181 protein-coding genes, 4 tRNA genes and 1 pseudogene (1 of these 186 only partly in view) are annotated in these 195,887 nt (G+C 37.3%); 62 read left to right on the forward strand and 124 right to left on the reverse strand.

The genetic code is table 11. The features are described from left to right. The 6 genes from A3EE_RS0116010 to A3EE_RS0116035 form a co-directional block, all read left to right on the forward strand. Nucleotides 1-805, forward strand: the 3' portion of a protein-coding gene (locus tag A3EE_RS0116010) for a radical SAM protein (protein ID WP_018344455.1). It extends 176 nt beyond the left edge of the window; only the last 805 of its 981 coding nucleotides appear in the window; its start codon lies off the left edge, out of view; the stop codon is at nt 803-805. 164 nt (nt 806-969) lie between these two features. Beyond that, entirely contained in the window at nt 970-2,127 is a 1,158-nt protein-coding gene (locus A3EE_RS0116015) for a formimidoylglutamase (RefSeq protein ID WP_018344456.1), read from the forward strand. After that, complete coding sequence (locus A3EE_RS0116020) at nt 2,111-2,371, forward strand: cytochrome b5 domain-containing protein (protein WP_018344457.1); 261 nt, start codon at nt 2,111-2,113, stop codon at nt 2,369-2,371. The genes A3EE_RS0116015 and A3EE_RS0116020 overlap by 17 nt, the downstream gene beginning before the upstream one ends. A gap of 141 nt (nt 2,372-2,512) precedes the next feature. After that, the gene (locus tag A3EE_RS0116025; protein WP_018344458.1) at nt 2,513-3,367 is read left to right on the forward strand and encodes a hypothetical protein; all 855 of its coding nucleotides are present in this window, start codon (nt 2,513-2,515) and stop codon (nt 3,365-3,367) included. Then, nucleotides 3,364-4,176, forward strand: coding sequence for an N-acetylmuramic acid 6-phosphate etherase (gene murQ / locus A3EE_RS0116030; RefSeq protein WP_018344459.1), 813 nt, complete (start codon nt 3,364-3,366; stop codon nt 4,174-4,176). Before A3EE_RS0116025 ends, murQ begins: the two co-directional genes overlap by 4 nt. After that, a complete protein-coding gene (locus A3EE_RS0116035) occupies nt 4,169-4,735 on the forward strand; it encodes a hypothetical protein (protein WP_018344460.1) in 567 nt (188 codons plus the stop codon). The genes murQ and A3EE_RS0116035 overlap by 8 nt, the downstream gene beginning before the upstream one ends. Nucleotides 4,736-4,830: 95 nt before the next feature. Here the strand turns inward: A3EE_RS0116035 and A3EE_RS0116040 are convergent, their stop codons facing one another. From A3EE_RS0116040 to A3EE_RS0116105, 14 genes are all read right to left on the reverse strand, one after another. Next, nucleotides 4,831-5,421, reverse strand: a complete 591-nt coding sequence (locus tag A3EE_RS0116040) for a hypothetical protein (protein WP_018344461.1) — start codon at nt 5,419-5,421, stop codon at nt 4,831-4,833. A gap of 88 nt (nt 5,422-5,509) precedes the next feature. Further along, nucleotides 5,510-7,408 (reverse strand): monovalent cation:proton antiporter-2 (CPA2) family protein, encoded by a 1,899-nt coding sequence (locus A3EE_RS0116045; protein ID WP_018344462.1) that lies wholly within the window; start codon nt 7,406-7,408, stop codon nt 5,510-5,512. A gap of 10 nt (nt 7,409-7,418) precedes the next feature. Continuing rightward, a complete protein-coding gene (kefF, locus tag A3EE_RS0116050) occupies nt 7,419-8,015 on the reverse strand; it encodes a glutathione-regulated potassium-efflux system oxidoreductase KefF (protein ID WP_018344463.1) in 597 nt (198 codons plus the stop codon). 361 nt (nt 8,016-8,376) lie between these two features. Beyond that, nucleotides 8,377-8,997: a SprT-like domain-containing protein gene (locus tag A3EE_RS0116055; RefSeq protein ID WP_018344464.1), complete on the reverse strand. Its 621-nt coding sequence runs from the start codon at nt 8,995-8,997 to the stop codon at nt 8,377-8,379. Nucleotides 8,998-9,081: 84 nt separating this feature from the next. After that, nucleotides 9,082-9,261, reverse strand: a complete 180-nt coding sequence (locus tag A3EE_RS0116060) for a hypothetical protein (protein WP_018344465.1) — start codon at nt 9,259-9,261, stop codon at nt 9,082-9,084. Between the two features lie 137 nt (nt 9,262-9,398). Further along, nucleotides 9,399-10,706, reverse strand: a complete 1,308-nt coding sequence (der, locus tag A3EE_RS0116065; RefSeq protein WP_018344466.1) for a ribosome biogenesis GTPase Der — start codon at nt 10,704-10,706, stop codon at nt 9,399-9,401. Between the two features lie 7 nt (nt 10,707-10,713). Further along, entirely contained in the window at nt 10,714-11,610 is an 897-nt protein-coding gene (gene era / locus A3EE_RS0116070) for a GTPase Era (protein WP_018344467.1), read from the reverse strand. Between the two features lie 201 nt (nt 11,611-11,811). Then, nucleotides 11,812-12,117 carry a hypothetical protein gene (locus tag A3EE_RS0116075; RefSeq protein WP_018344468.1) on the reverse strand — a complete coding sequence of 102 codons (306 nt, stop codon included), beginning with the start codon at nt 12,115-12,117 and terminating at the stop codon, nt 11,812-11,814. Then, nucleotides 12,114-12,569: a hypothetical protein gene (locus A3EE_RS21905; RefSeq protein ID WP_342662005.1), complete on the reverse strand. Its 456-nt coding sequence runs from the start codon at nt 12,567-12,569 to the stop codon at nt 12,114-12,116. The genes A3EE_RS0116075 and A3EE_RS21905 overlap by 4 nt, the downstream gene beginning before the upstream one ends. 158 nt (nt 12,570-12,727) lie before the next feature. Further along, nucleotides 12,728-12,994 (reverse strand): hypothetical protein, encoded by a 267-nt coding sequence (locus A3EE_RS22005; protein WP_018344470.1) that lies wholly within the window; start codon nt 12,992-12,994, stop codon nt 12,728-12,730. A gap of 106 nt (nt 12,995-13,100) precedes the next feature. Continuing rightward, nucleotides 13,101-13,529, reverse strand: coding sequence for a DUF2147 domain-containing protein (locus A3EE_RS0116090; protein WP_018344471.1), 429 nt, complete (start codon nt 13,527-13,529; stop codon nt 13,101-13,103). A 131-nt stretch (nt 13,530-13,660) separates the two neighbouring features. Continuing rightward, nucleotides 13,661-13,978, reverse strand: coding sequence for a hypothetical protein (locus A3EE_RS0116095; protein ID WP_018344472.1), 318 nt, complete (start codon nt 13,976-13,978; stop codon nt 13,661-13,663). 24 nt (nt 13,979-14,002) lie between these two features. Further along, nucleotides 14,003-14,968: a wax synthase family protein gene (locus A3EE_RS0116100; RefSeq protein ID WP_018344473.1), complete on the reverse strand. Its 966-nt coding sequence runs from the start codon at nt 14,966-14,968 to the stop codon at nt 14,003-14,005. Next, nucleotides 14,959-15,387, reverse strand: a complete 429-nt coding sequence (locus A3EE_RS0116105; protein ID WP_018344474.1) for a hypothetical protein — start codon at nt 15,385-15,387, stop codon at nt 14,959-14,961. The genes A3EE_RS0116100 and A3EE_RS0116105 overlap by 10 nt, the downstream gene beginning before the upstream one ends. 275 nt (nt 15,388-15,662) lie before the next feature. Between A3EE_RS0116105 and hrpB the strand changes: the two genes are divergently transcribed. Next, nucleotides 15,663-18,143 (forward strand): ATP-dependent helicase HrpB, encoded by a 2,481-nt coding sequence (hrpB, locus tag A3EE_RS0116110; protein WP_018344475.1) that lies wholly within the window; start codon nt 15,663-15,665, stop codon nt 18,141-18,143. Between the two features lie 8 nt (nt 18,144-18,151). After that, the gene (locus tag A3EE_RS0116115; protein ID WP_018344476.1) at nt 18,152-20,170 is read left to right on the forward strand and encodes a hypothetical protein; all 2,019 of its coding nucleotides are present in this window, start codon (nt 18,152-18,154) and stop codon (nt 20,168-20,170) included. A 59-nt stretch (nt 20,171-20,229) separates the two neighbouring features. Here the strand turns inward: A3EE_RS0116115 and A3EE_RS0116120 are convergent, their stop codons facing one another. From A3EE_RS0116120 to dnaK, 6 genes are all read right to left on the reverse strand, one after another. Beyond that, nucleotides 20,230-20,760, reverse strand: coding sequence for an inorganic diphosphatase (locus A3EE_RS0116120; RefSeq protein ID WP_018344477.1), 531 nt, complete (start codon nt 20,758-20,760; stop codon nt 20,230-20,232). 88 nt (nt 20,761-20,848) lie between these two features. After that, on the reverse strand, nt 20,849-21,664 hold the full coding sequence (locus A3EE_RS0116125; protein WP_018344478.1) for an SDR family oxidoreductase: 816 nt from the start codon (nt 21,662-21,664) through the stop codon (nt 20,849-20,851). Between the two features lie 2 nt (nt 21,665-21,666). Beyond that, the gene (locus A3EE_RS0116130; protein ID WP_018344479.1) at nt 21,667-23,634 is read right to left on the reverse strand and encodes a DUF3857 domain-containing protein; all 1,968 of its coding nucleotides are present in this window, start codon (nt 23,632-23,634) and stop codon (nt 21,667-21,669) included. Between the two features lie 8 nt (nt 23,635-23,642). Further along, nucleotides 23,643-25,574 (reverse strand): transglutaminase-like domain-containing protein, encoded by a 1,932-nt coding sequence (locus A3EE_RS0116135; RefSeq protein ID WP_018344480.1) that lies wholly within the window; start codon nt 25,572-25,574, stop codon nt 23,643-23,645. A 10-nt stretch (nt 25,575-25,584) separates the two neighbouring features. Further along, nucleotides 25,585-28,884, reverse strand: a complete 3,300-nt coding sequence (locus A3EE_RS0116140) for a toxin-antitoxin system YwqK family antitoxin (RefSeq protein ID WP_018344481.1) — start codon at nt 28,882-28,884, stop codon at nt 25,585-25,587. A 466-nt stretch (nt 28,885-29,350) separates the two neighbouring features. Continuing rightward, on the reverse strand, nt 29,351-31,249 hold the full coding sequence (gene dnaK, locus A3EE_RS0116145; protein WP_018344482.1) for a molecular chaperone DnaK: 1,899 nt from the start codon (nt 31,247-31,249) through the stop codon (nt 29,351-29,353). Between the two features lie 345 nt (nt 31,250-31,594). Here dnaK and A3EE_RS0116150 point away from each other — a divergent pair, with 345 nt between their 5' ends. The 9 genes from A3EE_RS0116150 to A3EE_RS0116190 all read left to right on the forward strand — a co-directional run bounded on the left by A3EE_RS0116150 (nt 31,595) and on the right by A3EE_RS0116190 (nt 36,737). After that, nucleotides 31,595-32,272 carry a 2-C-methyl-D-erythritol 4-phosphate cytidylyltransferase gene (locus A3EE_RS0116150; RefSeq protein WP_018344483.1) on the forward strand — a complete coding sequence of 226 codons (678 nt, stop codon included), beginning with the start codon at nt 31,595-31,597 and terminating at the stop codon, nt 32,270-32,272. Nucleotides 32,273-32,325: 53 nt separating this feature from the next. Continuing rightward, nucleotides 32,326-32,733 carry a (deoxy)nucleoside triphosphate pyrophosphohydrolase gene (locus A3EE_RS0116155; RefSeq protein ID WP_018344484.1) on the forward strand — a complete coding sequence of 136 codons (408 nt, stop codon included), beginning with the start codon at nt 32,326-32,328 and terminating at the stop codon, nt 32,731-32,733. 113 nt (nt 32,734-32,846) lie between these two features. Then, a complete protein-coding gene (locus A3EE_RS0116160) occupies nt 32,847-33,305 on the forward strand; it encodes a YehS family protein (RefSeq protein ID WP_018344485.1) in 459 nt (152 codons plus the stop codon). 104 nt (nt 33,306-33,409) lie between these two features. Beyond that, nucleotides 33,410-33,994 (forward strand): sigma-70 family RNA polymerase sigma factor, encoded by a 585-nt coding sequence (locus tag A3EE_RS0116165; protein ID WP_018344486.1) that lies wholly within the window; start codon nt 33,410-33,412, stop codon nt 33,992-33,994. Continuing rightward, complete coding sequence (locus A3EE_RS0116170; protein WP_018344487.1) at nt 33,987-34,262, forward strand: hypothetical protein; 276 nt, start codon at nt 33,987-33,989, stop codon at nt 34,260-34,262. Before A3EE_RS0116165 ends, A3EE_RS0116170 begins: the two co-directional genes overlap by 8 nt. 93 nt (nt 34,263-34,355) lie before the next feature. Further along, nucleotides 34,356-34,649: an HvfA family oxazolone/thioamide-modified RiPP metallophore gene (locus tag A3EE_RS0116175; protein WP_018344488.1), complete on the forward strand. Its 294-nt coding sequence runs from the start codon at nt 34,356-34,358 to the stop codon at nt 34,647-34,649. A 59-nt stretch (nt 34,650-34,708) separates the two neighbouring features. Then, nucleotides 34,709-35,542 carry an HvfB family MNIO-type RiPP peptide maturase gene (locus A3EE_RS20860; RefSeq protein WP_018344489.1) on the forward strand — a complete coding sequence of 278 codons (834 nt, stop codon included), beginning with the start codon at nt 34,709-34,711 and terminating at the stop codon, nt 35,540-35,542. Continuing rightward, nucleotides 35,526-36,278 (forward strand): HvfC/BufC N-terminal domain-containing protein, encoded by a 753-nt coding sequence (locus A3EE_RS0116185; protein ID WP_018344490.1) that lies wholly within the window; start codon nt 35,526-35,528, stop codon nt 36,276-36,278. The genes A3EE_RS20860 and A3EE_RS0116185 overlap by 17 nt, the downstream gene beginning before the upstream one ends. 18 nt (nt 36,279-36,296) lie before the next feature. Continuing rightward, nucleotides 36,297-36,737, forward strand: coding sequence for an HvfX family Cu-binding RiPP maturation protein (locus A3EE_RS0116190; RefSeq protein WP_018344491.1), 441 nt, complete (start codon nt 36,297-36,299; stop codon nt 36,735-36,737). Nucleotides 36,738-36,820: 83 nt separating this feature from the next. Here the strand turns inward: A3EE_RS0116190 and A3EE_RS0116195 are convergent, their stop codons facing one another. From A3EE_RS0116195 to A3EE_RS0116260, 14 genes are all read right to left on the reverse strand, one after another. Continuing rightward, the gene (locus tag A3EE_RS0116195) at nt 36,821-38,140 is read right to left on the reverse strand and encodes a sensor histidine kinase (RefSeq protein WP_033418204.1); all 1,320 of its coding nucleotides are present in this window, start codon (nt 38,138-38,140) and stop codon (nt 36,821-36,823) included. Between the two features lie 74 nt (nt 38,141-38,214). Next, entirely contained in the window at nt 38,215-38,424 is a 210-nt protein-coding gene (locus tag A3EE_RS0116200) for a DUF1653 domain-containing protein (RefSeq protein WP_026209825.1), read from the reverse strand. A gap of 11 nt (nt 38,425-38,435) precedes the next feature. Beyond that, a complete protein-coding gene (locus tag A3EE_RS0116205; protein ID WP_018344494.1) occupies nt 38,436-41,018 on the reverse strand; it encodes a hybrid sensor histidine kinase/response regulator in 2,583 nt (860 codons plus the stop codon). A 100-nt stretch (nt 41,019-41,118) separates the two neighbouring features. Next, nucleotides 41,119-42,456, reverse strand: a complete 1,338-nt coding sequence (argH, locus tag A3EE_RS0116210) for an argininosuccinate lyase (protein WP_018344495.1) — start codon at nt 42,454-42,456, stop codon at nt 41,119-41,121. Nucleotides 42,457-42,536: 80 nt separating this feature from the next. After that, nucleotides 42,537-43,604, reverse strand: a complete 1,068-nt coding sequence (locus A3EE_RS0116215; protein WP_018344496.1) for a M20 family metallo-hydrolase — start codon at nt 43,602-43,604, stop codon at nt 42,537-42,539. 101 nt (nt 43,605-43,705) lie between these two features. Then, nucleotides 43,706-44,503, reverse strand: a complete 798-nt coding sequence (argB, locus tag A3EE_RS0116220) for an acetylglutamate kinase (RefSeq protein ID WP_018344497.1) — start codon at nt 44,501-44,503, stop codon at nt 43,706-43,708. 182 nt (nt 44,504-44,685) lie between these two features. Next, nucleotides 44,686-45,051 carry a four helix bundle protein gene (locus A3EE_RS0116225; RefSeq protein ID WP_018344498.1) on the reverse strand — a complete coding sequence of 122 codons (366 nt, stop codon included), beginning with the start codon at nt 45,049-45,051 and terminating at the stop codon, nt 44,686-44,688. A gap of 74 nt (nt 45,052-45,125) precedes the next feature. After that, a complete protein-coding gene (locus A3EE_RS0116230) occupies nt 45,126-46,076 on the reverse strand; it encodes a Rossmann-fold NAD(P)-binding domain-containing protein (RefSeq protein WP_018344499.1) in 951 nt (316 codons plus the stop codon). A gap of 7 nt (nt 46,077-46,083) precedes the next feature. Then, entirely contained in the window at nt 46,084-46,473 is a 390-nt protein-coding gene (locus A3EE_RS0116235; protein WP_018344500.1) for a peptidylprolyl isomerase, read from the reverse strand. 8 nt (nt 46,474-46,481) lie between these two features. Next, nucleotides 46,482-46,865 carry a peptidylprolyl isomerase gene (locus tag A3EE_RS0116240; protein ID WP_033418206.1) on the reverse strand — a complete coding sequence of 128 codons (384 nt, stop codon included), beginning with the start codon at nt 46,863-46,865 and terminating at the stop codon, nt 46,482-46,484. A gap of 27 nt (nt 46,866-46,892) precedes the next feature. Then, the gene (locus A3EE_RS0116245) at nt 46,893-48,044 is read right to left on the reverse strand and encodes an aspartate aminotransferase family protein (protein ID WP_018344502.1); all 1,152 of its coding nucleotides are present in this window, start codon (nt 48,042-48,044) and stop codon (nt 46,893-46,895) included. 122 nt (nt 48,045-48,166) lie between these two features. Then, nucleotides 48,167-49,138 (reverse strand): N-acetyl-gamma-glutamyl-phosphate reductase, encoded by a 972-nt coding sequence (gene argC, locus A3EE_RS0116250; RefSeq protein WP_018344503.1) that lies wholly within the window; start codon nt 49,136-49,138, stop codon nt 48,167-48,169. A 137-nt stretch (nt 49,139-49,275) separates the two neighbouring features. After that, nucleotides 49,276-50,475, reverse strand: coding sequence for an argininosuccinate synthase (locus A3EE_RS0116255; protein WP_018344504.1), 1,200 nt, complete (start codon nt 50,473-50,475; stop codon nt 49,276-49,278). 116 nt (nt 50,476-50,591) lie between these two features. Next, nucleotides 50,592-51,287 (reverse strand): GNAT family N-acetyltransferase, encoded by a 696-nt coding sequence (locus tag A3EE_RS0116260; protein WP_018344505.1) that lies wholly within the window; start codon nt 51,285-51,287, stop codon nt 50,592-50,594. Nucleotides 51,288-51,921: 634 nt separating this feature from the next. Between A3EE_RS0116260 and purU the strand changes: the two genes are divergently transcribed. From purU to A3EE_RS0116280, 3 genes are all read left to right on the forward strand, one after another. Further along, the gene (gene purU, locus A3EE_RS0116270; protein WP_018344507.1) at nt 51,922-52,746 is read left to right on the forward strand and encodes a formyltetrahydrofolate deformylase; all 825 of its coding nucleotides are present in this window, start codon (nt 51,922-51,924) and stop codon (nt 52,744-52,746) included. Nucleotides 52,747-52,850: 104 nt separating this feature from the next. After that, nucleotides 52,851-53,270, forward strand: a complete 420-nt coding sequence (locus tag A3EE_RS0116275; RefSeq protein WP_018344508.1) for a LexA family protein — start codon at nt 52,851-52,853, stop codon at nt 53,268-53,270. A gap of 118 nt (nt 53,271-53,388) precedes the next feature. Beyond that, nucleotides 53,389-54,651: a Y-family DNA polymerase gene (locus A3EE_RS0116280; protein WP_026209826.1), complete on the forward strand. Its 1,263-nt coding sequence runs from the start codon at nt 53,389-53,391 to the stop codon at nt 54,649-54,651. Nucleotides 54,652-54,721: 70 nt separating this feature from the next. Here A3EE_RS0116280 and A3EE_RS0116285 read toward each other — a convergent pair whose 3' ends face one another. The 5 genes from A3EE_RS0116285 to A3EE_RS21515 form a co-directional block, all read right to left on the reverse strand. After that, nucleotides 54,722-56,095, reverse strand: a complete 1,374-nt coding sequence (locus A3EE_RS0116285) for a DEAD/DEAH box helicase (protein ID WP_018344510.1) — start codon at nt 56,093-56,095, stop codon at nt 54,722-54,724. Between the two features lie 103 nt (nt 56,096-56,198). Beyond that, on the reverse strand, nt 56,199-57,533 hold the full coding sequence (locus A3EE_RS0116290) for a chloride channel protein (RefSeq protein ID WP_018344511.1): 1,335 nt from the start codon (nt 57,531-57,533) through the stop codon (nt 56,199-56,201). A 108-nt stretch (nt 57,534-57,641) separates the two neighbouring features. Continuing rightward, nucleotides 57,642-58,013, reverse strand: coding sequence for a c-type cytochrome (locus A3EE_RS0116295; RefSeq protein ID WP_083921286.1), 372 nt, complete (start codon nt 58,011-58,013; stop codon nt 57,642-57,644). A gap of 68 nt (nt 58,014-58,081) precedes the next feature. Further along, nucleotides 58,082-60,013: a cytochrome-c peroxidase gene (locus A3EE_RS0116300; RefSeq protein WP_018344513.1), complete on the reverse strand. Its 1,932-nt coding sequence runs from the start codon at nt 60,011-60,013 to the stop codon at nt 58,082-58,084. Between the two features lie 78 nt (nt 60,014-60,091). Next, nucleotides 60,092-64,474 (reverse strand): esterase-like activity of phytase family protein, encoded by a 4,383-nt coding sequence (locus A3EE_RS21515; RefSeq protein WP_018344514.1) that lies wholly within the window; start codon nt 64,472-64,474, stop codon nt 60,092-60,094. 297 nt (nt 64,475-64,771) lie between these two features. On the opposite strand from A3EE_RS21515, the gene A3EE_RS0116310 reads away from it, so the two are divergent. After that, nucleotides 64,772-66,196, forward strand: coding sequence for a hypothetical protein (locus A3EE_RS0116310; RefSeq protein ID WP_026209827.1), 1,425 nt, complete (start codon nt 64,772-64,774; stop codon nt 66,194-66,196). A 691-nt stretch (nt 66,197-66,887) separates the two neighbouring features. Here A3EE_RS0116310 and A3EE_RS0116320 read toward each other — a convergent pair. Beyond that, nucleotides 66,888-67,316 carry a hypothetical protein gene (locus A3EE_RS0116320; protein WP_245553855.1) on the reverse strand — a complete coding sequence of 143 codons (429 nt, stop codon included), beginning with the start codon at nt 67,314-67,316 and terminating at the stop codon, nt 66,888-66,890. Nucleotides 67,317-67,543: 227 nt separating this feature from the next. On the opposite strand from A3EE_RS0116320, the gene A3EE_RS0116325 reads away from it, so the two are divergent. Beyond that, a complete protein-coding gene (locus A3EE_RS0116325; protein ID WP_018344518.1) occupies nt 67,544-67,996 on the forward strand; it encodes a KTSC domain-containing protein in 453 nt (150 codons plus the stop codon). Nucleotides 67,997-68,253: 257 nt separating this feature from the next. Here A3EE_RS0116325 and clpB read toward each other — a convergent pair whose 3' ends face one another. Further along, nucleotides 68,254-70,869, reverse strand: a complete 2,616-nt coding sequence (clpB, locus tag A3EE_RS0116330; RefSeq protein ID WP_018344519.1) for an ATP-dependent chaperone ClpB — start codon at nt 70,867-70,869, stop codon at nt 68,254-68,256. Nucleotides 70,870-71,109: 240 nt separating this feature from the next. Between clpB and rlmN the strand changes: the two genes are divergently transcribed. The 3 genes from rlmN (at nt 71,110) to A3EE_RS0116345 (ending at nt 73,349) form a co-directional block, all read left to right on the forward strand. Next, the gene (gene rlmN, locus A3EE_RS0116335) at nt 71,110-72,171 is read left to right on the forward strand and encodes a dual-specificity RNA methyltransferase RlmN (protein WP_018344520.1); all 1,062 of its coding nucleotides are present in this window, start codon (nt 71,110-71,112) and stop codon (nt 72,169-72,171) included. A gap of 1 nt (nt 72,172) precedes the next feature. Then, nucleotides 72,173-72,736: a hypothetical protein gene (locus A3EE_RS0116340; RefSeq protein WP_018344521.1), complete on the forward strand. Its 564-nt coding sequence runs from the start codon at nt 72,173-72,175 to the stop codon at nt 72,734-72,736. Between the two features lie 142 nt (nt 72,737-72,878). After that, entirely contained in the window at nt 72,879-73,349 is a 471-nt protein-coding gene (locus tag A3EE_RS0116345; protein WP_018344522.1) for a hypothetical protein, read from the forward strand. 3 nt (nt 73,350-73,352) lie between these two features. Here the strand turns inward: A3EE_RS0116345 and A3EE_RS0116350 are convergent, their stop codons facing one another. Further along, nucleotides 73,353-75,179 carry a tetratricopeptide repeat protein gene (locus A3EE_RS0116350; protein WP_018344523.1) on the reverse strand — a complete coding sequence of 609 codons (1,827 nt, stop codon included), beginning with the start codon at nt 75,177-75,179 and terminating at the stop codon, nt 73,353-73,355. A 46-nt stretch (nt 75,180-75,225) separates the two neighbouring features. Beyond that, the gene (locus A3EE_RS0116355) at nt 75,226-76,482 is read right to left on the reverse strand and encodes an MFS transporter (protein ID WP_018344524.1); all 1,257 of its coding nucleotides are present in this window, start codon (nt 76,480-76,482) and stop codon (nt 75,226-75,228) included. Between the two features lie 171 nt (nt 76,483-76,653). Between A3EE_RS0116355 and A3EE_RS0116360 the strand changes: the two genes are divergently transcribed. Both A3EE_RS0116360 and A3EE_RS0116365 read left to right on the forward strand, forming a co-directional pair. After that, nucleotides 76,654-77,808, forward strand: a complete 1,155-nt coding sequence (locus A3EE_RS0116360) for a Gfo/Idh/MocA family protein (protein ID WP_018344525.1) — start codon at nt 76,654-76,656, stop codon at nt 77,806-77,808. A gap of 37 nt (nt 77,809-77,845) precedes the next feature. Further along, the gene (locus tag A3EE_RS0116365; RefSeq protein ID WP_018344526.1) at nt 77,846-78,856 is read left to right on the forward strand and encodes a sugar phosphate isomerase/epimerase family protein; all 1,011 of its coding nucleotides are present in this window, start codon (nt 77,846-77,848) and stop codon (nt 78,854-78,856) included. A 40-nt stretch (nt 78,857-78,896) separates the two neighbouring features. Here A3EE_RS0116365 and A3EE_RS0116370 read toward each other — a convergent pair whose 3' ends face one another. The 55 genes from A3EE_RS0116370 to asnS all read right to left on the reverse strand — a co-directional run bounded on the left by A3EE_RS0116370 (nt 78,897) and on the right by asnS (nt 120,894). After that, entirely contained in the window at nt 78,897-79,772 is an 876-nt protein-coding gene (locus A3EE_RS0116370; RefSeq protein WP_018344527.1) for an LEA/WHy family protein, read from the reverse strand. A gap of 197 nt (nt 79,773-79,969) precedes the next feature. Then, entirely contained in the window at nt 79,970-81,169 is a 1,200-nt protein-coding gene (locus A3EE_RS20870; RefSeq protein WP_157447073.1) for a serpin family protein, read from the reverse strand. A 131-nt stretch (nt 81,170-81,300) separates the two neighbouring features. Further along, nucleotides 81,301-82,317, reverse strand: a complete 1,017-nt coding sequence (locus tag A3EE_RS0116380) for a pirin family protein (RefSeq protein ID WP_018344529.1) — start codon at nt 82,315-82,317, stop codon at nt 81,301-81,303. 91 nt (nt 82,318-82,408) lie between these two features. Then, nucleotides 82,409-84,697, reverse strand: a complete 2,289-nt coding sequence (locus A3EE_RS0116385) for a penicillin-binding protein 1A (RefSeq protein ID WP_026209830.1) — start codon at nt 84,695-84,697, stop codon at nt 82,409-82,411. Between the two features lie 54 nt (nt 84,698-84,751). Beyond that, nucleotides 84,752-85,102 carry an FtsB family cell division protein gene (locus A3EE_RS0116390; protein WP_342662006.1) on the reverse strand — a complete coding sequence of 117 codons (351 nt, stop codon included), beginning with the start codon at nt 85,100-85,102 and terminating at the stop codon, nt 84,752-84,754. 9 nt (nt 85,103-85,111) lie between these two features. Beyond that, nucleotides 85,112-86,395, reverse strand: coding sequence for a phosphopyruvate hydratase (gene eno / locus A3EE_RS0116395; protein WP_018344532.1), 1,284 nt, complete (start codon nt 86,393-86,395; stop codon nt 85,112-85,114). A 30-nt stretch (nt 86,396-86,425) separates the two neighbouring features. Beyond that, entirely contained in the window at nt 86,426-87,526 is a 1,101-nt protein-coding gene (gene carA / locus A3EE_RS0116400; protein WP_018344533.1) for a glutamine-hydrolyzing carbamoyl-phosphate synthase small subunit, read from the reverse strand. A 103-nt stretch (nt 87,527-87,629) separates the two neighbouring features. Then, entirely contained in the window at nt 87,630-88,094 is a 465-nt protein-coding gene (rplQ, locus tag A3EE_RS0116405; RefSeq protein ID WP_026209831.1) for a 50S ribosomal protein L17, read from the reverse strand. Nucleotides 88,095-88,099: 5 nt separating this feature from the next. Then, entirely contained in the window at nt 88,100-89,089 is a 990-nt protein-coding gene (locus A3EE_RS0116410; RefSeq protein WP_026209832.1) for a DNA-directed RNA polymerase subunit alpha, read from the reverse strand. Between the two features lie 28 nt (nt 89,090-89,117). Continuing rightward, nucleotides 89,118-89,723 (reverse strand): 30S ribosomal protein S4, encoded by a 606-nt coding sequence (gene rpsD / locus A3EE_RS0116415; protein ID WP_018344536.1) that lies wholly within the window; start codon nt 89,721-89,723, stop codon nt 89,118-89,120. Between the two features lie 36 nt (nt 89,724-89,759). Then, on the reverse strand, nt 89,760-90,167 hold the full coding sequence (gene rpsK, locus A3EE_RS0116420; RefSeq protein WP_018344537.1) for a 30S ribosomal protein S11: 408 nt from the start codon (nt 90,165-90,167) through the stop codon (nt 89,760-89,762). A gap of 28 nt (nt 90,168-90,195) precedes the next feature. Further along, entirely contained in the window at nt 90,196-90,573 is a 378-nt protein-coding gene (gene rpsM, locus A3EE_RS0116425; protein ID WP_018344538.1) for a 30S ribosomal protein S13, read from the reverse strand. Between the two features lie 18 nt (nt 90,574-90,591). Further along, entirely contained in the window at nt 90,592-90,708 is a 117-nt protein-coding gene (gene rpmJ / locus A3EE_RS21685) for a 50S ribosomal protein L36 (protein WP_072356053.1), read from the reverse strand. A 28-nt stretch (nt 90,709-90,736) separates the two neighbouring features. Beyond that, nucleotides 90,737-90,955, reverse strand: coding sequence for a translation initiation factor IF-1 (gene infA / locus A3EE_RS0116430; protein ID WP_018344539.1), 219 nt, complete (start codon nt 90,953-90,955; stop codon nt 90,737-90,739). 8 nt (nt 90,956-90,963) lie between these two features. Further along, a complete protein-coding gene (gene map, locus A3EE_RS0116435; RefSeq protein WP_018344540.1) occupies nt 90,964-91,743 on the reverse strand; it encodes a type I methionyl aminopeptidase in 780 nt (259 codons plus the stop codon). Nucleotides 91,744-91,749: 6 nt separating this feature from the next. Then, complete coding sequence (secY, locus tag A3EE_RS0116440; RefSeq protein WP_026209833.1) at nt 91,750-93,072, reverse strand: preprotein translocase subunit SecY; 1,323 nt, start codon at nt 93,070-93,072, stop codon at nt 91,750-91,752. Continuing rightward, on the reverse strand, nt 93,072-93,524 hold the full coding sequence (rplO, locus tag A3EE_RS0116445) for a 50S ribosomal protein L15 (protein ID WP_018344542.1): 453 nt from the start codon (nt 93,522-93,524) through the stop codon (nt 93,072-93,074). The genes secY and rplO overlap by 1 nt, the downstream gene beginning before the upstream one ends. A gap of 5 nt (nt 93,525-93,529) precedes the next feature. Further along, nucleotides 93,530-93,706 (reverse strand): 50S ribosomal protein L30, encoded by a 177-nt coding sequence (gene rpmD / locus A3EE_RS0116450; protein ID WP_018344543.1) that lies wholly within the window; start codon nt 93,704-93,706, stop codon nt 93,530-93,532. A 12-nt stretch (nt 93,707-93,718) separates the two neighbouring features. Further along, nucleotides 93,719-94,237, reverse strand: a complete 519-nt coding sequence (gene rpsE, locus A3EE_RS0116455) for a 30S ribosomal protein S5 (protein WP_018344544.1) — start codon at nt 94,235-94,237, stop codon at nt 93,719-93,721. Between the two features lie 20 nt (nt 94,238-94,257). Further along, nucleotides 94,258-94,608 (reverse strand): 50S ribosomal protein L18, encoded by a 351-nt coding sequence (rplR, locus tag A3EE_RS0116460; protein ID WP_018344545.1) that lies wholly within the window; start codon nt 94,606-94,608, stop codon nt 94,258-94,260. Between the two features lie 9 nt (nt 94,609-94,617). After that, the gene (gene rplF / locus A3EE_RS0116465; RefSeq protein ID WP_018344546.1) at nt 94,618-95,172 is read right to left on the reverse strand and encodes a 50S ribosomal protein L6; all 555 of its coding nucleotides are present in this window, start codon (nt 95,170-95,172) and stop codon (nt 94,618-94,620) included. Between the two features lie 21 nt (nt 95,173-95,193). Next, nucleotides 95,194-95,586, reverse strand: coding sequence for a 30S ribosomal protein S8 (rpsH, locus tag A3EE_RS0116470; protein WP_018344547.1), 393 nt, complete (start codon nt 95,584-95,586; stop codon nt 95,194-95,196). Between the two features lie 102 nt (nt 95,587-95,688). After that, nucleotides 95,689-95,958, reverse strand: a complete 270-nt coding sequence (gene rpsN / locus A3EE_RS0116475) for a 30S ribosomal protein S14 (protein ID WP_018344548.1) — start codon at nt 95,956-95,958, stop codon at nt 95,689-95,691. A gap of 9 nt (nt 95,959-95,967) precedes the next feature. Then, complete coding sequence (rplE, locus tag A3EE_RS0116480; RefSeq protein ID WP_018344549.1) at nt 95,968-96,522, reverse strand: 50S ribosomal protein L5; 555 nt, start codon at nt 96,520-96,522, stop codon at nt 95,968-95,970. After that, entirely contained in the window at nt 96,522-96,857 is a 336-nt protein-coding gene (gene rplX, locus A3EE_RS0116485; RefSeq protein ID WP_018344550.1) for a 50S ribosomal protein L24, read from the reverse strand. Before rplX ends, rplE begins: the two co-directional genes overlap by 1 nt. Before the next feature lie 5 nt (nt 96,858-96,862). Further along, nucleotides 96,863-97,231 carry a 50S ribosomal protein L14 gene (gene rplN / locus A3EE_RS0116490; protein ID WP_018344551.1) on the reverse strand — a complete coding sequence of 123 codons (369 nt, stop codon included), beginning with the start codon at nt 97,229-97,231 and terminating at the stop codon, nt 96,863-96,865. 2 nt (nt 97,232-97,233) lie between these two features. Continuing rightward, entirely contained in the window at nt 97,234-97,497 is a 264-nt protein-coding gene (gene rpsQ / locus A3EE_RS0116495) for a 30S ribosomal protein S17 (protein ID WP_018344552.1), read from the reverse strand. Between the two features lie 34 nt (nt 97,498-97,531). Beyond that, nucleotides 97,532-97,720 carry a 50S ribosomal protein L29 gene (gene rpmC, locus A3EE_RS0116500; protein ID WP_018344553.1) on the reverse strand — a complete coding sequence of 63 codons (189 nt, stop codon included), beginning with the start codon at nt 97,718-97,720 and terminating at the stop codon, nt 97,532-97,534. Nucleotide 97,721: 1 nt separating this feature from the next. Further along, nucleotides 97,722-98,144 carry a 50S ribosomal protein L16 gene (rplP, locus tag A3EE_RS0116505; RefSeq protein WP_018344554.1) on the reverse strand — a complete coding sequence of 141 codons (423 nt, stop codon included), beginning with the start codon at nt 98,142-98,144 and terminating at the stop codon, nt 97,722-97,724. A gap of 33 nt (nt 98,145-98,177) precedes the next feature. After that, complete coding sequence (rpsC, locus tag A3EE_RS0116510; RefSeq protein WP_018344555.1) at nt 98,178-98,945, reverse strand: 30S ribosomal protein S3; 768 nt, start codon at nt 98,943-98,945, stop codon at nt 98,178-98,180. Nucleotides 98,946-98,950: 5 nt separating this feature from the next. Next, entirely contained in the window at nt 98,951-99,499 is a 549-nt protein-coding gene (gene rplV, locus A3EE_RS0116515; protein WP_018344556.1) for a 50S ribosomal protein L22, read from the reverse strand. 29 nt (nt 99,500-99,528) lie between these two features. Continuing rightward, the gene (rpsS, locus tag A3EE_RS0116520) at nt 99,529-99,798 is read right to left on the reverse strand and encodes a 30S ribosomal protein S19 (RefSeq protein ID WP_018344557.1); all 270 of its coding nucleotides are present in this window, start codon (nt 99,796-99,798) and stop codon (nt 99,529-99,531) included. Then, entirely contained in the window at nt 99,798-100,637 is an 840-nt protein-coding gene (gene rplB / locus A3EE_RS0116525; RefSeq protein ID WP_018344558.1) for a 50S ribosomal protein L2, read from the reverse strand. Before rplB ends, rpsS begins: the two co-directional genes overlap by 1 nt. 16 nt (nt 100,638-100,653) lie before the next feature. Further along, nucleotides 100,654-100,941: a 50S ribosomal protein L23 gene (gene rplW / locus A3EE_RS0116530; RefSeq protein WP_018344559.1), complete on the reverse strand. Its 288-nt coding sequence runs from the start codon at nt 100,939-100,941 to the stop codon at nt 100,654-100,656. Nucleotides 100,942-100,949: 8 nt separating this feature from the next. Continuing rightward, nucleotides 100,950-101,576, reverse strand: coding sequence for a 50S ribosomal protein L4 (rplD, locus tag A3EE_RS0116535; RefSeq protein WP_018344560.1), 627 nt, complete (start codon nt 101,574-101,576; stop codon nt 100,950-100,952). 2 nt (nt 101,577-101,578) lie between these two features. After that, complete coding sequence (rplC, locus tag A3EE_RS0116540) at nt 101,579-102,199, reverse strand: 50S ribosomal protein L3 (RefSeq protein ID WP_018344561.1); 621 nt, start codon at nt 102,197-102,199, stop codon at nt 101,579-101,581. Nucleotides 102,200-102,389: 190 nt separating this feature from the next. Next, entirely contained in the window at nt 102,390-102,695 is a 306-nt protein-coding gene (gene rpsJ / locus A3EE_RS0116545; RefSeq protein WP_011586512.1) for a 30S ribosomal protein S10, read from the reverse strand. A 4-nt stretch (nt 102,696-102,699) separates the two neighbouring features. Further along, nucleotides 102,700-104,805 (reverse strand): elongation factor G, encoded by a 2,106-nt coding sequence (fusA, locus tag A3EE_RS0116550; RefSeq protein ID WP_018344562.1) that lies wholly within the window; start codon nt 104,803-104,805, stop codon nt 102,700-102,702. An 18-nt stretch (nt 104,806-104,823) separates the two neighbouring features. After that, nucleotides 104,824-105,291, reverse strand: a complete 468-nt coding sequence (rpsG, locus tag A3EE_RS0116555; protein ID WP_011586514.1) for a 30S ribosomal protein S7 — start codon at nt 105,289-105,291, stop codon at nt 104,824-104,826. Nucleotides 105,292-105,298: 7 nt separating this feature from the next. Beyond that, nucleotides 105,299-105,712, reverse strand: a complete 414-nt coding sequence (rpsL, locus tag A3EE_RS0116560) for a 30S ribosomal protein S12 (RefSeq protein ID WP_011586515.1) — start codon at nt 105,710-105,712, stop codon at nt 105,299-105,301. A gap of 163 nt (nt 105,713-105,875) precedes the next feature. Continuing rightward, nucleotides 105,876-106,208 carry a DUF3467 domain-containing protein gene (locus A3EE_RS0116565; RefSeq protein WP_018344564.1) on the reverse strand — a complete coding sequence of 111 codons (333 nt, stop codon included), beginning with the start codon at nt 106,206-106,208 and terminating at the stop codon, nt 105,876-105,878. A 76-nt stretch (nt 106,209-106,284) separates the two neighbouring features. Beyond that, nucleotides 106,285-110,601: a DNA-directed RNA polymerase subunit beta' gene (rpoC, locus tag A3EE_RS0116570; RefSeq protein WP_018344565.1), complete on the reverse strand. Its 4,317-nt coding sequence runs from the start codon at nt 110,599-110,601 to the stop codon at nt 106,285-106,287. A 45-nt stretch (nt 110,602-110,646) separates the two neighbouring features. Continuing rightward, nucleotides 110,647-114,522, reverse strand: a complete 3,876-nt coding sequence (gene rpoB, locus A3EE_RS0116575) for a DNA-directed RNA polymerase subunit beta (RefSeq protein ID WP_018344566.1) — start codon at nt 114,520-114,522, stop codon at nt 110,647-110,649. 135 nt (nt 114,523-114,657) lie between these two features. Next, nucleotides 114,658-115,029 carry a 50S ribosomal protein L7/L12 gene (gene rplL, locus A3EE_RS0116580; RefSeq protein ID WP_018344567.1) on the reverse strand — a complete coding sequence of 124 codons (372 nt, stop codon included), beginning with the start codon at nt 115,027-115,029 and terminating at the stop codon, nt 114,658-114,660. A gap of 65 nt (nt 115,030-115,094) precedes the next feature. After that, on the reverse strand, nt 115,095-115,598 hold the full coding sequence (gene rplJ, locus A3EE_RS0116585; protein WP_018344568.1) for a 50S ribosomal protein L10: 504 nt from the start codon (nt 115,596-115,598) through the stop codon (nt 115,095-115,097). A 27-nt stretch (nt 115,599-115,625) separates the two neighbouring features. Further along, nucleotides 115,626-116,324, reverse strand: a complete 699-nt coding sequence (gene rplA / locus A3EE_RS0116590; RefSeq protein ID WP_018344569.1) for a 50S ribosomal protein L1 — start codon at nt 116,322-116,324, stop codon at nt 115,626-115,628. 14 nt (nt 116,325-116,338) lie between these two features. Beyond that, a complete protein-coding gene (gene rplK / locus A3EE_RS0116595; protein ID WP_011586522.1) occupies nt 116,339-116,782 on the reverse strand; it encodes a 50S ribosomal protein L11 in 444 nt (147 codons plus the stop codon). A gap of 4 nt (nt 116,783-116,786) precedes the next feature. Beyond that, nucleotides 116,787-117,344, reverse strand: a complete 558-nt coding sequence (gene nusG / locus A3EE_RS0116600; protein ID WP_018344570.1) for a transcription termination/antitermination protein NusG — start codon at nt 117,342-117,344, stop codon at nt 116,787-116,789. 20 nt (nt 117,345-117,364) lie between these two features. Then, on the reverse strand, nt 117,365-117,547 hold the full coding sequence (gene secE / locus A3EE_RS0116605; RefSeq protein ID WP_018344571.1) for a preprotein translocase subunit SecE: 183 nt from the start codon (nt 117,545-117,547) through the stop codon (nt 117,365-117,367). A gap of 16 nt (nt 117,548-117,563) precedes the next feature. Then, nucleotides 117,564-117,634 (reverse strand) — tRNA-Trp (locus tag A3EE_RS0116610). A 108-nt stretch (nt 117,635-117,742) separates the two neighbouring features. Beyond that, nucleotides 117,743-118,930: an elongation factor Tu gene (gene tuf, locus A3EE_RS0116615; RefSeq protein ID WP_018344572.1), complete on the reverse strand. Its 1,188-nt coding sequence runs from the start codon at nt 118,928-118,930 to the stop codon at nt 117,743-117,745. Nucleotides 118,931-118,996: 66 nt separating this feature from the next. Then, nucleotides 118,997-119,069, reverse strand: a tRNA-Thr gene (locus tag A3EE_RS0116620). 15 nt (nt 119,070-119,084) lie between these two features. Next, a tRNA-Gly gene (locus A3EE_RS0116625) sits at nt 119,085-119,157 on the reverse strand. Nucleotides 119,158-119,237: 80 nt separating this feature from the next. Next, nucleotides 119,238-119,323: transfer RNA gene (locus A3EE_RS0116630), tRNA-Tyr, on the reverse strand. Between the two features lie 176 nt (nt 119,324-119,499). Beyond that, nucleotides 119,500-120,894 carry an asparagine--tRNA ligase gene (gene asnS, locus A3EE_RS0116635; protein WP_018344573.1) on the reverse strand — a complete coding sequence of 465 codons (1,395 nt, stop codon included), beginning with the start codon at nt 120,892-120,894 and terminating at the stop codon, nt 119,500-119,502. Between the two features lie 128 nt (nt 120,895-121,022). Between asnS and rpoN the strand changes: the two genes are divergently transcribed. The 4 genes from rpoN (at nt 121,023) to A3EE_RS0116655 (ending at nt 124,497) form a co-directional block, all read left to right on the forward strand. Then, nucleotides 121,023-122,474 (forward strand): RNA polymerase factor sigma-54, encoded by a 1,452-nt coding sequence (gene rpoN, locus A3EE_RS0116640; RefSeq protein ID WP_018344574.1) that lies wholly within the window; start codon nt 121,023-121,025, stop codon nt 122,472-122,474. Nucleotides 122,475-122,478: 4 nt separating this feature from the next. After that, nucleotides 122,479-123,165, forward strand: a complete 687-nt coding sequence (locus A3EE_RS0116645; protein WP_157447074.1) for a hypothetical protein — start codon at nt 122,479-122,481, stop codon at nt 123,163-123,165. Nucleotides 123,166-123,169: 4 nt separating this feature from the next. After that, nucleotides 123,170-123,925, forward strand: coding sequence for an enoyl-CoA hydratase/isomerase family protein (locus A3EE_RS0116650; protein ID WP_018344576.1), 756 nt, complete (start codon nt 123,170-123,172; stop codon nt 123,923-123,925). A gap of 83 nt (nt 123,926-124,008) precedes the next feature. Further along, entirely contained in the window at nt 124,009-124,497 is a 489-nt protein-coding gene (locus A3EE_RS0116655) for a hypothetical protein (RefSeq protein ID WP_018344577.1), read from the forward strand. Nucleotides 124,498-124,616: 119 nt separating this feature from the next. Here the strand turns inward: A3EE_RS0116655 and ispF are convergent, their stop codons facing one another. Both ispF and A3EE_RS0116665 read right to left on the reverse strand, forming a co-directional pair. Next, on the reverse strand, nt 124,617-125,096 hold the full coding sequence (gene ispF / locus A3EE_RS0116660) for a 2-C-methyl-D-erythritol 2,4-cyclodiphosphate synthase (RefSeq protein ID WP_018344578.1): 480 nt from the start codon (nt 125,094-125,096) through the stop codon (nt 124,617-124,619). Nucleotides 125,097-125,185: 89 nt separating this feature from the next. Further along, nucleotides 125,186-126,424, reverse strand: coding sequence for a M16 family metallopeptidase (locus tag A3EE_RS0116665; RefSeq protein ID WP_018344579.1), 1,239 nt, complete (start codon nt 126,422-126,424; stop codon nt 125,186-125,188). A 136-nt stretch (nt 126,425-126,560) separates the two neighbouring features. Here A3EE_RS0116665 and A3EE_RS0116670 point away from each other — a divergent pair, with 136 nt between their 5' ends. The 4 genes from A3EE_RS0116670 to ytxJ all read left to right on the forward strand — a co-directional run bounded on the left by A3EE_RS0116670 (nt 126,561) and on the right by ytxJ (nt 130,225). After that, nucleotides 126,561-128,540, forward strand: a complete 1,980-nt coding sequence (locus A3EE_RS0116670) for an alpha-ketoacid dehydrogenase subunit alpha/beta (protein WP_033418227.1) — start codon at nt 126,561-126,563, stop codon at nt 128,538-128,540. 74 nt (nt 128,541-128,614) lie between these two features. Continuing rightward, nucleotides 128,615-128,875, forward strand: coding sequence for a hypothetical protein (locus A3EE_RS0116675; RefSeq protein ID WP_018344581.1), 261 nt, complete (start codon nt 128,615-128,617; stop codon nt 128,873-128,875). 10 nt (nt 128,876-128,885) lie between these two features. Then, nucleotides 128,886-129,887, forward strand: coding sequence for a hypothetical protein (locus A3EE_RS0116680; RefSeq protein ID WP_018344582.1), 1,002 nt, complete (start codon nt 128,886-128,888; stop codon nt 129,885-129,887). Further along, nucleotides 129,884-130,225, forward strand: a complete 342-nt coding sequence (gene ytxJ / locus A3EE_RS0116685; RefSeq protein ID WP_018344583.1) for a bacillithiol system redox-active protein YtxJ — start codon at nt 129,884-129,886, stop codon at nt 130,223-130,225. Before A3EE_RS0116680 ends, ytxJ begins: the two co-directional genes overlap by 4 nt. A gap of 142 nt (nt 130,226-130,367) precedes the next feature. Here the strand turns inward: ytxJ and A3EE_RS0116690 are convergent, their stop codons facing one another. Then, nucleotides 130,368-130,778 (reverse strand): OsmC family protein, encoded by a 411-nt coding sequence (locus A3EE_RS0116690; protein WP_026209836.1) that lies wholly within the window; start codon nt 130,776-130,778, stop codon nt 130,368-130,370. Between the two features lie 56 nt (nt 130,779-130,834). Here A3EE_RS0116690 and A3EE_RS0116695 point away from each other — a divergent pair, with 56 nt between their 5' ends. Both A3EE_RS0116695 and lipA read left to right on the forward strand, forming a co-directional pair. Beyond that, nucleotides 130,835-131,584: a hypothetical protein gene (locus tag A3EE_RS0116695; RefSeq protein ID WP_018344585.1), complete on the forward strand. Its 750-nt coding sequence runs from the start codon at nt 130,835-130,837 to the stop codon at nt 131,582-131,584. A gap of 226 nt (nt 131,585-131,810) precedes the next feature. Next, nucleotides 131,811-132,683 (forward strand): lipoyl synthase, encoded by an 873-nt coding sequence (lipA, locus tag A3EE_RS0116700; RefSeq protein WP_018344586.1) that lies wholly within the window; start codon nt 131,811-131,813, stop codon nt 132,681-132,683. A gap of 526 nt (nt 132,684-133,209) precedes the next feature. On the opposite strand, the gene A3EE_RS0116710 is transcribed toward lipA, so the two are convergent. Together A3EE_RS0116710 and A3EE_RS0116715 are read right to left on the reverse strand one after the other, a co-directional pair. Further along, nucleotides 133,210-134,175, reverse strand: coding sequence for a class I SAM-dependent methyltransferase (locus tag A3EE_RS0116710; RefSeq protein WP_018344588.1), 966 nt, complete (start codon nt 134,173-134,175; stop codon nt 133,210-133,212). Nucleotides 134,176-134,196: 21 nt separating this feature from the next. Next, nucleotides 134,197-134,601, reverse strand: a complete 405-nt coding sequence (locus A3EE_RS0116715; RefSeq protein WP_157447075.1) for a response regulator — start codon at nt 134,599-134,601, stop codon at nt 134,197-134,199. A 370-nt stretch (nt 134,602-134,971) separates the two neighbouring features. Between A3EE_RS0116715 and A3EE_RS21520 the strand changes: the two genes are divergently transcribed. Next, nucleotides 134,972-136,447, forward strand: a complete 1,476-nt coding sequence (locus tag A3EE_RS21520; RefSeq protein WP_018344590.1) for a PAS domain-containing sensor histidine kinase — start codon at nt 134,972-134,974, stop codon at nt 136,445-136,447. 10 nt (nt 136,448-136,457) lie between these two features. Here the strand turns inward: A3EE_RS21520 and A3EE_RS0116725 are convergent, their stop codons facing one another. Then, nucleotides 136,458-138,626 carry a PAS domain-containing sensor histidine kinase gene (locus A3EE_RS0116725; RefSeq protein WP_018344591.1) on the reverse strand — a complete coding sequence of 723 codons (2,169 nt, stop codon included), beginning with the start codon at nt 138,624-138,626 and terminating at the stop codon, nt 136,458-136,460. 113 nt (nt 138,627-138,739) lie between these two features. On the opposite strand from A3EE_RS0116725, the gene panB reads away from it, so the two are divergent. Both panB and A3EE_RS0116735 read left to right on the forward strand, forming a co-directional pair. Continuing rightward, a complete protein-coding gene (gene panB, locus A3EE_RS0116730; protein ID WP_018344592.1) occupies nt 138,740-139,558 on the forward strand; it encodes a 3-methyl-2-oxobutanoate hydroxymethyltransferase in 819 nt (272 codons plus the stop codon). Further along, nucleotides 139,549-140,274, forward strand: a complete 726-nt coding sequence (locus tag A3EE_RS0116735; RefSeq protein ID WP_018344593.1) for an RluA family pseudouridine synthase — start codon at nt 139,549-139,551, stop codon at nt 140,272-140,274. The genes panB and A3EE_RS0116735 overlap by 10 nt, the downstream gene beginning before the upstream one ends. Before the next feature lie 78 nt (nt 140,275-140,352). Here A3EE_RS0116735 and A3EE_RS0116740 read toward each other — a convergent pair whose 3' ends face one another. Next, nucleotides 140,353-146,529, reverse strand: coding sequence for a PKD-like domain-containing protein (locus A3EE_RS0116740; RefSeq protein WP_083921288.1), 6,177 nt, complete (start codon nt 146,527-146,529; stop codon nt 140,353-140,355). A gap of 400 nt (nt 146,530-146,929) precedes the next feature. Here A3EE_RS0116740 and A3EE_RS0116745 point away from each other — a divergent pair, with 400 nt between their 5' ends. Further along, nucleotides 146,930-147,118, forward strand: coding sequence for a hypothetical protein (locus A3EE_RS0116745; RefSeq protein ID WP_018344595.1), 189 nt, complete (start codon nt 146,930-146,932; stop codon nt 147,116-147,118). Nucleotides 147,119-147,391: 273 nt separating this feature from the next. Here A3EE_RS0116745 and cdaA read toward each other — a convergent pair whose 3' ends face one another. After that, the gene (gene cdaA / locus A3EE_RS0116755; RefSeq protein WP_018344597.1) at nt 147,392-148,240 is read right to left on the reverse strand and encodes a diadenylate cyclase CdaA; all 849 of its coding nucleotides are present in this window, start codon (nt 148,238-148,240) and stop codon (nt 147,392-147,394) included. A 52-nt stretch (nt 148,241-148,292) separates the two neighbouring features. Further along, nucleotides 148,293-149,147 carry a dihydropteroate synthase gene (gene folP / locus A3EE_RS0116760; RefSeq protein ID WP_245553856.1) on the reverse strand — a complete coding sequence of 285 codons (855 nt, stop codon included), beginning with the start codon at nt 149,145-149,147 and terminating at the stop codon, nt 148,293-148,295. A 47-nt stretch (nt 149,148-149,194) separates the two neighbouring features. Here folP and A3EE_RS0116765 point away from each other — a divergent pair, with 47 nt between their 5' ends. From A3EE_RS0116765 to A3EE_RS0116775, 3 genes are all read left to right on the forward strand, one after another. Continuing rightward, nucleotides 149,195-149,749, forward strand: a complete 555-nt coding sequence (locus tag A3EE_RS0116765) for a DUF1599 domain-containing protein (protein WP_018344599.1) — start codon at nt 149,195-149,197, stop codon at nt 149,747-149,749. Between the two features lie 85 nt (nt 149,750-149,834). After that, the gene (locus tag A3EE_RS0116770) at nt 149,835-150,890 is read left to right on the forward strand and encodes an ABC transporter permease (RefSeq protein WP_018344600.1); all 1,056 of its coding nucleotides are present in this window, start codon (nt 149,835-149,837) and stop codon (nt 150,888-150,890) included. A gap of 13 nt (nt 150,891-150,903) precedes the next feature. After that, the gene (locus A3EE_RS0116775; RefSeq protein ID WP_018344601.1) at nt 150,904-151,422 is read left to right on the forward strand and encodes a shikimate kinase; all 519 of its coding nucleotides are present in this window, start codon (nt 150,904-150,906) and stop codon (nt 151,420-151,422) included. Here the strand turns inward: A3EE_RS0116775 and A3EE_RS0116780 are convergent. Then, nucleotides 151,412-152,305 (reverse strand): redoxin domain-containing protein, encoded by an 894-nt coding sequence (locus A3EE_RS0116780; protein WP_157447076.1) that lies wholly within the window; start codon nt 152,303-152,305, stop codon nt 151,412-151,414. The genes A3EE_RS0116775 and A3EE_RS0116780 overlap by 11 nt on opposite strands. 172 nt (nt 152,306-152,477) lie before the next feature. Here A3EE_RS0116780 and proS point away from each other — a divergent pair, with 172 nt between their 5' ends. The 3 genes from proS to floA are packed head-to-tail and all read left to right on the forward strand — an operon-like array spanning nt 152,478 to nt 155,429. Continuing rightward, on the forward strand, nt 152,478-153,953 hold the full coding sequence (gene proS / locus A3EE_RS0116785; protein ID WP_018344603.1) for a proline--tRNA ligase: 1,476 nt from the start codon (nt 152,478-152,480) through the stop codon (nt 153,951-153,953). 42 nt (nt 153,954-153,995) lie between these two features. Continuing rightward, entirely contained in the window at nt 153,996-154,460 is a 465-nt protein-coding gene (locus tag A3EE_RS0116790; protein WP_018344604.1) for an NfeD family protein, read from the forward strand. Between the two features lie 9 nt (nt 154,461-154,469). After that, nucleotides 154,470-155,429 carry a flotillin-like protein FloA gene (gene floA / locus A3EE_RS0116795; RefSeq protein ID WP_018344605.1) on the forward strand — a complete coding sequence of 320 codons (960 nt, stop codon included), beginning with the start codon at nt 154,470-154,472 and terminating at the stop codon, nt 155,427-155,429. 138 nt (nt 155,430-155,567) lie between these two features. Here the strand turns inward: floA and A3EE_RS0116800 are convergent, their stop codons facing one another. The 3 genes from A3EE_RS0116800 to A3EE_RS0116810 are packed head-to-tail and all read right to left on the reverse strand — an operon-like array spanning nt 155,568 to nt 160,924. Next, complete coding sequence (locus A3EE_RS0116800) at nt 155,568-156,704, reverse strand: serine hydrolase domain-containing protein (protein WP_018344606.1); 1,137 nt, start codon at nt 156,702-156,704, stop codon at nt 155,568-155,570. An 11-nt stretch (nt 156,705-156,715) separates the two neighbouring features. After that, complete coding sequence (locus A3EE_RS0116805; protein WP_018344607.1) at nt 156,716-159,847, reverse strand: PD40 domain-containing protein; 3,132 nt, start codon at nt 159,845-159,847, stop codon at nt 156,716-156,718. Then, nucleotides 159,848-160,924 (reverse strand): NAD(P)/FAD-dependent oxidoreductase, encoded by a 1,077-nt coding sequence (locus A3EE_RS0116810; RefSeq protein WP_018344608.1) that lies wholly within the window; start codon nt 160,922-160,924, stop codon nt 159,848-159,850. A 71-nt stretch (nt 160,925-160,995) separates the two neighbouring features. Here A3EE_RS0116810 and A3EE_RS0116815 point away from each other — a divergent pair, with 71 nt between their 5' ends. The 9 genes from A3EE_RS0116815 (at nt 160,996) to A3EE_RS0116855 (ending at nt 173,122) form a co-directional block, all read left to right on the forward strand. Then, complete coding sequence (locus tag A3EE_RS0116815) at nt 160,996-161,637, forward strand: MBL fold metallo-hydrolase (protein WP_018344609.1); 642 nt, start codon at nt 160,996-160,998, stop codon at nt 161,635-161,637. Between the two features lie 2 nt (nt 161,638-161,639). Continuing rightward, entirely contained in the window at nt 161,640-162,389 is a 750-nt protein-coding gene (locus tag A3EE_RS0116820; RefSeq protein ID WP_018344610.1) for a CDP-alcohol phosphatidyltransferase family protein, read from the forward strand. A 90-nt stretch (nt 162,390-162,479) separates the two neighbouring features. Continuing rightward, nucleotides 162,480-166,367, forward strand: coding sequence for a type IX secretion system sortase PorU (gene porU / locus A3EE_RS0116825; protein ID WP_018344611.1), 3,888 nt, complete (start codon nt 162,480-162,482; stop codon nt 166,365-166,367). Nucleotides 166,368-166,416: 49 nt separating this feature from the next. Continuing rightward, a complete protein-coding gene (porV, locus tag A3EE_RS0116830) occupies nt 166,417-167,598 on the forward strand; it encodes a type IX secretion system outer membrane channel protein PorV (protein WP_018344612.1) in 1,182 nt (393 codons plus the stop codon). Between the two features lies 1 nt (nt 167,599). Next, complete coding sequence (locus A3EE_RS0116835; RefSeq protein ID WP_018344613.1) at nt 167,600-168,883, forward strand: M16 family metallopeptidase; 1,284 nt, start codon at nt 167,600-167,602, stop codon at nt 168,881-168,883. A gap of 3 nt (nt 168,884-168,886) precedes the next feature. After that, complete coding sequence (locus A3EE_RS0116840; protein ID WP_018344614.1) at nt 168,887-169,849, forward strand: phytanoyl-CoA dioxygenase family protein; 963 nt, start codon at nt 168,887-168,889, stop codon at nt 169,847-169,849. Nucleotides 169,850-169,985: 136 nt separating this feature from the next. Continuing rightward, nucleotides 169,986-170,552, forward strand: coding sequence for an RNA polymerase sigma factor (locus tag A3EE_RS0116845; RefSeq protein WP_018344615.1), 567 nt, complete (start codon nt 169,986-169,988; stop codon nt 170,550-170,552). Nucleotides 170,553-170,602: 50 nt separating this feature from the next. Continuing rightward, entirely contained in the window at nt 170,603-171,133 is a 531-nt protein-coding gene (locus tag A3EE_RS0116850; protein ID WP_018344616.1) for a peroxiredoxin-like family protein, read from the forward strand. 150 nt (nt 171,134-171,283) lie between these two features. Further along, nucleotides 171,284-173,122 carry a T9SS type B sorting domain-containing protein gene (locus tag A3EE_RS0116855; RefSeq protein WP_157447077.1) on the forward strand — a complete coding sequence of 613 codons (1,839 nt, stop codon included), beginning with the start codon at nt 171,284-171,286 and terminating at the stop codon, nt 173,120-173,122. Nucleotides 173,123-173,290: 168 nt separating this feature from the next. Here A3EE_RS0116855 and A3EE_RS22290 read toward each other — a convergent pair. From A3EE_RS22290 to A3EE_RS0116895, 8 genes and pseudogenes are all read right to left on the reverse strand, one after another. Next, nucleotides 173,291-173,673, reverse strand: a pseudogene (locus A3EE_RS22290) (GxxExxY protein). 176 nt (nt 173,674-173,849) lie between these two features. Further along, nucleotides 173,850-174,620 carry a porin family protein gene (locus A3EE_RS0116865; protein ID WP_018344618.1) on the reverse strand — a complete coding sequence of 257 codons (771 nt, stop codon included), beginning with the start codon at nt 174,618-174,620 and terminating at the stop codon, nt 173,850-173,852. A 97-nt stretch (nt 174,621-174,717) separates the two neighbouring features. Next, nucleotides 174,718-175,062 (reverse strand): hypothetical protein, encoded by a 345-nt coding sequence (locus A3EE_RS0116870; protein WP_018344619.1) that lies wholly within the window; start codon nt 175,060-175,062, stop codon nt 174,718-174,720. A 187-nt stretch (nt 175,063-175,249) separates the two neighbouring features. After that, nucleotides 175,250-177,832, reverse strand: a complete 2,583-nt coding sequence (gene ccsA, locus A3EE_RS0116875; protein WP_018344620.1) for a cytochrome c biogenesis protein CcsA — start codon at nt 177,830-177,832, stop codon at nt 175,250-175,252. Nucleotides 177,833-178,058: 226 nt separating this feature from the next. Beyond that, nucleotides 178,059-178,475, reverse strand: coding sequence for a cytochrome c maturation protein CcmE domain-containing protein (locus A3EE_RS0116880; RefSeq protein ID WP_018344621.1), 417 nt, complete (start codon nt 178,473-178,475; stop codon nt 178,059-178,061). A 1-nt stretch (nt 178,476) separates the two neighbouring features. Continuing rightward, nucleotides 178,477-178,749 (reverse strand): CcmD family protein, encoded by a 273-nt coding sequence (locus A3EE_RS0116885; protein WP_018344622.1) that lies wholly within the window; start codon nt 178,747-178,749, stop codon nt 178,477-178,479. After that, nucleotides 178,739-179,443, reverse strand: coding sequence for a cytochrome c biogenesis protein CcsA (ccsA, locus tag A3EE_RS0116890; protein ID WP_018344623.1), 705 nt, complete (start codon nt 179,441-179,443; stop codon nt 178,739-178,741). Before ccsA (A3EE_RS0116890) ends, A3EE_RS0116885 begins: the two co-directional genes overlap by 11 nt. Before the next feature lie 115 nt (nt 179,444-179,558). Then, nucleotides 179,559-180,230, reverse strand: a complete 672-nt coding sequence (locus A3EE_RS0116895; RefSeq protein ID WP_018344624.1) for a heme exporter protein CcmB — start codon at nt 180,228-180,230, stop codon at nt 179,559-179,561. Nucleotides 180,231-180,518: 288 nt separating this feature from the next. Between A3EE_RS0116895 and pheS the strand changes: the two genes are divergently transcribed. The 3 genes from pheS (at nt 180,519) to A3EE_RS0116910 (ending at nt 187,661) form a co-directional block, all read left to right on the forward strand. Further along, the gene (gene pheS / locus A3EE_RS0116900; RefSeq protein ID WP_018344625.1) at nt 180,519-181,553 is read left to right on the forward strand and encodes a phenylalanine--tRNA ligase subunit alpha; all 1,035 of its coding nucleotides are present in this window, start codon (nt 180,519-180,521) and stop codon (nt 181,551-181,553) included. Nucleotides 181,554-181,708: 155 nt separating this feature from the next. Further along, complete coding sequence (locus tag A3EE_RS0116905; protein ID WP_020526094.1) at nt 181,709-184,507, forward strand: T9SS type A sorting domain-containing protein; 2,799 nt, start codon at nt 181,709-181,711, stop codon at nt 184,505-184,507. A gap of 145 nt (nt 184,508-184,652) precedes the next feature. Then, nucleotides 184,653-187,661 carry a T9SS type A sorting domain-containing protein gene (locus tag A3EE_RS0116910; RefSeq protein ID WP_020526095.1) on the forward strand — a complete coding sequence of 1,003 codons (3,009 nt, stop codon included), beginning with the start codon at nt 184,653-184,655 and terminating at the stop codon, nt 187,659-187,661. Nucleotides 187,662-187,776: 115 nt separating this feature from the next. Here A3EE_RS0116910 and A3EE_RS0116915 read toward each other — a convergent pair whose 3' ends face one another. The 4 genes from A3EE_RS0116915 to A3EE_RS0116930 all read right to left on the reverse strand — a co-directional run bounded on the left by A3EE_RS0116915 (nt 187,777) and on the right by A3EE_RS0116930 (nt 190,257). Then, nucleotides 187,777-188,340, reverse strand: coding sequence for a hypothetical protein (locus A3EE_RS0116915; protein ID WP_018344626.1), 564 nt, complete (start codon nt 188,338-188,340; stop codon nt 187,777-187,779). 6 nt (nt 188,341-188,346) lie between these two features. Beyond that, complete coding sequence (locus A3EE_RS0116920; protein WP_018344627.1) at nt 188,347-188,751, reverse strand: DUF983 domain-containing protein; 405 nt, start codon at nt 188,749-188,751, stop codon at nt 188,347-188,349. Between the two features lie 20 nt (nt 188,752-188,771). Beyond that, nucleotides 188,772-189,641 (reverse strand): helix-turn-helix domain-containing protein, encoded by an 870-nt coding sequence (locus A3EE_RS0116925; RefSeq protein ID WP_018344628.1) that lies wholly within the window; start codon nt 189,639-189,641, stop codon nt 188,772-188,774. Between the two features lie 367 nt (nt 189,642-190,008). Then, nucleotides 190,009-190,257 carry an acyl-CoA-binding protein gene (locus tag A3EE_RS0116930; RefSeq protein WP_018344629.1) on the reverse strand — a complete coding sequence of 83 codons (249 nt, stop codon included), beginning with the start codon at nt 190,255-190,257 and terminating at the stop codon, nt 190,009-190,011. A 126-nt stretch (nt 190,258-190,383) separates the two neighbouring features. Here A3EE_RS0116930 and A3EE_RS0116935 point away from each other — a divergent pair, with 126 nt between their 5' ends. Then, a complete protein-coding gene (locus tag A3EE_RS0116935; protein ID WP_157447078.1) occupies nt 190,384-191,568 on the forward strand; it encodes a THUMP domain-containing class I SAM-dependent RNA methyltransferase in 1,185 nt (394 codons plus the stop codon). A gap of 90 nt (nt 191,569-191,658) precedes the next feature. On the opposite strand, the gene A3EE_RS0116940 is transcribed toward A3EE_RS0116935, so the two are convergent. Then, on the reverse strand, nt 191,659-192,135 hold the full coding sequence (locus tag A3EE_RS0116940) for an MEKHLA domain-containing protein (protein ID WP_018344631.1): 477 nt from the start codon (nt 192,133-192,135) through the stop codon (nt 191,659-191,661). A gap of 69 nt (nt 192,136-192,204) precedes the next feature. Here A3EE_RS0116940 and lnt point away from each other — a divergent pair, with 69 nt between their 5' ends. Together lnt and A3EE_RS0116950 are read left to right on the forward strand one after the other, a co-directional pair. Next, the gene (gene lnt, locus A3EE_RS0116945; RefSeq protein WP_026209841.1) at nt 192,205-193,800 is read left to right on the forward strand and encodes an apolipoprotein N-acyltransferase; all 1,596 of its coding nucleotides are present in this window, start codon (nt 192,205-192,207) and stop codon (nt 193,798-193,800) included. Further along, the gene (locus tag A3EE_RS0116950) at nt 193,793-194,599 is read left to right on the forward strand and encodes an inositol monophosphatase family protein (protein WP_018344633.1); all 807 of its coding nucleotides are present in this window, start codon (nt 193,793-193,795) and stop codon (nt 194,597-194,599) included. The genes lnt and A3EE_RS0116950 overlap by 8 nt, the downstream gene beginning before the upstream one ends. Nucleotides 194,600-195,887: the final 1,288 nt, after the last annotated feature.

Consider the following 195,887-nt stretch of genomic DNA (forward strand, 5'->3'; position numbering starts at 1 on the left):
TGGAGAGCCGTTGCTGCACAGAGACATCGATACACTCTTGAGCATTGCTAAAAAGCATGGCATGATCACAACGCTTACAACAAATGCACTGCTGTATCCCAAATGGGCCGAGCGTTTGAAAGGTTTGGTAGACATGCTGCATTTTTCGCTGGATTCGCCGGATAAAGAAGTCCACGATACATTACGCGGTGTTGCCTGTTTTGATTTTGTAATGGAATCCATACAGATCAGTAAGCAATTGGGCGAACGTCCGGATATTATTTTCACGGTCTTTGATCACAACATTCATTTGATCAAACGCATGTATGAAGAGATCTGCTTGCCGAATAATTTAATACTGATCTTAAATCCATCGTTTGAATACAATCAGGTTGAAGTCGGAACAAGTTTGAAGAAAGAAGATCTTGATACGTTAAGCTATTGGGCAAAGCAGAAGAATATTTACATCAACGAAGCATTTATTCAATTACGTCTGGATGGTGGGAACCACGTGGAATCACCTGTTTGCAAAGCCGCATCCTCAACGTTAGTCATTTCTCCTGAAAATAAATTGGTCCTTCCTTGTTATCATTTGGGTACTGACGCCTTTGATATCAACAACAACTTATTTGAACTCTACCATTCAAAAGAAGTTAAAGCCATCATTGCACAGGAAGGCAAACTTGATGCCTGTGAAGGATGTACGATCAACTGTTACATGCAGCCTTCTTTCGCAGTAGAAGTTAATAAGTATTGGTTTAAAGCATTGCCCAGTACGCTGAAGTATAGTTGGGAGAAAGGCACGTGGAAGCAGTTGTTTAAGTAGATTGTCTGAACCGCTGATTTATTTGATTTCAATGATTGATATGATCTTATAGCAATTAGCAGCGGTTGTAACTCGTATTTTTTAAGACTTTAGTTCTCTCCCAATTCCTTCATTATATTCATTCACTTCATTATATTTACACATATCAATTTATACGCTAGCACATGAATCTTCGCATCTTTTTTGATCCTGTTTCTATTGAACTGCAACCTTCCGATTTATTAGAGCCATATATATTTGCCAATACCATTAGCTATTACAAAGATACATTTCCGGAATTGTCTGGTGTGCATATTGCACTGGTAGGTTTATCCGAAGAGCGCGGTTCTACAACCAATCAGGGTGCAGAAAAAGGAGCGGCCGAAATTCGAAATAAATTATACAGACTCAGAAGAGGTACCGGCAGCAATAACATTGTTGATCTTGGCAATTTGCGCGTAGGTATTAATGTGGAAGAAAGTTATCTGCGCATTAAAGAAGTATGTGAATATTTATTAGAACTGAATATTATTCCTGTGCTTTTTGGCGGCACACATGATCTGGATTTAGGACAATATCAAGCGTACGCAAATACGAATAAATTAATAAGTGTGTTGAATGTGGATGCACACATTGACATGAACATTCCAACGGAAGATATCAGTAAAACACACTTACATCGTATTTTACTTCATGAGCCAAACTTCCTTTTCAATTTTTCTCAATTAGCCTATCAAACCTATTTAACCGATCAGGAAACATTAAATGTTCTTGAAAAACTTTACTTTGAAATGTATCGCATCGGACAGATGCGTGAAGGCTTAGAGGAAGTAGAACCGGTTATTCGTGATGCCGATATGTTGAGCTTTGACGTTACTGCGATCAGAAGCAGTGATGCGGCAGGCAATGCAAACGCACAGCCATTCGGATTAACGGGTGAAGAAGCCTGTCAGATTTGTTGGTATGCAGGATTGAATTCAAAACTAACCTCTGTTGGTATTTACGAATACAATCCGTTGTTTGATGAACGCAAGCAAACAGCGTCTGTTGTAGCAACTATGATCTGGTATTTCATTGAAGGATTTTACAACCGTAAAGACGACACTGATTTTGCAGGTGATAAGTATGTTCGTTACATCGTTCCAATGCAAGGCGAACCATCGCTGTTAACATTCTACAAACATTTGCAAACGGAAAAATGGTGGATGGAAGTTCCCTTCCCGAACAACAAACATCAGTACGCACGTAACTCTATTATTCCTTGCTCTTATTCGGATTACTTAACTGCTAACCGCGGCGAACTACCATACCGTTGGATCAATACACATGCTAAACTCATCTGATCCTTCGTCTCTAAAGGAGTACACCAAAAGTCAGTTGGCTTTACGCAACGGACAAGACAAACCGGAGATCTGGTGTGCGTATAAAGGATTGATCTACGATGTTTCGCTTTCGAGATTATGGCGCAATGGAAAGCATTATGAACACTGGGCCGGACAGGACTTAACAGACGAAATGGAAGACGCACCGCATACACAAAATGTCTTTGATACATTTACGGTGGTAGGACGGCTAGTTACTAAGTAGTTTCCAGTTTCTAGGTACTAGACTTTAGTCTCTTGGCGCTAGTTTCAAGTAACTAGATAAGAATATAAAATTAACAAATAAGACAAAAATACTAGTTACTAGTCTAGCAACTAGTAACTAGCACCTAGTAACTAAACACACATGATTGCAATCGTCGATAGTGGTTCTACAAAATCAAACTGGTTGTTCACCGGGAAAAAATCGGGGGAAGATTTTTCCATTCGCACTACCGGTATAAATCCATATTATCAAACAGTAGAAGAAATTCAGGAAGCATTACAAAAAGAATTGGTCCCGAATCTTCCGCAGATCAGTTTGATCACAGCCGTTTACTTTTACGGAGCCGGTTGTGAATTACCTGCACAACAAGCAGTCGTTGCACGTGCTATCTCTCCCCTATTCAACAATTGTACCGTACATGTAGATAGCGATCTGATCGCTGCGGCACGTTCGGTGCTTGGCGATGAAGCAGGCATCTGCTGCATTAGCGGGACTGGATCAAACACCTGTTATTACGATGGAAAAAAGATCTTAAGAAACATCAATTCACTTGGATTGTATATGGGCGATGAAGGCAGCGGCGGTTTCTTAGGAAAACTATTGGCACGCGACTACATAAGAGAATCTATGCCGCCTGATATACGTGGCCGCTTTGAAGTATTCACCGCCGATCGTAAAAGTGATATCATGGATAAAGTATATAAAAAACCTTTTCCAAACCGTTATCTGGCTTCGCTTGCACCGTTTGCGATTCTTCATAAATCTGACCAATATATAAACGAATTAATTGAAGAAAATTTCCGTTTGTTATTTGACAACTGTATTTGCAGATATGAAAATTTCTCAACACTACCTGTGCGCTTTATCGGTTCTATCGGCTTGCATTTAAAAGAAGCATTGGAAAAGGTTGCTGCAGATAAAAAAGTACATATTGATAAAATTGTTGATGACCCGATGAAAGGGTTAAAAGAATATCATTTGAAACACATACTATGAATATAACGGAATCCTCTTCGAACTATTCAAACCTGGAACAGATGTCTGTTACAGATTTATTAGCAAACATCAATAAAGAAGATAAAACAGTGCCGCTTGCGATAGAGAAAGCATTGCCGCAATTAGAAGCGCTGATCCATTCTATTGTACTACGTATGAAAAACGGCGGACGATTATTTTATATCGGTGCCGGTACCAGCGGCAGACTGGGTGTTGTGGATGCCTCGGAATGCCCTCCTACTTATGGTGTACCGCAAGGCATGGTCGTTGGAATCATTGCAGGTGGTGACAGTGCCATACGCAAAGCAGTTGAATTTGCTGAAGACAACGCAACACAAGCTTGGTTGGATTTAAAAGAATATGATATTAACACAACGGATACAGTAATAGGTATTGCAGCATCCGGCAGAACTCCTTACGTGATTGGCGGCTTAAAAGCTGCAAAGGAAGCTGGTATCAATACAGGTTGTATTGTTTGCAATCCGGGCTCTGCCGTTGCTGCAGCCTGTGACTTCCCTGTAGAAGTAGTAACCGGACCGGAGTTTGTGACTGGCAGTACACGTATGAAAGCAGGTACAGCACAGAAGCTTGCCTTAAACATGATCTCTACTGCTGTCATGATACAGTTAGGAAAAGTGAAAGGCAATAAAATGGTGGATATGCAATTGAGCAATCTGAAGCTTGTTGACCGTGGTGTGCGTATGATCGTGGAGGAATTATCCATTGATGCAGATACAGCAAAAAAATTACTGGAAGAAAACGGAAATAACGTTCGCAACGCAATAAACGCATACAAGGGCCATGCATGAGATTGAACCGTTTTATAATTGGGAAGAAAATTATTCTTCAAACGAAGATCCTCGATCTCCTTTTTATGAAGCGGAATACAATACCGAAGCTTATACCAATGCCATTTATGGATACTACATTCATCCATTATGGGATTTCATTGGTTCGGAAACATTGTATGTAAAAATACTTTTTGCTGACTACGATGAACAGATCGCTGTTATCGAAATGCTCGGCGAATGGAACGACACCTTACACAACGACATCATGCATCTGAAGCGCAATGTCATTGATTTATTAGTTGCAGAAGGAATTACAAAATACATTCTCATCGGCGAGAACATTATGAACTTCCACGGAAGTGATGATGAATATTATGCTGAATGGTTTGAAGAAATTGAAGATGGCTGGATCGCTGCTGTTAATTTCAGAGAACACGTATTAGAAGAATGGAAAAAATTCAATCTTGATTATTACATTAATTTCGGCGGAACACTTGAAGTGTTGAATTGGAGAACAATGAGTCCGCAGGTATTTTGTAAGGCAGTAGAAACGCTGATTCAGAAGAGACTAGGATAACTTTATTAAAACAAACAAATCACAAAACACAAATTCCAAACGAATAGTGAATGCCGTTCGTTTGGAATTTGTGTTTTGTGATTTGGAATTTGTTTCTATTTCTCCATTACAATGAATTTTTCTCTTTTCATTCTTGTAATTACAGCATCCCATATTTCATCAATCGTTCTGTTAATATCTACCGGATTTAATGTAGATGTTACACCCGACCAAAGTAATTTATCCTGTGAAACTGAAAACACGTTTGTTTCAACGATGTAGTTTTTATCCTGTTGATAATAACCCGGTGAATAGAAACCTCCGTAGTTCATTCCGTACCAGCCGTAGTAGCCGCCTTGATACGTACCAGGCACATAGGAAGTACTGTTTTGTATGTCTACTAAATGCAAGGTCAACACACCATCATATCCTTCTTTTTTTACGAATGCTTTAAATGATGCTTCATCCATATTTTGTTGATCCGGACCAAGGTTCATATATGAAGTTCTAAAAGCAGGATTTTTTGCAGCTATTTTATCTTCCGCAATTCTTCTTGTTGTTTCATCTTTAAAAAGAGCAACTACCATTACTTTTTTAAATTGTTCTTTTGTGTATGTCGCTCCCGGTGCTTTCCAGCTGCTCTGCATAGTTGTAGAAGAACATCCGGCTAAAAACAATACCGTAAGGAGTATAAAAATCTGCTTCATATTCAATGTAAGTTAAGTTGTATATATATTATTTATTAAATGTCATTATAACATAAAGGTACATAAGTCATTGCGCTAGTCCAATAGTTTACTTTTTTTTCTGGTTGTCCATTTCCAGAATTTTATCACGCATTTCTTTACTATCCCAGGCATGATCGTTTGCAGACGGCACTATTTGCCTATCGCTTTGCAACAACTCTTCCTGTAATGCAATCTGCTCGCGCACATCCGAAATATATACCTTCATATCTTTTCGGTTTTTAGACAATGTGCGTAATGCAGCTTCATCGTATTTGATAAAATTTTGCCCTGCACGAAAAGCTGAATAGGTTCTATAGCCTAATTTTTTCATTACATCCACGCCCAAACGAATAGACGTATCCAAATGCTCGCGGTAAATATTTTCGACTCCTTCATCCAATAATTCATACGTATCCATTCTATTTTTAGAACGTACCATGATCTCTAAATTTGGAAAATGCTGTTTAACAATTTTAACAATCTCTAAATTGGTTTCCGGAGAATCAATAGCAATGATAAGTATACTTGCTTCAGCTGCTCCTGCTGCTTCCAGAATATCTACACGCGTTGCATCTCCATAAAAAACATTGAACCCCATCTTCCTCAATAAGTCTACTTGATCTGAACTATTGTCCAGCACCGTCGCCACAACTCCATTCGCACGCAAAAAACGCGCAAGTGTAGTTCCGAAATGTCCAAAGCCTACAAGCAATACATTGTTTCGTTCTTCAATACGATCTGCTCGTTTTGTTGTTTGTTCATTCTTTGCAGCACGCACTTTTGGTAAGACCCATTTATCTAAGACAATCAACAGCAATGGACTTATCGTCATGCTGAGTGCTGTTACAGCCATCATCATGTCTGTTTGTTCCTGCGTTAAAATATTGTGGCTTCCGATAAATGAAAACAATACAAAAGCGAATTCACCTACCTGAGATAAGCCAATTGCAAAGATTAAATTTTGATCTAAACTCAGTTTTGCTTTTTTACCTATCAGGAACAATACAATGGCTTTAATAAAAATCACAGCACATGTTAATACAGCTACTGTTCCCGCATGTGCATACATCAAATTAAAATCAATGGATGCTCCTACGGATATAAAGAACAAGCCCAACAACAAGCCCTTGAAAGGTTCCAGATCTGATTCGAGTTCGTGCTTAAATTCGCTATTCGCTAAAATAACACCTGCAAGAAATGTTCCAAGCGCCGGACTCAATCCAACCTGCTGCATCAACAATGCAATTGCAACAACAATTAACAATGCACTCGCTGTAAACAGTTCACGCATGTGTGTTTTAGCAATCAATCGCAGCATCGGCACAATTGCATATCTTCCAACCAATACAATTACACCAACGGCAGCAAGTACAGCACCCGTCTGCAGCCACTTCGGTAATTCTTCAATACCACCTGCCCCATGTGTATCTATGGAGTTTGTAATAGGAAGAAATACAAGTAGAGGTAGAATTGCCGGAATTGGAATAACGGCAATATCTTGAAATAATAGCACCGCAAATGAAAACTCACCCGAAGGCTCTTTCATCAATCCTTTCTCTTTCAACGATTGTAATACAATTGCAGTGGATGACATTGCAAATGCAAACCCAATTGCCAATGCACTTTGCCACAGCAAACTCGCCGCAATACCAATTGCCATTACAACTGCAGTTGTAATCAGCACTTGCGATAAACCAACGCCAATGATCTGCTTGCGGATCTTCCAGAGATGTGCGGGCTCTAATTCCAAGCCAATTAAAAAGAGCATCATCACCACACCAAATTCGGCGAAGTGCATAATGTCTTTCCCTTCATGCCCGATGAAACCCAATACAAACGGGCCGATCAGCATGCCTGCTATGAGGTAACCCAAAACAGATCCCATTGCAAACCGTTTCGCAATCGGAACACATATTACAGCTGCACTTAAATAAATAACAGCCTGAAATAAAAAACCATTTCCCATAATACTATTGTTAAACCGGTTTCATACAAATTTCATTTAAAAACCTAATCTCATTCATACGAGATTCTTCAAAAGTACCTTCCGACATTTTCGTTAATAAAATAACATACTGTTTAGAAAAGCGCTGTAATTCCTCGTCTGTTAAGCGATGTGAGCCTTGCACTAAAAACGGTGGAAAATATTTCATCTTACACAAATACGCAGTCTGTTCAAACGGTCTTAAATATTCCTGTATGGTAAAACGATTATGCCCTTCTGCATTATAGGTTGCATTTGCTCCACCGGTAGTCATCACGTTAAAGACGATCTTATCTTTCAACGCAGTTCCTCCCGGACCATATGCCCAGCCAAACTCCAATACCATATCCATCCACTGCTTCATCAACGGTGGACAGCTATACCAATAAAAAGGATGCTGCCATATAATAATGTCGTGTTCCAGCAACAATTGTTTTTCGGTTTCTACATCGATATTAAAATCCGGATACAATTCATACAAATCATGAAAGGTAATATTCGCTGCAGAGGGAATATGTTTTAGTAAGGTGTTATTCGCTCTGGATTTCTCCATTCGCGGGTGAGCGAAGAGGATTAATACTTTTTTCATAAATTGTTTATTTATAAAATAGATTCAAGAATTCCTCTCTTAAATCTATTCGTCTTTCTTTTTTATTCTTCCGTTCTTTTGCCTTGATGCAAAAGAACCAAAAGATCAAGGCTGATTTCAAATAAGCTAAAATTTTGGTTCATTCCGCTAACGCTGCAAAACCGTCTTGAAAAAAGACTAGTTGCAGCGTTCAAAAAGCTCCATGAACCAAAATTTCTTAACGCAATTTGAAATGAGGCCGGTGAGGAGTGCGCTATTTATACGAATAAGATTTTAATTCAGTTCATACTAAAGCCTCATCCCCAGCACTTCTCCTGAAGAGAGAAGGGAGTACGTACTATCAACTTCACCACTATATCGATTACACATCCGAGCTACCTTTCTTCACTTGCATTGCCTTTGCAACCGTGTATTTTCGGCCAGTTGCGAGTTGCAGACAAAGTGCGCGTTTTTGTTTAAATGCTTCAATTTTAAACAAATCATTTTTTATCAGGAACACATCGCCGACTTTTAAATCTTCAAGGAAAATATATTCATGCGCATCTTTATCGTATCTGCTCAAGACCTTCATTAATGCCACATCCCCACATGAAGAAGCGGAGGGTTCGTTGAACATGTGCAAATGCAACGCGAGCAATACATCTGCCGGAAACACTTCCGGTTTTAAAATGGGATACATAACTTCTTTAAAAGCAGATTGCCATTCTTCGCCATGAGGCTTTACAGACAAACCATGGCGGATGGTAGTTACCAAGTGTGCTACTTCATGTAAATAGGTTACTAAAAAGGAATAGGTATTCAATCCCCGGTTTACGGTGATGGTATGCTTTTTTGTTCTTGGGTCGAAGGTGTAATCACCGAGTTTTGTTTCTCTGTCGCGGCTGGCTTTAAAATGGAACCTACCCAAACGCCATAGTTCTATAGAGTAGTCAATTGCTGCAAGCGGCAAATGGGCACGAAGTATGTCCGGGGTAGAACGCATGCCCTAAGGTACGAAGTATATAAAAAAGAAAAAACCGCTCATGGAGCGGTTTTTTCATAATTCAATGGACCGAAGTCCGGTGAATTAGTGAGCAGCTTTAGTAGTGTCAACTTTAGCTGAATCAACAGTAGTTACTACAGGAGTAGTATCCATTGGAACAACTACAGCAGCTGAATCAGTAGTAACTTCTACTGGAGCTTTTTCTGCGCAAGATGCGAAAGCAAATACTGCAGCAACAGATAATAATGCGAATACTTTTGTCATGATTGTAATAATTTATAGTTTATTTTCGTTTACAAATTTAGTACTTTTTTCAATTATCCAAGACATCTGCATCTTTTTTTTATTTAAAAGCAGATATTTTGCGATAATTTCAATAAAGCCCCTTTAAGTTTTATGTATTATTTTTTTCTGAATACAATAGAAACCGGAACTCCTTCAAAATCAAAATAGTCCCTGATTTTATGTTCCAGGAATCTACTATACGATTCTCCTACGTACTGAGGCAAATTACAGAAGAAGGCAAACGTCGGCGATTTCGTTGGAAGCTGTGTAATATATTTAATCTTAACGTATTTTTGTTTTGTTGCCGGCGGTGGATTGTACTCAATTTCCGGAAGAATCTTATCGTTCAACTCAGATGTTGCAATACGCTTACCTTTGTTGTCATAAACCTTCATAATTGCTTCAACTGACTGGAATAAACGCTGTTTGTTCAATACAGAAATGAACATAATCAACGGATAATCAATTGGTTTTAACGCCTGACGGATGTTTTCCTGGAATTCCTGAGCCGTTTTTGAGTCTTTTTCAATCAAATCCCACTTATTTACCAGAATCACAATCCCCTTCTTATTATTATGGGCCATCCAGATGATGTTCATATCCTGAGATTCAATACCACGTTCGGCATCGATCATGATCACACAAACATCCGATTCTTCCAATGCTTTTACTGAACGCAGAATGGAATAAAATTCCACATCTTCTTTTATACGGGATTTCTTACGAATACCAGCCGTATCAACAAAGATGAATTCTTTACCAAAAGCATTATAATGTGACGTAATGGAATCTCTTGTTGTACCTGCAATGTCTGTAACAATGCTGCGGCTCGTTCCCAACAATGCGTTTACATAAGAAGATTTTCCGGCATTCGGACGACCTAATACAGCAATTTTTGGAATGCCTTTATTTGGGTCTTCTTCGCCGTCATCTTTGAAATGAGAAATTACTTCATCCAGCAATTCTCCTGTACCTGTACCGTTTTGAGAAGAGATCGGCCAAACTTCACCCATACCCAATTCATAAAACTCTGCACTCATGTGCAAACGATTGTGATTGTCTGATTTGTTTGCAACCAAGATCACAGGCTTTTTAGAACGACGGATTTTATTTGCAAATTCTGAATCTAAATGATGTACACCTACATCCGAATCAACAATAAATAAAATTACATCTGCTTCTTGAATTGCAATATCGACCTGGTCTCTGATCTGTCCTTCGAAAATATCGCTTGAACCTGTTACATATCCTCCTGTATCAATAACAGTAAAGAATTTACCGCACCATTCTGCATCACCGTAATGACGATCTCTTGTTACACCGCTCTCATCGTCCATGATGGCAACTCGCGCTCCAACCAACCGATTGAACAGTGTTGATTTACCAACATTGGGTCTACCAACTATGGCTACTATATTTGACATATTCTGATTAATCTAATTTATACCCAAACTGACGCAAGTAAAATTCTTTACTTCTCCAGTCTGGCTCTACTTTTACAAATGTTTCTAGGAAAACTTTTTTGCCGAAGAATTCTTCCATGGATTTACGGGCCTGGGTCGCCGTACGTTTCAAGGCCTCACCACCTTGTCCAATCACAATTCCTTTTTGAGATTCGCGCTCTACAATAATTACTGCTTGTATGCGCAACAAATCTTTCTGGTCTTTGAAAGATTCTATAAGTACTTCCGAACTATACGGAATTTCTTTGCTGTAATTTTTAAATATTTTTTCTCTGAAGATCTCTGAAGCGAAGAAACGTTCAGGTTTATCTGTCAGTTCATCTTTATCGTAAAATGGTGGATGCTCCTGCAAATGCGACAACACCCATTTCAATACCATATCCGAATTGAAGTTTTTCAATGCTGAAACGGCTAAGATGGAATCTGCTTTCGGAAATTCAAGTTTCCATTTTTCAATCAAGGCATCAATTTCTTCCTGCGTTGAAAGATCTATTTTGTTCAAGACCAATAATACCGGTACTTCTACATTGCCCAAACGCTGCAATACCAGCGAATGGTCTTCCGGATCTTTTACATCCAGCACCCACAAAATCATATCTGCGTCTTCCAGGGAGAAGTCTACAAAACGCATCATGGATTTCTGAAGTTCGTATTTAGGCTCTATAACACCTGGAGTGTCAGAGTAAACAATTTGAAAATCAGGATCGTTGATGATACCCATTACCCGGTGACGTGTGGTCTGGGCTTTAGGCGTAATAATAGATAAGCGCTCCCCTACCAGACAATTCATCAAGGTCGATTTGCCGGCATTTGGTCTGCCAACAATGCTGACAAAACCCGCTTTATGTGTTTTTGTGTTCTCCATTTGTGTTTGTAATCCACAAAGGTACAAAAAAGATTTGGCTTCAGCGTTAACTTATTAGGTTTGAATATGATATAATATGAGGGTTTTCCTACATGGAAGAGGTTTTAAGTAGTATGTTTTAAGTTTTAAGAATGCTTCGCTAACCTACCTTAGAGTTGGCGAAGAGCTCTAAGGATAAGAAGAGTAGATCAGAGAACCTCTTCAGTACTTTCCCGGCGAATCTCTGTTATAGAAACGCAATATCATTTTCCCGAAAATAAAAAACATCGCCATTACAAGCACAGCTGCTAATAACATTCCGTTTTTCAAAATAGCTGCTAAGCCGTATTGAATCTGAATTAATACCAAACTTATGACAAACTGAATAAACGCATACACAATGTTTCCCGCCGGACTGAAGCCAAAAGGACCAAGGAATTTTGTTTTGGTTATTCCCAATATAAAATGCGGCATAGCATTGGCCAGAAATAACCCGATGAAGAAATCGATGATGAATTCGTCGCTCATTTTATCTTAACTATTTTTTCTTTGTGTGAAATAAACATTACGTTGGGCATTAGAAATGCAAAACATTCTGCACCCTGTATAATTTCTTTCAGCCAGTTACTTTCAAGCTTCGTTATTTTTAATGGTTTAATTTCATTAAGCTTAAATTTTAATTCTATATGACCAACTGCATACACACCTGCTTCCGGCTGTGCAGCAATGGCAGCATCCTGATTACAGATCAGTTCGATTAATTTTGTCTTATCAGAACTTATTACATTAAATGCTGAAGGAATATTCCAGGAATCTGCAAGCGTTACTTCCGTATGTAAATCAGGTGCATTACTGCAACCCGATTGTATTTCTGTTATGATACGTTGTTCTTCAGTAATGTGTTTAAAACTATGTGGTAAATGCGTCTGCAAAACACTGCTGGCGATTCTACTGCCTAATGCATATGTGCGCTCATTCATGCAGTTTTTGATAAAAAATATTGCCGGTTGTTGTATTCCGAAATCATGTATATTTTCTACATAAAACCGCCAGTTGCTTTGAACCGGAGATGCGAACATTTTTTTAAACCGATTAAAAAATGATGGACGAAAATTTCCATGTTTGTAAGTAAGAACGGTCAATAGTACGTTTCCTGAGTACGTTTGTAATTTAACTTCTTTCGGAATAGGTGTCGGATCGCAGTCTCCGGTACCATCCAATTCAGGTATACAACATCGGTTATATCGCTGACTAATTCTAGTTGTGTAATTGGATAAAACAGCATACGTTTTACCTGAATAAAAAAAATATTATTCAGCAAGCGATTCAGAAATGCACCATGAACCGTTTTTCTTGGATAAATAAATGGATCGTGCTGAAATGTCTTCATTACACGAATGTACATATTTTAAAATGTTATTTTCCGTTCATCTTACCGACTAAGAATAGAGTGTTTATATTTTTTAAGAGAGCAATAAATTATTGCTAAAGAGACGCAATAAATTGCGTCTCTACTTTAGTCGCGTCCAGGTTTCAGTGCTGTATAGAAAGCCTATGTATCCGCGCATGCTTAATGTACCGTCATCGTTCAGCCACAATTTACCGGTATATGTTTTACCATCTCTGCAATCGTAAATTTTGCCTCCTGTATAATCTCCGTTATCGTAGGTAAAATTCAAAAAAGTAAGCGACCCCAACAACGGACTGTTCCGCTTGGATGCGTCCGGATTTTTGCTGTCTACTTTTGGTTTTCCTGTTGCCGGATCATTTGGTTCTGCAAGCCAGATGATCTTTCCATAATACGTGCCGCTGGCTGTTTTATAGATTTCTACATGCGCCTTTTTATCGGCAGAGAGCCATGTTCCCAGTATCTTGTCGGCTTGAGCAAATACGGATGTTGTTATACATATAAAGAATAGAATACTTAATAAACGTTTCATAGCTGTATGGTTTACGGTTTATTATAATATACAAAAAATACTGGTCTATTAATTAAACGTATAACAGATTATTTTGTTATAGCCATTATCAATTAAGGCCTATAGGCGGATTAAATTAAATATAAAATGTTTTATGCCGTAAATATTCTAATCAAAATCCAAATTAATACTACAGCAAAGAAACTGTTGAAAATATACGTATGGATCCGATGATATTTCATTAATCTTAACATCGTTCGCTTTTTCTCTTCATCTGTTATTTTATCATATATGTGTACTAACATTTTATAAGACTTTCTGCGAAATGGCTTTGGATCATAGAGTGCAAATGAATCTTTGTTTTTTACTCCCCAATAAAATAAAACAAAATTTCCTAAAAACCCCGCTGCAAAAAGGACGAGCATTAACGTTTCAATAAAAGGTAATATTTCAACAAGCTTACTATTCATTCAAATATTATTTTTTGCATTGGTTCAGAATACATTCAATATAAAATCACGTAAGGGCTCCACAACTTCAATAATAAATACGTGATGAAATAAAAGCGGCATCGGTAAGATCAACCAGGCAAATACCCATACATGTGAGGCAACAGCATTCGACACAATCAGCTTTACAAATGCTACTTTTCCTTCAGCATACATTGCCAATCCATGCAATACAAAATATAAAAAAGGCAATCCGTAGCCCATCTTCACAGGAAATGAAATTGCAATTTCATGCAGCATTCCGGATACAAGAAACGAAGCAATCATTGCGAGCGGAATTCCATATGATGTTTTCAAAGGTTTGTATACAACCATTGCAGTCATTTCAGAAAAGGCCATGTTCCAGCGTTTACCCCAGAATTCCTTCAAGGATGTTGCCTTGTATGGAGAACGGAATAATTCTTTTACATCCACGCCTGAAAAGCGCCAGGATGCTGTACTCAGATTTAATATTCCAAAGTGCAATATGAAACTTAAACCAACAAGCATAACAAGTTCATATAAAAAATAAATATGCGCATAATACTTTTGTAGATATACAGAAGCAATTAAAAGAAGTAGTCCAATTATAATTCTTGAAATTCCTTTTACTACGAAAGCTATCACTCCATCTAAAGGCTTTGCGGGAAATACTTCAAACAAATTCGGACGCATGCCAAACCAGCCCAGTGAAAACGCCAGCCATTGAAGAACATTCAATCCAGGTTTACCTCTATACGCTTCAACCATAACAATTACTTTCATCGAGACCAACTGCAACGTTGCGATTGCAATCATACGATAGGTTGGCGATTCGTTCGTTGTAAGTAGAATCGAAAAAACAGCCGTGCCGATTACAATTGTCCAGCCGACGATTCTGGCTGTTTGAAGGTTTTTTATATATGGTATAAGATATCCCGTATATAAGAGAAATATGGCCCACGCAATTAATATTCCTAAAATCAAATCCATGAGTTGTTATATAAGAATGCAAGAAAATAAACACCAGTAAATAAAATAAACAATCCTACTAAAGCAATTTCACCTAAAGTAAAAAACAACCCTTTTGGAGCATCGGTAGTATCAAAATAAAAGAACTGAATAGCTATACGCGTCAACCAATATACACTGATGAAAAGCGTAATGCATGAAGCGAGAAAAGAATGATTGAGCAATTCCTCCGTACCCCAAATAGATATTAAACCAAAACAGATATTAATAACTAAAATGTATGCTGCATAAGTCCAGAACATTTGTCGGATCAAGGGTTTAACCTTCGCCAGTTCTGAATTCCAGTTTAATACCTTGGGAATAATGGTGCTGCCAATGCCCAAAGCGAGATGCAGGATACCACAGATAAAAAGTAATGTATTTAAAATTGATATGCCCATTCAGTGGAATTATTTGTTCGATATAAATATAGCATATTTCAGATATTCATTATCAATATGGTTTACTTAAGGAATAAATCAAATGTTCTACAGATTACATTCATTCTAAAACCTCGTCCCCAGCCCTTCTCCTTCAGGAGAAGGGAGCGTTGCTTCGTAGTTAATTAAAATACACGTATTCAATCAGTGATTTAAGTAAAAGACATTGTATCCATTATTTAAAATCATTCATTTGATTCGTCCGTTAAATCCAAAACTTCCCTACCTTTACACCTATGAATCAATACCCGATTGCAGATATTGTTGATGAGATCAAAGCATCTTTGAATCTGCAAACAACTCTTATTTTACAGGCGCCTCCCGGTGCAGGGAAAAGTACCATCCTTCCCTTAGAGTTGTTGAAATCAGATTGGCTTGGAGACAACAAGATCATTCTTCTTGAACCCAGACGTATGGCTGCACGAAGTGTTGCGCAGCGTATGTCAGATCTTCTGGGGGAAGAAGTCGGAAAGACCGTTGGTTATCGCGTACGTTTTGATCAAAAAATTTCAGCACAAACACGTATTGAAGTTGTAACCGAAGGAATTTTAACACGACGCCTGCAGCAAGACAATATGCTTGAGGGCGTAGGCATGATTATTTTTGATGAATTCCACGAACGCAGTTTACACAGTGATCTGTCGTTGGCTTTATGTAGAGATCTTCAGCAAGTGTTACGTGAAGACCTGCGCATCTTAATTATGTCTGCAACTTTAGACGGAGAGCAATTATCTTCTATCTTAGACAATGCACCAATCATTACAAGCAAAGGCCGACAATATCCAATCGATGTTCGTTACACGGCCATTGATACCAATGCTCCTATCAGCGGCGAGATAACAAGCGTAATACATAAAATCGTAAAAGAAGAAACGGGCGACATACTGGTATTTTTGCCCGGTGTACGGGAGATCCAGCAAACAGCAGATGCACTAAATGAGCGATACAGCGATATTGCCATTCGTCCGTTATATGGTGAACTTAGTTTGAATGCACAACAGGATGCTATTAAACCTGATACACAACAGCGCCGAAAAATCGTACTCGCTACTTCCATTGCTGAAACAAGTTTAACAATCGAAGGCATACATATTGTCATTGACAGTGGTTTGGCACGTGTTCCGAAGTTTGATCCAAACAGCGGAATGACAAAATTGGAAACGGTGAAAGTTACACGTGACGCGGCAGATCAGCGGGCGGGTCGCGCAGGCAGACTTGGTCCAGGGATCGCTATCCGTTTGTGGTCGGAAGCAACACACAATTATCTGAAAGCGCAACGTGTGCCTGAAATTGTTGAAGCCGATCTTGCTCCGCTTGTGTTAGAACTTGCACAATGGGGTGTCAAAAATATTCAGTCAATGACCTGGATAACCCAACCACCAACAGGTTCGGTTGAACAAGCACGGACATTGCTTCAGGAATTACAAGCCTTGCAAGACAATGTAATCACCGATGAAGGAAAGGCATTGGCAAACTTACCTACACATCCGCGTACGGCGCATTTATTGCTTAAAGGAAAAGAAAATAATATCCTTCCGCTTGCCATTGATCTGGTGTGTATACTGGAAGAGCGCGATGCTTTAGGCAAACATGCTGGTGCAGACATTACATTGCGTGTTGATGCCTTACGTGCATGGCGTGCAGGCAAACGTTTCCAAGGCGACAAATTTATATTTGAACGCATTGAACGTTCTGTACAATCCTGGAGAAAGATATTTTCTCTTAAATCTTCTGAGTACGAATTTGATATTGATTCTATTGGTTTGCTCATTGCAGCAGCCTACCCCGAACGCATTGCAAAATTAGTAGACACAGCTTCTGCACGATATAGAATGGCGAATAGCCGTAATGTTCGTCTGCATGAAAACGATGTGTTGGTAAAAGAAGAATGGCTGGCTGTTGCGCATGCAGATGCCGGTGTTGGTGAAGGAAGAATTTATTGGGCTGCTCCCTTGAATCCATCTATGCTGACGGATCGTATGGAACAGCAGGTACGAATCCGTTGGGATGAAAGCAAAGGTATTTTGCTTCAGCAGGAAGATACCTGCATTGGCAGTCTGGTTGTCTCTTCAAAGTCCTTAAAAGATATTGATGAAACGCTTCGCTCCAACGCATTGTGTGATGCTGTACGCAAAGAAGGGTTTAAACTTTTTAACTGGGACGAAACCTGCGAGCAATGGCAGGCACGCATTCTGTCGTTAAAGCATTGGCGACCAATAGAGTCATGGCCGGATGTGAGTTTCGATGGATTGCTATCAACGATTGAAGAGTGGCTTCCGTTCTATTTAAAAAATGTTAAGCGCAGAGAAGACTTCAAAAAAATTCCATTGTCGGAAGTTTTAAATACCATACTTCCTTGGGAACAGTCGCAGATACTTGCTAAACTTGCACCTACACACATCGATGTTCCCAGTGGTTCTGCCATTACACTTGAATACAAAACAGATGCGAGCTCCCCGGTTTTATCTGTTCGCTTACAGGAGTTATTTGGTTTAACGGATACACCAACGGTGAATGAAGGAAAAACAAAAGTTATGATCCATTTACTTTCTCCGGGCTATAAGCCTGTGCAAGTAACACAGGATCTAAAAAGTTTTTGGGCAAATACCTATCCGGAAGTGCGCAAAGAACTGCGCATGCGTTATCCCAAACATTCGTGGCCGGAAGATCCATGGAACGCAGAGGCAGTGCGTGGTGTTAAAAGAAAAAACAGTTGATCGTATTCATGCGTCCCTTTATTACAATTATTATTTCAGTTGTCTTGAGCTTAATAGCAACCATTGCTTCTGCTCAAAACACGTGGCTATGGGCTGAATCCATTGACAGATCAAACACGTGGAACGACCCGTATTATAAGCCTTACAATACAGCCGACAAGTTACTTTCGTATCGTGACGACTCTGCCATTTATTGTACGGATTGCAGCCTTCCAAATTTATTATGGAAAGGTATTGAAGCAAATAAAATAGCAATTTATCAGCTTGACAAAAAAAGCAAATTAGGTGTACAAAAATTAAGTGCTGCAAAAACAAAATTACTTGCTCAAGTAACTGCAACAGGTTCTGTTGAAACCATGCAGGATCTATTACACATTTCTGAAATAGCAATTTATCGTCGCCCCGACACAAGCAATACAACACAACTTAACAAATTATCTATAGAATGGATCGCTTTAAAAATTCCGTTTATCAGAGATACCATTTCACTTTATTTAAAATCAACTGAATGCTTTACCTATTTAAAATCGAATGAATGTAAATGGGTACATCCATTAAATCATCAAACACGATTGAGTATCACAGATGCTCTTATTCAACGCAATTACATCATTCGCGATTTCACGATTGTATCTGCTCCAAATCTTAAAGTACTTCCCAATTATAAAAGCAACTTACCACCACTTGCACAAGCATTAAAGAAAAATGACACACACGATTCAACAGGGAGTCTGGATGTCAATAAAGATAATTTATTGATTCGATTGCAAGCAATCTACAGTGCAGATGTTATGTCTGATTATAACAGAGGATTTAACAAAGCGCATCTCGTAGAATTTATTTTACAACTTCATGCTGAAAATAAAATAAAAGGTTACACATATCATGAAGCAGGATATTTCACTCCCATGCAGACAAAGGATCTCAGAAATCATTTATTGGTTGAGACAATGGATGAAGAAGACATTACAATTAAAAGATTTCCTCCTACTGCTTTAACGCAATTGCATACGCTAAAAACTTATACAAAAATTTCAGCGTCGGATCGTATCACCAATGATTGGTTGATCTTTGGTCTGGATAAAGAAATCTCATCGACCTTTAATAACAGGTATGCAATTGCATTCAAATATGAAGATGTGTTAGCCGCTTTGTCCACAACAAATATAATGTGGTACAATGGAAAAAATGAAAAAGACAGCATGCGTTTAGATGAAGCCTTACGCAAACAATATATTGCATACAATGATATAACTACTTATTCTGTATATGGAGATATCATTATGTCATTTACAAATGATTTTTTTTATGAAATTAATTCTTATGGTGCTGTTGAAGTTTTTTTACAGGAATATGCGCACATCGTTTCAAGTGATTTTAAAAAATCACTTGAAAAAGTTTTGAAAAGAGAAACAGACACTTCAGTTGTAACATATCAATTGAAGTATGCTTTTACATCTTCAGACAATTCAGTACTTACAAAAAATACATTATTAACAGATGCACTTCTGGACGGAATCCGAACAAATAGTATACATGTATACAAAGATGAAAATCTTAGCCAATTAACAAACGCATCATTCGTTTTAAACAAGCTCGACAAAACGCGTTTCTATAGAACAGGCAATCGAAAAAAGGACAGTATTTATATCAGTAAGATTCCGGTTGAAGATCGCTTTATAAAAAGTTCGGATTTAAAAGAATTTACACTTAGCAGTAATTATACAACGATTAAGAAAAAATCAATCAATCAAGGTTTTGCTTTAGGTATCTTCATTCCCGCTGAATTAAATCCGCAGTATGAAACAGACACTTTGTGTTATGTTTCATTTACTGAGTTTGCGCTTTTCCTTCAAAAAAATAAAGCGTATAAAAAATTAAGTCAGCAGTTTAAATCTCTTTTAAACGAACGTACGATTCTAACTGTAAAGGACTTCTATGATATCCTTTTATACGATGTAGATGACAGAGATTCGGTGTTGCCGGATGATTTGCCGCTGTTTGTTAGAGAGCGGATTCACCCATAAAATAAAAAAGTCCCACGATAGCTATCGTGGGACTTTTCATTCAGTATATGTTACTGAAATTATTTTTTGAATGTAGTGTTGTACAATTCAATGCTTTCATTCACGATACGGAATGCTTCTTCTCTTCCTAAGAAATCTTCAACAACAACTTTTTTGTTTTCAAGTTTTTTGTAGTCTTCAAAGAAACGTTGAACTTCTAAAATTGTATGTGGAGGTAAATCTTTGATATCGTTGTAGTGGTTTACAGAAATATCATCTGCAGCTACAGCAATGATCTTATCATCACTTTCTCCGCCGTCCAACATACGCATTACACCAATTACTTTAGCATTTACAATACAGAAAGGAACAACTTCAACCTGTGAGATAACCAATACATCCAATGGATCTTTATCGCCACAGTATGTGCGAGGAATAAATCCGTAGTTAGCAGGATAATGTACAGATGAAAAAAGTACACGGTCCAAACGCAACAAACCAGATTCTTTATCTAATTCATATTTCGCTTTACTTCCGCTGGGAATTTCAATAATACATTGAACTATTGCTGGAGATTCTTCTCCAAAGGAAACGTCATGCCAAGGATTCATATTTTTCTACTATTATTAATATTGCAAATTACGAAAAAATATCACTTTTTGATACTATTCTTATTGCTTGATTACAAGGACATTGTCATCAATTGGGCATTTTATAATGTGAAGCAATGATTTTTTCGAACCATTTTTTCGGTACTAACCTTCTAACCAGAATGGAAAGTTTTTGCATGGGCTTTCCTACCAAATAATTCACATCCGGGTTTGAGCTCTTTATAATTTTTTCAATAGCTCTTCCCATTAATATCGGATCTGAAGAATGCGCAACCTCTGCATTGATCATTGCTTCAATCCGATTGATTTCGTTTGTGTATACAGAGCCGGAACGGCCTGCATGAGCAACTCTGCGATTTTCACTGATGCTTGTAGCAAAATCACCCGGATCAACCACACAGGCTTTTACACCATAGGGTTTCAATTCCATACGCATTGCTTCAGTAATCATGTGTACCGAGGCTTTGGTCGCGCTATAGATACCTCTATAAGGCAAGCCCATATACCCAGCTATAGAACTGATGTTGATGATCAAACCCGCTTTGCGTTCACGCATGTGAGGCAACACTGTCTGACAGGTACGCAAAATACCATATACATTCGTTTCAAAAATTTCTTTTGCCTCTTCTGCTGTACTGTCTTCAATGGAGCCCAGCATGCCGATGCCGGCATTGTTGATCAATACATCCAGCTTACCTTCTGCATCAATGATACTTTTTAGTGCCGGAGTTATTGTTGCTTCATCCAACACATCTAATGCTACCAACTTAAATGGAACATCATTTATATAACGCTGCGGATTTCTGCTTGTGCCATAGACGGTATACCCCTTTTCATGCAGATACAAACATATTGATTTCCCAATACCTGAACTTCCGCCAGTAACTAATACAACCTGATTCATACTTATTTTTTCTGAAGCAGAATAGTAACTTTATTAAAATCTGCAGCAGCATTCACAACACTTCTGTATTGTTCAAATTCTGAAAGCGGATAATGTATTTGAGAATAGAACTCTTCAATTGTAATGATAATTTTATTTCCTTCAATCTTATATTCTGAGTGGAATTTACACGTCACTACACCCTCTTTATTTTTCATTTCCTGAGAAATATTTAGTTTATCCAAATTGGCAAATGTATATCCTTCAGGAATGTTGATCACAATTGTACGAGCGTATGCACGATTGTAATCACACTCTACAGGCTGCTTTCTTTCTTTCTCCTGATATAACTGAGACTGCTCGCCAATTACTTTACCAACGTTGAAGATGTATTTATCACCAGCGCTTTCCAATAAAGAAGAAGACTCCATTTTAAAATTCAATACTACAGGAGTAAAAAATGTACATTGATCTCTATCCGTACCTGTCGCTTCTCCACTAATCATCTGTGCATCTTCAATCGTGCCTTCAGACAATTGTTTCAATACTTTATTTTTATCTTCATCACTTATCAGATCATAAAATTCTGATATTGGATTTCCTGAGTAACCACCTAATGAACGCGACAAATCAATCAATACATTGTCTTCATCCATTTTGAATGTAAGCGTAACATTCAAGTTGTCATATGTTTCTTTGTACGAATTTTCAGGAATGTATTTTACTTCCGAAACGCCTGATCTGATTTCACCAATAACAACCGGCTTAATGAACAAACCATAATTATCTAACCACTCATATGGAATCATCGGATATCTCATGCCTACTTCGCCTGGTGCTAAAAACTTTTCTGTTTCAGGGAAATAATATGCATAGTGTGATAAGTAATCCCATGAATCAAAAGCTTGATCAAATGGAAGCTTCATACGATCAGATGTAACTACAAGCTCATATTTTATTTTAGCCAGTTCAAAAATCTTATTGTACAAAATTACTATACCTCTTTCACTCGCTTGCTTGCCTTTCAATATAGACGACAGTGTACTAAACTGAGATCCGCTTGCTTCAACAAGTACATAATGGTTTTTAACGTATTTTTCAATAGCTTTAATTTTTGATTCTCCATCAGGCAAGGCTGCTAATCCCATGGTATTAATTAATTTTAATACCGCTTTATCAGACTTGGTATCTACAGGATGTGTATTTGCATAAATATTTTTAGCAACTTCAGCGTAAGAGAATAATCTGGATTTACCATCATTGCTGTATTTATTATATGACAATCTATACTCCACACGCATTCTGTTTCTTGCATTGTTTGCAAACATTTCTTCTAACAATACTGGCGCCGATGCATGACTTACTGTTAAATAATTTTTCTCATCGTATGTTGTGTCTTTCAGTGCAGGAAATCCATTAAAGGATTTTGTCTCAAATACTAAATTATCCGGACAGATAATTTTGAATGTAATATCTTTATTTAGGTTTTCGAATTGAAAGTATTCTCTTCCGTAAAGTTCGGGCGTACATCTAAGTATATATACATATTCGATTTCAGAACCTACTTCAACGCCTTCAATAGCAAATATTTTATACCCTTGATTTTTTTCAAGATCACCGATTTCTTTAATATTATCTTTATTCAGCTCAGTGATTTTCCCAGCCTTGTTTATAGATCTTACCTGCAGCTGTACTACATCTATAACGCCATACATAGAAATATATACTTTGTTATTATCGTTTACAGCAGCATCATTGTTAACCCGAATGATCTTATGAATAACATACAGCATTTCCAATTTACTTTCATCATTGTATGCGTATTCTAAAATTCGCACATCTTTAATGCGAACGGTATTCTCTGCTTCTTCTTCAGCAGTCAATGTATGTCTTACAGGTTTTTCTTCCCAAGAGTAGTCGTCGTTTTCAAAATTACCAAATGATAAAAGTGAAATAAAAAAGAACGAGAGGATTACAAAATACTTCTTCATTTGGCAGTTTATTTATTTTTTTCCAGTGTTATATTTTCTTTGTATGACTTATTAATTTCAGAAATCATTTTGTTCCATTCCTTGAAATATTTCTTCTCTAAAAGCAATGAGTTAATATAAATTGTTTTCTTTAAGATTACTGTGTTCCCTTTCTTTTCATAGGTAAACTCAAAGCCTGCTTTGTCATATTTATAGGATTTATTTTGCGGTACATTTTTCAATGTGTAACCGGCAGGAACTTCAAATACAACCGTTTCTTTCAAAATGGTTGTATTGTCTCTCATGAAATCCAGTTTCCGATTTAATGTATCAACAATATCTGTGCTATAAATTTTAAACAAATGCAGATTGACAAATATTTCATCTTCATAGGCAACCACATAATCCGGCAATTCATACCCATAGGTAAATTCCAGTTTTTTATCTCTGTCTTCAACATTAATAACCTTAGGACCTAAAATATTACACTTATTGTTTCCAAATTTTAAATAGTTGTTCAGATATTGAATCTTCTCGTCTTTGTTCGTATTTGTATATCTATATGTGAAATTAATTTTAGGATATCCATTAACTGTTCGTAAACCTGTGCCTTGTAAACGCAAGTTCACAAGCTTACAGTATACGCTATCCAAAACTAAATTACGCTCCATCGGCAAGACCGGAACTTCAACAATTTTGAAATTTTTATCAGACAAGGATATTAATGCTTGCTTACCCTGAATATGATCTGTAGGAAAACCATAGGGTTGATATTTACCTGTGGCATCTAAAAAGTAGGTTGAATCATTCAAATTAATTTCCGCGATCATGTGATTAAAATTACACGGAGATGGCATCGTTGTAATTTTATATGCAATATCACGTGTCCCGATCCATGCAATGTGCGCGTTCAATCCTGCAGATTTATGAATCTGAGAAATTAAATTTGCCATGTCTTTACAATCTCCATAACGTTTGTTATAAACATCCGAAGCATATCTGGGAATAAATCCGCCATAACCATTTTCAAAGGCTACATAATTAATATTGTCTTGTACCCAATAGAAAATATTTTTTGATAATTCGTAATCTGTTTTTGAAACGCTCTTTAATGAATCTGACAATTTCTGAATAGCCGGATCTTTTTCATTTTGAACTTTATCTACAAACGTATATAGCCAATTGTATAATCCCTGCTGATTTTCAAAGTATATTTTATTTCCTTTAGCTGTGTTAATCTTATTCACCTTTATGTATATCTGAGGAGAATAATATCCTATATCAAGAGACTTCCCTTCAAATACCATTGCCGGCATATTTTTCATGCGCCATGTATGAGTTGTATAACTCCCCTTCTTTACTTGTGTGTATTCAATTTGTTTGGGAGACACATTAAATAACAAAGTGTCAAAAGAAATTGCATTGTTACATACCAGCACCAACTCAGAAAGATCGCACGGATATTCTGCTGCAAAATTATACGGCGTTATTAATTGCGGCAATAAATAATTTATATTATACGATAGTGTAGTAATAGATCCCGCCTGCAGTTGAGGATATACAAATTCATACTCTTGTAAGTCATCATAAAATACTCCTGAACTAAAAGAAGCAGATAAGTTGAACTGTTTTACAGGATAGGATTTGTATTTTCCATTTTCAATAGGAGCTTTTGTTTCGGCCTTTATATTTGATACCGGATTTAATGAGCCTGAATAAATTTTATCTTCAGAATGATTTTTTGCATTGTCATTCAGATAAAAGCATTCATCATAATGTTCGGCTGTCAAACTCAATGTATCTTTTATCAGATCCATCTTATATGTTTGACGCTTTACAAAATATGCTGCAGACTCTCCAGGATACTTGGCTAGATAATCTTTTGTTGATCTTGTTTGTCCAAAAACCGAACACGGAATCAGGACAAACAAGATCATCTGTATTACTATAGAACGAATCATAATTTAATTATTAATAAGCAAGCCCACTGCGGTAAAATACTTTCTTAGTCACTTTACCTGTTTGATCGTAGTAGATACAAGTACCATTTAACACTCCATACACATATACTTCAATAGATTTCAGCGTACCGTTTGGATAGTATTCTTTACAAACGCCGTCTTTTTCTCCATAAAAATAATTCTCTTCTTTTGCTACTTTACCATTCAGGAAGTATTGTGTTGACTTGCCTTCTTTTAATCCTGCTACGTATGTAGATTCTTTAAATACGGCACCTGTAGAATAATATTCTGTATGCAATCCACTTCTATCTCCGCTTTTTACTGAGAATTCAATAGCTTTTGTTCCGGATGGATATTTAGCTTTATAGTCAACAGTTTCGTTGTATACAGGTATTGCAGGTATAAGTTTACCATCAGCACCCGGATACGAATAACTTGTTACGATATCGTATTCGCATGTTCTGACAAAGATTGCAAGGTTTGCAAGATCAGGAGAATAGTATGTGATCGGACCATGATAATCTCCCATTTTCCATACTACTTCGTAATCTTTCGTTCCATTCTCAAAATAATCTGTCCAAAGACTGTCTTTGTAACCGTTTTTATATACCCCAACGGTTTCTACCTTTTGATTTGGATAATAGTATTTCCAAAGTCCGTTTCTTTGATTGTTCTTGTAATATCCAACCACAGCTAATTTACCATCTTCATCATAATTTTTAACTTCGCCGGTTCTGTTTCCTTTCGAATAATTCAAGGTTTCTTCAATCTTTCCATTCGCATATTTAAAAGTCAATACACCTTCGATCAAACCATTCTTCATTTGGTACTGAACTTTTGTTTGTCCATTCGGATAAACTGTTTTGTATTCACCGGTACCGCGAACGAAGGTATTTGTATATGCGATCTTACCTAATGTATCAAAGTGGTTTGTAAATTTTAAAAACCCGTATTGATAATACTCTTCCATTATCTTTGCTCCGGTTACTGAATATTCTACCATGTAACGGTCTTTTACATCGTCCACATAATAATATTCATAATCCAACTTACCGTTTGGATAATAGCCTATCCAATATCCTTGTTTTTCGCCTTCAACAAAATAACCAGTTTGCTCTAATTGTTTATTTCTATAGTAGCCTTTATACAAGCCGTCAGCATAACCATTTTTGTAATTTTTTTCACTTTCAACAGCGCCGGTTGAATAATAATTAATTGACAAACCATTTAAATCACCTTTTGAATATTGGTTCTTACTTTCCAAATAATTATTCTCATTATAGAATTTCCATTCACCTTCTTGCAAACCATCTTTAAAGGTTCCTTCTGAACTAAGTGTTTTGCCATCCGGGTAATATCCTTTGTAAATTAATACACCACCTTTTTCTTTACCTGAAGAAACAACTGTTCCTTTTTTATCATACATCGTGTATGATGTTAATTTGTTGTCTGAATAAATATACGCACCATGAAGTATTCCATCAACATCATACTCTTTCTGATCGCCAAGTTTCTTGCCTTTTAGATCATACGTTGAAACTTGTTTCAACTTACCATTCTTATGATATGCAACCCACTTGCCTGCTAAATTACCCTGAGCATTATACGCACCTGAATCCAATATTTGTCCGTTATCATAATATTCGATCCATACACCAGTAGCATTACCTAATGTATATTGTCCTTTCTTTTTTACTACGCCATTTTCATGATATTCTATCAAAGCACCTTCCTGCTTATTATCCTTATAAGACACTTTCTTTAAAAGCGCTCCTGAAGAATAATACACCAGCTGCTCGCCTTCTAAATTGCCTGCTTTGTATTGTAGTTTAGTGTCCACACTTCCATCACGATTGTATGTTTTGGTTACACCATCCTGTTTATTATCAACAACATTTTTTTCGAATATTAAATTTCCAACATCGTTAAACTCTTCAACAGCACCTTGGATTTTATTATCAACCAGAAAGATTCTGGATGTCACCTGACCATTTGTATTATATGTTTCATACAAACCATTATACTCACCATTTTTATAATTGGCAATCTCATTTAATCCTCCTCTATAAAAATAATATCTCCATTCTCCTTCTTTCATGCCTGCATCGTTGTATGCACCTTCAGCTTGCTTAAAGCCATTTTCATAAAAATAGATCCAATTACCTTTGCGGGTAAGATCTTCGGAATTGGGATTTTTATATTCTCCGATAGATTTCACACGATCTGAATCAAAGAAATAGAACGTTGCCGGGGAAGTTTTCCCATTAACTGTAAGCGTTTGAGTTTGTCTTCTCTTATGCCAGTATTTATAAACCCAGCTCTTAAATTCAGTAATCTTTTTTTCATTCTTCTTATATCCTTTTTCAAGCGAAGTACTATTCACACCATGATACGACTGATAGATCATTGGTGCAAAATATTTCTTTTCTCTAAGCTCAATAAAAAACGGAACATAGTTTTTCATGAAAAAACCTGTATCCTTCGGGTTGTATTCCAATTTATCAATCACCATTTGAGTTTGATTGATAATGGCATCTTTAATGTTTGTTTCGTTTTTAAATTTAACGGATAAAGCAATTTTAGAAGCAATTAATAATTCCAGATCATAAAAATTATCCGACTTGCGCGAAGAAGATCCATTGCTGGTTTTAAGTTTTACTGAGCTTATCTCATCCAGGTGAGTAATATTTGAAGACGCATATCTACTCTTTGGTGAACACATTAAACTCATATAAAAAGAGAGCATGGCAGTTACCGTATGTCCCTTCTTTAGCTCTAATTGCCCGAGCCTATTTAATGACCCTGCATGAAACGGATTATATTGCAATGCGTTTTTGTAAGATTGAAAAGCCATATCCGGATTTTCCATATTTTCATATACAAGACCAATGTTATACCACAAGGTAAAATCATAAGGAGCATATGTAAGTCCTTTTTTATAAGCAGCGATCGCTGAATCATGCTTGCCTGCACCATCGTATGCAGTACCTAAACTATTATATATAGTATACTCTTCTCCTCTAGGATCCTTTAATGCTTCCCAACATACTCTGGCCGCTTCCGTAAATTGAGAGTCTAATGAATAGGAATACGCTAATTCCTGTAAGGCTACAACATAGTTCGTATCGTTACGAGTAATTTGCTTATAATATTCTATAGCCTCTTTGTAGTCGCCATTATCATGGGCCTCCAAACCTTTGTTCAATAATTCTCCTGAATTGATCAGTAAGTTTTTTTCATTGATGGTTTGTGCAGACAGGGTTGAAATAAACATCACACATGTGATGCATAACAGAAAAGTACTTTTCATAAAATTTAGGAGTGAATAAAATTTAAAAACACTTTTTAACAATTATAATATATAATGTGAATTGAGCAATTAAGTTACAACATGAACCGAATTTAACTTGAAATAGTATATTCAATAAGGTTTGTGTTTTAAAAAGCAATCTTCATTTTCGGGGTATTTTATTGCCTGAAACTCTCTATACTGAACGCTAACCCAATATATCCCTCTTAAAATTATTTTACAACAAAGATTAACTTACGTTCACATAAAAATAACAGGAGAATCCCCCATCAAACTTATTGTATGTATAAATCAACGAATTACACCAATATCACTATAAGTAGGTATTATATATGATGGTATTTAACCAAACAACTTTAAGTATACGGCAAATTGCACTGGAAGGTTATTTCTTAAAAGGCTAAGGAAAAAAAAGAGTCCCGATAGCTATCGGGACTCTTTTCATTATTATCCATTGAGACTTGAATTACTTCTTATCTCCGTCTACTTCTTCAAATTCAACGTCTGTAACGCTATCAGAAGGACCAGATTGGTTAGCGCCTGCTCCCGGCTGACCAGCACCTTGTTCAGCGCTGTACATTTCCTGAGAAGCTGCTTGCCATGCCGTATTGATAGCAGCCATTGCTACATCAATTGCAGAGATATCTTTTGCTTCGAATGCTTTTTTCAATTCTTCCAAAGCACCTTCAATCGCAGACTTATTACCAGCAGAAAGCTTGTCGCCAAACTCTTTCAATTGTTTTTCAGTTTGGAAAATCATTGAATCCGCTTGATTGATTTTTTCAATCTTCTCTCTTTCTTCTTTATCTTTTCCTTCGTTCGCTTTCGCTTCGTTTTTCATACGCTCGATTTCATCAGCAGATAAACCTGAAGATGCTTCGATACGGATTTTTTGCTCTTTGCCAGTTCCTTTATCTTTAGCAGATACGTTCAAGATACCGTTTGCATCAATATCAAACGTTACTTCAACTTGAGGAACACCTCTTGGAGCTGGTGGAATATCACCCAAGTGGAAACGACCGATAGATCTGTTGTCCTTCGCTAATGCACGCTCACCTTGCAATACATGAATCTCAACCGATGGCTGGTTATCAGATGCAGTAGAGAATACTTCAGATTTTTTAGAAGGAATCGTTGTGTTTGCTTCGATCAATTTCGTAAACACACCACCCATTGTTTCAATACCAAGAGACAAAGGAATAACGTCTAACAATAAGACATCTTTCACTTCACCTGTTAATACACCACCTTGGATCGCTGCACCTAAAGCAACTACTTCATCCGGGTTAACACCTTTAGAAGGTTTTTTGCCGAAGAATTTTTCAACTTCATCCTGAATTCTTGGAATACGAGTAGAACCACCTACCAAGATTACTTCGTCAATTTGGCTGATTGATAAACCTGCATCTTTCAATGCTTGTTTACAAGGCTCAAGCGTACGTTTGATCAAGCTATCTGCAAGTTGTTCGAACTTAGCTCTAGTTAATGTTTTAACCAAGTGCTTAGGCATACCGTTTACAGGCATGATATAAGGCAAGTTGATTTCTGTAGAAGCTGAACTTGACAATTCAATTTTAGCTTTTTCAGCAGCTTCTTTCAAACGTTGTAATGCCATTGGATCCTGACGAAGATCTAAACCTTCTTCAGATTTGAATTCGCCAGCCAACCAGTCAATGATCACTTCATCAAAGTTATCACCACCTAAGTGTACATCACCATTTGTAGATTTTACCTCAAATACACCGTCGCCTAATTCAAGTACTGACACGTCAAACGTACCACCACCTAAATCGAATACAGCAACTGTCATGTCTTTGCCTTTTTTATCCATACCGTAAGCTAAAGCAGCAGCAGTAGGTTCATTGATGATACGTTTTACTTCTAAACCAGCAATTTGACCTGCTTCTTTAGTAGCTTGACGTTCTGCATCGTTGAAATAAGCTGGAACTGTAATAACAGCTTCTTTTACTTCGTGACCTAAGTATTCTTCTGCAGTAGACTTCATTTTCTGAAGAATCATTGCAGAAAGCTCTTGAGGTGTATATTGTCTGTCGCCGATACGAACTCTTGGCGTATCGTTGCTGCCAGCTTCTAATTTGTATGTTGCACGATCAGCTTCACTTTTAGATTCGCTGAATTTTTTACCCATGAAACGTTTAATCGAACTGATTGTGTTTACAGGGTTTGTAATTGCCTGACGTTTAGCAGGATCACCTACTTTACGTTCACCGTTTTCAAGAAACGCTACTATTGAAGGCGTTGTTCTTTTACCTTCGCTGTTTGGAATCACAACAGCTTCACTACCTTCCATTACTGCAACGCAAGAGTTTGTTGTTCCTAAGTCGATACCGATAATTTTTCCCATATCTATTTTTATTCTGTTTATTACTTTTTATCCTTTGTTTCAACCCAAATGGCAATAGCTGTGCCAAGGGAGTTTTATGACACAATTTATGACATAATGGCATTTCAAGCTTGAATTATGGCGTAAAACCTTCTAATACAAAATTCCAAATAACAAAAAACAAATTCCAAACTGCCTAAAATACAGGAAAGATGGATATTTGGATATTCATAAATAAGGGCTGAATTTAAAACTCATATTGTTGTTTCTGGAATTGGTTTTCTCCGTTTGGAATTTGGCCATTAGCCATAGGAACTTTCAAAATAAAATTCAATCTTGTTTCAACCTTTAATATTAAGATACGCTATGAATAGATATGCCGTAATTGTTGCAGGAGGATCGGGTTCAAGAATGGGAAGCGATACACCCAAACAATTTCTTCCGATTGGAAATGCACCCATATTAATGCATACCATTAAACGCTTTTTTACAAGCAATGAATTGGTAAATATTATTCTGGTGTTACCTGAAGAGCAAATGGATCGCTGGCATCAGCTGTGTGAAAAATATTCTTTTTCAATTCCCCACCTGATTGTTTCAGGCGGAAAAAACAGATTTCAGTCGGTACGAAACGGTTTAAACAGCATAGGTGTTAACGAAGGCATTGTTGCTATTCACGATGGAGTCCGTCCATTCATCAGCAAACGTATTATTGAAGAGGCATACAAGACTGCAGAAGAAAAAGGAAATGCGATTGCTGCCGTTGAATTGAAAGATTCCATTCGATTGGTAGATAAAAAAGGGAACAAAACTGTTGAGCGAGAAAATTACCGCATCATTCAAACACCTCAAACGTTTAAAATTGGGTTGATCCGGGATGCATTTCAAAAAGCTAAAAATGATCAGTTTACAGACGATGCAAGTGTTGCAGAAGCAGCAGGTTATTCAATAGAACTTATCGAAGGTTCGTATGAAAATATTAAGATTACTACGCCTGAAGATTTGGCAATGGCTGAAGCAATTCTGAAGAAGTTCGATTATTAAATCTTAATACTGCTGAATTGCGTATATATTATGTACACCAACACTATACCAATATGACGCCCTTGCCCACAATTGCTGTTGTTTGTGCTGTAATAAAAGAGAACAACAGTTATTTTATTGCTCAACGTAGTGCCAGGATGAAGATGCCCTTGAAATGGGAATTCCCCGGCGGCAAAGTAGAACAAGGCGAATCCAATGCGCATGCCATTATACGTGAAATGAGGGAAGAATTCGATATAGATATTGAAGTAGTAGAGGAACATCCCTATTACTTGCACGACTATCCAACATTTACGTTAAAGCTTATTCCTGTTGAGGCTGCCATTAAAGGCGGAGAGATTATCTTGAAAGAACATGCAGCGTATAAATGGGTGACTGCGTCAGATCTTTTCTCTTACGATTTTTCTGAAGGCGACATCAAAATTGTAAAGGCGCTGAATAAAAGAGACCGCGCTCTGTAGAGACGCAATTCATTGCGTCTCCAATCAGACGTGCTAATCAAGACGTAATAAATTACATTTGCATCTATGCTCAAGAGGCAATAAATTGCGTCTCTACTCCAATTATTTAAAGAATGAACAACAACGATATCCTTCGACGCTTACGCTATACATTCGATTTCAACGATGATAAAATGATTGCACTTTTTGCATTGGCAGATCAGACAGTCACCCGTGAAGAGATCAGTAATTGGATGAAGAAAGATGACGACCCGGATTTTAAAGAATTATACGATAAAGAGCTCGCAGTATTTTTAAATGGCTTTATCATCGACAAGCGCGGAAAGAAAGATGGACAAGCACCGGTGAATGAAAAAAGTTTGAACAACAACATCATTTTCAGAAAGCTAAAAATTGCACTAAATCTACAGGACGATGACATACTTGATATATTAGATTTAGCAGGTTTGCGTTTTGGCAAACATGAATTGAGTGCGCTTTTTAGAAATCCAAATCAGAGCCAATTCCGCCCTTGCAAAGATCAGGTGTTGCGTAATTTCATTCACGGACTGCAATTAAAGTATCGTCCATAAAATCTAATTTACATGTTCTTTACGTTTATCTTCCGATAACGAATTTATTGGAATCTCACCGTAGAAATAAACCATTCCAACTACGGCTTCTTAAACAGTTTTTTATGGAAAATGCATCTGTTGCAATTAAAGAATGGGTTGAACTTTATACCTCAGAGATGGTATCCTGGGCGTATTATAAAACCTCTCAACAAGAAACCGCCGAAGACCTTGTACAGGAAACATTTATCGCAGCTTTTCAATCGTTCCACACATTTGAAAATAAAAGTAAACCTAAGACATGGCTTTTTTCAATTCTCAAAAATAAGATCATCGACCATCACCGAAAATGTTATAGAGATGCAGTTCTGCCCGCCAACAAAGTAAGTGAAGAATACAGTGCCAATTTATTTGGTTTTTTATTTGAAGCCGATGGACAATGGAAAAAAGATCGGAAAAATATAAATTGGGGTACAGATACCGAAGAATTATTAGATAATCCGGAATTCAATGTAGTTTTAGCAGATTGTTTGAATAGATTGCCTGCAAGCTGGAATGCTGCAATGCAATTGAAATATCTCCAGGAAAAAGATCAAAAAAATATTTGTCAGGAATTAGAAATTTCTGCGACTAATTACTGGCAGATCATTCATAGAGCTAAATTGCAGCTTAAAGCCTGCTTAGAAAATTATTGGTTTAAAAATGAATAAAAATAATCCGTTTGTAGTTTCATGTGAGAAATCGAGTTTTTTAATAGAAAAAAAACTTGCGGGTGCTCTTTCGATGAAAGAACACAGTCAATTATTTATTCATAAGCTGATCTGTGATGTTTGCAGAAAATATGAAAAGCAAAGTATCTTATTAGATAACCTGCTTCGCAAAAAGATTGCCGGTAATAATTCTACTTCACCTTCGGCAAATATAGATCAAAACAGGATAGAAAAGCTCAAATCAACGATTTTGGGCAAATTGAAATAATTTTTTTTAAAAAAATAACATTTTTTGTCAGGATGTATAGAAAGCTACGACTATACATTTGAAATTAATTTTTAAACACAAAAAATTACAACAATGGTTAAAAAATCAAAAAGCATTTTATGGACTGCAGTAGCTGCAGGTGCAATGTTAGGCGCAACAAGTATTTTCTCAAGCTGCAGCACTGAATCTAAAGAAGTTACTACAGAAGTTAAAGCGGATAGCGCTGAGCACAAATGTGGTGCTGAAACAAAATGTGGCGCTAGCAAAGATTCTGCTGAAGCTAAATGTGGTACAAGCAAAGACTCTGTTGAGGCTAAATGCGGCGAGCACAAAACTACTGAAGCTAAATGTGGCGAAGGTAAGTGTGGTGCTGACAAAAAGAAATAATTTTGTCTGAAGGCGGAGAGTCTTCTCCGCCTTTTTTTATTAACCTAATCTGTATTATCATGGTTGGTATTGGTTTCAGAAAAGATTTTGCAAAAGACTTCTTAAGCACTACAACACTTAGGCCCGACTTCATTGAAGTTGCGCCGGAGAATTGGATTGGCATTGGTGGCTTCTGGAAAAAAAAGCTGCATGAAGCATTAGAAAAATATCCGTTATATACCCATGGATTATCTTTATCTATAGGTAGTCCGGACGAGTTGGATTTTGAATTATTAAAAGGAGTTAAGAAATTTTTAACAGAAACAGGTGCATGCGTATACTCTGAACATTTGAGTTATTCCAAATGCGACAATGCACATGTATATGATTTATTACCTATCCCATTTACATCCGATGCTGTGAAGCATATTTCCAAACGTATACAAACTGTTCAGGATTTTCTTGAACGCAAAATTGCTATTGAGATTGTAAGCTATTACTCTCCTGTTGCAGCAGAGATGAGTGAAATAGAATTTGTAAATGCAATCCTTGAAGAAGCCGATTGCGATCTATTACTTGACGTGAACAATATTTATGTAAACGGTTTTAATCATGCATATAATCCAAATACATTTATCGATGCACTTCCGCTAGAACGTGTTGCTTATATCCACATGGCAGGCCACGATCAGGTTTCGGAAACATTGATCATAGATACACACGGTGAAGCAATCATAGACCCGGTGTATGATCTTTTTGAATATACAATGAATCAACTTCAACGTGACGTGCCTGTTTTGCTGGAACGGGATTTTAATATTCCTCATCTTTCAGAATTGCAGCATGAAATGGATCGGTTAAAAAAAATAAAAGTAACCAGCTTAACAAAAGAATTTCATGGCATACATCGATAGTACACAGAAGTACCAGCGTATGCTCTCCAATTATACGCGTACAGGTATTGAAGCAAAAATCCCCGGCACAAAACAGGAAGGCATTGCGCGTTACAGAACAATGATCTACAACGTAGTCAATGATTCTTTATCAACAGCTTATCCATTAGCTAAAAAACTTCTTACAAAAGATGAATGGGATAATATGGTGCAGCATTATTTTTCTTCGCATGCATGTGTATCTCCCTATTTATGGAAAATGCCATTCGAGTTTTTCGAATTTGTAAAAGAGAATGAATCCGAACTTCTAACGAAATATCCTTTCTTAAGCGACCTTTTGCTTTATGAATGGGTAGAAATTGAAGTATTCATGATGGAAGATGTGGAAGTATCGTTTTCCAAAATTGGATCTATTGCCTCAGACGCTCTTGTATTAAACCCTTCATGTATCTTGCAATATTTTCAATATCCTGTTTATAGCAAAGTAGCAACAGAGATCACATCTTCTAATCAAGCACATTATTTTATGCTTACGCACCGTAATCCAGAAACAAACCTCGTTCGGTTTATGGAAGTAGCGCCAATGTTTGCCCGCATGATCGAATTGCTTGATGAGAGACCATTCACAATTGAAGAATTGACAAATCAATTTTCTACTGAATCAAAAATAGAAATATCTCAAACCATAAAAACGAACATTGAATCTTTTTTTAAAAAATGTCTAACAAAAGAAATTATTCTTGGTTTCAAAAATTAACTTTTTAAACAATACATTATGTTTCCAGAAAAAATTAAAATCGCTTATCATAACTATGTAGCGGGTACTGCAAAGCTTCAGAATCTATCTCTATTATTGATCCGTCTGGTATTGGCATACGGCTTTTATAATCCCGCACTGATGAAAGTTAAAAATATAGATGGCATCATTGCCTGGTTCGCAAGTATGGGTATGCCTATGCCAGCTTTGAATGCATATCTAGCTACCACAACGGAATTGCTAGGCGTGTTATTATTAACATTAGGTCTGGGAGTCCGCCTCATTACAATTCCATTGATCATTACTATGATCGTAGCAATTGCTACTGTGCATTGGAGTCATGGATTTGAAGCAGGAAATAATGGCTTTGAAATTCCTTTATATTATCTCTTGATGTTATTTGCGCTCTTAACATTCGGCGCAGGAAAATACAGCTTAGACGCGGCAGCGAAAAAATAATACCTATAGTTTATTTTCGAAATCAAACACCAGCTTTCTTGTCAAAGGCTGGTGTTTTGATTTTAAACGAATATTTTTGTTTTTTATTTATTCGGCAATTCAATTAAAAATTGCGTGTATACATTCACTTTCGATTTGACAGAAATAGTGCCGTTTAATTTTTCAACCATTTCCTTCACTATATATAAACCAAGTCCGGAGCCTTTGCTTTGATTACTGGCTCTATAAAACATATCAAAAATATTTACTAATTTTTCTTCCGGTATCCCTATCCCATTATCTTTTATTATAATCGTTGTCGATTTGGGGGAAATATTTATATCTATTTCAATGGTTGGACGTTCATTGCTGATCCGATAATATTTAAACGAATTTGAAATTAGATTGCTTAGTATGGTTTGAATGCGATATGTATCCGAGTAAAATTGTGCGATTCCTCCGATCCGAATAATCTTGTGAACATTATTAGAGTGCTCAAAAAAACTCAACTCTTCAAATATGTCCTTTAACATGGATCTAAAATCAATAGGATGCAGTTGCGATTCTGTTTTAATATTTTTTGACAAATGAATAATCTGCTGAATGTGTAGATCCAGTTTATTTACACAATTCTCCTGCATTTTTGCCAGTTCTTCAATTTTATTAAGATCCTTTTCTGTTTTTACTAAATGAATCAATCCCATCAAAGAGGTTAACGGAGAGCGCATATCATGAGAGGTTCGGTATACATAACTATCCAACTCTTCATTCAGTTTTTTTAATGAATTATTTTTATAAAGCAGTTTGCTGTTTAAATCAACCAATTTAGCATTCATATATTGGTTCACACGAAGAATCACATAAAAAAACAAAACGGCAAAAAGTCCTGTAAATATATAATTGAATTCGTATTCAAATTTATTCGTTGCTTTATCATTTCCCAATAAATTATAATCACCTATTTCTAATATAATAATTAAAAAAGATGTGAACGATAAAGAAAGTAATATGTATTTATAATCGTCAATACTATAAAATGCAAAGGTTGCAAAAACTATAATAAGCATAGAAAGATTCATACCGGAATCACGGCCCAGGGATGCGGCTTTGATAAACATAAACAGACTACCGATAATCATCATGATCAATTTGGCCTGATTATAATAGCCCTTTTTAATTAAGAGCAAAACAATCGGAATAACCGTTGAAAAGAAAATGAGATAGTTAAGTATTATTAAAAATGAAATACCTAAAAATAAACCCATAAGTATATAAAGAAGACCTGAAGCTAATGCCACTAAGCACATCGCAACGAGCAATTCAATTCGAATGATCTCATCGTACGAAACTTGTTGCGCAGATAAAAATCTAAGATTAATAAATCTTCGAATAATTTTACTTCTAATAAGATCTAATAGTTTCATACCTCACACAGAAATACTTTCCTGATTATATTGAATATAATAATTTAAAAAGTAGCTGGTAATGAAATGTTAAACTAGTATTCTATTTTTTTAAAACGTTTTACCTTATCCCCGTTCAATTCAATTTCTTCATTAAACATCTCTAGCGGTCTTACCCAAAGCTGTTCGGGATTTTTAACAGCAAAATAGACAATTAATTCTTCTTCCGTTTCACTGTGTTTCGCCACACCGACGACTTCGTACTCATTGCCCTTATAATGTTTGTAAATCCCTTTTATACTCATAAACATATTTCTTATGCTTTCGACTCGGCAAGTTTCATTGTAATTTCCAAAGCAATAAGTACACTTACTTTCTCTAATACAAGTAATTCATTCACTATAGATTCTATCGAGTTTTTTTCTTTTATCTTATACTCTATATCCGTGATAAGTGCAATTTGCTTTTTAATATCCAAAATACGTACGCAGGATTTATATTGATGTAATAATAAAGATACCCCTGCAATATTTTGTTTATTAACAGCATCTTTTATTTCTTTTATCAATTCATTATTCTGGTATTGAAATGATTTCAACATCTCTTCACAAATTAACGGATCGTAATTAGATATTTTTTCAATAAACGAAAAATTGGTATAATAATACTTATTACTCTCGCCCTTTAGAACAGTATTAAAAACAAGTTTTTCAATAATTACATACAAGTCTTCCTTTTTATAAGGCTTTCCCAAGTGCGCATTCATACCGGCATCAAGACACATATCAATATCCTCTTGAAAAACATTTGCCGTTATACCTACAATCGGAACATTATTTTTTTGCTCGCGCAATTTCCTTGTTGCTTCAATACCATCACACTCCGGCATTTGCATATCCATTAATATAATATCAAATTTTACTTCAGAAGCTTTTTCTACAGCCAACAAACCATCCTCTACTGTCTCATACGTACAGCCTAATGAGTCTAATGTATATTGCGCCAATATACGATTCAGCTCATTATCTTCCGCAACCAACACATGTACCGGTTTAGCAAAAGGTTTTAATGAAATATTTTTAGTCCCATACTCCGGATTATTTTCGCCAAGTTTAAACGGGATCGTAAAATAAAATCTACTGCCATACCCTTTAGAAGCATCATCATAATATACCGGGCTTGTAACATGTATTGTACCTTTCATTAAATGAACAATTTCGCGCACAATTGTTAAACCCAATCCAGCACCGCCATACCTTGTAGAAATAGTATCATTTGCTTGTGTAAAGCTCTCAAATATTTTATTCTGTTTGTCTTTCTGAATACCAATACCTGTATCCGTTACAGAGAACTCAACATGACATACATCTTCCTTTGTATCGGTAAGACTAAGCAAAACAGTAACATTTCCGTTACTTGTAAACTTCAAGGCATTCCCTACAAGATTAACCAATACTTGCGAAACACGAGCAGAATCACCTTTCAAACAATCCGGAATATTCTCATCAATCAGTAAATTGAAATTAATTCCTTTTTCCGAAGCACTAAATTTAAAAGGGTTCAGAACAGAACGTATACTCTCTTTTAAATAGAAAGATTTATTTTCAATAACTACTTTCCCTTCTTCAATTTTACCTATGTCCAAAATATTCCCAATAAGCTTCAATAACAATTCCCCCGATACAGATATGTTATTCAGTAATTCTTTCTGCTCGGTTGAAAGTTTCTGTTTATTTAAAATTTCGGTAAAACCCAATATTGCATTAATGGGTGTACGAATCTCGTGGCTCATGTTTGACAAAAATCGCGTTTTAAACTGGCTCGCCATTTCAGCCTTTTCTTTCTCAAGACGCATCAATTCTTGTTTTTCAAGTGCATTGATCTCTGCCCTTTTTAATGCTGTTATATCTATTACTGCTCCATTTACAAGAGTAACCTTGTCATGTTCGTCCGCAAAAACATATCCATTTGTTAACAGAATTTTTTCTACACCATTTAATGTACGTATCGTAAATTCATGTGAATAAGCAGAATTCGGTTTAATTATTCTTTTTCTTCGTTCTTTTAAAAATTCAGGATCTTCTAAAATTAAAGAGTCAATAAAGCCCATTTCAGGTGCAACTCCTTTTGACACGTCAAATATGTTATACATTTCATCGGACCAGTATATTTTATTATTTACAATTTCATACTCAAATGTTCCCATCTGAGTTACTTGTTGTGCATATTCCAATAACCTATTTTTCTTTTCGAGTTCTTTTACCAATGCTCCTCTTTCTCTAAGATCTTTCATAATAAAAAGATATGCAAGTCCTAAAATAATAAATCCCAAGACACCTGATATAATAATGGTGGTTGGTGTAGCACGGCTTAAGCTCTCTGCCCGATCATTTCGTGCAACAAGCAGTTCTTCTTCATTTTTTTTCATCGTTTCAATTAAACTATGAATGAGATCCGTTGAAGAATGCCCTTTTTTCATCATTTGAAGAACCTCATTCTGCCTAGCGCCACTGTTTGAAAGAAGTGCCAGCTGATTAAAAAGAAAAAAACGTTCCGCAATTACTTTTCGAAGTGTGTCAACAAATATTTTTTGTTCAGCATTATCCGACACAAGGGAATCTAATGTGTATAATTGTTTCTTTACACTCTCTGCTAATATATGGTTTTGATGTATATGTATTGAATCACCTGTAATAACATACCCTCTAACACCAGATTCAGCATTTTTTACATCTGAATAAATACTTTCTAATTCCAAAAAAACAATATTGGTATGTTGTACCGATTTTGTTGCAGATCGTAATGCTGTAATATTGAAATACGAATAAATATATGCGGATATCAATACAATAAACGCAATTGAAAAAATAAGATTGAGAGATCGTATTGAAAGTTTCATATCAAGAATTTTGTCAAAACAGGCATTGAATAATTAAAATTATTCAATGCCTGTTTTGAGTAAATCAAAAAACCATTAAAATTGATTTTATTCTCTTATATCACATTTGCTTCAATAACGCTTGTATTGCTACATCTACTTTATTGAATTCAAAGGCATCCAATACCTTCTGCATAGAAGCTTTAATTTCTTTATGCATAAGATTTCCTATGCTGCCTTCGTGCGTATGATTGATGGTATCTAATGCTGTGAATGTTTTATCTTCGATCATACCACCGACCTTTTTATATGCATCACGGAAAGGTGTTCCTTCCAGAACCATATTGTTTACCACCTCTACACTATACATGTACAAGTACTTCGGGTCTTTCACAATATTCTCTTTTACTTTTACCTGCTTCAGCATAAAGTTTGCAATACGCAAACAATCATTGATATCCTGAAAAGCAGGAATAAAGTTTTCTTTGATCAATTGCATATCGCGGTGGTAACCGGACGGAAGATTTGCCATGATCATAGAGATCTCATTTGGCAATGCCTGCAAACGATTGCAACGTGCACGGATCAATTCAAATACATCCGGATTTTTCTTATGTGGCATAATACTTGAACCTGTTGTCAATTCATCCGGCAAGGTCATGAAATCAAAATTCTGATTCATGTATAAGCATACATCCATTGACATTCTACCTAAGGTAGCTGCAATTGAAGCTAGCGCAGCAGTAACATTTTTCTCTGTTTTACCACGGCCCATTTGCGCATATACAACATTGTGATTCAACTCTGCAAAACCCAACAGGTTTGTTGTCATGGTGCGGTTCAACGGAAACGAAGAACCGTAACCTGCTGCAGAACCCAATGGATTTTTATTGCTGATGCGATAACCTGCAAGCATCATATGCATATCATCTGCTAAACTCTCTGCATAGGCACCAAACCACAAGCCGAAAGAAGAAGGCATAGCAATCTGCAAATGTGTATATCCAGGAATAATAACAGATTTATATTTATCACTTTGAGAAATAAGTGTATCGAATAACTCTTTTGTATTTTCAACTGTCTCACGAATGGCGTGACGAGTAAACAATTTTAAATCGACAAGCACCTGATCGTTACGGGAACGGCCGCTGTGGATCTTCTTACCTAAATCACCAAGGCGACGTGTTAAGATCAACTCAACTTGTGAGTGTACATCTTCAACACCGTCTTCAATCGTAAATTGACCTTCTTCGATCTCTTTATAAATTGTACGAAGTTCATTCAGCAATACAGGAAGTTCTTCTTTGCCAATCAATCCAATACTCTCCAGCATCGTGATGTGTGCCATTGAACCCAGTACATCAAACGGTGCAAGGAACAGATCCATTTCGCGATCTTTTCCAACAGTGAAACGTTCAATGTCTTTATTTACTTCTGTATCTTTTTGCCACAATTTCATAATAGTGTCCAGTTACGAGTTGCTAGTTACTAGATGTAACAGCAATGTTAATTTAATAATTTTGTACTAGAGACTAGAAACTAGCGACTAATAACTATTTCTGACAATACTTTAATGTACTTCTCAATTCCCTCTTCGATCTCGATCAACCAGATAAATTCATTAGCTGTATGCGAACGGGCAGAATTGCCTGGCCCCATTTTAACAGATGGCACCGGAATCAATGCCTGATCGGATGTAGTTGGTGAACCGTATGTTTTAGCACCATGCTTGATTGCTGCATGCACCAATTCATGGTCCGGATCAATGAATGACGGCCGTAAACGTACCGAACGCGGATTTACTTCAGACTGAATATTATCGTCGATGATCTTTAATACTTCTTCGTTTTTATATTCTTCCGTAATACGTACATCAATTGTGAAGTGACATTTCTCTGGAACTACGTTGTGCTGGTAACCTGCATTGATAATGGTTACCGACATTTTCATAGGTCCCAAATGCGGGGAGATGCGTTCGAATTTATAATTACGGATCCAGTCGATATCTTTTAATGCAATGTAGATGGCATTCTCTCCTTCTTCGCGTGCAGCATGTCCTGCCTTACCCACAGCAACGCAATCAACAACCATCAGACCTTTTTCAGCAACTGCAATATCCATTAGTGTTGGTTCACCTACGATTGCAAAATCAATCGGACCAAGTTTTGGATAAACCAATTCCAATCCATCAAAACCTGAAATTTCTTCTTCAGCCGTTGCAGCTATACAGAAATTGTATTTCAAATTTTGTTCGTTGTAGAAATGAAGGAAGGTAGCAATCAACGAAACCAAGCAGCCGCCTGCATCGTTGCTTCCCAAACCAAACAACTTACCATCTTTCACAATCGGCTCGAACGGATCGTTTGTATACCCAGGGTTAGGCTTTACTGTATCATGATGAGAGTTCAACAAGATCGTTGGTTTGTTCTTATCAAAATGTTTATTGAACGCCCAAACGTTATTTTTTTCACGAATGGTTTCAACTCCACGTTCAACCAAAAAAGTATTTAAGATCTCTGCAGTGTTGTGTTCTTCTTTACTGAACGACTCTGTTTTGATCAAGGTCTTCAATAATTCAATGGCGTCTTTTTGCAATTTCTGTAACATGACTTTAGTTTCCAGTTTCGAGGTGCTAGTTACTAGACGTATCTATCAACCACCCTGTTTTAATATTATTAATTTTATTTCTATTGTCTAGTACCTAGTAACTAGTGGCTAGAAACTAGCTTCGTTCCAACTGTTTTGTTTTCATTTATTAATTCTACCAATGACTCGGCCTGACAAATAATGACAGAAGAAACACCAGCGTTTATAGCAGCAAAAGAGTTATCCAATTTCGGGATCATTCCTTTGTTGATTACTCCTGTTGATTTCAACTCTTCATACGTTGACGGATTGATATCGCTGATCACAGAATCTTTATCTTCGAAATCTCTCAATACACCTTTCAATTCAAAGCAGTATACAAGATTCACAACAAACGTATTGGATAAAGCAACCGCCAATTCAGAAGCAACCGTATCCGCATTTGTATTCAGCATTGTTCCCTTACCATCGTGTGTAAGCGGAGCCATAACCGGTGTAATACCTTGTGATAACAAATGCACCAACGGCTGCGAATGTACTTTTTCTACATCACCCACAAAACCATAATCAATACCATTCTTAAGCGGACGTTTAGAAGACAACATGATGTTTGCATCTGCACCGGTTAAACCAATAGCATTGCAGCTATTTGCCTGAAGTTTGGCAACAATGTTTTTGTTGATCAAACCACCGTATACCATGGTAACGATCTTCAAGGTTTCAGCATCGGTAATTCTTCTGCCGTCTACCATCTGCGCTTCAATGCCCAAACCTTTACTGATCTCCGTAGCTACTTTTCCACCACCGTGAACCAGTATTTTATTTTCTTTCAGTGACGCAAAATCATAAAGGAAGCTTTGTAGTGCCTCCGGGTTATCGATGATGTTGCCTCCGACTTTAATTACGTATAGTTTCTGCATGCAAGTAATAAGTTTTAAGTAATAAGTTTTAAGACTCGATACTTAACGTTTGCTTTCTTATGATATTAATTAATTACTTTAACTTTATTATTAAGCATCTTAAATCCAAAGACTCCTATTTATTAACCTCAACTGTTAACTAATAGCGCTCTTAAAACGTAGAACATATTACTTAATAAGTTTTAAGACTCGATACTTAACGTTTGCTTTTTTATAAGACTAATTAACATTGCTTTAACTTCATTTATCTGAGAGAATAATTCATTATATATTTCTTCTTTCAAATATGACAGGTCTTTAGACAATATTATATAATATTCAGTTTCATTTGCAGAACCTAATGCGATTTCAAAGAATCGTCTACAATCTCTGCGTGAAGATTTACCACAACCTTCTGCAATATTAGCAGCAATGGATACAGATGACCTCCTGAACTGGCTTGTTAAACTGAACAATTCCTCTTTAGGAAATAGTTTAGTTTGACAATATACATTTAAAGTTAATGCATGGCTTTTATTCCAAACATGCAACTTTTTATAATTCTGCATAGCTATTGAAAAAAATCATTAATTTATTTAAATCTTAAGATATCCCCCTCTTAAAACTTATTACTTAGAACATATTACTTAATACTTTCCAGCATACTTTTGAGAACCGCCTGTGCAGCCCATACTCTATTTCCTGCTTCCTGGATAACCAGTGAATTCGGCCCATCCAGAATTTCGTCTGCTAATTCAATACCACGACGAACAGGCAAACAGTGCATCACTTTTGCATTGTCTGTTAATTTCAATTTTTCATTGGTCATCATCCAATGACTGTCCATGGAATGTACCTTACCATAATCTTCGTACGAAGACCAGTTCTTTACATATACATAGTCAGCACCTTCTAAGGCTTTGTCCTGATTGTATTCAATGCGGGCATTGCCCGTGAATTCTTTTGCTAAATTATACCCTTCGGGGTGCGTGATCACAAACTCTACATCTGCACGTGTCATCCATTCAGCGAATGAATTTGCAACAGCTTGCGGTAAGGATTTAATATGTGGTGCCCAGGTTAATACAACCTTCGGACGAGCTTTTGTTTTTGTCTCTTCAATTGTAATCAGATCAGCAAGCGATTGTAATGGGTGCAATGTTGCACTCTCTAAACTTACAATCGGTACACCTGCGTATTTTATAAATTTATTGAAAAAGTCTTCGGAATAATCTTCGTGCTTATCAACCAAGCGTGGAAAAGAACGAACACCAATGATATCGCAATACTGGCCCATAACCGCAGCAGCTTCACGAATGTGTTCAACTGTGTTGTGGTTCATGATCACCCCGTCTTGTGTTTCAAGTGCCCAGCCTTCTTTATCCATGTTCATTACGATCGTATCCATCCCCAGATTCTTTGCAGCTTTCTGCGTACTGATACGCGTACGTAAACTTGGATTTAAGAAAATCAAACCAATCGTTTTATTTTCACCAAGCTTTTTAAAATTGTATGGATTCTTTTTTAATTCTAATGCTTCTTTAACCAAGCCTGGAATATCAAGAACGTCTTTTACAGAAATAAAATTTTTCATCGAATAATTATTTGCAAGGGACAATTTTTTTATCTGTTACTTTAACTACATGAACTCCCCATTGTGTTCTTACCGCAAAAGGAGTATTTAATTCAGCAGCAAAACATGCATCTTCAAATGGTTTTACCATCACACCACGTTCAAACCAATCTAATTCGCCACCTGTCTTAGCAGTACCATCACAACCATATTTTTTGGCTAAAACAGCAAACGACTCTCCTGCATTAATTTTTGTAATAATTTCTTGAGCTAATTTATCAGCTTCCTCAAATTCAGTTTCTGTTTTATTAGGAGCAGAGAGTAAAATATGATATGCTTTAACACTGCAACATTTTTTTTCTACAAAAGAAAAAAAAGTGACCACACATATAGCCAATAAGAAAGCGAAGTATTTCATGAAATTTCTTATTTACAAGGAGTACTCTTTTCGTTCACATTGATAACATGTACTCCGAACTGTGTTGTCACAATTGTAGGTTGGTTAACAGCTACACTAAAACATGAATCTTCGAATGGCTGTACCATTGCGCCGCGCGTAAACCATCCTAAGTGACCGCCTTTACTTTTTGTACCGTCAGATCCATACTGCAAAGCTAGATCTTCAAATGATTCACCCTTTTCCAACTTTGCAAGAATTACTTTTGCCGTATCTTCAGCGGCTTTGAATTCTTCTGGCGTCTTAGCCATTGTTAATATATGACTTGCTTCCACTCCATCACACTCTTGTGCTGAATTTGAGCATGAACACATTACTAGTGCCACAAGTAAAATCGAAAGAACGTTTTTCATATTTTTTTAAACTGAAGGCCAAAAGATTTACGCGTTTTTCAAACTCTTTTCCAACACTGCTTTTAACGCATCTAAGAATGCATCTGCATCTGATTTTTTCAAATTCAATGCAGGTAAAATACGAATCGTAAATTTATCTGAAGATGAACCCGTAAACATTTTGTATTCGCTTAACAAGGTATTGCGAATGTCTGCACATGGAATTTCAAGTTCAATACCAATCATTAAACCTTTACCACGCACTTCTTTTACACCTTGTATCTTGCGTGCTTCTTTTATAATATAATCGCCTATTTGAGCTGTATGCTCTATTAAATTTTCTTCTTTGATCACATCCAACACAGCAATTGCTGCAGCACATGCCAAATGGTTACCGCCAAATGTTGTACCTAACAAACCGTGTTTTGGTTTTAAATGCGGAGCAATACTGATTGCACCAATTGGAAAACCATTACCCATCCCTTTTGCCATTGTGTAAATATCAGCTGATACACCCGCAAAATCATGAGAGTAGAATTTACCGCTGCGACCATAACCACATTGAACAGAGTCAGCAATGTAAACCGCATTATGCTGATCACAAAGCGTACGAATCTTTTTCAGCATAGAAATGGATGCTTCATGAATACCACCAACGCCTTGTATACCTTCAGTAATTACCGCACAAATGTGCTTGCCATTTAACTTGAATGTTGCTTCTAACGCTGTTTCATCGTTCCATGGCAAGAAGATGATGTTGTCTGTTTCATTCACAGGTGCTACGATAGAAGGATTGTCGGTAGCGGCAACAGCTAATGATGTTCTTCCGTGGAAACCTTTTTTGAAAGCAATGATCTTTTTCTTGCCATTGTGGAATGAAGCAAGTTTCAATGCATTTTCATTTGCTTCTGCACCTGAGTTGCAAAGAAACAATTGATAATCGTCATGACCGCTCAATGCTCCTAATTTATCTGCTAACTCTTGTTGAAGAGAAATGATAACGGAGTTGGAGTAGAAACCAATTTTATTTAATTGATCGGTAATTTTTTGTACGTAGTACGGATGTGCATGTCCAATAGAGATCACAGCATGACCACCATACAGATCTAAATATTCAGTACCTGATGCATCCCAAAGACGAGAGCCTAATGCTTTTACAGGTTCGATTGGGATTAGGGGATAGACGTCGAATAAACGCATATTGTTAATATTTTAATTTTGTGGTATAAATTCCAAAAGAGTAATAAGTTCTAAGTAATACGTTTTAAGAGATGAAACTCGTTAGTGCAGTTCTTAGAACTTATTACTCAAAACGTATTACTTTAAAATGACGCTGCCTTCAACCTTAAGCCCGTAGTCTCTTCTAAACCGAACATCAAATTCATATTCTGAACCGCATGACCGGAAGCACCTTTCAATAAGTTGTCGATAATGCTAACGATCATTAACTGATCACCGTGTTTTTCCAGATACAACAAACAGTTGTTTGTATTCACCACTTGTTTCAGATCAATGTTCTCATCTACCACATGCGTGAATGGATGCGATGCATAATACGCTTTGTATTTTGCAACGGCTTCTTCAATTGTCCAGCTGCACGGCGTATACATGGTTGCTATGATACCACGTGTAAAGTCGCCACGGTATGGAATGAAATGAATGTTTTTATCTAATGAAGATTGCAGATTTTTTAAACTCTGACGAATCTCTTTTAAGTGCTGATGATTTAGTGCCTTGTAAACAGACATATTATTATTTCTCCAGCTGAAGTGAGAGGTCTGCGATAACGATTGTCCGGCCCCCGTCGAACCTGTAATACCAGATACATGCACATCACTCGTTAACACTTTCTCTGCAGCAAGCGGCAGTAAGCCCAATTGAATTGCTGTAGCGAAACAACCTGGATTAGCAATATTTTTTGCGTTCTTAATTTTATCACGCTGCAATTCAGGCAAGCCGTAAATAAAATCGTTGCCTTCTTTTTCAATACGAAAATCCTGACTTAAGTCAATGATCTTAATATGCGACTCAATCGGATTTGCCCGTAAGAATTTTATTGCATCACCATGACCAACACACAAGAACAATACATCAATAGCGCTGCTTAATTCGCTACTAAAAATAATATCTGTGCTGCCGATCAAATCCGTATGTACTTTATAGATTGGATTACCTGCGTTACTGTTGCTATGTACAAATACAATATCCGCATTCGGGTGATTCACCAAAATACGAAGCAACTCGCCGCCTGTATATCCTGCACCACCAACGATGCCTATTTTTATCTTTGTCATTTTTGTAATGTTTTAAGTTTTAGGTAATAGGTTTTAAGATTGCTCTATCAAATCATTTCCTAATACTTCTTTTAACTATTCTAAAACATTCAATTTTAATTATCGTTGTGTAACGACTTCTTAAAACTTAAAACGTATTACTTAGAACTTACGTCTTCGTTCACTCTATGGTAAATCATTGTCTGATTACCGAATATTTTAGAGAAGCCTTTTACATCGTCGCCAGACCATGCATTGTTCTCTTCGCCGTATTTACCAAACTTAGCAGACATTAAGTCGTGTGCAGATTCAATACCGATCACATGGAAACGGTATGGTGCAGCAAACACTTTTACTTTACCTGTAACATTTACTTGTGTATCTTCTAAGAACGTTTCAATATTCCTCATTACCGGCTCAAGGAATTGACCTTCGTGTACAAAATTTCCGTACCAGTTACCCAATTGCTCTTTCCAGTACATCTGCCATTTTGTAAGCGTATGCTTTTCTAATGTATGATGCGCCTTGATGATTACCATTGGTGCAGCAGCTTCAAAGCCTACGCGACCTTTGATACCGATGATGGTATCACCCACGTGAATGTCACGGCCGATACCATACGGAGCAACGAGCTTATTTAATTCAACAATTGCATCGGTTGATTTCATGCGCTTGCCATTCAAACCAACCAATTGTCCTTTTTCAAATTCCAATTCAATTTCTTCTTCACCTGTTTTTGTAACCTGTGTAGGGAATGCACTTTCCGGAAGTGTTTTATCTGACGTCAATGTTTCTTTACCACCAACGCTTGTACCCCAGATACCAACATTGATTGAATATGCAGCTTTGCTCCAGTCGCGCACAACACCTTTTTTCTTCAGGTATCCAATTTCCGCTTCACGTGATAATTTCATATCGCGGATCGGTGTGATGATCTCGATACCCGGATTCATGATCATGAATACAACATCGAAACGAACCTGATCGTTACCTGCACCAGTAGAACCGTGTGCCACTGCAGTAGCGCCAACCTTCTTTGCATGCTCAGCAATAGCCATTGCCTGGAACACACGTTCTGCACTTACAGAAAGCGGATAGGTATTGTTACGAAGAATGTTTCCGTACACCATGTACTTCACACATTCAGCATAATATTTTTCAATGATGTCAAGTGTAGTGTGAGACGTAACACCCAATTCGTATGCCTTCTTTTCAATATCTGCTAATTCTTCTTTAGAGAACCCACCTGTGTTAACAATAGCAGTATGCAATTCATACCCTAGATCTTCTGATAAATACTTTGCGCAATACGTTGTGTCCAATCCGCCACTAAAGGCCAATACTACTTTCTTTTTCATTTTTTTGTAAGCTTAATGCTGAAGGTCAAAACCTAAAGCTTTTATTCGTTATGATTTTAATTTAGAGAGAACTGTTTTAGTAAAGCGCAAATGCCTTTCTTAAAACATAGAACTTATTACTTTAAACCTTCAGCGAGTCCAAGAAATATCAGCACCTTGTCGCTGCCTTTACCCAGAGACTTCAGCAACTTATGATTCTTGATGCGTTGCCATCTTTCCCAAAGTTTAGACTCCGTGATGAAATCCCACTTCTTCTTTTTCTTTTCTTCCGGATCGTACACCATAGCGGTACACATGCACATCTTACGATCTTTGCTTTTTAAGATCTCGTAATTGATGCAGCTTGAACAGCCTTTCCAGAATGTTTCGTCGTTGGTAAGCTCCGTGTAGTGCGCAGGTCTGTAACCCAGTTCAGAGTTGATCTTCATAACAGCCGCAGAGGTTGTTAATCCGAATAACTTTGCATCAGGGAATTTTTTACGCGACAATTCAAAAGCTTTTTCTTTGATCTTGGTAGCCAAACCATATTGACGGAAGTCAGGCGCTACAATCAATCCGGAGTTTGCCACATACTTGCCATGACTCCAGGATTCAATATAGCAAAAACCTGCAAAATCGCCGGCCTTCGTTATAGCTATAATAGCCTTGCCTTCATCCATCTTCTGACGGATGTAGTCCGGGCTACGCTTAGCAATACCTGTTCCGCGTGCCTTGGCACTTTCAGCCATTTCATCAACAATGGCTTCTGCTAAATGTTTATGTTCCGGTCCTGCTACTACTACTTTAATATCAGATACGCTTAATTTTTTCATTTCAAATAGACGCTTCAATACTGGCTTGGATCCTGTAGATTCAACTAGTATCAAAGATGGATTAAATACTGTTATGAAACTGTGAAATGTTTGTGATATCAGCCGGTTTATAGGCTGGGGTTGAGAGTAGTTTCCACGTAAGAAACCAAAGGTTAAATCGGCCTAGGGCCTAGGTTGGGTGGGTGCACAAAATAAGCTAACCGCCCCAAAAGTATTGGGGGTGGAAAGAAACACTATGTAGTTAGACTTTTGCATTTAACCTTTATAAATTCAGTCAACAAATGTAGTTCAAAATTCATTTTATACAAAGCATTAACCCTTTTTTTACAGAATTAGTTTCCTTCAAAAGCTTGAGACGAAATTACTTACAGCGAAAATCTTTCAGCCTCAGCATCTTCTTAAACACGGACATCCTGAATGTTCTCTTCCTATGAAAATGTACTTGTAAATTATTGATAATTAATAAAATAAAATGGATGAGGTGCATACATTTCAGAAGCCCCAAACGGCTATATGGAAGAAGATCAATCATATTTCTGTCTAAAATCCGGTATCTATGCCACTCCGAAACTGCTAAATGGCAAAATAATAGTAGTTTTACAGACCAAAATAGAAGTTCAAGAACAATTTTAGTATGATCATTATTATCGATTGCGAAGACCAGAAAGGCTTAATTCATAAAATCACCGGTGTATTGGCGAACTTAAATCTCAATATTACACGCAATAGAGAATTTGTTGAAAAGCAGCTGAATCGATTTTACATGCGTACAGTTGTAGAAGGTGATGTAGATGCGGCTGTTTTAAAATCTGCCTTAGCAGCAGTTTTGCCTGTAGACCATAGCTTATCTATCAGCACAGGCGAATTGAAAAAAATTGTCATCATGGTTACCAAGGAAGAACATTGTTTGACCGAGTTGATCAGTAAATATTATTTTGGAAATCTGAAAGCACACATCGTTGCGGTGATCGGGAATCACGAGCATTTAAAGGCCTACACAGAGAAATTCAATATTCCATATCACTTCATTTCGCACGAAAATAAAAGCAGAGAAACGCACGAAGCAGAATTGTTGGCATGTCTAAAATCATACAACCCGGATTACATCGTGCTTGCGAAGTTTATGCGTATTCTGAGCGATGATTTTACCTCACATTATCCATCCCGCATGATCAATATTCACCATAGTTTCTTACCTGCATTTAAAGGCGCAAACCCTTATAGACAGGCTTATGAGCGTGGTGTGAAGATCATTGGGGCTACAGCGCATTTCGTAAATCAGGATCTGGACGAAGGTCCGATCATTCACCAGGAAGTTATTCCGATCGACCATACCTTAAGCCCAATTAAGATGGCTGCTGCAGGTAAAGACGTAGAAAAACTGGTTTTATCGAAAGCACTGCAATTGGTATTGGATCAGAAAGTGTATGTGAGTGGGAATCGAACGATTATTTTTTAAATAAATCGCTCTCTATTTCAAATACTTAAATTTCTTATTTGAATAGAATTCTTATTGTCTAATATTTTTAGTAAATTACTAATATATTTAGAAATAAGAGTCTTATGCAGATATTCCATACCCTTCCTGAAGCGCTTCATGCCCCGATTCCATTGGCAGATGGTGCTGTTTCCGCTGGTTTCCCGAGCCCGGCCGGCGATTATTTAGATACCCGCATCGATATTTTTGAATACCTGGTACAGCATCCAACCGCTACGTTTTATGTACGTGTGAAGGGCAACTCCATGATCAACGCTTCTATACACGACGGAGATTTACTGGTAGTCGATCGTTCTATAGAGCCGAGAAACAATCAGATTGTCGTGGCGATTTTAAACGGTGAGTTTACCGTGAAACGCATAAGCAAACACAACAACAAACTTTACCTTATTCCTGAAAACGAAAAGTTCAAACCTATGGAGATCACTGAAAACATGGGATTTGAAGTGTGGGGCGTGGTGACGTATGTGATTCATAAACCGTAATGTTTTAAGTTCGAAGTTTTAAGTTTTAAGTTTTAAGAATGCATTAACGAATCATATTCTTAAAATTTTAAACTTAGTCAGAGCGCTCTTAAAACTTATTACCTAAAACTTAAAACTCTTGTTTGCTCTCATCGACTGCAACTCCTTCTACGTTTCCTGTGAACGTGTCTTCCGGCCTGATCTCCGGAACAAGGCTGTCGTTGTGCTCAGCAATAACGATGGTTGCGTGATCTCACGTTCGGATGAAGCCAAAGCCCTTGGTGTTAAGATGGGTGAACCATTTTTTAAGATGAAAGAATTGGTGCGCGATGGAAAGGTCATTGCATTTTCGTCAAACTATACCTTGTATGGAGACCTTTCAGAACGGGTAATGCAGACACTCGAAGCCATTGTTTCCGACATAGAAGTGTATTCCATAGACGAAGCTTTTTTACATTTGAATGAAAGTCATACGGATCTTGAAACACTCGGCCATACCATTCGAAATATGGTAAAGCAATATACCGGAATTCCTGTAGGCGTGGGCATTGCGCCAACAAAGACCTTAGCGAAACTTGCAAACCGGCTTTCAAAAAAAACAGGTGGTGTTCGTGTAATCCATCCCGATCAGATTGAAGAAACATGGAACGAATGCGCGCTGCAGGATGTATGGGGCATTGGCAGAAGAAATGCAAAACGTCTGCAGGCAAACTTCATTGATACCATTGAACAATTTGCAAATCAACGGGAAGAATGGGTACGCCAACATTTTTCTGTAATAGGCTTACGAACGTATAAAGAATTAAAAGGTATCCCATGCATTGAGATGGAAGGGCCGTTAACAGAAAAAAAATCTATTTGTACGTCACGTTCCTTCGGAGAATTACAAAATACATTTGCTCCCATCCAGGAAGCCCTATCCACACATGCTGCAAGCTGTGCAGAAAAATTACGCAAACAAAAATGTGCTGCCGGCGGCATGTATGTTTCGTTATCAATGAGTCGGTTCACGAAACAAACGGGCGACAAATATTTAGGCATTTACATTAAACTACCGCAGGCAACAAACAATACAGCAACACTCATACAGCATGCATCAAAAGGATTACAAAAATTATTTCAGAAAGGAACGTATTATAAAAAGTGCGGCATCACCGTTACCGATATTGTTCCGGAAGAAAAAGTTCAGCTTAATTTATTTGAAGCAAAGCAGGATACAAAATTACAGGCCCTCGAAAATACAATCGATATTCTAAATAAGAAGCTGGGTAAAAATATCCTGCGCCACGCTATACAAGGCTCTGACAACAATACCTGGAAACTGCGCTGCGACAATCTATCTCCCAATTATACAACGAGATTGGGGGAAGTGCTGGTAATTAATGTAAGTAATACGTTTTAGGTTTTACGTTTTAAGAATGTTCTTAATAACATGTAATCTAAATTTTTAGATTCTTAAAACGTAAAACATATTACTTAGAACCTTCTTCGACCACTACCTTTTGATGAAAATGCTTCGTATTATGAATATTATTAATCAATTGATTCTGATATCTTGATTCTATTTCAAACGTAGCATGTGCTCTGTACATCAGTATATGACTGATCGCTTCTTCTTTCACTCCGGATTGCAGTGTTAAAAATTCTTTTAGTGTATCTGCATTTTGTTCGTGACGTGTACCCACATTGATAGTTAATGTAACAGGGCGTGATTCTATCCGGTCTATTTCAACATCGAGTTTTATCGAAGAGAATTTTATACGCAGTGCATCTTCAAAATCATCTTTGTGATACACTTCATCTTCCTGCAACATACAAATCGAAACGCCCTTCTTTCCTGCCCTACCTGTGCGCCCACTGCGGTTTACATACTGCGCTTCGTTATCGGGCAAATGATAATGGATCACATAATTCAGATCCTGTACATCAATACCTCGCGCAGCCACGTCTGTAGCAATAAGTACCTGGATACGTTTGTCTTTAAACGCAACCATTACTTTCGTGCGCTCAAATTGATTCAAATCACCATACAACGAATCTGCCACAACATTAAAACCTTTCAATTGTTGTCTGAGTAATTTTGCAGCAGCTTGCGTACGACAAAATACAATGCCGCGCTCCGTAGAATGTTCCAATAAAAATGTTTTTAGATATTCTAACTTATATCCGTATTGATATGCAATGTATTGATGATCAATGTTCCGGTTTACATACTCTTGCGGCTTGATACGAATCTCTTCAACATCGCTCCCCATATATTGTCTAACAATGTGTTTGATTGCAGCAGGCAAGGTAGATGTAAATAACAGCTTACGAACAGAAGGTTTGCAGGCACGAACAATTTTATCTATGTCCGGCTCAAAGCCCATGTTCAGCATTTCATCGGCTTCATCTAAGATCAAGAATTTCAGGTAACTTAAATCAACAACTTTTCTGGCAAGCAGGTCCAGCAAGCGGCCGGGTGTAGCAACCAGTATATGTCTTGGAACTTCTAACTTCTTAATATTCTCTTCGATCTTCTTTCCACCATATACAGCTTCTGTATGAATCCGAACAATGTATCTCGAAAACACAAAGAGATCTTTTGCAACCTGCTGTCCCAGTTCCCGTGTTGGTACCAATACCAATACCTGTGTCTGTTGCAGCTTAGGATCTATCTGCTGTAACACCGGCAATCCAAATGCTGCTGTTTTTCCCGTACCTGTTTGCGCAACAGCAAGCAGATTCTTAGTTGAACTCAGAATAAACGGAATTGCTTTCTCCTGAATTTCAGAAGGTATTGAAATATTATTTTCGGTGAGTGATTGAAGCAGCGCGGCGTTTAAACCTAGTTCAGAGAAAGTCATTTGAATGTAATTGAAAATGCTGAATATGTGAATACGTAATCAATACGCAATATACGTATATAATGAACTACATCATCAAAGAGCATGCATGTACTGAAAGTAATTAGGTCCTTGCCTCTTCTTTTGCCAGGAAAGATTTCAAATAGCCTTCCTTCAAATGCTCGTATACAGACTTTTTATTCACCAGCATGGTAAAAAGATATGCGAATATACCAGCCAACATTAGGTAAAAAATAACCGAGTGCCTATCTGTCATCTCCAGCACCAATATAGCCGATGTAAAAGGAGAATGTGTAACGCCTGTTAAAAAGCCAACCATGCCTGCCAGTATCAACAGGTTAGTATGTTCTGTTGCAATATCAGCAACATATGCTATAAACGCACCAACGGTACCGCCTGCACTTAATGAAGGTGCAAAAATGCCGCCTGCACCACCACTTCCAAAGCTTAATATTGGCCCAAAGAAGCGACTTACCATTAAAGAAAAACTAATGTCCTTATTATTTATGAATAACAGATTTTCCAATATTTCTTTACCCGCGCCTGCTACAGCATGATTGAAAAAATAATAAATCGAAGCAAAAGACAATGAAAAAATCAAAACAACAACTACATGTTTCCGAAGTGTTTTAAATGTTTGTTTCCACTGATGAATGGCTAAAATCAGACTACCAAACATGCCGCCTAAAAATCCTGCAATAGCTGCTGTAAGTATCACCCATAAAATAAATGAATACTCATAAATGCTCACTTTGGGAAATCCTAAATACAAATATGGGCCTAACATCGCTTGAGCTGTCATTCCGGAAATAATTACTGCAACAAATAAGGTGGTTCTGAATTTTGAAAATTGCACGCGTGTCAGTTCTTCTATAGCAAACACAATACCCCCAAGCGGTGTATTAAATGCAGCCGCCAAACCGGAAGCAGCACCCGTTAAAATCATTAATTGTGCGCTGAATTTTTCCCATTTTTCAGGCAATGCATGATGCATAAAACTAAAAATAGACGCGGAGATTTGTATCGTAGGTCCTTCTCTTCCGATTGCACCACCGCCACCAAGCATAATCAAACTACTTATTACCTTAACAACAGATACTTTTACATTTAATAATTGCCTGCTTAATGTGGATTTGCCTTCCATCTCTACAGCTGCCATTACTTGTGGAATGCCACTACCGGCAGACATTGGTGCAAAAAACTGAACCAAAAACCATGAAGTCAAAAATGCGACAGGTGTTATAATAAAAATTGCTTCCGGATAGTCATTTAAGATTTCAGTACTTATTGCTTCTACATAAATAAAACTTTTTGCATAAAGCACAGCCGTAACCCCAACTAAGACAGACGCTATCCACAATGGAATGAGCTGATATGCTGTCCGATGAAATTCCTGATAATCAAATTCTGAAAGTCTTTTGCGGAAATACTCTTTCATATAATCAATGATAGCACATTTTAATTAAAATGACAATCATTGGAGATTTAAATTCGCGGCTAAGATATTTAATCAGAAAATATTTTAAGAAAATACAATTCGTTTTATCTACTGCTTATTCTTCTTTTTATAGGTAAAGAAATACGTAATCAAATTCAGTTCTTCTGCTGATACGCGTGCTTCGGATACTTTATCTTCATGAATTTCATTGGCTATTCGGATTGAATATGCGCCCATCTGTTCTTCTGTAAAATCCGGTATAACCATTTTACCTTTCACCTTTTTGGTGTGACAGCTTGCACAATTTATTTCATACAACACTCTGCCCTTTTCACTCAATCTATAATACTCTTCCTGAATGGGCTTCGCCATGGCATCCGGAAAAACATACTCAATCTTCTTTTGTGATACACACGAACTAACGATCAGCACACTTATAAAAACCACAACAATAACAATACAAATATTTCTGAAATACATACACTAATTATTATCTATTTTACTGACCACTGTTTACTGACCACTGTTTACTGACCACTGTCCACTAACTAATACACTCCTCCAACCTTACGCTGCAGCAGCATTTTATCTTTTGAAACCGGTAATTGCAGCGGCGGTTTTTCAAATGTTATATTTTCATTTAGCGACTCAATGAACACAACAATTTTTTTAATTTCCAACGGAGTTAAATGCAGCGAATCGGAACTCAAGGTTTGATTGGGAACCGTTAATCCTCTGCCCACTCCTCCACCATTATTATAAAACTCAATCACCTCTGTAAGATTATTGAACACACCGTTGTGCATGTAAGGCTTGGTATAGGTAGCGTTACGAATAGATCCTGTGCGGAATGCATGATGCATTTCATCGGAAGTATAAATGGTTGAACGCCCTTTATCTGCACTCAATGCAGCAAACTGTTTATCTCCCGGAACACCGATCACTTCAAATTCTGAATTTACATACGGAGGTTTCACCCCATTGAATTGCGGAACAAAATGGCAGGTAGCGCATTGTGCTTTGCTCATGAATAAATTAAATCCTTCCTGAACCACTGGATCTATTGCTTTCTTTTGAATCATAGCTTCATCAAACGGAGCATAGCTGTTGCTGAACTTCGTATAATACGCTGTCAATGCAGAGGTAAGATGATCTATGGTAATTTGTGTTTCTTGAGGAGTATACTTCAATAGTTTTGTAAACCGCGTATTATATTCTTTGCAGTTCAACACTTTTCTTAATGCTTCAATTTCTGTACTGCCCATTTCTATAGGATTGATCAATACAGCCTTTGCCTGATTTTGCATGGTAATGTGTGCACCATCCAGCATCAGCAAATGATTGAGCCGAACATTTATCAGTGAAGGAGTATTTCTAGGCAAACGGTTTAGACGATCAAATTGCAATGCTGTTTGAACAGTAGTATCTGTAAAGTATTGCGTTGGCAAATGACAAGATGCACAGCTGCGCAGGTTGTTGCCGGATAAGATCGGATCGTAAAACAACAACTTGCCCAGGTCATTGATCTCTTTAAGAGCTACCGTATCGCTCACCCGTGAAAAAATCCCTTTTGGATTCTGAGCAAAATACAAATCTTTATCGAATATAGATGTGCTGTTTTTATTCAGTGAATAATCAACCATACTTTTACTTGACACATTGTATTCAAGAATCATCTTTTGATTCAACACATAGAGCGGATTTATATATTGTTGAATAAATGTAAAGTGATCAAATGTATTTATGTCGTTTGATTGGTTGAATACAAATTCAATAGTTCTTTTGTAAAGACTTAAATATTCTTCATTCAATGCTGTTTCAGGAAAACTTTTATTGTATGCTGCATATAATTGATCAACGTCTTTCAACATGCGCAACAATTCCGGAAGTACCTGTTCTGTATCCGGACATTCAAAGCCTGTGGTATAGATGGCTGCAAGGTTTAATAAATATAATCTGTTGCACAAATAAAAATGGTGGTACGTGCGAATATGCTTCGTAATTGAATCGGCAAGATATGCATTTGTTGCCACTACAGATTCTCCGATCAAACGTTTCAATTCTGTTTTATCAATCTGTTCTTCTTCAAGATATAAATAAGTCAGGGTCAAACCCGCAGCTTCTCTTTTATAGGGAGCCTCATGTTTTTCAAATACTTCTGTTTCCCATTCTACCGGAAGCGGTCCATTTATTTTTTTATATGAGATGGGCTCTAAATAACGCATCCAGAAATCAACACCTTTCAGTTGCACACGCGTTTGCTGAATAGCGCCTCTGATTTTTTCGATCTGCATTTCGTTCGACAGATCGCTTTCATCTATTAATTGAAACAATGCTTTTTGCTTCTGCTTAAATTCCTGTACTCTATTGAAATAAAGTGATTGGTAATCGGACGAGTCATTTGAACCTGTTTTAGATATAAACGAAATAGACACAAACAATGTACCCAATAACACCAGCGATAATATGTATTTCTTCATTTTTAGTCAACCTTATATAAACAAATAAACGGGTTGCGCGACAACACGCAACCCGTTTCAACTAGCATGAAAAAAATATTAATGCATTACAACAATTCTTATTTTTTGTGAATACGTTTCGGTAGTAATTTCTACAATATATGTTCCATTACTTAATGTAGAAGTATTCAATAAAATATTCTGTTCTCCACTTTCTAACTGTTTCTTAATAGATGGTAATACTTCTCTTCCCTGAACATCGTAGACTGATACAGTTACCTGCCCATTATTGTTCAGTATTAAAGAAAGGGTTGCGGTACCACTTGTCGGATTAGGATACAGTTTAATGTTTGCATTTTTATTATCGCCAACAGTAACACCTGTAGTAAGAGGCACAGCATTTTTAGTATCCGGATTTGTGAATGCTAATAATTGACCGCCTTCTACCAATTCCGTTGTTGTATTGTAGTGTGCCTGAACAACTGTTAAGAACATTCCTTTACCTAAAATTGACTCTACATCTAAGATACCTGAAGCTTCTTCATCAATGGTCAAAAAGTTTACACCACCTGTCATGAATCTTGTACTGTCGTGGTAAGCAATTTCTTTCAATGCATCTGTTGCCATTGTGTATTGCCATACTTTACCAACGTGTGCGTTACCACCAACATCTTCAACTAATAATACGTGACCGTAATTATCGATCGTAATGTTGTCTAACATTTTTTGACCTTCTGTACCATCCAATACGGCAGTGATTGTACCACCCAATTCCGGATTCGCAATATCAGTGAAAGACAATTTCCACAAACGGCTCGGATCAGCAAAAGCGTTTGTTGTTGCAAAGTAAAAGTCAGTTGGATGTTTCGGATCCCACGCTCCATCTTCTGGACGTAAGAATGTTGTTACACCATGGTTCACACTATTTGTATTCAAGTCTGTTAACGATGTAGATTTAACATCTCCAAGATTATACAATGTGAATGCTGTTCCTGCTGTAGGAATACCTGCACTTGTTTCAGTCAATAAACCTGTTACGGCAACACCATATAAGTTACCGTTTGTTAAACCAGCCTTCTCAATCTCAGTACCTGTATTTGTTTTCGTACCAATGTAGAAATATACTTGTCCACCCGGACCATCGTCCATACCTGCTACAATTGTTTTGTTACCCTCTGTTGGACTTGCAACTGCATTCTCCCAAGCAAATTTACCAAAGCCTGGTAATTCATAGGATGTCCCTGCATTCGCACCTGTAACGATGTGGGCCATTGCACGACCAAGATTTCCTTCTTCACCGTTCATGAAGATTCTTGCTTGTGTACCTAAACCTGTTGCACTGTTATAGAATGCTGTAGGTGCTGCAAGATCTGCTGAACAGAATCTGTTGAATGGTGCAGTTTGTGGATTCGCAGTATTATAGGTTGTATAACCTGTACCGTTCCATAAATTTACATTCTGCATTAAGTCACCACCACTTACAACAGATAGATCTGATTTATTAATTACCCACTTAGAAACAAATGCACCAATTGCACCATGTGCACGTACAATACCTTTTGTATCGCCCAATTCATGGTTCATCACCACTGTAAATGTTCCGTTGCCATTATCGAATGCACCAAGTCCATCCGGAATACCAACCATTTTGTAACCTCCAACATTATCACCAACGCTCAGGATTGAAGTAAATTCAACTCCAGGTGCAAATGGTACTAAGTATGGATTTTGAGTTGTACTGCTTCCTGATTTACCAACAGAGATTGTGTTGTTGCTATTCTTTGTATCAGGGTTTGTGAATGCAAGCAATTGACCGCCTTCTACCAACTCTGTTGTTGTAGCGTAGTGTGCCTGAACAACTGTTAAGAATTTACCTTTACCTAAAATAGATCCTACATCTAAAACACCAGAAGCTTCTTCATCTTCTGTCAGGTAGTTTAATCCACCTGATATAAATCGAGTACTATCGTGGTAAGCAATTTCTTTCAATGCATCTGTTGCAATGGTGTATTGCCATACTTTACCAATGTGTGGGTTACCACCAACATCTTCAACCAACAATACGTGACCGTAATTATCAATTGTAATGTTGTCTAACATTTTCTGACCTTCTGTGCCATCCAATACTGCAGTGATTTTACCACCTAATTCCGGATTCGTAATATCTGTGAAAGACAATTTCCACAAGCGGCTTGGATCAGCAAATGCATCGGTTGTTGCGAAATAAAAATCATTTGGATTTTTTGGATCCCATGCACCATCTTCAGGACGTAAGAATGTTGTTACTCCTGCATTCACACTGTTTGTATTCAATGTTGACAACGAAAGTGCTTTAACATCTCCAAGATCTGCTAACGTAAATGCTGTGCCTGCTGTCGGAACACCTGCAGTTGTTTCAGTTAATAAACCTGTAACTGCAACACCAAATAATTTTCCGTTTGTTAAACCAGCCTTTTCAATGTCAGTACCTGTATTTGTTTTTGTACCGATGTAGAAATATACTTGTCCACCCGGGCCATCATCCATACCTGCAACAATTGTTTTGTTACCTTCTGTTGGACTGGCCACTGAATTTTCCCAAGCGAATTTCCCAAAGCCTGGTAATTCATACGAAGTACCTGCGCTAGTACCTGTAACAATATGTGCCATTGCACGACCAAGATTTCCTTCTTCACCATTCATGAAGATTCTTGCCTGTGTACCTAAACCTGTTACACTGTTGTAGAATGCTGTAGGTGCTGCAAGATCTGCTGAACAGAATCTGTTGAAAGGTGCAGTTTGTGGATTCGCAGCATTGTATGTTGTGTATCCAGTGCCGTTCCACAAGTTTACATTCTGCATTAAATCTCCACCGCTCACAACAGACAGATCTGATTTATTAATTACCCATTTAGAAACAAATGCACCGATTGCACCATGTGCACGTACAACACCTTTTGTATCCCCCAATTCATGGTTCATCAATAACGTAAATGTTCCGTTGCCATTATCGAATGCACCAAGTCCATCCGGAATACCAACCATTTTATAACCGCCAATATTATCACCAACGCTCAGGATTGAAGTAAATTCAACACCCGGTGCAAAAGGTTTTAAGTATGGAGTTTGTGAAGTGCTGATACCTGTTGTACCTTGTGCAAGATCAGGTACAAGTGTTTTATAGTTGTTTAATTTTTTCGAACCTTGAAGTCTGTATGTAACAAGATGTGACTTGATACCTGTTGCACTTGCAATACCATTCGCAGATGGAGAAGACTGTCCATAATCGTTATCGTTAATAATCGCAATTGTACTGTCATTGATAATAGCCAAACCTTCTGCTTTTTCTAATGCATGATCCCAGCCAATTGAGAACAGATCTACAAAAAGTGTTTTCTTAACAGGAACGATTCCGTTTGCAGTTAATCCGGCAAGGTTTACAAGACCTTCAACCGTTGAACCATTATACAACGCAGATGTGACAGCTGTAGCTCCCGTAATATTTATTTTATAGATATTTTTAATATCTGTTGTTCCTCTCAATGCTGCTTCAATAACTAAAAAAGTTGAATCGCTGATTGCAGCCATATCACTTAGCTTCCAGTCTTTTAAACGAATCTGATTTCCACCGGTTCCTACAACACCTTCATTCAAATACACAAATACTTTTGTAGCATTTGTTGCCGGATCAATTTCCAATAATCTATGCACTTGTGATGCTTCACCAATTGCAGTTGTCGGATACAACAACGGACTTTGGATTAATGCATAAATTTTACCGCTTGGAGTAATTGCGATGTTCTCAAAACCTCTGTTGTTTTTACGATACTTAAATACGGTATCAATAGCGATGTCTTGAGGCTCAATACCTACACGATACGGAGTAAAACGATTGATAACAACACCGTTCTTATTTAATTTCCAGATTGTCGGACCACCTTCTTCGCAAATCCAGAAGTTGCCTTGTTTATCTACAACAATACCTTCAGAGTCAATTCCCCACACATCTTTAGGAGCAATCTTTGAGCTGAAGTTTGCACAAGTCAATACGGTATCTGTAGAAGCTTCTTCACCTAAAACACTTCCCAAGCCTACCGGATTCAATACACCTGTTGCACCTGAACCATTCGGACGCTTCATTGTGATTGTTTGCAAGATCTGAATAGAATCGCCATGGATACGAATTCTATGGATCTTCGGTGCATAATTCTGAAAGCCATAAATCTTATCATACGTAGGACGACATGCTGAAGGGTTCGCACTTGCAGCGTCTACGTTAACACCTCTATCGGATACTGTCCAGAATTCAGTTCCATTAGTTCCGGCAATAGGATACAATCCTGAAAACCCAGCTTCATGGAAATCAATATTCTGAAATGTTCCAATGAGCGCTGAATTATTATTCACATAATCCTGTAGTTTGACGATTTGTGCTTTCACTTCTATTTGAGTGATCAGCAAAACACCAAAACAAACAAGCATGCTTTGTAAACTTTTTTTCATAGCAATTATTTAGTTTTTGTTTGCCTCAAAAGTACGTCGGCTAGATTCTGAAGAAATTATGAAGATGTTATATAACTGTTAGCATACTCATAATATGGGTAACACATATTTAATATTTGGTATTGCCTCTCCTGCATATCAAGTATAAAATTCGTTGCTTCCTTACTATTACTATATAGTATAGAACACGGAATCTGCTTCTTTTATTTTTTTCAGGAATGCTACCTGTATCTTTTTGAAAAAATAACATTATAGTAATATACCAAATGAAATCTTGCCATGAATGTGAGAAACTACATGTTACTGTCCGCCACAAGCATTGTCTTTATTATTTGCTCCTGCAATAAAAAACAAGACACGTCTTCTACTCCACTGGTACATAATGCAGCAGAACAAACCCGTGCAGACTCTATTCTTTCCAGTATTGGAGGTCAAACCAAAATCGTTAAGATCAATCCTTCAAAAGAAAATAATATTATTTCTAAAAAGGGAATTCAATTTTCGATCCCTGCAAACGCATTTGTTACAAAAGACGGATTGAAACCAAAAGGGAACGTACAGGTAACAATTTCAGAATATCACAATCCGGCAGATATATTGGTTTCAAAAATTCCAATGCTGTATCAAACAAAAAACGGTGCTGCTCAAATGGAATCCGCAGGAATGTTTTCAATTACGGCAACCGCAAAAGATGAAGAGCTACAGCTCGCACCGAATAAAGATATTGCTGTTCAGGTTCCTTCAAAAAAATCCGACATAAATTTTAATTTATATTATTTCGACCCAATTGCAAATGCATGGGTACAAACAGTTGATTCATTATCCATAGATCAAACTGAACCGAAAGCCCACCATGCACCTTCCGGAAAAACATCCATACAAATTGTAGATGCCGGAATCAATGTGGAATGGTCAGCAGTAGAAGCGAATAAACGTATGATTGATGGAAAAGTAATTTCTCTTGTAAAGCCCGATTGTAGTTATAAAAATACAGATTTCAATTTCACGGTTGCTACCGATAATTTTCCTGAATTGAATCTGTATAAAGATCTTGTCTGGATTGGCTCTGCCAACAAAGACGACAGACAAGTTGAAGCCGCATTTGATAACGATCAATTCATCAATGCATCCATTATAGAAAGAGAAACTCCATTAAACAGATACCTGATGGCCTTCCAATTCAGACATACGAAGTTCAATGCATACATGAAAATTGCAAGTAAGTCTGAAGCCTGTGAATTGAATGAAGAACTCTATTTGTCTTATTATGATAGCCGTCCGGTAGATGAAAATAAAATTGAAAAGATTGCAACAAAAGCAAAAAAGTCTAAAAGCCAGTCAACCATTTTTAGAAGTTTTGCGATCAATAAATTAGGTTTGTGGAATTGCGATCGTTTATATGTATTGACCGCAAAGATGAATATTACGCCGCGATTCAGAAGTATTACTACGGGTGAATCTTACGAATCAACTACGACTTATATGATCGATAAAAAAATAAATTCTGTCTGGACCTTCACCAATAATATTATTACGCTGGATCCGGATTCCGATAACATTATTTTATTTATAAATGGTAAAGGAAAAATCTGTTATGCACGTTTAAATAAATTATCTAAAACACATAAGGAAAAAGAAATTAATTTAATTATTGATGTGGAAGAAATGGAAGAGAATCCGGACAATACAGAGGCGTTAGATAAACTGTTGCAGAGCATATAAAAGTAAGATTGCTGTATGGATCCAATCATGATCGGTACAGCGATCTTTTATGCGAATAGTCGAAATGTTAATCTGATAATAATAAATAAACTGTGAACTAGTAAATACAATGTCAAATTGCGTTCGCCCAAATTTACATACTTATTTTTCAATAAAACTGTGCCGCATAAAGCTGCTATCGGGTAAAATAAAAACTTACTATATGTCGCCCAAAATCCATGCAAAACAAGTATGCTAATAGCCATAGCAAATTGTACAATTAGACATAAGCTTAACATCAACATTTCATACCGTACTACCTTTGATGTAGTCTTTACAGAATTGTATAAAAATAAACATGTCATGATCATACTACCTAACAAGCCGCCAAAGAACATTATGGGCCCAAACGGCCAGTGCATAATTCTAAATAAATCTCCAATGCTCCCAAGTATAAGGAGACCTATAACAATTGAATACAGCCAATCTGTTTTTTTATTTTCGAAAATCAGATGCCACAGAAAAATAAATTCAGCAACATACGCCACCCAAACAAATGATTGACTTGCAGAATCGGCAAGTATCAATAGTGTTTTACTGATTATAAGCAAAAGCAAAGGTGCTATTGCAAAGAGTTGTGTCGAACGTTTAATATTACTAATCACTATTTATATCTAATTTTTACTGACCACTGTCTAACGACCACTGACCACTATATCAAATCATCATCCTCTTCTTCTATATATTCAAGATTCCGTTTGTACACCTGATACAAGATCCAGCTGAACGGATAGATCCAGATAACATCGTTAAATACATTTACCCAGAAAAAGGAAGCATCTAACTGATTGGTAAAAATATAATGTATCGAACCGATTGGCCCTAATATCTTTCCGATCAAACCAACCATTATAAGCGGCCAGTAACGTGCCGGATCACGCGAAGCAAAATAATACGCAATCCCATACACTCCAACCAACATACCAACACATTGCAAAACGATAATGACAAATATAGAATCGCTGTCGTCAAATAAAATCACTTTGGGATAAGCCAAAATCAATACCCCCCAAAAAATATTGTATATGGCCGCTAAAGTCATAATGAGTCTTGATATGACCCGAATCGTTTCTTGTTTCATAAATGGTCTTTGGTTAATAGTATAATATATCTATTTTTTATGACAATTTATATTTTCAGATGATACGTTTTTATCCGTGAAGCGGTTGTGAATACCCGCATTTATAGCTGCTGAAAAGAGATTTCAAGGCCATTTTGTTAAAATTTACCATTCAATAACGATCATAGGCACATTTACTTATTCTTTATGGTTATATTTGTAGCGTTAAAATCAGAATTACAGGAAATATGAAAAAGGTAGCCGATTATAGAAAACTATTAGGCGTAGATAAAACTGTTGAATTAAAGGAGTTAAAAACCATTTACCGGAATTTAATGAAGGAATGGCATCCGGATAAATTCAACGACAATGAAACTGCAAAGCTTGAAGCAGAAGAAAAAAGTAAAGAGTTTATTGAAGCATACAATTTCTTAATGAGCATTGCTCCAGAAACAGTTGAATCGTTCAAAGAAGAATTTCTTCATACAATCACAAACGCAAGTATGATCGATTACCAATACAAAGCACGTGTATTAGAAGTAAAATATTCTGACGGTGCTGTGTACGAATTCTTTGATGTGCCAAGCAACATTTATAACAAATTATTAAACTCAGATGTACCGGGAAGATTTGTTCGTCGTAATATTTGTGGTGGCGAATTTGTTTACAGAAAGACTGCAAACCCTGCGAATGTAGACTAGTTCAACGTTTGAGGTTTAACAAATAAAAAAAGAGAGGCTGAATAGTCTCTCTTTTTTTATGCACTCTTTCGCTTAAGGCCTAAGGCGAAAAGCCTAAAGCTTATGATGCATTTTGATTCAGCAAGACTTTTGTTTTTAAAAGCTTTAAGTCTTAGGCTTTCTGCATTAAGCATTAAAAAGAGCTGCTGTTATATTTAACAGCAGCTCTCTTAATAAGAAACGCAAAAGCATTAGGCGTTTGGCGTTAAGCCTTATGCTTACAAAGACACATTATCCAAATTCAAAAACTGAAGATTACCATCTTCACCAAGTGTGATCCCTACAACACTTTCTTTCTGAATCTTTCCGGAAAGAATTTCTTTCGACAATTCATTCAGGATCAAACGCTGCATCACACGTTTCAACGGACGAGCACCAAACTGCGGATCAAATCCAAGCTCTCCCAATTTATCCAATACTTCAGCACTTGCCTCCACTTTAATTCCGTTTTCTTCCAGACGTTTTTGGATCAAGCTAAACTGTATACCAACAATCTTACGGATCTCTTTTCGAGTCAGCGGTCTGAACATGATAATTTCATCCACCCGATTCAAAAACTCCGGACGAATCGTTTTGCGTAACAAATTGATTACTTCATTTTTTGTTTCCTCAACTACCTGGTCCTCGTTTGCTGCCGTTAATTTTTCAAAATTCTCTTGAATGACATGCGCACCCATGTTGGATGTCATGATGACAATTGCATTTTTAAAGTTCGCTACACGCCCTTTGTTATCGGTCAAGCGGCCTTCATCCAATACCTGAAGCAATATATTAAACACATCCGGATGAGCTTTTTCAATTTCATCCAATAAAATTACTGAATACGGTTTACGTCGAACGGCTTCTGTTAATTGTCCACCTTCTTCATACCCGATATACCCCGGAGGCGCCCCCACCAATCGGCTTACCGCGTGGCTTTCCTGATATTCAGACATATCGATACGTACCATGGCATTATCGTCGTTGAATAAATATTCTGCCAATGCTTTTGCCAATTCGGTTTTACCAACACCTGTGGTTCCTAAGAAAATAAAAGAACCTATCGGACGCTTCGGATCCTGCAATCCTGCTCTGCTTCTACGGACCGCATCAGATATAGCCTCTATAGCTTCAGCTTGTCCGGCAACACGTTTACCTAATTCTTCTTCTAAGTGAAGTAATTTTTCACGTTCACTCTGAAGCATTTTTGAAACCGGTATGCCCGTCCATTTTGCAACAACTTCTGCAATATCTTCCGGCGTCACTTCTTCTTTCAACATCGAAGAACCGATAGTTTGTTTCAGTTCTTGCAACTGCTTGTTGAAATCAGCTAATTGTTTTTCGGCTTCCTGAATTTTACCGTAACGGATCTCTGCAACCTTCCCGTAATCGCCGTTACGCTCAGCCTGGTCTGCTTCCATTTTATAACGGTCGATATCTTCTTTCGCTTGTTTCAATCCATCAATCACACGCTTCTCACCTTGCCACTTCGCCATGATCTGATTCTTCTGCTCGCCTAACTCTGCAAGTTCACGTGAAAGAATTGTTTCCTTCTCTTTGTTATTTTCTCTACGGATTGCTTCACGTTCAATTTCCAATTGCATAATGCGACGAAGAATTTCATCCAGCTCCTGTGGCATCGAATCCAATTCGATACGCAATTTCGCAGATGCTTCATCCATCAAGTCAATGGCTTTATCCGGCAAATAACGATCACTGATGTATCGTTGAGAAAGCTCTACCGCAGCAATGATCGCATCGTCCTGAATACGGATACCATGGTGTACTTCGTATTTTTCTTTGATTCCACGAAGAATAGAAATTGCATCCTGTGTATTCGGTTCATCAACAATCACAGCCTGGAAACGACGTTCCAATGCTTTATCTTTTTCAATGTATTTCTGATATTCTTTTAATGTAGTTGCTCCGATCGCGTGCAACTCACCACGAGCAAGAGCCGGCTTTAACAAGTTCGCTGCATCCATTGCACCTTCTCCGCCACCTGCCCCAATCAACGTATGGATCTCATCAATGAACAAAACAATTTCTCCATCAGAATCAATAACTTCCTTGATCACCGATTTCAAACGTTCTTCAAATTCTCCTTTGTATTTTGCACCCGCAACAAGCAAACCCATATCCAAAGAGATCAATTGTTTGCTCTTTAAATTTTCCGGCACATCTCCTGAAACAATACGCTGTGCAAGGCCTTCAGCGATGGCTGTTTTACCAACGCCTGGCTCACCCAATAAGATTGGATTGTTTTTTGTACGTCTGGATAAGATCTGCAGTACTCTTCTGATCTCTTCATCCCGACCGATCACCGGATCTATTTTACCTGAACGCGCTAAGTCGTTTAAGTTTTTAGAATACTTTTCAAGCGAACGGTATTTACCTTCTGCATGCTGATCGGTTACTTTGCTTGAACCACGTAATTCCTGGATCGCAGCACGTAAACCTTTTTCAGAAAGTCCCGCATCTTTTAACAACGTAGCAGCTTTATCTTTTCCTGAAACCAAGGCAAGCAACATGTGTTCAATAGAAATATACTCGTCGCCAAACTCTTTTGATAAAGCCGTAGCCTTATTTAATACCTGCGTAGCGTCGTTTGATAAATACGGGCTGCCTCCTGAAACTTTGCCGTATGTTTTAATTACGGCATCCAATGTTTGATTGAATGTTACAGGATTGATATTATTTTTTTTGAATAAAAAAGGAACAACGTTTTCGTCCGCAACGATTATCCCTTTCAATAAATGAACAGATTCAATGGACTGCTGTTCGTTGGCAGCAGCAATTTCCATAGCTTTCTGAAATGCCTCCTGCCCTTTAATCGTATAATTATTAATATTCATATTTTTTTCCTCCGGTTAGCTGTTGTTCAAACCTTGAACCATTTCAAATATACGTAATAAAAAAAGCCAAAATGACGCTATTTATCAGTTATTCAAGTAGTTTATATGTCAAAATAACTGATTTAGATCATTTTCACAAGCTAGGTAAATGACAATTTTTCATTCATAATGTATATCTGCGCACAAGATACATCGTGAGTAAAAATGAGATTACTCGGCTTAATGTTGTATTTTTGTAACATGCAAACTACATCTACAGAGATCAAAAAGAAATGCATCCGCAGCCTTAGTGCTGAGGAGCTTAAAGATTTTTTTGTAGCCTCGGGTGAAAAAGCGTTCCGTTCCAAGCAAGTATATGAGTGGCTTTGGAAACGCTCTGCGCGTTCTTTCGAAGAGATGACCAATCTTTCGAAAGAGACCCGCACATTATTAGAAAACAATTTCACCATCAATCCTGTTACGATTTCTCAGAAACAGGTAAGTAACGATGGCACCATAAAATTCGGTTTTAAATTACACGACGGTTATCTGGTTGAAGGTGTATTGATACCGGCTGATGATCGCATGACCGCTTGTATCTCTTCGCAGGTAGGCTGTTCGCTTACGTGCAAGTTCTGCGCAACCGGTTATATGGACCGCAAGCGAAATCTTGAGCCTTATGAAATTTACGATCAGGTTGTACTGATCAAAGAAGCTGCCGAAGAACATTATCAGACTCCCCTTACAAACATTGTACTAATGGGCATGGGCGAACCTTTGCTGAATTATACAAACGTATTGAAAGGAATAGATAAAGTAACTTCCGAAGATGGTTTGCACATTGCATCCAAACGCATTACACTTTCTACAGCGGGCATCGCGAAGATGATCACAAAGCTTGGCGATGAAAAAGTAAAGTTCCGTCTTGCACTATCCTTGCATGCTGCGAATGACGAGAAGCGAAATACGATTATGCCGATCAATGAAACAAACAATTTAAATGTATTGAAAGAATCGTTGTTGCATTTCTGCAAAGAAACAGGTTCATCAGTAACATTTGAATACATTGTGTTTGATGGCGTAAATGATACTGCGCAGGATGCAAAAGAATTGTATACTTTTGCAAAAAACATTCCGTGTAAAATAAACATCATTGAATACAATCCCATTCAGGAAGCAGATTTCATGAATACCTCGGTTGACAAACTGGAGCAATTCAAAAAAGTATTGACTGACAAAGGAATTATTGTTAATATTAGAAGAAGCCGTGGCAAAGACATTGATGCTGCCTGCGGACAATTAGCCATTAAAGAAATAAAATAACATGAAACACATCTTTCGCATTTTAGCTATTGCTTTATTTTTACCTATTTTTTTTTCATGCGATGATTTTAGTGAGAACACAAATGTTGTTTTAACCGATACACTTGCTCTTGATTCAATTATTGAGCCCTTAGCAGGTTATTCTTCGAAATTCAAAACTTTGATCGTTACGGATACAGGAGTTTTCAGAGGTAGAAAATTCGGGGCAAGCAAAGCACTTACGTTGGAGCCGGGTTTAGAAAAAATTGAAGAAGATGCTACAAATACTACATACAACATAAATTTAGGAGCTACAGAATACGGAGATATCATGTACACCTTCAACAAAGACGTCTTCACTTCTGTAGAAGTTTTTGTATATCCTAAAGACGATAGTAGCTTACAAGCATTAAAAACTGAACTGGTAGATTTTTATTCTAAAAAAATCGGCGCTTCGGTTTTAAAGAAAAAAGGAAAAACAGTTTTACTGAATCCGGAAGAAAATTACGGAATTGAATGGAGCGAGGAAGGCAACAGAAAAATCAAAGATCTGCGCATGTATATTTTCAGTTTGTCGGCGTTATAGGTTTTACGTATCATGTTTTATGTTTTAAGAACGTCGTCGGGGTTATAAACCTCGACGACGTTCTGTTTTAGGGGAAATTGACAGCAACCAATTTCCTTCAGAATCGTTTTATAGATTAAAGGTTCACAAACCGATTTGAGCTATGAAAGATCTACGAAACTTCTGCTTTTTTCTGACCTTGTTTTTTACTTATACCATTGCACATGGTCAGACTTCTCCTAAAAATTATTTAAAACCTGCTACAGCAACATTTCATGCCGACAGTATATTCACACCGCTTAGCCTTGGTATGATTCGTTATTACATGCCTTCAACTCATGTATGGCTTACATCATTAAATAGCCATTACATAGATACTACAAAAAATCACATCAATCCTGTTGCCGTTCCTGCTTACCACGAAATAAAAAACAAAGGATTATTCGGTCCACATCATGTCAAAAAACAAATGGAAGCCGGCTTATATTATCATCCATATTTTTTCCGCTCAATGCCATATGGTAGATCAGCTTACGATCCTATCAACAAGCCTTATGAGAATCTCCCCTACGGTTATTCACCCTTCAGCATTAAAGCTTCGGGCTCTCCGTATTTTATATTACCGAAGTTTTAAAATCTATTTGCAGTAGTCGAGTAATAATTCCAATGCCTTGGTGTTTCCTAAGTCTGCAGCCTTCTTAAAGTCTTTACAGGCGTTCGTCGTGTCATGTAATTCGAAATAACATAATCCGCCTCGATATAAGTATGCAGTACTATTAAAAGGATCTACTTCGGCTGCTTTGGTAAAATCTGCTTTCGCTCCGTAAAAGTCACCTCTGGAACTTTTAAAAGCACCTCTATTCATATAACCTAAAAAATAATCGGGATTGTTTTTTATAGCTTGATCATAATTATACAATGCCTTATCATATTCTTTTAATTCTTCATATGCCAATCCCAAACCCTGCAAAGCAGGAGCGTATGCCGAATCAATTTTTATTGCATGCTTAAAATTAATAACGGCAGTTTTAAAATCTTTTGTCATACAGGCAATGTTACCTTTATTATAGTAAGCGATTTTATAGTTCGAATCAAGTTCGATTGCTCTGTTATAATCTTTTAACGCATTTTTTAATTGATTGAATTGCGCTTTTACATTCCCGCGGTTATTATAAAATTCTGCTTGTGAAGAATCGAGCTCGATTGCCTTATTGTAATCAATAAGAGCACTTTGATAATCATCCAGATTAAATTCAGAAGAACCTCTTTTATTATATGCCCAAGCATTCAATGAATCCAATCTTATTGTGGTATTATAATCAGCTATTGCCTCTTTGTCTTTTTTTAACGCAGCCTTTATATACCCTCTATAATAATACGCATCGCCATATTTGTTATTAATAATTATAGAACTATCTAAGTCTGCAATTGCTGAATTATATTTGCCAAGTTCGTATTTTATTCGTGCTCTTGAAAAATACGCTTTATACATATTCTTATCCAACTGTATAGATCTATTATACGCTGCCATAGCTTGGTCATACTTCTTTTGTTCACAGTAAATGACACCTCGGTTCAGATATGCACTTGCATAACCAGGTGATAGTTGTATCGATTTATCATAATCAACTAAGGCCTGTTCAAATTGCTTGAGTTTTTGCTTGCAAAGCCCTCTATTGTAATATGCCACAGCAAAATCCGGTGAAAGTTTAATAGCTTCAGTAAATGAAACAATGGCATCTTTATAAGCAGTTTCATTTACTTTAATTACTCCTAAATAAAAATGAGAAAGACAATAGGGTGAACACTTTTTCTTGATTTCATTCTCGCCTAAAAGTTTTGCATCTTCATTGAAAATAGAATCCCGCACAAAGTGAAATTTAACATTTAATGCCGTTTCAAAATCATCCTGTGCTCTATCGTATTGATTGAGTTGAAATTTAACATATCCTCTGTTAAAATAAACATCCGCACTTAATGGGCCTGTTTCAATAGCTTTATCATAATCCGCTATTGCTCCATTGAAATCGTGTTGTAAGAATTTAACACTCGCTCTATTTATATATGATTCTGTAAAGCGTGGATTCAATTTTATTGTTGAACCAAAATCTTCTGATGCTCCATCGTAATCAGCCAATAATAGTTTAATATATGCTCTCTGATAATACGACTTAAAATCTGATTGATTTAATTGTATAGCCTGATCGACATCCAGCAAGGCTCCTTTAAAATCTCTCAAAAAATATTTCGTTAAGGATCTTCCACGATAAGCTTCATAGGTTGGCTTCTTCTTTATTGCTTTATCATATTCTAGCAATGCTCCCGGGTAATCTTTTGCTTCGAATTTTTGATTTGCTTTAGCAAGCTTTGGATCCACCTTTTGGGAAAAAGCATTAACTGCTATACCAAAAAATAAAAAGAGTCCAACATAGAAAGACACTTGAGCAGTGAATGTAGATTTCATATTATATTTTAAAAACGATTCATTGAACAATAAATATACGAACAACTTAATTAGATCTTTTTTTCTTCACTAAATAAATTCCAACAAATACTACCGTCAATATCACCGGGAGTATTGCAACTAATTGTAAGGTCTCTATGCCAGCATCTAATTGTGCGGCATTTAAGAGCTCAATGTCTGGATGGTTTTTGCCAATCTTATGAAGTGTTTCTACTGTATATCCTTTCGGCATATGCATCAATGTTTTACTATCGTATAACATTCCCATAAATGGCAAGACAAAAGACACAGAAAGCATTCCTGCGCCACCCATTAATGAAATACCTAAGGCACCTGTCTTGGGTAAATTTTCAGAAACAAAACCCAACATGGTTGGCCAGAAAAAACAGATGCCAAAAGCAAAAATAGTAGCCGGCAAAAATGCCCAATACCCATCCACATAGTTAAATAAGAATAACCCAATAGCAGAAAATACAGCAGAAAAAATTAACATGCCAATAGGTGATAACCGATGAACAAAGCCACCAGCAAAGGTACGTCCAAAAGCCATCAATAAATTAATATATACAAGCAATAAAATATCTTTTACTCCAAGGCTGCTTAAGAAATTGGAGATCCATTGGTTCGTACCAAATTCTGTACTTGCCGTTAACAGCATACAAAACAACATAACAAGAAATAAAGGCTGTGTACATGCCTGAAACATTTGTTTAAATGAAACACCGGCATCAACACGTTCGGTTGCCGGAAATTTTTCATTAAAGAATAACAATCCATTGGCTGCTGTAGGAATTAAAATAGTCGCTAATTGAAACTCCTTCGACAAATTCCATTCTTTAAAGAAAAAAGCAATCAAACCGCCAATCACAATTCCACCCGGAAACCACACATGTAACCGATTCAGCTTTGTTGTTTTATCATCTTTATACAAGGTTGAAACCAATGGATTACAAACCGCTTCAACCATACCATTCGCAATTCCTATTAACAATGTTGAAAAGAATAATGACCAAAATCCTGTTGCTAAAATTGTCAATGCAATGCCCAACACATGCCCTCCAAAGGCCACAACAATCAAGCGTTTCATGCCAATCAGATCACAGAGAAAACCGCCAAAGATGATGGACAATGTAAAACCCCAGAATGCAGTACCTAGAACATAACCAATCTTTTCATGGGATAGTGAAAACAACTCACAATATTCTTTTTCTAAGCTTGCACGAATAGCAAATGTCATTGCCGTAGCGATGATAGCGATGCAGCTTGCTAAAAATAATTTATTGGGATTGATCGTCTTTTCCATAGTCTCAAATGTACTATAAATTGTAATAAGTTATAAGTTATAAGTTTTAAGTTATAGGTTATAGGTTTTAATATGCCCATTAGGTTTTCAGTTCTTAAAACTTAAAACATAGAACTTAATACTCAAAGATTCTTTCTTATATTTAACTATTAAATACTACTTCAAAAAAGTATGAGTAAGAAAATACGCATGGGTATGATCGGCGGCAGTCTGGATGGATTCATCGGATCTGTTCATAGAATGGCTGCAGCTTTAGATGGAACAATTGAACTTGTTTGCGGTGCATTCAGCAGTAATGCAAAACGTTCTATTGAAACAGGTAATGCATTAGACCTTCCTGAAGATCGAATCTATGTATCATTTGAAGAAATGATTGCGAAAGAAGCGCAATTGCCTGCAGATCTTCGGATGCAATTTGTGTCGATCGTAACACCGAATCATTTACATGCACAACCGGCAGCTCTTGCATTAAAACATGGCTTTCATGTCTTGTGTGAAAAACCCTTGGCATTTTCATTTGAAGAAGCAAAAAAAATAGGCGAACACGTAAAAAGAACAGGTTTATTATTCGGCGTTACCCATACCTACACAGGTTACCCGATGGTAAAAGAAGCGAAAGATCTTATTGCAAAAGGCAAGCTTGGTAAAATTCGAAAAGTTATTGTTGAATATCCTCAAGGCTGGCTATCCGATCCCATTGAAAACGATGGACAAAAACAAGCGAGCTGGCGCACAAACCCTGCACAGGCTGGCATCAGCTGTTGTGTAGGCGATATCGGCACGCATGCAGAAAATCTTGTAGAATATATTACAGATTTAAAAATAACAGAATTAAGTGCAGACGTAAGCTCTGTTGTTGCAGGTAGAACATTGGACGATGATGCAAATGTATTGCTACGTTTTAACAATGGCGCTAAAGGTATTTTAATTGCGTCTCAGATTGCAAATGGCGAGGAGAATGAATTAAAGATTCGTGTGTATGGTGAGCACGGCGGATTGAAGTGGCTTCAATCCGAACCCAATACCTTGATCGTAAAACAAAATGATCAGCCAACGCAACTACGAAGAGCGGGTGCAAATCATTCATATCTATCAGAACATGCACGCCTTCACTGTCGCATACCAGCGGGCCATCCCGAAGGATATATTGAAGCGATGGCAAATCTCTACAGAAACTTTGCCGCATCCATCCACGCATTCGAAAATAAAACTTCATCAAATCCATTACTTGATTATCCAACCATCGAAGATGGAATCAGAGGCATGCAATTTATCGAAACCGTAATTGCTTCCGGGAAAGAGAATGCAGCATGGAAACAACTATAAGTTTCTCTAAAAATTAATTCATAATTTATTTTAGTAGATGAAAACAATCAAAGGTCCGGCAATCTTCTTAGCTCAATTTATGAGCGATTTTGCCCCATTTAATAACTTAAAAAATATCTGTGCATGGGCTGCAAGTATTGGCTATAAAGGTGTACAAATACCCAGTTGGGATTCCCGTTGCATCGATTTAAAAAAAGCAGCAGAGAGCAAAACATACTGCGATGAAATTAAAGGTATTGTTCAATCAGCCGGATTAGAAATCACCGAACTTACGAGTCACTTGCAAGGACAGCTTGTTGCTTCACATGCAGCATATGATTCTGCCTTTGATGTATTTGCACCAGCAGGCTTACATAATAACCCTAAAGCACGTACAGAATGGGCCACACAACAACTTATCTATGCTGCCAAAGCAAGTGAAAATTTAGGACTAACGGCACACGCAACATTCTCCGGCGCATTACTTTGGCACACCATGTATCCGTGGCCACAGCGCAAGGCCAGAAGTGTTGAAGAAGGTTTTGCAGAGCTGGCAAAACGTTGGTTACCGATTCTGAATGCATTTGATCAATCGGGTATTGATTTGTGTTATGAAATTCATCCGGGTGAAGACTTGCATGATGGTATTACCTTTGAACGGTTTTTGAATGCAACCAACAATCACAAGCGGGCACATATATTATACGATCCAAGTCATTTCGTTTTGCAACAATTAAATTATCTGGATTACATAGATATCTATCACGAACACATAAAAATGTTTCATGTGAAGGATGCAGAATTCAATCCATCCGGACGTTCAGGCGTATATGGCGGTTATCAGGACTGGATCGATAGGCCAGGCCGTTTCCGCTCCTTAGGCGATGGACAGGTAAATTTCAAATCAATCTTTAGTAAACTTGCGCAGTATGATTTTCCTGGCTGGGCTGTATTAGAGTGGGAATGCTGCCTGAAACACCCGGAAGACGGGGCGAGAGAAGGTGCTCCATTTATAAAAAATCACATCATCCGTGTGGCTGATAAAGCCTTTGATGATTTTGCTGGATGATATTAAACAAGCTGCAACTAGGATCTACACATTTAATGTATCAGTTTTCCAACATTCCAATTTCTCCATTAGAATGAATCATAAGTTCACTATCCTTTAAAGAATGTATATCTGTTTGCGGTTTTGTTGTAATAGTAATATCATACTTCATTTTTTTGCCTTTTTTAATATAGTCAGCTAGTGTTCGACTTATTTGCTTAAAGCTTAATTGAACAGGAATATGAACACTTGTGGAATCATTCGGCTTAATTTGAATTGTCCCAGGGATTTCTCCGAGAATTTCTTTCTCATCCTCGATTTTTATTCGATATTTAAAATTGCTAAAACTGAATTGCGTCGTATTATTATTCAGTACTAAAAGATCGATTCCTAATTCTGTTTCTGAAGTGGTTAGCTTTTCAATTTTAAATTTCTTTACTTCAATTTTGGGTATTAAAATTAAAGGTATTTTCTTTTCAATTTTAATTTTCGCAGAACCTTTAGGAATAAGGCTACTATATAAAATTGCATCTATTTTTAGCATAGAGCTATCGCGCCCTTCTTTTCTCAATCGCTCAAATAATTCTATACGTTCTTTATAATTAATACTTAAGGGAATTGTAATGGTTGAAGTATCATTTGCGTCGATGTTTATAGGTTCCGCATAGCTACTCTTTCCTATTTTTTCATTTTCGACAAAAATCACATATGTAATACTATCAATAGAAATCCCAATGGGAACATTATTTACTAATTGTATATGAGCGAGTAAATCAGCCCTTTCAGAAGTCAGCTTAATAAGATCTACTTTAGCAATTGTTATCGAAGGAAGGGCAGCCTCTTCTATGGATTCATTCTTTTTGTAAAAATGGGTCAGTGTATATATTATCCCGCCAATTAATAACAAAATGATTAGTATGGCTAAATATTTTTTCATTTGAATAGCTAGTAAATAATTTTCTTATAAAATGTATGTATACTTAATATAAGTATTATTTATCTAAGAACTTTTCAATAAAAAATATTTTTTTTACACAAAAAAGGTCGAAAATTATTCCGACCTTAAAATTAAATATCATTCATTTTTTCTTCTCTTCCATCTACCTGCAAGACAAAGACGAATAAAGAACTATTCTAATAACCAACATTTGGAGGCATACCACCATTGTTCGTTCGTGGACCAGTATATACTTTAACATCTTTGCCATTCACTTCTGTTGGATTAACAACACTTCCCATAAACAAAATCGTTTCGGTTTGCTTGTCTACAATCAAAAATAAAAATGGTTTGTTGGCATTAAATTCAATTGGCTTGGCTTCAACACTTCTAATCATACTTACGCTCGTAACAGCTGCAGCTTCACTCCCCTTTTCATTCACCGCAATAAACGTTTTATGTACCACTTTTGAAATAAACAAACCTTTGGGTGCTACTCCGGAAAAATCAGCGCCGTAAGTAAAGGGATCTGTTAAGCCCATTTGCTTTAATTCATTCGACAATTCAAAATCGGCCGCGAATGTAAATTTCGGCAAATAAACATTTACCTTTTGCTCCGCTAACCCAAATCTATAATCTCCAAATGTTTGGGCACTCATATTTTCAATTATGTCAGCAAGAGTATATTTTTCCTTAGGCAACACAATTATTATTGAAAGTTCATTGCCCTTGTAAGGCATCTCTAAAACCTGACTGTAATCATCATGATAATAATTAAAATTATGTTTTTGATACATCATATCTACAATATTTTTCTTATTTCTATTGACTGAAAAAGTATCCTTTCTAGTGTTTTTCTCATCAAATTCATAAAGCCAATTTCCTTTAAAATAAATGGCATTCGTTAATAATACTTGAGTTTGAGCCAATGCTGGATCTGTAATAATATTGTCAATCTTATTTTTGGTTTTAGCCTTGACCCATTCATTTACAGCCGCGGCATTCGTTATTGGATAAACGGATGCGTTATAATATTTATAAAGCAGATCAATATATTGCTGATGTACTTTTTCTTCATCCCTTTTCCAAATTGCATTTGCCATTGCAAGACGGATAGAAGTGTCTCCTTTAAATAAATTTAATCGACGTTGAATTTCAGCAAATGCCTCATTTGATTTTTCTTGATCTCCCTCGAAATGAAGTATATTTTGCATTTGCACCTTTGTTTCATTGCGTGCACCGGCATAAGCCATCGATAGTGCAAATGAAATACTATATGGAGAAATGCAGATACTCGTATCTTTCTTAAACGCTTGTTTAAAAAGTTCGAAAGCAAAATCCGTATTGCCAATAACCGTTTTATTTATGGATTGTGCGTTTGAAGAAATAAAAAGCAACCCAATAAAAATGGTTGTTAATGCAGATCTAAAATTCATAACAAATAATTTAATAATGAAAATATAATATCCTTTGAACGAAGAAATAAATAAGATAGTATGTATTAAAAATAGATTAATTATTTTGATACTTACATTTTCTCTTCTCGCCCATCCGCATGCAGCGCAAAGCGCCCTCTGTCACGCGCATGTGCCTGCTCATGATTTGGCCAGGGCCAACCACCGAATTGTGTTTTCTGATATTCAGCAAATGCTTCTCTGATTTCTTCTTCTGTATTCATAACAAACGGACCGTATTGTACAACCGGCTCATTCATTGGTTTACCTTGCAGCAATAATAAATAACATGGTTCATTTCCTGCTTCAAGTGTTACATCCACATCTGATTTCAACTGCACAGAATGATAAACAGAAATATCCGTTGCAGCAATTTTTATTGCACCACCTTTATAAAAATACAACATTCTGTTTACGCCGGCTTCTGTTTTAGGTAATGTCCACGTTGCGTCCGCATTCAATTTTATGGTAAGAATTGAAACATGATTATTTGCTTCTGCAGCCCATGAATCAGGAGTTGGCTTAGGTGCATGCTTACCTTTCAAATATCCAGCAATAACATTTACTTCAACCGCTCGTCCATTCGTATCCGTTTCTGTTAATACCGGAATGTTTTCGTTCCAAAGCATTTTAAAATGCGGCTGCACAAACTTACTTCTCTTTGGTAAATTCAACCAGATCTGAAACAACTCCATCGGATTTGGTTTATCTGTATGTAGCAACGGAAATATTTCAGAATGTAATACACCTTTACCTGCAGTCATCCATTGTACATCACCAGTACTAAAACGACCTGCAGCTCCCAACGAATCTGTATGATCAACCACACCTTCTTTAACAACCGTAACAGTCTCAAAGCCTCTGTGCGGATGATATGGAAAGCCGGGCATGGTTTGTCCGTGATACATATTCCATTTGTCTTTGCCTGAAAAATCCTGTCCGATATTTCTCCCTGCTAATGAAACAGCAGGTCCCATCTTTTCATTTCCGATCGGAAACTCATCGCGATGATGTACACAAAAAATAAACGGATCCAATGTTTCCCAGGGAAAGCCTAATGGTTTTATGTTAATGATTGCTGTTGATTCCATGTGTATGTCTGATTAAAAAAATTCATCAGACTATTTTATGTAGTCTGATGAATTATAAATTTCTTAAATACGGATAATAAAACAGTAAATATTATTCTACAATTTCTGCATCCGGCAACTGATCTTCCTCGACAGCTTCTTCAGTGAGTGCTAAGCTATCAACTACTACACGATCAGGTCTACGCGGACAATTAATATTGATACTCATACGTGAAGGCATTTTAAAGCGTCCCATACGAATATCTAAAGAAGTATCTGCATATACTTTCTCCATAAACAATCCAAAGATCGGTAATGCCGTCTTGGATCCTTCGCCGGTTGCAGATGTCCTAAAGTGTATACTACGATCTTCTCCGCCTACCCATACGCCACCTACCAAATGCGTAGATACTCCCATATACCAGCCATCAGAATAATTTGATGAGGTACCGGTTTTTCCACCCATTTCATTTCCTCTGAAAATATCATATTGAAACAATGCCTGAGATGTACCCCCACCTTCTTCTGTTCCACCTTTTAACATGTATACCATCACTGCAGCCGCTTCTTCGCTTAATGCATCTTTACGTTCAGGTGCCGCCTCAAAAATAACATTGCCACTATTGTCTTCAATACGTTCAATGAAAGTTGGTTCAGTCCACACGCCTTTATTTAAGAAGGTACTGTAAGCACCTACCATTTCAAATACGTTCACATCGCTCGAACCAAGACATATAGAAGGAACAGGTCGAAGTTCACTTTCAATACCCAACTTATGCGCCATCTCAATAACTGCATTTACTCCTACCATTTTAGTTAGTCGAGCTGCAATGGTATTGATCGAACGAGCCATACCTCTACGCAGGTTCAACGAATCGCCGGAATACACCCAGTCAGCATTGCGTGGTGTCCAAACAATGTGTTTGCCATCCTCTTCGTATTCAAACGTAATTGGCAAATCAGGTATTAAGGTGCATGGGGAGATACCTTTTGAAATTGCAGTCGCATATACAAAAGGTTTAAATGAAGAGCCAGGTTGACGCTTACTTTGCTTTACATGGTCGTATTGAAAATGCTTATAATTAATACCTCCAACCCACGTCTTAATATAACCGCTGTATGGATCCATAGTCATAAATCCTGTATGTAAAAAGTGCTTGTAATAAGCAATCGAATCATACGGACTCATTAATGTATCAATATCTCCTTCCCAGCTGAATACAGACATCTTTACAGGGGTCTTGAACACAATCATTATAGAATCATTATTCTTACCGTATTTCTTTTCTAATGCTTTATAACGATCGGTATCCTTTGCAACATCTTCTATGAAATTCGGAATTTCCGTTTTATTCTGATAACGCCAAGGTTTCTCCCCTTCCCAATGCTTATTAAACCTACGCTGCAACACTTTCATGTGTTCGGAAACAGATTCTTCAGCATGCACCTGCATACGGGAATCGATCGTCGTATAAATTTTTAGACCGTCGCCGTATAGATCTTTGTCATTCTTCTTACACCATTCCTGCAGATATTTACTAACCATTGTTCTAAAATAGGTTGCTGAACCATCCGAATGTTTTTCAACTTCATAGTTCAGTTTAATAGGCTGCATTTTTAATGTATTGAATTGAAGATGTGTGATGAATTTATTTTCAAACATCAATTCCAAAACCGTATTCCTTCTATTAAAACAATTTTCAGGATTTAAGATCGGACTGTAACTTGTGGGTGCCTTAAGCAAACCTACCAGCATAGCGGCTTGCGAGATACTTAAACTATCCTGACCTTTCCGGAAAAATGTTTTTGCAGCTACTTTAATTCCAAATGAATTACTTCCAAAATCTACTGTGTTCAGATACAAAGCTAAAATCTCGTTTTTGGTATACATGCTTTCAAGAGTGATTGCTAACTCCCACTCTTTTACTTTTGCAATAAAAATATTAAAACCGGGAATATAGCCCAACACCCCTTTTTCTTTAATGCCACGTGTCTTAAATAAATTTTTTGCAAGCTGCTGTGTGATTGTACTGGAGCCACGTTTGTCACCTTTTGCCATATAGTAAAAGATTCCAAAAACACCTTTCAAGTCAATGCCTGCATGCTCTCTGAAACGAATATCTTCTGTTGTAATAAGTGCATTTATTACATTCGGAGAAATTTCTGAATAGGTTACAGGACTGCGATTTTCTCTAAAATACTTGCCTAATAATACACCATCTGAAGAATATACTTCAGATGCCAATTCATTTTTAGGATTTTCCAATTTAACCAAATCGGGCATCTGGCCAAATGCGCCAAGGTAGTTCACGCGTATTAATATAGACCAAAGGAATAAGGTGTATAGCCCGCCAATGAAGAGCGTCCAGAGTATTGTAGTATATCGAGTATATTTATTCATGAATGCATTTCTGCTTAGCTAAAACAAGCACAAGTATTGGAAGGTGTATTAATTTTATTCTTCTACAAGAATGTAGATGTCTTCTGTAGGTTTTTTCATTAAGTAATGCTCTCTGGCAAATTTTTCAAGCTTTACTTTATCTTTCATCAAAGCTTCTTCTTCAGCTTTAACTTCTATAATTTTTTGTTCATAATACTCACGTTCACTTTCAAGATCACTGAGTTGACTTCTCATTTTATACTGGCTTATGATATCATTTGAATCAAAAAAAATCATCCAAATAATAAATACGACGGCGAATAGGAAGAAAAAATTCCTAAAGAAAGGAGGTAGCGTTTTTGTCCATTCGAATATTTTCATAACGCAATTTACAAAAAAAAATGTCCCGCTAATAGTGCGGGACATTTAGTTATATTACTTACGCATATTCTTACCAGGGAAGTATGCAGCTTCACCCAATTCTTCTTCAATACGTAACAATTGGTTGTATTTAGCCATACGATCAGAACGAGAACAAGATCCAGTTTTGATTTGACCGCAATTTAATGCAACAGCTAAGTCAGCAATTGTATTGTCTTCTGTTTCACCTGAACGGTGAGACATGATTGATGTATATGAATTTCTCTTAGCCAAATTAACAGCAGAGATGGTTTCAGTTAACGAGCCGATTTGGTTTACTTTAACCAAGATCGAGTTAGCGATTCCTTGGTCGATTCCTTGTTGTAAACGATTAACGTTTGTTACAAACAAATCATCACCTACTAATTGTACTTTATCGCCAACTAGTTTAGTCAATTCAGCCCAACCAGACCAGTCATCTTCATCCATACCATCTTCGATAGATACGATTGGATAACGCTTAACTAAATCAGCCCAGAAAGCAGCCATTTGAGAAGAAGTTAATTTATCTCCAGTTGATTTTTTGAAATGGTATAATTTAGTTTCAGAATCATAGAATTCAGAAGCTGCTGCATCAAATGCAATCATCACGTCTTCACCTGGTCTGTAGCCTGCTGCTTCGATCGCTTGAATAACAGTAATTAAAGCTTCTTCGTTAGATGCAATGTTTGGAGCGAAACCACCTTCATCACCTACGTTTGTAGACATGCCTTTTGATTTCAATACTTTTGCAAGATTATGGAAGATCTCAGAACCCATACGCATAGCCTCAGTGAATGATTTTGCACCTGTGGGCATAATCATAAACTCCTGGAAATCGATTGAGTTATCTGCATGAGAACCACCGTTGATGATGTTCATCATTGGTACAGGCAATGTGTTAGCACTAACACCACCCACATATCTATATAAAGGCAAGCCAGCTTCCTGAGCTGCTGCTTTAGCTAATGCTAAAGAAACACCTAAGATTGCGTTAGCACCTAATTTACCTTTGTTTGGAGTACCATCTAAATCAATCATTAAACGATCGATCAGGTTTTGCTCAAATACATGAGAACCGATCAATTCCGGAGCAATGATATCATTTACGTTTGCAACAGCTTTTAAAACGCTTTTGCCCATGTAGATTGATTTGTCATTATCTCTCAACTCTACTGCTTCATGCTTACCAGTTGATGCACCAGATGGAACTGCTGCTCTTCCGATTAAACCATTTTCCGTAATTACATCTACTTCGATAGTAGGATTTCCTCTTGAGTCAAAAATCTGACGTGCAACGATTTCTTCTATTAAGCTCATCTTCGTTTTATTTTAAATTTATTTAATATACTAGTTTAAGTTTGATACAAATTGATCGAATAAGTATCTGGAGTCATGCGGACCTGGAGAAGACTCCGGGTGATATTGTACAGAAAATGCATTCTTGTCTTTAAGACGAATACCTTCTACTGTGTTATCATTTAAATTAATGTGTGTGATCTCAACATTGCTATCCTTTGGAATTGAATTTGCATCCACAGCAAAACCATGGTTCTGAGACGTAACTTCAGATAAACCAGAAATTAAGTTTTTTACCGGATGATTCAAACCTCTATGTCCATTAGGCATTTTATACGTTGGAATTCCGTTCGCTTCAGCAAGAATCTGATGTCCTAAACAGATCCCGAACATAGGTTTGTTTTCAGACAATATTTCTTTTACCGTATCAATCGCATAGCTTGTTACTGCTGGATCTCCAGGGCCGTTCGAAATAAAATATCCATTTGGAGCCCAGGATTTCATTTCAGTATAAGTAGTCTTCGCAGGGAATACTTTTAAGTAGCAATTTCTTTCTGTAAGGTTTCTTAAGATATTCGTTTTAACACCAAGATCTAATACAGCAACTTTATATTTTGAATCCGGATTCCCTAAAAAATAACTTTCTTTTGTAGATACAATACTGGAAAGTTCCAAGCCTTTCATGGAAGGTACATTTTTCACCTCTTGCTTCAACTTTTCTACATCCAGAATCTCAGAAGAGACTACAGCATTCATTGTTTTTCCGGCCTTGCGAATATGTCTCACTAATTCTCTAGTGTCAATATCACTGATGCCTACAATATTATTCTTTTCAAAATACTCCTGTAATGATCCGTCTCCATCTTTTCTGGAAAACATTTCGGAGAAATTTCTGCAAACCAACCCGCTGAATTTAACTCCTGCAGATTCTTGTTCGTCTTCTTTAACGCCATAATTACCAATATGACTTGTGGTGTTAACAATGATTTGACCGTAATAAGATGGGTCAGTATAAATCTCTTGATAACCAGTCATTCCTGTATTAAAACAAATCTCACCTGATGTTGTACCAATCTTTCCAACAGCAATGCCTTTATACCAGGTGCCATCTTCCAACATTAAATAAGCGTCTTTTTGTTCGTGGAGTTTCATTATAAATTTGAATGGTTGAATTTAAACAAAATAAAAAAGGATTCAACAAAAGTCAAATCCTTTTTTATTTAAGATATTGTTAAACATTTTTGCTTTGTTAGCATTATGCTTGTGGTTCAGTACCTGTTGATTCAGAATCATCTTTCTTAGCAGCAGTAGAACGACGAGTTCTTTTTGCAACTTTAACTTCAGTTTCTTTAACGTATGTTTCGTTGTAATCAACTAATTCAATGATACACATATCAGCGTTATCGCCAATACGAGCACCTGTTTTTAAGATTCTAGTGTAACCACCTGGTCTTGCTGCGATTTTCTCAACAACATTGTCAAATAATTCTTTAACTGAATCTTTATTTTGAAGATAAGAGAAAACCGTTCTTCTACTGTGCGTAGAATCTGCTTTCGCTTTTGTAATCAAAGGTTCAACATACTTTCTAAGCTCTTTTGCTTTAGCAACTGTAGTTGAAATTCTTTTATGAACAATCAAAGAAGAAGCCATGTTTGATAATAGAGCTCTTCTGTGAGTTACTGTTCTACCTAGGTGATTGTCTTTTTTACCGTGTCTCATTGCGATTAATCCTCGTCAAGTTTGTACTTAGCCGTATCCATTCCAAAGGATAAGTTTTTATCTATAATTAACTGCTCTAACTCGTTTAGAGACTTCTTACCAAAGTTGCGGAACTTCATCATGTCAGAAATATCAAGAGTAGCAAGCTCTCCTAATGTTTTGATATCAGCAGCCTTTAAACAGTTGTAAGCACGTACAGACAAGTCTAGATCAGCTAGAGATGTTTTCAAAAGCTTTCTCATGTGTAAGAATTCTTCATCAACAGTCTCTTCTTCTTCAGCCTTCACAGCCTCAAACGTCATCGTTTGATCTGAGAATAACATGAAGTGTTTTATTAAAATATTAGCAGCACCTTTCAATGCATCTTCAGGATGAATAGATCCGTCAGTTAATATTTCAAGAATTAGTTTTTCGTAATCCGTTCTTTGTTCTACCCTTGTGTTCTCAACACTGTATTTTACATTTTTGATTGGTGTAAAAATAGCATCGATCGGAATATAACCAAAGATTTGTTCTGCTGGTTTGTTTTCTTCTGCAGGCAAATAACCACGGCCTTTTTCAAGTGTTAACTCGATATCAAAGTTAGAATTAGAATCTACGTTGCAGATTAATAATTCAGGGTTTAAGATTTGATAAGCAGAAGTAAACTTAGCAATATCTCCAGCCTTGAAAGAAGATTGTTTCTTGATACTAACAACGATTTTATTTTCGTTCACGTCAGATATCTTTTTGAAACGAACTTGTTTAAGGTTCAAGATAATCTCAGTTACATCTTCCCTTACGCCAGGAATCGTAGAGAACTCATGTAACACACCAGGAACTTTGATTCCAGTGATCGCATAACCTTCAAGAGAAGATAATAAAATTCTTCTTAAAGCATTACCGATAGTTACACCATATCCTTTTTCAAGAGGTTTGAATTCAAACAGACCATGAAAGTCGTCTGCTTTTTCCATAACCACTTTTTCCGGCATTTGAAAAGAAAGAATAGACATAAATATATAGTTAGATTATGTTTATTTATTATTTAGAGTACAACTCGACAATCAGTTGTTCCTGGATATTTTCAGGAATTTCGTCACGTTGAGGGTAAGTTACAAATTTACCTAACATGCTTGAATCATCCCATTCCAACCAAGTAAATTTCTTAGCAGATTGAGTAGAAAGACTGTCTGTTATTGATTCAAGCGCTTTAGACTTCTCACGAACGCCTAATTGATCACCTGGTTTCAATTGGTATGAAGGGATATTTACGATATCACCATTCACTACAATATGTTTGTGAATTACAAGTTGACGAGCAGCTCTTCTAGATGTTGCAATACCTAAACGGTAAACTGTGTTATCTAAACGAGCTTCAAGCATTTTCAAAAGGTTTTCACCAGTGATACCTTGTTTTCTTGCTGCTGTATCGAAAGTTTTAGCAAATTGTCTTTCTAATACACCATAAGTATATTTAGCCTTTTGCTTTTCTTTCAACTGAATAGAATATTCAGATTGCTTTCTTTTTTTATTTCTACCGTGCATTCCGGGCGCATAGTTCTTCTTCTGAAGTGCTTTGCTATCTCCCATTACAGGCTCACCGAATCTTCTCGAGATTCTAGCTCTAGGGCCAGTATAACGTGCCATTTTTTATTAATTAATATTAATGTTCAATTAAAATAATTAGACTCTTCTCTTTTTAGGAGGTCTGCACCCGTTATGTGGCATAGGTGTTACGTCTTTGATAACTAACACTTCGATACCTGCATTTTGGATGGTGCGAATTGCAGACTCTCTACCTGAGCCTGGTCCTTTTACAAAAACTTCACACTTTCTCATTCCGCCTTCAAAGGCAACTTGAGCACAGTTTTGCGCTGCAACCTGAGCAGCGTAAGGAGTATTCTTTTTAGATCCGCGGAATCCCATTTTACCAGCAGAAGCCCAAGATATAACTTGACCTGTACTGTTAGTAACAGAAATGATAATGTTGTTAAAAGAAGCTCTGATATGAACCTGTCCTGTTGGTTCGATAACTACGATTCTTTTTTTAGCCTTATCTTTTCTTTTCGCGGCTGTTGATTGTTGAGCCATATTCTGAATTAAATATCAGTTGTAATTACTACTTAGTTGCTTTCTTTTTATTCGCAACTGTCTTACGCTTACCCTTACGAGTACGGCAGTTATTTTTTGTACGCTGACCACGTACAGGTAAACCTTTTCTGTGACGAAGGCCTCTGTAACAGCCGATATCCATCAAACGTTTAATGCTTAATTGCACTTCAGACTTAAGAGCACCTTCAGTTTTGTGTTCAGAACCGATGATAGCACGAATTGCATTCGCTTCTTCATCATTCCACTCACTTACTTTCTTATCCCAGCTTACGCCAGCTTTCGTCAAAATACTTTGAGCTGAGTTACGACCAATACCATAGATGTAAGTCAAAGAAACTTCACCTCTTTTGTTATCGGGAATATCAACACCAGAAATCCTTGCCATAGTATTATTCTATTATTATTAACCTTGTCTTTGTTTGAACCTTGGGTTCTTCTTATTGATTACTAGAAGTTTGCCGTGTCTTCTGACAACTTTGCAATCTACACTTCTTTTTTTGATCGATGTTTTTACTTTCATCGTCTTATTGATTTATAAGTTAAATTTATTATTTATAACGGAATACGATTCTACCTTTTGTCAAATCATATGGAGACATCTCCATTCTAACCTTATCTCCTGGTAAAATCTTTATATAATTCATTCGCATCTTACCGGAAATGTGTGCAATAACTTGATGGCCGTTGCCCAATTCAACGCGGAACATTGCGTTTGATAAAGCTTCTAATATTTTGCCATCTTGTTCAATTGATGCTTGTTTCGACATGCGATGAATTAAATATTAATTATTTTTTCTATGAATTCAAAGGTAGTCAAAATTTCTGGTTTTCCCTTTTTTACTGCTACCGTATGTTCGAAATGTGCCGAAGGCATTTTATCTGAAGTGCGAATTGTCCATCCATCATTTTCCTGAATAACATTTTTCTTACCCAAATTAATCATCGGCTCAATAGCAATTACCAGATTTTCTTCTAGTTTTAGCCCTTTGCCTCTGTTTCCATAATTAGGAACTTCAGGTTTTTCATGAAGGTTTTTACCTAAACCATGTCCAACCAATTCTCTAACCACTGAATAACCTTCTTTCTCAACGAACGTTTGTATTGAAAAGCCTATATCACCAATTCGATTGCCTACTACAGCTTGTTCAATACCTTTATATAAACTCTCTTTTGTAACTCGAAGAAGCTTTAATACTTCTTCTTTAACATTGCCTACAGGGTAAGTATAAGCGGAATCACTATGGAATCCTTTGTACTTTACACCGCAATCAACAGAGATAATATCACCATCTTTTAATTCATATTCACTTGGTAGACCATGAACAACAATTTCATTCACAGAAATACAAAGTGTGGAGGGGAAACCATTATAACCTTTAAAGGAAGGGATACCTCCGTTATCAGCTATGAATTGATAAGCAATTTTATCTAATTCTTTTGTTTTAACTCCAGGTCTAATGATTTTTGCAATTTCTGCATGAGCCTTTCCAAGTATTATTCCGCTCTCACGTATAATATCAAGCTCTTCATTAGACTTGTAATGAATTACAGCCATTTTAAATTAAACAACTGCAGTGTCTAATCTTCCTTTAACTCGACCACTTTGCATCATTCCATCATAATGCTTCATCAATAAGAAACTCTCAATTTGTTGAAGCGTGTCAAGAACAACACCAATCATAATCAATAAAGAAGTACCACCATAGAAGTAAGCAAATTCTCTTTCAATTCCAGCCATACTTGCAAACGCAGGCAGGATCGCTAAAACTGCAAGAAATATTGATCCAGGCAATGTGATTTTTGTTAATACATCATCAATGTATTCTGAAGTAGCAACACCAGGTTTAACACTAGGTATAAATCCACCATTTCTTCTTAAATCTTCAGCAATAGTATTTGGATTAACCGTAATTGCAGTATAGAAATAAGTGAAAAGAATAATCATTGTTGCAAATACAACATTGTATTGCCAAGATGTAAAATCACTCATTGTTGTTCCTATTGTACTTGCAAACTCAGATTCAGGAAAAGAAGAACCTAAAATTGCTGGTAAGAACATTACAGATTGAGCAAATATAATCGGCATTACACCAGCTGCAATTAATTTTAATGGCAAATATTGACGTTGACCAATTACTTGTTTGCCACCTGCGATTTGTCTTGTGTACTGAATCGGTATTCTTCGTGTTGCTTGTTGTACAAGTACAACCAACAAAATAATAAAGAACAACGCTCCAAATTCAAATAACAATGCTAAGCTTCCAGGGAGACCTTTAGATCCTACTTCAGCCATTAAAGCAAAAGGAAGTCTAGAAACAATCCCGATCATGATCAACATAGAGATACCGTTACCAATACCTTTTTCAGTGATACGTTCTCCTAACCACATACAGAACATTGTTCCTGAGATTAGAGTTACAATTCTAACGATGTCCATCATAGGATTATTCATCCCATCATAAAACATTCCATCACTTAACGTTGCTTTCAAATATCCAATTGATTGAGCAACAGTAATGAATATTGTCAGAATTCTTGTATACTGATTTATTTTCTTTCTACCGGATTCTCCGTCTTTTTGAAGACGTTGAAAATAAGGAACTGCGAAAGTTAATAACTGTAAGACAATTGAAGCTGAAATATACGGCATTATACCTAAACCAAATACAGATACGTTGTTAAACGCGCCACCTGAAAAGGTATTGATAACACCTAATATACCCTCTGAACTACCGGCTTCACTGATTTTACTAGGATCTACTCCTGGTAAAACAACAAAAGAACCTAGTCTGAACATAACTAGGAACGCAATAGTTGTGACGATTCTTGTACGAAGCTCGTCAATTGAGAATATATTCTTAAAAGTAGTAATGAAACGCTTCATTATCCTATAAGAGTAACTTTACCGCCTGCATTCACAATAGCTTCAGAAGCTGATGCTGAAAATGCATGTGCAATAATTTCTGCCTTAATTGATTTAACTTCTCCTCTTGCCAAGATTTTAACTTTATCGTTGTTTCCAACTAAACCATTTTGGTTCATTAAAGCTATATCAACAACAGAAGCACCTGTTTTTTCGATTAATTCAAGTAATTCATCCAAGTTAATTGGCTTGAATTCGATTTTGTTTAGAGGTTTAAATCCAAACTTAGGCAAACGACGTTGTAACGGCATTTGACCACCTTCAAAACCAATCTTAGAAGAATAACCAGATCTTGATTTAGCTCCTTTATGACCTTTAGTTGATGTACCGCCTCTACCAGAACCAGTACCTCTACCTATACGTTTTGATGTTTTTACAGAACCTTTTGCAGGTCTTAATGTATGTAATTTCATAATACTTACTCGCTAACAACTACTAAATGATTAACTTTATTTATCATTCCTTTTATTGAAGGTGTAAGCTCTTGTTCAACTGTAGCATTGATTTTGCCCAAGCCTAAAGAAGCTAAAACTTTTTTCTGCTTATCAGTTTTTTTAATTGAACTTACAACTTGAGTAATTTTTACTTTTGCCATGATTATAAATAATTAACCATTAAATACTTTACTCATTGTAACACCACGCTGCATAGCTACTTTATGAGGAGCTCTCATTTTAACTAACGCATCAATAGTTGCTTTTACTACGTTGTGAGGATTTGAAGATCCCTTAGATTTTGCTAAGACATCCTTTACACCAGCACTTTCAAATACAGCACGCATCGCACCACCTGCAATAACCCCAGTACCTGGAGCAGCTGGCTTAACGAATACAAATCCGCCACTGTATTTACCAATCATTTCATGTGGTAGAGTTCCGTTAATTACAGGAACTTTAATAAGATTCTTTTTAGCGTCATCGATTGCTTTAGTGATAGCATCTGTAACTTCATTTGCTTTACCTAAACCATGACCAACAACACCGTGTCCATCTCCTACTACAACTATTGCAGAAAAGCTGAAACGACGTCCACCTTTTACTACTTTAGCAACGCGGTTAATAGCAACTACGTGCTCTTTAAGCTCGATTTCGCTTGCTTTTACCGTTTTAACGTTGACTTGAGACATAATATCTTTTCTTTATTGAATTAGAATGCTAAACCACCTTCTCTTGCACCTTCAGCCAATGCCTTCACACGACCATGATACAAAAAGCCACCTCTATCAAAAACAATGTTTTTAACGCCTTTGGCTGCTGCTTTTTCTGCTATTGTTTTCCCAACTAATGTAGAAATCTCGCATTTTGTTCCTTTGCTAGATTTAAACTCAGTAGAAGAACAGCTCGCAAGCGTTAAGCCACTGATATCATCAATTAATTGAGCATAGATACCTGTATTACTTCTGAATACAGACAATCTAGGTTTCTCAGCAGTACCAGAAATTTTATTTCTGATACCTCTTTTGATTCTGAGCCTTCTAAGATCTTTCTTAGTTGCCATATCTTAATATTATTTAGATGCTGTTTTACCAGCTTTTCTTCGTACAACTTCACCTTTGAATCGAACACCTTTACCTTTGTAAGGTTCGATTTTTCTTAGAGATCTGATTTTAGCAGAAACCTGACCGATCAATTGCTTATCAATACACTCTAACGTAACAATTGGGTTCTTACCTTTTTCTGTTACTGCAGAAGCAGTAATTTCTGTAGGTAATTTAAAGAATATACCGTGAGAATATCCTAAACTCAATTCTAAGACATTATTAGTTACAGTAGCTTTGTAACCAACACCGACTAATTCAAGATCGATTTTATAACCTTGACTTACTCCTACAACCATGTTGCCAATTAAAGAGCGATACAAGCCATGTAAAGCTTTGTGTCTTTTTTGCTCAGTAGGTCTTGCAACTACAACCTTTCCATCTTCTACGGAAACTTTGATATCTGAATCAACCTGTTGAGTAAGAGAACCTTTAGGGCCTTTTACTGTTACAAGATTATTTGCTGAAACAGATAATTCAACTTTTTCCGGAAGAGTTACAGGTAATTTACCAATACGTGACATAGTATTCGTCCGAAATTTTAATTAATATACAAAGCAAAGAACTTCTCCGCCTATGTTCAAATTTTTAGCTTCTTTATTGCTCATAATACCTTTAGAGGTAGATATGATAGCAACACCAAGACCATTTAATACACGTGGCATTGTTTCAGCGTGTGTATATTTTCTCAAACCAGGTTTGCTAATGCGTTCTAAATGAACGATTGCAGACTCTTTAGTAAGAGCATTATATTTTAAAGCTATTTTGATAGAACCTTGTACAGCACTATCTTCAAATTTATAGCTTTGAATATATCCTTTATCAAAAAGTACCTTTGTAATTTCCTTCTTCACATTTGAAGCAGGAATCTCAACAACGCGATGTTTTGCTTTTATCGCGTTTCTGATTTTTGTAAGGTAATCGGCTATTGGATCCATATTTTTAACAATTCTAACAACTTTGAATAAGAAATTAAAAGCCCTAAAAGGGCCTGCAAAGGTACGATATTATTTTTTAATAATAAAGTATTTTGAAATAAATTACCAGCTTGCTCTAGTTACACCTGGAATTTTACCATTTGCTGCAAGTTCTCTGAAAGTAACACGGTTGATACCGAATTTTCTCATATAACCTCTTGGACGACCAGTTAATTTACATCGATTGTGTAAACGTACTGGAGATGCATTTTTAGGTAGTTTATCTAAACCTACGTAATCACCTGCTTCTTTTAGAGCTTTTCTTTTTGCAGCAAATTTATCAACTGTTGCTTGCTTTTTTCTTTCTCTAGCTTTTACCGATTCTTTAGCCATGGTATATAATTATTTTTTCAGAGATGCAAACGGCATACCGAATGCTTTCAGAAGTTCAAAACTTTCTTCGTCAGTATTGGCAGTAGTCACAATAGTGATGTCCATACCAGTAATTTTATTGATTTTGTCAATGCTGATTTCAGGGAAGATGATTTGTTCTTTTACACCTAATGTGTAATTTCCACGACCATCAAAACCTTTATCGTTTATACCTTTGAAGTCACGTACACGTGGTAGAGCAACTGCTGTTAAACGGTCAAGAAACTCATACATGTGGTTGCCTCTTAATGTAACTTTAGCACCAATTGGCATATTAGCTCTCAATTTGAAGTTAGAAACATCTAACTTAGATTTAGTAGCTACTGCTTTCTGACCAGTAATTAATGTAAGTTCATCAACACCTACATCAACTAATTTCTTGTCAGCAACTGCCGCACCGATACCTTTATTGATTACAATTTTTGTAATCTTAGGAACTTGCATAACTGAAGAATATTGAAACTTAGTTTTCAATTCTCCAACAATATCTTTAAGATATTTATCTTTTAATCTAGGATTAGCCATTATTTGATTACCTCCCCTGACTTTTTAGCGTATCTAACTATCTTGCCGTTTTTATCTTCTTTACGGCCAATTCTTGTTGCTTTTCCAGTTTTTGGATCAGCGATCATCAATTTACTGATGTGAATAGGAGCTTCCTTTTTAACGATGCCACCGTTTGGTACATTCGCAGTTGGCTTATTGTGTTTAGTAACAATATTGATACCTTCAACAATAGCCTTTAGGTTTTCCTTATCAACAGAAACAACCTTTCCAGGTTTTCCTTTGTCATCACCAGAGATAACGATAACGTTATCGCCTGTGCGGACATGTAATTTAGTTTGTTTGTTGCTTGCCATACGAATTAAAGGACTTCAGGGGCTAATGAAACGATTTTCATAAATTGCTTGTCTCTCAATTCGCGCGCAACTGGACCGAAGATACGAGTACCTTTAGGTTCATCATTATTATTTAATAAAACGGCAGCGTTATCAGAGAAACGGATGTATGAACCATCCGCACGCTTAATTTCTTTTTTGGTGCGTACCACCACGGCTTTAGATACCGTACCTTTCTTCATATTGCTTGAAGAAATTGCTGACTTTACAGTCACAACAATTTTGTCACCAATTGAAGCATATCTTTTACCTGTACCACCAAGTACACGGATTACTAATACTTCTTTAGCACCACTATTGTCTGCTACGGATAGCCTTGATTCCTGCTGTATCATGATTACTTAGCTTTTTCAATGACTTCAACGAGTCTCCAACGTTTTAACTTACTTAATGGTCTTGTTTCCATAATGCGCACTGTATCACCAATTCCGCATTCCTGATTTTCATCATGGGCCATTAATTTTGTAGTTTTGTGAATGAATTTACCATACTTAGCGTGTTTTACTTTACGTTCAACAGCTATAGTAATAGATTTATTCATCTTATTACTCACTACTTTGCCAGTTCTTTCTTTTCTGGCGTTTCTTAGAACTTCTTCCATTATAGTTCGGTAGATTTAATCTTTCGACCTTAACTTATTTAATTTTTGCAGTAAGTTCAGTACTCAACTGAGCAATTAGCTTGCGAGTATGACTTATTTTCATCGGGTTCTCAATTGGAGAAATCGCATGTGCAAATTTTAGCTTGTGCAAGTTCTCTTTTTCCGCAGCGATACGCTGCTTTAAATCTTCTACCGATAAACCTTTTATTTCAGCAGTTTTCATATTATGATGCTACGTAATCCGGTTTAACTATAAACTTTGTTTTGAAAGGCAATTTCTGCGCAGCCAAACGCAAAGATTCTTGTGCCGTTTCTATCGATACTCCGCCTGATTCGAATAAAATTGTACCTGGTTTGATACAAGCAACCCAATATTCAGGAGCACCTTTACCTTTACCCATACGAACCTCTGCAGGCTTCTGAGTAATCGGTTTGTCTGGAAATATTCTGATCCAAACTTGACCTTCTCTTTTCATTGCACGTGTCATTGCGATACGTGCTGCTTCAATCTGACGAGCTGTAATCCAGCCGCCTTCTAAAGACTTGATTGCAAAAGAGCCGAAAGCAATTCTATGGCCACGGGTAGCAACACCAGTTACTCTTCCCTTTTGCTGCTTTCTATATGTTGTACGTTTTGGCTGTAACATGACTTTGTTTTATATACAGACAGAATCTCTGTTCTATTTGTTAGACTTTTTTCTATTGCCGCCACCTTCGCCGCCTCTTTTTCTTCTTGGGCCGCCTTGGTTTGGAGAAGCATTATCGTTGTTTGAAGAACCTGTACCAGATGCAACATTTCCTACATTTGGAGACAAATCTCTCTTACCGTATACTTCACCTTTAAAGATCCATACTTTGATACCGATTTTACCGTATACAGTTAATGCTTCACTAACAGCGTAGTCAATATCAGCACGCAATGTATGTAGAGGAATACGTCCTTCTTTATATTGGTCAGTACGTGCCATTTCAGCACCACCTAAACGACCAGATAATTTAATTTTAATACCTAGAGCACCTACACGCATTGTGCCAGCAATTGCTTGCTTCATTGCACGACGATAAGAAATTCTAGCTTTCAATTGTTGTGCAATTGATTCACCAACTAAAAGAGCTTCCATTTCAGGTCTTTTGATTTCAAATATATTAATTTGAACATCTTTGCCTGTAATTTTCTTTAACTCTTCTTTAATCTTATCAACTTCAGCACCACCTTTACCAATAACAACACCTGGTCTAGCTGTATTAATTGTAAGGGTTACTCTTTTAATCGTTCTTTCGATTATAATTTTAGAGATGCCGCCTTTAGGAATACGAGCAAGTACATACTTACGGATTTGTTCATCTTCAACCAATTTGTCAGCAAATGTTTTGCCTCCGTACCAGTTAGACTCCCAACCTTTAACAACTCCTAAACGGAAACCTATCGGATTAACTTTTTGTCCCATGGTAATTAATTCGCTTTAGTTTTAGCTTTGCTTTTTTCACCAGTTGCCTTTTTAGCAGCAGCTTTTGGCTTCTTAGCATTAGCAGCAACAACTTCTTTTTCTTCAACTACTGCAACAGGTGCAGAAGGTAATTCTTTTAAAGAATCAATCACGATAGTAATGTGATTTGATCTTTTACGAACTCTATACGCTCTTCCTTGTGGTGCAGTGCGAAGTCTTTTAAGAACTCTACCACCATCAACAAAAATTTCACGAATATATAAATCAGCATCTTCAACTCTAGCTTCAGAGTTCTTAGCTTGCCAATCTGCAACTGAACCTAGTACTAATTTTTCTAATTTTCTAGCACCTTGTTTCGCTTGGTATTTCAAAATACCTAATGATAAGGTTACACGCTGCCCTCTGATTAGGTCAGCAACGAGTCTCATTTTACGAGTAGACGTTGGGACATTGTTAAGGTGTGCCTTAACAGCTCCTTTAGCTGCTGCTTCTTTAGCTGCTGCTATCTTCTGTCTTTTGAGAACCGATTTTTTTATTTTAACTGTCGTTTCCATTGGAATACTTTGTCAAATGAATGACTTAATTATTTCTTACCTTTTGCAGCGTGACCTTTGAAAGTCCTAGTTGGTGAAAATTCACCGAATTTATGTCCAACCATATTTTCTGTTACAAAAACAGGGATGAATTTATTTCCGTTGTGTACAGCAAATGTATGTCCAACGAACTCAGGAGAAATCATTGATCTTCTTGACCAAGTTTTAATCACAGTTTTTTTAACTGTATCATTCAACGCCTGAACTTTATTTTCAAGACGGAAATCTATGTAGGGGCCTTTTTTGAGCGAACGTGACATTATTTACTCAATCTTTTGTTAACTCTCTTTTTTACAATCATATTCTTAGAATACTTGTTTGAGCTTCTGGTTTTTCCACCTTTAGCATACAAACCTTTTCTAGATCTTGGGTGACCACCTGATGAACGACCTTCACCACCACCCATAGGGTGATCAACAGGGTTCATAGCAACACCTCTTACTCGTGGTCTTCTACCAGCCCATCTGTTAGCACCTGCTTTACCTTTTGTAAGGTTCATGTGCTCAGCATTTGAAACTGTTCCGATTGTTGCATAGCAAACAACAAGAACCATTCTCATTTCACCGGAAGGTAATTTTAATGTAGCATATTTACCTTCACGAGCTACTAATTGGCAGTAAGTACCTGCACTACGAGACATCGCAGCACCTTTACCTGGCTTTAACTCTATATTGTGTACAACAGTACCTAGAGGAATGTCTGATAATGGAAGACTATTGCCAACTTCTGGTGCAATACCAGGTCCAGAAAGAAGCGTATTGCCTACTGCTAATCCTGCTGGAGCAATAATGTATCTTTTTTCACCGTCTGCATAAGACAATAAAGCGATACGAGCAGTACGATTTGGATCGTATTCAATAGTTTTTACAACTGCTGGAATAGCGTGTTTATCGCGTTTAAAATCGATAATACGATACTGCTGCTTATGACCACCGCCTATGTAGCGCATAGTCATCTTACCTTGGCTGTTACGACCACCTGATTTCTTAATAGAAACTACAAGCGATTTTTCAGGAGTAGAGGTAGTTACATCATCGTATGATGCGCTAACTCTAAATCTTGTACCAGGTGTAATCGGTCTGAATTTTTTCAGTGACATGATGGAACCTTAATGATTATAGATTACTGTAGAAATCTATGATTTCTCCGTCTTTAACTTTTACGATTGCCTTTTTGAATGAAGATGTCTTTCCGGATAAGAAAGCCCCTTTGCTATAACGGGTTTTCTTTTTGCCTGGAGCGATCATGGTTCTTACTTCTTCAACATTGACGCCGTACATTTTTTCAACTGCTTGTTTGATGGCAACTTTGTTTGCATTTTTATCTACAACAAAGCCGTATACTCCACCTTCATTCTGTGCAGATACCTTCTCGGTAATAAGTGGTTTCTTTAAAATACTCATGACTCTAATTAGTTGAGTAATGCTTCAATTTTCGAAACAGATCCTTCTGAAATAACTACTTTCTCAGCATTAACTAAATCATACGTGTTGATTTGGTCTACGCTAACAACTTTAGCTTTTTTCAAGTTTCTGCTTGAAAGGATTATGTTTTTATCGATATCAGCGAGTACTAATAAAGTCTTTTTCGTATCGAAAGAAAGATCTTTAAGTATTGCTAAATAATCTTTAGTTTTTGGGGCATTCAAAGTGAAGTTCTCAAGAACAGTAACGTTGCTTTCTTTCAACTTGTGGCTGAATGCAGACTTACGTGCTAAATCTTTAACTTTTTTATTTACTTTGAAACCGTATGTTCTTGGTCTTGGACCGAAGATAGTACCACCACCAACAAATATTGGTGATTTACGGCTACCTGCTCTCGCACCGCCTGTACCTTTTTGCTTTTTCAATTTCTTAGTAGAGAAAGAAACTTCAGCACGTTCTTTAGCTTTGTGAGTACCTTGTCTTTGGTGAGCAAGATATTGTTTCACATCCAAGTAGATCGCGTGATTGTTGGGCTCTACTGCGAAGATATCGTCAGAAAGAACTACTTTCTTTCCTGTATCTTTACCTTTTATATTTAATAAGGATAGTTCCATAATTACTTCTCAATTAAAACGTAAGAATTTTTAGAACCAGGTACAGAACCGCTAACAACTAATAAGTTGTGCTCAGGATAAACTTTCAAAACCTGTAAGTTTTGAACTTTAACTCTATTGTTACCCATTCTACCAGCCATACGAGTACCTTTAAATACACGTGCAGGGAAAGAACATGCACCAATTGAACCCGCGTGACGCGCTCTGTTATGCTGACCGTGAGTTTGACCACCCACACCACCAAAACCATGTCTTTTTACAACACCTTGAAAACCTCTACCTTTAGCTGTTCCAATAACATCCACGAAGTCACCTTCTTGGAATATATCTTGAGCAGCTAATGCTTGTCCAAGAGATACTTCGTTTTCAAAACCTTTAAATTCAACAAGTTTTCTTTTTGGAGAAACACCTGCTTTTTTAAAGTGACCTAAAAGAGGCTTAGTAGTGCTCTTTTCTTTTTTATCATCGAAAGCCAACTGAACAGCTTTATAACCATCTGTTTCTACAGTCTTGATTTGCGTGATAACGCAAGGACCAGCTTCAATTACAGTACAAGAAATATAATTTCCTACTGAATCGTATACGCTTGTCATCCCTACTTTTTTACCTATAATACCGGACATCACCCTAATATTTTACGGACAATACAATTTAATTATTTAACACCTTCGCTAAAAAGGGACTGCAAAGATACGAAAAAATACGTGTAAGCAAAATTACTTTACGTTTATTTTCTCTTAAATGAGTCCTTTGGAGAAAAGAAATGTAATACTTTCGTATTACATTTTATTATTTTATCAATTAAAGCTCTTATCAAACTTTAATTTCTACGTCTACTCCACTTGGCAACTCTAATTTCATTAGAGCATCAACTGTTTTAGAACTTGTAGAGTAGATATCAACCAATCTTTTGTAAGTACAAAGTTGGTACTGATCTCTTGATTTCTTGTTTACGTGAGGAGATCTTAAAACTGTGAAGATCTCCTTTTCTGTTGGCAAAGGAATTGGACCACTAACCACAGCTCCAGTTGCTTTAACAGCTCTTACAATTCTTTCGGATGACTTGTCAACCAAATTGTGATCGTAAGATTTAAGTTTTATTCTGATTTTTTGATTCATGATATTATTTGCTTACAGCAGTACCTTTAACTTTAGCTACTATAGTTTCTGCAAGGTTTGCAGGAACGAATTCATAATGAGAGAATGTTAATGAAGCAGTTGCACGACCAGATGAGATAGTTCTCAAGTCAGTCACATAACCGAATAGTTCAGACAACGGAACATCAGCTTTAATTACCTGAGCACCCATCTTAGAATCCATTCCTTTCATCATACCTCTTCTTCTGTTCAAGTCACCTGTAACAGGACCAGTATATTCTTCAGGAGTAAGAACTTCTACAGACATGATTGGTTCCATAATCTTAGCGCCTGCAGCTTTAGATGCTTCTTTGAAACCTTGTCTTGCTGCTAATTCAAATGATAATGCATCTGAATCGACATCGTGGAAAGAGCCATGATTTAAACGTACTTTCATTGATTCCACAGGGAAACCAGCAAGAACACCGTTTTTCATTGCTTCTTCGAAACCTTTTTGGATAGATGGAATAAATTCTTTTGGAATTACACCACCAACAATTTTGTTTTCGAATTCTAAACCTAATTTACCATCTTCACGTGGAGATAGTTCAAATACGATATCGGCAAATTTACCACGACCACCTGATTGTTTTTTGAAAACTTCACGGTGTTCAGTGCTTTTTGTCAATGATTCTTTGTAAGCAACTTGAGGAGCACCTTGGTTGATTTCAACCTTGAATTCACGTCTCATACGATCAATGATAATTTCAAGGTGTAATTCACCCATACCCCTAAGAATCGTCTGGCCAGTTTCGTGGTCAGTAGAAACGTGAAGTGTTGGATCTTCTTCAACTAGTTTTGCAATTGCAATACCCATTTTATCCGCATCAGCCTGAGTTTTTGGTTCGATAGCGTAACCAATTACCGGTTCTGGGAAATCCATGGATTCAAGAACAATTTTATTTTTTTCATCACACAGCGTATCTCCTGTTTTGATATCTTTGAAACCAACTACGGCACCGATATCTCCACATTGTAAACTGTCGATTTGATTTTGTTTGTTTGCATGCATTTGGAAAATACGAGAGATTCTCTCTTTGTTTCCAGAACGCGTGTTGAATACATAAGAGCCTGATTCTAATAATCCAGAATAAGATCTTACGAAACATAAACGACCTACGAAAGGATCCGTAGCGATTTTGAATGCTAAACCACAGAATGGTTCAGATTCCATCGGCTTACGAATTACTTCTTTCTCTGTATCCGGGTTAATACCTACGATATCATCTTTATCTAAAGGTGATGGTAATAACTCCATTACATAGTCAAGCATTGTTTGAACACCTTTGTTTTTGAATGAAGAACCACATAACATTGGTACAATCTTCATATCTAAAACAGCTTTACGCAAAGCGTTCAATATCTCAGTTTCAGAAATCGAGTTTGGATCTTCGAAGAATTTCTCCATCAAAGTCTCATCGTAATCAGCAACTGCTTCTAATAATTTTTCTCTGTATTCAAGCGTTTCGTCAACCATGTCAGCAGGAATAGGAATTTCTGTAAAAGTCATCCCTTTATCCGCTTCATTCCAAACGATTGCTCTGTTGTTAACTAAGTCAACAACACCTTGGAAATTGTCTTCAGACCCAATTGGTAACTGCAATGGAACAGCGTTGCTACCTAACATTTCTTTAACCTGTTTACACACGTTTAAGAAATCGGCGCCAGAACGGTCCATTTTATTAACGAAACCTAATCTAGCTACTTTGTAGTTGTTTGCTAAACGCCAGTTTGTTTCAGATTGTGGTTCAACACCATCAACCGCACTAAATAAGAATACTAAACCATCAAGTACACGTAATGATCTGTTTACTTCAACCGTAAAGTCAACGTGACCCGGGGTATCGATAATGTTTACGTGGTAGTTGTTATTTCTGTATTTCCAGTTAACTGTAGTAGCTGCAGAAGTAATTGTAATACCTCTTTCTTGCTCTTGAGCCATCCAGTCCATTGTTGCTCCACCTTCGTGAACTTCACCAATTTTGTGGTTTACACCAGCATAGTAAAGAATACGTTCAGTAGTAGTAGTTTTACCAGCATCAATGTGAGCGGCAATACCAATATTTCTTGTGAATTTTAAATCGCGAGCCATAATATTGTTTTGCAGAAATTAGAATCTGAAATGTGAGAATGCTTTGTTAGCTTCCGCCATTCTATGTACGTCATCTCTCTTTTTAACTGCAGCACCTTCACCTTTAGAAGCAGAGATAATTTCGCCAGCTAATTTATCCGTCATAGTTTTTTCACCACGAGAACGAGCGTAGTTGATCAACCACTTCATGCCTAAAGCCATCTTTCTGTCCGGACGAACTTCAGTTGGAACCTGGAATGTAGAACCACCTACACGACGAGAACGAACCTCAACCTGAGGACTCACGTTGTTAAGTGCTTTTTTCCAAACTTCTAAACCGCTTTCAGATGTTTTCTTTTCAACTAATGCAACTGCATCATAAAAAATACTGTATGCTGTGCTTTTTTTGCCATCATACATTAAGCTGTTTACAAATTTAGTAACCATAGTGTCACTAAATTTAGGATCAGGAAGAAGATATCTCTTCTTTGGTTTCGCCTTTCTCATAATCTAATTATTTTTTCTTGCCTTTAGCAGGAGCTGCAGCAGCTTGGCCTGGTTTAGGTCTCTTAGCACCGTATTTCGATCTACTTTGTTTTCTACCGTTTACTCCGGCAGTATCTAACGCTCCACGAACGATGTGATAACGCACACCTGGAAGATCTTTTACTCTACCGCCACGGATCAACACAATACTGTGTTCCTGAAGGTTGTGACCTTCACCGGGAATGTAAGCATTCACCTCTTTAGAGTTTGTTAAACGCACCCTCGCAACTTTACGCATTGCAGAGTTTGGTTTTTTTGGTGTTGTAGTGTACACACGTGTACATACGCCCCTTCTTTGTGGGCAGGAATCTAGAGCAGGAGACTTTGACTTGAATACAAGTTGTTCTCTTCCTTTTCTTACTAATTGTTGTATAGTAGGCATTTATCCTAAGTATTTAACTATTCTCAATTTATCGGACTGCAAAGGTACGCATATTTGGCTATTCTGCAAATTGTGGATATTATTTTTTTTGAAATTCATCCACATCTTATCACCAAATTTCGTATTCCTTTATTATTTTATGCTTAATTGGTTAGATTTTCGACTATGCCTCACCTACAGTACCGCCAAAATTCATTGGAAACCGGGGAAACTCCTCTTGATCTTTAATTGCTCCAAATGACTCTTCATATTTAACGATATTGTCATTTAAAGCCTGTAATAAACGTTTTGCATGTTCAGGAGTCAATACTACACGTGCCTTAACGCGTGCTTTCGGGACTCCAGGCATCATACGAATGAAATCCAATACAAACTCACTGTTTGAATGCGCAATCATTGCTAAGTTCGCATAAACACCTTCTGCCATATCTTCCGGCAATTCAATGTTTAATTGATTTTGCATCATTTCTTCAGCGGGATTATTTTTGATAGCCATTTTTGTAAACGCTTTTAGAAAAAACAAGGGCAAAGGTTATGGAACCAGTGCCCTTGTGTATTTTTTCAATGAATGATTAACTCTGTTGTAACTCGCCTTTGCGTGCAGCGTTGAACGCTTCCTTCGATGCAATCAAGCTATCGTATTCTTCTTTAGATCCTACGATAATGTCATTGAATTCTCTCTGACCTGTACCTGCAGGAATTAAGTGACCTACGATTACGTTTTCTTTCAAGCCTTTCAAGAAGTCCATTTTACCTCTTACAGCTGCTTCACTTAACACTTTCGTTGTTTCCTGGAATGAAGCTGCAGAAATAAAGCTTTCTGTATCTAATGAAGCTTGTGTGATACCTTGTAACGTTGGCATAGAAACAGCTGGCTCAGCATCTCTTACTGCAACCAAACGTTGATCTTTACGCTTCAAGCTAGAGTTTTCGTCTCTTAATTGACGCGCTGTAATAATCATGCCTGGTCTTAGTTTTTCTGAATCGCCGCATTCTACAACAACTTTCTTATCTAAGATATTATCGTTTTCTTCTCTGAATCTGAAACGATCTACTGCTTGGTTTGTTAAGAAAGATGTGTCACCAGCTTCGATAATCTGAACCTTTTGCATCATCTGTCTTACAATAATCTCAATGTGTTTATCATTGATTTTTACACCTTGCAAACGGTATACTTCCTGAATTTCATTTACAAGATATTCCTGAACCGCCGTTGGACCTTTGATTGACAAGATATTTGATGGAGTAATTGCACCATCAGTCAATGGGTTACCTGAACGGATGAAATCGTTGTCCTGAACAAGAATGTGTTTTGATAGAGGCACCATGTATCTCTTCTTAACACCATCTTTTGATTCGATAAAGATTTCTCTATTACCTCTCTTAATTGTACCATATGTTACGATACCATCGATCTCACTTACAACAGCAGGGTTAGAAGGGTTACGCGCTTCGAACAATTCAGTTACACGAGGAAGACCTCCTGTGATATCTCTTGTTTTACCAACAGAACGAGGGATCTTAACTAGAACCTGACCTGGTTTAACAGCCTGGCCATCTTCAATTGCTAAGTGGGCACCTACCGGAATAGAATATTCTTTAGGATCGCCTTTCTTAGGATTTACAATGATTGCAGGGTTCTTCGTTTTATCTTTTGTATCAACAATAACTTTTTCTCTGTGTCCTGTTTGTTCATCTGATTCTTCACGGAAAGTAACACCTTCTTCGATTGAATCAAATTGAACTGTACCTTCAAATTCAGATAAGATAACAGCATTATATGGATCCCAGAAACAAAGCTCCTGACCTCTTGTAACTGTTTCTCCATCTTTAACAGTTAAGAATGCACCATATGGAACGTGGTTACTTATTAACGTTTTACCAGATACTGGCTCAACGATACGAATTTCACCTGAACGACCCATTACTACAGTAACTTTTTCGCCTTCTAAGTTTGTTGATTGGATTACTCTTAGATCATCAAAAGCAACAACACCATCAAACTTAGCTTTGATTTTTGCATCAACTGTAATGTTAGATGCCGTACCACCTACGTGGAATGTACGAAGTGTTAACTGAGTACCTGGTTCACCAATTGATTGTGCTGCAATAACACCTACTGATTCTCCAATACCTACCATGTGTCCGGAAGTTAAGTTTCTTCCGTAACATTTAGCACAACATCCTCTTCTTGATTCGCATGTAAGTACAGATCTGATTTCTACAGATTCGATACCTGAATCATCTATTTTCTTAGCAATTTCTTCAGTAATTTCTTGTCCTGAAGAAACCAATAATTCATTTGAAATGATGTGGAACACATCATGAACACTCACTCTACCAAGGATACGTTCAGTCAATGGTTCAACAACATCATCGTTGTCTTTCAACGCTGAAACTGTAAGACCTCTTAACGTACCGCAATCCTGTTCGTTGATAATCGCATCTTGTGCAACGTCTACCAAACGACGAGTTAAGTAACCAGCATCCGCTGTTTTAAGAGCTGTATCAGCAAGACCTTTACGAGCACCGTGTGTAGAGATGAAGTACTCAATAACGTCAAGACCTTCTTTGAAGTTAGAAAGGATCGGGTTTTCGATGATCTCACCAACAGAACCTTGTAAGTTCTTTTGTGGCTTAGCCATCAAACCTCTCATACCACCTAATTGACGAATCTGCTCACGAGAACCACGTGCTCCTGAGTGCATCATCATGTAGATCGGATTGAAACCTTGTTGATCAGCTTCAAGCTGCTGCATCAATGTATCTGTGATCTCAGAGTTAACGCGCGTCCAGATATCAATAACCTGATTGTAACGTTCGTTGTCTGTGATAAGACCCATTAAGTAGTTGCTCCAAACAGCGTCAACTTCTTTCTTCGCTCCATCAATCAATGTGTTTTTATCTGCAGGGATACCAATGTTATCCAAACCAATAGAAAGACCACCTCTGAAGGCCATCTGGAATCCAATCTGCTTGATATCATCCAAGAACTTCGCAGTTTTAGACATACCAGCAATCTTGAATACTGTACCAATGATTAACTGTAATTTTTTCTTCGTTAAAAGTTCGTTTACAAAACCTACTTCTTCAGGAACAACTAAGTTGAACAATACTCTACCTGCAACGGTTTCAATCATTTGTTCAGCAAGTTCACCTGATTCTAAGCGTACTTTACCTTTAACTTTTATTAATGCATGTTGAGATAAGCGACCTTCGTTGATAGCGATCACAACCTCTTCTGCACCGTAGAATGTCATGCCTTCACCTTTGATTGGGTGTTCAGGAGTTGACTTACGGCCTTTAGTTACATAATACAAACCAAGAACCATGTCTTGAGATGGTACCGTGATAGGCGCACCATTCGCAGGGTTCAGGATGTTGTGAGACGCAATCATCAATAACGATGCTTCAAGAATTGCCTCATGTCCAAGTGGAACGTGAACAGCCATCTGGTCACCATCGAAATCGGCGTTGAAGGCAGTACACACTAATGGGTGTAACTGAATTGCTTTGCCTTCAATTAATTTTGGTTGGAAAGCCTGAATACCTAAACGGTGAAGTGTAGGAGCACGGTTTAGAAGGATCGGGTGACCTTTCAATACGTTTTCAAGAATATCCCAAACTACAGGATCTTTACGATCAACTATTTTCTTTGCAGATTTAACAGTTTTAACGATACCTCTTTCGATTAACTTACGAATGATAAACGGCTTGAATAATTCAGCTGCCATATCTTTCGGAAGACCGCATTCGTGTAGTTTCAATTCAGGACCTACAACGATTACAGAACGACCAGAGTAATCTACACGTTTACCTAGTAAGTTCTGACGGAAACGTCCTTGCTTACCTTTCAACATGTCTGATAAAGATTTCAATGCTCTGTTACCTTCAGCACGTACAGCGTTAATCTTACGTGAGTTATCGAACAATGAATCTACTGCTTCCTGAAGCATACGCTTTTCGTTACGTAAGATTACTTCCGGAGCTTTGATTTCGATCAATCTTTTCAAACGGTTGTTACGGATAATAACACGTCTGTAAAGATCATTCAAATCTGATGTTGCGAAACGACCACCATCCAATGGAACTAATGGACGTAATTCTGGGGGAATAACAGGAACCATGCGGATAATCATCCACTCTGGTTTGTTTTCTATACGAGATCTAGCATCACGGAAAGCCTCAACAACTTTCAAACGCTTTAAAGCTTCTGCTTTACGTTGCTGAGAAGTATCGTTTGCTGCAGCGTGACGTAAGCTGTATGATAACTCATCTAAGTTCAAACGAGAAAGAAGCGTTTCTAACGCATCTGCACCCATCTTAGCGATGAATTTATTAGGATCTTTATCGTCTAATAATTGGTTCTCACGAGGAAGTTTATCTAATATATCTAGATATTCATCTTCCGTAAGGAAATCCAAGTAGTTGATACCATCTTCAGATTTAACACCTGATTGAATAACAACGTAACGTTCGTAATAAATAATCTGATCAAGTTTTTTTGTAGGTAAACCTAACATGTAACCGATCTTATTTGGTAATGAACGGAAGTACCAGATATGAGCAACAGGTACAACTAATTCGATGTGACCCATACGTTCACGACGAACTTTTTTCTCTGTTACTTCAACTCCACAACGATCACAAATAATGCCTTTGTAACGGATACGTTTGTATTTACCGCAGTGACATTCCCAGTCTTTTACCGGACCGAAAATTCTTTCACAGAATAAACCACCCATCTCTGGTTTGTATGTTCTGTAATTGATTGTTTCAGGTTGTGTAACCTCACCATGAGAGCCTTCAAGAATTGATTCCGGAGAAGCAAGACTGATGGTTACTTTTGTGAAATCGTTATTCAGTTTTTTGTTTTTTCTGAACGCCATTTTTTTCTGTGTCTATTGGTTAGCCAAAAGGTTCTTAAACTATAATTAGTGAAGTGTGATCTCAAGGGCCAAGCCTCTAAGTTCATGTACCAATACATTGAATGATTCCGGGATGTTTGGTTTTGGAAGGTTCTCGCCTTTAACAATACATTCGTATGTTTTAGCACGACCAACCACATCATCAGACTTCACTGTAAGGATCTCTTGAAGTATGTTTGCAGCACCGAATGCTTCAAGTGCCCACACTTCCATTTCACCGAAACGCTGACCACCGAATTGAGCTTTACCGCCCAATGGTTGTTGCGTGATAAGAGAGTATGGCCCGATAGAACGAGCGTGCATCTTATCATCAACTAAGTGACCAAGTTTCATCATATAAATTATACCTACAGTAACTGGTTGGTCAAAAGGATTTCCTGATAAACCATCCACCAATTTTGTACGGCCAATTGTAGGTAAGCCAGCTTCTCTTAATTCGTTGATTACTTCTTCTTCAGAAGCACCATCGAAGATTGGAGTAGCGTATTTTCTACCTAATTTTTTACCGGCAAGACCTAATAATGTTTCATAGATCTGACCGATGTTCATACGTGAAGGTACCCCAAGTGGGTTAAGTACGATATCTACTGGTGTTCCGTCTTCTAAGAAAGGCATATCTTCATCACGAACGATACGGGCTACAACCCCTTTGTTACCGTGACGACCAGCCATCTTATCACCTACTTTTAGTTTACGTTTCTTAGCGATGTAAACTTTTGCTAATTGAACGATACCTGCAGGTAATTCATCACCAACTTCAAGTGTAAAACGCTCGCGTTTGAATTTGCCAGCTGTTTCATTTCTTGTAGTTAAATAGTTTTTAACTAGACGAAGAACATTTTCATTTATTTTTTTATCAGATGTCCAATTATCAATAATCAAATCACCTAATAAATTCGCTTCTTCCTGTACGTTATAGTTGCTCTCGTCTCTGTATGGGTTCTTGTCTGGGAAAACGTTCGCCTCAATATTTTTACGAGAGAATTTAACACCTTTAGAAATTACTTCATCTCCGAATTTATGCTTAACACCTTGAGAAGTCTGTCCATCTAATAAAGTTGCAAGCTTTTCAATCATTCGTTCTCTTAGAACTAAAAGATCTTTGCTGTACTTAGCCTTTATTGTTTCAACCTGCTTCTTAGATTTAGCACGCAAATCTTTATCCTTTTTAGGACGAGAGAATAATTTTGTATCAATAACTACACCACGTAATGATGGCGGAGCTTTCATTGAAGCATCCTTCACATCACCTGCTTTATCACCGAAGATTGCACGAAGAAGTTTTTCTTCCGGCGTAGGATCAGATTCACCTTTAGGAGTGATTTTACCAATTAAGATATCGCCTTCTTTAATTTCAGCACCCGTACGGATGATACCGTTTTCGTCAAGATTCTTAACAGCATCTTCACTTACGTTTGGAATTTCAGAAGTTAATTCTTCTTCGCCACGTTTTGTATCTCTAACTTCCAATTCATATTCATCGATGTGAAGAGAAGTAAAGATATCATCACGCACAACTTTTTCGCTGATAACAATCGCATCTTCGAAGTTGTAACCTTGCCAAGGCATGAACGCTACCATTAAGTTTCTACCTAATGCTAACTCACCTTTATCAGTTGCATAACCTTCGCACAATACCTGTCCTTTTTTAACTCTTTCGCCATGCTGAATAACTGGCTTCAAGTTAATACATGTATCCTGGTTGGTTCTTCTGAATTTGATTAAGCTATATGTAATTATATCTGTATCGAAACTTACCAAACGATCTTCATCTGTAAGATCGTAGCGCATTTTGATTTCGTTTGCATCTACGTATTCAACAACACCATCTGCTTCTGCAATTAGTAATGTTCTTGAATCCATTGCCACGCGTCTTTCAAGACCTGTACCAACAATTGGTGCTTCTGGTCTTAATAAAGGAACTGCTTGACGTTGCATGTTAGAACCCATCAATGCACGGTTAGCATCATCATGCTCTAAGAATGGAATAAGAGAAGCTGCAACAGAAACAATTTGGTTTGTTGCAATATCAATCAAGTCAACTTTATCCGGAGCAATAACCGGGAAGTCACCTTCGTATCTAGCTTTAACACGATCGCTCAAGAAATTACCGCTATCATCATACATAGCATTTGCCTGTGCGATGTGAGCGCCATCTTCTTCTTCAGCTGTTAAATAAACAGGTTGATTTTTAACATCAACAACCCCTTCAATTACCTTACGGTATGGAGTTTCGATGAAGCCCATGCTATTCACTTTTGCGTGAACACATAGAGACGAAATCAAACCAATATTTGGCCCTTCAGGAGTTTCGATTGTACACAAACGACCGTAGTGCGTATAGTGAACATCTCGAACTTCGAAACCAGCACGTTCTCTAGATAAACCACCAGGCCCAAGAGCCGACATACGGCGTTTGTGCGTGATCTCAGCCAATGGATTCGTTTGATCCATGAATTGAGATAATTGGTTTGTTCCGAAGAATGAATTGATAACTGAAGAAAGTGTACGAGCGTTGATCAAATCTACAGGTTTGAAATCTTCGTTGTCACGAACATTCATACGTTCTTTGATTGTTCTTGCCATACGTGCAAGACCAACGCTGAACTGGCTGTAAAGCTGCTCACCCATCGTACGAACACGACGGTTGCTCAAGTGATCTATATCATCAACAACAGCACGTGAATTGATAAGACCAATTAAATATTTTACAATGTTGATGATGTCTTCTTTTGTAAGAACTCTTACATCATTAGTCATTGCGCTACCTAATTTTTTGTTGATTCTGTAACGACCAACTTCACCAAGATCATAACGTTTATCACTGAAGAACAAGTTGTGAATGATATCACGAGCTGTTTGTTCATCCGGTGCATCTGTATTTCTTAATTGACGATAGATTTGCTCTACGGCTTCTTTTTCAGAGTTTGAATTATCTTTCTGAAGCGTGTTGTAGATGATTGTATAATCAGCAATGTTTACGTCTTCTCTGTGAACGATGATTGATTTAGAGCCAGACTCAACAATAACGTTGATGTCTTCTTCTCTAATAACAGAATCACGTTCTAAAAGAACTTCATTACGATCGATAGATACTACTTCACCAGTATCTTCATCAACGAAATCTTCTGTCCATGTACGAAGTACACGTGCAGCTAATTTTCTACCGATTGCTTTTTTGATATTTGCTTTTGTTGCCTCAATCTCTTCAGACAAACCAAACAAATCCAATATATCTTTATCACTACCGTATCCGATTGCTCTTAATAAAGTAGTTACAGGGAATTTCTTTTTACGATCGATGTATGCAAACATCACATTGTTCACGTCTGTTGCAAATTCAATCCATGATCCTTTAAAAGGAATTACTCTTGCAGAGTAAAGTTTTGTTCCGTTTGTATGTTTGCTTTGCGCAAAGAACACACCTGGGGAACGATGCAACTGGGATACGATTACTCGCTCAGCACCATTGATAACGAAAGAACCTCGTTCTGTCATGTATGGGATATTTCCAAGGAACACTTCCTGTTCGATTGTCTGGAAGTCTTCATTGTCTTTATCATTACATGTAAGACGAAGTTTTGCTTTAAGAGGTACTGCGTACGTTAATCCTCGATCGATACTTTCGTCAACATTATATTTTGGAGTATCGATGTTGTAATCGATAAAATCCAAAATGAAATTGTCGCGAGAATCAGATATTGGAAAATTTTCTGCAAAAACTTTATAAAGTCCCTCTTTGAATCTATTTTCAGCAGGAGTATCAATCTGAAAAAAATCTTTGAAAGATCTAACTTGGATATCTAAGAAATCAGGATATTCAACCGTACTTCTAGCTTTTGCAAAGCTCTTTCTAAGATTTTGAGTATTGTTAGTTGCCAACGCTTTAATTAGTTTATGTTAGATAATTTAAACTGAAATTTAGCACTTTTATTCTGGTAGTATACAAACAGGAAAAGACCTGACATGAACTGTCAGGCCTAATGCCGTATCTGATGAACAGAAGAGAATTAGAAATTACTTAACTTCTACTTCAGCACCAGCTTCTTCAAGTTGTTTCTTGATAGCTTCAGCTTCTTCTTTAGATGCGCCTTCTTTCAAAGGTTTTGGAGCACCGTCAACTAAATCTTTAGCTTCTTTCAAGCCAAGACCAGTAAGATCTTTTACTAATTTAACTACTGCTAATTTTGAAGCACCTGCACTCTTAAGAATAACATCGAATGCTGTTTTTTCTTCAACTGCAGCAGCTGCATCACCACCACCAGAAACTACTACTGTAGCTGCAGCTGGTTCGATACCGTACTCGTCTTTAAGTATAGAAGCTAATTCATTAACTTCTTTCACTGTTAAATTAACCAATTGCTCAGCGAACGCTTTTAAATCTGCCATTGTATTATAAATTATTAATGAATTGAATTTTTAAGTATTTGTTTGATCAGCCGAAGCTAATTTTTTTAAGCTTGCTCTGCGAAAACGCGACTTTCGTTTGTAAGTGCGCCAATAACACGTTGAGCTGGAGCTTGTAATAGAGCGATGATATCGCCGATAAGTTCTTCTTTAGATTTGATTGATGCTAATGCATCAAGTTTATCTTTTCCAACATAGAAATCTGCGAAAACAGATGCTCCTTTAAACTCAGGTTTAGCAACACCACCTTTGTGGAATTGTTTCAAAAGTTTAGCAGGTACGTTTGCTGTGTCAGAAAACATTAGACCAGAAGCACCTTTCAGAGCTGCGCCATCTAAAGCTGTATGGTCAATATTCAATTGTTCAAGAGCCTTCTTAATTAAAGAGTTCTTTACAACTTTATATTCAACACCTTTAGAAAAACAAAGTTTTCTGAATTTGTTTATTTGATCTACTGTCATTCCAGAACCATCAGTGATATAGAATGTAGCAGCCCCTGCTATCTTCTGTGCAACCTCCTGAATGATTATTGCTTTTTCTTCTTTTGTCATTTGATTACTCGTTTAAGTAGGCTCTTATTACAGACCTGCTACTGAGCTCTTATCAATTGTTATACCTGGGCTCATCGTGCTAGAAAGTGTAATACTTCTAACATATGTACCTTTTGCCGAAGCAGGTTTTAATTTGGAAAGTACTTGTAACACTTCGTTTGCATTTTCAAGAATCATTTCTGGAGTGAAAGATACTTTACCAACACTTGTGTGTACGATACCAAATTTATCGACTTTGAAATCGATTTTACCAGCTTTAACATCTTTCACCGCTTTAGCTACATCTAGTGTAACTGTACCTGCTTTTGGGTTAGGCATCAAGCTGCGTGGACCAAGTATTTTACCTAGTTTACCAACTTTTGCCATAACAGTAGGCATTGTGATGATTACGTCAATATCCAACCAACCGCCTTCGATTTTTTGGATATAGTCGTCTAACCCTACGTGATCTGCACCAGCATCTTTAGCATCCTGAACTTTGTCAGGAGTACAAAGTACTAATACACGAACATCTTTACCTGTACCGTGAGGAAGCGTCACAATACCACGCACCATTTGATCTGCTTTTTTAGGATCAACACCTAATCTTACATCTAAATCAACAGAAGCGTCGAATTTAGTGTATGTGATGTCCTTAATTAGAGATGATGCGTCAGAAAGCGTGTAGGAATTATTGACATCAAATTTAGTAAGAGCGTCTTTTTGTTTTTTTGTCAACTTTGCCATGACTTTAATTTAAATTAGTTCTCCCAAGGTGCTTTACCTGATACTGTTAATCCCATACTACGGGCAGTACCTGCTACCATTTTCATTGCAGATTCTATTTTAAAAGCATTTAGATCCGGCATCTTTGTTTCCGCGATTGTGCGAATTTGATCCCAGTTCACTGATCCAACCTTAACACGGTTAGGTTCAGCAGAACCTTTTTTAATCTTAGCTGCTTCCGCTAATAGAATAGCTGCAGGAGGAGTTTTTACGACGAAATCAAAAGATTTGTCTGTGTAAACTGTAATTAATACTGGAAGCAATACACCCGGTTTATCCTGAGTTCTTGCATTGAATTGCTTACAGAATTCCATGATGTTCAAACCCTTGGAACCAAGAGCCGGACCAACTGGAGGTGAAGGATTTGCAGCCCCACCTTTAATCTGTAGCTTCACATATCCGGTAATTTCCTTTGCCATTTTCTTACTGGAGTTTTTCTACTTGTATATAATTAAGCTCAACGGGTGTATTACGGCCAAATATTTTAACCATAACGTTAAGCTTTTTCTTTTCTTCAAATACTTCTTCTACACTTCCTGTAAACCCGCTGAATGGACCATCCATAACTTTTACGGTTTCGCCTACAACAAACGGAGTTTCAAGTACAACCTCACCCACCTGAGAATCATCAACTGTGCCCAATATTCTATTGACCTCAGACTGACGAAGTGGAATTGGTTTTTTGCTAGCAGCACCTTCGGAAGCACCCAGGAAGCCGAGAACACCAGGAATACTGGTAATCACGTGGGCAGCCTCTCCATGGCTTAAATCTGCTTGTATAAGAACATATCCTGGGAAAAAACTTCTTTCTCGTACTCTCTTTTTACCATTTCTCATTTCATACACCTTCTCGGCAGGAATAAGCACCTGTGGAACATAATCCACTAGTCTTTGTCTGGTAATTTCGTTTTCAAGGTAAGATTTTACCTTTTTTTCCTGACCACTTACGGCCCTAACTACGTACCATTGCAATTCGCTCATGTTCCTAGAAGAGTATAAAATTAGTAAATCGACTCCAGCACGTATTTAAACGCGAAGTCGATGAGACCGATAACAACTGCAAATATTAAAGATGCAACCAATACAAGAGCAGAACTGCTTTGTAACTCAGACCATTTAGGCCAAGAGACATTATTAGCTAGCTCGTCTATTGAACCTTGTACAAAACCTACTAGTTTCTTCATAATTCACTTTCTTGTGCACGGGTGGAGAGATTCGAACTCCCATCAGCGGTTTTGGAGACCGACATTCTACCCTTGAACTACACCCGTAAATGCACCCTTTAATTTATAGTCGGGGTGCAAAGATATTAACAATCCTATAAAAAAACAAGTGCGTTTCTGAAATAATCAAAAACGCACTTATTTTAATTGGGATAATTATTTCAAGATTTCAGTAACCTGACCGGCACCTACTGTTCTACCACCTTCACGGATAGCGAAACGTAAACCTTTATCTAAGGCAATTGGAGCAATCAACTTAACTGTAATAGTAACGTTATCACCAGGCATAATCATCTCAGTTCCAGCAGGAAGTTCGATTTCACCTGTAACGTCTGTTGTTCTCATGTAGAACTGAGGACGGTATTTGTTAAAGAATGGAGTATGACGACCACCTTCTTCTTTAGAAAGGATGTATACTTCAGCTTTAAATTCTGTATGAGGCTTAACTGAACCAGCTTTACAGATAACCATACCACGTTTGATAGCTTCTTTTTCGATACCACGTAATAAAAGACCAACGTTATCGCCAGCTTCACCACGATCTAGGATCTTACGGAACATCTCAACACCCGTTACTGTAGATTTTAAGTTCTCAGCACCGAATCCGATGATATCAACACCGTCACCAGAGTTAATGATACCTCTTTCAATTCTACCAGTTGCTACAGTACCACGACCAGTGATCGAGAATACATCTTCAACAGGCATTAAGAAAGGAAGATCAGTAAGACGAGTAGGGATTGGAATATCCTTATCAACAGCGTCCATTAGCGCTTCGATAGTTGCAACCCATTTAGGCTCAGCGTTAAGACCACCCAAAGCAGAACCTTGAATGATGCTCATTGTATCACCAGGGAAACCGTAGAATGATAATAATTCACGGATTTCCATTTCAACTAATTCCAACAATTCAGGATCATCAACCAAATCAACTTTGTTCATGAAAACTACCATTGAAGGAACACCTACTTGACGAGCAAGAAGGATGTGCTCACGAGTTTGTGGCATTGGACCATCTGTAGCAGCAACTACCAAGATAGCACCATCCATTTGTGCAGCACCTGTAACCATGTTCTTCACGTAATCCGCGTGACCTGGACAGTCAACGTGTGCATAGTGACGAGTTGCAGTTGAGTACTCAACGTGAGAAGTATTGATAGTAATACCTCTTTCTTTTTCTTCTGGAGCGTTATCGATTTGAGAGAAATCTCTCTTTTCAGCCAAACCTTTATCAGCCAATACTTTTGTGATTGCTGCTGTTAAAGTAGTTTTACCGTGATCGACGTGGCCAATTGTACCAACGTTAACGTGTGGTTTTGAACGGTCAAAATTTTCTTTTGCCATATTTGAAAATCCTCTATTTAGATGTTATAGTATACGTAAAGATGTTATTCAATCTAATTCATATAGAGCCAATGACGGGACTCGAACCCGTGACCCCTTCCTTACCATGGAAGTACTCTACCAGCTGAGCTACATCGGCTGCTAAGAAACAAAGAGCGAAAGACGAGGTTCGAACCCGCGACCTATAGCTTGGAAGGCTATCGCTCTACCAGCTGAGCTACTTTCGCAAAATTAAACTGCCCTTCAAAAAACAAATCCTAATATCCGAACGGTCTCAGATAATCATTTTGGATTTGAAGGTTAGTTCTGGTGGGGGAACAAGGATTCGAACCTTGGAAGACATAAGTCAGCAGATTTACAGTCTGCCCCAGTTGGCCGCTTTGGTACTCCCCCATTTAGAAATAAATTCTATTTTCAAGAATTCAGAGAACAACTCTTAAAACTTCCATCAAACAATGATTTTATTGCTTTAGTCATTTTTAAGAGAGTGCAAAATTATAGTGTTTTTTATTTAATTCAAAGTTTTCGCACTAAATAATCTATAATTTTGCACAATTTAATGAAACAATTTAAAATTCAGCACTTTGCGGAGTACGTGGAAATGGTATCACATCTCTGATATTTCCCATTCCTGTTACAAACAGCATCAAACGTTCAAATCCAAGTCCAAAACCACTATGGGGAGCGGAGCCAAATTTTCTTGTTTCAAGGTACCACCAGATTTCATTTTCATGAATTCCGACTTCTTTACAACGGGCCTGAAGTTTTTCTAAGTTATCTTCTCGTTGAGAGCCTCCGATGATTTCACCAATGCCAGGGAATAAAACGTCCATTGCACGGACCGTTTTTCCATCTTCATTAGCTTTCATATAGAAAGCTTTGATGTCTTTCGGGTAGTTTGTCAATATCACTGGCTTCAGGAAGTGCTTTTCAACCAGATAGCGTTCGTGCTCTGACTGAAGGTCAATCCCCCATTCAACTTTGTATTCAAATTTCTGTTTTGTAGCAATCAAAATTTCAACTGCTTCTGTATAATTCAAGCGTACAAACGGTGTTTCAACAACACTTTTTAGACGCGCAACCAATTCTTTGTCATACATTTCATTTAAGAAATTCAAATCATCTATGCAGTTATCCAAAGCATATTGAACCAGGTATTTCAGAAACTCTTCTGCCAGATCCATATTGTCCTGAATTTCATAGAAAGCCATTTCTGGTTCGATCATCCAAAACTCTGCTAGGTGGCGCGTTGTATTTGAATTTTCTGCTCTGAACGTTGGACCAAATGTATATACTTCTCCTAAGGCCATTGCAGCAAGCTCTCCTTCCAACTGACCGGATACCGTAAGGTTGGTAGCCTTTCCAAAGAAATCTTTTGTATAGTCAACTGCTCCTTCTTTTGTTTTAGGAGGATTCGAAACATCCAAGGTTGTTACCTGAAACATTGCACCTGCTCCCTCTGCATCCGAACCTGTAATGATTGGCGTATGCACGTAAACAAATCCTTTGTCGTTGTAAAATTTATGTACTGCGAAAGCCATTGCATGACGCAAACGCAAAACACAGCTGAATGTATTTGTACGGGGTCTTAAGTGAGCGATCTCTCTTAAGAATTCTAATGAGTGACCTTTTTTCTGCAATGGATACGTTTCAGGATCTGCTACGCCGATTACTTCAAGTGTTTCTCCCTGAATTTCGACCGATTGCCCTGCACCCTGAGATTGCACCAATTTACCCGTAACACCTATGCAAGCACCTGTTGTTACGTCTTTTAACTGTTCTTCACTAAATTTTGCAACATCCAGTACAATTTGTATGGTATGAATGGTTGAACCATCATTTAAAGCAACAAAAGCAACGTGTTTATTTCCGCGTTTCGTTCTAACCCAGCCTTTTAGAGTTATCTGAGTATCTATGTACTGGCTTGAATTACTTAATAATTCTTTAATCTTTATCCTTTTCACGTTGGTATGCGTTTACTGTAAGTAAAGCGCAAAAAAAGGATATTTTATCTTTTTAATCAAAAAGAATTTCAAAAATGCGCTATTTTTGTTTGTAAGCACGTTTTACTTTGTGACTATTTTACCGTTTTATGCAAAAATTAAGTATTCAGCAGCAGTTATCCCAGAAACTATCTCCTCAGCAGATTCAGTTTATAAAACTATTGCAAATACCTGCAGCAGAATTAGAATCCAGAATTGAAGAAGAATTGGAAATAAATCCTGCTCTCGAAGAAGGCAAAGAAGAAGAAGCTCAAGACAAAGATTCGAATGAAGAAGAATTCTCGGATTCAGAAGATGAGTTTGCGGATGATGATTTAGATATACAGGAATACATTCGTGATGAAGATGTTGCAGGCTATAAAATGCAGGGCGACGGGCCATCACAAGATGATGAAGAGCGCGAGTCTCCCATTGCAGGAACAACATCTTTGTCTGAGGTACTATTGAATCAACTAGGCTTTTTACGCTTAGATGAACGTCAAAGTAAAATTGCTGAACAACTTATCGGCAGCATTGATGAAGATGGTTATATCCGAAGAAATCTGGATCTGATCGTTGATGATTTAGCTTTCTCTCAAAACATTGAAACAAATGTGGAAGAGATTGAAGAAGTTCTTTTCAGAATTCAGGACTTTGATCCTGCAGGCATTGGTGCCAGAGACTTACAGGAATGTTTGCTTTTGCAAATAGAACGCAAACATCTGGATGAGCCTGAAGTATTGCTTGCACATCATATTTTAAAAGATTGCTTTGAAGAATTTACGAAAAAACATTACGATAAAATTCAGAAAAAATACGACGTAGACGATGAATCCATAAAGTCTGCGATAAACATCATAACAAAATTAAATCCTAAGCCAGGCGGAAATTCAGGCGACGATATCAAGACGCAATATTTAATGCCTGATTTTATTTTACAGACAAACAACGGACAATTAGAATTGTTTTTGAATTCTAAAAATGCACCTGACTTACGCGTAAGCAGAAATTATTCTGAGATGTTTGAGACGTACGATAAGAGTGCAAAAAACGATAAAAAATTAAAAGAGGCTGTAACGTTTGTAAAACAAAAACTGGATGCAGCAAAATGGTTTATTGAAGCCATCAAGCAGCGCCAACAAACGCTTTTAAAGACGATGCATGCCATTCTGGAGTTTCAAAAAGAATTCTTTTTTGAAGGAGATGAAACACTTTTGAAACCCATGATCTTAAAAGATATTGCCGATATGGTGAGCATGGATATTTCAACCATTTCGCGTGTAGCAAACAGCAAAGCAATACAAACAGAATTCGGAATTTATCCGTTGAAATATTTCTTCTCGGAAGGTATCGCAACAGATTCAGGTGAAGATGCCAGCAGCAGAGAAGTAAAACATATTTTAAAAGAAATCATTGAAGGCGAACAAAAGAAAAAACCTTTGTCTGATGAAAAGTTAGAAAAAGAGTTAAATAAAAGAGGATACAACATTGCTCGAAGAACTGTTGCCAAATATCGTGAACAGCTAAATATTCCTGTTGCGCGATTAAGAAAGGAATTATAGGCTGATGATGGAAACAATAGAAAAAAATAGCTGGAATTATATTTCCCTGCTTCTTTCATACATCATACATCCCGTATTCATTCCTACATACATATTCATCGTATTCTTATGCTTTGGCAATATTGTTTTTGAACCTTACCCATTACCTGCGCAAACATACGTAGTGGCATTAATCTGTATTACCACAGCAATCATCCCTTTGATATTGTTAGCGGTTAATATGTTTTTGCTTCGAAAAAAAATAACGCATAAAGCATTATTGATGGAGTCCCGTAAAGATCGGGTGATTCCTTTTTTTTACATAGGGATCTATTACTCTATATTAACCTACATGTTTTTTCATTATTTAAATTTCCCCTTACTGCTTACGTCCATAATGATCATTATCAGCGCAGCTGTTTTGACAAGTGCAATCATTAGTTTGTTTTGGAAAATAAGCGCACATGCTATTTCATTGGGCGCTGGACTTATGATCTTTATTCTTACAAATACAATTATGCCGAATGAATATTTTTTCTATACCATTATTGGGACCTTATTCATTAGTGGCATTACACTATCGAGCCGATTAAATCTGAATGCACACACACCCGGACAAATATATGGCGGCTATTTAGTTGGTGTTGTGCTCAGCGGAATTGGTCTTTCTTATTTATTGTCTAATCTATTCACATTCACTTTTAATTTTTAAGACGATGAGCTTAGTACTTTCAACCATAACAGATCGTGTTGTAACCATTTCAATGAACCGTCCGGAAGTGTATAATGCACTTACGCCGGATTTAATTGAAGCATTGATCTCTGCATTCAAAGATGCGGATTCGAAAGATGCGATTGATTACATCATTTTCAAAGGTGAAGGAAAAGGTTTCTGTGCAGGTCTGGATCTGCAATGGGCGCTGACTATACAAAGCGACAAGGTTGTTGAAATTGTTGAGCAATATTTCAACGTACTTACAACCGCAATACACTTGTGCAGCAAGCCTGTGATCTGTCTGCTACACGGGCCAGCAAGCGGCGCCGGCGCTTCGTTGGTACTTGCATGTGATCTGATATTTGCTTCCGAACATGGTTCACTGGCATTTCCATTTTTGGGTTTGGGATTACAGCCGGATACAGGCATGGCCTATTATTTAAAGCAGCGTGTTGGTTATCATCAGGCATTTGAATGGTTATTAGAAGGAAAAAAATTAACTATTGATGAAGCAGTAAACCACAAGCTGGTTCAGAAAAAATTTACAGACGAAACAATGATGTCGGATTATCTTGGCTTTTATCTGAAGTCATTAAGTCAGCTACAAACTGGTGCGGGCAAGTCGTTAAAATCATTGTTAATCGGACAATCTTCTTTTGAAGAAACGTTAAAAAAAGAAGCGCAACAACAAGCGCTTGCTGTTAAAGGCGGAATGTTGAAAATAAAAATTGAGGAGTTTTTTAAGAGTAGGCGCTAGTTGCGAGGTACTAGATTTTAGTTACTAGCTTCTAGGTATTAGTTGCTAGACTCGTTAAGTACAAAGTATTTAATTCTATAATAATGAAACAAGATCAATTTGAACTAACATCATATAAGACTTCTAGAATCTTTAGCATATTAATTTTGATTCTTACTATTGTTATTTATGTATGGGCAGTTTTTGAAGATGCGAATGTACTATTTTATATTTCATACTTTCTTATGTTCGCTTTGTTACTTAATGTTATTGATGCTTTCGATAAAAGCCCAATTCTAATAGTTGATAAAAATGGTATATGTGGCAAGATGATAAATAAAAAAATAAGCTGGCGTTTAGTTTCAAGCTATAATACTACAAATTTAACTAATGTTGATACTCAGGATTCTTTTAGAGTAGATTTTTATTTAAAAGATAATGAAAGGATAAGAATTACTTGGTGGGCAGCAGACCAAAGCTTTGATGATGTTAGAAGAGCTATACTTAAATATTCTTCAGAATATGATATAATAGATAAAGGACATCATCAAAATGACCAGCCCTTACAACCCTGGCTTCCTAGTTCTAGTTAGACGTTCCTCCTTGGTTGTTTTTTTAATAAGAGAAAATTAATTCGTCTACAATACTTGGGGCGATGCCCCAAGCTAAGATATTTCAGGCTTTCAGCCTGCGTTGAACCATTAACAATCTTTTAGTCCTTAATTAACAACGCTACCGCATAAGCATTCACGCCTTCTTCCCTGCCTACATAACCAAGCTTTTCATTAGTTGTAGCTTTAATCGAAATGTCTTCAACAGGAATTGTCATGGCTTCTGACAAAGCTGCCTGCATGCGTTCGATATGCGGATTGATCTTTGGCATTTCTAAGGCAAGTGATGCATCAACGTTGCTGATCTCCCAGCCTTTTTCACGGATCAGTCTGCAAACTTCTTTCAAGAGTATTTTAGAATCTACCCCTTTCCATCGGGCATCGGTATTTGAAAAATGATAGCCAATGTCGCGCATATTTGCAGCTCCTAAAATAGCATCGCAGATGGCATGGATCAATACATCGGCATCGGAGTGTCCATCCGGACCTTTTGTATATTCAAGCTGAATACCGCCAAGCCACATAGGTCTGCCTTCTTTTAAAGGGTGAACATCGTATCCAAAACCAACTTTAATTTTCATATTATATTTTTAATTATGCAGTCAAAGACTGCCAAAATGAAAGGCACCAGTCACCGCTACGCTAAGACTGGCGCCAGATACTGTAGTGCTTATTCTTCTGATTTATAAAACAACGTTGAAGAGTTTTCTTTCTTCAACACCGTTTTCGCTACACGAGAAATATCCTCTGCTGTAACTTTCTGCATGTTCTGAGCTTCTTTGTTTACAATCTCCGGATCACCAAGCATTGCTGCATACGCCAGATTCATTGCTCTATTTAGTACTTCTACTTCACCAAATACTAATGTTGACTCTGCCTGATTTTTTACTTTTTTCAATTCTGTTTCAGAGAATTTTTCTTCCCTGATGGAAGCAATCAATTCTGATACTGCATCATCTCCTTCTTTCAAAGATACACCTTTTGAAAGTTTTCCATCGATCACCAGCAAACCCGGATCTACTGAACTCATAATGTATGCATTCAATGAACTGAACATTTTTTTCTGCTGCACCAATGATTCATACAAACGCGAAGATTTTCCCCTACCTAAAATATCGCTCAATAAATCTGTTGCATAAAAATCAGGTGATAATTTTCCGCCCATGTGAAACGTCTTATACAACGCATCCAAGGGAACTTTTGCACTTGTTTCTTCAAAGCGTGCAGATGCCTGAAGTGGTTCAACCGGGATGGAACGTTTTCTGCGTGTACCTGCAGGTATTGAACCAAACCATTTCTGAGAAAGTTTTTTCACCTGTTCCAGTGTTACATTACCAGCAACTACCATGTAGGCGTTGTTCGGTAAATAATAAGAATAGAAGAAATCACGCACATCGTCCATCGTTGCATTTTCAATGTGTGAAATTTCTTTGCCGATGGTTGCCCATTTGTATGAATGTTCCTTATAGGCTAACGGACGAAGCTTCAGCCATACATCACCATACGGCTGATTGTAATAGCGCTGCTTGAATTCTTCAATCACTACACTACGCTGCACTTCCAGTACCTTCGGATCAAATGAAAGTGCCATCATACGATCGCTCTCTAACCAGAATGCCGTTTCGATATTGTTCGCAGGAATGGTGATATAATAATTTGTTATATCCGGAGATGTGAATGCATTATTCTCACCTCCTGCTTTCTGCAATGCTTCGTCGTATGAAACAATGTTTTTGGAACCACCGAACATCAAGTGTTCAAAAAGGTGCGCAAAACCGGTTTTCGATTCAACTTCGTCTTTTGAACCAACATCGTATAAAATATTAAGAACAGCCATTGAGGTTGTATGGTCTTCGTGAACGAAAACTTTCAACCCATTATCAAGTACAAAAGAAGAATATTCAATCATTTCAAATTCATTTTGACAAAAATAGAAACAGAAGCCGTATTTTTATACCTTATTCTCTAAAAGCTTTACACCAATTGCAATTATTCTTTTACTTTGCATGAAAGTGGCTTTTATAAAAGAGCTAAAATACCTTGATATGATATCATTTGAACGCAATAACATAGATCAGGATACCCTTGTGCGGTTATATAAAGAGCTTTTAAAGCCTCGTATGATCGAGGAAAAGATGCTCTTCTTATTACGTCAGGGTAAAATATCGAAATGGTTTTCAGGCATCGGACAGGAAGCAATTTCTGTTGGTGTTGCCTGTGCTCTGGAGAAAGAAGAATACATTTTGCCCTTACATCGCAACCTTGGCATCTTTACCAGCAGAGGTGTTCCTTTGCATCGGTTGTTTTGTCAGTTTCAGGGTAAGCCTTCCGGATTTACCAAAGGGCGCGACCGTTCGTTTCACTTTGGAAGCAAAGAACATCATATTGTAGGAATGATTTCGCACCTTGGTCCGCAGATGGCCGTGGCAGATGGGATTGCGCTAGCAGAAAAATTATCCCGGAGCAACCGAGCTACACTCGTATTCACGGGCGATGGCGGAACAAGCGAAGGAGATTTTCACGAAGCGTTAAATCTTGCTTCGGTTTGGGATCTGCCGGTGATTTTTTTAGTAGAGAATAATGGATATGGTTTATCTACTCCACTGGAGGAGCAGTTCAGAATAAAAAGTTTCAAAGAAAAAGGTCCTGCTTACGCCATCGAAACCCACACAATCGATGGCAATAATATTCTTGAAGTATACACAAAGATCCGTGAACTTGCAGAATATGTACGCAGAGAATCCAGACCGGTACTTGTAGAAGCCATTACTTTCCGTATGCGCGGACATGAAGAAGCGTCCGGCACTAAATACATTCCGGAACAATTGTTTGAAGCCTGGGCAAAAAAAGATCCGGTAGAAAATTTTGAACGTTACCTTCTTGATGAGGCAATTCTTTCTTTACAGGAAATTGAATCGATCAAAGAAAAGATCAAATACTCTATTGAAGAAGCCTGGGCATATACAGAAAATGAAAAAGAAGTTGTAGCAGACAGCACTCTTGAAGAAGAAGATATGTATGCTCCATATGTTCATTTGAAAATAAGACCGCGCACTACCCTACAAAGCAATAAACGTTTTATAGACGCCATTAGTGACGGTCTACGACTGGCGATGGAAAAGTTTCCGCGATTGATTCAGATGGGACAAGACATTGCAGAATATGGCGGTGTGTTTAAAGTAACAGAAGGATTAATCGAGCGCTTCAGCAAACAACGTGTGCGCAATACACCTCTGTGCGAATCGTCTATTATTGGTGCAGGTTTAGGCTTAGCGATCAAAGATTATAAGTCGGTTATTGAAATGCAGTTTGCCGATTTTATTACAAACGGTTTTAATCAGGTAGTGAATAATCTTGCAAAATCACACTATCGCTGGGAACAACCAGCAGATGTGGTAATCCGTATGCCTACAGGCGCTGGAACGAGCGGCGGTCCTTTCCATTCACAATCTACTGAAGCGTGGTTCTTCCATACTCCGGGTTTAAAGATTGTTTATCCTTCGAATCCCTATGATGCTAAAGGATTACTGCTTGCCGCTATTGAGGATCCAAATCCTGTGCTTTATTTTGAGCACAAAGCACTGTACCGCTCAATAAGTGCTGAAATTCCCGACGATTATTATACTGTACCGATTGGTGAAGCCGTTATCGTTGAAGAGGGTGATGATATAACCATTGTTGCTTATGGCAATGCTGTATGGTGGGCAAAAGAAGCTGTGAAAAAAGAGGCCGCTTCTGCAGATATTATTGATCTGAGAAGTTTATTGCCTTGGGACAAAGAAACAGTTCTAAAAAGTGTATTAAAAACCGGTCGCGTTTTGGTGATCAATGAAGACACCATTACTGGTTCAATTTCTGCTGAAATAGCAGCCTGGATTAGTGAAAATGCCTTTGAAAACCTCGATGCACCTGTTATGCGTGTGGGTAGTCTGGATACAGCAGTTCCTTTCTCTAAAACACTTGAAGACAATTTCTTACCTGTGAAGCGTATTCAGGAAAAATTGAAGGAACTTCAGTACTATTAATCCCGTTATAAGAATAGCATTTAATTGTAAATACTTAGCAAAATACTTAGATTTACCCATAGACACCTTGTTTTATGAGATACATACTGATCCCCCTTGCCTCCTTATTTCTTGCTGTTAATTTAATTTCATGCAACAGCCATTCTTATCCTTGTCCGGGATTAGGCCAATCAACTGAAGCAGACGTTAGTCAGTTTGATGAAAATGGTGCATTAAAAACAGATTCAAAAAAGAAAAAGAAAACGAACACCAACGGTCGCTTTAATGTTGACAATGGTTTAATTAACAAAAAAAACCCGAAGCAGCTTAAATCTCAAGGCCGCAAACGCGTTTAATTGATACTACATGAAACAGTTCAAATATCTACTTTTCAGTTCGGGTGCGTTACTTACGTTTATGTTGTTGCCTTTTTTAGGCTTCAGTCAGACGGGTTATAAAGAAATTAAAAAGAAGCAAAACGAAGCCAGTACCTCTCAAGGTACGATCAATGCGAAAAAGGCTAAGGCTTCAAGATCAAAAGGGCCGAAGAATAATCAGGCCACAGCAGAATCAAACAAAACGAATTCTGCTAAGAATCAAAAAAACATGGGTAAGTCGCAGGGCACCATGAATGCCAAGAAAGCGAATGCGTCTAATTCAAACGGACCTAAAAATGACCAGGCCACGGCTGAAGCAAATAAAGGTACCAACGTTCAGAAGAAGCAACGTCAGATGGGTACCAGCACAGGCGATATGGTAGTATCAAACAAGACGGGGGTAAAACCTCCTAAGTATGATAACTCCGTTGTTGTAGACGATCGTCCTCAACGCAAGCAATCTAAACAAATGAGCAAATATCAGGGTGATATTGTTCCTGCAGAATCAAATTCGCATGGACCATTAAACTCAGGATCAACTGTAATCGCGCGTGAAATTGATCGCAAGCAGGAAAAACAACGTGCACAATATTCAGGAGATCTTGGTAATAATTTCTTAGCGAAACGTGCTAAAATGCGCGATGAAAAAAACAGGCAGGTATCTTCTTACAAAGGAGATCTGTTGGTTCGTACGTTAAATGCACGTGCAAAACGTACGCGCAAAAAAGCGAAAGATATTGCGAATTACAGAGGCGATCTTATTGTTCGGAAAGCTAAAAAAGGAATGCATCCAAGTGCTGTTTATCAGGGTGGAAAAGTTAAAAACTCTTACGCTGCTAAAGAGAAATACCGTAAGAAAATGCTTAAGAAATACGGTAAAACTGAAGGTTTGGAAGATGCAAACTGGCAGAAGAAAGAGAACAAAAAAGGCGGAGCGCCAAGATACGACAGCAGAGAAGCCGAAATCTGGAACTTGAAACCAAAACAATGAACTGGATACCCTTAACGTCAGAAAGTCAATTAGAAGAAATCATAACCACGTCGAATGAGGCGCCGGTTATGATCTTCAAACATAGTACACGCTGTTCAATCAGTTCAACTTCGTTGAATAGATTGGAGCGCAATTGGAATGAGAGTGAAATGGCAAATGTGAAAGCCTACTATTTAGATTTGATCGCCAACAGAGCTGTTTCAAATAAAATCGAAAGTCTCTTGCATGTTGAACATCAGTCTCCGCAAGCCATTCTTATTGAAAAAGGAAAGAGCAGCTGGGATGCATCGCATTACGATATTCAGTATGATGAAATAAAGAAGGCATTGGGAAGATAGTTTGAGTTACTAGCTGATAGTTTCCAGTTACTAGACATTTAAATAGAAAGAGTCCCGCCATTTAGCGGGACTCTTTCTATTTAAATGCAACTTATTTTTTTCTTTTGTCTCGTAACTAGTATCTAGAAACTGGAAACTACTTCTAAAAGTTAAACGATACTTCCTGTATAATATCCGGGTGCAAGCACAACGCTACAGGGCATGTATGCGCTGCATGTTTAAGTAGCTCTGCTTGTTTCGCATTTAATAATTCAGGTGAAGGATGTGTGAAATCAATTTTGATTTTAGCAATTTTTCTAGGAGGCTGTACTGTCATCACTTTTTCTATGGTAGCGGTGATTCCGTCTAGTGTTATATTTTCGCGATTAGCAGTAATGCCCATAATCGTTATCATACAATTGCATAAGGCAGCGGAAATCAGGTCTGTTGGTGAATATGCATCCCCTTTGCCGTTATTATCTACCGGCGCATCTGTTATAATTGTTTTTCCTGATTTGATATGCGTTCCGCTTGTGCGGAGTTCGCCCAAATACTCTGCTGTCATTTGATACATAAATAATTATTTTAACGTTGTAAGGAAAATTACTAAATTTAGGGGAAGTCTAACTTATGAAATTTAAAAATACTTATTTACTCCTATTATTGCTATTGCTGAGTGTTGATCTTTTTGCTCAGCGTGAGGGAGAAATTGAATATGAAAAAGAATTTCTGATCGGATTAAATTTCAATACCAATGCCGGTCTTATCGGCGGAGGGATGTTCCGCTATGCAACATTGGTGCGAAACAAAAAAACACAATTTCATAATTTTGGTTTTAGTCTGGATATTGTAAAACATCCAAAAGAACTTCGTTACGCAAGCCAAACAAGCGGAGGTTCCTTTATTGCATATAAAAAAAATCACCTGGTTGTACTAAGACCTACATACGGCAGAGAGTTTGTCTTATTTCACAAAGGCAACGAAGACGGTGTTCAGCTGGATTTTATCTTAAATGGTGGAATTTCATTTGGGTTGCTTACCCCCTATTATATCGAATACCAAACAGGCAGCACGACAGAAATTGTTCCTTACGATCCTGTTAAGACGCCTGATATCAATCTTGTTATCAACTCTCCAGGTTATGGAACCGGATTTAGCTCAACCAAAGTTGTTCCCGGACTACATTTAAAAACCGGCTTCAGTTTCGAATATGGCCATTTTACCAATAAAGTAACTGGCCTTGAAGTAGGATTTTTATTCGAGGTATTTGCCAAAAGAATGGTTATGATGGAAGCTCCAGTTTACACGGGCGGAGAATTCCACAACAATCAGTTTTTCAGCTCTATTTACATCAACATTTTTTACGGGGGTAGAAAATAACGGCTCTGGCCTATTATAGTTTGTGCCTAGAATAAACCTCCAAGGATTTTAACTAGTTAGAGTTATTTAATTTAATTGAATTTTAATCCTTGGAGGTTTCGAAACCAAATCTTGGGAAAAAGTAAAAATAAGCAATTGCAAACCATTTGGCAGTAAATTGTGTTTATGGACAAGAAACAAGGGTAAGATTTATTACCTTTGTAATGTGTCATTAGATTCATAAATCATGATTGAATTACCAGTAGTCCCCTCCGCTTCCGACCGCAAATCAAAACCAGATTGGTTGAGAGTTAAATTACCGATCGGGAAAGAATATACAAAACTTCGCGCATTAGTAGACGAACATAAATTGCATACCATTTGTCAGAGTGGTAACTGTCCGAATATGGGCGAATGCTGGGGTGCGGGTACGGCTACATTTATGATCTTAGGAAACGTGTGTACACGCAGCTGCTCTTTTTGTGCTGTTGCTACCGGACGACCTACTGAATACGATATAGACGAGCCTAAACGTGTTGCAGAAGCTGTTCGTCTGATGAATGTGAAGCATTGCGTTATCACTTCTGTTAATAGAGACGAATTAAAAGATAAAGGTGCTGAAGTTTGGTATCAGACAGTTGTTCGTGTGAAGGAAGAAAGCCCTCAGACAACAATCGAAACGTTGATCCCGGATGTGAAGTCTGACTGGGCTTCGTTAGAGCGCATGATCAGCGGCGGACAGGAAGTTGTTTCTCACAATATGGAAACGGTTGAACGTTTATACAGACGTGTTCGTCCGCAAGCAAAATACAGCAGAAGCTTAGAAGAAATTCAACGCATTAAAGTGTTTGGTAAACGCACGAAATCAGGCATCATGCTTGGCTTAGGCGAAACAAAAGATGAAGTATTAAAAGCAATGGACGACTTGGTTGCACATGGTCTGGATGTACTTACATTAGGCCAATATTTACAGCCTACAAAAATGCACTTAGAAGTTGCGGAGTTTATTCACCCGGATCTGTTTGCCGAATACAAAGAGATCGGTTTATCTAAAGGTTTGAACTATGTGGAGTCAGGACCATTGGTACGTTCTTCGTATCATGCAGAGAAACATATATAATTTCAATACATTTATTAAAATGAAGAAGCCCGTCTTAGTTAAGACGGGCTTCTTCATTTTAATAAATAAATAATTTTGTTTGTATTTATTTCATTTAAGCCACAAGGTTATACCATACATTTTCAAAACGGATAAAACCATCGTATACAATCCCAATAATATGAATATGACGCATTGAAATATTATGTTCTTAACCGGAGGATTTCTTAAACCCTTGATAAAAACATAGGAACATGCGATAGTTAAAATCAGACTGCTAATAGATATTATTACAAGCACTGGTGTACTCATACTATTTCTATGAAACAGAGATAAGACAGTCAAAACCATTGCAAAAATTGAAACGCCCCCTAACATAAGAGCTTTAAACGATTTATTTTCGAATCCCCACACAATAACTCCCCAAAAACCATAACCATAGGGTGAATTTTTCATCCAATCACTAAACCAATGAGTAGATATACATGTAAAGAATAACCATATAGTAAGCGTTACCAAATCAAATATCATACTTATAATATTTCTTTTATAACTCCTTCCGCGCTCTAACCGTCGGCGCTTCAAGATTTCCATGATACGTTACCCAGGCAGCATCCACATCAATCATTCCGAATTCCTTCACCCATGCTGCAACCGTTGACAGGCGCTGTGGCTGGTCGTACTCCGGACTGAACATATCGAAGGTATCCAATATGATCCACTCACGTAATTGATCAGGCGCTATGCCAGCCGGAAGCGTGCGCTCTATCTCGCATATAGGAACAAAACGATTCAGAAATCCTAAACCAATGCGTCTGTTAAATTTATAAATTGAAATGAGTGTATCAATATTGTTTCGTATCCACGACATCAAACGTTCGTGCTTCATGCGTTTTAAAAATGGACGTAATATATATTTGCTGTGAACTTTTGTAAAGATATTTTTGATCGGATAAAAATCGATTACCAATTCTCCACCCGGCTTAACCATTTCTGTTAATGCTTTTACCGATGCTTTAAAATCCGGTGTGTGTTGCAGTACACCCAAGCATATTACTTTATCGAAGGACTCTTTTTTGAAAGGCAGATCGTAAATGCTTGCCTGAAATAATTTCAAGCGTTCGTGCGGACCGTTGTTGCGGTAGTTCGCTTCAACTGCATTTGAATAATCAACAGAATAAAGAGATGCTTTGGTGTGATCTAAAATAATCTGACTGAATCTGCCGGCACCACTGCCTACTTCTAAAAGTGTTTCACCTTCAAGACTATTTTTTGCCCAACGCGTCTGAGCAAAAAATCGCTCTTCAGAAACATTATTCCCGGAAAATTTATCTATTTGAGTTTTTTGAAAGGTGTTCCATTCAAGACCAAAATTAGACGTGTAATTATCATCAGATACAACTCTGTACGCACCTTCAGATAATTTATAAACTAGTTTGCCTTTACTGTTTGTAAGGCCTTCTGCATGTTCGAATAAAGATTCTTTTGTAACAGGGTCAATTATTTCTATCATATTAAATCAATAAGCAAAGGATTACCCTTCTAACTCATTTAATATCTCTTTAATATTGACATCCTTTATAGGTTTTACGATATAATCTTTGATCATGGGGTATGTCTTTGATTTTAATAGATCCTTATCATCAATAGAAGAACTTACCATATAGATGTCCGGCCTTTTTTCAGTTCCTTCTATCAATGTCTGAAGCTCTGCTAAAAAATCCCATCCATCCATGATTGGCATATTAATATCTAAAAAAATCAAATCAGGTAAGTCTTTACCTCCGTTTATGAATTCCTTAATAGATCGTAAAGCATCTTCTCCATTTAAAAAAAAATGTAAATCGTCTCTTCTGTCAAGTCTTTCAAAAGATTTTTTTGTAATAAATTGAAAAATTTCATCATCATCGATGATGTAAATCATTGCCTTATCTTTCATATATGCATCCATCCAATTATCGTCAAGTTAAGTATTTTTTCGAATTGATATTCCATTCAGCCAAGCTCAAGTTTTTCACATTTGGGTTAACAATTATTACACAATCTAAAAACCTCTCATTTTAAAAAAGCTTAGTATAGTATTTGTACTTAAATAACTAAAAAACATCATTTTATTACACTTTTCAAAGCAAATTATCATTTTTAAGCATATCGATTAAAATTAAAAATGATTCAACAAATTGTATATTATGCCAAAAATATGGAATTACGGAGTATTTATTACTTCATTAATTGTTTGATAATAAGGCCTTTTGAATTCAATTATGTATATTAATTGGTACAATAAAACTAAAATATTGTATTAAAACATGGCAATAAATTTTTCATCCATAAATATTGATGGCAATACGATTGAGCATTCAGAATTCTTTTACGAGTCTCTCGTAAAACAGTTTCCATGTGCGTTTTATATCAGTGATTTGCATGGCCATATTCAACTATACAATCAAGCAACGGCTGATTTAATTGGAAGGACTCCAAAATACATTTCAGACTTTGGAATTCATACAAATATTAAGACGACGGATGATTTTAATGATACACATCAGAATGAGATCCTCCAGATCGTTCATGCAGACGGAACCGTTTTTCATGTATTCAATAAAATAAAACCGATTTATACAGATAGCAGAGAGTTAATAGGTTCATTAACGATTTTAATAAACAGTCCATTTTCAAAAGGGTCGAAGTCTGAACATAATGAACATCTTTTAAAAAACGTTTATTCAAGCAGTACAGATTGTATTAAAGTTCTTGATCTAAACGGCCGGCTTATTTCAATGAATGAAAATGGTCAACGCATTGCTGAGATTGACGATATCAGTTCCTTTATTGGTGGATCTTATGTTGACTTATGGATGGATGCAAAGGATGCTGCAGCAACTGCCTTAGCGAATGCCCGAAATGGGAAGACGGGAAGATTTGTAGGATGGCTACCCACGATAAAAACAAATACTCCAAAATGGTGGGATGTTGTTATTACAGCAATCCCGGATATGTTTGGTATGCCTGAACAATTGCTGGTTGTTGCCAGAGACATTACAGAGTATACCTTATTGCAGGACGAATTAAAGCATCGCAACAAAGAATTGTTAAAGACCAACAACGATCTTGATAATTTCATTTATACGGCATCGCATGATCTACGATCCCCTGTAACAAATATTGAAGGACTGCTTCATACATTAAAGGTTACGCTTAGCAGTGAAGAACCGAATAAATTAAATGAGGCGGATCTTATACTTGAGTTGATTGATAAGTCAATCAATAAATTTAAACGTACGATTCTGGATCTAACGGAGATCAGTAAAGTTCAACGGACAAATGAAGAAGATATTCATCAGATAAATTTTCTGGAAATAATTGAAGACGTGCTCTTCAGCATTCAAGACAAAGTAACGGAGTCTGGCGCAAAAATTACTATAGATACGAATGCATGCAATCATTTAATTTTTTCAACTAAAAATTTCAAAAGCATTGTTTATAATTTACTCAGCAATGCCATTAAATACAGGCATCCGGAGAGGACATTAGAGATATCTATTTTTACAAAAAAAGTTGGTGACTCTGTTTTATTAAGCATCCAGGATAATGGCTTAGGAATAAGTTCTGTTCACTTACCGAAATTATTTTCCATGTTTAAGCGCTTTCACAATCATGTTGAAGGAACCGGTATTGGCTTATACATCATTAAGCGTATCATTGATAATGCAGGTGGTGAAATAGAAGTTCACACTGAATTAAACAAGGGTACTACCTTCAATGTTTATTTCAACATACAATAAACAGATATATCTAAAATATTACTTTGAATGTTGTGCCGCGATCTATTTCACTTTCTACTGAAATAGATCCGCCTAAGGTTTCAACTTGTCTTTTAGTCATATAAAGTCCCACGCCTCTGGAATCTTTATTGACGTGAAATGTTTTATACAGACCAAAAATTTTATGTTTGTGTTTTTCAAGATCTATGCCAATACCATTGTCAAATATTGACAAAACTGTTTCCTGCTTTTCTGAAAAATAAGTTTCAATTTTAATGACTGATCTTCTTTCTGAAGACCTGTATTTAATAGCATTGCTAAGTAAATTAATGAAAATACTTTGCAGGTATGTAGGTGAATAATATATGGTAGGACAATTAGAAAAATCAACATCAATTTGCATATCTGCTTCTTTAACCTGTCCTGACAAAAGCGTTACAACATTGTTAAACATTTCTTGAAATGAAATAATACATTCATCATCTACAAAATCCTTCTGTATTTTTAATGATTCTGCTAATACCTGAATGGTAGATAATAAATTAGCGGAAACATGTTTTAAATTCTGAAAATATTCATTTCGCTCTGTTTCATTTTTTGATGTTTCAAAATAATCCAACAGGATACTTAAATTACTTATCGGCGATCTTAAATTATGTGAAGTAATGTGAGCAAAATCTTCTAATTGTCTGTTTTTAATTTTAAGATTGTTGAGCGAAATGTATCTATCTGTTACATCTGAATACGAGCACACTACAGCAACCTGTCTTCCGAATTCATCTAATACAGGTTCTGAATTTATACTTAACCAAACCACTTCTTTCGAAGGTTTAATCCAACCTAAGGTAATATTTTTATAGGCAAGCCCTGTATATAATGTCCGTATTCCCGGAAATTCATCCATAGGAAAAGGTGTAAAGTCTTCCTTGATTGCAACACCTTCACCAAATGAAAAATCATTTCCGGTCAGCACTGCGTTATCATATCCAATGATTGTAGTTGCAGCAGTATTGTGATCTAATATTTTTCCAACCAGATCAATAATGATGACGCCTTCGCTCATGGCTTCAATAACTGCTTTGTAGCGTTCTTTGGTTTGCCCAAGTAATGTTTTTAATTCATTTTCTCTGGTGATGTCCAAAACAACACCTGTCATTCTAACTGGCATTCCTTTTAGGCGATCAACTTTTCCTTTGCAGAATAATAAGCGCTTTGATTTATCGGAAAGATAAATAGAATGCTCGTATGAAAAATTTCCATGTTCATCCGTCAATGCCTTTTCAATAGCACCTTTTACAGACGCTCTCTCTTCTTCCGGAATCAGATTTAAATAACTTTCATAATCTCCTTTAAACTCGTCCTTCTGCAAACCAAAAATTTCTAATACATAATCCGACCACACAACATTATTCGTTTGAATATCCCATGACCATGTGCCCATGTTACCAGCTTCCATGGATAACGTCAATTGCGCCTCCCGCTGCACCAGTTTGTCTTCAATGCTTTTTAAAACATCAATGTCCACAACTGTTCCTGAAAATCGCAAAACAGAATCTTCTTTAACAGATTTCGAAGTGAATAATAAATGTTTATATGCGCCGCTTTTTGTGCGCATCTTCACTTCCAATTTTTCTTCTATAAAATTTGTGTAGGTATCCTTTGTTTCATAAAACGTCTTCATGACATTCATAAAACTTTCTAAATGATCCGGATGAATCAGATCAATCATTGTTTGAAATCCCGGTTCTATATCTCCTTTTACATAACCCAGCAAAGCTAAAAACGAATCAGACCACCATGAATGGCCATTGTCCGTATCGATCCACACCCATAAGCCAACATTAGCATTTTCTAACGCTGATTTATACTGATATTTCAGCTGATCAATTTTATGAGTTACAATGGATGTACGGATTGTAACAGCCGCTACAATTGTATCTGTTTTAATGGGCTGTATGGATAGAACATATGATTTAAATACATCATAAATTACATCTTCCCAAAATTGATTATTGCCATTTTGAAGCCAGGCTATAATTGGAGTATGGAATCTGGATCCTTTGAAAAGCTGGTCTACATGAATATTCTCAATTGTTTTTTGCGTAATTAGATTTTCAAAAAGTGTCGTATTTGAATCCGCATATTCACACACACCAAGTTTATTGATATATAGCGTTAAAAAATCAATTGAATAGGACATATTCTAAAGTTAGAATTAAAAAAGCGGTTGAAGTAAAAACAATATGTTCTAGTAATAATAACTTATTGATTGAAAAAATAATAGTAATTTTATAAAAATATAAGAAATACTGTATGTCCACTGCAAAAAGTGATATTAAAAAAGTAACGACACACCAACTTCAGGAAATGAAGAATCGTGGTGAAAAAATATCGATGTTAACAGCCTATGATTATTCAATGGCTCGAATACTTGATGCTGCGGGTGTTGATGTAATTCTTGTTGGTGATTCGGCATCGAATGTAATGGCAGGTCATGAAACTACATTACCGATCACACTGGATCAAATGATATACCATGCTTCATCTGTAATCCGTGCAATCAACAGAGCATTGGTCGTTGTTGATCTTCCTTTTGGTTCTTATCAAGGAAATTCGTCAGAAGCATTGCGAAGTGCCATCCGAATCATGAAAGAATCCGGAGCACATGCAGTTAAAATGGAAGGTGGAGTTGAAATTAAAGAATCTGTATTACGGATCATCAGTGCCGGTATACCCGTAATGGGGCACCTTGGACTTATGCCGCAATCCATATATAAATTTGGCACCTATGTAGTAAGAGCCAAAGAAGAAGAAGAAGCAAACAAACTTATTTCAGATGCTCAGATATTAGAAGCCAGCGGTTGCTTTGGTTTGGTGCTTGAAAAAATTCCTGCATCCTTATCAAAAATTGTAACGGGGCAACTACAAATACCTACCATCGGGATTGGTGCAGGTGCAGACGTAGATGGACAGGTGCTGGTAACACATGATCTGTTAGGTATCAACAATGAATTTCATCCGCGCTTTTTGAGAACATACGCCAATCTGCAATCTGTAATCAGTACAGCAGTTACATCCTATATTGAAGACGTTAAGTCAAAAGACTTTCCAAACGCAAACGAATGTTACTAGATTCTACAGAACCTTCTTTTGATCCGATTGACGAGTTTGAAAAATTTTTCACACTTGTTTTTGAAGACAATCATTTGATTGCAGTAAATAAAAAGAATGGCGTGTTGGTCCAAGGAGATGAGACGGGTGATACACCACTTTCCGAGCACGTAAAAGAGTACCTTAAAAAAAAATACAATAAGCCCGGCAATGTATTTGCTGGTGTTATTCATCGCATTGACAGACCTGTAAGCGGCCTTGTTCTGCTTGCTAAAACATCCAAGGCATTGGAGCGGATGAATAAACAGTTTGCAGATAAAAAAATACAAAAAACATATTTGATGATTACAGGTACAAAACCTGCTAATCCTTCCGGCAAACTTGTACATTGGTTAACAAAAGATTCCAAACGAAACATTGCCAAAGCGCACAAAACCGAAGTCAAAGAAAGTAAGTATTGCGAGCTCTCCTATACATTATTAAAATCAAGTGACCGGTATTTTTTAATTGAAGTGAAACCCATTACCGGAAGGTCACATCAGATCCGCTGTCAGATGGCAAGCATTGGTTGCATTATTAAAGGCGATTTAAAGTACGGTGCGCCACGCAGCAACCCGGATGGTGGTATTTGCTTACATTCTTACAAACTCTCCTTTGAGCATCCTGTAACAGGCGAAAAAATGAATTTAAAAGCTCCAACTCCCAGTGATGCACTTTGGAATGCGTTAAACTCTTAAATACATTATACTTATAAAGCAGAAAGGCCTTCCTATAATAGGAAGGCCTTTCTGCTTTATAAGTAATTCCAATCGGAATTAGTTGTTTTTATTTCCAAGAATCTGCAACCAGCTTTTGTATTCTTTGTTGCCACAGCTAGATGTGATGTGGTAATAATACACACCGTCTGTTAAATCTTTTGGTACCCAGTTGTTATCATAATTGTTTGCTTCGTACACTTTAGCTCCCCAACGGTTCACTACTTCGATATGCGAACCTTCTTTGATGATTGCCATGCCTGTTACTTTATCTTTCAGGATAAATATATCATTCATGTTGTCACCATTCGGAGTGATCAAGTTTGGAATATTCAAATCCTGACCTTCTACTGCATGAACCTTAACATCTTTAGCATCTGTTTGACAACCTGTATTCACGTTATCTATAACATACACTGTATAGGTTGTTTCACCACCTGCCGGAGGTTGTACAGTAACATTTCCATTCGAACCTGTTGAAGAATAAGATCCATCTAAACTCACCCATACATAAGAATAGTTCCCAGAACCACCTACCGCAGAAGCAGTCAAATCTCTGTTTGTAAGAACACATAATGTATCTTTCGGGCCATCTGCAGTAACGATAAATCCTGTAAGACCTGCAGTTACAACAACATCATCTGATGGTTCAGCACCACACGCACCTGATATTTTATATGTAAATGTATATACAGTACCATCAACTAAATTACTTGCATTTGCAGTACCCGGAGTTGAACCAGGAGTAATTACAGCTGTATTAGGTGATACCGTCCATGTACCTGTACCATTTGCAGGAATGTTACCTACCAATGTTGCTGTACCTGAACATGAATAGAAATCATTACCTACTGCTACCGGTGAGTTATCCGGATTGATTGTGATCGAAGTACTTGCGCTTGGTAAACTTGCACAAGAAGAAGTGCTTGTATATACTACCGTATATGAACCTGCAGTAGACACCGTCAATGGATTTGCATTCCCAAGAGAGGTATTTCCATTGAACCATTCAACCGTTCCGCCTGTAAACCCAGTAGCGCTTGCAGTTAAATCAACAGATTGATTTGAACAGAATGCTGTTGGACCAGAAGGTGTAATTGTTGCAACCGGCTTTGGATCAACACTAACTGTGTATGTAAATGCTGTACCTGAACAAGAACCTGTTGTAGAAGTTGGTGTAATGATGTAATCAACACTAACTGCTGCATTCGTTGAATTCGTTAATGCCTCTGTGATTGGGCTTGAAGAACCTGATCCTGGCTGATTATTATCTATGCCGGTTACCACTGCTCTTGTCCAAGTGAAGCTTGAAGGAACATTACCTGTAATTGTATAATTCTGTGCTACTCCACTACATACTGAACCTGTAGCAGATGATGAAACTTGAGGAGTCGGATTGACAGTTACTGTTACAGTAAATGTTGCTCCATCACATGAACCGGATTTTGGCGTTACTGTATAAACTACTGTAGCAGCTGTTGTACCAGTATTTGTTAATGTCTGACTGATTGATGTCTGAGCAGTTGATTGTGCTGACGCGCCAGACACTGTACCTGTAATAACAGGAGTAGCCCATGTATATGTTGTACCCGATGGAACATTTGCTGGCGTTACACTAAATGAAGTACCGCTACAAATTGCATCCGGTGTCTGATCCGCTACTGTTGCATTCGGGTTAACAGTTACGCCAACTGTAAATGATGCACCAGCACATGTACCTGACAATGGAGTTACTGTATAAACTACTATTGCAACTGTTGTTCCATTGTTTGTTAATGTCTGACTGATGGATGTCTGAGCTGTGCCTTGTGCAGTAGCACCGGATACTGAACCCGTAATACTAGGAGTTCCCCATGTATAAGTTGTACCTGCTGGAACGTTTGTTGGTGTAACCGTAAACGCTGTTCCGCTACAGATTGCAGCTGGTGTCTGAGTTGCAACTGTTGCATTCGGATTAACCGTTACTGTTACAGTAAATGTTGATCCTGAACATGTACCTGATACTGGAGTTACTGTATACACAACTGTTGCATCCGTTGTACCATTGTTTATTAATGTCTGACTGATTGATGTCTGAGCTGTACCTTGTGCTGTAGCCCCAGATACTGAACCTGTGATAACAGGAGCAGACCATGTATAGGTTGTACCTGACGGAACCGGTGATGGGGTTACACTGAATGCTGTTCCGCTACAAATTGCAGCAGGCGTTTGATTTGTAACTGTTGCTTTTGGATTAACCGTTACTGTTACAGTAAATGTTGAACCCGTACATGTACCTGATACTGGTGTCACTGTATAAACTACAGTTGCATCTGTTGTACCGTTGTTTGTTAGTGTCTGACTGATTGATGTCTGAGCTGTGCCTTGTGCAGTAGCACCAGACACTGAACCTGTAATAACCGGTGCTCCCCATGTATATGTTGTACCTGCAGGAACTGGTGATGGGGTTACACTGAATGCTGTTCCACTACAAATTGCTGCCGGCGTTTGATTTGTTACCGTTGCTTTTGGATTAACAGTTACTGTTACTGTAAATGTTGATCCTGAACATGTACCTGACAATGGTGTTACTGTATAAACTACTGTTGCAGCTGTTGTACCATTATTTGTTATAGTCTGACTGATGGATGTCTGAGCGGTACCTTGTGCGGTAGCGCCGGATACTGAACCTGTAATAACCGGTGCTCCCCATGTATATGTTGTACCTGCAGGAACTGGTGATGGGGTTACACTGAATGAAGCACCACTACAAATTGCAGCTGGCGTTTGATTTGTAACTGTTGCTTTTGGATTAACTGTTACTGTTACCGTGAATGTTGAACCCGTACATGTACCTGATACTGGAGTTACAGTATAAACAACTGTTGCAGTCGTTGTACCTGTATTTGTTATGGTCTGACTGATTGATGTCTGAGCGGTACCTTGTGCTGTTGCACCGGATACCGTACCTCCAGTAACAGTAGGTGCACCCCATGTATATGTAGTACCTGCAGGAACACCTGTTGGTGTTACACTGAATGCCGTTCCGCTACAAATTGCAGCAGGTGTTTGATTTGAAACGCTTGGTACTGGATTAACCGTTACCGTAACAGCAGCAGATGGTGTTGTACTACACGTTGTAGTAGAACTATATTTTACAACGTAAGAACCGGATACAGATGCTATCAATGTTGTTGTATTTCCACCAATTGCAACACCATCTTTTTCCCAAGCATATGTTTCGGTACCTGAACCGCCAACGATGTTAGCAGTTAATGTTACTGAACCACCTGCGCAGAATGCTAATGGGGAACCTGTAATTGTTACTGAAGTTGGATTTTGACAAAGTGTATAACACTGAGAAAATTCTGAAGAGTTATGCGCAGTTGAAGTACTGCTTGATTGATGTGCAATTGCTGTATAGGTTTTTGTTTTATCAAAACCAGCAGCTACATCAAATAAGTATGGAGAGGTTCCTCCATTTATAAATGTTTTACCTTGTAAACGTGTAGGGTCTGAAGGACAGGTTGCACAACCATCCGTTTCATAAACCTCTATATATGTTCCACCAGTCCAGGTAATTCCTGTTTGCGTACCCGCAATTGTCGGTGCGGAATAATTATTATTACCACCAGCAAGTACAATACCTCTGCCAACGTTACAACTGAATGAGTTTTTATGAATAGCGTTATTTATTGAAGTACCACCACTTACAATCACACCATTTGCTCCGTTTGTATTGATTGTATTTGTTCCAATAATGTTTGATGCAGAAGCTGCTGCCAGCGAAATACCATTTGACGTATTTGAATTGATCGTATTCAATTGAATCGTATTTGAAGAAGATGCTGTTAAAGCAATACCGTTTGAAGCATTTGTGTTGATTGTGTTGCTTGAAATCGTATTCGAAGAAGCACTTGATAAGAAAATACCATTTACTGAGTTTGCTGTAATGGTGTTCGAAGAAATTGTATTTGTAGTCGTACCGGTTAATGAAATACCATTTTGGTCGTTACCTGAAATCGTATTAGATGTAATTGTTGTTTTACTCACATTTACAATTTCAATACCTTGAAGCGTGTTACCAAAACTTCCTGAACCTGCAGAATTTGTACCGATCTTATTCCCAACAATATTGTTTGCTGTACCTGCAGTGATTGCAGTTGCATTACTTATGTAAATACCACTTTGCTGATTCGAAGAAATCGTGTTCGCTTGATTTGCTCCTGTACCACCAATTGTGTTGTTGAATGGGAACACGGTTCCTTGAGCACCCATGTCAATTAATACACCAAAAGAAGTGTTCGGTTTAGCAGTCGTACCTGTCGGGTCCAAACCGATGATGTTGTTGTAGATCGTGTTTCCATTAGGTGCAGTAGCACCTGCTGTTACAGAATTTGTTTCAATGCTGATACCAAGTTTATTGCCTGAAATCACGTTACCGCCATTTGCTACTGCTGTACCGATTTTGTTGTTCGTTACACCCATTTGCAAACCGATACCACCACCTTCAGTAAGGCCTGTACGTACACCGTTACCTGCTACTGTATTTGTTGGTGTAAGACCAATTACGTTACCAGCGATTGTGTTATTTGTCGCAGGAACATATGTTGCACCAAAATCTACCTGAAGGAAAATACCCCATGTGTTGTTACAGATGTAGTTAGGTACACCTGCAGTACCAATATTATTTGTAGCAGCACCTTGTATCTCGATACCATTTGCATTATTACCCAATGCAGTTAAACCATCTGCACCTAAACCAATGTAGTTACCTGATACAGTGTTTACAGAAGTGTTTGCATATTGTAAAAGTAAACCAGGACCGCTAACCATACCAGATGGACTTGGAGAACCGCCATTACATGTTGATGTATTATCGTTTGCTTTCCATAAATAACCGTTACCGGAAATGATGTTACGATCATTCGCTGTATTGCCACCACCAATGATGTTGTTTTGAGAAGTACCGCTACCTACACCACCAACAGAAACTATTTTAATACCCCCTGCTCTGTTACCAAATACATTTCCTGTACCGCTGGAATTACCTGTAACATCTGTACCAATATAATTACCTTTAAATGTTGAGTTGCCTACACTTTCTGCGTAAATACCGAATTGGTTGTAATCACTAAAACCGCCATCACAAGTTTGTTGCCAGTTGTTGTGTTTTGCACCTCCATTACCGGAAATAATATTTCTTTCATTTGCAAGCGTACCACCATCATAACCAATTACAAAACCTGTACCTCCCTGAATAAAAATACCTGTAGCCTCATTGCTGAATGAAAGTGAAGGTGTTGTGCTATTATAAGCTGCAGTACCTGCCGCGTTTGTACCAATCTTATTCCCTTTGATTTTTGTATTGTTACACCAGTTTTCCAAATGTATACCAGAACCTGTTGCTCCGGCAATTACATTTCGATCGATTACTGAGTTAATAGCATCATTCATGTAGATGTTTGAATGTGCCAATGGCATTTTAGTTGTTTGGTTACCGTTTCCTAATTTAACAGTACCTGTTGCATCAATACCAAAATAGTTATTTACAACCTGTGTTGCACCAACATCTCTTACAAGTAATGCTGGTACCCGTACACCTGCGCCTGCATTTGTTTTTTGTGCACAACCAACAAAAATACATCTTTCGCTGTTGTTTGAGAATGTAGTTAAGCCGTTTGGAAGCGTCGTTCCCAAACCACCGACAATATTAGCTGCTGTATTTGCCGCAGCTGTACTTAGCCCACCTTTTTCAATAAATACACCAGCCTGGTTAATACCATTTACAATAGCAGTACCTGTAGCGTCTGAACCAAAATAACAGCCTTTTACAGTACCATTGATTACACCATTAAAATGAATTCCGTAATCTAAATTCTGAAATACAAGGCCATAAATAACCGGGGCAACTGTTGCATTGAATACCATTTGGTTATTTAATGTACCGCCACTTCTAATGATAACATCCGGACCATCAAGACCATCTACAAAACCGTTGATAGTAATACCATTATGATTTCCTGCATTGATCTGCAAATCACTGTTGATCGTGATTGTCATAGCAGTGCTGAAAATAATTGTGTGGGGACCAACAGCAGTAGCAGCTGCCTGATTGATACAATATCTTAAATCACCTGTTGTACCTGTTCCCGTACCCGCATCTGTATTACTGTTTACAGTAAATGTAGTGGGCGCTGCCTGCGAAGCAAACACAATTGAAAAAATCGAAACTAAGATTAATATGAGCCTTTTCATAATGTATATATTTTCTAATTAATTAGATAATACTGGTTTTTGGGTATTGATAAAGTGGTATTTAGAGGTCAAATTACATAATTATTATGAATTAGTCCCTAACCTTACACCAATTATTTATTGATTTAGTACAAATATTTATTCAATTTGTTGTATTAAACTGGCTTTTTAAGAGGTTTGATGAATTGAAAACCAGAATATTGCGTCTTTTAAATTAACTTCTTCTTCTTAATACACAAAATGGCCGAAAAAGTAACCATCCCTAGCCCACTTTGAACTATCTTATTTTTTCAATCATTGTTTCCCTGAAAACTTACGTGAATACAGAATCAAATGTTTGAATTAATTTAAAATATTATATCTCCTGCTTCAAAACAGGATTTTTTTGTAATCTTGCATCATGACATTTGAAGAGTATTGTATTAAGAAGAAAATTGATTCTGTGGCATTTTTTGCACAAGAACCGGATCGTTGGAACATCTGGAAGGTGGAATTTGAACAGATGCACCCAAATTCTTTTACGGAGCAGAAAAAATTTCTGATCAATGAGACCAGAAGGAAGTATTTGTTAGGGGATTCTTCTAAATAAAGTTAGACATAAACAGTTCTCCTCTCTTAATTCAATCCATCTTTCTTTTTTATTCTTATGTTCTTTTGTTCCCGCTAAGGCGGGACAGGCTATGATACAAAAGAACCAAAAAATCAAGGCTGATTTCAATAAGCTAAAATTTGAAATGAGGCCGTTGAAGGGTTCGCTTAATTTGGGGGGCTTAATTAAAAATAATCCTCCATTCGTCGGACCACAAAAAAGTGGTCGGACGAATCCGCTCTATCAAAGAGTCCATCAAACAAAAAACCTTAATTAATTCGACGTTTCGAAACGAATATTTTTCACTTCGTATGCGATCTGTTCCTCGTTATCATACATGAATGAACGAAGTTTACCTCTGATCTCGCTTTTGTTGAGGTTGTAATAAATCTCTCCGTTGTATGCTATGGAAACACTTCCTGTTTCTTCCGAAACAATCAATACAACCGCATCTGTAACTTCTGTAAGTCCGATCGCTGCACGGTGACGCAAGCCCATATGTGCGGGGATCTTGTCGTTTTCTGAAACAGGTATGATACATCTTGCAGCTTTGATCCTGCCGTTTGAAATGATTACAGCGCCGTCATGCAAGGGACTGTTCTTTTGAAAAATAGAGATCAGTAACCGTTTGCTTAATTCTGCATCCAGGTTGTCTCCGGATTCAGAATAAAAACGTAGTTCGGATGTTTTTCTGAATACAATCAATGCGCCGGTATTGGTTTGTGAAAAGATCTTCACACTATCAATAATAGGTGCCAGATTTAATTCTGACCGTGCACCGGGTTTTGTTTTCGAAAACCAGTCTTTAATAAGATTGTTATTCTGCGCCGTATTTTTTCCGATCATTTGCAAAAACTTCCGGATCTCCTGTTGGAACAATATAAATGCAGCCAAAAAACCAACCCCCATGAACTGCCCTAAAATAGAGCGTAACAGCTCCATTCCAGATGCTTTTACAATTAAAAAAACGGCATACGTAAATAGAATACCCAAAAATATCTTAACTGCTACTCCGCCTTTTAATAACTTATATAATTTATAAATTATTATAGACACTACTAGTATATCCAGAATATCAATCCAGGATACTTCAATAAAGAATATTTGGAAAAGTAAACTCATCTATACAAATGTATTAAAAACACGCTGCTTTTTAGATTATTTATGCCTGAAGTTACAGATTCTTTACCAATTCAAAGACTTCTTTGACTTCCTCCACATCATGCACCCTGAATATATGTGCTCCTTTTTGTAAAGCGATGGTATGCAACACGGTACTTCCATTTAATGCTGCAGCAGCGCTTGTATTTAACGTCTTATAGATCATTGATTTTCTTGAAACTCCAATTAGCAGTGGCAATTCGAAAATTTTAAATACATCCAGCTCTTTTAATAATTGATAATTCTGCTCTTGTGTTTTCGCAAATCCAAAACCCGGATCCAGAAGAATATCTTTAATGCCTTTATCCCTAGCCTTTTTTAATTGCTCAATAAAAAATTGCATGATCTCAGACACCAAATTTTGATAATCAGTTTGCTGTGTCATTGTTTGGGGTGTACCGCGCATGTGCATCATGCAATAGATAACGTTACCTTTTGCAACCACATCAAACATATCTGCATCCAATACACCTCCAGTTATATCGTTCACAATATCAATACCATTTTCAATGGCTTTCTGTGCCACAGCAGCTCTAAAGGTATCAACGGAAAGCAGCACGGAAGGATGTTGTTGCTTTATGGCATTTATTACCGGTACGATCCGCGCAATTTCTTCTTCTTCAGAAATATCTATCGCCTGAGGACGAGACGAATAGCCGCCTATATCAATAATGTCCACGCCGGCTGCAACCATCTGAGAGGCTTTATCCAGTGCAGCAGCGACCGAATTATTTACTCCACCGTCAAAGAAAGAATCCGGTGTAACATTTATAATCCCCATTACGGTAGGTTTACTCCAGTCTATAAGTTTTCCCCTCGATGAAGATGTTGTTTTTCTGTAAAAAAATGTATCTTTAAAATCTTTCAAGCTATAGATCGTTAAGCAATTTATCTCCAATTTACGAATTCATACAGATGCAACAAACTGCTCAGGAATACAAAGAAGTTATCGCACGATGTAAAAAAGTATTCATAGATAAAACTACGGATTATGGAACAGCGTGGCGCATTTTGCGTTTGCCTTCCATCACCGATCAGATCTTTATCAAAGCACAACGTATCCGTTCTATTCAGGAAAAAGGAACTATGCTGGTGAATGAAGACATTTCAGATGAGTTTAAGGGAATTATCAACTATTCCATCATTGCTTTGATCCAAATGAAGATGACTTCAGAAGATAGTATGGAGCTTGCACCGGAAAAAGTATCTGAATTGTATGATATCTATGCGAATGAGACGCTTGACCTGCTGATGAAAAAAAATCATGATTACGGTGAAGCATGGAGAGAAATGCGTGTCAGTTCCATCACCGACATTATTTTAATGAAATTATTGCGTGTAAAACAGATCGAAGATAATTTGGGAAAAACCCTCATTTCCGAAGGAATTGATGCCAATTATCAGGATATGATAAATTATTCTGTTTTTTGTCTAATTAAATTGGGTTTTGCAAAACCTTTAGTCAAATAAATCAGTATTGTATCTTTACATACAATAAGAATTAAAAATTCGCCGTCAATTGAAAATATATCTACTTAGTTCCTATTAATTTTTCATGATTCAATTCCTTATAAAAAGAATTTTATATGGATTTCTAGTACTACTAGGAGCGGTAGTTGTTGTATTTTTTATATTCAACGTTTTGCCGGGAGATCCTGTAAATATGATGGCGGGGCAGCGTACAGATGTTGCGACCCGCGAAGCGATTTCTAAAGAATTGGGTTTAGATCTGCCTGTGCACAAACAATTGTTCCACTATATCAACGACTTATCTGTACTTTCTGTACATGAAAATACACCTGCCAATAAAGTAAAATATAACTACACTACACTTGTTCCGCTTGGCTCAAATGTTTTGGTCTGGAAAACACCTTACCTTCGCAGGTCATTCCAGAGTAATAAACTAGTCAGTGAAATTATTGTAGAAAATGTAGAAGGAACATTCTGGCTGGCACTTTCTGCGATGGCCTTTGCAACAATGGTTGGTATTTGTATGGGTATTTTTGCATCCATTCGTCAAAACAGTCTTTTAGATCATAGTATTATCACCTTCTCTGTTATTGGCATCTCGATGCCGTCTTTTGTTTTCGGCGCATTAATGGCGATGATCTTTGGAGATTTACTATCTGACTACACAGGCCTTAATGCCTCAGGAAGTTTATGGGAAAACAACATTTATGGCGACAGACAATTAAAGCTTAAGAATTTAATATTGCCTACCATCACATTGGGATTAAGTCCAATGACCATCATTATACAATTAACACGCAGTTCCATGCTTGAAGTTCTTTCTCAGGATTACATCCGTACTGCAAGAGCAAAAGGTCTGGGATATTATACCATCATATTTAAGCATGCATTGAAAAATGCGCTCAACCCCGTTATCACCGCTGTATCAGGTTGGTTGGCTTCTTTAATGGCGGGTGCCTTTTTTGTTGAAAGCATTTTCGGTTGGAAAGGTTTAGGTTCTGTTACAATCAATGCAGTATTAAGTCTTGACTTCCCTGTGGTTATGGGCGCTACCATATTTGTTGCACTTGTATTTATTATTACGAATATATTTGTAGATATCTTCTACGCGATGATCGACCCTAGAGTCCGTCTCAAATAACTTTACCTTTACTATGCTCATCTATCTTATCGGGCTTCCGGGCTCAGGAAAATCAACGATTGGTAAGACGCTTGCTCAAAAATTAACGTACTCCTATTTTGATATGGACGACGAAATTTGTGCGCAGGAAAATAAAACCATAGAAGAAATTTTTGCGGATAAGGGTGAAAACTATTTCAGAGAATTAGAGCACTCTGTACTGCAGGATACATTTGATCTTAAAAATACCATCATCTCAACTGGTGGCGGCGTTCCCTGTTATTTCGATAACATGATTGAAATGAAAAAACATGGATTAACTATTTTTATTAATCCAACGACAGATGAATTAGCTAATAGATTGTTTGGGCACGGCGGCGAGAACAGGCCGATGTTAAAAGGGAAAACACACAAACAGATATTGGACTTTATTGAAGCAAAATATAAAGAACGTGCACCATATTACGAACAAGCCAAACTTATTTTCAGCACCAATAAATTAAAGCCTGAAGATCTGCTCCAGCGCTTAAAAAAGGAAAATTTTATTTCTTAAAAAAAGATTGAACGTTTCCGTTCACACTCAAATAATATACGCCTAAAGGTAATTTACTGACGTCAATCGTTGTACCGTTTCCCTTCATCTCCAGTTTACCCCGTTGATTGTATATGTAATAATCGGATTCTGTCGACAAGGTAACTACATCTTCAACCCTTGATGGATAAAACGTTACAGGAGGTGTAGCAGGTCTTACTTTTAAAAACCGGTCGCTTTTAGTTTCATAGGTCAATGTGTACTCGCCGGGTAGCAATACATCAATAGCAATTTCCTTCGCGCGGCCTTTCAAAACAGTTTTACCATTGCCATCTACAATACTGTATTTAGAGATCACATTAAAATATATTTTATCGGAAGCAACCACCGGATAAAAACGCGGTTGATCAAAGATCAGATAATGCACGGTTTGTTCCAGTGCAATTTCATCCTGATTTATCTGAAGAATCACTCCTTCTTCACTGATCAAAAAACTACTTGGTGTACCTTTCAAATTATATAAACTAACCAATTTGCTATTCCAACCTTGCAGATCAATGCCGTTATTGGGCCAGGTAATCTGATCGGATCGAATGGCTTGTGTCCACTGATCTTTTTTTGTATCTAAAGAAACACTGATCACATCAAAACCAAAGGTTTTATAGGTATTATACATTTTATATAGAGCGGGGTGATCTACTCTGCACGGCATACATGCTGAAGTCCAGAAGTTCACCAATACCAATTTGCCTCTGAATGTAGAAAGGGTAATGGGTTTACCCATTGGGTCCGTAACGGTAAAGTCCGGAGCTTTATCACCAATTGCAAGCTGTATATTAGACGATTCGGCTCTTAAACCAACAGTAACGATGAGGTAAAGTACAACTGCTAATAAATTCTTCATATCGAACACATACATATGCTTAGAATCAAATTTAATTCATTTTATGGCATAATTCAATATTTTTATTTTGACAAATTCACTTTTCATACACCAGTTAATTAAAAGAGAACTAGATATGAATACAATACAAAAAAACTATCTTTGTATCCTATTCAAAATGAAGTAAAATAAGATGAGTAAAGGACTACCAAAACGCAGCGAAGATTATTCGTTATGGTATAATGAGTTAGTAAAAAGAGCCGATTTAGCTGAAAATGCACCTGTTAGAGGTTGTATGATCATCAAGCCTTATGGATATTCCATCTGGGAAAAAATGCAGGCGGTATTAGATAAGAAATTTAAAGACACGGGTCATAGCAACGCATATTTTCCTTTATTCATACCCAAGTCGTATTTAAGCAAGGAGGCAGCACACGTTGATGGTTTTGCAAAAGAATGTGCGGTAGTTACACACTATCGTTTGAAGAACGATGAGAATGGCAAAGGCATTGTTGTAGATCCGGAAGCGAAGTTGGATGAAGAATTGATTATCCGTCCGACGAGTGAAACGGTAATATGGAACACCTATAAAACCTGGGTTCAATCTTATCGAGATCTTCCTTTACTAATTAATCAATGGGCCAATGTAGTACGTTGGGAAATGCGTACGCGTTTATTTTTACGCACAACAGAATTCTTGTGGCAGGAAGGTCATACGGCGCATGCTACAAAGCAGGAAGCTATTGAAGAGACAGAACAAATGATTAATGTGTATGCAGAATTTGCCCAAAATTACATGGCGATGCCCGTGCATAAAGGTATTAAATCTGCAAACGAACGTTTTGCAGGTGCTGAAGAGACCTATTGCATAGAAGCATTGATGCAGGATGGTAAAGCATTGCAGGCAGGAACCTCTCACTTCTTAGGACAGAATTTTGCGAAAGCATTTGATGTTAAATTCGCAGCAAAAGAAGGTGGTTTGGATTATGTTTGGGGGACTTCATGGGGTGTGAGTACGCGTTTGATGGGTGCATTGATTATGGCGCACTCAGATGATGAAGGTCTAGTGTTACCTCCATTGCTGGCTCCCATTCAGGTAGTAATTGTTCCGATATTTAAAACTGCAGAACAACTGGATCAGATCGATGAGAAACTTAAGCCTGTGATTGCAGCGCTGAAAGCGAAAGACATCAGCGTGAAGTTTGATCACAGTGATAAATATTCTCCGGGCTTTAAGTTTGCAGAATATGAATTAAAAGGAATTCCATTGCGCATTGCTATTGGTGCACGCGATCTGGAAAACGGCACGGTAGAATTAGCGCGCAGAGATACGAAAGAAAAAACTACTGTTCCGCAAGAAGGCCTGGTTGATCGTATTGAAAATCTATTAAAAGAAATTCAAGAGAACATTTATAAAAAAGCATTGGCATATCGTGAAGCAAATACATTGATTGCGGATGATTATGCAACATTCAAAAAAATGCTGGATGAAACACCTGGTTTTATTTTAGCACATTGGGATGGCACTTCTGAAACAGAAGAAAAAATAAAAGAGGAAACAAAAGCAACCATTCGCTGTATCCCTTTAGATGTTAAATCTGAAGCAGGTGTTTGTATGGTTACCGGAAAACCTTCTGCACAACGTGTATTGTTTGCAAGAGCATATTAATTTCTTCATTTTGGAATAATTTAATTTCAGTATATTTATCTCATGACAATAGCCATTGTACTGATTCTTATTGGAATTGCTTTCATTGTCGGAGAAGTAATCTTTATTCCGGGAACGACCTTTGTTGGTTTTATTGGTGCTGCATTCAGTATATTGGGTATTGTTAAAATATATGTAGACGAAGGAAGCACTGCCGGTAATATTGCATTAAGTATTAGCTTAGCGTTATTCGGCATTCTCTTTTATGTGATGTTGAAATTCGATGTATGGTCTGGTATGTCCTTAAAAGATACCATGACCAATAAAGTAAATGAAAACTTGTTAAACCATTTGTCTGTGGGGGATGTAGGTGTTACAAAGTCTGCATTAAGGCCTGTTGGCAAAGCAAATTTTGGCGATACAGAATATGAAGTTCAAACACTTGGCCATTATGCTGATGCCGGAACTTCCATTCGAATCATACAGATCTCAGGATTGAAAATAATAGTAGAAACTTTTGAATCTTAATTTATACTTATGTTAACACCATTGATTATTGTCGGTTTAGCCGTGTTCGGCTTTTTCTTATTTTTATATTTTGTGCCATTCAATCTTTGGATCATGGCCATCTTTTCAGGTGTCCGTATTGGTTTAGCACAATTGATCTTTATGCGTATTCGTAGAGTACCGCCAAGAATAATCGTTGAATCATTGGTTATTGCAACCAAAGCTGGCATACAGTTAACGGCAAATGATCTGGAGACACACTTTATGGCTGGTGGTAATGTACCCAATGTTATTAAAGCATTGATCTCTGCAGACAAAGCAAACATTGCATTAACATTTAAACAAGCTACAGCGATTGACCTTGCAGGTAGAGATGTATTTGAAGCGGTTCAGACTTCTGTAAATCCGCAAGTGATCAATACACCAAACGTTGCTGCTGTTGCACAGGACGGTATTCAGTTGATTGCAAAAGCACGTGTAACGTTAAGAGCAAATATTGCACAATTAGTAGGTGGTGCCGGCGAAGAAACAATTCTTGCCCGTGTTGGTGAAGGTATCGTTACCTCAATCGGTTCTTCCAGATCACATAAAGAAGTTCTGGAGAACCCGGATAAAATTTCTAAGCTTGTCCTTTCAAAAGGATTGGATGCAGGAACTGCATTTGAAATTCTTTCGATCGATATTGCAGATATCGATGTAGGTGCGAACATTGGTGCAAAACTACAGATTGATCAGGCAAATGCCGATCTAAAAGTTGCAGAGGCTAAAGCAGAAGAACGCAGAGCAATGGCTGTAGCTCTTGAGCAAGAAATGAAAGCGAAAGCACAGGAAGCACGTGCAAAAGTAATTGAAGCAGAAGCAGAAATTCCTAAGTCTATATCTGAAGCATTCAGAAGCGGCAACTTAGGAATCATGGATTATTATAAAATGAAAAATATTCAAGCTGACACCGGCATGCGCGATTCTATTGCCGGCAGCGGAAAAGAATAATTTTCTTTCACTAATAAAAAAATCCCGTCCCGATAGCTATCGGGACGGGATTTTTTTATGCAATTCACTTTTATTATTTCATTTGGCTGGTGGTTGATCGAAAAGACACAACCACGGCAACTAAAGATACTTTTTTTATTATTTTATTCTCAACGCCTCATCCAGCAAAGCATACATCTCCGTATAGTGCATACCGATCTTAGCTCCACGCTTATGCCCCATCCTCACTACGATCATATCCATAGAAGGAATAACAACCACATTCTGTCCTAAAATACCTCGCATATAAAAAGCAGAAATGCCTTTATAATCGTTTACGATCCACCATTGAAAACCATAACAGTTTGTCGGCTTTTCTGTTTTAGGGTCTAATAAACCTGTGGCTGTAACAGACTGCCGAATATAACTTGAATCAATCAACTGTTGTCCTTTCCAATTTCCTTTGTGCAGATATAAAGAACCAAGCCTTGCATAGTCTTTAGCTGTAGCATACATGCAACAATACGCCTTCTCTATTCCGTTTGTATGATCAAGACTCCAGCTTGCTTCAGACGCTCCCATTTGCCCCCACAATTCTTTCGATAAAAATTCAGAGACATTCATGCCTGTTGTCCGTTGTAACAGAATCGCAAGAATTTCTGTATCACAACTTTTATATTCAAAATATTTTCCGGGTTGTTTCTTCACCGATAACGACAATACTTGCTTCTCCAGTTCTGTACCGTAATATGCTTCGGTGGTTTGACTGAACAAACTACTATACGCTTCATCCCAATCAAGTCCTGAACTCATAGTGAGCAAATGGCGAATCGTTATTTTACTCTTTTCCCCTTCTTTAAATTCGGGTATATAATCCGCAACAGGCTGATCAATTGATTTTATAAAACCTAACTTAATTGCTCTGCCAATAAGTGCGCCGATAAAACTTTTTGATACAGAAAACGAATTGCTTCGCGTAGAATCTCCGGCTCCTTCAAAATATTTTTCAATTAAAATCGAATCGTGCTGAATAAACAGTAAGGAGATTGCTTCATATTTTTTCAGACTATCAACCAATTCCTTTGAAATGGTATTGCCTGAATAACCGAATGCATAACTCCAGTTTTGTTGCTGAGCAGATGTCTGAATTGTTCTGGATTCAAAAATGTCCTTATCAAAAATACCCGGCATATTATACCAAAGTGTTTTATAATAATAATTTTTATTTGTTAGCTGAAGTGTAAAAATAATAGCAAGGATAAGTATACCGATCCCAATAATTATTTTCCTTTTCATAAAACATGTTGTTAAAAATCGTAGCCGAATGTAAAGTAGAATTGCGGGTTTAGCTGAACACTATCTTGTATACCCCAAGCTACATCAGCCTTTATATAATATCCAAATAAAAATGTACGCGCCCCCAATCCATATCCGTATAAAAATGGATTGCGGTAATTATTTACTTCTGTCTCAAATGATTTTCCTTTTGTAACGGTTTTATTTAAGCTGTTATTTCCATTAAACGGACTCGCGCCATACCAGGCTGCACCTACATCTGTAAATGCTACAAATTGAAAATTGCGTAAGAACGCGGATGATATTGACCCGCTATAGAAGTACTTGATAATCGGCAATCGAAATTCTGCGTTTATCAAAAAGTAACTTTCGCCTGATTGAGCATTGTATTTAAAACCACGAACATTGGTTACATACTTGGCAAACATAATGTCTGTATTATCAGCTCCCGCAGCAATTGTCAAGGGATTTGTTACACCACCGGTGCCCGTAGAGTTAAACAGCCAGTTGTCCATACCGCCAAATATATATTTTTGTGGTGCTTGCCCAAATGATCTGCCTAATGAACCTCTCAATGCTAGAATAGCGCCGCGGTGAATTTTTTGATATCTGCGGATATCTATATTAAATCGATTGAAATTACCATCCGGTGAAGTTGTATTGATATATTTATCAAAGGAAAGTTTTGCTCTTGTACCTTCAATCATATTCATACCCGAACTGGTTGTATTATCATATACAAATTCGAATTTCGCGCCAACATATAAACGCTTTGCATCTTGATAACCTATTACCGTTGTATAATCTGACACGTCTGAAAAGCGTGTTGCTGTTATAAAAGGTGCAGCTGTAACTCTGCTGTATACAGAAAGCGGATATGAAAATTTTGATAGCAATGTATTGGTAACGTAACGTTGGCTTATATTTCCATCGGTAGGGAAATACGTAATGCGATCGAAGCGAACGCCCATATCCACACGTCTTTTCAAATACAGGTATTCACCATAAATGCTGCTGCTTTTCAAATCTGCAATACCAAAAAAACCAAGATCGACTTTGTGATTGCACATAAGATCTGACATTTTTGATTCGAACAACAAACCAAAACCTCTTAACGGATCCACTTGAAGTGTTGATGAAACGATGTCGGTTCCAAATAAATTTTTATAATCGTATGGACCGGATGTTTTTACGATGGCTCTTTTAGGCGGAAGCTTATTATCTGCAACAACCGGAACTATTTTCTTAGGCAATTTTAATATTGTGTCGGATTCAAAATATACTTTATCCAGATCAATATCATCATCGTTTGTCTTCTTCTGCGGAGTAATAAAATTACTGCTCTGTTTTGGTTTTTCAGGAGGCAGAATTTTTTTTCTTGTAACGTCAGACTGTTCTGTCTTGCCCGTTATTTGAACGGTATTTTTAATTGAAAACGTTGTATCCAAAAATACTTTCTCTTTACCTTTTGAACGTGCAATAAAAGTCAGCAGGTGATTGGAAGCATTTACATCGTATTCCAAAATATCTGTCAAATTATTTGTGAGCGCTTTTGCTTTTCCTGTTGTAAGATCCTGCATATATAAATTTTGAACACCATTATCGTCATTCAGATAAATGATTGTTGTTGCATTTATAAATGATGGATGCGTGTAATTACAACCTTGTGCAGCTATTCGTTTTACAGATTTTGCGCCGGGTTTATATATAAACAATGAATAGTTTGGTGCAGATTGATACTTCGTAAACATAGAGAGCGTATCATCATTTCTATTTGAAGAGAATATGACATTGTTGCCCGGACCAAATTTTGGCGAATGATCGTCGTATTCGTCATTGGTCACTTTTAGATATTTAGCGCGATCAATATCGTAAAGCCAGATATCTGTTTGTCCTTTTTCATCAGCACTGTAAGCCAAAAACTTTCCATCACTACTGAAAGAAAAACTATTGATCTGATGAAATACCTGAACTTCTCTTGTTTCCTTTTGGTGAGAAACGACATCGTATGAACGATATATAATTTTCCCTCTTTTAACAGTAACCGAGGTCAGCTCAGTTGCGCTTCTCCATGCTAATTGAGGGTTATGTGTCAATGGTGTCTGATCATTTAATTTAAAACCACCGGCGTATATTTTTTTTCTTTTCTTTGTTTTGGTATTCACTAAGAACACATTGAATCGTCCTTTGTAATTTGTAGAATACGCAACATATTTACCATCGTAGCTTATAACAGGTGTTGTAAGATCACGTCCTTTATAATTCGCGCCGTTCAACGATTTATATGTTGTATCAAACTTTACAGCTCCATCTAACTCGGCAGATTTTTCCAGATAGTATAATTTCCAATCGTCAATAAAACTCTGGAAATAATTTCCTGTTGCTGCTTCAATCGAAGCGCGATCACTTCGGTAAATACGTGTAATCTGCAGAATATTTGTGACCATATCCGGACCATAGCGATCGGATATAAATTGCCATACGGATTGCCCGATCCATCTTGCTTCATCTCCGGAATATGAAGATGGGTTTCGTAATTTATTATTGATAACCAAATCGCGCATGTAGTTATCCATTTCTCTGTTCCATCCTTTGGCTATATATTCGGATGCTCCATTCACATACCATTCCGGCAAGGATAAAAAGTACGAGCTTTGCAATACTTCTTTGAAACTGCCGCCAAACAAAATCACTTTAAGCCAGGTACGGGCAATTCCTTCTGTTAAGTCTTCTCTAAATGTCATCAAGTCGCCTGTAAAAGCAACCTCAACAGTTGGCTTTACAAGGTTTGTAGATCCACCAACAGATGATGAATGCTGTAACCCAATATTACTTTGCTGTAGATCTGAAATAGAATTATAGATCAGAACTTTGGTTTTATTATAACTGGAATAGCCCAATGCGGACTCTAATTTTCTGAATACAGATTCAACATGCGTTGCTGCAATCGGTGCTAATGATTCTCCTTCAAAATAATAGTAAACATCAAAGTTCTCTGTAGAAATTAATTTCCATTGAAACTGTTTGTATTGAATTCGATTTTTCCCAAACTGATCTTGGGACATCTGCGCAACAGATGTAAGAGAATTAAACAGAAAAAATAAAAGGGCACACGTTAATATACCTGTATGGGTACGTTGCATTTATTGACTACTTTTTTGATTTGAATATAAATAATAAAATCGGTTCACAGATATAGATTCTTTAATTTCTTGCCCCAGTACCAGGAATTTTGTCAATTCAATTGCAGCATACGGAGCGATCGAAACACCTTTCGTTCCCAATCCATTAAAAATGAGTACTAACGGCTGTTCCGGATGCTCACCAATAATGGGTCTGTGGTCTGCAATTGTTGGTCTGATTCCGGCTTTTTGTTCAAGTACAACGAATGGTTTCTTCAATATCGTATGTGCACCCGCGGTGATCTCTTTTAAACCTGCTTCTGTTGGCAAATCATCTTCAAAATTATTTATATATGAAGATCCCATACGGTACGTGCCATTGGGAAGCGGAATGATAAAGAAGTGCTTGTTCACCACATCGTTTATCGGATAATCTTCTATTTTCAAAGTAAGTACATCGCCCTTCATTCCTTTAACGGGCACCCAATTAAAAAACGGATTATTTGTGTTGTGATATCCTTCTGCAAATATAATACGCTTCGCTTCCGTATCTTTATACTGCACCTTGTTGTTATCAAAGGTCAACGCATTGTAATCAAATGTCTCTGCTGTATAAGAATCTGTAGCAAGTAATTGCTGTTTGATCACATCTAAAAATGCTTTCACATCCACATAGCCGGATTGCTTTGTAGATAAGCCACCAAAGGGATTATTGATATACGGTTCGTATTGTTTACTATCTTGTTCTGGCTCTGCAAAGGCTTTGATCTCATCGGATGGTTTTATCCAGAAATCATTCTGAGACTGAATGTCTGCAAAAGGACGATATATTTTCTTCGGATATATAATTCGTGTTTGAAATTCCTTTTCAACTTTTTTATAGAATTCTTCTAATAAGGGAAACAGAATTTTGGCATTCCAGGTCAAAAGCATTTTTTTACCTGTGACCGGATTATATAAACCTGCAGCAATTTCAGAAGAAGGTTTTTTTGTAGCGCTCGCAATAACTTTAACCGTCTGTTTTTCATGTAGTAAAGTTTGAATTAAGCACGAACCTGCAAGGCCCTGGCCAACAATAATATAATCTACCTGCTTCATTATGCTAAATTAACCTGCTTCTTTTGATTATTCATTCGTTTTAATCCATTTTTGTTAATTCTTTTGCATTTATGATACACATTAAAACACTTACATTTAACCCTCTTCAGGAAAATACTTATGTTGTCTACGACGATGAAGGTGCCTGCATGATTGTAGATCCGGGTTGTTATGAATTATCCGAACAACAGGAATTGGTGGATTATATCAAAAAAAACAATTTATCTGTTCAATTACTGGTAAATACACACGGACATATAGATCATGTGTTGGGTAATTATTTTGTTAAAGAAACATTCAAGGTACCTTTTGAAATTTTCCACCTGGACTTACCAACCCTGCAGTCTGTAGGTGCCTATGCACCTAATTACGGCTTCAATAAATATACTCCTGCTACACCCGATCGATTACTTAAATTGGGCGATAAAATTGTCGTTGGCACAATGGAATTCGATATTTTATTTGTACCAGGCCACGCACCCGGACATATTGCTTTTATCAATAAAGAAGAAAAAATATGTTTATCAGGCGATGTTTTATTCCGGAGCAGCATTGGTAGAGCCGATCTTCCGGGAGGAAATTATGATACCTTGATCAAAAGCATTCACGAACAATTATTTGTATTACCTGATGACACTGTTGTTTTCCCGGGCCACGGACCAACTACAACCATTAAATTTGAAAAGAAAAATAACCCTTTTTGCGCAATCTGATTATGATCAAAAAAAACATACCCAACGCACTTACCTGTTTAAATTTAGGATTTGGTTTTTGGGGCATATTATTACTACTGAATGGCAAGGTAACCGAAGCGTCTCTGTGCATAGGAGCTGCGCTTATTGTTGATTTTTTTGATGGCTTTGTTGCACGTCTGCTGCATGTGTCCTCTCCTATTGGTAAAGAGTTAGATTCCTTGGCAGATGTAGTAAGCTTTGGCATTTTACCTAGCATCATGCTTACGTATATTATTGCTTCTATTTTAGCGGGAGTGCCTTATGAGCACATCTCAAAAATTAATTTATTTGAAACTTCGGCCTTTAGTTTTTATTTATTTATCGGCACTTTACCTGCAATGTTTTCTGCCGTTCGTTTGGCAAAATTCAATTTAGACACCCGTCAAAGCGACCGTTTCTTCGGCGTGCCTACTCCCAGCAATGCAATGATCGTAGCTTCGTTTAATTTGATTGCACTTGACCCGGATTCTTTTTTATTTCCGCTGATAAACAATCTGTATTTTATCCTTGGCTACTGTGTTCTGATGTCTTATTTGCTTATTGCTGAAATACCGCTTATGGCTCTGAAGTTTAAAGATTTCAGCTGGAAAAATAATCAATACCGTTATTTGTTGATCCTTACATCCGTCCTGTTATTGGTACTGCTTCAAAAAGAATCCATCCTGTTGATTATGGCAGCCTTTGTATTACTTTCTTTATTGCAAAATAAAAGCGAACAAAAAGTGCTATAAATCTGCGATTTGCCGTAAATTCAAATACTAAATGCGTAAGTGAACCGTTTATTCATTTACTACTACTTCGTTACGAACAATATACCCTAAATGACCTTTTTAAAATACATACTTTCCTTCTTACTGAGCATTTTTTTTGTATCTGCCGCTGCAATTGCGCAACAGCCTAACGCTTCCTATGAAGTAGAGTGGCTAGGCTTTAATGCATCGCAACAGTTAAAAAACGGAGAAATTGTTACCTATCCAATGGCAAAAGATGCTGTCATAGATGTCAATGGAATATTAGTTTTGCAAAAGGATGTCAATGGTAAAATTGCAGGTTCAGTGAGTATGGAATCTGTAAGTTATTATGCCGGAGATTCTGCTTCTAAAAGCGCATTAAACAAACTTACTTACGAAGGAACATCAACCATTACCTACGCATACTTATATAATAAAGGTATCACCTCACGCATCTGCATTCCTTTATTGAAGAAGAACAGCGACGGCACATGGTCGCAGATCTCTTCTTTCAGTCTGAGTTATACACTTACATCCTCTGCGGATGACACACCCATTCAGCAAAAAAATCCATATACCAATGCCTATTCAAATGCCCGTACAACAAGCACTACGGGGTCTGTATTAGCAACCGGAAGCTGGTTTAAACTTGGTGTATCACAAACAGGTATTTATAAAATTGATGCAGCTTATTTGTCCAGCATTGGCATTAATACTTCTACATTAGATCCGGCTATGATCCAGATTTATGGCAATGGCGGCGGTATGCTACCTCAGGCAAACAATGCCGCCCGGTTAGATGATCTTGTTGAAAATGCAATTTTTATCAGCGAGGACGGCAACGGTGTTTTTGACCACAACGATTACATTTTATTTTACGGAGAGTCTCCGCATACATGGACATACGATGGACTAAATAAGACCTATGCACATGCATTAAATCTTTATTCCGACCAAAATTTTTATTTTCTAACCTATGGTCAGCAAACAGGCAAACGTATTGCCAGTCAGGCATCCATTGCCAGTACTGCACAAACCCTTTCTGAATTTGACGAACACCTGTTTAGTGAAACAGATACCTATAATATTTTAGACTCAGGCAGAGAATGGTACGGCTTTCAATTCAGTCCTTACATTCCAAGCTTTAGCACTGCCTTTAATGTCACCGGCCTGGTAAGTGGCTCAACAATGACATTGAGTACAGACGTCATTAGCCGCTCATACAATGCAACCTACATGGGCTACAAGATCAATAATTCAAGTTTATCTCCCGATCTGACTCTTCCTATCCTCAGTACTGCAGAGCATGCTCCATTAGGTATCGATGCCTCTACTACATATTCATTTAACGCATCTCTTGTTGGTGCAAATTCAACTTTAACTGTAGACATGAATTTTTCAGGTGGTATTGCTTCTTCTCTAGCACATACAAACTGGCTTGAATTACGTTTTTTAAAATCATTGCGGTTGTACGGCAATCAAACATTTTTCAGAGCCTCAAAAAGTTTACTGCAAGCTACAACAAGCTATAGCATAGGAAATACAGATGGTACAGAACAGATTTGGAATTTAAGTGATCCTCAAAATATTGTTTCACAAAATTATACGGTAGTTGGTTCTACTATTGAATTTGGAGCCAATACTACTGCCTTAAACGAATATGTTGTTTTCAAAGGGTCTGCCTTTGGTAACCCTGTATTTGTTGAACGTGTTGCCAATCAAAATCTACACGATATTACCTCCAGCAACATGCCGGATATGATCATTGTTACACACCCGGATTTTTTAAGTCAGGCTCAACACCTTGCTAATTACAGGTTTCAGAATGACGGTATCAGCAGTTACGTATGTACCACAAACCAGATCTACAATGAATTTGGCAGTGGTAAAGCAGACATCACCGCCATTCGTGATTTTGTTAAAATGGTATACGACCGTGGTACTCCCGGCGCAGAATTAAAATACCTGTTATTGTTTGGCAGTTGTACGTATGATTATAAAAACCATTTAGGTATCGGTGGAAATTTCGTACCGCCATACGAATCCAGAGAAAGCTTAGACGAATTAAGATCATACAACTCCGATGATTACTATGGTTTCATGGATGCTGCGGAAGGCAATTGGGGTGAAAGTCCAGCCGAATACAATACATTAAATATAGGTGTTGGCCGTATTCCTGTACGTACATCTTATCAGGCAGACGTGATAATCAATAAACTGATCAGTGCATCAAAAGCATCTTCACAAGTGAATGGAAATTGGGAAAACAAAATGACACTTATTGCAGATGACGGCGATACGAATTTACATTTAAATGACGCTGAATACATCTACACCAAGGTAAATACCTCTAACAAACAAATGAACATTAATAAAATTTATCTGGATGCTTATTCTCAGGAATCTACGCCTGGTGGTGAAACAGCAACTCAGGTAAATACTGCTATCAACAGAGATGTCGATGATGGCACACTCATCTGGAATTATATAGGCCATGGAGGCAATATCGCATTAGCGCAGGAAAATATTGTAAACATTCCTTCTATAAACAGTTGGGTAAATAATACGAAACTTGGCTTTTACATAACAGCTACCTGCAGTTTTGGCAGATATGATAAGCCGGGTTTAACATCCGGTGCAGAAACCATTTTCTTAAGTCCAACCGGCGGATCATTTGCAAATCTGACGTCTACACGTACCGTTTATGCAAGTACCAATGCAATGATCAACAGAGCATTTTATGATTATGCTTTTTTGCGAAATACGGATGGTTCCTTTTACTGTTTAGGAGATATCATCATGCGAACAAAAAATAAAGATATTACTGCATCTGATGTATATAACAGAAACTACAGTTTGCTCGGTGATCCCAGTATGAAAATTCGCTATCCGCAGCAAAATATGATCATTACATCTGTAAACGGAACAGCTGTGAATGCAATACCCGATACACTAAAGGCTTTAAGCAAAGTAACGCTTGAAGGTTTGGTACAGGATTTTTCAGGAACAACGCTTACAAGTTATAATGGCCTTGCTAAAATAACCATCTACGACAAGCCTACTACATTAGCCACCTTCGGAACGAACTCATCACCCGTAACTACATTCAAACTGCAAAGCAATATTATTTTTGACGGTTTGGCTACCGTAACGAATGGTGCATATAAAGTTTCATTTATTGTACCTAAAGATATTTCATATCAATATGATTATGGTAAAATAAGTTTGTACTCTGAATTAACAAGTGGTACAACAGATGCCGGCGGATATTTAAGCAATATTGTTATAGGAGGTTCCAATGCCAATGCTCCTAATGACCAGACGCCACCTACTGTAAAGTTGTATCTGAACGATCCATCTTTTGTTTCCGGTGGTACTACACGTGAAAATCCGATCTTCTATGCAAACGTGGCAGATGAAAACGGGATCAATGTTTCGGCTGCAGGTATCGGCCACGAAATAACTCTGGTATTGAGTACCAGTACAGATGTCATAATCCTGAATAAGTACTACACCGCTGCACAAGACGATTATTCAAAAGGAAAAGTAGAGTTTCCGTTAAAAGATCTGGCTCCGGGTACATATTCGCTTCGATTTAAAGTTTGGGATACCTATAACAATTCAACCGAACAGACACTGGAATTTACCATTCAAAGTACAGAAAAGCTGCAGTTGAGCCATGTGCTCAACTATCCAAACCCTTTTAGTACAAATACAACCTTCCATTTTGACCATAACCGCGCTGGAGATAATTTAATGATCCAGATTCAAATATTTACCGTTTCGGGAAAATTGGTAAAAACGCTTGATGAGACCATTTATAACAGTCCTTCACACGTAGCAAGCCTGTTCTGGAACGGTTTAGATGATTTTGGAGATAAAATCGGGCGTGGTGTATACGTTTATAAGGTAAAAATTCGTTCACTACAAGATGGTTCAACAACTCATGTTTTTGAGAAACTCGTACTATTGAATTAAAACTCATTAAAATAATACCTTATATTTGTAGTTGATAATAATTTAAAATATGCAAAAAATACTTATTTCAGGGTTAGTCTTGCTAACATGTGGCATTTTTCAGGCTAATGCACAATCTGCATCTAGTGGTGGGAACAAAGATTTTCAACAAACCATTACAACAGCTGTACCTTTTTTAAATATAACACCAGATGCACGTGCAGGCGGTATGGGTGATGTAGGTGCTGCAACTTCACCGGATGCAAATGCTACTTTCTGGAATCCGGGAAAGCTTTCTTTCAATAAAAAGGATATGGGGCTGGCTATCTCCTACAACCCATGGTTACGCAAGCTTGTAAATGATATGTCATTATCTTACTTATCTTTTTATAAGAAACTTCGTAAAGAAGATGCCATTGGTGTAAGCTTTAAATATTTCAATTTAGGTCAGGTAACATTTACCGATCTGAATGGAAATGTTGTCCGGGATTTTCAACCGAATGAATTATCATTCGGTCTTACGTATTCCAGAATGTTGTCAAAAAGTTTTTCTCTTGGTTTAGGTATTAAATATTTCCGTTCGGATCTGGTAGGTAGCTACAACCAAGGTACAGGTGGAGTTGCCAAAGCGATCAACAGTGTATCGGCAGATATTGGTGCCTATTATACCAAAGACCTTTTAGTTGGCGGGAAAAATTCAAACCTTTCTTTTGGTGCAGTAATCAATGACATCGGTCCTAAAGTAACGTATACCGATGTATCTAATAAAAATTTCATCCCAACGAATTTAAGAATCGGTGGTACCTATACCATCGAAACCGATCTGTATAACAAATTCTGCTTTTCTTTAGATGCCAATAAACTTATGGTACCAAGCAGATGGGACAGCACTGGAAAAAATCCTCAGGACATGGGCATGTTAGAAGGAATGTTCTCTTCATTTGCCGATTCTCCAAATGGCTTAAAAGGAGAAATGAAAGAGATCATATTATGTATGGGTGCTGAATATTGGTACAATGATCTGTTCGCTATACGTGCAGGGTATCACTATGAAAATCCGCAAAACGGAAATCGTAGATATGCCAATGTTGGTATCGGTATCCGATACAATGCATTCGGTTTGGATATGGCTTATTTAATTCCGATTCAACAATCAAATCCATTAGCTGAAACATTACGTTTCACATTACATTTTGATTTTAATGCGAAGAAAAAAGTTACAGGCGTAGGCGAGGATAATAGCGCAAATTAAGATGCAAGAAATAGTAGATAGGACAATCGCTCCTGCAATAAATCCAATTGACCGTTTTCACTTACCAAAAGTGGAAACGGTTTCGTTTTCTAACGGAAATATACTTCACAAATTTGCACTCGGCACTCAGCCTGTAGTACGTGTTGAATGGATCTTCAATACAGGTAGCCGCGTGGAAGATAAAATAGGAACCTCCTTCTTTACTTCAAAAATGCTGGCAGAAGGTACTCCAGGATATACCTCTACTGCGGTTCAGGAATTTCTTGCACAATACGGTGCATTCCTTGAAATACATCCAGGCAATGAACGCATCAATATCACATTGTTCTGCCTTGAAAAATATTTAACAGAACTGGTTCCATTTATTAAAAGTTTGTTGACGGAAAGTATTTTCCCTGAAGAACAATTAGTAAAAATGAAACAGATCCAAAGCCAGGGTATACAGGTAAACCAAGAAAAGACAGCTTATCTGGCAGGTGTTGCATTCAGAGAATTACTCTATAACAACAATCATACCTACGGCAAACATCTGAGTATAGAAACCATCGCAGCGCTTGAGCATTCAGATCTGACTTCATTTTTTAAAAATGAATTAGACAACAAGCAATGTAATATCATCTTAACTGGTGGGTTCAGCAAGGAAACGGTAGTTCTTATCGAAAAGTTATTCGGTACCGATGCGGTAAAACAAACAAATGCAAAACAAAAACTTCCTGCGTTATTAAAACCGGCGAGAGAAGTTGTTATTGAGAAAGAAGGAAGTGTACAAACGTCCATTCGTTATGGCCGCATACTTTTCAATCATACACATGAAGATTATTTTGATGCCTACATATTAAATGAAATCTTAGGTGGCTATTTTGGTTCGCGATTGATGCAAAACATTCGTGAAGAAAAAGGATACACCTATGGTATAAACTCCAGCATTGTATCTCTACAGGAAGGTGGGTATTTTGTAATCGGTACAGATGTAAAACGTGAGTTTACAAAAAATACCATCGTTGAAATAGAAAAAGAATTACAAATCTTGATTGATACATTGGTTTCAGAGAATGAATTAGACACTGTTAAAAATTATATGCTTGGCAGTTTTGTTGGTGATATTCAAACTCCGTTCTCCATTGCGGATAAATATAAAACCATCTATTATCATGGACTGGGGTATGACTATTACGATCGTTTCTTTGCACGGATACAATCCATAACAGCTGCGGATATACAAAAGGTAGCTAAGAAATATTTTGTTCCATCTGAGATGTCGTATGTCATCGCAGGAGGTTTTTAATCCATGATGCAAACTATAAAAGAGTTTTTTCGAAATTTAAAAGTGACTTCCATTGTCTATAATATATTTCATTATGGACAATTGAAACACAACGCTAAAGGTTATAAAGCCTATGGTATTCGCAAACCTCTTTTCTGGACTATCAGCAGCAAAGATTTTGAACATACCCCTTTCAATTTACCCTGGCTGGATCAGGCAAATGCTGCCGAAAAACTAACACAAAATTCTGCGTTATCTAACTTTTCTGCTTCCACACAGGAACAAATCAAACAGTGGCCGGAGAACGGTTATTTGATTTTAAAAAATTGTTTTGAACCGGAAGAAATAGATGCGATCAACGATGAAATAGATTCTTTACTTGAAAAGAAGAAAGTTCATTTCAGATACAACAATAGAAAGATTATGTTCTCTATGTATGCATCTAAACTGATGCAGCGTGTAGCAACAGACAAGCGTATTACGGATGTAATGAAATTTATTTTAGAAATGCCTGTTGTTGCATTTCAAAGTATAAATTTTTTCAAAGGGAGCGAACAGAAAGCACATTCGGACAGTATACACATGACAACCTTCCCTCCCGGCTATTTAATTGCAGCCTGGATTGCGCTTGAAGATATTGATGCTACAAACGGACCTCTTTTTTATTTACCCGGAAGCCACAAACTACCCTACTTGTTAAACGACAAATACGAACATGGTGGCGGTAAATTATTATTGGGAAGTGAAGCATATGAAAAATACGAAATACATTTAGCCGACGAAATAAAACGTTCGATCTATACAGAGAAAGAATTTCATGCAAAGAAAGGCGATGTATTGATCTGGCATGCAAACTTATTACACGGCGGTAAAGCCATCCTCGACGAGCAGCGTACCCGTAAAAGCATGGTGGTACATTTTTATGGTGAAGACGTGATCAAGTATCATGAGATCACGCAGCGACCTTCGTTGATAAAGAAGGCTTAAAGCTGAATGCTAAAAGCCTAAAGCTATCAATAGCTAACACCTGCTTTAATCAATAAGATTCACCCATTAAACGTTTACTTCCTACATCTGTTTCTTCATTTTTTATTACCTTGTACATGTACTTGCAGCCTAAGCTATGAATCAGATTGAACAGGAACGCCTTTTACTCGAACGATTGAAAGAGAATGAGCAGGAAGCGTATCTTTCACTTTATCATTTATACTACCCGGATTTAGCGCGTTATGTACTTAATAACAGTGGGAATAGAGAAGATGCTGAAGATGTGTTCCAAGAAACGTTGCTGGTTTTATTGCATAAAATACGTGGAGAGCATTTCCAATTAACTTCTGAATTAAAAACTTTTTTATATGCCATCAATAGAATTCAATGGCTTAAAAAATTAAGGAGTCGACAGATTTCTATTCCCCTTGAATCTTTAGAACATTCCGATAACATACCTACAGATGATGTTGATTTTGACTTACAGCAACATCAACAATCTGAAAATTGGCTACAACGTTTGTTTGAAAATATTACTGGCCACTGTGTGGTATTGATTACACGCATTTTTTTGAAACAACATGAGCCAGAAGCACTCATAAAAGAATTGGGCTATAAAAATAGTCACACTTTTCAGAATCAAAAATACAAGTGTATCAATCAATTAAGAAAAGCCGGAAAAAAATTTCCTTTAGGTGGGTGATTAAGACTGAAGTGTGGTATTAATATTAAACAAACTAAAAATTTAAGATTATGGCACTTCAACTACAACAAACCGCTCCCGATTTCAATATCACCGATGTCTTTAACAAGAACATCTCACTTCATTCATATAAAGGCAAAAAAGTATACCTGCTATTTATGCGCTTCGCTGGATGTCCGGTATGTAATCTACGGGTTCATTCCTTGTTAAAGCAGGCGAATGCATTCAAAGAAAAAAACATAGAGGTAGTTTTGGTATACGAATCTTCTATTGAGAATATGCGCACGTATTTAGATGATACAGCGTATCCATATACATTTGTAGCCGATCCACAAAATATATTATATGATCGTTATGGAGTAGAAAAATCGTGGTGGAAATTCTTATCCTCTATGTTTAAAGGGCTGATTGCAAAAGCACTTGCCGGTGAAAAATTATTTAAGAATAAGCCTAAAGCAGATGGTAAAGTGAATCGGATGGAAGCTGAATTTTTAATTGATGAAGGTGGAAAGATTATCCTTGCACACTATGCATCCTTCTTAGGTGATAATATTCCAATTGAAAAAATATTGAACGGATAAGGTCTTACCTTTTAAAACATTCAGTAAAGCTTCATAAAATGATTTTATGAAGCTTTACTAAATGTGCAGCTTATTGAATTATTTTTTTGCATATTTGATGATCTTTCAACAATTAATCTTTTTAAGCTTATCACTTTTATTTCAATCAACATGCAGATAGGAAAATTCTATATTCGAATTCTTTTAGTACTAATTCTTATTACTAGTTTTTCTCAATTTATATTCGCGCAGAAAGAATCCAACAATTGGTACTTTGGCAACAATGCAGGTATTACTTTCAATACATCTCCGCCTTCTGCTTTAACCGATGGGGCGCTAACAGCAAGAGAAGGCTGTGCAAGCATTTCTGACGAAAATGGAAATTTATTATTTTATTCAAATGGTATAAATGTTTGGAATAAAAACCATGTAATCATGGATAACGGAAGCGGATTGGAAGGTTCGGACTACAGTACTCAAAGTTCATTAATTGTAAAGTTGCCAGGTAGCACTAATTTGTTTTATATTTTTACAGTACCTGATCAACAAGATATCGGTGCTTATAAATATTCAATTGTTGACTTATCTTTTAATGCCGGTCTAGGAAAAGTTATCACAAAAAATCTGCCTCTTTTAAAAGATGTTACAGATCCCAATTCTGCATTTACTAATCTATCAACGGAAGCATTAACAGCTGGATACCACACAAACCAAACAGATGTCTGGATTGTTGTACATGAATATAATGTTACAAAATTTTATAGCTATTTATTGACCCCTAGTGGTCTTCAACAACCCGTTGTTTCGAATACTGGTAACCAAAAATCTTATTTAGGACAATGCAGAATTTCACCCAATGGCAAACGAATAGCTGTTGGCGGCTATTTTGCAACAGGTGTTGATTTGTTTGATTTCAATTCTGAAACTGGTATTATATCTAATGCGCAAGCTTTGATTGGAACCTTGAATGCGCTAGACCATCGAATTTATGGACTCAGTTTTTCTCCCAATAGCAATCTGCTTTATATTACAGATGCGACTGCAAATATATATCAATTCGATTTAACACAATCTACAACAGCAGACATCATCAACTCCAAAAAAGTTATTGGTCATGGAACTGGAAACCAATATCCCCAAATACAACTAGGTCCAGACAAAAAAATTTATGTTGCACAAAACGGAAAGACTTTTTTAGGTGTTATTGAAAGTCCAGATATAATTGGCACAAGCTGTACGTTTGTAGATAATGGCATTTCTTTGAATGGACGAATGAGTACCCTTGGCTTACCTACGTTTATGGTAAACTATGTCACACTGCGCCCTCCAGTTGTTAGCCTCGGAAATGATACTACACTCTGCCCATCTGCCACTATTATATTAGATGCTGGGAACAATCAAGGTGCAACATTTTTATGGAATACACAGGCACAAACACAAACTATTACCATAACAAGCGCCGGAAAATATTATGTTGATGTCACACGTGATAATATTAAAACAAGTGATACAATTATCGTTTCGTATATTTCATTTGATCCGTTAAACATTCCTACTTCTTATGAATATTGTGCAGATACAGACCCTTCACTACAACTAAATCCTGCATTTACAGAAACTCAATTTATATGGCAAGATGGTTCAACAACACATCTTTACTCCATTACTCAAGCGGGTGTATATTGGTTGGAGCGATACAATCAAAACTGTTCCATTAGAAATGAGTTTACTGTAACAAATAACTGCAGTGTTGAAATGATCATTCCAAACTTAATTACACCCAATAAAGACGGATTGAATGATGTATTCGCTATTAAAAATTTACCGATACCAAACTGGAGTCTGGAAATTTATAATCGTTGGGGCGCATTGGTATATCGTGCAGAAGAATATAAAAATGATTGGGGCAATCACAATGTATCCGATGGCGTGTATTATTACCAGTTGAAACACCGCTTCAACGGAACTACTCATAAAGGCTGGGTGGAAGTACTGGGAGCTGTTAAGTAAAATGTCTGAACCGGGATTTATAATGGATTTAATGGATAGACAGGAAATCATCGCAGCTCTTTAATCAACCATACATACGTTCTATAAAGTATGTATGCTTGATTAAATAACGAGTATCCTGAATTTCCTTTTCATCCCAAAAATCATGGTTCAGACAAAAAGGTGTGCTTATTCAACAATCTTAAATTTATTATTTGTAAGTCTCTTAAATTCTAAAGATGTTTTTCCAAAATTGATTAGCAAACCAATTTCAAGATTAAAAGCTTCTAAATAATTTATTGCTTGTGCAAGATGAACATTTTCAACCTGAGTAATAGCCTTCAATTCTAAACAGATATTGGATTGAATTAAAAAATCAACCCTCCTTGTGCCAATTTGTTTTCTTTGTAAAAAATAGGCATCTCATGTTCTCTCGAGAAAGGTATTTTATTTAACTCTAATTCATATTCAAGAGCTCGTTGGTAAATAACTTCTTGAAATCCATTTCCCAATCGACTATGCACTTCCATTGCACAGCCAATTACTTTTTTAGTAATGTCTTCGTATTTCATTTTTACTTATTTTTAAAAATATAGCTGAATTAAAAAATTAAAAATGTCTGAACTGGGATTATAAAGAATTTAATCGATAGACAAGAAATAATAGTATTATTATTTATTCTAGCTTAAATAATAAACATCCTGAATTTCCTTTCAATCTCAAAAATCCCAGTTCAGACAATTGCACATTACTTAGTATGTGATTTTATTGACCTTCGCTTATCTACATCCCAAATTTTGATGGGATAGCTTAATAAAATACCAAACGATGTCCCCCTTGTTATTAAGTTCGATTGGTAAGATCTGTTATCTTCAAGAGTGGTATAATTGAGCCGAATAGATTCGTATTTTGTTAAGCCTTGATTGTAATAAAATGTAAGAGCAATACTTTCTTTCCCTCGATGTAGAAATTGAAACGTTAATCCAATATTGGCAGAAACGCCATATTGATTTATTGTCTTATAGGTACTTTTAGTTTCAACATGTGCATTGGAATACGTTGCTGTAGAAAAAGGTCTTGGACTAAAATGATCGATTGCAATACCTCCAAACATATCTAATTTGAAATTAATAAATTTGCCATTCGTTTTAAACAAATAGTATGAAACCCTTAATGGAATGGTCCAACCTTGATTTGCACTCGAATGTTTATACCCCCAAGATCCTGAATCGGCTTGATGACCAACGGATTTTATACTATACGCATAGCCTGCATGATTATATAAGTAGCCAGTAGAGAATATAAATTTATTTTTGTGATAGTCAATTAATCCTCCAAAAATAATTTGATGATTTGATGCATTATTTTTGAATAAATCAGGTTTGTCACCACCATCAAATTTAGCGAAACATCTATTTAACCCAAGCATAGGTGTTAATGTAACGTATGTTTGAGCGGTTACTGAATTAACTGAAAAAATGATTACAACAACTAAGAAAATTTTTATTCTACTACACATATTAAAAATTGTATTATGTCCAGCAACATAACGATTTAAATTAGTTGTTATTGTAATTGTCCTATCTACGAGGTTTTAAAATCACGCAGACATATTTTTATTGCATTCCATTAACGGCGATGACTCCTTGAATATGATTAAACCAATCATTCATTTCAAGTTTGCTTACTTTGTGTGTTCCTTCATTCAGCAATCTAAGCGAAAGCATTCCATCGTTAAAAAATATTCTCAAATCCGGATCTGTAAATAATGACCCCACAATATTATTTACATTAACAAGATCTTTAAGCGATCGAGTAAATACAAAATTGTTTTTGCCATTCAATATAACCAATCGAATATTGGTTATGTAAACTTTATAATCTTCAATTCCAAATTGAACGGCTTTTGCTAAACTTGCTTTTTGAATTTGTTCGCCTGCTGCTAATACAAATGGAGTCATACAAATAGGGTTTTAATTAAAAATAATTTACTGTATTTAAAAATCAAAAGTTGATGTTCTTTACAAATATATTCTTTAATACACTATTGTCAAGAACAATGTCTTCAAAATTGTATTCGTAAATAAAAAAGCCGTTGAGAATAAATTTTCAACGGCTTTTTTTATTTTAATTTTTCACTGTTAAGCTTTAAGCTACCTCCTGCCCTTTGTTACGCATCGCAATAAACTCTTTGTAACGACGGAACATCGCCATACCCAAGCCAAGTATTACCAGCAAGGTACCGATCCACAAAATATTGATACCAGGTTTTTCTATTGCTTTGATAATGATGTAATCTTTCTGACACGTCTGAACAGAGAAAGAAAATTCGTTTGTGTCCGGATTTATTTTATCTAAACTGATTTTAACACCAAGTTCTTCATTCATTTCAGGTATTGCACCGGATGCACTTTGTTCAGCAAGAATTACAAGATTGGGATGCATCGGATAAGACGCACCATCCGGACCAAGCAATAACAAATGTGCGACAATTGCGAAATCATTTTTACCTAGTTCAACACCTGGTATCGAATTGATCACATCGATGTGCTTGAAGATACATACATAATCGTTTATGAAAATGGTGTCGCCTTTATGAATCTTGTGTGTTTCTACTTCAGACCAATCTCTTTCATCCGGACTTAAGGGAATAGCTGATAAGTGCGAATACAAATCTCTGCTTGCAAAATGTTTGATGTCTGGTGAAACCACATTACCCATACGTGGATTTTTCTGAATACGTGGATACAGAGTGAATGTATCACCTTCAGCTTTTACATACGCAACTTCATAGAACGTATTTTCAGGATTGGTTTCAAGTGTATCGCCTTTATGAAATACAACTACACCTTTGTCTTTTAATTCTTTTCTTAGAATAACTTTGTATGGATCTTCTGGAGTAGGTAAGGTCCAGTCTTTGTTGACATAGCCACTATAGCCTTCTACTTCGATGCGTTGCCCTTTGTAGATCAATTGCAGATCTTTCATCTTCTCCGGTGCATTCCGGAACAGCAACAAGTTGTGTGTGTTTATATCCCCTTCAGATTCTTTTAAATAAACCAAACCTGTAGTGTTCAACGAAACGATCTTTGAATAACCTGCAGAAAATAAAATTCCCACGAACATCATTGCCATACCGATGTGTGCAATAGCCCCGCCTGTGATACGATAATTGTTTTTTACAACTTTCACAAAAATCATGCTGTTGCTGAAAATTGAAAACAAACTTGCTGCTATAAGTATTATGTATGCGATCTTCACAGCTACATGAATTTCTTCTCCTCTGTATGCATCAAATACACCCAATAAAATAATACCTGAAGTGAAGGCAAGAGACAAAATAAGCGGCAGGTATAAGGCATCCCACAATTGTTTGCTGTCAATTTTTTTCCACCAGAACAATTGACCCATACCTGAAAGTATTGCAATAAATATTGCGAAACCCATTTGCCAGTGACTATAGAATATTTCTGGCTTTGCTGGAGGAGCCATAGACAATTCCATACCCAATGCTTTGGCAATAGCATTGTATACAGGGATAGATGTCATTACCAATACCTGAAATGCTGCCAAACCCAAGGTAAGCACACCAATGAAAATCCAGAATTCACGGGAGTATACAGAAGGCTCCTGACTTTCAATCGGAATCTTTTTCCATGATCTTGCAATCAATATTATTGCAAGGAATGTAAATGTTAACAGATAGATCAGCAACTGACCTGATAAACCTAAGTCTGTAAAAGAATGCACGGAAGCATTTCCTAAAATACCACTGCGTGTTAAGAAGGTTGCATATAAAACTAACAGGAACGAAAGCGTAACCATGATCACTGCTATACGCAAAGCTGTTCCGCTGTTTTTGTAAGAGATCATTAAGTGTATGCCAGCAATTAATACCAGCCATGGTATATATACAGCATTCTCCACGGGATCCCAGTTCCAGTATCCGCCGAAGTTCAATGTTTCATAGGCCCAGTATGCACCCATCATAATACCTGTACCTAATACAACTGCCGCAAATAAAGCCCATGGCAATGCAGGTCTGATCCATTCTTTTGTCCAGCCTTTCCACAAACCAGCCATGCAGTAAGCAAACGGAACAATGGTTGCAGCAAATCCTAAGAACAATGTTGGCGGGTGAATCACCATCCAGTAATTTTGCAATAATGGATTCAATCCATTTCCGTCTTCAGCAATAAAATCCGGGCGAATCTGATACACCGGCAAATCAGGCATCGCTTCTTTCATCAATATAAAAGGAGATGAACCAATCTTTGTATTCAGATATGGAATTACAATACCAATGATCATAGATGCCAGAAACGCCTGTACCAGCATAAACACCGCCATTACAGGGGCTTCCCATGTGTTGTTTACTTTAATAAGTATTGCACCCAATATGGCATGCCAGAAGATCCATAACAAAAAACTACCTTCCTGCCCTTCCCAGAAGCAAGAGATCATATAGTATACAGGCAAATGATTGGATGAATGGCTCCACGCGTATTGATATTCGTATCTGTGGTTGTAGATGATTGCAAACAAGGTTGCTACAATACCAAATACCGATACCGCATGTACTGTAAATGCAATGCGCGAAAACCGTAACCAGGATGATTTACTTAATTGATTTTCTTGAGATGCTTCGTAATAGCCGTAAGAAGCAAGAAGAGCAGCAAAGAAAGAGGTGATGACAAATAGATGGCCGTAATCGCCAATAAGCAGATTCATAAATTAGATTTTTACTTCTTTGTCCTCATATTAGAAGGACATTTCATTAATATTTTATTGGCAACAAATACGCCTGTCTTTGCATGGCCGATCTTAACTTGAATATTTTAATCGATTTTATTAGACGTTTCCAAGCTACTATAAGAAACAAGTAATGCAGCAAAGAATGAGGTGATGACAATGTTAATTATTAGATGGCCGTAATCGCCAATAAGCAAATCCATAATTAAATTTTTACTTCCTTGTCCTCATACTTAGAAGGACATTTCATTAATATTTTATCAGCAATAAATACATTCTCTTTGATATTGGTATGACCAATGATCACGATCTGTTCCGCCTTCTCAAAGTCTTGTGGTTTGGGTTCAAAAAACAAAACCTTCTGCGTTACATTTTTTGTATCCGTTAATAAGAACTCGAAGTAATTGGGATCTACACCCGGATTGTATACAATTCCGGTAAATTCTCCGGCAGCATTTTTTTGAACTTTGCCAATGACATGAACTAATTCATCGTCGCCTTCTTTGGCTAATTCAGCTGCTTGTGTAAAGTCTACATACTGGCTTGCGCTTCCTGTTGTTGAGAATATAACAGCAACCGCAACGGCAATAATGACCAATAAAATGATTGAACCCTTTTTCATATTAATCCTGATCTTTATATTCTTTTTCTAACTTGCCGATTTTTTTATCAAGCAGGATCATATAAATCAACAGACCAACAAGTATCGTAGCTACAACTGTTATGACAACATATATTTTTCCATCTGCACGAAAAGAATCTGCCATTATATCAATAGCATCCTTTTTTAATGGAATTGGTTTTTTTAATGGAATTGATTTTTCAGTTACCTGAGCGAATACATTGGTGCTTGCAGCCAAAAGCAACCCAAGCATGCAATAAATTTTATGAAGCATGTTCTATTGAATTTGTAATTAAACCATCTTTTTTATCTGCCCACAAACGCAGGCGTACACGGAGTGTTGTGATCCATGTTCCTAATAACATAAAACCAAGAATGGATGAATAAAAGATCATATTCATTTCACGGTCTCTATCGTATGCATTGAATCCCGGATTACCGCCGTTACCCGGATGCAGCGAATCTGTCAAACGCGGCATGATGTAGATCAATGCCATGAATGCAGGAAATGCAAATATATTATACACCGCAGTAATGCGCGCTTTCTTATCTTCATCTGCAATGGCATCGCGTAAGATCATATAAGCAGTATAGATCAACATGGCGATTGCCGCTGCATTCAGCTTGGGATCTTTTGTCCAGAATGCCCCCCATGTAAATTTTGCCCACATCATACCTGTAAGTAAACCAAGTATGCCGAAGAACATTCCTGTACGCGTGAATTCAACAACAATACGATCGTGTTTCAGATTTCCGGTTTTTAAATACACAATGGAATATGCAAATGCGATCAATAAAAATAAGGTCATCGCAAACCACATCGGTACATGGAAATATAAGTTGCGGATGGTTTCACCCAATTGTTCCATACGCGGAACATTACCCATAAAACCCATAATTGCTCCATACATTAACAATACGAAGGCAAGTATTTTCCACCAGGCAAAAGGAGAGGAATTAGAAAGCATATGAATTTGTATTATAGAACACCCTTTGTAGTGTTTCTTAATGGACTAATTAATTTCAATTCGATAAAACCCTTGAAGGATTTGCAGCCAAATTTCAAACTAAATTCCGGTTCATTTAGTTCTTCCAAAGGTACGGAAATAATAGATAGGAAACTGTGATCGTGATCACATTAACCGCTAATAAAACCATTAAATCCTGATAAGCCAGACTTCGTTCCAGGCCATCGATAGCACTTTTAGAAACTTTGATCAGAATCAATAATACCGGAATCACAACGGGGAAACTCAATACCGCCATCAGCGTCATACTGTGCTGAGTTTGAGCGGCAATTGCGGCAATAAAGGTAAGTGTTGCGGCCAGACAGGAAGCGCCAATGATTGTAATTCCAATGAACATGGTTAGATCCTGCACGGCATTGCCCATCATTAATGTGAACAAGGCCAGTCCGACCATTGCCATAAGTATCAGTAATACAATATTATAAATAAGCTTGGAAAGAATGATTGCTCCGGGCGAGGCAAGAAAATAGTAGTAATAGTGCCGGCTGGAACGTTCCAGGAGGAAACTTCTGGATGCTGCATTTACGGAAGCCAATAAAACAATGATCCAGAACAAGGCATTCCAGGTCATTGGTGAGAGGTCTCCTCCGCGTCCGAAAAAAGCAAAATAACAGATAAAAATTGCCCCGGCTAAGTATACCAAGACCGCATTAAACATGTAACGCAGACGGAATTCGAGCAGGAATTCTTTTTTTACTAAAGCAACCGTTTCGCTTATTAAAGACATGCGGTAAAATTAGGCTTTTTTACTGTCTTAACCGCTGATTAAGTTGATTTATATGATTAAAAATGATTGGAATCAGCCATTGTTAACCAAACTTGGAGCAATGCCAATTTAGTTTCTTGGGGTGATGCCCCAAGGAAAAGAAAGCTTGGCTAGTGTAGTATCAACTCAAGAAAAACTACTGGTGAATCACTAGTGCTAGTGATAAAATATTTCTGAAAAGTTTTAATCTTGCAACTAGCGCCTAGAAACTAGCAACTAGAATAAACTTTTGTTATTTTTGTACCCTCTATGTTAGATAAGATTAAAGAATTAACGCAAACGATTGAAGCATTTTCAATCGATTCCAAAGAACAGCTGGAACAGTTCCGCCTTGAATACCTGAGCAAAAAAGGTAAGATCACAAGTATGTTTGATGGCTTCGATTTTAAAACTGTTGCACCCGAGATCAAAAAATCTATGGGACAAGAGATGAATAAATTGAAGGTTCTTGCTCAGACAAAATTTGAAGAGATTCAGGAAAAACTAAATGCCGGTGGTGCTGATAACAACACACATCAAAAAATTGATACGTCTCTTCCTTCGATCCCGAATGAATTAGGTGGCCGCCATCCGATCAGTGTGGTGCGTGAACAAATATATACAGTGTTTGAACGTATGGGCTTCAGTTTATCGGATGGACCGGAGATCGAAGACGACTTTCATAATTTTACTGCACTGAATTTTCCGGAGAATCACCCGGCACGCGAAATGCAGGATACGTTTTTTATTGAACGCAATCCGGATATTGTATTGCGTACGCATACATCAAGTGTACAGGTACGTGTGATGGAAAATCAAAAACCTCCTATCCGTACCATTTCTCCGGGACGTGTGTATCGTAACGAAGCAATCTCTGCACGTGCGCATTGCATGTTCCATCAGATCGAAGGTTTGTACGTTGATAAAAATGTAAGCTTTGCAGATCTGAAAAATACACTTTATCATTTTTCTAAAGAGATGTTTGGTAAAGATACACAGATCCGTTTCCGTCCATCGTTTTTCCCTTTTACTGAACCAAGTGCAGAGATGGACATCTCTTGTTTCATCTGTAACGGTAAGGGCTGCAATATCTGTAAGCAAAGCGGATGGGTAGAGATCGGCGGTGCCGGTATGTTAGATCCGAATGTATTAACCAACTGCAACATTGATCCGAAAGTTTACAGCGGCTTTGCATTTGGTATGGGCATCGAACGTATTACGATGTTAAAATATCAGATCAAAGATTTGCGTCTCTTCACAGAAAATGATGTGCGTTTCTTAAGACAGTTTAAACACGCAGAATAATTTCCTTTATTAAAAAATAAAACATGAAAAGTCCGTCACGCTAATTAGCGTGACGGACTTTTCATTATAAGTAGGTATTGTATAACAACTATTACCTGGTTACCTTTTCACATTGTAATATATTAACTCCTGATTTCACATATTTGAATTTTATTATGAAAAAAATTTTACTGGCTGCTATTATTTTTATCAGCGCTTTTTCGGTTGGGTATTCTCAATGCACACCGAGTGTAACGATAACAGCAGATAAAACAACTATCTGTCTTGGAGAAATAGTAATATTTACTGCAACTCAAACAAATGGCGGTACATCCCCATCTTATACATGGAAAAAGAATAACGCTATTATAGCATCTGCCACAAATTCAACTTATACAACATCGCCTTCAGATGGAGGTACTTATACCGCAGAAATGTTAAGTAGCGAATCGTGTGCAAATTCATCTTCAGTAGTATCAAATGCCATCGTATTAAATATAAATACATATAGTGCGCCAAGTATAATTTTGTCACAAGGGATTTCTTCGGGCAAGTCAACAGCTTGTCCTAATACTTCTATATATTTTGGCACCTACTCCGAAAATGGAGGCACTACACCTCTTTACGAATGGTTCATAAATAATACAAGCCAAGGCCCCCCATCACCAAATACTTCATTCACAACAACGGCATTAACTTCAAATACAGATGTTGTTAGAGTAACATTAACAAGTAACATAGCCTGCGTAATAGGACCACGTACAGTTTCTTCTTTAGGTATGTTCGCACATATAACTCCTATTATCGGATCTGGCACTATAGGCACAAATCAAACTATTTGCTATAACAGTATTCCACCAGAAATTACAGAAACAGCTGCACCAACAAATATTATTGGCATACCAACGTATACCTGGGAAGCATCAGCAGATGGAGCAATCTGGTCTGTTATCCCTGGCGCATCAGGTTCAGGATATACACCTCCTCCAATTCCTTTAACACAAGATACGTACATTAGAAGAACAGTAACAGATCCAGACTCACCTGCCCCATGTAATACTGCAACAAGTAATGTCGTACATATTACTGTTCGTCCAATATTAACAGCTGGTGTGATTAGTGGCGATGAAACCATTTGTTCAGGATCTACCACAGCAACAATAGTACAAACAACCGCTCCAATAGGTGGTACTGTTTATTCTTATCAATGGGAAGCTAGTGTAACTGGATCATCATTCTCAAATATTGTGGGGGCCACAAATTCAAATTATAATACAGGTGCATTAACTGTAACAACTTATTATAGACGTAAAGAAATCTCAAACTTCTGTGGTACTACATACACTAATGTAGTTACCAAAACAGTTGGTGCTCCTGAAATAGTAACTGCCGTAATTGATAATGCACCGAACACGGTATGCGCAGCAGCAGGTTCGATCGTGTTTACAGCAAATGGATGTTCTACAACAGGAATGGGAATATTGCATTACCAATGGTTCTTAGGATCAAATTTGGTTGGAACAGACAATCCAACATATACCTTACCGATTTCTGTCACAGATAACGGCAAGATCATTAAAGTACTAGTAAGTACTTCTACATCATGTAACGCAGGAACAAGTTCTGCAACGTATACTCTGGATATTGTGAGTGCTGCTACACCAACAGTTTCGATTACTACAAACAACAATCCCGTTTGTATAGGTATGCCAACAACGTTTACAGTAACAACTACAGGTGGCGGTGCAGTGCCAGCGTATCAATGGTATGTAGTTCCTTCCGGTTCATCAGCTGGAACTATTGGTACCGCTGTAGGTACAGGCGGTTCAACGTATTCCAGTTCATCTTTACACCATGGTGATCAGGTATATGTAATGTTAACATCAACCTCAGTTTGTCTCTCCGGCCCAAATCCATTTAAATCGAATAGCATTACCATGTCGGTTAAACCTATACCTTCCCCGGTAATCAATGAAGGTGATCAAACCGTTTGCTCGCCAAATTCATTTACGTATCATGCAATTGTAGGAAGTGGAACGAATTTACAATGGACGTTGAATGCAACACCTATAAGCGGTGCTACAACTGCTACCTATACGGCAACGCAATCAGGTACCTATTCTATTCAGGAAGACAATGGCACATGTAATGCAACTTCTGCTCCTGTGCAATTTACAGTTGTCTCCACACCTCTTGCAAATGCAGGCCCGGACCAATATGTACTGGCAGCTTCAATCGTTACTCTAAATGCAAGTGGTGGGACTGACTACAGCTGGTCACCAAGTACCTATTTAAGCAATACAGCTATTGCCAATCCAACCTTGACTGCTGATCAAACGATCATATATACGGTAACGGTAAGTAATCATTCAGGAGCAGCTACATGCTCAACTTCAGACGATGTGACAGTTTATGTTAGCAATGCACCTGCAGGCTCATTCAGTACTTCCATTAACGGTCCAAATCCAATTATGTCCGGACAACAAAATGCACGGTACAGTGTTACCAATCAACCAAGTTTTACATACACATGGTCTGTTACAGGCGGTACCATTGTTAGCGGACAAAATACAAATTCTGTAGTAGTAGATTGGGATGATGTAACTTCACTTGCACGAACAACTGCAGCTGCATATTCTATTTCTGTTGTAGAAAAAAATTCCACAAACCAAACGAAAAAAACAAAATTAATAATCAATACGATTTCAACAGGCACTACTTTATCTCAAGCACAGTCTGGTATTAAATTATTTCCAAACCCAACGACTGAATCATTCAACATTGAAATGCCCGAAAGCGGTTTAGATGTATCGTATGAAATACTTGATTTAACAGGGCTTGTAGTGGCAACCGGTACATTTACTTCTAACGGAAGCAATCAAAAAATTGATGCGGACTTTGGTGCGGGGATGTACCAGGTAATTTTAAAATATGATACTGTTGTTGCCTGTGTACGTTTAAGTAAAATTCAATAGATTTTTTCCTTATAAATAAATCCGTATCGATCCCTATCGGTACGGATTTTTATTTTACTTCCATTCAAATTATAATTTTTTTATTCGGTTACCTTTCATCACAAAAATACATTAACTTATAGTTTTCACTATTTCAACTTTCGTTATGAAAAAAATTTTACTGGCTGTTATCATTTTTGTTAGTGCTATCACAGCATCTTATTCTCAATGCACACCGCCTACGTCTGTAACAATTGTACCGTCTGTATCTATATGCGTAGGAGCAAATTTAATATTAACCGGTATAGTTACTCTGCCAACAACTCCACCAACAGGTGTATATCAGTATACCTGGTATAAAGGAACATATAGTGCAGCAAATATTGTAGCTGGCCCATCTGAGTCATCTGAAATTTATTGGGACTTTATAAAAATAGGAGTTGCCTTAGCAGACGCTGGTACCTATACATTACGTGTGGAAGATTATACAGCACCTGGAGATAATGCATCTTGTTATAAAGAAGCAAGTGTTGTTGTAACGGTAAATCCGATCGTGCAACCATCCGTAACACTTTCAGCAGATAAAACCGCTATCTGTAATGGTGATGTTATAAAATTTACTGCAACGCCCACAAATGGAGGAACGAATCCACCGTATCAATGGAAAAAAAATGGAATTACTATTGCAGGTGCAACAAATGCAACCTATACAACAACTTCAGCTCAAAACGGAGATAGCTATACAGTAACATTAACAAGCGTTGATGCTTGTGCAAATCCAACTACAGTAACTTCCAATGCAATAATAATCACGGTTACACCTACAGTTCTACCGAGTGTAACAATATCAGTATCTCCTAATACAACGATCTGTGCTGGTACAAGTGTAACATTTACAGCAACACCAACGAATGGAGGAACAACACCATTTTATCAATGGAACAAAAATGGTGTTAATATATATGGTGCAACAAATGCTACCTATACAACGACTTCAGTTCAAAACGGAGATAGCTATACAGTAAGAATGACTAGCTATGCAACTTGTCCAAGTCCTTCTACTGCAACATCATATGCAATCGTAATGACAGTAGCAACAGTGCTAACTCCTGCGGTAAGCATCACTGCAACACCGGCAGGAACAATTTGTCCTGGAACAAGCGTAACCTTTACCGCGTCTCCGGGTAACGGAGGTACAGCACCAATGTATGAGTGGTTTATCGGAGGAACAAGCCAGGGAGTAACTACATCAGCGGAGACCTTTACAAGTACAACCTTAGCAAACGGTGACCAAGTGAAAGTTGTCATGACAAGCAGCTCAGGTTGTGTTGCAGCGCCAGGTACAGCAACTTCTAATACAATCACAACCACAGTGACTCAGGCAGCAACACCGACAGTTTCAATTTCTGCTGATAAATCAGCCATTTGCAGAAACGGTTCAGTAACCTTTACTGCAACACCTGGTAATGGTGGTGTTGTACCATTATATGAATGGTTTATAAATAATGTAAGTCAAGGTGGAGCAAATTCACCTTCAACATTCACTACATCCGCTTTGACATCAAGCTCTGACGTAGTGAAAGTAATATTAACAAGTAGTGTTGCCTGCGCATCAGCACCAGGTACTGCATCTGCAACTAAATCCATAACTATCAATACAGGTATTGATGCAGGCATCATCGGTTCTGATCAAACCATTTGCTACAATACAATTCCCGCAAAAATTATAGAAATAACTGCACCCGAAAATATTACAGGAACAGCAACCTATGAATGGGAAGCATCTTTAGATGGAATCTCTACATGGGTTTCAATACCAGGCGCAAGCGGTGCAACATATACACCCACCGTTTCAATTACTTATGATGTTTTCATTCGGAGAGTAACAATAGATTCAGGTACACCGGCACCGTGTAATGTAGCAACAAGCAATACCGTACATATTACCGTGCGTCCGCAATTGACAGCAGGAGTAATCAGCTCTGATGAAACATTATGTTCAGGATCAATTCCCTCGGCTATTACACAAACTGCTGCACCTGCAGGAGGCGACGGTACTTTTACATACTTATGGCAGGCAAAAACTTCAGGAGCATTTAGTATTATTGCTGGGGAAACGAATGCAACTTATACTCCATCTACTTTGACTGTGACAACACAATTTCAACGTGTAGAAACATCTGGTGCATGCGGCAGTGTTACAAGTAATGCAGTTACCAAAACAGTATCAAATGCTCCTGCAACAATTCATATTGAAGACCCGGGACAAACATGTAATGGTGATATTGTTGTATTTAAATCAAAAGCAACCAATGCAGGTCTTACACCCACATACAATTGGTATGTAAACGATGTTCTGATTGCTTCCACTTTATCCGGATTTACGACACCTCCATTTGAAGGATTTAAATCAGGAGATGAAGTATATGCGGAAGTACTATCCAGTAATACATGTGCAACAACGAGTCCGGCAATTTCAAATAAAATTACAGTTGATTTAATTCCATGTACTATATCAAATTCAATATATACAACAACAAATATTGACGTTCTTCTGCAAAATTACACATCCAATAGTATTCCAAGCGTAACGGACTATACATACTTATGGTGGATCACACATGAGACGTTTATAGCTTTCGTGATCACCGGCCCGAATCCAATAACACCCGGACAACAAAGTGCGACGTATAGTGTACCTGATCAAACTGATATTACCTATCAATGGTCTGTTACGGGAGGCACCATTGTAAGCGGACAAAATACAAACAGCGTAACGGTTGATTGGGATAATGCAGTTTCTTCTGCGACTGCAAGAACTACTTCTATTGAGTATTCAATTTCTGTAACAGAAACCAATCAAGCCAATCAAAGCAAAACCGCTACGTTAGATTTGACCACACGTACAACAGGTGTTACAAAAACACAAGCTCAAGCAGGCATTACATTATTTCCAAATCCTACAACAGGATCGTTCAACATTGAAATGCCTGAAAGCGGTATGGATGTATCGTATGAAGTGCTTGATTTAACAGGGCTTTCAGTAGCAAGCGGTACATTTACTTCTACGGGAAGTAATCAAAACATTGATGCGAGTTTTGGTGCTGGTATGTATCAGGTAATTTTAAAATATGATAATGTTGTTACCTGTGTGCGTTTGAGTAAAATTCAATAAATTTTTTCCTTATAAATAAGAGCCGTATTGATCCCGATAGCTATCGGGATCAATACGGCTCTTTTATTTTATTAAAATATCTTCAACAGAGTAAAGATCTGATCTCTTCTTCTATCTACCCTGCAGTTAAATATATTTTCGAGATTCCTTTATTTTTATAACATTCAATCCGTTTGATAAGATTCCTAAGGTGTTCCAGTATTCTTCCACTCTTAAAATAATCATTCCATGGATTCGGATTTTCTTCCTGTTCCTTTTTATCTTCTTCCAGCTGCTGAAAAATCTCATTTGCCATAGCCACACCCATCTGATTGATAAACGTTTCTTTTACTTCATCCGGAAAATCCATTATCTCATCATATGCTTTGTAGGATATTTTTTCACAAACATTTCTATCTTCTTCTATTTTATTAAAAAAAGCTTGTGCAACATTCAATAAGAATACTGTGTCCTGTGTATTCTCATCAATATACTCTTGTGCTACTTCATCGTTGGTGTACACCAATTTCGTGAGCGGAGTCAAATCAATATTGTAGTATTCTCCTGCTTTTTTAAGAACAGATATTTCTCCAAAATTATCGTAACTGCAAACAAACGTGTGAAATTCTCTTTCAATGAAAAAGTAACAATCATCATTTACTTGTGCTTCATCTGAGTGAACACCGATATTAAACCCCATACTATATTAAATGTTTGATCTAGCATCTGTAGCATTACACTTCGCTGCTTCTGCATCATACTTTACAAACAGATATAAATAACAGGCTCTGGAAAGTCTAAAGAAATACGGTGATATCATAACGATCAGCAGTATAAAGAATATCAGAAATTCCATATACGGCAAGTCCAGTAATACTGTAAATAGAAACATTGGTACAAACAATGCTACATATAAGGCATAACTAAAATACATAGCTCCGTAATAAAAGCCTGTTTCTGGTTCCATCAATTGACCGCAGCATGTACACTTCTCAGGCATCAAATGTGAAGTCTTCCAAATGAACATGTTTGAATGGGTGAACATATTTCCTTTATGACATCTCGGACATTTTAAGGTTGCTAATGCGAATGCTGTTTTTGCCGCGTTCATAACTCTTTTTGTTTATATACTTAATGAGATTTTTTTCTGAATTCTTCCGGTGTAACTCCAACCTGTTTTTTGAAAAACTTACTGAAGTAGGAATTGTCCTTGAAATTCAATTCATATGCAATTTCTGAAATGTTGATGTGTTGATTGATCAGCATACGTTTCGCTTCCAGTATCACTCTGTTCCGTATCAACTCTCCTGCTGCAATACCAGTGTAGTCTTTGCATAAGCCATTCAGATGATTCGGTGTAACATATAACAACTCTGCATACTCCATCGGAAGTTTCAGCTTTTTATAATTCTTTTCAATTAATTTTTGAAAATTTTTAAGCAATGCATAATTGTAATTTGTTGTATCAAGTGTATGCTCTTCGCTTTTTTTCTGTTCGATCGTAATAAAGATCTTCAACAGCAATACACGTATCATATCCCAGCGATGATCATGCAATACATTTGCCTGCTCAACTAGTTCTTCAAATATTGCTTGTACCGCGCGCGCCTTTTCTTCCATTAAATTCAGCACACCATCTTTCGTGTTTCCTGCAAAAAAAGAAAAGGTTTCTATGTATTCCGGCCTCAGCAAAAACGACTGGAAAAACGCAGTGGAGAAATTTACCACATACCCTTCTACTTCACCTTCAAACTCCCAGGTGTGTACTTGTCCAGGGATCATAAAGTAGATCTGATCTTGCTGAACATTGAAACGATCAAAATCAATGGAATGAGAACCTCCTCCTTTTGTAAAAAAGATGAGATGGTAAAAGCTATGACGATGCGGAAAATGCAAATTGGAATATTGTAAAAAATATTCAGACAGCCTGCTTATTAAGATGTCATCTTCCTTATTTTCAGAAAGTGTACATATGTCGAATATAGGTATCTGCTTTTGCATAACAATACAAATATACGATATACAATAGCCAGTTTATGGTAGTTTATCTCCTTTTAATGGTAATTTTTACTTATTGGGAAATTTATAGCGGTTAACAGAAAAGAATAAATAAGAACTTTTGTATTCGTGTGTAACAACTATTGAATTTAAAAAATGGTAGCCCTATAAAACAAAAGTTGGCTGTAACATGTATTTTCTAAAGACTAAATCTCGAAATATACGAATGCTTACAGCCAACAAAATTTTACTTAATTAAGAAGGGACATTTTCCCTTAAGTGATAAAAGTTGGCTGTAACACGCATTTTCGACGGACTAAATCCTGAAATATAGATGTCTACAGCCAACAAACTCTTTATATGAAGCAGCTTATTTTCCTAAGCTCGCAACTAAATCTATATATTTTTGCATTGCAACTTCTTTGCTGATTCCTTTTAATCCTTCCCAGGCATTGTATTTGGCAATGGCCGGAAAATCAAAGAAATTGGTTGGCTTTTCAACATTCACATCTCCTTCAGTAGCCTGTTTATAAAGACTATACAGTGATAGCAAATTCTCATTGGATTGAGAGGGTAATAATTTCGATGCTATTACCGCTTTTTCAAATAACTCCTGCATAGTTACGAAAATTGTTTTATTTAATGAAATAATTGTATTAATATTCTATATACTGAATTGTACGGAAGAAGTCTTGAAAGAGTTTACATTTTAAAAGGGTATCTTTGTTTATTAATCGAAATAAATTTGAAAACGTCCATATTTGAGCAATCAAGCGATATTTTAATCACTTGCGCCCCGGATTTAAGTCCGCTGACAGCTAGAGAAATAGCTCAGCTTTCCATTCCGATCAAAAAAATACTTATCCACGGTATCGTGGTTGAGGGTACTGCACAGACTGCAATGTACCTGTGCATGCATTTACGGACAGCCAATAAGGTACTTTTTTTACTAAAAGAAGCTCAGGCTGATACACCGGAAGATTTGTATCGCGTTACGAAAAAAATTAACTGGGATAACTATTTTTCAAATACATCTTACTTCAGCATCGATTCGTTTGTGCAAAACAGTACCATTCGTGATACGCGTTTTGCCAATGTAAAATGCAAAGATGCCATTGCAGATTACTTTGTTGAAAAAACAGGAACACGCCCTGACTCGGGGCCTCTGCGCGATAAGGTTGTAATCTTTTTATATTGGAAAGAGAGTAGCTTATCTATTTATTTAGATCTATCCGGCGAACCGATCTCCAGACACGGCTATAGAGTAAATCCATGGAAAGCCCCAATGGCGGAGCCTCTGGCTGCAGGTGTTGTAATTACATCTGAATGGAATCCGGAAACACCGTTTATAAATCCGATGTGCGGCAGCGGTACATTAGCTATTGAAGCAGCATTGATCGGTATCAATAAAATCCCTGGACTGATTAGAAATGAATATGCCTTCCAGCATATACATGGCTACGACGAAGCCACATGGCACACCATGAAAAAGATGGCGATGCACCAAGTGAAGTCTTCGTTGCCATTTAAAATCATTGCATCCGATCACGATCAACGTGCACTAGACGCAGCCAAAGGCAATGCGGAGATTGCAGGTGTAGATCATCTGATCGATTTTGTGCTAAGCGATTTTCAGGATACGCCAATAGAAGCAGATCAGGAAGGCGTTGTTATATTGAATCCCGAATACGGTGAACGCCTTGGAGATGAGGAATCATTGGTATTAACCTATAAAGAAATCGGAGATTTCTTTAAACAAAAATGTGGCGGTTATAAAGGATTTGTGTTTACAGGTAATCTCGAATTAGCAAAACGCATCGGACTAAAACCAAAACGAAAAATAAAATTCTTCAGTGCTAAAATTGAATGCCGATTGATGCAGTATGAATTGTACTCGGGTACAAAGCGTGTGGTCTTTAAAACTGAATAAGTAATAGGTTTTAAGTAATCAGTTTTAAGATTGTTCGACGTTGCTTTGTAGTTAGAGCTTTCTTAAAACTTATTACCTATAACTTTAAACCTACAAATCCGTCCAATTACGAAACAAAGCCACCTGCCCTACTTTATTCTTCGCTTCATCGGGTAAATTCCAAAGCAACACTTTTTCTATTTTGAATCGTTGTCCATCAGAGGAAATCCGTATCCCTTCGTAATTATCTATATATCCTTTTTCCGCGGCTTCATTTAACAGGCGCTGTCTTTCTTCTGCCCGTTCCGGTTCAGCAGAAAGGCGCGATGGTAACGCTGTAAATTCTTGCCAGCTAAGATTCCACAACTGTTGTGCTGTAAGGTTCGCATAATTAAAAACGGGATCAGTCTGTATGCCATGAGAAACAACTACATAGGGTGCATGATACAATAAATACGAACGGTATTCATCTGAATACTGCGCATCAAATAAGTGTATTCCGGTTATCTGTTCATAGCTTGTTAAAATCCTTCTACTGTGCTGAATGACATCGGATGCCAACCAATATGGAATTATATTTTTTTGCATATTAATCTTTTATTACCTTTCCGTAGCAGAATAAAAACACACACCTGATTTGTTAACTTCATGCAAGTTATGTCTAAAATGTTGTATCAACAATTTCTAAAAATACCTCTCCTTGCTTTTTCACTAATAAGTGGAATTCTGTTAATTATTGTCTGGCCAACATCTTCCTTTGCTCTGCTCGCCTTTATTGCATTCGTTCCGATATTAATCTTGTTTGATGCGATTCAAAACGATACAAAAAAAAGAAAGGGAATCCGCTTTGCAGCATACACCTATCTTGCACTACTCATATGGAATGTAGGGACAACCTATTGGGTTTACAATTCAACTGCAGCCGGCGGTCTCTTTGCAATGATTGTGAATGCACTCTTAATGACGATACCTTTTATATTTTTTTACATCGTTCGGAAAAAAACTTATGAAATTATCGGATTACTTTCTTTTATCAGTTTTTATCTTCTGTTTGAATACTGGCACATCAACTGGCAATTAGCCTGGCCCTGGTTGACACTTGGGAATGCGTTTGCAAAAAACATTTTATTCGTTCAATGGTATGAGTATACGGGAGTTTTTGGGGGGTCGCTTTGGATATTGCTATGCAATACATTGATCTATGTATGCCTTAAACATTCATTCAAAATTTCTACGTTGATCTATACAGCACTTACTATTGCTCTGCCAATAGTTGTTTCTGTTTTCATTTATTACTCTTATAACGAAACCGGTACCGAAATAGAAGTTGTCGTTGTACAGCCAAATCTTGATCCCTACAATGAAAAATTCAGAAGTTCACCCCGAGCTGTTCCGTATGAAATTCAGTTTGACCGCATGTTGACATTAAGTGAAAAAGTACGGACACCTCAAACACGTTTTATCTTATGGCCTGAAACCGCTCTACCAGGTGATGTTAATGAAGCAAAAGTTTTTCAGCACCAGTTCATCCCTTATTTATTTTATTATTCGAAAAAAAATAACGTCAGTATCTTAACAGGAATTGATTCGCATCGGTTTGTAGACGAAGCACACAAAACGGTTACATCCAGAAAAACATTTGATGGATTATCCTATTACGATTCATTTAATGCAGCCTTACTTATCAATCCGGATTCTTCTATGAGCATCTATCACAAATCGCGTATGGTACCGGGTGTAGAAAGTTTGCCTTATCCTGAAATATTCGGTTTTGTTTCATCCAGTCTGGGAGGTATTGTACAATCGATCGGAAAAGATAGTATCGCCCGAGCATTAAAAAACGGATCCGGAATAGCTGTTGCACCAGTCATCTGCTACGAATCGATCTTTGGTGAATATGTAAGCGGCTATGTAACTAATGGTGCGAACTTCATCGGGATCATCACCAACGATGGCTGGTGGGGAAATACACAAGGTTACAAACAGCATTTTCAATATGCACGTCTGCGTGCCATTGAACAGCGCAAATCGGTAGCACGTGCTGCCAATACAGGTACATCCGGATTTATTGATCAACGAGGAAATGTGTTGCAGGAAAATAAGTATTGGGTGCAGGATGCATTGGTACAAAAAATAAAAATCAATAGCATTCAAACTTTTTATGCAAAGCATGGAGATTATATCGGTTTCTTTGCGCTTATACTTTCACCACTCTTATTTATTTACTCCTTCTTCTCAAAACGTTATGTTTAGTTCTGAAAAATTAAATCAATTAACTCTACAAATCACAAAGCTTGCACGCGAAGCGGGCGACTTTCAATTAAGAGAGCTGCAACATTTTGAACGCAGTAATATTGAATTCAAGGGCCGAAGCAACGATCTGGTTTCGTATGTAGATAAAGAAACAGAAAAATTGTTGATTGAAGGTTTGAGTAAATTGGTTCCTGAAGCAGGATTCGAAACCGAAGAAGGAACGATCGAACAATCCACTACAGGATTGAGATGGGTGATTGATCCATTAGATGGCACTACAAATTTTTTACATAAGATCCCGTTGTTTTCCATCAGCATTGCACTGGTGCAGGATGAAACGTTATTGATCGGTGTTGTACACGAGCCATCCCGAAACGAATGTTTTTATGCATGGAAAGATGGCGGTGCTTATATGAATGGAGAGCGCATTGAAGTGTCAGCCATTCAAACATTATCTGAATCACTGATTGCTACAGGATTTCCATATACGTTGCGAGGAAAAGCCGAACAATATTTTTCGTTGATCCGTCATTTTGTTGAAACTACACAGGGTGTAAGAAGATTGGGTTCTGCTGCAATAGATCTTTGTTATGTTGCTTGCGGCAGATTCGAATCGTATTTCGAATTCAATTTAAAACCATGGGATGTTGCTGCAGGAATTTTAATCGTGCGTGAAGCTGGCGGCTCTGTAAGTAATTATAGCGGAGGTTCTGACAGATGTCAGACAGCTGAAGAAGTTTGTGCTGCCAATAAAGATGTTCATCCATTCATGATTGAAACGCTAAAAAAGTATTGGTAAAAATACGATGCGTGGTATGGATTTCATACCACGCATCGTATAAAATTATTGGCCATTCATTTCATCCGGAGTACATACACCCACATGATCGCCATGTTGTAAGTGCCTTTGCAATTCGCTCCGAGGAACAGTTAATGTTACTCTCGTACCATCTTCTTTTTTATGACAAATCGTTACCTTCTCTTCAGTTGGTGGCGGTGTTGTTTTAACAGGCGCCGTATCTGCACTTGTACAAGCACCTACATGATCTCCATGAGCTTTGTGTTTCGCTACTTCACTTTTTTCCACGGTTAACGTTACTTTAGAACCGTCAGACTTTGTATGACAAATAACAACAGGTGGTGCAGGCTCCGTTGGCGTAGTTGTTTGTGCCGGAGGAGTTGTTGGAGTCGTCGGAGTTGGCGTAGTAGGTGTCGCCGGCGTCTGCTGTACAGGCGGTTTATCCGAACTTGTACATTCGCCTATATGGTCACCNTGNGCCAAGTGTGCATTCAATGCACTCTTAGAAACCTCAATCGTCTGAACGTTTGTAGGATTACCCGGTGGTCTATGACAGATTGTTACTTTCTCTTCTACTACTGGAGGTGTAACCGGCGTTGTCTGCGTTGGCGTAGNAGGTGTCGCCGGCGTCTGCTGTACAGGCGGNTTATCCGAACTTGTACATTCGCCTATATGGTCACCATGNGCCAAGTGTGCATTCAATGCACTCTTAGAAACCTCAATCGTCTGAACGTTTGTAGGATTACCCGGTGGTCTATGACAGATTGTTACTTTCTCTTCTACTACTGGAGGTGTAACCGGCGTTGTCTGCGTTGGCGTAGNAGGTGTCGCCGGCGTCTGCTGTACAGGCGGNTTATCCGAACTTGTACATTCGCCTATATGGTCACCATGNGCCAAGTGTGCATTCAATGCACTCTTAGAAACCTCAATCGTCTGAACGTTTGTAGGATTACCCGGTGGTCTATGACAGATTGTTACTTTCTCTTCTACTACTGGAGGTGTAACCGGCGTTGTCTGCGTTGGCGTAGCAGGTGTAGTTGGTGTTTGCTCCACAGGTGGTTTATCCGAACTTGTACATTCGCCTATATGGTCACCGTGTGCCAAGTGTGCATTCAATGCACTCTTAGGTATCTCAATTGTTTGAACATTTGTAGGATTACCCGGTGGTCTATGACAGATCGTTATCTTCTCTCCTACTACTGGAGGTGTAACCGGCGTTGTCTGCGTTGGCGTAGCAGGTGGAGTTGGTGTTTGCTCCACAGGCGGTTTATCCGAACTTGTACATTCG

It is taken from the genome of Cytophaga aurantiaca DSM 3654, from assembly GCF_000379725.1.
GTDB classification, from domain to species: domain Bacteria; phylum Bacteroidota; class Bacteroidia; order Cytophagales; family Cytophagaceae; genus Cytophaga; species Cytophaga aurantiaca.

Coding starts and splice junctions, on each gene's coding strand:
- A3EE_RS0116015 (WP_018344456.1), top strand. CDS start 970: ATGAATCTTCGCATCTTTTTTGATCCTGTTTCTATTGAACTGCAACCT.
- A3EE_RS0116020 (WP_018344457.1), top strand. CDS start 2,111: ATGCTAAACTCATCTGATCCTTCGTCTCTAAAGGAGTACACCAAAAGT.
- A3EE_RS0116025 (WP_018344458.1), top strand. CDS start 2,513: ATGATTGCAATCGTCGATAGTGGTTCTACAAAATCAAACTGGTTGTTC.
- murQ (WP_018344459.1), top strand. CDS start 3,364: ATGAATATAACGGAATCCTCTTCGAACTATTCAAACCTGGAACAGATG.
- A3EE_RS0116035 (WP_018344460.1), top strand. CDS start 4,169: ATGCATGAGATTGAACCGTTTTATAATTGGGAAGAAAATTATTCTTCA.
- A3EE_RS0116040 (WP_018344461.1), bottom strand. CDS start 5,421: ATGAAGCAGATTTTTATACTCCTTACGGTATTGTTTTTAGCCGGATGT.
- A3EE_RS0116045 (WP_018344462.1), bottom strand. CDS start 7,408: ATGGGAAATGGTTTTTTATTTCAGGCTGTTATTTATTTAAGTGCAGCT.
- kefF (WP_018344463.1), bottom strand. CDS start 8,015: ATGAAAAAAGTATTAATCCTCTTCGCTCACCCGCGAATGGAGAAATCC.
- A3EE_RS0116055 (WP_018344464.1), bottom strand. CDS start 8,997: ATGCGTTCTACCCCGGACATACTTCGTGCCCATTTGCCGCTTGCAGCA.
- A3EE_RS0116060 (WP_018344465.1), bottom strand. CDS start 9,261: ATGACAAAAGTATTCGCATTATTATCTGTTGCTGCAGTATTTGCTTTC.
- der (WP_018344466.1), bottom strand. CDS start 10,706: ATGTCAAATATAGTAGCCATAGTTGGTAGACCCAATGTTGGTAAATCA.
- era (WP_018344467.1), bottom strand. CDS start 11,610: ATGGAGAACACAAAAACACATAAAGCGGGTTTTGTCAGCATTGTTGGC.
- A3EE_RS0116075 (WP_018344468.1), bottom strand. CDS start 12,117: ATGAGCGACGAATTCATCATCGATTTCTTCATCGGGTTATTTCTGGCC.
- A3EE_RS21905 (WP_342662005.1), bottom strand. CDS start 12,569: ATGAATGAGCGCACATATGCATTAGGCAGTAGAATCGCCAGCAGTGTT.
- A3EE_RS22005 (WP_018344470.1), bottom strand. CDS start 12,994: ATGTACATTCGTGTAATGAAGACATTTCAGCACGATCCATTTATTTAT.
- A3EE_RS0116090 (WP_018344471.1), bottom strand. CDS start 13,529: ATGAAACGTTTATTAAGTATTCTATTCTTTATATGTATAACAACATCC.
- A3EE_RS0116095 (WP_018344472.1), bottom strand. CDS start 13,978: ATGAATAGTAAGCTTGTTGAAATATTACCTTTTATTGAAACGTTAATG.
- A3EE_RS0116100 (WP_018344473.1), bottom strand. CDS start 14,968: ATGGATTTGATTTTAGGAATATTAATTGCGTGGGCCATATTTCTCTTA.
- A3EE_RS0116105 (WP_018344474.1), bottom strand. CDS start 15,387: ATGGGCATATCAATTTTAAATACATTACTTTTTATCTGTGGTATCCTG.
- hrpB (WP_018344475.1), top strand. CDS start 15,663: ATGAATCAATACCCGATTGCAGATATTGTTGATGAGATCAAAGCATCT.
- A3EE_RS0116115 (WP_018344476.1), top strand. CDS start 18,152: ATGCGTCCCTTTATTACAATTATTATTTCAGTTGTCTTGAGCTTAATA.
- A3EE_RS0116120 (WP_018344477.1), bottom strand. CDS start 20,760: ATGAATCCTTGGCATGACGTTTCCTTTGGAGAAGAATCTCCAGCAATA.
- A3EE_RS0116125 (WP_018344478.1), bottom strand. CDS start 21,664: ATGAATCAGGTTGTATTAGTTACTGGCGGAAGTTCAGGTATTGGGAAA.
- A3EE_RS0116130 (WP_018344479.1), bottom strand. CDS start 23,634: ATGAAGAAGTATTTTGTAATCCTCTCGTTCTTTTTTATTTCACTTTTA.
- A3EE_RS0116135 (WP_018344480.1), bottom strand. CDS start 25,574: ATGATTCGTTCTATAGTAATACAGATGATCTTGTTTGTCCTGATTCCG.
- A3EE_RS0116140 (WP_018344481.1), bottom strand. CDS start 28,884: ATGAAAAGTACTTTTCTGTTATGCATCACATGTGTGATGTTTATTTCA.
- dnaK (WP_018344482.1), bottom strand. CDS start 31,249: ATGGGAAAAATTATCGGTATCGACTTAGGAACAACAAACTCTTGCGTT.
- A3EE_RS0116150 (WP_018344483.1), top strand. CDS start 31,595: ATGAATAGATATGCCGTAATTGTTGCAGGAGGATCGGGTTCAAGAATG.
- A3EE_RS0116155 (WP_018344484.1), top strand. CDS start 32,326: ATGACGCCCTTGCCCACAATTGCTGTTGTTTGTGCTGTAATAAAAGAG.
- A3EE_RS0116160 (WP_018344485.1), top strand. CDS start 32,847: ATGAACAACAACGATATCCTTCGACGCTTACGCTATACATTCGATTTC.
- A3EE_RS0116165 (WP_018344486.1), top strand. CDS start 33,410: ATGGAAAATGCATCTGTTGCAATTAAAGAATGGGTTGAACTTTATACC.
- A3EE_RS0116170 (WP_018344487.1), top strand. CDS start 33,987: ATGAATAAAAATAATCCGTTTGTAGTTTCATGTGAGAAATCGAGTTTT.
- A3EE_RS0116175 (WP_018344488.1), top strand. CDS start 34,356: ATGGTTAAAAAATCAAAAAGCATTTTATGGACTGCAGTAGCTGCAGGT.
- A3EE_RS20860 (WP_018344489.1), top strand. CDS start 34,709: ATGGTTGGTATTGGTTTCAGAAAAGATTTTGCAAAAGACTTCTTAAGC.
- A3EE_RS0116185 (WP_018344490.1), top strand. CDS start 35,526: ATGGCATACATCGATAGTACACAGAAGTACCAGCGTATGCTCTCCAAT.
- A3EE_RS0116190 (WP_018344491.1), top strand. CDS start 36,297: ATGTTTCCAGAAAAAATTAAAATCGCTTATCATAACTATGTAGCGGGT.
- A3EE_RS0116195 (WP_033418204.1), bottom strand. CDS start 38,140: ATGAAACTATTAGATCTTATTAGAAGTAAAATTATTCGAAGATTTATT.
- A3EE_RS0116200 (WP_026209825.1), bottom strand. CDS start 38,424: ATGAGTATAAAAGGGATTTACAAACATTATAAGGGCAATGAGTACGAA.
- A3EE_RS0116205 (WP_018344494.1), bottom strand. CDS start 41,018: ATGAAACTTTCAATACGATCTCTCAATCTTATTTTTTCAATTGCGTTT.
- argH (WP_018344495.1), bottom strand. CDS start 42,456: ATGAAATTGTGGCAAAAAGATACAGAAGTAAATAAAGACATTGAACGT.
- A3EE_RS0116215 (WP_018344496.1), bottom strand. CDS start 43,604: ATGTTACAGAAATTGCAAAAAGACGCCATTGAATTATTGAAGACCTTG.
- argB (WP_018344497.1), bottom strand. CDS start 44,503: ATGCAGAAACTATACGTAATTAAAGTCGGAGGCAACATCATCGATAAC.
- A3EE_RS0116225 (WP_018344498.1), bottom strand. CDS start 45,051: ATGCAGAATTATAAAAAGTTGCATGTTTGGAATAAAAGCCATGCATTA.
- A3EE_RS0116230 (WP_018344499.1), bottom strand. CDS start 46,076: ATGAAAAATTTTATTTCTGTAAAAGACGTTCTTGATATTCCAGGCTTG.
- A3EE_RS0116235 (WP_018344500.1), bottom strand. CDS start 46,473: ATGAAATACTTCGCTTTCTTATTGGCTATATGTGTGGTCACTTTTTTT.
- A3EE_RS0116240 (WP_033418206.1), bottom strand. CDS start 46,865: ATGAAAAACGTTCTTTCGATTTTACTTGTGGCACTAGTAATGTGTTCA.
- A3EE_RS0116245 (WP_018344502.1), bottom strand. CDS start 48,044: ATGCGTTTATTCGACGTCTATCCCCTAATCCCAATCGAACCTGTAAAA.
- argC (WP_018344503.1), bottom strand. CDS start 49,138: ATGACAAAGATAAAAATAGGCATCGTTGGTGGTGCAGGATATACAGGC.
- A3EE_RS0116255 (WP_018344504.1), bottom strand. CDS start 50,475: ATGAAAAAGAAAGTAGTATTGGCCTTTAGTGGCGGATTGGACACAACG.
- A3EE_RS0116260 (WP_018344505.1), bottom strand. CDS start 51,287: ATGAAAAAATTAAGCGTATCTGATATTAAAGTAGTAGTAGCAGGACCG.
- purU (WP_018344507.1), top strand. CDS start 51,922: ATGATCATTATTATCGATTGCGAAGACCAGAAAGGCTTAATTCATAAA.
- A3EE_RS0116275 (WP_018344508.1), top strand. CDS start 52,851: ATGCAGATATTCCATACCCTTCCTGAAGCGCTTCATGCCCCGATTCCA.
- A3EE_RS0116285 (WP_018344510.1), bottom strand. CDS start 56,095: ATGACTTTCTCTGAACTAGGTTTAAACGCCGCGCTGCTTCAATCACTC.
- A3EE_RS0116290 (WP_018344511.1), bottom strand. CDS start 57,533: ATGAAAGAGTATTTCCGCAAAAGACTTTCAGAATTTGATTATCAGGAA.
- A3EE_RS0116295 (WP_083921286.1), bottom strand. CDS start 58,013: ATGTATTTCAGAAATATTTGTATTGTTATTGTTGTGGTTTTTATAAGT.
- A3EE_RS0116300 (WP_018344513.1), bottom strand. CDS start 60,013: ATGAAGAAATACATATTATCGCTGGTGTTATTGGGTACATTGTTTGTG.
- A3EE_RS21515 (WP_018344514.1), bottom strand. CDS start 64,474: ATGAAAAAAAGTTTACAAAGCATGCTTGTTTGTTTTGGTGTTTTGCTG.
- A3EE_RS0116310 (WP_026209827.1), top strand. CDS start 64,772: ATGTTACTGTCCGCCACAAGCATTGTCTTTATTATTTGCTCCTGCAAT.
- A3EE_RS0116320 (WP_245553855.1), bottom strand. CDS start 67,316: ATGAAACAAGAAACGATTCGGGTCATATCAAGACTCATTATGACTTTA.
- A3EE_RS0116325 (WP_018344518.1), top strand. CDS start 67,544: ATGAAAAAGGTAGCCGATTATAGAAAACTATTAGGCGTAGATAAAACT.
- clpB (WP_018344519.1), bottom strand. CDS start 70,869: ATGAATATTAATAATTATACGATTAAAGGGCAGGAGGCATTTCAGAAA.
- rlmN (WP_018344520.1), top strand. CDS start 71,110: ATGCAAACTACATCTACAGAGATCAAAAAGAAATGCATCCGCAGCCTT.
- A3EE_RS0116340 (WP_018344521.1), top strand. CDS start 72,173: ATGAAACACATCTTTCGCATTTTAGCTATTGCTTTATTTTTACCTATT.
- A3EE_RS0116345 (WP_018344522.1), top strand. CDS start 72,879: ATGAAAGATCTACGAAACTTCTGCTTTTTTCTGACCTTGTTTTTTACT.
- A3EE_RS0116350 (WP_018344523.1), bottom strand. CDS start 75,179: ATGAAATCTACATTCACTGCTCAAGTGTCTTTCTATGTTGGACTCTTT.
- A3EE_RS0116355 (WP_018344524.1), bottom strand. CDS start 76,482: ATGGAAAAGACGATCAATCCCAATAAATTATTTTTAGCAAGCTGCATC.
- A3EE_RS0116360 (WP_018344525.1), top strand. CDS start 76,654: ATGAGTAAGAAAATACGCATGGGTATGATCGGCGGCAGTCTGGATGGA.
- A3EE_RS0116365 (WP_018344526.1), top strand. CDS start 77,846: ATGAAAACAATCAAAGGTCCGGCAATCTTCTTAGCTCAATTTATGAGC.
- A3EE_RS0116370 (WP_018344527.1), bottom strand. CDS start 79,772: ATGAAAAAATATTTAGCCATACTAATCATTTTGTTATTAATTGGCGGG.
- A3EE_RS0116380 (WP_018344529.1), bottom strand. CDS start 82,317: ATGGAATCAACAGCAATCATTAACATAAAACCATTAGGCTTTCCCTGG.
- A3EE_RS0116385 (WP_026209830.1), bottom strand. CDS start 84,697: ATGAATAAATATACTCGATATACTACAATACTCTGGACGCTCTTCATT.
- A3EE_RS0116390 (WP_342662006.1), bottom strand. CDS start 85,102: ATGTCCCGCACTATTAGCGGGACATTTTTTTTTGTAAATTGCGTTATG.
- eno (WP_018344532.1), bottom strand. CDS start 86,395: ATGAGCTTAATAGAAGAAATCGTTGCACGTCAGATTTTTGACTCAAGA.
- carA (WP_018344533.1), bottom strand. CDS start 87,526: ATGAAACTCCACGAACAAAAAGACGCTTATTTAATGTTGGAAGATGGC.
- rplQ (WP_026209831.1), bottom strand. CDS start 88,094: ATGAGACACGGTAAAAAAGACAATCACCTAGGTAGAACAGTAACTCAC.
- A3EE_RS0116410 (WP_026209832.1), bottom strand. CDS start 89,089: ATGTCTATTCTTTCTTTTCAAATGCCGGAAAAAGTGGTTATGGAAAAA.
- rpsD (WP_018344536.1), bottom strand. CDS start 89,723: ATGGCACGTTATACTGGCCCTAGAGCTAGAATCTCGAGAAGATTCGGT.
- rpsK (WP_018344537.1), bottom strand. CDS start 90,167: ATGGCTCAACAATCAACAGCCGCGAAAAGAAAAGATAAGGCTAAAAAA.
- rpsM (WP_018344538.1), bottom strand. CDS start 90,573: ATGGCAAGGATTTCTGGTGTTGATATTCCCGATAACAAAAGAGGTGAA.
- rpmJ (WP_072356053.1), bottom strand. CDS start 90,708: ATGAAAGTAAAAACATCGATCAAAAAAAGAAGTGTAGATTGCAAAGTT.
- infA (WP_018344539.1), bottom strand. CDS start 90,955: ATGTCGAAACAAGCATCAATTGAACAAGATGGCAAAATATTAGAAGCT.
- map (WP_018344540.1), bottom strand. CDS start 91,743: ATGGCTGTAATTCATTACAAGTCTAATGAAGAGCTTGATATTATACGT.
- secY (WP_026209833.1), bottom strand. CDS start 93,072: ATGAAGCGTTTCATTACTACTTTTAAGAATATATTCTCAATTGACGAG.
- rplO (WP_018344542.1), bottom strand. CDS start 93,524: ATGAAATTACATACATTAAGACCTGCAAAAGGTTCTGTAAAAACATCA.
- rpmD (WP_018344543.1), bottom strand. CDS start 93,706: ATGGCAAAAGTAAAAATTACTCAAGTTGTAAGTTCAATTAAAAAAACT.
- rpsE (WP_018344544.1), bottom strand. CDS start 94,237: ATGTCTCAAGTCAACGTTAAAACGGTAAAAGCAAGCGAAATCGAGCTT.
- rplR (WP_018344545.1), bottom strand. CDS start 94,608: ATGGCAACTAAGAAAGATCTTAGAAGGCTCAGAATCAAAAGAGGTATC.
- rplF (WP_018344546.1), bottom strand. CDS start 95,172: ATGTCACGTATTGGTAAATTACCTGTAACTCTTCCGGAAAAAGTTGAA.
- rpsH (WP_018344547.1), bottom strand. CDS start 95,586: ATGGATCCAATAGCCGATTACCTTACAAAAATCAGAAACGCGATAAAA.
- rpsN (WP_018344548.1), bottom strand. CDS start 95,958: ATGGCTAAAGAATCGGTAAAAGCTAGAGAAAGAAAAAAGCAAGCAACA.
- rplE (WP_018344549.1), bottom strand. CDS start 96,522: ATGGCTAATCCTAGATTAAAAGATAAATATCTTAAAGATATTGTTGGA.
- rplX (WP_018344550.1), bottom strand. CDS start 96,857: ATGGCAAGCAACAAACAAACTAAATTACATGTCCGCACAGGCGATAAC.
- rplN (WP_018344551.1), bottom strand. CDS start 97,231: ATGATACAGCAGGAATCAAGGCTATCCGTAGCAGACAATAGTGGTGCT.
- rpsQ (WP_018344552.1), bottom strand. CDS start 97,497: ATGGAAGAAGTTCTAAGAAACGCCAGAAAAGAAAGAACTGGCAAAGTA.
- rpmC (WP_018344553.1), bottom strand. CDS start 97,720: ATGAAAACTGCTGAAATAAAAGGTTTATCGGTAGAAGATTTAAAGCAG.
- rplP (WP_018344554.1), bottom strand. CDS start 98,144: ATGTTACAGCCAAAACGTACAACATATAGAAAGCAGCAAAAGGGAAGA.
- rpsC (WP_018344555.1), bottom strand. CDS start 98,945: ATGGGACAAAAAGTTAATCCGATAGGTTTCCGTTTAGGAGTTGTTAAA.
- rplV (WP_018344556.1), bottom strand. CDS start 99,499: ATGGAAACGACAGTTAAAATAAAAAAATCGGTTCTCAAAAGACAGAAG.
- rpsS (WP_018344557.1), bottom strand. CDS start 99,798: ATGTCACGTTCGCTCAAAAAAGGCCCCTACATAGATTTCCGTCTTGAA.
- rplB (WP_018344558.1), bottom strand. CDS start 100,637: ATGTCACTGAAAAAATTCAGACCGATTACACCTGGTACAAGATTTAGA.
- rplW (WP_018344559.1), bottom strand. CDS start 100,941: ATGAGTATTTTAAAGAAACCACTTATTACCGAGAAGGTATCTGCACAG.
- rplD (WP_018344560.1), bottom strand. CDS start 101,576: ATGGAACTATCCTTATTAAATATAAAAGGTAAAGATACAGGAAAGAAA.
- rplC (WP_018344561.1), bottom strand. CDS start 102,199: ATGTCCGGTATTATAGGTAAAAAAGTAGGGATGACAAGCGTATACGAT.
- rpsJ (WP_011586512.1), bottom strand. CDS start 102,695: ATGAATCAAAAAATCAGAATAAAACTTAAATCTTACGATCACAATTTG.
- fusA (WP_018344562.1), bottom strand. CDS start 104,805: ATGGCTCGCGATTTAAAATTCACAAGAAATATTGGTATTGCCGCTCAC.
- rpsG (WP_011586514.1), bottom strand. CDS start 105,291: ATGAGAAAGGCGAAACCAAAGAAGAGATATCTTCTTCCTGATCCTAAA.
- rpsL (WP_011586515.1), bottom strand. CDS start 105,712: ATGCCTACTATACAACAATTAGTAAGAAAAGGAAGAGAACAACTTGTA.
- A3EE_RS0116565 (WP_018344564.1), bottom strand. CDS start 106,208: ATGGCTATCAAAAATAATCCCGCTGAAGAAATGATGCAAAATCAATTA.
- rpoC (WP_018344565.1), bottom strand. CDS start 110,601: ATGGCGTTCAGAAAAAACAAAAAACTGAATAACGATTTCACAAAAGTA.
- rplL (WP_018344567.1), bottom strand. CDS start 115,029: ATGGCAGATTTAAAAGCGTTCGCTGAGCAATTGGTTAATTTAACAGTG.
- rplJ (WP_018344568.1), bottom strand. CDS start 115,598: ATGACAAAAGAAGAAAAAGCAATAATCATTCAGGAGGTTGCACAGAAG.
- rplA (WP_018344569.1), bottom strand. CDS start 116,324: ATGGCAAAGTTGACAAAAAAACAAAAAGACGCTCTTACTAAATTTGAT.
- rplK (WP_011586522.1), bottom strand. CDS start 116,782: ATGGCAAAGGAAATTACCGGATATGTGAAGCTACAGATTAAAGGTGGG.
- nusG (WP_018344570.1), bottom strand. CDS start 117,344: ATGAGCGAATTGCAATGGTACGTAGTTAGGGCCGTAAGTGGTCAGGAA.
- secE (WP_018344571.1), bottom strand. CDS start 117,547: ATGAAGAAACTAGTAGGTTTTGTACAAGGTTCAATAGACGAGCTAGCT.
- tuf (WP_018344572.1), bottom strand. CDS start 118,930: ATGGCAAAAGAAAATTTTGACCGTTCAAAACCACACGTTAACGTTGGT.
- rpoN (WP_018344574.1), top strand. CDS start 121,023: ATGCAAAAATTAAGTATTCAGCAGCAGTTATCCCAGAAACTATCTCCT.
- A3EE_RS0116645 (WP_157447074.1), top strand. CDS start 122,479: ATGATGGAAACAATAGAAAAAAATAGCTGGAATTATATTTCCCTGCTT.
- A3EE_RS0116650 (WP_018344576.1), top strand. CDS start 123,170: ATGAGCTTAGTACTTTCAACCATAACAGATCGTGTTGTAACCATTTCA.
- A3EE_RS0116655 (WP_018344577.1), top strand. CDS start 124,009: ATGAAACAAGATCAATTTGAACTAACATCATATAAGACTTCTAGAATC.
- ispF (WP_018344578.1), bottom strand. CDS start 125,096: ATGAAAATTAAAGTTGGTTTTGGATACGATGTTCACCCTTTAAAAGAA.
- A3EE_RS0116665 (WP_018344579.1), bottom strand. CDS start 126,424: ATGATTGAATATTCTTCTTTTGTACTTGATAATGGGTTGAAAGTTTTC.
- A3EE_RS0116670 (WP_033418227.1), top strand. CDS start 126,561: ATGATATCATTTGAACGCAATAACATAGATCAGGATACCCTTGTGCGG.
- A3EE_RS0116675 (WP_018344581.1), top strand. CDS start 128,615: ATGAGATACATACTGATCCCCCTTGCCTCCTTATTTCTTGCTGTTAAT.
- A3EE_RS0116680 (WP_018344582.1), top strand. CDS start 128,886: ATGAAACAGTTCAAATATCTACTTTTCAGTTCGGGTGCGTTACTTACG.
- ytxJ (WP_018344583.1), top strand. CDS start 129,884: ATGAACTGGATACCCTTAACGTCAGAAAGTCAATTAGAAGAAATCATA.
- A3EE_RS0116690 (WP_026209836.1), bottom strand. CDS start 130,778: ATGTATCAAATGACAGCAGAGTATTTGGGCGAACTCCGCACAAGCGGA.
- A3EE_RS0116695 (WP_018344585.1), top strand. CDS start 130,835: ATGAAATTTAAAAATACTTATTTACTCCTATTATTGCTATTGCTGAGT.
- lipA (WP_018344586.1), top strand. CDS start 131,811: ATGATTGAATTACCAGTAGTCCCCTCCGCTTCCGACCGCAAATCAAAA.
- A3EE_RS0116710 (WP_018344588.1), bottom strand. CDS start 134,175: ATGATAGAAATAATTGACCCTGTTACAAAAGAATCTTTATTCGAACAT.
- A3EE_RS0116715 (WP_157447075.1), bottom strand. CDS start 134,601: ATGAAAGATAAGGCAATGATTTACATCATCGATGATGATGAAATTTTT.
- A3EE_RS21520 (WP_018344590.1), top strand. CDS start 134,972: ATGGCAATAAATTTTTCATCCATAAATATTGATGGCAATACGATTGAG.
- A3EE_RS0116725 (WP_018344591.1), bottom strand. CDS start 138,626: ATGTCCTATTCAATTGATTTTTTAACGCTATATATCAATAAACTTGGT.
- panB (WP_018344592.1), top strand. CDS start 138,740: ATGTCCACTGCAAAAAGTGATATTAAAAAAGTAACGACACACCAACTT.
- A3EE_RS0116735 (WP_018344593.1), top strand. CDS start 139,549: ATGTTACTAGATTCTACAGAACCTTCTTTTGATCCGATTGACGAGTTT.
- A3EE_RS0116740 (WP_083921288.1), bottom strand. CDS start 146,529: ATGAAAAGGCTCATATTAATCTTAGTTTCGATTTTTTCAATTGTGTTT.
- A3EE_RS0116745 (WP_018344595.1), top strand. CDS start 146,930: ATGACATTTGAAGAGTATTGTATTAAGAAGAAAATTGATTCTGTGGCA.
- cdaA (WP_018344597.1), bottom strand. CDS start 148,240: ATGAGTTTACTTTTCCAAATATTCTTTATTGAAGTATCCTGGATTGAT.
- A3EE_RS0116765 (WP_018344599.1), top strand. CDS start 149,195: ATGCAACAAACTGCTCAGGAATACAAAGAAGTTATCGCACGATGTAAA.
- A3EE_RS0116770 (WP_018344600.1), top strand. CDS start 149,835: ATGATTCAATTCCTTATAAAAAGAATTTTATATGGATTTCTAGTACTA.
- A3EE_RS0116775 (WP_018344601.1), top strand. CDS start 150,904: ATGCTCATCTATCTTATCGGGCTTCCGGGCTCAGGAAAATCAACGATT.
- A3EE_RS0116780 (WP_157447076.1), bottom strand. CDS start 152,305: ATGAAGAATTTATTAGCAGTTGTACTTTACCTCATCGTTACTGTTGGT.
- proS (WP_018344603.1), top strand. CDS start 152,478: ATGAGTAAAGGACTACCAAAACGCAGCGAAGATTATTCGTTATGGTAT.
- A3EE_RS0116790 (WP_018344604.1), top strand. CDS start 153,996: ATGACAATAGCCATTGTACTGATTCTTATTGGAATTGCTTTCATTGTC.
- floA (WP_018344605.1), top strand. CDS start 154,470: ATGTTAACACCATTGATTATTGTCGGTTTAGCCGTGTTCGGCTTTTTC.
- A3EE_RS0116800 (WP_018344606.1), bottom strand. CDS start 156,704: ATGAAAAGGAAAATAATTATTGGGATCGGTATACTTATCCTTGCTATT.
- A3EE_RS0116805 (WP_018344607.1), bottom strand. CDS start 159,847: ATGCAACGTACCCATACAGGTATATTAACGTGTGCCCTTTTATTTTTT.
- A3EE_RS0116810 (WP_018344608.1), bottom strand. CDS start 160,924: ATGAAGCAGGTAGATTATATTATTGTTGGCCAGGGCCTTGCAGGTTCG.
- A3EE_RS0116815 (WP_018344609.1), top strand. CDS start 160,996: ATGATACACATTAAAACACTTACATTTAACCCTCTTCAGGAAAATACT.
- A3EE_RS0116820 (WP_018344610.1), top strand. CDS start 161,640: ATGATCAAAAAAAACATACCCAACGCACTTACCTGTTTAAATTTAGGA.
- porU (WP_018344611.1), top strand. CDS start 162,480: ATGACCTTTTTAAAATACATACTTTCCTTCTTACTGAGCATTTTTTTT.
- porV (WP_018344612.1), top strand. CDS start 166,417: ATGCAAAAAATACTTATTTCAGGGTTAGTCTTGCTAACATGTGGCATT.
- A3EE_RS0116835 (WP_018344613.1), top strand. CDS start 167,600: ATGCAAGAAATAGTAGATAGGACAATCGCTCCTGCAATAAATCCAATT.
- A3EE_RS0116840 (WP_018344614.1), top strand. CDS start 168,887: ATGATGCAAACTATAAAAGAGTTTTTTCGAAATTTAAAAGTGACTTCC.
- A3EE_RS0116845 (WP_018344615.1), top strand. CDS start 169,986: ATGAATCAGATTGAACAGGAACGCCTTTTACTCGAACGATTGAAAGAG.
- A3EE_RS0116850 (WP_018344616.1), top strand. CDS start 170,603: ATGGCACTTCAACTACAACAAACCGCTCCCGATTTCAATATCACCGAT.
- A3EE_RS0116855 (WP_157447077.1), top strand. CDS start 171,284: ATGCAGATAGGAAAATTCTATATTCGAATTCTTTTAGTACTAATTCTT.
- A3EE_RS0116865 (WP_018344618.1), bottom strand. CDS start 174,620: ATGTGTAGTAGAATAAAAATTTTCTTAGTTGTTGTAATCATTTTTTCA.
- A3EE_RS0116870 (WP_018344619.1), bottom strand. CDS start 175,062: ATGACTCCATTTGTATTAGCAGCAGGCGAACAAATTCAAAAAGCAAGT.
- ccsA (WP_018344620.1), bottom strand. CDS start 177,832: ATGAATCTGCTTATTGGCGATTACGGCCATCTATTTGTCATCACCTCT.
- A3EE_RS0116880 (WP_018344621.1), bottom strand. CDS start 178,475: ATGAAAAAGGGTTCAATCATTTTATTGGTCATTATTGCCGTTGCGGTT.
- A3EE_RS0116885 (WP_018344622.1), bottom strand. CDS start 178,749: ATGCTTCATAAAATTTATTGCATGCTTGGGTTGCTTTTGGCTGCAAGC.
- ccsA (WP_018344623.1), bottom strand. CDS start 179,443: ATGCTTTCTAATTCCTCTCCTTTTGCCTGGTGGAAAATACTTGCCTTC.
- A3EE_RS0116895 (WP_018344624.1), bottom strand. CDS start 180,230: ATGTCTTTAATAAGCGAAACGGTTGCTTTAGTAAAAAAAGAATTCCTG.
- pheS (WP_018344625.1), top strand. CDS start 180,519: ATGTTAGATAAGATTAAAGAATTAACGCAAACGATTGAAGCATTTTCA.
- A3EE_RS0116905 (WP_020526094.1), top strand. CDS start 181,709: ATGAAAAAAATTTTACTGGCTGCTATTATTTTTATCAGCGCTTTTTCG.
- A3EE_RS0116910 (WP_020526095.1), top strand. CDS start 184,653: ATGAAAAAAATTTTACTGGCTGTTATCATTTTTGTTAGTGCTATCACA.
- A3EE_RS0116915 (WP_018344626.1), bottom strand. CDS start 188,340: ATGGGGTTTAATATCGGTGTTCACTCAGATGAAGCACAAGTAAATGAT.
- A3EE_RS0116920 (WP_018344627.1), bottom strand. CDS start 188,751: ATGAACGCGGCAAAAACAGCATTCGCATTAGCAACCTTAAAATGTCCG.
- A3EE_RS0116925 (WP_018344628.1), bottom strand. CDS start 189,641: ATGCAAAAGCAGATACCTATATTCGACATATGTACACTTTCTGAAAAT.
- A3EE_RS0116930 (WP_018344629.1), bottom strand. CDS start 190,257: ATGCAGGAGTTATTTGAAAAAGCGGTAATAGCATCGAAATTATTACCC.
- A3EE_RS0116940 (WP_018344631.1), bottom strand. CDS start 192,135: ATGCAAAAAAATATAATTCCATATTGGTTGGCATCCGATGTCATTCAG.
- lnt (WP_026209841.1), top strand. CDS start 192,205: ATGTCTAAAATGTTGTATCAACAATTTCTAAAAATACCTCTCCTTGCT.
- A3EE_RS0116950 (WP_018344633.1), top strand. CDS start 193,793: ATGTTTAGTTCTGAAAAATTAAATCAATTAACTCTACAAATCACAAAG.